At 72.4% G+C, this 230686-nt stretch carries 191 protein-coding genes, 7 tRNA genes, 9 pseudogenes and 1 riboswitch (2 of these 208 running past the window's edge); of the genes and pseudogenes, 140 read left to right on the top strand and 67 right to left on the bottom strand.

Features of this window, described 5'->3' with window-relative positions:
* On the top strand, nucleotides 1-417 hold the 3' portion of the coding sequence (locus tag S1361_RS08705) for a response regulator transcription factor (RefSeq protein ID WP_208031265.1). Its footprint begins 324 nt before the window's first position; only the last 417 of its 741 coding nucleotides appear in the window; its start codon lies off the left edge, out of view; it ends in the stop codon at nucleotides 415-417.
* On the top strand, nucleotides 414-1889 hold the full coding sequence (locus S1361_RS08700) for an ATP-binding protein (RefSeq protein ID WP_208031264.1): 1476 nt from the start codon (nucleotides 414-416) through the stop codon (nucleotides 1887-1889). The genes S1361_RS08705 and S1361_RS08700 overlap by 4 nt, the downstream gene beginning before the upstream one ends.
* Before the next feature lie 9 nt (nucleotides 1890-1898).
* Here the strand turns inward: S1361_RS08700 and S1361_RS08695 are convergent, their stop codons facing one another.
* The 6 genes and pseudogenes from S1361_RS08695 to S1361_RS08675 form a co-directional block, all read right to left on the bottom strand.
* Complete coding sequence (locus S1361_RS08695) at nucleotides 1899-6194, bottom strand: HD domain-containing protein (protein WP_243769124.1); 4296 nt, start codon at nucleotides 6192-6194, stop codon at nucleotides 1899-1901.
* Nucleotides 6195-6258: 64 nt separating this feature from the next.
* Nucleotides 6259-6885, bottom strand: a pseudogene (locus S1361_RS39075) (caspase family protein); the annotation flags it as partial.
* Between the two features lie 11 nt (nucleotides 6886-6896).
* Nucleotides 6897-7511 carry a hypothetical protein gene (locus tag S1361_RS08690; RefSeq protein ID WP_208031263.1) on the bottom strand — a complete coding sequence of 205 codons (615 nt, stop codon included), beginning with the start codon at nucleotides 7509-7511 and terminating at the stop codon, nucleotides 6897-6899.
* Entirely contained in the window at nucleotides 7508-7894 is a 387-nt protein-coding gene (locus tag S1361_RS08685) for a hypothetical protein (protein WP_208031262.1), read from the bottom strand. The genes S1361_RS08690 and S1361_RS08685 overlap by 4 nt, the downstream gene beginning before the upstream one ends.
* A 110-nt stretch (nucleotides 7895-8004) precedes the next feature.
* Complete coding sequence (locus tag S1361_RS08680) at nucleotides 8005-8709, bottom strand: L,D-transpeptidase family protein (RefSeq protein ID WP_208031261.1); 705 nt, start codon at nucleotides 8707-8709, stop codon at nucleotides 8005-8007.
* A 3-nt stretch (nucleotides 8710-8712) separates the two neighbouring features.
* A pseudogene (locus S1361_RS08675) lies at nucleotides 8713-8955 on the bottom strand (pyridoxamine 5'-phosphate oxidase family protein); the annotation flags it as partial.
* Nucleotides 8956-8959: 4 nt separating this feature from the next.
* Between S1361_RS08675 and S1361_RS39070 the strand changes: the two are divergent.
* Nucleotides 8960-9116 (top strand): annotated as a pseudogene (locus S1361_RS39070) (pyridoxamine 5'-phosphate oxidase family protein); the annotation flags it as partial.
* Between the two features lie 97 nt (nucleotides 9117-9213).
* On the opposite strand, the pseudogene S1361_RS08670 reads toward S1361_RS39070, so the two are convergent.
* A pseudogene (locus S1361_RS08670) lies at nucleotides 9214-9654 on the bottom strand (hypothetical protein); the annotation flags it as partial.
* Nucleotides 9655-9861: 207 nt separating this feature from the next.
* Here S1361_RS08670 and S1361_RS08665 point away from each other — a divergent pair.
* The 6 genes from S1361_RS08665 to S1361_RS08640 all read left to right on the top strand — a co-directional run bounded on the left by S1361_RS08665 (nucleotide 9862) and on the right by S1361_RS08640 (nucleotide 16867).
* The gene (locus S1361_RS08665) at nucleotides 9862-11055 is read left to right on the top strand and encodes an argininosuccinate synthase (RefSeq protein WP_030981761.1); all 1194 of its coding nucleotides are present in this window, start codon (nucleotides 9862-9864) and stop codon (nucleotides 11053-11055) included.
* A gap of 129 nt (nucleotides 11056-11184) precedes the next feature.
* On the top strand, nucleotides 11185-12615 hold the full coding sequence (gene argH, locus S1361_RS08660; RefSeq protein ID WP_208031259.1) for an argininosuccinate lyase: 1431 nt from the start codon (nucleotides 11185-11187) through the stop codon (nucleotides 12613-12615).
* A 232-nt stretch (nucleotides 12616-12847) separates the two neighbouring features.
* Nucleotides 12848-13684, top strand: a complete 837-nt coding sequence (locus S1361_RS08655; protein WP_208031258.1) for an alpha/beta fold hydrolase — start codon at nucleotides 12848-12850, stop codon at nucleotides 13682-13684.
* Nucleotides 13685-13739: 55 nt separating this feature from the next.
* Nucleotides 13740-14711 carry an aldo/keto reductase gene (locus S1361_RS08650; RefSeq protein ID WP_208031257.1) on the top strand — a complete coding sequence of 324 codons (972 nt, stop codon included), beginning with the start codon at nucleotides 13740-13742 and terminating at the stop codon, nucleotides 14709-14711.
* A gap of 84 nt (nucleotides 14712-14795) precedes the next feature.
* The gene (locus S1361_RS08645; protein WP_208031256.1) at nucleotides 14796-15347 is read left to right on the top strand and encodes a TetR/AcrR family transcriptional regulator; all 552 of its coding nucleotides are present in this window, start codon (nucleotides 14796-14798) and stop codon (nucleotides 15345-15347) included.
* Nucleotides 15344-16867, top strand: a complete 1524-nt coding sequence (locus S1361_RS08640) for an MFS transporter (protein WP_208031255.1) — start codon at nucleotides 15344-15346, stop codon at nucleotides 16865-16867. Before S1361_RS08645 ends, S1361_RS08640 begins: the two co-directional genes overlap by 4 nt.
* Before the next feature lie 89 nt (nucleotides 16868-16956).
* On the opposite strand, the gene S1361_RS08635 is transcribed toward S1361_RS08640, so the two are convergent.
* Nucleotides 16957-18585 carry a multicopper oxidase family protein gene (locus S1361_RS08635; protein ID WP_208031254.1) on the bottom strand — a complete coding sequence of 543 codons (1629 nt, stop codon included), beginning with the start codon at nucleotides 18583-18585 and terminating at the stop codon, nucleotides 16957-16959.
* Between the two features lie 125 nt (nucleotides 18586-18710).
* Nucleotides 18711-19400 carry a lysophospholipid acyltransferase family protein gene (locus S1361_RS08630; protein WP_208031253.1) on the bottom strand — a complete coding sequence of 230 codons (690 nt, stop codon included), beginning with the start codon at nucleotides 19398-19400 and terminating at the stop codon, nucleotides 18711-18713.
* A gap of 326 nt (nucleotides 19401-19726) precedes the next feature.
* Here S1361_RS08630 and S1361_RS08625 point away from each other — a divergent pair, with 326 nt between their 5' ends.
* The 3 genes from S1361_RS08625 to S1361_RS08615 all read left to right on the top strand — a co-directional run bounded on the left by S1361_RS08625 (nucleotide 19727) and on the right by S1361_RS08615 (nucleotide 22043).
* Nucleotides 19727-20902, top strand: a complete 1176-nt coding sequence (locus tag S1361_RS08625) for a glycerophosphodiester phosphodiesterase (RefSeq protein ID WP_208031252.1) — start codon at nucleotides 19727-19729, stop codon at nucleotides 20900-20902.
* 91 nt (nucleotides 20903-20993) lie between these two features.
* Nucleotides 20994-21500, top strand: coding sequence for a sigma-70 family RNA polymerase sigma factor (locus S1361_RS08620; protein ID WP_208031251.1), 507 nt, complete (start codon nucleotides 20994-20996; stop codon nucleotides 21498-21500).
* Nucleotides 21501-21545: 45 nt separating this feature from the next.
* Nucleotides 21546-22043 (top strand): GNAT family N-acetyltransferase, encoded by a 498-nt coding sequence (locus S1361_RS08615; protein WP_208036522.1) that lies wholly within the window; start codon nucleotides 21546-21548, stop codon nucleotides 22041-22043.
* Between the two features lie 71 nt (nucleotides 22044-22114).
* Here S1361_RS08615 and S1361_RS08610 read toward each other — a convergent pair whose 3' ends face one another.
* Both S1361_RS08610 and S1361_RS08605 read right to left on the bottom strand, forming a co-directional pair.
* Entirely contained in the window at nucleotides 22115-22534 is a 420-nt protein-coding gene (locus S1361_RS08610) for a hypothetical protein (protein ID WP_208031250.1), read from the bottom strand.
* Between the two features lies 1 nt (nucleotide 22535).
* Complete coding sequence (locus S1361_RS08605) at nucleotides 22536-22895, bottom strand: hypothetical protein (RefSeq protein ID WP_208031249.1); 360 nt, start codon at nucleotides 22893-22895, stop codon at nucleotides 22536-22538.
* Between the two features lie 658 nt (nucleotides 22896-23553).
* On the opposite strand from S1361_RS08605, the gene S1361_RS08600 reads away from it, so the two are divergent.
* From S1361_RS08600 to S1361_RS08565, 8 genes are all read left to right on the top strand, one after another.
* The gene (locus tag S1361_RS08600) at nucleotides 23554-24588 is read left to right on the top strand and encodes a methionine ABC transporter ATP-binding protein (RefSeq protein ID WP_208031248.1); all 1035 of its coding nucleotides are present in this window, start codon (nucleotides 23554-23556) and stop codon (nucleotides 24586-24588) included.
* A complete protein-coding gene (locus S1361_RS08595) occupies nucleotides 24585-25322 on the top strand; it encodes a methionine ABC transporter permease (protein WP_208031247.1) in 738 nt (245 codons plus the stop codon). The genes S1361_RS08600 and S1361_RS08595 overlap by 4 nt, the downstream gene beginning before the upstream one ends.
* Nucleotides 25323-25387: 65 nt before the next feature.
* On the top strand, nucleotides 25388-26218 hold the full coding sequence (locus S1361_RS08590) for a MetQ/NlpA family ABC transporter substrate-binding protein (RefSeq protein WP_208031246.1): 831 nt from the start codon (nucleotides 25388-25390) through the stop codon (nucleotides 26216-26218).
* A 206-nt stretch (nucleotides 26219-26424) separates the two neighbouring features.
* The gene (locus S1361_RS08585; protein WP_208031245.1) at nucleotides 26425-27063 is read left to right on the top strand and encodes a GNAT family N-acetyltransferase; all 639 of its coding nucleotides are present in this window, start codon (nucleotides 26425-26427) and stop codon (nucleotides 27061-27063) included.
* A 90-nt stretch (nucleotides 27064-27153) separates the two neighbouring features.
* Complete coding sequence (cbiE, locus tag S1361_RS08580; RefSeq protein WP_208031244.1) at nucleotides 27154-28377, top strand: precorrin-6y C5,15-methyltransferase (decarboxylating) subunit CbiE; 1224 nt, start codon at nucleotides 27154-27156, stop codon at nucleotides 28375-28377.
* 343 nt (nucleotides 28378-28720) lie between these two features.
* Complete coding sequence (gene cobT / locus S1361_RS08575) at nucleotides 28721-33226, top strand: nicotinate-nucleotide--dimethylbenzimidazole phosphoribosyltransferase (protein WP_208031243.1); 4506 nt, start codon at nucleotides 28721-28723, stop codon at nucleotides 33224-33226.
* 140 nt (nucleotides 33227-33366) lie between these two features.
* Entirely contained in the window at nucleotides 33367-34599 is a 1233-nt protein-coding gene (cobA, locus tag S1361_RS08570; protein WP_208031242.1) for a uroporphyrinogen-III C-methyltransferase, read from the top strand.
* A gap of 117 nt (nucleotides 34600-34716) precedes the next feature.
* Nucleotides 34717-35535 (top strand): TrmH family RNA methyltransferase, encoded by an 819-nt coding sequence (locus S1361_RS08565; RefSeq protein ID WP_208031241.1) that lies wholly within the window; start codon nucleotides 34717-34719, stop codon nucleotides 35533-35535.
* A gap of 44 nt (nucleotides 35536-35579) precedes the next feature.
* On the opposite strand, the gene S1361_RS08560 is transcribed toward S1361_RS08565, so the two are convergent.
* Nucleotides 35580-37055: a serine/threonine-protein kinase gene (locus S1361_RS08560; RefSeq protein ID WP_208031240.1), complete on the bottom strand. Its 1476-nt coding sequence runs from the start codon at nucleotides 37053-37055 to the stop codon at nucleotides 35580-35582.
* Nucleotides 37056-38221: 1166 nt separating this feature from the next.
* Here S1361_RS08560 and S1361_RS08555 point away from each other — a divergent pair.
* Both S1361_RS08555 and S1361_RS08550 read left to right on the top strand, forming a co-directional pair.
* Nucleotides 38222-39172 (top strand): phosphotransferase family protein, encoded by a 951-nt coding sequence (locus tag S1361_RS08555; protein WP_208036521.1) that lies wholly within the window; start codon nucleotides 38222-38224, stop codon nucleotides 39170-39172.
* A gap of 80 nt (nucleotides 39173-39252) precedes the next feature.
* The gene (locus S1361_RS08550) at nucleotides 39253-39549 is read left to right on the top strand and encodes a TFIIB-type zinc ribbon-containing protein (protein WP_208031239.1); all 297 of its coding nucleotides are present in this window, start codon (nucleotides 39253-39255) and stop codon (nucleotides 39547-39549) included.
* Between the two features lie 52 nt (nucleotides 39550-39601).
* Here S1361_RS08550 and S1361_RS08545 read toward each other — a convergent pair.
* The 5 genes from S1361_RS08545 to S1361_RS08525 all read right to left on the bottom strand — a co-directional run bounded on the left by S1361_RS08545 (nucleotide 39602) and on the right by S1361_RS08525 (nucleotide 40070).
* A tRNA-Val gene (locus S1361_RS08545) sits at nucleotides 39602-39673 on the bottom strand.
* 29 nt (nucleotides 39674-39702) lie between these two features.
* Nucleotides 39703-39774, bottom strand: a tRNA-Val gene (locus S1361_RS08540).
* Between the two features lie 38 nt (nucleotides 39775-39812).
* Nucleotides 39813-39884 (bottom strand) — tRNA-Val (locus tag S1361_RS08535).
* A 1-nt stretch (nucleotide 39885) separates the two neighbouring features.
* Nucleotides 39886-39959, bottom strand: a tRNA-Cys gene (locus S1361_RS08530).
* A 38-nt stretch (nucleotides 39960-39997) separates the two neighbouring features.
* Nucleotides 39998-40070, bottom strand: a tRNA-Gly gene (locus tag S1361_RS08525).
* Nucleotides 40071-40248: 178 nt separating this feature from the next.
* On the opposite strand from S1361_RS08525, the gene S1361_RS08520 reads away from it, so the two are divergent.
* Genes S1361_RS08520 through S1361_RS08510 form a run of 3 tightly spaced genes read left to right on the top strand, consistent with a single transcriptional unit; the run spans nucleotide 40249 to nucleotide 42984 of the window.
* Nucleotides 40249-41292: a chorismate-binding protein gene (locus S1361_RS08520; RefSeq protein WP_208031238.1), complete on the top strand. Its 1044-nt coding sequence runs from the start codon at nucleotides 40249-40251 to the stop codon at nucleotides 41290-41292.
* Nucleotides 41289-42110 (top strand): aminotransferase class IV, encoded by an 822-nt coding sequence (locus S1361_RS08515; protein WP_208031237.1) that lies wholly within the window; start codon nucleotides 41289-41291, stop codon nucleotides 42108-42110. The genes S1361_RS08520 and S1361_RS08515 overlap by 4 nt, the downstream gene beginning before the upstream one ends.
* Nucleotides 42111-42159: 49 nt before the next feature.
* Nucleotides 42160-42984 carry a GNAT family N-acetyltransferase gene (locus S1361_RS08510; protein WP_208031236.1) on the top strand — a complete coding sequence of 275 codons (825 nt, stop codon included), beginning with the start codon at nucleotides 42160-42162 and terminating at the stop codon, nucleotides 42982-42984.
* A gap of 21 nt (nucleotides 42985-43005) precedes the next feature.
* Here S1361_RS08510 and S1361_RS08505 read toward each other — a convergent pair whose 3' ends face one another.
* Nucleotides 43006-43539, bottom strand: coding sequence for a DsbA family protein (locus tag S1361_RS08505; RefSeq protein ID WP_208031235.1), 534 nt, complete (start codon nucleotides 43537-43539; stop codon nucleotides 43006-43008).
* Nucleotides 43540-43731: 192 nt separating this feature from the next.
* Between S1361_RS08505 and S1361_RS08500 the strand changes: the two genes are divergently transcribed.
* Nucleotides 43732-44181, top strand: coding sequence for a hypothetical protein (locus tag S1361_RS08500; RefSeq protein WP_208031234.1), 450 nt, complete (start codon nucleotides 43732-43734; stop codon nucleotides 44179-44181).
* A gap of 155 nt (nucleotides 44182-44336) precedes the next feature.
* Nucleotides 44337-44489 carry a hypothetical protein gene (locus S1361_RS08495; protein WP_208031233.1) on the top strand — a complete coding sequence of 51 codons (153 nt, stop codon included), beginning with the start codon at nucleotides 44337-44339 and terminating at the stop codon, nucleotides 44487-44489.
* A 111-nt stretch (nucleotides 44490-44600) separates the two neighbouring features.
* Here S1361_RS08495 and S1361_RS08490 read toward each other — a convergent pair whose 3' ends face one another.
* Together S1361_RS08490 and S1361_RS08485 are read right to left on the bottom strand one after the other, a co-directional pair.
* Nucleotides 44601-45161: a CGNR zinc finger domain-containing protein gene (locus S1361_RS08490; RefSeq protein ID WP_208031232.1), complete on the bottom strand. Its 561-nt coding sequence runs from the start codon at nucleotides 45159-45161 to the stop codon at nucleotides 44601-44603.
* Nucleotides 45162-45603: 442 nt separating this feature from the next.
* Nucleotides 45604-46017: an SsgA family sporulation/cell division regulator gene (locus S1361_RS08485; RefSeq protein WP_004002642.1), complete on the bottom strand. Its 414-nt coding sequence runs from the start codon at nucleotides 46015-46017 to the stop codon at nucleotides 45604-45606.
* Nucleotides 46018-46208: 191 nt separating this feature from the next.
* Here S1361_RS08485 and S1361_RS08480 point away from each other — a divergent pair, with 191 nt between their 5' ends.
* The 6 genes and pseudogenes from S1361_RS08480 to S1361_RS08460 all read left to right on the top strand — a co-directional run bounded on the left by S1361_RS08480 (nucleotide 46209) and on the right by S1361_RS08460 (nucleotide 49602).
* Nucleotides 46209-46673 (top strand): TIGR02611 family protein, encoded by a 465-nt coding sequence (locus S1361_RS08480; protein ID WP_208031231.1) that lies wholly within the window; start codon nucleotides 46209-46211, stop codon nucleotides 46671-46673.
* 84 nt (nucleotides 46674-46757) lie between these two features.
* Nucleotides 46758-46829 (top strand) — tRNA-Val (locus S1361_RS08475).
* Between the two features lie 325 nt (nucleotides 46830-47154).
* Entirely contained in the window at nucleotides 47155-48204 is a 1050-nt protein-coding gene (locus tag S1361_RS08470; protein WP_208031230.1) for an alpha/beta fold hydrolase, read from the top strand.
* A 459-nt stretch (nucleotides 48205-48663) separates the two neighbouring features.
* Nucleotides 48664-48848: pseudogene (locus tag S1361_RS40280) on the top strand (hypothetical protein); the annotation flags it as partial.
* A gap of 196 nt (nucleotides 48849-49044) precedes the next feature.
* Nucleotides 49045-49491 (top strand): SRPBCC family protein, encoded by a 447-nt coding sequence (locus S1361_RS08465; protein ID WP_208031229.1) that lies wholly within the window; start codon nucleotides 49045-49047, stop codon nucleotides 49489-49491.
* 39 nt (nucleotides 49492-49530) lie between these two features.
* Nucleotides 49531-49602: transfer RNA gene (locus S1361_RS08460), tRNA-Val, on the top strand.
* A gap of 52 nt (nucleotides 49603-49654) precedes the next feature.
* Here the strand turns inward: S1361_RS08460 and S1361_RS08455 are convergent.
* Entirely contained in the window at nucleotides 49655-50380 is a 726-nt protein-coding gene (locus tag S1361_RS08455; protein ID WP_208031228.1) for a 3'-5' exonuclease, read from the bottom strand.
* Between the two features lie 167 nt (nucleotides 50381-50547).
* On the opposite strand from S1361_RS08455, the gene S1361_RS08450 reads away from it, so the two are divergent.
* From S1361_RS08450 to thrS, 3 genes are all read left to right on the top strand, one after another.
* Entirely contained in the window at nucleotides 50548-51168 is a 621-nt protein-coding gene (locus tag S1361_RS08450) for a DUF4365 domain-containing protein (RefSeq protein WP_208031227.1), read from the top strand.
* The gene (locus S1361_RS08445; protein WP_208031226.1) at nucleotides 51165-52415 is read left to right on the top strand and encodes a hypothetical protein; all 1251 of its coding nucleotides are present in this window, start codon (nucleotides 51165-51167) and stop codon (nucleotides 52413-52415) included. The genes S1361_RS08450 and S1361_RS08445 overlap by 4 nt, the downstream gene beginning before the upstream one ends.
* A 93-nt stretch (nucleotides 52416-52508) precedes the next feature.
* Nucleotides 52509-54485: a threonine--tRNA ligase gene (thrS, locus tag S1361_RS08440; RefSeq protein ID WP_208031225.1), complete on the top strand. Its 1977-nt coding sequence runs from the start codon at nucleotides 52509-52511 to the stop codon at nucleotides 54483-54485.
* A gap of 28 nt (nucleotides 54486-54513) precedes the next feature.
* Here thrS and S1361_RS08435 read toward each other — a convergent pair whose 3' ends face one another.
* A complete protein-coding gene (locus S1361_RS08435) occupies nucleotides 54514-55170 on the bottom strand; it encodes a potassium channel family protein (RefSeq protein ID WP_243769122.1) in 657 nt (218 codons plus the stop codon).
* Between the two features lie 67 nt (nucleotides 55171-55237).
* Here S1361_RS08435 and S1361_RS08430 point away from each other — a divergent pair, with 67 nt between their 5' ends.
* Complete coding sequence (locus S1361_RS08430; RefSeq protein WP_208031223.1) at nucleotides 55238-55798, top strand: HIT family protein; 561 nt, start codon at nucleotides 55238-55240, stop codon at nucleotides 55796-55798.
* A 122-nt stretch (nucleotides 55799-55920) separates the two neighbouring features.
* Here S1361_RS08430 and S1361_RS08425 read toward each other — a convergent pair whose 3' ends face one another.
* Entirely contained in the window at nucleotides 55921-57567 is a 1647-nt protein-coding gene (locus S1361_RS08425) for a hypothetical protein (protein ID WP_208031222.1), read from the bottom strand.
* A gap of 200 nt (nucleotides 57568-57767) precedes the next feature.
* Complete coding sequence (locus tag S1361_RS08420) at nucleotides 57768-59969, bottom strand: elongation factor G-like protein EF-G2 (RefSeq protein WP_208031221.1); 2202 nt, start codon at nucleotides 59967-59969, stop codon at nucleotides 57768-57770.
* A 249-nt stretch (nucleotides 59970-60218) separates the two neighbouring features.
* Between S1361_RS08420 and pgsA the strand changes: the two are divergent.
* The 15 genes and pseudogenes from pgsA (at nucleotide 60219) to relA (ending at nucleotide 76049) form a co-directional block, all read left to right on the top strand.
* A pseudogene (gene pgsA / locus S1361_RS08415) lies at nucleotides 60219-60939 on the top strand (phosphatidylinositol phosphate synthase).
* Nucleotides 60936-61844 (top strand): phosphatidylinositol mannoside acyltransferase, encoded by a 909-nt coding sequence (locus S1361_RS08410; protein ID WP_208031219.1) that lies wholly within the window; start codon nucleotides 60936-60938, stop codon nucleotides 61842-61844. Before pgsA ends, S1361_RS08410 begins: the two are co-directional and overlap by 4 nt.
* A complete protein-coding gene (locus S1361_RS08405) occupies nucleotides 61841-63004 on the top strand; it encodes a glycosyltransferase family 4 protein (protein WP_208031218.1) in 1164 nt (387 codons plus the stop codon). The genes S1361_RS08410 and S1361_RS08405 overlap by 4 nt, the downstream gene beginning before the upstream one ends.
* Before the next feature lie 307 nt (nucleotides 63005-63311).
* Complete coding sequence (locus S1361_RS08400; RefSeq protein ID WP_208031217.1) at nucleotides 63312-63854, top strand: LemA family protein; 543 nt, start codon at nucleotides 63312-63314, stop codon at nucleotides 63852-63854.
* Between the two features lie 125 nt (nucleotides 63855-63979).
* Nucleotides 63980-64885, top strand: a complete 906-nt coding sequence (gene pdxS / locus S1361_RS08395) for a pyridoxal 5'-phosphate synthase lyase subunit PdxS (RefSeq protein ID WP_069781943.1) — start codon at nucleotides 63980-63982, stop codon at nucleotides 64883-64885.
* A 30-nt stretch (nucleotides 64886-64915) separates the two neighbouring features.
* The gene (pdxT, locus tag S1361_RS08390) at nucleotides 64916-65518 is read left to right on the top strand and encodes a pyridoxal 5'-phosphate synthase glutaminase subunit PdxT (protein WP_208031216.1); all 603 of its coding nucleotides are present in this window, start codon (nucleotides 64916-64918) and stop codon (nucleotides 65516-65518) included.
* Between the two features lie 65 nt (nucleotides 65519-65583).
* Nucleotides 65584-66336, top strand: a complete 753-nt coding sequence (locus S1361_RS08385) for a YebC/PmpR family DNA-binding transcriptional regulator (RefSeq protein ID WP_208031215.1) — start codon at nucleotides 65584-65586, stop codon at nucleotides 66334-66336.
* Nucleotides 66337-66461: 125 nt separating this feature from the next.
* On the top strand, nucleotides 66462-67001 hold the full coding sequence (ruvC, locus tag S1361_RS08380) for a crossover junction endodeoxyribonuclease RuvC (RefSeq protein ID WP_208031214.1): 540 nt from the start codon (nucleotides 66462-66464) through the stop codon (nucleotides 66999-67001).
* Nucleotides 66998-67603: a Holliday junction branch migration protein RuvA gene (ruvA, locus tag S1361_RS08375; RefSeq protein WP_208031213.1), complete on the top strand. Its 606-nt coding sequence runs from the start codon at nucleotides 66998-67000 to the stop codon at nucleotides 67601-67603. The genes ruvC and ruvA overlap by 4 nt, the downstream gene beginning before the upstream one ends.
* A gap of 26 nt (nucleotides 67604-67629) precedes the next feature.
* Nucleotides 67630-68721 carry a Holliday junction branch migration DNA helicase RuvB gene (ruvB, locus tag S1361_RS08370; protein ID WP_208031212.1) on the top strand — a complete coding sequence of 364 codons (1092 nt, stop codon included), beginning with the start codon at nucleotides 67630-67632 and terminating at the stop codon, nucleotides 68719-68721.
* A gap of 178 nt (nucleotides 68722-68899) precedes the next feature.
* A complete protein-coding gene (gene yajC, locus S1361_RS08365; RefSeq protein ID WP_208031211.1) occupies nucleotides 68900-69403 on the top strand; it encodes a preprotein translocase subunit YajC in 504 nt (167 codons plus the stop codon).
* Nucleotides 69404-69545: 142 nt separating this feature from the next.
* The gene (gene secD, locus S1361_RS08360; protein ID WP_208031210.1) at nucleotides 69546-71342 is read left to right on the top strand and encodes a protein translocase subunit SecD; all 1797 of its coding nucleotides are present in this window, start codon (nucleotides 69546-69548) and stop codon (nucleotides 71340-71342) included.
* A gap of 3 nt (nucleotides 71343-71345) precedes the next feature.
* On the top strand, nucleotides 71346-72446 hold the full coding sequence (gene secF, locus S1361_RS08355) for a protein translocase subunit SecF (protein WP_208031209.1): 1101 nt from the start codon (nucleotides 71346-71348) through the stop codon (nucleotides 72444-72446).
* The gene (locus S1361_RS08350; RefSeq protein ID WP_208031208.1) at nucleotides 72443-72982 is read left to right on the top strand and encodes an adenine phosphoribosyltransferase; all 540 of its coding nucleotides are present in this window, start codon (nucleotides 72443-72445) and stop codon (nucleotides 72980-72982) included. The genes secF and S1361_RS08350 overlap by 4 nt, the downstream gene beginning before the upstream one ends.
* Before the next feature lie 532 nt (nucleotides 72983-73514).
* A complete protein-coding gene (gene relA / locus S1361_RS08345; RefSeq protein ID WP_208031207.1) occupies nucleotides 73515-76049 on the top strand; it encodes a GTP pyrophosphokinase in 2535 nt (844 codons plus the stop codon).
* Nucleotides 76050-76127: 78 nt separating this feature from the next.
* On the opposite strand, the gene S1361_RS08340 is transcribed toward relA, so the two are convergent.
* Together S1361_RS08340 and S1361_RS08335 are read right to left on the bottom strand one after the other, a co-directional pair.
* Nucleotides 76128-77357 (bottom strand): DUF349 domain-containing protein, encoded by a 1230-nt coding sequence (locus S1361_RS08340; protein WP_208031206.1) that lies wholly within the window; start codon nucleotides 77355-77357, stop codon nucleotides 76128-76130.
* Nucleotides 77358-77526: 169 nt separating this feature from the next.
* Entirely contained in the window at nucleotides 77527-78351 is an 825-nt protein-coding gene (locus tag S1361_RS08335; RefSeq protein ID WP_208031205.1) for a peptidylprolyl isomerase, read from the bottom strand.
* A 170-nt stretch (nucleotides 78352-78521) separates the two neighbouring features.
* On the opposite strand from S1361_RS08335, the gene S1361_RS08330 reads away from it, so the two are divergent.
* From S1361_RS08330 to rpsD, 5 genes are all read left to right on the top strand, one after another.
* Nucleotides 78522-79226: an MBL fold metallo-hydrolase gene (locus tag S1361_RS08330; RefSeq protein ID WP_208031204.1), complete on the top strand. Its 705-nt coding sequence runs from the start codon at nucleotides 78522-78524 to the stop codon at nucleotides 79224-79226.
* A gap of 13 nt (nucleotides 79227-79239) precedes the next feature.
* Complete coding sequence (hisS, locus tag S1361_RS08325) at nucleotides 79240-80502, top strand: histidine--tRNA ligase (RefSeq protein ID WP_208031203.1); 1263 nt, start codon at nucleotides 79240-79242, stop codon at nucleotides 80500-80502.
* A 206-nt stretch (nucleotides 80503-80708) separates the two neighbouring features.
* On the top strand, nucleotides 80709-81365 hold the full coding sequence (locus tag S1361_RS08320; RefSeq protein ID WP_208031202.1) for a vitamin K epoxide reductase family protein: 657 nt from the start codon (nucleotides 80709-80711) through the stop codon (nucleotides 81363-81365).
* 66 nt (nucleotides 81366-81431) lie between these two features.
* A complete protein-coding gene (locus S1361_RS08315) occupies nucleotides 81432-82787 on the top strand; it encodes a replication-associated recombination protein A (RefSeq protein ID WP_208031201.1) in 1356 nt (451 codons plus the stop codon).
* Between the two features lie 301 nt (nucleotides 82788-83088).
* Entirely contained in the window at nucleotides 83089-83703 is a 615-nt protein-coding gene (rpsD, locus tag S1361_RS08310) for a 30S ribosomal protein S4 (protein WP_020938857.1), read from the top strand.
* Nucleotides 83704-83724: 21 nt separating this feature from the next.
* Here the strand turns inward: rpsD and S1361_RS08305 are convergent, their stop codons facing one another.
* On the bottom strand, nucleotides 83725-85893 hold the full coding sequence (locus S1361_RS08305) for an ATP-binding protein (protein ID WP_208031200.1): 2169 nt from the start codon (nucleotides 85891-85893) through the stop codon (nucleotides 83725-83727).
* Nucleotides 85894-86054: 161 nt separating this feature from the next.
* Between S1361_RS08305 and S1361_RS08300 the strand changes: the two genes are divergently transcribed.
* From S1361_RS08300 to nusB, 13 genes are all read left to right on the top strand, one after another.
* Nucleotides 86055-86480, top strand: coding sequence for a DUF948 domain-containing protein (locus S1361_RS08300; protein WP_208031199.1), 426 nt, complete (start codon nucleotides 86055-86057; stop codon nucleotides 86478-86480).
* Nucleotides 86481-86496: 16 nt separating this feature from the next.
* A complete protein-coding gene (locus tag S1361_RS08295; RefSeq protein ID WP_208031198.1) occupies nucleotides 86497-86844 on the top strand; it encodes a hypothetical protein in 348 nt (115 codons plus the stop codon).
* The gene (gene alaS, locus S1361_RS08290) at nucleotides 86844-89516 is read left to right on the top strand and encodes an alanine--tRNA ligase (RefSeq protein WP_208031197.1); all 2673 of its coding nucleotides are present in this window, start codon (nucleotides 86844-86846) and stop codon (nucleotides 89514-89516) included. The genes S1361_RS08295 and alaS overlap by 1 nt, the downstream gene beginning before the upstream one ends.
* 14 nt (nucleotides 89517-89530) lie before the next feature.
* The gene (gene ruvX, locus S1361_RS08285) at nucleotides 89531-89995 is read left to right on the top strand and encodes a Holliday junction resolvase RuvX (RefSeq protein WP_208031196.1); all 465 of its coding nucleotides are present in this window, start codon (nucleotides 89531-89533) and stop codon (nucleotides 89993-89995) included.
* Between the two features lie 122 nt (nucleotides 89996-90117).
* Nucleotides 90118-91776, top strand: a complete 1659-nt coding sequence (gene mltG / locus S1361_RS08280) for an endolytic transglycosylase MltG (RefSeq protein ID WP_243769121.1) — start codon at nucleotides 90118-90120, stop codon at nucleotides 91774-91776.
* The gene (locus S1361_RS08275) at nucleotides 91757-92596 is read left to right on the top strand and encodes a shikimate dehydrogenase (RefSeq protein WP_208031195.1); all 840 of its coding nucleotides are present in this window, start codon (nucleotides 91757-91759) and stop codon (nucleotides 92594-92596) included. Before mltG ends, S1361_RS08275 begins: the two co-directional genes overlap by 20 nt.
* 164 nt (nucleotides 92597-92760) lie before the next feature.
* Complete coding sequence (gene aroC, locus S1361_RS08270; RefSeq protein ID WP_208031194.1) at nucleotides 92761-93945, top strand: chorismate synthase; 1185 nt, start codon at nucleotides 92761-92763, stop codon at nucleotides 93943-93945.
* A 5-nt stretch (nucleotides 93946-93950) separates the two neighbouring features.
* Entirely contained in the window at nucleotides 93951-94460 is a 510-nt protein-coding gene (locus S1361_RS08265) for a shikimate kinase (protein WP_208031193.1), read from the top strand.
* The gene (aroB, locus tag S1361_RS08260) at nucleotides 94457-95548 is read left to right on the top strand and encodes a 3-dehydroquinate synthase (RefSeq protein ID WP_208031192.1); all 1092 of its coding nucleotides are present in this window, start codon (nucleotides 94457-94459) and stop codon (nucleotides 95546-95548) included. The genes S1361_RS08265 and aroB overlap by 4 nt, the downstream gene beginning before the upstream one ends.
* 184 nt (nucleotides 95549-95732) lie before the next feature.
* On the top strand, nucleotides 95733-96647 hold the full coding sequence (locus S1361_RS08255) for a Pro-rich N-terminal domain-containing protein (RefSeq protein WP_208031191.1): 915 nt from the start codon (nucleotides 95733-95735) through the stop codon (nucleotides 96645-96647).
* A gap of 184 nt (nucleotides 96648-96831) precedes the next feature.
* Entirely contained in the window at nucleotides 96832-97938 is a 1107-nt protein-coding gene (locus S1361_RS08250) for an aminopeptidase P family protein (protein ID WP_208031190.1), read from the top strand.
* Nucleotides 97939-97987: 49 nt separating this feature from the next.
* Nucleotides 97988-98554, top strand: a complete 567-nt coding sequence (gene efp, locus S1361_RS08245) for an elongation factor P (protein WP_208031189.1) — start codon at nucleotides 97988-97990, stop codon at nucleotides 98552-98554.
* A gap of 2 nt (nucleotides 98555-98556) precedes the next feature.
* On the top strand, nucleotides 98557-98991 hold the full coding sequence (gene nusB, locus S1361_RS08240) for a transcription antitermination factor NusB (protein ID WP_014671525.1): 435 nt from the start codon (nucleotides 98557-98559) through the stop codon (nucleotides 98989-98991).
* A 156-nt stretch (nucleotides 98992-99147) separates the two neighbouring features.
* On the opposite strand, the gene bldD is transcribed toward nusB, so the two are convergent.
* On the bottom strand, nucleotides 99148-99651 hold the full coding sequence (gene bldD, locus S1361_RS08235; protein ID WP_014671524.1) for a transcriptional regulator BldD: 504 nt from the start codon (nucleotides 99649-99651) through the stop codon (nucleotides 99148-99150).
* A 308-nt stretch (nucleotides 99652-99959) separates the two neighbouring features.
* Here bldD and pyrR point away from each other — a divergent pair, with 308 nt between their 5' ends.
* The 14 genes and pseudogenes from pyrR to S1361_RS08165 all read left to right on the top strand — a co-directional run bounded on the left by pyrR (nucleotide 99960) and on the right by S1361_RS08165 (nucleotide 117156).
* Nucleotides 99960-100538 (top strand): bifunctional pyr operon transcriptional regulator/uracil phosphoribosyltransferase PyrR, encoded by a 579-nt coding sequence (gene pyrR / locus S1361_RS08230; RefSeq protein WP_208031188.1) that lies wholly within the window; start codon nucleotides 99960-99962, stop codon nucleotides 100536-100538.
* A gap of 90 nt (nucleotides 100539-100628) precedes the next feature.
* Nucleotides 100629-101606 carry an aspartate carbamoyltransferase catalytic subunit gene (locus S1361_RS08225; RefSeq protein WP_208031187.1) on the top strand — a complete coding sequence of 326 codons (978 nt, stop codon included), beginning with the start codon at nucleotides 100629-100631 and terminating at the stop codon, nucleotides 101604-101606.
* A 4-nt stretch (nucleotides 101607-101610) separates the two neighbouring features.
* Nucleotides 101611-102897 carry a dihydroorotase gene (locus S1361_RS08220; protein ID WP_208031186.1) on the top strand — a complete coding sequence of 429 codons (1287 nt, stop codon included), beginning with the start codon at nucleotides 101611-101613 and terminating at the stop codon, nucleotides 102895-102897.
* Entirely contained in the window at nucleotides 102894-103454 is a 561-nt protein-coding gene (locus tag S1361_RS08215; protein ID WP_208031185.1) for a PH-like domain-containing protein, read from the top strand. Before S1361_RS08220 ends, S1361_RS08215 begins: the two co-directional genes overlap by 4 nt.
* Nucleotides 103451-104614 carry a glutamine-hydrolyzing carbamoyl-phosphate synthase small subunit gene (gene carA / locus S1361_RS08210; RefSeq protein WP_208031184.1) on the top strand — a complete coding sequence of 388 codons (1164 nt, stop codon included), beginning with the start codon at nucleotides 103451-103453 and terminating at the stop codon, nucleotides 104612-104614. Before S1361_RS08215 ends, carA begins: the two co-directional genes overlap by 4 nt.
* Complete coding sequence (gene carB, locus S1361_RS08205) at nucleotides 104607-107915, top strand: carbamoyl-phosphate synthase large subunit (RefSeq protein WP_208031183.1); 3309 nt, start codon at nucleotides 104607-104609, stop codon at nucleotides 107913-107915. Before carA ends, carB begins: the two co-directional genes overlap by 8 nt.
* A gap of 51 nt (nucleotides 107916-107966) precedes the next feature.
* The gene (locus S1361_RS08200; protein ID WP_208031182.1) at nucleotides 107967-109073 is read left to right on the top strand and encodes a quinone-dependent dihydroorotate dehydrogenase; all 1107 of its coding nucleotides are present in this window, start codon (nucleotides 107967-107969) and stop codon (nucleotides 109071-109073) included.
* Entirely contained in the window at nucleotides 109070-109915 is an 846-nt protein-coding gene (gene pyrF, locus S1361_RS08195; protein WP_208031181.1) for an orotidine-5'-phosphate decarboxylase, read from the top strand. Before S1361_RS08200 ends, pyrF begins: the two co-directional genes overlap by 4 nt.
* 298 nt (nucleotides 109916-110213) lie before the next feature.
* Nucleotides 110214-110537: an integration host factor gene (locus S1361_RS08190; protein ID WP_003977346.1), complete on the top strand. Its 324-nt coding sequence runs from the start codon at nucleotides 110214-110216 to the stop codon at nucleotides 110535-110537.
* A gap of 30 nt (nucleotides 110538-110567) precedes the next feature.
* Nucleotides 110568-111155: pseudogene (gene gmk / locus S1361_RS08185) on the top strand (guanylate kinase); the annotation flags it as partial.
* Nucleotides 111156-111208: 53 nt separating this feature from the next.
* Nucleotides 111209-111481 (top strand): DNA-directed RNA polymerase subunit omega, encoded by a 273-nt coding sequence (gene rpoZ / locus S1361_RS08180; protein WP_003982715.1) that lies wholly within the window; start codon nucleotides 111209-111211, stop codon nucleotides 111479-111481.
* 137 nt (nucleotides 111482-111618) lie between these two features.
* On the top strand, nucleotides 111619-112821 hold the full coding sequence (gene coaBC / locus S1361_RS08175; RefSeq protein WP_208031179.1) for a bifunctional phosphopantothenoylcysteine decarboxylase/phosphopantothenate--cysteine ligase CoaBC: 1203 nt from the start codon (nucleotides 111619-111621) through the stop codon (nucleotides 112819-112821).
* A gap of 250 nt (nucleotides 112822-113071) precedes the next feature.
* The gene (gene metK / locus S1361_RS08170; RefSeq protein ID WP_208031178.1) at nucleotides 113072-114280 is read left to right on the top strand and encodes a methionine adenosyltransferase; all 1209 of its coding nucleotides are present in this window, start codon (nucleotides 113072-113074) and stop codon (nucleotides 114278-114280) included.
* A 716-nt stretch (nucleotides 114281-114996) separates the two neighbouring features.
* Nucleotides 114997-117156, top strand: a complete 2160-nt coding sequence (locus tag S1361_RS08165) for a primosomal protein N' (RefSeq protein WP_208031177.1) — start codon at nucleotides 114997-114999, stop codon at nucleotides 117154-117156.
* Between the two features lie 128 nt (nucleotides 117157-117284).
* Here S1361_RS08165 and S1361_RS08160 read toward each other — a convergent pair whose 3' ends face one another.
* Complete coding sequence (locus S1361_RS08160) at nucleotides 117285-117818, bottom strand: hypothetical protein (RefSeq protein ID WP_208031176.1); 534 nt, start codon at nucleotides 117816-117818, stop codon at nucleotides 117285-117287.
* Between the two features lie 215 nt (nucleotides 117819-118033).
* Between S1361_RS08160 and fmt the strand changes: the two genes are divergently transcribed.
* The 12 genes from fmt to S1361_RS08100 all read left to right on the top strand — a co-directional run bounded on the left by fmt (nucleotide 118034) and on the right by S1361_RS08100 (nucleotide 132907).
* The gene (gene fmt, locus S1361_RS08155; RefSeq protein ID WP_208031175.1) at nucleotides 118034-118966 is read left to right on the top strand and encodes a methionyl-tRNA formyltransferase; all 933 of its coding nucleotides are present in this window, start codon (nucleotides 118034-118036) and stop codon (nucleotides 118964-118966) included.
* Between the two features lie 210 nt (nucleotides 118967-119176).
* Nucleotides 119177-120595 carry an RsmB/NOP family class I SAM-dependent RNA methyltransferase gene (locus S1361_RS08150; protein WP_208031174.1) on the top strand — a complete coding sequence of 473 codons (1419 nt, stop codon included), beginning with the start codon at nucleotides 119177-119179 and terminating at the stop codon, nucleotides 120593-120595.
* 129 nt (nucleotides 120596-120724) lie between these two features.
* Nucleotides 120725-121411 carry a ribulose-phosphate 3-epimerase gene (gene rpe, locus S1361_RS08145; protein WP_208031173.1) on the top strand — a complete coding sequence of 229 codons (687 nt, stop codon included), beginning with the start codon at nucleotides 120725-120727 and terminating at the stop codon, nucleotides 121409-121411.
* A gap of 90 nt (nucleotides 121412-121501) precedes the next feature.
* Nucleotides 121502-122545: a sugar-binding transcriptional regulator gene (locus tag S1361_RS08140; protein WP_208031172.1), complete on the top strand. Its 1044-nt coding sequence runs from the start codon at nucleotides 121502-121504 to the stop codon at nucleotides 122543-122545.
* A 287-nt stretch (nucleotides 122546-122832) separates the two neighbouring features.
* Nucleotides 122833-124275 carry a GuaB1 family IMP dehydrogenase-related protein gene (locus S1361_RS08135; protein ID WP_208031171.1) on the top strand — a complete coding sequence of 481 codons (1443 nt, stop codon included), beginning with the start codon at nucleotides 122833-122835 and terminating at the stop codon, nucleotides 124273-124275.
* A gap of 384 nt (nucleotides 124276-124659) precedes the next feature.
* Complete coding sequence (locus S1361_RS08130) at nucleotides 124660-126147, top strand: amino acid permease (RefSeq protein ID WP_208031170.1); 1488 nt, start codon at nucleotides 124660-124662, stop codon at nucleotides 126145-126147.
* Nucleotides 126148-126174: 27 nt separating this feature from the next.
* Nucleotides 126175-126627 (top strand): Lrp/AsnC family transcriptional regulator, encoded by a 453-nt coding sequence (locus S1361_RS08125; RefSeq protein ID WP_030343799.1) that lies wholly within the window; start codon nucleotides 126175-126177, stop codon nucleotides 126625-126627.
* A gap of 155 nt (nucleotides 126628-126782) precedes the next feature.
* Complete coding sequence (locus S1361_RS08120) at nucleotides 126783-129326, top strand: sensor histidine kinase (protein ID WP_208031169.1); 2544 nt, start codon at nucleotides 126783-126785, stop codon at nucleotides 129324-129326.
* On the top strand, nucleotides 129316-129744 hold the full coding sequence (locus S1361_RS08115) for a roadblock/LC7 domain-containing protein (protein WP_208031168.1): 429 nt from the start codon (nucleotides 129316-129318) through the stop codon (nucleotides 129742-129744). The genes S1361_RS08120 and S1361_RS08115 overlap by 11 nt, the downstream gene beginning before the upstream one ends.
* Before the next feature lie 7 nt (nucleotides 129745-129751).
* Entirely contained in the window at nucleotides 129752-130132 is a 381-nt protein-coding gene (locus tag S1361_RS08110; RefSeq protein WP_243769120.1) for a DUF742 domain-containing protein, read from the top strand.
* Nucleotides 130133-130370: 238 nt separating this feature from the next.
* Nucleotides 130371-131159, top strand: coding sequence for a carbon-nitrogen hydrolase family protein (locus S1361_RS08105; RefSeq protein ID WP_208031167.1), 789 nt, complete (start codon nucleotides 130371-130373; stop codon nucleotides 131157-131159).
* Between the two features lie 50 nt (nucleotides 131160-131209).
* Nucleotides 131210-132907 carry a flavin monoamine oxidase family protein gene (locus S1361_RS08100; RefSeq protein ID WP_208031166.1) on the top strand — a complete coding sequence of 566 codons (1698 nt, stop codon included), beginning with the start codon at nucleotides 131210-131212 and terminating at the stop codon, nucleotides 132905-132907.
* Nucleotides 132908-132981: 74 nt separating this feature from the next.
* Here S1361_RS08100 and S1361_RS08095 read toward each other — a convergent pair whose 3' ends face one another.
* Nucleotides 132982-133668, bottom strand: a complete 687-nt coding sequence (locus S1361_RS08095) for a DUF5995 family protein (protein ID WP_208031165.1) — start codon at nucleotides 133666-133668, stop codon at nucleotides 132982-132984.
* A gap of 76 nt (nucleotides 133669-133744) precedes the next feature.
* A complete protein-coding gene (locus S1361_RS08090; RefSeq protein WP_208031164.1) occupies nucleotides 133745-135160 on the bottom strand; it encodes a uracil-xanthine permease family protein in 1416 nt (471 codons plus the stop codon).
* Nucleotides 135161-135474: 314 nt separating this feature from the next.
* On the opposite strand from S1361_RS08090, the gene S1361_RS08085 reads away from it, so the two are divergent.
* Complete coding sequence (locus tag S1361_RS08085; protein WP_208031163.1) at nucleotides 135475-135933, top strand: acyl-CoA thioesterase; 459 nt, start codon at nucleotides 135475-135477, stop codon at nucleotides 135931-135933.
* Here S1361_RS08085 and S1361_RS08080 read toward each other — a convergent pair.
* Nucleotides 135893-137107 (bottom strand): MFS transporter, encoded by a 1215-nt coding sequence (locus S1361_RS08080; RefSeq protein ID WP_208031162.1) that lies wholly within the window; start codon nucleotides 137105-137107, stop codon nucleotides 135893-135895. The two genes, S1361_RS08085 and S1361_RS08080, sit on opposite strands and share 41 nt — an antisense overlap.
* Before the next feature lie 115 nt (nucleotides 137108-137222).
* On the opposite strand from S1361_RS08080, the gene S1361_RS08075 reads away from it, so the two are divergent.
* The gene (locus tag S1361_RS08075; RefSeq protein ID WP_208031161.1) at nucleotides 137223-138530 is read left to right on the top strand and encodes an ROK family transcriptional regulator; all 1308 of its coding nucleotides are present in this window, start codon (nucleotides 137223-137225) and stop codon (nucleotides 138528-138530) included.
* 170 nt (nucleotides 138531-138700) lie between these two features.
* On the opposite strand, the gene S1361_RS08070 is transcribed toward S1361_RS08075, so the two are convergent.
* The gene (locus S1361_RS08070; protein WP_208031160.1) at nucleotides 138701-139072 is read right to left on the bottom strand and encodes a hypothetical protein; all 372 of its coding nucleotides are present in this window, start codon (nucleotides 139070-139072) and stop codon (nucleotides 138701-138703) included.
* Nucleotides 139069-139833, bottom strand: coding sequence for an SDR family oxidoreductase (locus tag S1361_RS08065; RefSeq protein WP_208031159.1), 765 nt, complete (start codon nucleotides 139831-139833; stop codon nucleotides 139069-139071). Before S1361_RS08065 ends, S1361_RS08070 begins: the two co-directional genes overlap by 4 nt.
* A gap of 343 nt (nucleotides 139834-140176) precedes the next feature.
* Nucleotides 140177-140307, top strand: a riboswitch (FMN riboswitch).
* Nucleotides 140308-140469: 162 nt separating this feature from the next.
* Between S1361_RS08065 and S1361_RS08060 the strand changes: the two genes are divergently transcribed.
* The 9 genes from S1361_RS08060 to S1361_RS08020 all read left to right on the top strand — a co-directional run bounded on the left by S1361_RS08060 (nucleotide 140470) and on the right by S1361_RS08020 (nucleotide 147788).
* Complete coding sequence (locus S1361_RS08060) at nucleotides 140470-141078, top strand: riboflavin synthase (RefSeq protein WP_208031158.1); 609 nt, start codon at nucleotides 140470-140472, stop codon at nucleotides 141076-141078.
* Nucleotides 141075-141716: a nicotinamide mononucleotide transporter family protein gene (locus S1361_RS08055; protein ID WP_208031157.1), complete on the top strand. Its 642-nt coding sequence runs from the start codon at nucleotides 141075-141077 to the stop codon at nucleotides 141714-141716. The genes S1361_RS08060 and S1361_RS08055 overlap by 4 nt, the downstream gene beginning before the upstream one ends.
* Complete coding sequence (locus tag S1361_RS08050) at nucleotides 141713-143005, top strand: bifunctional 3,4-dihydroxy-2-butanone-4-phosphate synthase/GTP cyclohydrolase II (protein WP_208031156.1); 1293 nt, start codon at nucleotides 141713-141715, stop codon at nucleotides 143003-143005. Before S1361_RS08055 ends, S1361_RS08050 begins: the two co-directional genes overlap by 4 nt.
* A 23-nt stretch (nucleotides 143006-143028) precedes the next feature.
* Nucleotides 143029-143514, top strand: a complete 486-nt coding sequence (gene ribH / locus S1361_RS08045) for a 6,7-dimethyl-8-ribityllumazine synthase (RefSeq protein WP_208031155.1) — start codon at nucleotides 143029-143031, stop codon at nucleotides 143512-143514.
* Nucleotides 143515-143548: 34 nt separating this feature from the next.
* Nucleotides 143549-143821 (top strand): phosphoribosyl-ATP diphosphatase, encoded by a 273-nt coding sequence (locus tag S1361_RS08040; RefSeq protein ID WP_007491392.1) that lies wholly within the window; start codon nucleotides 143549-143551, stop codon nucleotides 143819-143821.
* Nucleotides 143822-143872: 51 nt separating this feature from the next.
* Nucleotides 143873-144721: an ATP phosphoribosyltransferase gene (gene hisG / locus S1361_RS08035; RefSeq protein WP_208031154.1), complete on the top strand. Its 849-nt coding sequence runs from the start codon at nucleotides 143873-143875 to the stop codon at nucleotides 144719-144721.
* 12 nt (nucleotides 144722-144733) lie between these two features.
* Nucleotides 144734-145201 carry a PH domain-containing protein gene (locus S1361_RS08030; RefSeq protein WP_208031153.1) on the top strand — a complete coding sequence of 156 codons (468 nt, stop codon included), beginning with the start codon at nucleotides 144734-144736 and terminating at the stop codon, nucleotides 145199-145201.
* A gap of 164 nt (nucleotides 145202-145365) precedes the next feature.
* On the top strand, nucleotides 145366-146700 hold the full coding sequence (locus S1361_RS08025) for a hemolysin family protein (protein ID WP_208031152.1): 1335 nt from the start codon (nucleotides 145366-145368) through the stop codon (nucleotides 146698-146700).
* Nucleotides 146697-147788, top strand: a complete 1092-nt coding sequence (locus S1361_RS08020) for a hemolysin family protein (protein ID WP_208031151.1) — start codon at nucleotides 146697-146699, stop codon at nucleotides 147786-147788. Before S1361_RS08025 ends, S1361_RS08020 begins: the two co-directional genes overlap by 4 nt.
* A 49-nt stretch (nucleotides 147789-147837) precedes the next feature.
* Here the strand turns inward: S1361_RS08020 and S1361_RS08015 are convergent, their stop codons facing one another.
* Nucleotides 147838-149712 carry an AAA family ATPase gene (locus S1361_RS08015; RefSeq protein WP_208031150.1) on the bottom strand — a complete coding sequence of 625 codons (1875 nt, stop codon included), beginning with the start codon at nucleotides 149710-149712 and terminating at the stop codon, nucleotides 147838-147840.
* Between the two features lie 461 nt (nucleotides 149713-150173).
* Nucleotides 150174-150767, bottom strand: a complete 594-nt coding sequence (locus S1361_RS08010; protein WP_208031149.1) for a uridine kinase family protein — start codon at nucleotides 150765-150767, stop codon at nucleotides 150174-150176.
* 275 nt (nucleotides 150768-151042) lie between these two features.
* Between S1361_RS08010 and S1361_RS08005 the strand changes: the two genes are divergently transcribed.
* From S1361_RS08005 to S1361_RS07985, 5 genes are all read left to right on the top strand, one after another.
* A complete protein-coding gene (locus tag S1361_RS08005) occupies nucleotides 151043-151999 on the top strand; it encodes a hypothetical protein (protein WP_208031148.1) in 957 nt (318 codons plus the stop codon).
* A 49-nt stretch (nucleotides 152000-152048) separates the two neighbouring features.
* Nucleotides 152049-153575 (top strand): amino acid permease, encoded by a 1527-nt coding sequence (locus S1361_RS08000; RefSeq protein ID WP_425086594.1) that lies wholly within the window; start codon nucleotides 152049-152051, stop codon nucleotides 153573-153575.
* A gap of 282 nt (nucleotides 153576-153857) precedes the next feature.
* Nucleotides 153858-155225, top strand: coding sequence for a peptidase C39 family protein (locus S1361_RS07995; RefSeq protein WP_208031146.1), 1368 nt, complete (start codon nucleotides 153858-153860; stop codon nucleotides 155223-155225).
* 117 nt (nucleotides 155226-155342) lie between these two features.
* Nucleotides 155343-155483: an SCO1431 family membrane protein gene (locus tag S1361_RS07990; protein WP_208031145.1), complete on the top strand. Its 141-nt coding sequence runs from the start codon at nucleotides 155343-155345 to the stop codon at nucleotides 155481-155483.
* Nucleotides 155484-155561: 78 nt separating this feature from the next.
* Nucleotides 155562-156209, top strand: a complete 648-nt coding sequence (locus tag S1361_RS07985) for a TetR/AcrR family transcriptional regulator (protein WP_208031144.1) — start codon at nucleotides 155562-155564, stop codon at nucleotides 156207-156209.
* Between the two features lie 19 nt (nucleotides 156210-156228).
* On the opposite strand, the gene S1361_RS07980 is transcribed toward S1361_RS07985, so the two are convergent.
* Nucleotides 156229-157461, bottom strand: a complete 1233-nt coding sequence (locus S1361_RS07980) for a glycoside hydrolase family 18 protein (RefSeq protein ID WP_208031143.1) — start codon at nucleotides 157459-157461, stop codon at nucleotides 156229-156231.
* Nucleotides 157462-157789: 328 nt separating this feature from the next.
* On the opposite strand from S1361_RS07980, the gene S1361_RS07975 reads away from it, so the two are divergent.
* The 3 genes from S1361_RS07975 to S1361_RS07965 all read left to right on the top strand — a co-directional run bounded on the left by S1361_RS07975 (nucleotide 157790) and on the right by S1361_RS07965 (nucleotide 161520).
* Nucleotides 157790-158965 carry an acyl-CoA dehydrogenase gene (locus S1361_RS07975; protein ID WP_208031142.1) on the top strand — a complete coding sequence of 392 codons (1176 nt, stop codon included), beginning with the start codon at nucleotides 157790-157792 and terminating at the stop codon, nucleotides 158963-158965.
* Between the two features lie 343 nt (nucleotides 158966-159308).
* The gene (locus tag S1361_RS07970) at nucleotides 159309-160409 is read left to right on the top strand and encodes an Rv3169 family protein (protein WP_208031141.1); all 1101 of its coding nucleotides are present in this window, start codon (nucleotides 159309-159311) and stop codon (nucleotides 160407-160409) included.
* 13 nt (nucleotides 160410-160422) lie between these two features.
* Nucleotides 160423-161520 (top strand): phosphotransferase family protein, encoded by a 1098-nt coding sequence (locus S1361_RS07965; RefSeq protein ID WP_208031140.1) that lies wholly within the window; start codon nucleotides 160423-160425, stop codon nucleotides 161518-161520.
* Between the two features lie 6 nt (nucleotides 161521-161526).
* Here the strand turns inward: S1361_RS07965 and S1361_RS07960 are convergent, their stop codons facing one another.
* A complete protein-coding gene (locus S1361_RS07960; protein ID WP_208031139.1) occupies nucleotides 161527-161961 on the bottom strand; it encodes a hypothetical protein in 435 nt (144 codons plus the stop codon).
* A 233-nt stretch (nucleotides 161962-162194) separates the two neighbouring features.
* On the opposite strand from S1361_RS07960, the gene S1361_RS07955 reads away from it, so the two are divergent.
* From S1361_RS07955 to fxsA, 4 genes are all read left to right on the top strand, one after another.
* Complete coding sequence (locus S1361_RS07955) at nucleotides 162195-162635, top strand: Lrp/AsnC family transcriptional regulator (protein ID WP_014671472.1); 441 nt, start codon at nucleotides 162195-162197, stop codon at nucleotides 162633-162635.
* 98 nt (nucleotides 162636-162733) lie between these two features.
* Nucleotides 162734-164350: an amidohydrolase gene (locus S1361_RS07950; protein WP_208031138.1), complete on the top strand. Its 1617-nt coding sequence runs from the start codon at nucleotides 162734-162736 to the stop codon at nucleotides 164348-164350.
* A gap of 582 nt (nucleotides 164351-164932) precedes the next feature.
* On the top strand, nucleotides 164933-165727 hold the full coding sequence (locus S1361_RS07945) for a polyprenol monophosphomannose synthase (protein WP_208031137.1): 795 nt from the start codon (nucleotides 164933-164935) through the stop codon (nucleotides 165725-165727).
* A gap of 70 nt (nucleotides 165728-165797) precedes the next feature.
* On the top strand, nucleotides 165798-166352 hold the full coding sequence (gene fxsA / locus S1361_RS07940; protein ID WP_208031136.1) for an FxsA family membrane protein: 555 nt from the start codon (nucleotides 165798-165800) through the stop codon (nucleotides 166350-166352).
* 106 nt (nucleotides 166353-166458) lie between these two features.
* Here fxsA and S1361_RS07935 read toward each other — a convergent pair whose 3' ends face one another.
* The 4 genes from S1361_RS07935 to yczE form a co-directional block, all read right to left on the bottom strand.
* The gene (locus S1361_RS07935) at nucleotides 166459-166833 is read right to left on the bottom strand and encodes an RNA polymerase-binding protein RbpA (protein WP_003977404.1); all 375 of its coding nucleotides are present in this window, start codon (nucleotides 166831-166833) and stop codon (nucleotides 166459-166461) included.
* Nucleotides 166834-167112: 279 nt separating this feature from the next.
* Complete coding sequence (locus S1361_RS07930; protein WP_208031135.1) at nucleotides 167113-168456, bottom strand: MFS transporter; 1344 nt, start codon at nucleotides 168454-168456, stop codon at nucleotides 167113-167115.
* A gap of 53 nt (nucleotides 168457-168509) precedes the next feature.
* Nucleotides 168510-169286 carry a glycerophosphodiester phosphodiesterase family protein gene (locus S1361_RS07925; protein ID WP_208031134.1) on the bottom strand — a complete coding sequence of 259 codons (777 nt, stop codon included), beginning with the start codon at nucleotides 169284-169286 and terminating at the stop codon, nucleotides 168510-168512.
* On the bottom strand, nucleotides 169283-169918 hold the full coding sequence (gene yczE / locus S1361_RS07920) for a membrane protein YczE (protein WP_208036518.1): 636 nt from the start codon (nucleotides 169916-169918) through the stop codon (nucleotides 169283-169285). Before yczE ends, S1361_RS07925 begins: the two co-directional genes overlap by 4 nt.
* A 258-nt stretch (nucleotides 169919-170176) precedes the next feature.
* Here yczE and S1361_RS07915 point away from each other — a divergent pair, with 258 nt between their 5' ends.
* Together S1361_RS07915 and S1361_RS40495 are read left to right on the top strand one after the other, a co-directional pair.
* Nucleotides 170177-171685, top strand: a complete 1509-nt coding sequence (locus tag S1361_RS07915) for an SCO1417 family PLP biosynthesis transcription factor (RefSeq protein WP_208031133.1) — start codon at nucleotides 170177-170179, stop codon at nucleotides 171683-171685.
* Nucleotides 171686-171700: 15 nt separating this feature from the next.
* Nucleotides 171701-171853, top strand: a pseudogene (locus tag S1361_RS40495) (PLP-dependent aminotransferase family protein); the annotation flags it as partial.
* 439 nt (nucleotides 171854-172292) lie between these two features.
* Here the strand turns inward: S1361_RS40495 and S1361_RS07910 are convergent.
* Together S1361_RS07910 and S1361_RS07905 are read right to left on the bottom strand one after the other, a co-directional pair.
* Nucleotides 172293-173975: a hypothetical protein gene (locus tag S1361_RS07910; protein WP_208031132.1), complete on the bottom strand. Its 1683-nt coding sequence runs from the start codon at nucleotides 173973-173975 to the stop codon at nucleotides 172293-172295.
* 40 nt (nucleotides 173976-174015) lie between these two features.
* Complete coding sequence (locus tag S1361_RS07905; RefSeq protein WP_208031131.1) at nucleotides 174016-174210, bottom strand: hypothetical protein; 195 nt, start codon at nucleotides 174208-174210, stop codon at nucleotides 174016-174018.
* A gap of 283 nt (nucleotides 174211-174493) precedes the next feature.
* On the opposite strand from S1361_RS07905, the gene S1361_RS07900 reads away from it, so the two are divergent.
* The 5 genes and pseudogenes from S1361_RS07900 to S1361_RS07880 form a co-directional block, all read left to right on the top strand.
* Nucleotides 174494-174886: an ankyrin repeat domain-containing protein gene (locus tag S1361_RS07900; RefSeq protein ID WP_208031130.1), complete on the top strand. Its 393-nt coding sequence runs from the start codon at nucleotides 174494-174496 to the stop codon at nucleotides 174884-174886.
* A 300-nt stretch (nucleotides 174887-175186) separates the two neighbouring features.
* Complete coding sequence (locus S1361_RS07895; RefSeq protein ID WP_208031129.1) at nucleotides 175187-176605, top strand: HEAT repeat domain-containing protein; 1419 nt, start codon at nucleotides 175187-175189, stop codon at nucleotides 176603-176605.
* 209 nt (nucleotides 176606-176814) lie between these two features.
* Nucleotides 176815-177942, top strand: coding sequence for a glycosyltransferase family 4 protein (locus S1361_RS07890; protein WP_208031128.1), 1128 nt, complete (start codon nucleotides 176815-176817; stop codon nucleotides 177940-177942).
* Entirely contained in the window at nucleotides 177939-179114 is a 1176-nt protein-coding gene (locus tag S1361_RS07885; RefSeq protein ID WP_208031127.1) for a glycosyltransferase, read from the top strand. The genes S1361_RS07890 and S1361_RS07885 overlap by 4 nt, the downstream gene beginning before the upstream one ends.
* Nucleotides 179111-179959: pseudogene (locus S1361_RS07880) on the top strand (SGNH/GDSL hydrolase family protein); the annotation flags it as partial. The gene S1361_RS07885 and the pseudogene S1361_RS07880, both read left to right, overlap by 4 nt.
* Nucleotides 179960-180147: 188 nt before the next feature.
* Here the strand turns inward: S1361_RS07880 and S1361_RS07875 are convergent.
* From S1361_RS07875 to S1361_RS07855, 5 genes are all read right to left on the bottom strand, one after another.
* On the bottom strand, nucleotides 180148-181017 hold the full coding sequence (locus S1361_RS07875) for a 5-oxoprolinase subunit C family protein (protein ID WP_208031126.1): 870 nt from the start codon (nucleotides 181015-181017) through the stop codon (nucleotides 180148-180150).
* Nucleotides 181014-181631 (bottom strand): 5-oxoprolinase subunit B family protein, encoded by a 618-nt coding sequence (locus S1361_RS07870; RefSeq protein ID WP_208031125.1) that lies wholly within the window; start codon nucleotides 181629-181631, stop codon nucleotides 181014-181016. The genes S1361_RS07875 and S1361_RS07870 overlap by 4 nt, the downstream gene beginning before the upstream one ends.
* Complete coding sequence (locus tag S1361_RS07865) at nucleotides 181628-182395, bottom strand: LamB/YcsF family protein (protein WP_208031124.1); 768 nt, start codon at nucleotides 182393-182395, stop codon at nucleotides 181628-181630. Before S1361_RS07865 ends, S1361_RS07870 begins: the two co-directional genes overlap by 4 nt.
* Nucleotides 182396-182470: 75 nt before the next feature.
* Nucleotides 182471-183301 (bottom strand): putative hydro-lyase, encoded by an 831-nt coding sequence (locus S1361_RS07860; protein ID WP_208036517.1) that lies wholly within the window; start codon nucleotides 183299-183301, stop codon nucleotides 182471-182473.
* 5 nt (nucleotides 183302-183306) lie between these two features.
* Nucleotides 183307-184635, bottom strand: a complete 1329-nt coding sequence (locus tag S1361_RS07855; RefSeq protein ID WP_208031123.1) for an MFS transporter — start codon at nucleotides 184633-184635, stop codon at nucleotides 183307-183309.
* Between the two features lie 127 nt (nucleotides 184636-184762).
* On the opposite strand from S1361_RS07855, the gene S1361_RS07850 reads away from it, so the two are divergent.
* The 4 genes from S1361_RS07850 (at nucleotide 184763) to S1361_RS07835 (ending at nucleotide 192694) form a co-directional block, all read left to right on the top strand.
* A complete protein-coding gene (locus S1361_RS07850; protein ID WP_208031122.1) occupies nucleotides 184763-185470 on the top strand; it encodes a GntR family transcriptional regulator in 708 nt (235 codons plus the stop codon).
* 69 nt (nucleotides 185471-185539) lie between these two features.
* Nucleotides 185540-187069, top strand: a complete 1530-nt coding sequence (locus tag S1361_RS07845) for a hypothetical protein (protein ID WP_208031121.1) — start codon at nucleotides 185540-185542, stop codon at nucleotides 187067-187069.
* Between the two features lie 31 nt (nucleotides 187070-187100).
* A complete protein-coding gene (locus S1361_RS07840; protein ID WP_208031120.1) occupies nucleotides 187101-187979 on the top strand; it encodes a hypothetical protein in 879 nt (292 codons plus the stop codon).
* Nucleotides 187980-188050: 71 nt separating this feature from the next.
* Nucleotides 188051-192694: a coiled-coil domain-containing protein gene (locus S1361_RS07835; RefSeq protein ID WP_208031119.1), complete on the top strand. Its 4644-nt coding sequence runs from the start codon at nucleotides 188051-188053 to the stop codon at nucleotides 192692-192694.
* 7 nt (nucleotides 192695-192701) lie between these two features.
* On the opposite strand, the gene S1361_RS07830 is transcribed toward S1361_RS07835, so the two are convergent.
* The 9 genes from S1361_RS07830 to S1361_RS07790 form a co-directional block, all read right to left on the bottom strand.
* Nucleotides 192702-194255, bottom strand: coding sequence for a GMC family oxidoreductase (locus tag S1361_RS07830; protein ID WP_208031118.1), 1554 nt, complete (start codon nucleotides 194253-194255; stop codon nucleotides 192702-192704).
* A gap of 33 nt (nucleotides 194256-194288) precedes the next feature.
* Complete coding sequence (locus S1361_RS07825) at nucleotides 194289-195857, bottom strand: APC family permease (RefSeq protein ID WP_208031117.1); 1569 nt, start codon at nucleotides 195855-195857, stop codon at nucleotides 194289-194291.
* A gap of 19 nt (nucleotides 195858-195876) precedes the next feature.
* Nucleotides 195877-197343: an aldehyde dehydrogenase family protein gene (locus S1361_RS07820; RefSeq protein WP_208031116.1), complete on the bottom strand. Its 1467-nt coding sequence runs from the start codon at nucleotides 197341-197343 to the stop codon at nucleotides 195877-195879.
* Entirely contained in the window at nucleotides 197336-198481 is a 1146-nt protein-coding gene (locus S1361_RS07815; protein WP_208031115.1) for an aromatic ring-hydroxylating oxygenase subunit alpha, read from the bottom strand. Before S1361_RS07815 ends, S1361_RS07820 begins: the two co-directional genes overlap by 8 nt.
* Before the next feature lie 11 nt (nucleotides 198482-198492).
* Nucleotides 198493-199683: an N-methyl-L-tryptophan oxidase gene (gene solA, locus S1361_RS07810; RefSeq protein WP_208031114.1), complete on the bottom strand. Its 1191-nt coding sequence runs from the start codon at nucleotides 199681-199683 to the stop codon at nucleotides 198493-198495.
* A 10-nt stretch (nucleotides 199684-199693) separates the two neighbouring features.
* Nucleotides 199694-202156: a GcvT family protein gene (locus S1361_RS07805; RefSeq protein WP_208031113.1), complete on the bottom strand. Its 2463-nt coding sequence runs from the start codon at nucleotides 202154-202156 to the stop codon at nucleotides 199694-199696.
* Nucleotides 202157-202200: 44 nt separating this feature from the next.
* Nucleotides 202201-202827 carry an MBL fold metallo-hydrolase gene (locus S1361_RS07800; protein ID WP_208031112.1) on the bottom strand — a complete coding sequence of 209 codons (627 nt, stop codon included), beginning with the start codon at nucleotides 202825-202827 and terminating at the stop codon, nucleotides 202201-202203.
* Nucleotides 202824-203909 carry an S-(hydroxymethyl)mycothiol dehydrogenase gene (locus S1361_RS07795; protein ID WP_208031111.1) on the bottom strand — a complete coding sequence of 362 codons (1086 nt, stop codon included), beginning with the start codon at nucleotides 203907-203909 and terminating at the stop codon, nucleotides 202824-202826. Before S1361_RS07795 ends, S1361_RS07800 begins: the two co-directional genes overlap by 4 nt.
* 268 nt (nucleotides 203910-204177) lie before the next feature.
* The gene (locus S1361_RS07790) at nucleotides 204178-205017 is read right to left on the bottom strand and encodes an IclR family transcriptional regulator (protein ID WP_208031110.1); all 840 of its coding nucleotides are present in this window, start codon (nucleotides 205015-205017) and stop codon (nucleotides 204178-204180) included.
* 300 nt (nucleotides 205018-205317) lie between these two features.
* On the opposite strand from S1361_RS07790, the gene S1361_RS07785 reads away from it, so the two are divergent.
* Nucleotides 205318-205641 carry a bifunctional 3-phenylpropionate/cinnamic acid dioxygenase ferredoxin subunit gene (locus S1361_RS07785; RefSeq protein WP_208031109.1) on the top strand — a complete coding sequence of 108 codons (324 nt, stop codon included), beginning with the start codon at nucleotides 205318-205320 and terminating at the stop codon, nucleotides 205639-205641.
* A 106-nt stretch (nucleotides 205642-205747) separates the two neighbouring features.
* The gene (locus S1361_RS07780) at nucleotides 205748-206950 is read left to right on the top strand and encodes an NAD(P)/FAD-dependent oxidoreductase (RefSeq protein ID WP_208031108.1); all 1203 of its coding nucleotides are present in this window, start codon (nucleotides 205748-205750) and stop codon (nucleotides 206948-206950) included.
* Nucleotides 206951-207380: 430 nt separating this feature from the next.
* On the opposite strand, the gene S1361_RS07775 is transcribed toward S1361_RS07780, so the two are convergent.
* Nucleotides 207381-207959: a hypothetical protein gene (locus tag S1361_RS07775; protein WP_243769118.1), complete on the bottom strand. Its 579-nt coding sequence runs from the start codon at nucleotides 207957-207959 to the stop codon at nucleotides 207381-207383.
* A 375-nt stretch (nucleotides 207960-208334) separates the two neighbouring features.
* Between S1361_RS07775 and S1361_RS07770 the strand changes: the two genes are divergently transcribed.
* The 5 genes from S1361_RS07770 to S1361_RS07750 are packed head-to-tail and all read left to right on the top strand — an operon-like array spanning nucleotide 208335 to nucleotide 216272.
* On the top strand, nucleotides 208335-211151 hold the full coding sequence (locus S1361_RS07770) for a nitrate- and nitrite sensing domain-containing protein (RefSeq protein ID WP_208031107.1): 2817 nt from the start codon (nucleotides 208335-208337) through the stop codon (nucleotides 211149-211151).
* Nucleotides 211148-211582 carry a roadblock/LC7 domain-containing protein gene (locus tag S1361_RS07765; protein WP_208031106.1) on the top strand — a complete coding sequence of 145 codons (435 nt, stop codon included), beginning with the start codon at nucleotides 211148-211150 and terminating at the stop codon, nucleotides 211580-211582. Before S1361_RS07770 ends, S1361_RS07765 begins: the two co-directional genes overlap by 4 nt.
* A 9-nt stretch (nucleotides 211583-211591) precedes the next feature.
* Complete coding sequence (locus tag S1361_RS07760; RefSeq protein ID WP_208031105.1) at nucleotides 211592-211987, top strand: DUF742 domain-containing protein; 396 nt, start codon at nucleotides 211592-211594, stop codon at nucleotides 211985-211987.
* Nucleotides 211988-212011: 24 nt separating this feature from the next.
* On the top strand, nucleotides 212012-215686 hold the full coding sequence (locus tag S1361_RS07755) for a hydantoinase B/oxoprolinase family protein (protein ID WP_208031104.1): 3675 nt from the start codon (nucleotides 212012-212014) through the stop codon (nucleotides 215684-215686).
* On the top strand, nucleotides 215667-216272 hold the full coding sequence (locus tag S1361_RS07750) for a GTP-binding protein (RefSeq protein ID WP_208031103.1): 606 nt from the start codon (nucleotides 215667-215669) through the stop codon (nucleotides 216270-216272). Before S1361_RS07755 ends, S1361_RS07750 begins: the two co-directional genes overlap by 20 nt.
* A gap of 84 nt (nucleotides 216273-216356) precedes the next feature.
* On the opposite strand, the gene glpK is transcribed toward S1361_RS07750, so the two are convergent.
* The 5 genes from glpK to S1361_RS07725 all read right to left on the bottom strand — a co-directional run bounded on the left by glpK (nucleotide 216357) and on the right by S1361_RS07725 (nucleotide 222477).
* A complete protein-coding gene (gene glpK, locus S1361_RS07745; protein ID WP_208031102.1) occupies nucleotides 216357-217886 on the bottom strand; it encodes a glycerol kinase GlpK in 1530 nt (509 codons plus the stop codon).
* Nucleotides 217887-217953: 67 nt separating this feature from the next.
* Entirely contained in the window at nucleotides 217954-218703 is a 750-nt protein-coding gene (locus S1361_RS07740; protein WP_208031101.1) for an MIP/aquaporin family protein, read from the bottom strand.
* A gap of 348 nt (nucleotides 218704-219051) precedes the next feature.
* The gene (locus S1361_RS07735) at nucleotides 219052-220704 is read right to left on the bottom strand and encodes a GGDEF domain-containing protein (protein ID WP_208031100.1); all 1653 of its coding nucleotides are present in this window, start codon (nucleotides 220702-220704) and stop codon (nucleotides 219052-219054) included.
* A 133-nt stretch (nucleotides 220705-220837) separates the two neighbouring features.
* Complete coding sequence (locus tag S1361_RS07730; RefSeq protein WP_208031099.1) at nucleotides 220838-222028, bottom strand: lipid-transfer protein; 1191 nt, start codon at nucleotides 222026-222028, stop codon at nucleotides 220838-220840.
* Nucleotides 222025-222477 (bottom strand): Zn-ribbon domain-containing OB-fold protein, encoded by a 453-nt coding sequence (locus S1361_RS07725; RefSeq protein WP_208031098.1) that lies wholly within the window; start codon nucleotides 222475-222477, stop codon nucleotides 222025-222027. Before S1361_RS07725 ends, S1361_RS07730 begins: the two co-directional genes overlap by 4 nt.
* Nucleotides 222478-222702: 225 nt before the next feature.
* Here S1361_RS07725 and S1361_RS07720 point away from each other — a divergent pair, with 225 nt between their 5' ends.
* Nucleotides 222703-223239, top strand: a complete 537-nt coding sequence (locus tag S1361_RS07720) for an NUDIX domain-containing protein (RefSeq protein ID WP_208031097.1) — start codon at nucleotides 222703-222705, stop codon at nucleotides 223237-223239.
* A gap of 10 nt (nucleotides 223240-223249) precedes the next feature.
* On the opposite strand, the gene S1361_RS07715 is transcribed toward S1361_RS07720, so the two are convergent.
* Nucleotides 223250-225610 carry a glycoside hydrolase family 31 protein gene (locus tag S1361_RS07715; RefSeq protein WP_208031096.1) on the bottom strand — a complete coding sequence of 787 codons (2361 nt, stop codon included), beginning with the start codon at nucleotides 225608-225610 and terminating at the stop codon, nucleotides 223250-223252.
* Nucleotides 225611-225825: 215 nt separating this feature from the next.
* On the opposite strand from S1361_RS07715, the gene S1361_RS07710 reads away from it, so the two are divergent.
* Nucleotides 225826-227793: an acetoacetate--CoA ligase gene (locus S1361_RS07710; protein WP_208031095.1), complete on the top strand. Its 1968-nt coding sequence runs from the start codon at nucleotides 225826-225828 to the stop codon at nucleotides 227791-227793.
* Between the two features lie 164 nt (nucleotides 227794-227957).
* A complete protein-coding gene (locus tag S1361_RS07705; RefSeq protein ID WP_208031094.1) occupies nucleotides 227958-228851 on the top strand; it encodes a hypothetical protein in 894 nt (297 codons plus the stop codon).
* A gap of 84 nt (nucleotides 228852-228935) precedes the next feature.
* On the opposite strand, the gene ptsP is transcribed toward S1361_RS07705, so the two are convergent.
* Together ptsP and S1361_RS07695 are read right to left on the bottom strand one after the other, a co-directional pair.
* On the bottom strand, nucleotides 228936-230606 hold the full coding sequence (gene ptsP, locus S1361_RS07700) for a phosphoenolpyruvate--protein phosphotransferase (protein ID WP_208031093.1): 1671 nt from the start codon (nucleotides 230604-230606) through the stop codon (nucleotides 228936-228938).
* Nucleotides 230607-230683: 77 nt separating this feature from the next.
* Nucleotides 230684-230686 carry the end of a PTS sugar transporter subunit IIA gene (locus S1361_RS07695; protein ID WP_208031092.1) on the bottom strand. Its footprint extends 447 nt past the window's final position, so 3 of the gene's 450 nt are visible here — the last part of the coding sequence; its start codon lies beyond the right edge, outside the window; the stop codon is at nucleotides 230684-230686.

Raw genomic sequence — 230686 nt, 5'->3', positions numbered from 1 at the left:
ATCACCGCGGGCGGCGACGACTACGTCACCAAACCCTTCAGCCTGGAGGAGGTCGTCGCCCGGCTGCGCGGCCTGCTGCGCCGGGCCGGGATGGCCCGCGTGCAGGAGGAGGGCCCGCGGCTGATCGTCGGCGACCTGATGATGGACGAGGACGCCCGCGAGGTGACCCGGGCCGGCGAGCTGGTCGAGCTCTCGCCGACCGAGTTCGAACTGCTCCGCTTGCTCATGCGCAACCCGCGCCGCGTGCTCAGCAAGGCGCAGATCCTCGACCGGGTCTGGTCCTACGACTTCGGCGGCCGGGCGCACGTGGTCGAGCTGTACATCTCCTACCTGCGCAAGAAGGTCGACGCGGGCCGCGACCCCATGATCCACACCGTGCGCGGCGCCGGCTACGTCCTGAAGCCGGTGCCCCGGTGAGGCCGCCGCGCCCCCGCACCCTGCGCACCCGGCTCACCGTCGGGCTGGTGACGCTGCTGGCGGTGAGCTGCGCGGCCGTCGGCCTGGCCGCGGTCGTGGAGCTGAACGGCTTCCTCACCCGGCGCCTGGACGAACAGCTCGCCCAGGTCGGCACCCGGTTCCCGGAGAGCCTGGAGCACGAAGGCCGGCTGCCCGACGACCACGACGGGGACGAACACGCCGACACCCGCCGCACGGCCACCGGCACCTTCGGCGCCCGCCTGCTCGACGGGACGGTCACCCACAAGGGGCTGATCCGCTCCGGCGACCCCGCGGCCGACCTGAACGTGGACCTGACCGCGCGGGACGCGAGCCGGCTGGCCCGGGTACCGGCCGACGGCCGGCCCCGCACCGTCGACCTGTCCGCCCTGCACGACTACCGGGTCGTCGCCTCCCCGGGCCGGGACGGGGACGTGCTGGTCGTCGGCCTCCCGCTGGAGCCGGTGGAGGCCACGGTCCACCGCCTGGAACTGGTGGCCGGCGTCGTCTTCGGGCTGGCCCTGGTCGTCACCGGCGTGGCCGGAGCCTGCTGGGTCCGCTGGTCGCTCCGGCCGCTCAGCCGGGTCGCCGCCACCGCCACCCGGGTCAGCGAGCTCCCGCTGGCCAGCGGCGAGGTCGCGCTGCCGCCGCGGGCCCCGGACACCGACCCGCACGGCGAGGTCGGCCAGGTGGCGGCCGCCTTCAACCGCATGCTGGGCCATGTCGAGGACGCGCTGACCAAGCGCCACGCCAGCGAGGAGCGGCTGCGCCGCTTCGCCGCCGACGCCAGCCACGAGCTGCGCACCCCGGTCGCCTCGGTCCGCGGGCACGCCGAACTCGCCCTGCTGCACCCGGGCCCGGTGCCACCGGAGGTGACCCGCGCCCTGCACCGCATCACGGCCGAGTCCGCCCGCATGGGCGAGATGGTCGACGACCTGCTCCTGCTCGCCCGCCTGGACGCGGGCCGCCCGCTGGAGCGCCGGCCCGTGGATCTGACCCGTCTGGTCCTGGACGCGGTGGCGGACGCCCGGGCCGCGGGCCCCGATCACCGCTGGACCCTGGACCTGCCGGAGGAGCCGGTGACCGTGCCGGGGGACGCGCACCGCCTCCACCAGGTGGTGGCCAACCTGCTGGCCAACGCCCGTGTGCACACACCTGCGGGCACCGAGGTCACGATCACCCTGGACACCGGCCCCGGCACCGGCAGCGTCACCGGCGAGGCCCGCGTCACCGTCCACGACGACGGCCCCGGTGTACCCGAGGACATCCGCCCGACCGTCTTCGAACGCTTCACCCGCGCCGAACACCGCCGCGTGGCCGACGCCCCCGGCGGCGGAGCGGGCCTCGGCCTGTCGATCGTGGCGGCGGTGGTGGCGGCGCACGGGGGTCGCGTTGGGTTGGAGAGCCGGCCAGGTGCCACGACGTTCACGGTGAGCTTGCCCGCCGCGCCTTGACGGGTTCTGTCACAGCTCCAGCCGGAAGAGCCCGGCGTACAGCGCCAGCCGCTCCCGCACCCAGCCCTCGCTCTCGCCGACCGCGTGCGCCGCGAACCGTAGGTGCTCCGCGTCCACCCGTCCCTCCAGCGCCGGGAGCGCGCCGTCCGCCCTGCGGGACAGCAGGATCAGGTCCTGCCACAGCGGGAGGACGGCGGGGACGGCGTCCGCCGGAAGGTCCGGGGCCGGCTCGAATGGGAGGTAGGGCGCGATGCGCCCCCAGGTGCGGTCGACCGGCTCGCCCAGGCGGCCGGCCAGGCTGACCAGGTCCAGGGGGCAGAGCGGTTCGCCCGGTGCGGAGACGCGGTGCTCGACGCCCAGGGCGAGGACGTCCTCGGTGTCCGGCACGTGGGACGGCAGGCGCGTCACATCCTCCGGTGACAGCTCGGGGACGAGGGCGCCCAGCTCCCTGAGCGGGGCGAGGCGTGCGTAGGCGGCCGCGGCGCCCGAGCGCCAGGACCGCGCGCAGACGGCAAGGGCCTTACCGGTGAGGGGTGTCCACCGGGGCGACTCGAACCACTCGTCGTCCTCACCGATCCCCCAGTCGAGCAGGGCATCGGCCTCTTCCATCCCCGGGCGCAGATCACGCAGCGCGGCCGGAAGGCGGGGGACGGGCAGGCCGAACAGCTTCGCCTCGCGCCGCGCGGTCTCCCAGGTCGCCGCCAGCGCTGCCTTCAGGTTGACGCTCGCCAGGAACAGCACGTCCGAGGAAGGCAGGACCGGATAGTCAGAGCCCGGCCAGGACAGGTCGGCGGCGGAGAACGCGGCACGGGTGGGGAAGGGCATGTCGTCCCAGGCCCTCAGCAGCCCGCCCGCCGCGATGGGGACGTCGACCCCGGCGTCGCGCAACTCCTCGGCCGCCTGGGCCAGGTCGTCCCGGTTCGTCAGTCCGTGCACGGGACTGACATAGGCCAGATCACGAAGGCTCAGCCCCTCCTCCAGGGGCAGTCCCGCCGCGTGCACCTGGCGGACGAAGGTGGCCGTCGAGGCCGTCGGTACCACGCGGTTCCCGTACGACGTCCCGTCGTGACGGGGCTGGTAGGTCAGACCGAGGAACCCGGACCATCGCTGCAGTTTCTCCTCGGCCCGGTGCAGAGGGACGTCCTCGTCGCCGGCCAGGGCGAAGGTCGCCGCCCACGGGAGCGTGAGCACCCCGGAGCCGTCCACCAGGCAGAACTCCTCCAGCACGCCCAGGATCTCCTCGGGCACAGTGGCCCATCGCTCGACCTCGTCCGCGTCCGGTACCGCCCAGCCCAGCCACGCGAAGCGGGCCAGCCGGTCGACCGCTTCCGTCACGTCGATCTCAAGGGCCCGCGCCGCATCTAGGACGTCCCAGGGCCGGCGGGTCGGGTGCCAACCCGACAAGGCGTCCTTGACGTACAGAAGGGTCAGATCGTCGCTGGCGCAGACATGATCCTGATGATGCGGTGGCACGAACGGCACGGGAGCGGCCAGGAAGGGCTGGTACTTGCGGCACTCCTCGATGAGTTCGCCGAGCGTCCAGGCGCCGCCGACGCGCACGATGCCGCCGAGGTCGTCAGCGGGATGTAAGTAGTCGTTCTGTCCCTGCCGTCGCCACCGTCCCCGGGTCGCTGGGCGGCTCAGCAGCGCTTCCATGATGTGCGTGTCCAGCAGGCGCGGCGTCCAGGCCAGATCCCCGTCCCGGACGGGGGGCGGGCTCAGCCGGGGATGGGCGAGGCGCAGGGCGCGCCGGATCCGCAGGACGTCGAGCACCGTCATGTCCAGGTCGTGGGCGACCGCGACGACCGAACGCCAGTCCTCGGGACGGATCGAGTAGGGCCAGTTGGCATCCCAGTCCGCGGGGTTGCCCATCGCGACGTACGACCAGCCCGGGGCAGGGACAGGATACGCGGCCAGCGAGGCGGGACGCGGGCCGCTGGACCGAGTCGGCTGCGTGCCCGGCAGGGCCGCCGCGCGCCAGGGGGCCACCAGTTGGCGTCTCTCGTCACGTGCGGGCGTGTCGCTGGACATCCCGAGGCCCTGGTCCAGCTCGAACCAGCCGACGGCGTCCAGATCCACCACCGGACGCCCTGCTCCTTGCTGTACGACGATCCCTTTGCCCCGCCACTCCTTCCACAGCACCCGAGCGGCGGCGAGCCTCTCCCGCTCCAGCCGCCACAGCCACGGCACGTTCAGCCCCGGCCACGAGGCCAGCGCCGCCGCGCCGCGCGCCCACTGCTCCCGCTCCCAGGCATCGTCGTACGCCTTGAGCTGCTTGCGGTTCAGGCTCAGCTCTCCCGCGTGCGGGCCGGTCAGGTTGAGGACGTAGCCGAAGGGCTGTTGGTCCGTCGCGATGCCGTCGCACAGGACGGCGCCCTTGCCGTCGACCCACCACAGCAGCTGCGGCACGCCCTCCACGAAGGCCGGCTCATCGTCCTCGGCGTCGTACTGGAGCACGCCGGGCCGCCAGTGGCATCCCTGCCCGGAGACGTCTCGCACCTCCAGATCGAACTCGCTGACCAGGACCAGCCGCCGCAGCGTTTCCAGCGCCGACTGCCCGCCCCTCAGGACCGAGTCCCGCAGGTGCAGCCGGATGCGCGTGCCGCCCTCCAGCAGACTGTCGCCTGCGGCTTCGTGCACCTGGATACGGAAGAGGTTCGCACTGCCCGGAATCTCCACCCGCAGCGCCTTCCGCTCCGGAATCCCGTCGACGCCGACCGGCCGGGTTACGACCGTCATCTCCTCGGCGAGCATGAAATAGCTGAACACACCAATGCCGAAACGGCTGTTTGGATACAGCCGCAGCGACGGGTCCTGCCGGTGCCAGTCCGCCTGCTCCTTGCGGAACGCGCGGGACTGCTCGAAACGGCGCCCAGCCATGGTGAACGTGCTCCGGAGCTGCTCCAGGCCCATGCCCACGCCGTTGTCCCGGCACTCGACGTACCGGCCGCGCTCGTCCTCTCCCTCGGTGATGGTGATCTGCCCCGCCCAGGAGCCGGGCTGTTCACCCCTGGCCTCCAGATAGCGGTGGCGCATCGCGCGGTAGCGGCAGGCGTCCATCGCGTTCTGGTACAGCTCACGCAGCGCGAGCTGGGGCTCGCCGTCGTAGAGGCGTTCGCCCATCAGCAGCTCGCGCACCTCCGTCTGGGCGAGCTGGAAGCGCAGCAGCGGGACGTCGTACGCCCTACGGCCCCGCTCCTCCCTGGGGCGCAGGCCCCGGTCCGTGACGCGCGCCGGCACCCCGGACAGCACGACGGACCGGGACGGGGGCAGGCGGCGCATCGACTCGCGCAGCTCGCGGGCGAGTTCGTCGGCGTGTTCGGCCAGCTGCGCGAGGGCCGCGTGCAGCGCGGGGTGCCGGCAGGCCGCGTCCAGGTGCAGCTCCCCGCCGGAGGCGTGCCAGTGCACCGCGCGCGCCGCGTGCACGGCCTCCTGCGGGTGGACCGGATCGGAGCCGGCGAGATGCTCGGCGAGCACTTCGGGCAGCCGGCGCGCGTCCACGGCCAGCACCGAGGCCAGATGGAGCAGGGCGGCCGACTCGGTGGTCCGCAGCGACTGCCGCCCGGCTCCGGGTATCGGGAACTCCAGGTCGTGGGCGTCGCCCGCGGCCACGGGTGCGCCCAGGGACATGCCGGAGGCGATCGCGCGCAGGGCCTGGGACAGCTCGGCCGTGTAGTGGTCGCTCTCGTCGCGGCCCAGGAACGCGGCGGCGAGCCCCAGGGACCCTGCCTGCGGCACGGGCTCCTCCGCCGTCTCGAACAGCTCGGCGATCCAGCGGTGCACCAGCCACAGCGCCACGCCGTGTGCGTCGTCGGGACGGCCGCCTCTCATACACCGGGACACCTTCTCCGCGATGTGCGGATGGTGCGCGGCCACCTGCTCGTAGTGCCGCCGCCAGGCGTCGCCGTTCTTCTGCCGTCCCACCGAGTACGCGGAGATCTCCGCCGCATGACTGAACCGGCCCGCCCAGGCCGCCTCGTGCAGGAAGGGAGTCGCCACCAGCGCTGCCGCTTCCAGCGCGGACAAAGCAACCGTCTTCGGCAGCAGCTCCGGCAACCGGTCGCACAGCAGCCGTACGGGGAAGTCGTCGTCGGCCCACGGGTCCGGCATCCGTTCTTGCACGCGGTGCACGGTGACCGCGCAGTCCTCGACGAGCTGGGTCAGCGCCTCCTTGAGCCGGGGCACACAGCCCGCATCCTCCGGGGGCACCCGGTCCCAGAGCATGGTCTCCGCGACCGCCTCCCGCCACGTCTCCAGCAGCCGGCGCCCCTCGCAGACGACCGTGGCCCGCGCCTCGTCGTTCACCGCTGTAGTAGATCTGCGGTTCCTGCTGCTCACCAAGCAGCCGGCGTGCCGAGCGCACGGCGTGCCGTCGCGCCGTGTCGAACACCTCCTGCACGGTCCGCGCAACGGTCATCGGGCCGAGGGCCTCGGCCAGTCCCGCGGTGAAGAAGCTGCCCTCCGCGGTGTACCCGGCGCGCTGGCCCGCCCGGCCAGCGGTCAGCACGGCGAACCGCCCGTCCGGCTGCCCCCGGAGGATGCTGCTGCCGAAGACGGGCGTGCCCTCGGCCGGCTGGTCGCGGCAGGCGTCGATCAGCCACAGCACCATCCGCGCCCGGCAGTCGGCCAGGTAGGGGCTGATGTCGGCGGGCAACAGGGACTCCAGGTATGAGGGCCGCCAGCCGTCACCGTCGCGCGGGGCGCGGGCGTTGGACGGTACGAGATAGTCGGTGGCGCCGATGCGCAGCCCGTGCCCAGAGAAGTGCAGCAGCAGGGTTCCGTCGGCCGGAACGCCCCGGGCGACCTCGTCGATACGTGTAACGATCTCCGCGCGGGTCGCGTCCTCCAGCGTCTCCACCGTGTATCCGGAGGCCGTGAGGGCTGAGGCCAGCAGCCGCTGGTCCGCGGCGACCGGATCCTCCAGCGGGGCGAACCGGTGGGCGGCGTCGGGTGTGGAGCCCACACCGATCAGCAGGGCGATGCGCGTGGCCCTCATCCCGTCCCCCGTCACTGTGCCGCACCGCACGTGCCGACCGGGGTCATCGTCAGCACCGTGCGCGAGGGCAGGACGAGCCGCTCGCGGCCGCCGTCCTGCGCGATCCTCAGGATGACCCCGTCCCGGCCGGAACCCACGAACTCCCCACAGCGCTCTCCGGCCGTCGTGGTGACCCGTATCAGGTGGTCCGGCGGCGACTCAGTGGTCGCCCAGGCCACGGCGACGGCGCCCGTCACCAGCACGAGCCCGGCTCCGAAGCACAGTGCGGCGCACCGCAGGGCCCGGCTGACGCGGAGCGTCTCGTGCTCCGTCCAGCGGCGCAGCGCCTGGCCGGCGAGCAGCATCCGGTCGCCGGGGTGGCCGTGCGCGGCCCGCATCGCGAGCAGCGACCCGGCGACGAATGCCAGGAACGCGGCCCCAAGCGCGGCGCTCGCCGCCAGCCGTGCGGTGTCCGGGAGCTGGGTGAGGTCGTCGCGGCCCTTGAGTACGACCAAGACGGTGAGCAGCGCGGTGAGGCCGGCAAGCCCGTTGCGCCAGCCCTCCGCCTGCCGGCGCAGCTCCGGGAGCTGCGTGAACCGCAGTTCCCGGGCGAGCTGGTCCCAACGGCGGTCCGCCTGGCGGCTCACGGGGTCCCGCCTTCCACGAGCGTGGTGATCCGCCAGCTCGCACCGCAGCCGACGGGGGCGTCCGGCGGCAGATTCGGGTGGGGGTGCCCGCACTCGCAAAAGTACACCTCACGGACGAGGGTCTCCGCGTCGTCCTCCGGCTCCAGGCTGCGGCCGGCGAGCCAGGACAGCAGCCCCTTGGTGCCGGTGCCCGGCAGGCCGCGCGTGTACTCGGTCCTGGTCCTGCCGTGGCAGCGGGGGCAGTCGCCCTCGATCACGACGCCGTGACCGTCGGAGGAGGAGCGGTAGGTGAAGGGGGCGGCCGTCGGTCCGAGGTCCTCCTCGGCCCAGGCGGCCGTGAAGGCATGGCCGCCGGTCGGCGCGGTGTCGTGCTCCTGTGCCATGTCCCCTCCCCGTCAGCAAGGGATCCATGATGGCACCGCCCACTGACAGCGCGGTGCCACAATGGAGTTCGGGGACCTGGAGGGCGCTTGGGCAGCGGTTGATCGCGCCGTCAGTACCGGGTGACCGCCGTGTCCCCGCTGTCCGTGCCGATGGCCATGTGCGGCTTCGCCGACGGGCGTGCCCAGGCGAGGATCCGCCGCATGGCGCCCTCCGGCACCGACACACAACCGGCCGTCGCCGCGACCCCGTTGACGTGGAGGAAGATGCCGGCACCCCGCCCCCGCACAGGCCGGTCGTAGTTGAAGCCGATCACCAGGGCGTACGCGTACTGCCCGGGGTAGTCGATCAGGTGCTCGGACTCGGTGGCGCGGCAGTCGGCGGGCAGGGGATCGACCCAGCGGTTGTAGGAGGCGGAGGCGTTGTCCTGGCACCACCAGGAACCGTCTCCGACGGGGCGGTACTCGACCGTCGTACCGGCCGGCGCGGCCTTGGTCCCGAAGCCGAAGGGGAGGTCGTACAGCCCGGTCGGTGTCGTCTTCGTGTCCTGTACGCGGCTGCCGCCCTCCACCAGTCCGCCCGCCCCGAACCGGGCCGGTGCCGACCCTGCCTGCACCCACTGCCCGTCCCGCAGGTCCCACCAGCTGACCGTGCCCGCCGTGGCGCCGGTGTCCGGGGCCCGGGCGACGATCAGCTGACTGCCGCCGCCCGTGTCCGCCATCGTCGCGGGCAGCGGCACCGGACCGGAGCCGGGCGCCGCGCCCAGCAGGGCGAGGCAGGAGGCGGAGACGAGGGCGAGGACCACACCGGGGCGCATGGCTCAGACGGTAGACGGCGGCAGTGGCAGCGGCAGGCCGGGCAGTCCGTCCAGGCTGGTCGCGATGTGCTCCTTCCTGGTGAAGTACGCGTCCAGACAGGCGTCGTCCTCGCGGGAGAACCGCTTCGCGTGCAGATCGCGGTCCGCCTCGTACGCCATGTGGGGGACGGCGTACCCGCAGGAGTCCCGGACGAGTTCGGCGTGGACGACGATGACCGCGCGCCGTCCGTGCAGGCCCGGGTCGATGGCCTCGAGGACCGTCGGGCACCTGAGGGAGAACGGGCGGATCACGCTGATGCGGTGCGCCTTCCAGGGCCCGCCGAACATCGTGCGCGTGCACGGCCGTGGCGAGCCCGTCTTCCGTGACGACCCGCCCTTCCCGAGCCTGCTCACCCGCTTCCCGGAGGTAATTGACGGATCCGGCGGGTCCGGACGATGTGCCGTGGCCGCCCCCGAACCCGCGCGTCCCGGGGGCGGCCACGGCTGTCCGTCACCTCACTCGGTGAGGGCGCAGGCGGCCAGCGAGTCCAGACCCGTCGGCTTGGCCGAGGCGCGGCCGATGGAGATGGCGATGCGGTCGATGGTCGACGCACGCTTGTCCTTCAGCGGACCGAGGATCGCGTTGTCGACGAAGTTCGGACCGCCCTGGCCGACCGTGTCCTTCAGCCGCCTGTCGGCCTCCTGGATCTGGGTCTGGAGGAGGGCGAGGTCGCGGTCGGCCTCTGCCTTCGCGGAGGCGGGGACGGCGGGCAGCTTCGAGGTGACGTCCGGGCAGGTGATCGTCCCGGGGCTCGCCGGCGTGCGGGCGCCGGTCGCGTCGTCGCTGTCGGCCGGGGTGCCGGCGAGGGCGGAGCCGGCGATCACCGCGCCGGACAGCACCACGGCGGCGGCACCGCCGACGACCGCAACGCGACGCTGGTCGTACTTCGGAAGAGCCCTGGACATGCGGATGCCTCACTTGGGTCAGGGGGTCTGGTCGACCCCCGGCAAGGGTTGGGCAACGCGGCGCCTGCGTTCGGGGAGGAGTACGGGAAAGCGGTTTCCCGCGTCCAGACTCGTCGCGGATTTCCTGCCCGCCCAGTGCTGATTGACGAATCATGCAGAACCCTGCATACTCATGCATGTCAGCGAATGCACTGTGAGGAGAAACCCGTGACCGAGCGCGTCGTACTCGCCTACTCAGGCGGTCTGGACACCTCCGTCGCCATCGGCTGGATCGCCGAGGAGACGGGCGCCGAGGTCATCGCCGTTGCGGTCGACGTCGGCCAGGGCGGCGAGGACCTGGACGTCATCCGCAAGCGCGCCCTCGCGTGCGGCGCCGTCGAGGCCGAGGTCGCGGACGCCAAGGACGAGTTCGCCGATGAGTACTGCCTCCCGGCGATCAAGGCCAACGCCCTCTACATGGACCGCTACCCGCTGGTCTCCGCCCTGTCCCGGCCGACGATCGTCAAGCACCTCGTGGCCGCCGCCAAGAAGCACGGCGCCACCACGGTCGCCCACGGCTGCACCGGCAAGGGCAACGACCAGGTCCGCTTCGAGGCCGGCATCGTCGCCCTCGCCCCCGACCTCAAGTGCATCGCCCCGGTCCGCGACTACGCGATGACCCGGGACAAGGCGATCGCCTTCTGCGAGGAGAAGCAGCTCCCGATCGCCACCACCAAGAAGTCCCCGTACTCCATCGACCAGAACGTCTTCGGGCGCGCGGTCGAGACGGGCTTCCTGGAGGACATCTGGAACGCCCCGATCGAGGACATCTACGAGTACACCTCCAACCCGGCCGTCGCCCGCGAGGCCGACGAGGTGGTCATCTCCTTCAAGGAGGGCGTGCCGGTCGCCATCGACGGCAAGCCCGTCACCGTCCTGCAGGCCATCCAGCAGCTCAACGAGCGCGCCGGCGCCCAGGGCATCGGCCGGATCGACATGGTCGAGGACCGCCTGGTCGGCATCAAGTCCCGCGAGGTCTACGAGGCTCCCGGCGCGATCGCCCTGATCACCGCCCACCAGGAGCTGGAGAACGTCACCGTCGAGCGCGAACTGGCCCGCTACAAGCGGCAGGTCGAGCAGCGCTGGGGCGAACTGGTCTACGACGGCCAGTGGTTCTCCCCGCTCAAGCGCGCCCTGGACGGCTTCATCAACGAGGCCAACCAGCACGTCACCGGCGACATCCGGATGACCCTGCACGGCGGTCGCGCCGTCGTCACCGGCCGGCGCTCGACGGAGTCCCTGTACGACTTCAACCTCGCCACCTACGACACGGGCGACACCTTCGACCAGTCGGCGGCCAAGGGCTTCATCGACATCTACAGCCTGTCGTCGAAGATCGCGGCCAAGCGCGACCTGGCGTGACCGCGACCGGTCGCACGCGCGGGTCCACCTCGCACGCATCAGCCTGACAGCCGCCTCCCCGCCTGGAAGGGTGGGGAGGCGGTGGCACATCAAGAGCCTGTACATCGACAGCTTCGAGGAGCAACGCAAGTGAGCAGCAACAGCGGGGACGTACGGCTCTGGGGCGGCCGTTTCGCCGACGGTCCGGCCGAGGCCCTGGCGAAGCTGTCCGCGTCCGTCCACTTCGACTGGCGGCTCGCGCCCTACGACATCGCCGGCTCGCGTGCCCACGCGCGTGTCCTGCACAAGGCGGGCCTGCTCACCGACGACGAGCTGACGCGCATGCTCGGCGGACTCGACCAGCTGGAGGCCGACGTGGCCGCCGGCACCTTCGTCGGCACGATCGCCGACGAGGACGTGCACACCGCCCTGGAGCGCGGCCTGCTGGAGCGCCTCGGCCCCGACCTCGGCGGCAAGCTCCGCGCCGGCCGGTCCCGCAACGACCAGGTCGCCACCCTGTTCCGGATGTACCTGCGCGACCACGCCCGGATCATCGGTGGTCTGGTCGCCGACCTCCAGGACGCCCTGATCGGCCTGGCCGAGGCCCACCCGGACGTGGCGATGCCCGGCCGCACCCACCTCCAGCACGCCCAGCCGGTGCTCTTCGCCCACCACGTGCTCGCCCACGTCCAGTCCCTGTCCCGGGACGCCGAGCGGCTGCGCCAGTGGGACGAGCGGACGGCCGTGTCGCCGTACGGCTCCGGCGCCCTCGCCGGCTCCTCCCTGGGCCTGGACCCGGAGGCGGTCGCCGAGGACCTCGGCTTCGAGCACGGCAGCGTCGGCAACTCCATCGACGGCACGGCCTCCCGGGACTTCGTCGCCGAGTTCGCGTTCATCACGGCGATGATCGGCGTGAACCTCTCCCGGATCGCCGAGGAGATCATCATCTGGAACACGAAGGAGTTCTCCTTCGTGACCCTGCACGACGCGTTCTCCACGGGCTCGTCGATCATGCCGCAGAAGAAGAACCCGGACATCGCCGAGCTGGCCCGGGGCAAGAGCGGGCGTCTCATCGGCAACCTCACCGGCCTGCTCGCCACCCTCAAGGCCCTGCCCCTGGCCTACAACCGCGACCTCCAGGAGGACAAGGAGCCGGTCTTCGACTCCTGTGACCAGCTGGAGGTGCTGCTCCCCGCCTTCACCGGCATGATCGCCACCCTCACCGTCAACCGCGAGCGCATGGAGGAACTGGCCCCGGCCGGCTTCTCGCTCGCCACCGACATCGCCGAGTGGCTGGTCAAGCAGGGCGTGCCGTTCCGCGTGGCGCACGAGGTCGCGGGGGAGTGCGTCAAGGTCGCCGAGGCCGAGGGCAAGGAGCTGGACGACCTCACGGACGAGCAGTTCGCGAAGATCTCCGCCCACCTCACGCCCGAGGTCCGCTCGGTCCTCAACGTCCCCGGCGCCCTCGCCTCCCGCAACGGGCGGGGCGGTACGGCCCCCAGCGCGGTGGCCGTCCAGTTGACCGAGGTCAAGGCGGACGTGGCGGCCCAGCACGCGTGGGCGGACGCCAAGAAGGCCTAGCTCCCCCGCCACTCCTCGAAGGGCCCGGACCCGTGTCCGGGCCCTTCGTGCTGTCCGGGTTCCTCCTGCTGCCCGGGGCTGCTCGCTCACGGACTCGATAACAGACGGGTTTCAGCCACTGGCCGAAACCTTGACGTCCCGCTACCCGGAAGTAACCATTCCGGTAATCCGCGTTCGGCAATGCCGAACAACGGACGATCTGAGCCGCCGGCACCAGCACGAAAGGGACGTCATGCGCGCACCCCGTACCCGACGCACCGGTCGAACCGCCCGCCTCCTCGCCGCCGCCGCGGCGGCGGCGCTGTGCGCGCTCGGCACGACGGCCCCCGCCTCCGCCGCCGACACACCGCCGCCCGGCGCCAACGACTGGTCCTGCAAGCCGGACGCGGCCCATCCGCAGCCGGTCGTCCTGGTGAACGGCACGTTCAAGACGTCGTACGAGAACTGGCTGACCCTCTCGCCCGAGCTCGTCCGCGCCGGCTACTGCGTCTTCTCCTTCGAGTACGGCGGCCTGGAGACGGCCCCGATCCCGGACGCGGCGGCCCAGCTGCGCGACTTCGTGAACGCCGTGCTCGGTGCGACCGGCGCCAGGAAAGTCGACATCGTCGGGCACAGCCAGGGCGGCATGATGCCCCGCTACTACGTGAAGTTCCTCGGCGGTGCCACCAAGGTGGACGACCTCGTCGGGATCGTGCCCTCCAACCACGGCACCTCCAACCCGCTCGCGCTCGCCGCCGGTGCCACCGTCTGCCCCTCGTGTGTCGACCAGACCGCCGGCTCGGACTTCCTCCAGCGGCTCAACTCCGACCCCGAGGCCCCGGTCGGCCCCGACTACACGGCCGTCGCCACCCGGTACGACGAGGTCGTCGTCCCGTACACCAGTGCCTTCCTCGACGGGCCGGACAGCTACGTCACCAACGTGCTGCTCCAGGACCGCTGCCCGCTCGACACCACCGAGCACGACCAGGCGCCCAAGTCGCCGCTGGTCGAGCAGTGGGTGCTGAACGCCCTCGGACGCAAGGGGCCGGCCGACCCCGCCTTCGTGCCGCGCTGCGTCGGCACGGGCTGAACCCCGGGCGGCTGGGTAGATTGGGGCAAGATCCTCCGCCGACAGGGAGCCTGCCATGCCGTTCAGCCGCCTGGCCACCGCGACCACCCCCACCGCCCACCTGGGACTCGGTCTCGCCGCCGTCGGCCGCCCGGGCTACATCAACCTCGACCGCGACACGGACCTCGGCGACGACCGCAGCGTGGAGGCGCTGCGCAGCCGTACCCACGAACTCCTCGACGCGGCCTACGCGCAGGGCGTCCGCTACTTCGACGTCGCCCGCTCCTACGGCCGCTCGGAGGAGTTCCTTGCCGACTGGCTGAACGCCCGCCCGGACATCGACGACGCGGTCGTCGGCAGCAAGTGGGGCTACACCTACACCGCCGGCTGGTCCACCGACGCCGAGCGGCACGAGGTCAAGGACCACAGCCTCGCCACCTACGAACGGCAGCGGGCCGAGACCGAAGCCCTGCTCGGCGACCGGCTCGACCTCTACCAGATCCACTCGGTGACCCCGGACAGCCCGGCCCTCACCGACAAGGACCTCCACGCCAGGCTGGCGGAGGCCGCCGCCGGGGGCCTCACCCTCGGCTTCTCCACCAGCGGCCCCGCCCAGGCCGACGCGATCCGCGCCGCCCTCGCCGTGACGGTCGACGGCGAGCCCCTCTTCCGTACCGTCCAGTCGACGTACAACGTCCTGGAGCGCTCCGCCGGCCCCGCGCTCGCCGAGGCGCACGACGCCGGGCTCACCGTGATCGTCAAGGAGGGCATGGCCAACGGCCGGCTGGCCGCACCGCACGCGCCGGAGGCGCTGCAGGAGGTGGCGGCCGCGACCGGCCTCGGCTGTGACGCGGTCGCCCTCGCCTGGATCCTGCGTGAGCCCTGGGTCGGGGTCGTCCTCTCCGGTGCCGCGACCGTCCCCCAGCTCGTCTCCAACCTCCACGCCCCCGCCGTCGACCTGGACGCGGACCAGATGACCCGCCTCGCCACACTCGCGGAGGACCCGCGCGCCTACTGGGAGCACCGCGGACAGCTGCCCTGGCACTGACGCGTCACCCCGTCCGATCAGCGGATATGAGTCACGCATGCCTTCGGTGAGACATCAGTGTCTCATCTGGGCTATCCTTGTCTCATGGCCCTCGACCGTGACCACGTGCTGCGCAGCGCAGCCGCCCTGCTGACCCGCAAATCCACCGCGACCATGGACGACGTCGCCAAGGCCGCCGGGATCAGCCGGGCCACCCTGCACCGGCACTTCGCCGGCCGGGACGCGCTCGTCCGGGCGCTGGAGCAGCTCGGCATCGCGGAGTGCGAGGGGGCGCTGGACCGCGCCCGGCCGGAGGAGGGGTCCGCCGCCGAGGCCGTACGCCGGCTGGTGCGCGAGATCCAGCCGGCCGCCGGACTGCTCGCGTTCCTCTACGGCGAGAACCAGCTGTGGGAGGGCGACCGGCAGAACGAGGGCTGGCAGCGCCTGGACACCCGGATCGGCGCCCTGTTCCAGCGCGGACAGCGCGGCGGCGAATTCCGTATCGACCTCAGTCCCGTCTGGCTCACCGAGGCCCTGTACGGCCTGATCGCCTCGTGCGCGTGGGCCACCCTGGACGGCCGCGTGGCCTCCCGGGACTTCCCGACCATGATCGCCGAGTTGTTGCTCGGCGGTGCTCTGCGAAGAGAGGAACCATGACCAGCACCCTGCAGCCGGCACAGGCGACCGAGGCGGTGAAGCGCCCGGGCCGCTGGCTCGCGCTGTCCGTCCTCGTCCTGGCCGTGCTGCTGGTGGCCGTCGACGCCACCGTCCTCGGCCTGGCGACCCCCTACATCAGCGAAGACCTCCACCCCTCCGGCACCCAGCTGCTGTGGATCGGCGACGTCTACTCCTTCGTCATCGCCGGTCTGCTCGTCTCCATGGGCAGCCTCGGCGACCGCATCGGCCGCAAGCGGATCCTGCTGGTCGGCGCCACGGCGTTCGGCGCGCTGTCCGTGCTGGGCGCCTACGCGACCACACCCGAACTGATGATCCTGGCCCGGGCGCTGCTCGGCGTCGCCGGCGCGACCCTGATGCCGGCCACCCTGGCCCTGATCCGCAACATCTTCCACGACGCGCGCGAGCGCAGCCTCGCCGTCGGCATCTGGGGCGCCACCGCCTCCGCCGGTACGGCCGTCGGCCCGATCGCCGGCGGATTCCTCCTGGAGCACTTCTGGTGGGGTTCGGTCTTCCTGATCAACCTGCCGGTGATGGCCGTCCTGGTCCTGGTCGGCATCCGCACCCTGCCCGAGTCCCGCAACCCCCGTCCGGGACCGTGGGACCTGCGCAGCGTCCTGCTGTCGCTGGTCGGCATGATCGCCCTGGTCTACGCCGTCAAGGAGGCCGCCACCCGCGGCGTCACCGGGACGAGCCTGGGCACCGGTCTGCTGGGCGCGGCGGCCTTGTACGGCTTCGTCCGCCGCCAGCTCACCATGCCGGTCCCGCTGCTGGACATGCGACTGTTCCGGCGCCGCGGCTTCAGCGGAGCGGTCCTCGCCGACCTGCTGACCGTCCTCGGCATGTCCGGCCTGGTGTTCTTCCTCTCCCAGTACCTGCAACTCGTTCAGGGCAGGCACCCGTTCGAGGCGGGACTGGCCGAACTGCCCGCGGCGGTGGGCGCGGTCGCGGCCGGCCTGGTCGCGGGGCGTGCCGCCCGGCGCTTCTCGGTCCGTACGGTGGTCTCGGGCGGCCTGGCCGCGGTCGGCGTCGCCCTGGCCGCGCTGACGACGCTCGGCCAGTCCACCGGCTACCCGGTCCTCGGCGCCGCCCTGCTGGTCGTGGGCGTCGGCGCGGGCTTCTCCTTCACGGTCACCGCCGACGTCATCCTCTCCAGCGTGCCCAAGGACCAGGCGGGCGCGGCCTCGGCGGTTTCCGAGACGGCGTACGAACTGGGCGCCGCCCTGGGCATCGCCCTGCTCGGCTCCATCGTGACCGGCGTCTACCGCGGCTTCACGGGCCCGGCCGGCACCCCGGCCGGCGCCCACGAGTCCCTGGGCGCGGCGGTGGAGACCGCGGCGGACCTGCCCGCGCACCAGGCGGAGGCGCTCCTCGCCGCGGCCCGCGACTCCTTCGTCCACGGCCTCCACCTGGCCTCGGGGGCGGGCTCGGCGGTCCTCCTGGCGGCAGCGGCGGTGGCCTGGCTCCTCCTGAAGGAACAGAGACTGGAAAGCGCGGGCTGAGCCGGTTCCGTCCGGGGCGCGGGGCGGTGCCGACATGCGGCCACCGCCGCGCGGGCGCCGGACACCACCCGGCGCCCGCGCCCCGAACCTCAGCGCTTGTAACCCAGCACCGTCATCATCCCGCTCTCCGAGTGGTACTGGTTGTGGCAGTGCAGCATCCACAGCCCGGGATTGTCGGCGTCGAAGTCGATCACCAGTTTCCGGTGCGGCAGCACCAGCGCGGTGTCCTTGCGCGCGCCCACGGAGTCGATACCGGCCAGCGAGAACGTGTGCCCGTGCAGATGCATCGGATGCCACATGCCCGTGGCGTTGATGAGCGTCAGCCGCACCCGCTCACCCGCGCGGACCGCGTGCCGCTGCTGCGCGGAGTAGGGCTTGTGGTCGAACCCCCAGTCGAACTTCTCCATGGTGCCGGTGATCCGGATGCGCATCTCGCGGTCGGGGTGACGGTCCGCCAGGGCCACGGAGTCGTCGGGCAGGAGACGGTGCGCGGGGACGGTCCTGCCGTCGAGTTCGTGCGGGTGTACGTCGGCCGGGGGCAGCTTCCTGCCCGCCTTGGCGGTGCTCAGCACGGCGAGGGCCCCGCCCTTCTTGCCCTCGGCCAGGGCGACCAGGGGGAAGACCCCGTCCTTGGCGGTGACGAGCACGTCGTAGCGTTCCGCCATGCCGACGAGCAGGGCGTCGGTCTGCTTGTGCTTCACCGGGTAGCCGTCGGTGTGGGTGACGGTCATCGCGTGGTCGCCCAGCGCGACCCGGAAGGCGGTCTCGGAACCGGCGTTGATGATGCGCAGGCGCACCCGGTCGCCGGGACGGCAGCGGAACACCGACGGATTGCCGGGCAGCCGCCCGTTGACCAGGTAGTGCGGGTAGGCGACGCTGCCGCCCTCCCCGTGGAGCATGCGGCTGTAGGAGTGGTGCAGCACCCGGTCGGGGCCCGTGGACTTACGGTGCGGTGTCGGGTGCCCGGTCGCCTTCTTGCCGGGGTGCGCGCTGCCGTGGCCGGGACCCATGGCCATCTTCCCCATGTCCATGGCTCCGCCGGGCTTGAGCTGCTCCATGACGCCTTCGGGGGTGGAGCCCTCCACCCCGTCCAGCCAGTCGTCGATGACCACGACCCACTCCTTGTCGTAGGAGAGAGGCTCCTTGGGGTCGTCCACGACGAGCGGCGCGTACAGGGCCCGGTCGGGCTGCATCCCCACATGGGAGTGCAGCAGGTACGTTCCCGGGTGCTTGGCGACGAAGTGGTAGCGGAAGTCGTCTCCCGAGGCGATGGCCCGCTGGGTCAGGTCCGGCACGCCGTCCATGTCGCAGCGCAGCCGCACCCCGTGGGAGTGCAGCGTGGTGGTGGCGGGCAGCCGGTTGGCGAGCGTGAGGTCGAGTACGTCACCGGCCGTGACCCGCACCAGCGGGCCCGGTACCTCCTCGTTGTACGCCCAGGTGCGGACCGACCGTCCGCCCAGGTCCAGCTCCGCTGCGGCGGCGGTGAACCGGAAGGTGCGGACGTGGCCGGACCCCCGTTTCCGCTCGGCGGCCAGGACCTCCGGATCCGACGGGTTGACGTACCCCCGGGGCCCGGGTGGGACGAACTGTGCCCCGCCGTTCCCGTGTTGGGGGCCGGAACCGGGCTCGGACCCGGAACTGGTGCAGGCTGCCAGGAATCCCGCGCCGGCGGCGGCGATCGGGGTACGGAGCAGAGTACGCCGAGAAGGTTTGTACATGCCTGAATCAGACATGTTGTGTGGTGATACGGCCGCTTTCATACGGCCGAATGCCCGATGTGTCGGCGGCAGATTCCACCTGCAGGCGGACGGACGCGCCTACGGCGCCGGTCCGTCGGACGGCCCTAGGCGGCCTTCGCCTTGGTGGCGTACATGTCGACGTACTCCTGGCCCGACAGGCGCATGACCTCGGCCATGACGGAGTCCGTCACCGCGCGCAGCACGTAGCGGTCGCGGTCCATGCCCTCGTACCGCGAGAACTCCATCGGCTCGCCGAACCGCACGGTGACCCGGCCGGGCCGCGGGATGCCCCGGCCCCCCGGCTGCAGCTTGTCCGTGCCGATCATGGCGAACGGCACCACCGGCGCGCCGGTCATCAGGGTCAGGCGGGCGATACCGGTACGGCCCCGGTACAGGCGCCCGTCGGGCGACCGGGTGCCCTCGGGGTAGATCCCGAAGATCTTGCCCTCCTCCAGGATCCGCCGGCCCGTCATGAGCGCGGCCACGCCGCCGCTGGCCCCGTCGCGGTCCACCGGGATCATGCCGACGCCGGTGAAGAACCACGCCATCAGCCGGCCCTTGAGCCCCTTGCCGGTGACGTACTCGTCCTTGCCGATGAAGAACACCTGCCGCTTGGTGACCACCGGCAGCACGATGGAGTCGATGAACGTCAGGTGATTACCGGCCAGAATCACCGGCCCGTCCCCCGGGATGTTGTCCACGCCCTCCACCTGTGGGCGGAACATCAGGCGCATGATCGGTCCGAGCACTGCCTTGATGAGCGCGAAGCGGGACAACGGGTCCTCCGATGTCAAGGGGGGCGATATGAGTCTGTGCAGGTGAGGACATTACTCGCGGCGCCGGGCCGCGCGCACATCGGGGAGGCCCGGTTCACCGAGGTCTTACGAAGTGTTGACGCGGGTTTACCTGCGGTGGCGTCCGCAGGACGGCCCGTAACAGCCTTGCGGCGGTGTGACGGACATCGCGCGGACGGTGAGCCCGAGCCCGACGAACCGTCACCTTCCGCCGTTGGCAGGACACCCGACCGCACCCGGGTGTTCGAACGGGAGTCTCCCTTCGGCCATGTGTACGACCCTACGATCGGGCCGCACCGATGAACGAACGCGGCAGGAGGGCGCTCATGGACAGCGACCAGGCGAACGGGCGGACACAGGGAACGGGACGGCGGGCGCTGCTCGGCGCCGCGGTGCTCGGCGCGGGCGGAGCGGTCCTCGGACTGCCCGGGGCGGCCGGGGCCGCCGAGACCCGGACGGCCGGACCCGGCGGGCGCGGGCTGAAGAGCCTGCCGGTGCCGACGATCATCGGCCACCGGGGTGCCAGCGGCTACCGCCCCGAGCACACGTTCGGCTCGTACGACCTGGCCCTGGACCTCGGCGCCGACGTGGTCGAGGCGGGCGACCTGGTACCCACCAAGGACGGCCACCTGGTCTGCCGGCACGAGCCGGAGATCGGCGGCACGACGGACGTCGCCTCCCGTCCGGAGTTCGCCGGCCGGAAGACCACCAAGGTCGTGGACGGCGTCTCCACCACCGGCTGGTTCACCGAGGACTTCACGCTCGCCGAGCTGAAGACGCTGCGCGCCGTGGAGCGCATCCCGGCCAACCGGCCGCACAACACCCTCTACAACGGCCGCTGGGAGATCCCCACCTTCGAAGAGGTCCTCAGGTGGCAGGACGAGCAGACCCGCAAGCGCGGCCGGCAGGTCTGGATCTACCCGGAGACCAAGCACCCCACCTACTTCCGCAAGCTGGGCCTCGGTCTGGAGGAGCGGGTGGCGAAGCTGCTGCGCAAGTACGGCAAGGACGGCCGCAACTCCCCGGTCATCCTGCAGTCCTTCGAACCCACCAGCATCCAGCGGCTGAACCGGCTGGTCGACAACCCGCTCGTCGTCCTGCTCTCCTCGGCCGACAGCCGCCCGTACGACTTCGTCGAGGCGAAGGACCCGCGGACGGTCGCCGACCTCGTCACGCCCAAGGGGCTGCGCGAGATCGCCGGCTACGCCCAGGGCATCGGCCCCACCCTGGACCTGATCATCCCGAAGAAGGCGGACGGCACCCTCGCCGAGCCGACCACCCTGGTCGCCGACGCGCACAAGGTCGGCCTCGTGCTGCACCCGTACACGATGCGCAACGAGAACCCCTTCCTGCCCGCCGAGTACCGCAAGGGCGGGGCGGCCGACGCCTACGGTGACGTCTTCGGCGCCTTCAAGCGGTACTTCGCCACCGGTATCGACGGCGTCTTCACCGACAACGCCGACACCGGGCTGCTCGCCCGCGCCGACTTCCTGAAGGGCTGACGGCGTCAACCACCGCACCGCCCCGCACCCCGTTCGGGGTGACTGTGTGCCGCCCCGGCAACTCCCCGCCGGGGCGGCTCGTCTTCCGCATATGACGCACGACCTGCTGGCCGCCCTGCACCCTCTGCTCACCGCCGAGGCCTCCGCCGAGGCTCAGGCCGCCGGAAGCGAGCCGGGTGACCTGGAGCAGGCCGTCTGGCTGCGGCTCCTGGAGCGGCTGGAGACCGACGGGCCTCCGCCGGACCCCCAGGGCTGGCTGCGCAGGGCCGTCCGCGCCGAGGCCCGCCGCACCCGCCGCACCCGCCGCCTGGAACGGCCGTACGAGGGTGAACCGGCCGACGACCTGCGCCCCGGACCCGAACAGCACGTCCTGACCGCCGCCCGGTACCGCGCGCTGCGGGAGGCGGTCCGCCGGCTGCCCGGCCGCTGCCCCCGCCTCCTGGAGGCGCTGCTCTCGCCGAAGGACCTGACATACCAGGAGATCGCGGGGGAGTTGGGTATCTCACAGGGCAGTCTGGGCCCGGAACGTTCCCGATGTCTGGGATGTCTGCGTCGATTGCTCGCGCCGGAGGTTGCGGCCTGCGAAGCGCGGGGATAGGAGTAGGCGACGGCAGGTGATCAGGTGAGCGGGAGGCGTGCGCACATGGGCATGAGCGTGACCATCTCGGTGGCGACCGAGCAGGACGCGGAGCAGATCTTCCGGCTCCAGTACCTGTGCTTCCAGGGCGAGGCGGCGCTGTACGGCAACTACCGCATCGACCCGCTCGTGCAGACCCTGGACTCCGTCCGTCAGGAGGTCGCCTCCGACTGCGTCTTCGTCGCCCGGCTCGGCGAGGAGGTGGTCGGCTCGGTGCGCGGCAAGCTCACCGAGGACGGCGCGGCGGCCATCGGCAAGCTCTGCGTCCACCCCCGCCTCCAGGGCCACGGCATCGGCGCGCGGCTGCTGCGCGCGGCGGAGACGGCGCTGGAGTCGGAGCGCGGCGCCAAGAGGTTCCGCCTCTTCACCGGCCACCGCAGCGAGGGCAACCTGCGCCTGTACCGCCGGGTCGGCTACCAGACGGTGGGCCGGGCCAAGGGCGACGACGGGGTGGAGATGATCATCCTGGAGAAGCAGGCGGGGGCTTTCGTCCAGACGGCGTGAGGGAGAGCGCCCCGCGAGGGGCGGGTGAACCGCGGGGGCGACCACGGACGGCCCGCGGCCACGGACCCTCCTCAGGAACCGCCGCGTTCCCGCGCCTTCCGCAACCAGTACACCGCGGAGACCGGCAGCAGCACCGGGATGAAGACGTACCCGGCCCCGTAGTACGACCACACGGTCGCGTCCGGGAACGCCGACCGGTCGACCAGGGTCCACGTACCGACGAGAAGGACACCCGCGAGCTCGGCGGCGCAGCACACCAACGCCGCCCGCCGGGCCCTCTCCCCGCCCCGGATCAGGGTGTAGGTGATGAAGGCGTACACCAGGCCCGCCACCGCCGACAGGGAGTAGGCGAGCGGCGCCCGGTCGAACTCCGTGGCGATCTGGTACGCCGAGCGCGACACCGCGCCGACCACCATCACGCCGTAGAACCAGACGAGCAGCATGCCCGGCCCGCCGATCAGCCGGACCGGCTTCTCCTCCACCGCGGTCACCTCAGCCTCCCCAGATGTCGTAGAGCCGCACTTCCAGGACGGCCAGCACCACACCGCCGGCGGCGACCGTCACCGAGCCCCAGCGGGTCCGCTCGGCCAGCGACATCAGGCCCGCCGCCGGCACGCACGCGAACGCGCCCAGCAGATACGCCACGAAGATCGTCGTGCCCTGCTCCGGCTTCTCGCCCCGCGCCAGCTGCACGATGCCGATCGCCAGCTGGACGAAGGCCAGCAGCGACACCACGGCCATGCCGATGAAGTGCCAGTCCTTCGTCGGCTGGTCGCGGTACGCGGCCCAGCCGCACCACGCGGCGAGCAACAGCGCGGCGACCCCGGTCACCAGCGTCAGGACATTGAGCATGCCGCGACCCTATTACGGCGCAAACGGGCCGCAGCCGCCGCCCCTGCCGTACGGGGGACCCCCACGGCACGGGCGTGCGGGAGCACCGCGGAGGAGTGCGCACGCGTGGAGTTGCACGGGCGGACGGCCGGACCGCGGCCGGGCCGCCCGCCGTGGCACCGTGGCATTGGCCACAACCCGCCGGGCCGACGAACCGGACGCCGACCCGGTGGTGCGGGAGCCGTCGGCCTTGTCGGGACTGGCCACCGGCGGGGGAGTGCACATCGCCGTCCGGGGCCGAGCGGCCGGCCGGCCCTGTCCGCCGCTGTCCACCATGCGGACGGCCGCGGCCGGTCAGGACCGTTCGTCTGGTTTACTGATCGCATGACCACGACGAGCAGCCGCACCCTTGCGACCGAGGCGACCATGACGCCCGGTGCTCGTTGTATGTGTCGCCTGATGTGTCGAATGTGCGCCTTCTAGAGGGCCCCCGCATCAGCTGAGCCATGGGGCCCCCGCTCGAGCGAAGCCGAGGGTGGGGGAGCCCCGAAGCGAGAGCCGTGGCATGTCCGTGCGCCGCAGACCGCACGAGACGAAGCACCACCCTCCATGCCGGAACCGCATGCACCCGTGCCCGGGCACACCCACGCCCGTGCACTCGACAGTGACGGAAACCCACGTGATCACCACCTCGGGCCTGACCAAGGTCTACCGCTCCCGCGGCCGTGAGGTCACCGCCCTCGACGGCGTCGATCTCCACGTCCGCGAAGGCGAGGTCTACGGCGTCATCGGCCAGTCCGGCGCCGGCAAGTCCTCCCTCATCCGCTGCGTCAACCTGCTGGAGCGCCCCACCTCCGGCACCGTGACCGTCGCCGGGCAGGACCTCACCGCCCTGGCCGGCCGCGGCCCGCGCGCCGGCAGGGAACTGCGCCGGGCGCGCAGCCGGATCGGCATGGTCTTCCAGCACTTCAACCTGCTGTCCTCGCGGACCGTGCAGGACAACGTCGAGCTGCCGCTGGAGATCCTCGGCCAAGCGGGCCGGGCCCGCTCCCGCAAGGCGCTGGAACTGCTCGACCTGGTCGGCCTCGCCGACAAGGCGAAGGCCTACCCCGCCCAGCTCTCCGGCGGTCAGAAGCAGCGCGTCGGCATCGCGCGTGCCCTCGCCGGCGACCCCAAGGTGCTCCTCTCCGACGAGGCCACCAGCGCCCTCGACCCCGAGACCACCCGGTCCATCCTCCAGCTGCTGCGCGACCTGAACCGCCAGCTGGGCCTGACCGTCCTGCTCATCACCCACGAGATGGACGTCGTGAAGTCGATCTGCGACTCGGCCGCCCTGATGGAGAAGGGCCGGATCGTGGAGTCCGGCACGGTCAGCGAGCTGCTCGCCACCCCGGGCTCCGAGCTCGCCGCCGCGCTCTTCCCGGTGGGCGGCGAGGCGACCGGCGCCGACCGGACCGTCCTCGACGTCACCTTCCACGGCGAGGCCGCCACCCAGCCGGTCATCTCCCAGCTCTCGCGTACGTACAACATCGACATCTCGATCCTCGGCGCCGCCATCGACACCGTCGGCGGCCTCCAGATCGGCCGCATGCGCATCGAACTGCCCGGTCGTTACGAGGACAACGTGGTGCCGGTCGGATTCCTGCGCGAACAGGGCCTGCAGATCGACGTGGTGGGCCAGGAGAGCCTGCTGGTGAAGGAAGGTGCCAAGTGACCTGGCCGGAGATGCAGCCGCTGCTGTCGCAGGCGTGTTGGGACACGCTGTACATGGTCGGCTGGTCCACCCTGATCGCCGTCGTCGGCGGCCTTCCGCTGGGCATCCTCCTGGTCCTGACGGACCGGGGCGGCCTGCTGCAGAACGTCGTCGCCAACAAGGTCATCGGGCAGGTCGTGAACGTCGCCCGCTCCATGCCGTTCATCATCCTGATGGTCGCGCTGATGGGTCTCACCCGTTCGATCACCGGGACGACCATCGGCCGCGAGGCCGCCATCGTGCCGCTCGCCATCGGCGCGATCCCCTTCTTCGCGCGCCTGGTCGAGACGGCCGTCCGCGAAGTGGACGGCGGGCTCGTCGAGGCCGTCCAGTCGATGGGCGGCAACACCTGGACCATCGTCCGCAAGGTGCTCGTACCGGAGTCGCTGCCCTCCCTGATCGCCAGCACCACCACCACGATCGTCGCCCTCATCGGCTACTCGGCCATGGCCGGCACGGTCGGCGCCGGCGGCCTCGGAGACATCGCCATCCGCTACGGCTACCAGCGCTTCGAGACCCAGATGATGTGGATCACCGTCGCGATCCTCGCCGTCGTCATCTCCGTCATCCAGTTCGCCGGCGACTACGCGGCCCGCGCCCTGCACCGCCGGGGCGGCCGGTCCGGCCCCGCGCCCAAGCTCCGCCTGCTGAAGGCCAAGGAGCCCGCGGCGGCCGACGTCGGCAAGGTCGCGTAACCCCCTCAGACTCCCCGTACCACCCATACACGGGGTCGCACCACCCTTAAGGAAAGGCACTTTTCGTGCGTAACACCGCCAAGCTCACCACCGCCGTCCTCGCCACCGGAGCCCTCACCCTCGGGCTGACCGCCTGCGGCTCCGGCAAGGACTCCGGCTCCTCCGACCGCAACGGCCCGCTGGTCGTCGCCGCGAGCCCGACCCCGCACGCCGAGATCCTCGACTTCGTCAAGGACAAGCTGGCGAAGAAGGCGGGCCTCGACCTGGAGGTCAAGGAGTTCACCGACTACATCACGCCGAACACGGCGACCGAGGACGGCTCGGTGGACGCCAACTACTTCCAGAACCAGCCGTACCTGGACGACTTCAACAAGAAGCGCGGCACCCACATCGTGCCCGTCGTCACGGTGCACCTGGAGCCGCTCGGCCTCTACTCCCACAAGATCAAGAAGGCCGACGCCCTGAAGAGCGGTGCGACCATCGCCGTGCCGAACGACGCCGTCAACGAGGCCCGTGCACTGAAGCTGCTCGCCGCCAACGGGCTCATCACCCTCAAGGACGGCGTCGGCTCCGAGGCCACCCCGCAGGACATCACCAAGAACCCCAAGAACCTCAAGTTCAAGGAGGTCGAGGCGGCCCAGACCGCACGCTCCCTGGACGACGTGGACGCGGCCGTGATCAACGGCAACTACGCCATCTCCGCCGGCCTCAAGCCGGCCAAGGAGGCGCTGGTCCTGGAGTCCGCCAAGAACAGCCCGTACGGCAACTTCCTCGCCGTGAAGAAGGGCGACGAGTCGGACCCGCGGGTCAAGAAGCTCGCGAAGCTCCTCACCTCGCCCGAGGTCAAGAAGTTCATCGAGGACAAGTACCAGGGCTCCGTCATCCCGTCGTTCTGAGCCGACAGGTACCACGGGCCCGTCCTGCCGCCGACCGGCGGCTGACGGCACGCACACGGCGTTTCGCCACGCACGGGGTCCGCTCCCTCACCGGGTGTGGACCCCGTTGTGCTGTTCAGTGGTTTCATGCTGCATGCTGGGCAGTTCAGCAGGCCTGACGGCCCGTACGGTCTTTCGAGGATTTTCCGAAGGTTACGGAGCGGCGCATGACGAGCACCTTCCCCAACATCTCCATCAGCACGGAGCGGTTGGTGCTGCGCCCCCTCGACGAGGACGACGTGCCCGCCCTGGCCGAGATGATGAACGACGAGCAGGTCGTCGCCTGGACCACCGTCGCGCACCCCTACACCGAGGCCGACGCCCGCGAGTGGATCACCCGGCTGGCCCCCGAGGAGCGCACCGCCGGCCGCGGCATCGTCCTCGCCGTCACCGAGTTCCTCACCCAGCGGCTCGTCGGCATCGTCCACCTGAGGAACACCGACTGGCGCGTACGGTCCAGCGAGATCGCCTACGTCGTCGCTCCCTGGGCCCGCGGCGAGGGCTACGCCTCCGAAGCGGCCCTCGCCACCGCCCAGTGGCTCTTCCACGACCGGAAGTTCGAGCGGCTCGAACTGCGCACCGCCGCCGACAACACCGCCTCCCAGCAGGTGGCCCAGAAGATCGGCTGCATCAGCGAGGGCGTCCTGCGCAACGCCTGGATAGCCCGCGCCAGAACCGGGGACGGCACCTGGACCGAGGTGCGCACCGACGTCATCGTCTGGAGCCTGCTGCCGGAGGACCTCGCCGGTGTCGGCGAGCAGCTCGCCGACACGGGTGGTTTCACCTCGTACTCGGACTGGAACTGAGCCCCCGGGCTCCACCAGGTACCCTCACGGAGCCCGCCCCGGGCTTCCTGTTCCCGAAGACCTGCGCAGAACCCCAGGAGACTGACGACGATGGCCGACCGGGTCACGGTGATCGGCTGGGACGGCTCGCCGCTGACCGCCGCGGCACGCGCCGCCCTCGGCGCCGCCACTCTCGTGGCCGGTGCCGCCCACCACCTGGCGCTGCCCGAGGTGCCGCCCACCGCCGAACGCGTCCGCCTCGGCAGCCTCGCCCTGGCCGCCCGCCGCATCGCGGCCCACCGCGGCACCGCGGTCGTGCTCGCCGACGGCGACCCCGGCTTCTTCGGCGTCGTACGCACCCTGCGCGCCCCGGAGTTCGGCCTTGAAGTGGAGGTCGTCCCCGGCGTCTCCTCGGTCGCCGCCGCCTTCGCCCGCGCCGGCATGCCCTGGGACGACGCCCAGGTCGTCGTCGCCCACCCGCGCACCCTGCGCCGGGCCGTGAACGTCTGCCGCGCCCACACCAAGGTCGCCGTCCTCACCTCACCGGGCGCCGGCCCCGCCGAACTGGGCCTGCTGCTGGAGGGCGTGCACCGCACCTTCGTCGTCTGCGAGGAACTGGGCACCGAGCGCGAACAGGTCAGCATCGTCACCTCGGACAAGGCCGCCGACCACACCTGGCGCGACCCCAACGTCGTCATCATCATCGGCGGGCCCGTCGGCGCCGGGGAGAGCGGCGGCTGGATCGCCGGCCGCGACCCGGGCACCGGCCCGCGCGGCTGGGTGCAGCCCGACGAGAGCTACGGTGCCGGACCGGGCGGCGGTCTCGGCGAGGGCGAGACGCAGTTGCTGCGCGCCGCCCAACTCGCCCGCCTCGGGCCCCGCATCGGCGACCTCGTGTGGGACATCGGCTGCGGCAGCGGCGCGTTCGCCGCCGAGGCCGCGCGCGCCGGCGCGGCCGTCATCGCCGTCGACCACGACCCGGGCGCCTGCGCCCGCACCGACGGCGCCGCGCGCCGTTTCGGGGTCCGGCTCCAGATCGTCCACGGCAGCGCCCCGCACGTCCTCGAAAGCCTGCCCGAGCCGGACGTCGTGCGGGTCGGCGGCGGGGGACCGGCCGTCGTCTCCGCGGTCGCCGACCGGCGTCCGCAGCGCATCGTCACGCACGCCGCGACCCGCGACGCCGCCGAGCGCGTCGGCCGCGATCTGACCGAGCACGGGTACCGGGTCGAGTGCGCCCTCCTCCAGTCCGTCGAACTCGACACCCGGGCCTGGACGGAGACCGAGCGGAACGTAGCGTTCCTGCTCAGCGGGGTCCTGCCGGACCGCGCCCCGTGATCCTGTTGTCGTACCGCGCGCGGTAGGCTGGCCGATCGTTGTACCGCACCGGTGGCCCGAACTTCGTTCGCCAATGTCCGGATCGCACGCCCGTTTTGGGGTGGGTGCGGTACTGCGGAACCGGAGGACGCGCAACGTGGCGCAGTCCACAGCGGGCTGTCGCGGATCATGCTGTCGCGACGGCGGAACGACCGGGACAATGCCACTGAATGGCTTTGTCGCCTTTTCCGGCGGGTCGTTCGTGCCGCTGGGCACGGACGCTCGTTCTTCACTGCGGGGCGGTCGGTGCGCCGTTCCGGGTGAGCTGGTCGTAGGAGCACAAACCGATGGGCGAGGGGTACGCATGACCGACACCGGCCAGGTCCCGGGCGAGGGGCAGCCGGAGAGCGCAGGCATGGTGGAGCAGCCGGGCGTCCCCGCGCACGGTGCGTACACCTACCTCTCCGAGGCGCCCGCCGAGGACGAAGACCTGCTGCTGCCGGGTGCCCAGGGCGCGTGGGGCAACGAAGTGCCGCCACCCGCTCCGGAGCCGGTGGTTGAGGCCGTCCACGAGCCGGGTCCGCACGAGACGGCAGGCCGCGACAGCGGCTCGGTCGACCTGAGCGGTGTCCGGCTGCCCGACTCGGGCCCCGTCTCCGCCACCCCGTCGCCCATCCTCACGGCGCCGCACGACCCGGCGGCCGCGCCGCAGCCGCCGCGCCGGCCGCTGCACCTGGGCCCGCCGATCCCCGACTCCTCCGCGAGCCCGGTCCGCTCCCTCGCCGACCGCGGCCCCGCCGGAGCGCCGGTACGGCAGCCCGGGCCGCAGACCGCCGGCCCCGAGTACCTCGACGGCCAGCCGCTGCGCGAGATGGCTCCGCAGAGCGCGGCCCCCTGGGGCTCGGCACCGGCCCAGGCCGGCACCCAGGCACCGGCTGCCGAAACGGTTGGTCCGGCCACGCCCGCCGGGCAGACCGACGCGGCACAGGCCGCGATGGCCCGCCTCGCGAGCCAGGCGGCGGCCCAGACCCCGGTCGGCGACACCGGCCAGGTGCCGGTCGTGCACGGCCACGACGGGGCCCAGCCGGTGCACGCCCATGACGGGGTGTACACCGCATCGGCCGCCGAGGGTGTCCCGGTTGCGGAGGGTGCGGAAGCGGGTGTGGTGTCCGGTGACGGCGGGGCCGTTGCCGGTACGGCTGCGGCGGCCGAGGCGGCTGCGGCGGGGCCGGGTGCCGAGGCTGCCCCGGGTGCCGTGGGTGCGGAAGCGGGTGTGGTGTCCGGTGACGGCGGGACCGTTGCCGGTACGGCTGCCGCGGTCGAGGCGGCTGCGGCGGGGCCGGGTGCAGAGGCTGTCGACGGTGCCGTTGCCGCCCCGGAGGGTGGCGAACCCGGTCCGGCGCAGGCCGCCGAGGTGCCGGGCGGCGCACAGGGAGTCGAGCCGGGCGCCGCCCAGGCCCAGCCGATGCCGGAGGCCCCCGTGGCGGACGCGCCGGAACAGTTCGTTCCGGTCGAGTCGGCGCCGGGACAGGCCGTACCGGCCGAGACACCGGACAACGCGCAGCCCGCGGAGACCGCCGGCGCCGAAGTCACTTCGGAGGCCGGTCCCGCACCCGTCGAGACGGCCGACGCGGCCCAGCACGCCGCGCCCGCCGGGCCGGAGCAGGGCACGCAGCCGGCCGAGGTCGCCCGGGCGGCCGAAGCAGTACGGACCGACGCCGCACAGGCTGCCGCAGCGGGGCCCGCCGTCGAGGCCGCGGAGCGTGTCGACGTCGTGCAGCCCTCGGCTGCCGCGCGGCCCGCCGAGGCCCCGGAGACTGTCGCCGCTGTGCAGGCCGCGGATGCCGTGCAGCCGTCCGGTGTTGCTCAGTCTGTCGACGCCTCGGAGGTTGTTGCCGTCGCGCAGGCCGCGGACGGCGTGCCGCCGGCGGGTGCTGCTCAGTCTGTCGGCGCGCCGGAGGCTGTTACCGCTGTGCAGGCCGCGGATGCCGTGCAGCCGACCGGTGTTGCCCAGCCCGCCGAAGCACCGGAGGCTGCCGCCCCGGCGCAGGCCGCGGATGCTGTGCCGGCTGCTGCCGTGCCGCAGGCCAATGGTTCCGAGCCGGTTGCTGCCGCGCCGCAGGTCGCCGACGCCCCACAGGTCGCTGGCGTCACCCCGCCCCAGGCTCCCGTCGAGGCCCAGGCGCCCGCCCAGGTCCAAGCTCCTGTGGAGGCCCAGGCGCCCGCCCAGCCCCAAGCTCCCGTCGAGGCCCAGGCGCCCGCCCAGGCCCAAGCTCCTGTGGAGGCCCAGGCGGCCGCCCAGGCCCAAGCTCCCGTCGAGGCCCAAGCAGCCGTCGAGGACCAGAGTGGGGCCGAGGCGGCCGACGTAGCCGGCGCCCAGGACGCGGCCCTGGCCGCCGAGGCGGTGGCTGCCGCTCCGGCCACGGACCAGCAGACCGGCGCGGCTGTTGCCGCACCGGACGCCCCCCAGCACATCGCCGCGGCTCCCGCCCCGGCGGCCGTCCAGGCCGCCGAGCCGGTCGCCCCCCAGGTCACGGCTCAGCCGGTCCCCGACGCCCCCGGCGCCGTAGCGGAGTCCGCCGCAGCGGCCCCGCACGCCGGCACGGAGCAGCCCGCCGCACCCGCAGCCGCCGACACCCCCGGTGCCGCGGAGGCGGCCGAGCCGGCCGTGCCCCACGCCGCCCAGGGCCCGCAGCTCGCCGAGGCCGCCCGGCACACAGCCGACGCCCAGGCCGCGGCGCAGCAGCAGCCGCAGGCACCGGATGCCGCCGTAGCCGCCGCGCCCGCGCAGGACACGGAGCAGCGGCTGCCCTCCGGACTGCCGGTGGAGCCGGACCCGGAGCAGCCGCTCGGGCAGTTCGTGCCGGTGGAGGGCCAGGTGCCCACCACCCCGCACCTGGCGCCCACCCCGCCGCAGCCCCTGGTCCTGCCCGCGCAGGACCCGCAGGGCCCGCAGGAGCAGCCGGAGGCCGTGGCCACGGTGCCCGCGCCGCGCGAGGGCGAGCCGGACGTCGTACCGGCCGCGCCCGACGCCGAGCCCGCCCCCGATGTCGTACAGCACGCGGAGGACCTGCAGACCAGGGCCGCCGAACAGGAAGAGAGCACGGCCGCAGTGGCGGAAGCACGACAGTCCACCGGCCCGGCCGCGCCCGGCTACGCCGACGCCGAGCGCGAGGCCGTCCTGAAGGTCATGCGCGAGCGCCGCGACATCCGCAACGGCTTCCGCAGCGACCCCATCCCGCACGAGGTGCTGCTCAGAGTCCTGGAGGCCGCGCACACCGCGCCGTCCGTGGGCCACTCGCAGCCCTGGGACTTCGTCGTCATCCGCTCCGCCGAGACCCGGCAGACGATGCACGAACTGGCGATGCGTCAGCGCGAGGCCTACGCCAAGTCGCTGCCGAAGGGCCGGGCCAAGCAGTTCAAGGAACTGAAGATCGAGGCGATCCTCGACACCCCGGTCAACATCGTCGTCACCGCCGACCCGACCCGCGGCGGCCGGCACACGCTCGGCCGTCACACCCAGCCGCAGATGGCGCCCTACTCCTCGGCGCTCGCGGTGGAGAACCTCTGGCTCGCCGCCCGCGCCGAAGGCCTCGGCGTCGGCTGGGTCAGCTTCTTCGACGAGCGGGAGATGGTCCGCGCGCTCGGCCTGCCCGAGCACCTGGAGGTCGTCGCCTACCTGTGTGTCGGGTACGTCGACGAGTTCCCGGACGAGCCCGAGCTGATGCAGGCCGGCTGGTCCAAGCGACGCCCCCTGTCCTGGGTGGTGCACGAGGAGACGTACGGCCGCCGCGCCCTGCCCGGAGAGGAACCCCACGACCTGCTCGCCGAGACCGTCGCACAGATCCGCCCGCTCGACGCCAAGGCGCTCGGCGAGGCGTGGGAGCGCCAGAAGCGCATGACCAAGCCGGCCGGCGCGCTCGGCATGCTGGAGATCATCTCCGCGCAGCTGTCCGGGCTCTCCCGGCAGTGCCCGCCGCCGATCCCGGAGCCCGCAGCCGTCGCGATCTTCGCCGGCGACCACGGCGTGCACGCCCAGGGTGTCACCCCCTGGCCGCAGGAGGTCACGGCCCAGATGGTGGCCAACTTCCTCGGCGGGGGAGCCGTCTGCAACGCCTTCGCCGCCCAGGTCGGCGCCGAGGTGTGCGTCGTGGACGTGGGCGTGGCCGCCGACCTGCCGGCCACCCCGGGCCTGCTGCCGCGCAAGATCCGCGGTGGTACGTCCGACATGACCACCGGCCCCGCGATGACCCGCGAGGAGGCCAGGGCGGCCATCGAGGTCGGCATCGAGACCGCCCGCGACCTGGTGGCGGCCGGCAACAAGGCGCTGCTCACCGGTGAGATGGGCATCGCCAACACCACCGCGTCCGCCGCGCTGATCTCGGTCTTCACCGGCGCCGACCCGGCCGAGGTGACCGGGCGCGGCACGGGCATCAACGACGAGACCCTGGCCCGCAAGACCGAGGTGGTCCGCCGCGCCCTGGAGCTCCACCAGCCGGACCCGGCCGACCCGATCGGGGTCCTCGCGGCGATCGGCGGCTTCGAGCACGCGGCCATCGTCGGCCTGCTGCTCGGCGGTGCCTCGCTGCGTACGCCGGTGATCCTGGACGGCGTCAGCGCCGGTGCCGCGGCCCTGGTGGCCCGCGCCATCGCGCCCGAGGTGCTCGCGGCCTGCATCGCCGGCCACCGCAGCGCCGAGCCCGGCCACGTCGCCGCCCTCAACAAGCTGGGCCTGCGCCCGCTGGTCGACCTCGACCTGCGCCTCGGTGAGGGCACGGGCGCCCTGCTCGCCCTGCCGCTGGTCCAGAGCACCGCGCGGGCCATGCACGAGGTGGCCACGTTCGATTCGGCGGGGGTCACGGAGAAGTAGGCCCGCGGGACGGGTGGTCCGGTGTTCAGCTGTCGGACCACCCGTGTCCCGTGCCCTGTCCACCACTTAAAATCTGCACGTCAGGGCCGCTCCGAAGGTGCAGCGCGCCCATCGCACAGCTGCACGAGGAGCCGCCCCTCATGGCCGAACACCCCGCCTACCCCGTAGGCCTTCGCCTCTCCGGCCGCCGCGTGGTCGTCCTCGGCGGCGGCCAGGTCGCCCAGCGCCGCCTCCCGGCGCTCATCGCGGCCGGCGCGGACATCGTCCTCGTCTCCCCGCACGCGACCCCCTCGGTCGAGGCCATGGCGGACGCGGGGGAGATCACCTGGGTGCGGCGCGCGTACCAGGACGGCGACCTCGCCGAGGCCTGGTACGCCCTCATCGCCACCAGCGACCCCGAGGCCAACGCCGCCGCCTCCGCGGAGGCGGAGCGCCACCGAGTGTGGTGCGTCCGCTCCGACGACGCCGACCAGGCGACCGCCTGGACCCCGGCGACCGGCCACAGCGAGGGCGTCACCGTCGCCGTACTCACCACGCACGCGCGGGGCCGCGACCCCCGGCACACCGCCGCCATCCGTGACGCGGTCGTCGAGGGCCTGCGCGACGGCACCCTCGTCGCCCCGCACCACCGCACCCGCACCCCCGGCGTGGCCCTGGTCGGCGGCGGCCCCGGCGACCCCGACCTGATCACGGTCCGCGGCCGGCGCCTGCTCGCCGAGGCGGACGTCGTCATCGCCGACCGGCTCGGCCCGCGCGACCTGCTCGCCGAACTCCCGCCGCACGTCGAGGTGATCGACGCGGCGAAGATCCCGTACGGCCGCTTCATGGCCCAGGAGGCCATCAACAACGCGCTCATCGCGCACGCCAAGCAGGGCAAGGCGGTCGTCCGGCTCAAGGGCGGCGACCCGTACGTCTTCGGCCGCGGCATGGAGGAGGTCCAGGCGCTCGCCGAGGCCGGCATCCCGTGCACGGTGGTGCCGGGCATCTCCAGCTCGATCTCGGTGCCGGGTGCGGCCGGCATCCCGGTCACGCACCGGGGCGTGGCCCACGAGTTCACGGTCGTGAGCGGCCACGTCGCCCCGGACGACGAGCGCTCGCTGGTCGACTGGCCGTCCCTGGCGAAGCTCACCGGCACCCTCGTGATCCTGATGGGCGTCGACAAGATCGGCAAGATCGCCGAGACGCTCGTCGCGCACGGCAAGTCCCCCGAGACGCCGGTCGCCCTGGTGCAGGAGGGCACGACGGCCGCCCAGCGGCGCGTGGACGCGACCCTGGCCACGGTCGCCGAGACGGTACGGACGGAGGAGGTGAAGCCCCCGGCGGTCATCGTCATCGGCGAGGTCGTCCGGGTCGGCTCCCAGACCCCGGCGTGAGACCGCGCCCGAGCACCGCGTGACCACCGACGACCTTGGCTTGATCACGCGTAACCCGGGGTAACCCACCCCTTCCCAGCCGTTGGCACCACACCCAGGACAAGGCAGTATCACCCTGTGGCCGATCTCATCACCGTCGAGGATCCCGACGACCCGCGCCTGGCCGACTACACGGGCCTGACCGACGTCGAGCTGCGCCGCAGGCGCGAGCCCGCCGAGGGCCTGTTCATCGCCGAGGGCGAGAAGGTCATCCGCAGGGCGAAGGAGGCCGGCTACGAGATGCGGTCGATGCTGCTCTCGGCCAAGTGGATCGACGTCATGCGTGACGTCATCGACGAACTCCCGGCCCCGGTGTACGCCGTCAGCCCGGAACTCGCCGAACGCGTCACCGGCTACCACGTGCACCGTGGCGCCCTCGCCTCCATGCAGCGCAAGCCGCTGCCGACGGCCGGTGACCTCCTGCAGACCGCCCGCCGGGTCGTGATCATGGAATCCGTCAACGATCACACGAACATCGGGGCGATATTCCGGTCGGCGGCCGCCCTCGGCATGGACGCGGTGCTGCTGTCGCCCGACTGCGCCGACCCGCTGTACCGACGGAGCGTCAAGGTGTCCATGGGCGCGGTGTTCTCGGTGCCGTACGCCCGTCTGGAGACCTGGCCCAAGGGTCTGGACTCGGTCCGCGAGGCCGGCTTCACCCTGCTCGCCCTCACCCCGGACGAGAAGGCCCGCACCCTGGACGAGGCCGCCCCGCACAGGATGGACCGGGTGGCCCTGATGCTCGGTGCCGAGGGCGACGGACTGTCCACGCAGGCTCTGGTCGCGGCCGACGAGTGGGTCCGCATCCCGATGTCCCACGGCGTCGACTCGCTCAACGTCGGCGCGGCCGCCGCGGTCGCCTTCTACGCGGTGGCCACGGGCCGACCGGAGTCCTGACCAGGACACCCGCGATACGCCGTGGACCGGCGGGCCCGCAGCGCTCAGTTCCCGGCGTCGTGGCTCACTGCCGACGCCTGCCGGTCGGACACCACCTTGCCGTCGTCCGACGGCGGGTGGCTCGGCTGCGCGTGCCGCTGCCGCCGCACCCCGCCGTCGTCCCCGAGCCCGCGCGCCGGCCCCTGACAGCCCTGCGCCACCGCGATACCGAGGGCGACCAGCAGCGTCACCACCACGAACACGAACAGCCGCTGCCGCAGCAGCCGTGGGTTGGCCGGCCGCAGGCTGATCCGCACCGGCCGCCGGCCCGGCCGCCCGGAACCGCCGCGCGGCACGGGACGGCCGCTGCCGGAGCGCGGGCCACCGCGCGGCGCCGGGGTGGGACGCCCCCCACCCGGCCGGGAGGCGGCGGCACCGCCACCGCGCGGACCGCTGCCGCCGCGCGAGGCGGACCCGCCACGGGACGGCACCTCGCCCCGCGGGGACATCCTGCCCGGTACCTCACCGCGCGCGGCCGATCCGCCGCGTGACGGCACACCGCCCCGGGCCGGGGTCCCGCCGCGCGGCAGCGGCGTACCGGGAGAGGCGCGCCGCTGGGTGCGCTGCTGCTCGGGGTAGGTGTCGACGAGCCGCCCGGTGGGCAGGTCCGCCTCGGCGGCACGCGGAGCGGGCGGCCGTACGCCGTCCAGGCCCTGTGCCTCCCGGGCGGCGATCTCCTTGAGCCGCAGCGACAGTTGCAGGGTGCTGGGCCGCTCGTCGGGGTCCTTCGCCAGGCAGGCCCGGATCAGCGGGGCCAGCGCGTCCGGTACGCCGTGCAGTTGCGGCTCCTCGTGCACCACCCGGTACAGCATCACCTCCGAACTGCCGTGCCCGAAGGGGGAGTCGCCGGTCGAGGCGTACGCCAGGGTCGCGCCCAGAGAGAAGACGTCGGTGGCCGGGGTGACCGCGGCGCCGCGCACCTGCTCCGGGGCGAGGAAGCCGGGGGAGCCGACCGCGGTGCCCACGTGGGTGAGCGTGGAGGCACCGGTGGCCCAGGCGATGCCGAAGTCGATGATCCGCGGCCCCTTGGGGGACAGCAGGATGTTGGAGGGCTTCAGGTCCCGGTGGACGACACCCGCCTCGTGCACGGCGACCAGCCCCTCGGACAGGGCCGCCCCGATCGCCGCGGTGTCCGCCGCGCCCAGAGCCCCCTCGTCGGCGACCTTGTCGTGCAGGGACGGGCCGGGCACGTACTGGGTGGCGAACCAGGGGCGCTCGGCCTCCAGGTCCGCGGCGACCAGCCGGGCCGTGCAGCCACCGCGGATACGCCGGGCCGCCGACACCTCGCGAGCGAACCGCGACCGGAACTCCTGGTCCTCCGCCAGATCGGGCCGGATCACCTTCAGCGCGACCCGCTGCCCCTTCTTGTCGGAGCCGAGATAGACCACGCCCATACCGCCCGCGCCGAGCCGTCGGTGAAGCCTGAACGAGCCGACGACGCGCGGGTCCTCGCGCCTCAGGCGCATCATCGCCATGTTCATCCCCGCTGCCCGGTCCCTGTGACGTGGCACAGCTTACGTTTCCACGGCCGCCTGCGCGCAGAGGCCGCGCCCTCTCGGACCGTCGGATTGTGGCGGCCGTCCGAAAGAGGTGAAACACGCTCAGGAAGCCCCGGCCGACGGCGACTTCCGGTCACCGGGGGTGTCAACCGGCCAGCGGGGCCCGGAGGTTGGGCTCACCGGGAGGCCGGCCGCGCGGGGCCGTACGCCCCTAGCCCGACGGGCGGCGGCGGCCCGCGGCCCCGGCCGCTCCCCGGCTCGCGAGCCACCTGCGGCACCCCTCCCGCACCCTTCCTCAGTGATCGAAGTCACTCGCTCCGGCCCGCAGGACGCTTCGGAAATGCCCGGACAGAGTGGGCGGCCCCTCAGGGAAGACCCCTAGACCCGGGCCCGTGTCTCCAACCAGGGGAGTACTTCCCTGGTCATGGCTCATCCTCCGGGAGGCCCGGCAATCGGTACGAGGGCATGACGCCCGGTGTGCGCCGCGCGCCTAGATTTGTGGTCAAGCGGCGGGTGCGGCACTCGTCCCCCGAGGTCAGGCACCCGCCGCTGCCGACAACAATCAAACGGTCAGGAGAGGGACCATGGCCCACACGGCACCGCGACGCCCCGCGTTCGTCCCACGCCGGACAGGCCGTCGCCACCCCTTGGTGGCGACGCTCATGGCCCTTCCCCTGGCGGCCCTGCTCCTGCTCGTCTTCGACGGCTGGGAGACGGTGGCCACACAGGCGTCGTCCGTGGGTGTGATGCTGGGGCGCTGAGCGGCGACCCCAGGCCCGGAAGAGCGGTCCGGGCGGGGACATCCATCCATGAAACCCCGTGGGGACGGGGGTGCGGCGGACGGCACAAGATGCCGGCGCAGCTGGGGAGCTGCGCCGGCATTGGCCGTTTCCTGAGGGACGGGCAGGGGCCGCCTTCCGGCTGCGGCCGTGTGGTGGGCCGGCCGCGCAGAACCTCCGTGGCTGCGTCCACCCGTGCCGCCAGGCGCGGGCAAGCGACCCGGCCCCCGGCCCGCCCCGGTACCCTCAGCCGAACAGCCGACCCCGCCCGAGGCAGCCTTGACCGCAGACACAGGTGCAGAAGCAGGCACCGGTACCGGCACCCGTACCGGCACCGGTACCCGCCGCACAGCAGAGGCCCCCGCCCTCATACCCGCACTGACCGCCAAGGCCAGGGCCGTCGCCCACCCCCGCCCCTCCACCACCCCCTGCACCTGCGGCAGTACCCCCCTCGCCGACCGCGAGGACGCCACCGTGGTCCGGCACGCCGGCACCGTCGCCAAGGCCCACGCCCCGGACACCGACCCCGCCGCACTGACCCTCCGGGTCGCCACGGCCGCCCGCCTCCCCGGCGTACTCCTGCCCCCGCTGATCCCCACCCCGGCCGCCCTCCACGGCCGCCTGGTGACCTGCTGGCCGTACGGCCTCCCCGTGGACCCCGACGACCCGGACGCCGCCCCCTGGGAAGCCGCCGCCACCCTCCTGGCCCGGCTGCACCGCACGCCCGTCCCCAGCGGCCTCCCCCCGATGCGCGGCCCCGCCAAGGCCGCCCGCGCCCTCGGCAGGCTCCGCACCGCCCTCCGCGGCACGCCCCACGCGGCCGCCCGCCCGGTCCTGGACGCCTGGGCCACGCTGCCCGCCTGGGCCCGGGCCGCGGCGCCGATGCCCGGCCCGCCGGCCCTCTGTCACGGCGACCTGCACCTCGGCCAGCTCGTCCGGCACCCGGCCCCGGACGGCCCCTGGAAGCTGATCGACGTCGACGACCTCGGGGCCGGCGTCCCGGCCTGGGACCTCGCCCGCCCCGCCGCCTGGTACGCCTGCGGACTCCTCCCGCCCGACGAGTGGACGCGGTTCCTGACCGCCTACCGGCAGGCCGGCGGCCCGGCCGTACCCGCCGACGCAGACCCCTGGCCCGCCCTGGACGTCCCGGCCCGCGCGCTCACCGTGCAGACCGCCGCGCTGGCGGTCACCAAGGCGCTCGCCGCGGACCGCCCGCTGGACGAGGTGGAGGGGGCCGTGGTCGACGCCTGCGCACGGATGCCGTCCGTCCCGACCCGGTCCCCTGGCCCCGCTCGCCCCGGTCCCGGATTCCCGGACTAGGCTGCAACCGCCCGGGGCCGGACGGAGTCTGTCCTGGGGAAACACCAAGCAGGACCGACCGGCGAGGAGTTGAGCCGACCATGCAGTGTCCGAAATGTCATGCGCCGATGCACACCTACAACCGCAACGGCGTCCAGATCGAGCAGTGCAGCGGCTGCCGCGGCATCTTCCTCGACTACGGCGAGCTGGAGGCGCTGACCCGCCTGGAGGCCCAGTGGTCGCAGCCGGCCCCGCCGCCCCCGCCCGCGGCCCCGCAGGCGTACCCGGCCCCGTCCGCGCCCGCCTGGGGCGCACCGCACGGCGGCCACGGCGGCCACGGCGGTCACTACGGCCACCAACGGCACAAGAGCTTCGGCCACATGCTGTTCTCCAGCTGAGCCCACGAAGAAGCCCCCGGCCGTACGAGACGGCCGGGGGCTTCTTGCTGTGTGGACGATACTGGGATTGAACCAGTGACCTCTTCCGTGTCAGGGAAGCGCTCTCCCGCTGAGCTAATCGTCCGCGGACCGTGAACCGCGGGTCACGGACAGTGCGCGATACTGGGATTGAACCAGTGACCTCTTCCGTGTCAGGGAAGCGCTCTCCCGCTGAGCTAATCGCGCGGGGGATCTTCGAGAAGATCCAGGATCCGAAGATCCAGTGGACGATACTGGGATTGAACCAGTGACCTCTTCCGTGTCAGGGAAGCGCTCTCCCGCTGAGCTAATCGTCCTTGGAGGTGGAGACGGGATTTGAACCCGTGTAGACGGCTTTGCAGGCCGTTGCCTCGCCTCTCGGCCACTCCACCAGGAGTGTAGGGGATCGGGACGACCCCTTCTTCCTTCGAGCGGACGACGAGGCTCGAACTCGCGACCTCAACCTTGGCAAGGTTGCGCTCTACCAACTGAGCTACGTCCGCCTGTCGTTTCGGTCCGCTTCCGCGTCCCGGCGACGTGTTGAACTCTAGCGGATTCCCGGGCCAGTACAAAAACGCGTTTGCGCAGCGTGCTGCGGTGCACCCGGCGGACCCGCTGGTCGGGGCCCGCTCCGGGACATCCGGGAGCCGCCTCGCGGGCAGCCGCCCTAGACTCGACCACGTGCTCCACCACCCTCCTCTCGCCCGCTTCGGCGACCGCGTCGCCACCGGCCTCCTCGACGTCACCAGTGATCCGGCGGCCCTGGACTCGACCGGCTTCTGGGCCGTCTGCGCGGACTTCGAGGGCCGGCTGACCTGCGCCCGCTTCGCGGACGTACGGGAGGCGCCGGTGCCCGCGCCGGTGCCCGGCGCGTGGCGGGGCCCGGCGCCCGAGGAGTGGACCTCCTCCCTGGACCGGGCCGCCTACACCGCGGCCGTCCGCCGCATCCGCGAGCACATCGCGGCCGGGGAGGTCTACCAGGCCAACCTCTGCCGGGTGCTGAGCGCGCCCGTCGCCCCGGGCGCCGACGTGGACGCCCTCACCGCCCTGCTGGCACGCGGCAACCCGGCCCCGTATGCAGGAACGATCCGGCTGCCGGAGCACGGCGTGGAGATCGCCACCGCCTCGCCCGAGCTGTTCCTGCGCCGGGACGGCCGCACCGTCGAGTCGGGGCCGATCAAGGGCACCGGGCGCACCGAGGCGGACCTCCTGGAGAAGGACTACGCCGAGAACGTGATGATCGTGGACCTGGTCCGCAACGACATCGGCCGCGTCTGCGCGACCGGCAGCGTGACCGTCCCCGACCTGTGCGCCGTGGAGAAGCACCCGGGCCTCGTCCACCTCGTCTCCACCGTCCGCGGCGAGCTGCGGGCGGACGCCGGCTGGCCGGAGCTGCTGGCCGCGGCCTTCCCGCCCGGCTCGGTCACCGGCGCCCCCAAGTCCAGCGCCCTCAGGATCATCGAGGCGCTGGAGCCGGCACCGCGCGGCCCGTACTGCGGCGGCATCGGCTGGGTCGACGCCGACCGGGGCACCGCCGAGCTGGCCGTGGGCATCCGCACCTTCTGGATCGACCGTGCCGCGGGCGCCCTGCGCTTCGGCACCGGCGCCGGCATCACCTGGGGGTCCGACCCCGAGGGGGAGTGGCGCGAGACGGAGCTGAAGGCCTCCCGGCTGCTCGCGGTGGCGTCGGGAACGTACGCGGTGACCGAGGGAGCGCTCACATGAGGATCTGGCTGGACGGCGAGCTGCGGGACGCGGAATCCGCCCGGGTCTCCGCCCTCGACCACGGACTGACCGTCGGCGACGGCGTCTTCGAGACCGTCAAGGCGGTCGACGGCACGCCGTTCGCGCTCACCCGGCACCTCGACCGGCTGACCCGCTCGGCCCGCGGCCTCGGCCTGCCGGACCCCGACCACGACGAGGTGCGCCGCGCCTGTACGGCCGTCCTGGCGGCCGACCCGGTGCCGTTCGGCCGGCTGCGGATCACCTACACCGGCGGCCACGGCCCGCTCGGCGTCGGCCGCGGCGAGCACGGCCCCACCCTCATGGTCGCCGTCGGCGAGACCGCCCGCCGCCCGGACTCCACCGCGGTGATCACCGTCCCGTGGACCCGCAACGAACGCGGCGCCCTCGCCGGCGTCAAGACCACCTCGTACGCCGAGAACATCGTCGCCCTGGCCCGCGCCCACCAGAACGGCGCCTCCGAGGCCCTGTTCGGCAACACCGTCGGACAGCTCTGCGAGGGCACCGGGTCGAACGTCTTCGTCGTCCTGGACGGCGAGGTCCACACCCCGCCGGTCACCTCCGGCTGCCTGCCCGGCGTCACCCGGGCGCTGGTGATCGAGTGGACGGGTGCCAAGGAGACCGACCTGCCGCTGGACGTCCTCCGGCGCGCCGACGAGGTCTTCCTGACCTCCACCCTGCGGGACGTCCAGGCCGTGCGCCAGGTCGACGACCGTGAACTGCCCGGCGCCCCGGGCCCGGTGACCGCCGGGGTCATGCGGACCTTCGACGAGCGGTCCGGGCAGGACCTGGACCCCTGAGCCGGAAAACAGGCTGACGCGGGCGGCCGCCGTGGGTAGAACACCTGTGATGACCACGACCCTGCGGCCGGCCGAGCCGCTCCAGCAGCACCCCGACGGAACCCGCTCCCGCCGCTACGCGGTATGCGTGAACAGCCGTCCCGTCGGCGAGATGCACCTCGGCACCTCCCCGTCCCTCGGCGACTCGGTGGCCCGCGTCATCGACCTCACGATCGCCGAGCCGGACCGGCGGCGCGGCCGGGGCACCGTGGCCGCGCTCGCCGCCGAGGAGGTGGCCCGCGGCTGGGGCTGCGTCCGGATGGAGACCGTGGTGCCCGCCGCCGCGGACGCCGCGCTGCGCCTGTTCGGCGCCCTCGGCTACACCCTGCGCAACCGCGGCATGGAGAAACGCCTCGGCGGCACTCCGCCCGCGCTGCCGCCGGGCAGCCGCGCGCGGCCGATGACCGGAGCCGAGTTCGACGCCTGGCACGAGACGGAGAGCGAACGGTACGCGCGCTCGTGGGTCGAGCGGGGCCTGCCCGAGCCCGTGGCCCGTGCCAAGGCCCGCAACGACCACGCCCGGCTGCTGCCGCACGGGCTCGCGACCGAGGGCATGCTCTTCAGCGTGCTGGAGCACGCGGGCGGCCGGGTGGGCACCCTGTGGCTGGCCCTGGAGGAGGCCAGGGCGTTCGTCTTCGACGTGGAGACCGACGCGGCGCACCGCGGCCGGGGGCACGGCCGCACGCTCATGCTGCTGGCGGAGCGGCAGGCCGTCGAGGCCGGCCTCCCGGTCCTCGGCCTCAACGTGTTCGCGGGCAACACCCCGGCCGAGCGGCTGTACGCCTCACTCGGCTACGAGACGGTGACCCACTCGCTGACCAAGCCGCTGCTGTGAGCAGACCGGCCGGGTGCGCCCTCAGGCCTCCTGGCCGTCCCGGCCGGCCAGCAGCCGGTCCGCGATCTCCTCGATGCGTGCGCGCAGCCCCTCCTGGCTCTTGCCGCCGTCGAGGCGTTCGCCGCCGATGACGTACGTCGGGGTGCCGGTCACCCCGATCGCCTTGCCCTCGGCCTGGTCGGCGTCCACGATCAGGATGTGCCGGCCGTCGATCAGCGCGGTGTCGAACTCCTCGGCGTCGAGGCCCAGTTCGCGGGCCACGCTGACCAGGAAGGACTCGCCGTCCCGGTCCAGCTCCTCGACCCGCTCCAGCACGGCCTCCACGTACGGCCAGCCCTTGCCCTGCTCCAGCGCCTCCTCGGCGGCCTGCGCGGCGGCGAAGGCGTGCTTGTGCTTCTCCAGCGGGAAGTGCCGCAGCCGCAGGTCGAGCCGGTCGCCGTAGCGGGCGCGCAGGGCGCGGACGTCGTCCAGGGCGGTGCGGCAGTCGGGGCACTGCAGTTCGCACCAGACGTCGAGGACGAGGGCATCGGTGCGTGCGGAGGAGGTGTCGCTCATGCCCACCAGTCTTCCAGGCCGGACGCGGGCGGACCCAATCGGGATCTCGGGGGTCGCAGGCCTCGGGGCCGGGTGGAGAAGGCCCCGAGGCGACCCGGAGATGTCCCTGATGTCGGGCTGGAGCATGGCATCGCGGGGTTGCGGCGGTGCACGATGGAAGCGACGAGACGAGCCCGCCGCCAGGAGGACCGGATGATTGCCGAGACAGTGTGCTCCGCCGTGTCCGCGGCGGGCCTGGGTATCGCGGTGGTGACGGCCTATCGCAGGCGTTTCCTGGCGGCGGCCCGCCTCGCGGCCTACTCGCTGGTGCCGGTCGGACTGGTCATGACCGGAGTCGTCGGATGGCTCGCCGACACCGCCCTGAGCCCCACCGCCTGGGCGGGTTTCGGGGTGCTGGCCGCGGCCTGGCTCCTGTTCGCCGGCACGCGCGCCGTGGAACGCCGGCGCGCAGGCGCCGGTGGCAGGGCCGAGGCGGCCGGGCGGGACGCGGTGGCGCCCGCTGCCCCGGCGCCGTCCCTGGGCGGGAAGGTCCGCCCCGCGACGGACCGCGCCGCCCCGCGGACGACCTCGTCCCGGGCCGGATCCGAGCCGGCCGAGGACTTCAGCGACATCGAGGCCATCCTCAAGAAGCACGGCATATGACAGTCACATGACTGGCTGAAACGACACAGTGGGTCCGTGGACGTCCGGAATCGTTCACCATCCGAACGAGACCTCACGGTATTCGGCGAACTACCGCAAGATCCCTGTGCCTTGATCGCGGGCGGGGCGTCGGGTGCGTCATGATCTGCGGCGAGATGCTGGACACGTCACAGAGCGAGGCCGCGCCGCCGAAGGACGAGCCGCGCGGGTGCCTCTTCGCCCTTTCCCAGCCACCGCTGATGATCTTCCTAGCGGTGATCGGGTGTCTGCTCCTCATGGCTGCGCTGCACGACCTGCTGTGGCTGTGAGCCGTACACGTCGGTCCCGGCGCCACCCGCCGGGACCGACGTCGCACCGGTCGAGCGCCGTCGCACCAGACGAGAAGCGTGGACTGCCGCACGGGGCGAGCGCCGTACGCCTCAGCCCGCCGCCTCCTTGCGCCGGGCCCGGTACGCGGCGACGTGCAGCCGGTTCCCGCAGGTGCGGCTGTCGCAGTAGCGGCGCGAGCGGTTGCGGGACAGATCCACGAAGGCCCGCCGGCAGTCCGGGGCCTCGCAGCGCCGCAGCCGTTCCTGCTCACCGGCCACCACGAAGAAGGCGAGCGCCATCCCGCAGTCGGCGGCGAGGTGGTCGGCCACGGAGGCGCCCGGTGCGAAGTAGTGCACATGCCAGTCGTAGCCGTCGTGGTCCGTCAGGCGGGGGGTGGTCCCCGCCGCGGCGACCAGTTCGTTGATCATCGTGGCGGCGGACCGGGCGTCCGGGGCCGCGAAGATCGCCGCGAACCGGCCCCGGACCCTGCGCACGGCCGAGAGGTCGAACTCCGACAGCACGCCCACGTCGCTCATCTTGTGGCTTCGCACGAAATCCGTGAGAGCCGGGACATCGGGCAGTCCGTCCGCCGCCGCGTCGTCCTCCGGCGCGGTGTTCACCAGATCCACCACGGTGTCGAGGGCGCACCGGGTGTCGTGGGTGATCAGCACAGTTCGCTCCCTGGCCTGAGGGGTCGGGCGGGCGCCCGCCGATGCTGGCCGATGGTAGCGACAACCGCGACCACCGCACCCGCCGCTACCGACCTCGCTTGCCGGGAGAACGCCACCGACCCGCCGACGGTTCCCGTCCCTGCGACCACAGCCCACCATGCCGGCCCGCCGACGCGCCAGGGCGGACGGCCCCACGCCCCACCAGCCACCCAGGCAACGACCCCGGGTGGGCGTGCACGCCCCCGACCGCCCGGCGGGCCGCGCCCGCCCCGGGTTCACGGCCGTCGCTCGCCCGGTCACTCACCGCAGCCGGGCGCGAACAGCCCGACGCCGTCACCGTGAGCACTCACGGTGACGGCGTCGGCCTGTGCCGCAGGCGGTTGTCTTGGCCCGAGCCGTCTCCCCGAGTGGACGGCGCCGGGCTGCTTCGTGGGGCCGCGACCTAGCTCTCCGCCAGGATGTGCGAGAGCTCCTGATCCAGGTCGAAGTGCCGGTGTTCCGTGCCGGGCGGCACGGCGGCGTCGGTTCGCTTCAGGAAGGACTCCAGGGCCCGCGCCGGGGCCTCGAGCAGCGCCTCCCCCTCCGGGGAGCTGAGGGCGATGCACACGACGCCCTGACCATGACTGCGGGATGGCCAGACGCGGACGTCGCCGGTGCCGGTGGGCCGGTGAAGCCCCTCGGCGAGGAGGTCGCGGGCGAACACCCACTCGACGGTCTCCTCGGCTCCGGTGTGGAAGGTGGCGTGCACGGCGTAGGGGTCGGCCGTGTCGTACCGCAGGCCTGCGGGCACAGGCAGGGAGGACTCGCTCGACACAACGAGGCGCAGGTGCAGCTCGCAGCTGACCGTGGTGTTCATAAGCGCCAGGGCCTTTCGCTCAGTGTGCGCTCGGGGATTCGCACGTCGGCGAAATCGACATGCCACCTACGGTGCCGTTGTAAACCCCTCTGAGGGTTTTGCGTGTCTTTAGGTACCTCTTCCGGCCGAGAACTCGTACCAGACCTGCCGCCATTCCGGTGACTGGATTCGCTCCGGTAGGGTTTGTCTGTATGAATACGGGGAGTGACGAACCGGGCGAGGTCGCCGTGGCAGCTGACAAGGCGAGGACGGACCGGCCCGGGGCCGGCCAGGAGACCGAGCGCGGGCTGGGCTCACGGGCGCCGGAATTCATCAAGTCCCGCCGGATCCTGCACCTCAGCTGGCAGGTCGGGGTCTTCGTGGTCGGCCTCGCGGTGGTCGGCGCGGGCATCGTCATGCTGCCCCTGCCCGGACCGGGCTGGGTGGTGATCTTCGGCGGCATGGCGATCTGGGCGACCGAGTTCGTCTGGGCCCAGCTGGTGCTCCGCTGGACCAAACGCAAGGTCACCGAGGCGGCCCAGCGGGCCCTCGACCCCAAGGTGCGCCGCCGCAACATCACCCTGACCGTCGTCGGGCTGGTGATCATGGGAGTGCTCGCCGGGATCTACCTGTGGAAGTTCGGCTTCGTCATGCCCTGGAAGATCAAGGATCAGTGACGCGGCAGGCGGGGCCGCTGGCGGCTGCCGCCCGGCCTCGGTCGGAGGCACCCCCTGACATGGGGTAATGTTCTTCCTGCGCCCGGGCGATTAGCTCAGTGGGAGAGCGCTTCGTTCACACCGAAGAGGTCACTGGTTCGAACCCAGTATCGCCCACCCGGACCGACGGCCCACCTGCGACGAGCAGGTGGGCCGTCGTCGTCTGCGCGCCCTTCCGGTGACGGACGAAACAAGGCCGGCCACCAGGCCACGCGCCTTCCGGGGCGGATGAGACGAGGCCGGCCACCAGGCCTTCCGCACCCCTCCGGTGACGGACGAGGCAAAGCCGCCATCAAGCCGCGCGCCCCTCTCACCCGGACCCCTCCCTTTTGCCGAACCGGCAAGAACCCTGGTGCCGCCGGACCCCCTCGCCGACCATCGTTCCCCGGCCTGTGCGCCCAGCCCCTGCCCGCCCACCCCAGGAGCCCCCGGGAGAAAACCCATGCCACCCCCCGCCACCCCGAACCCCGCCCACGGCCTCACCGCCGACCGCGCCACCCCCGCCACCTCCGACGACCTTGACCCCACCCACCACCTCCTCCCCACCCCAGCCGGCCGAACCCACGTCGTTCAGCAGGGCCACGGCCCCCTCGTGCTGCTTCTGCACGGGTTCCCGGAGTCCTGGTACGCCTGGCGGTACCAGATGCCGGTGCTGGCGGCCGCCGGTCACCGCGTGGTGGCGATCGACGTGCGGGGCTACGGCAGGTCGTCGAAACCGGCGTCCGTGGCGGGGTACCGGATGCTCGACCTGGTCGCGGACAACGTCGCCGTGGTGGAGGCGCTGGGCGAGCGTTCCGCGGTGGTCGTCGGGCACGACTGGGGCGCGAGCATCGCCGCCGTCTCCGCCCTGAGCAGGCCGGACGTGTTCCGGGCGGTGGCGCTGCTGAGCGTGCCGTACACCCCGCCCGGGGGCCCGCGGCCCAGCGAGGTCTTCGCGGCGATGGCCGGGGAGGGCTCCGGTGGGGAGTTCTACGTCTCGTACTTCCAGCAGCCGGGCCGGGCGGAGTCCGAGATCGAACCGGACGTGCGCGGCTGGCTCGCCGGCTTCTACGCGGCCCTGTCCGCAGACACCATGCCCGCGCCGGGCGCCCCCGACCCGCACTTCGTCGGCGTCGGCGGCACGCTGCGTGAACGTTTCCCCGCCGGTGTCCTGCCGTCCTGGCTGGGGGAGCGCGACCTCGACGCCTACGCCGGGGAGTTCGAGCGGACCGGGATGACGGGAGCCCTGAACCGGTACCGGAACATGGACCGGGACTGGGCGGATCTGGCCGGGTACGCGGGTGCCCCGATCACGCAGCCGTCGCTGTTCGTCGGGGGTGCGCGCGACGCCTCCCTCGCCTGGCTGGCCGACGCCGTCAAGGCCTTTCCGGACACCCTGCCGGGCCTGCGCGGCTCGCACGTCCTGGACGGTTGCGGGCACTTCGTCCAGCAGGAACGCCCGGAGGAGACGAATCGGATCCTGCTCGACTGGCTGGCGTCGCTGCCGGGTTGACCCGCCGTCCGGCCTGTCGGTCACGCCCTACCGCCAGGGGCAACGGCCGGGGCGGCGGGCAAGAAAATCGCGGAACGGGCCGGTGACGATCCGTTACTCGGAGATCAACCAGTCCATCGCGCTCTTCCAGGAGAAGTATCCGAAGACCAACGTCATGATGGACTTCCAGACGTAGCAGTCCTTCTGGGGAGAAGTTGCAGACGCAGGCCGTCGGCGGAAATCCCCGGACGTTTTCCAAAACGCCGTCACTTTCCTTCGGAAATACGACAAGCGAGGAATTCACGTCCGTGAGGGCGGCACGAAGGTCGGCGAGGTCGACGGCAAACAGCTCGGCGCTACTTCGCCGTCATGGACCTGTACGACCTCCACTTCCGACAAGGCCGACCTGACGGAGTGCTGGACCGACGGCCTGGGGCCGCGTCAGGGCCGGCCACGTCACCGACCCGAAGGCCGTCGCCCAGGACCACCCTGTCCATCGGCTTCGGCACGGACTGGAGCGGCCCGGCTGACTGAGTGCCAACGGCTTCGTCCAGGGCAACGGGCCGTACGACCTCGACACCGGCACGTTCGCCGTCGCCGACAAGCCGGCCGTGTCCGTCTCCCACCTCTCCGCGGTCCGCGGCCTCAACGAACTGTGCGCCGAACCGAGCCACGCTGGTCGCCGGCAGCGAGGCGATAGAACCTGGCCCTGCTCGGCGACAGGATGCCGGCCTGACCGGGGCTGGGGGAGCGCCGTCGCACGGGCGGCGGCGCTCGCGCTCCCAGCGTGGCGCCGGCCACGGCCCGGCGCCTGAGTACGCGTACTCAGATTTATGCACCCGTTCGCGCCACACTCGTCCCATGGACTGGAACCACTACCGCTTCCGCAGCCTGTGGCCCCTGCCCGCCCCGCCCGCCGACGTCTACGCGGCGCTGGAGCGGGCCGAGGACTACCCCCGCTGGTGGCCGCAGGTACGGGCGGTGACCCGCCGGGACGACGGCACCGGCGTGATCACGATCCGGTCCGCGCTGCCGTACAGCCTCACCTCCACCGTGCGGGAGACCCGCCGGGACCCGGCCGCCGGCGTTCTCGAGGTCACCCTGTCCGGCGACCTCGACGGCTGGGCCCGCTGGACGGTCGCCGCCGGCGGCCCCGGCACACTCGCCCGGTACGACCAGGACGTGCGCGTGTGCAAGCCCCTGCTCAGGCGGCTCGCCGTACCCGGGCGGCCGCTCTTCCGCCTCAACCACCGCCTGATGATGCGGGCGGGCCGGCGCGGACTGCTGCGCCGGCTGGAAGCGGTTTGAAGGAACCCCGCAGGGACCTGTATTGTTCAGTGCGTTCCCGGGCGATTAGCTCAGTGGGAGAGCGCTTCGTTCACACCGAAGAGGTCACTGGTTCGAACCCAGTATCGCCCACCGGGAAAGGCCGGTCCGCCGCAGCGGACCGGCCTTCTTCATGCCACCGGCCTCACGCGGCCGCCGGCAGCTCCGGCCTGAGGGGCCACTCCGTGCTCACGATCTCCTCCGACCCGCTGCGCGCGAACCACGCCTGCAGGCCCCGGGCCTGCGCCGCGTGCCAGTTCGCCTGCAGCGCGTGCAGCTCGGCGGGGGACAGCCGCTCCAGCCGGGCCGCGAAACGGCGGCCCACCGCCCGTACGACATCCAGCGCCGCCAGCGCGTCCGCCGCCGCGTCATGCGCGTCCGCCAGCGTCACCCCGTAGTGCTCGCACAGATCGGTCAGCGTGCGCCGGCCCTTGCGGTACCGGTCCAGATGCTTGTCCAGCACCCGCGGGTCCAGCACCCTGAGCGGCGCCGACTCGAACCAGCGGTCCAGCGCCGACGCCCGGTGCCGGCGCAACTCCCGGTCCAGCAGCGTCAGATCGAACGGCGCGTTCATCACCACCAGCGGCCGGCCCAGCGCCGCGTGCTCGGCCAGCTGCTCGGCTATCTCGTACATCACCGGGGCCGGCCAGCGCCCGTTGTGCTGCAGGTGCTCCTCCGTCAGCCCGTGCACCGCCGTCGCCGCCTCCGGCACCGGCACACCCGGGTTCACCAGCCAACGGGTGACCCGGGGCCGGGTCCCCGGCGCGTCCTGGACGACGACGGCGGCCGACACGATCCGGTCGGTCTCGACGTCCACGCCCGTCGTCTCCGTGTCGAAGGCGGCCAGCGGCCCCTCGTACCAGGTCGTCATCCCAACCCAACTCCTCGTTCACCCACGGCAGATGACGTTCCGTCTTCTGCCCGTTTGGTGATACCCGGGCCGTTTGCGCCGTACGCCGGGAGGAGACAACAGGAATACGGGTCTTTGCAGTTCAGCGGCCCGCAGCTGGAAACACCTGTCGGGGAAGGCTGTTGGTCATGGCCATAGCGCAGCCCGAGCGGGGCGGGCTGCTGCCCGGACGTCCGGGCACCCATCGCGGCACGCTCGCCACCACCGCCTGCATGGAGACACTGCAGATCGGCTATCTCCACGCGGTCGCCGCCGCGGCCGGCTGCTCGCTGTCCCAGCCCTTTCCGGACAACGGCATCGACTGGCACATCAGCCACAGCGCGCCCGGACACACCGTCGACGACGAGGTCACCATCAAGGTGCAGCTGAAGGCCACCTACCAGATCGCGCCCAACCCGCCCACCCGTCTCCCACCACCCCCGACGGACGGTGCCGCGCCCCCGCCCCAGAAGTCACGGCGCTCCTTCTCCTTCACCCTCGACAACGACCACCTGCGCAAGCTCGCCCGCACCCCCGTCTCGGTGCACAAGATCCTGGTCGTCATGCTCGTACCGCGCTCCCAGGACGACTGGCTGCGCGCCGGCCACGACCGGCTCGACCTGAGGCACTGCTGCTACTGGACCAACCTCGCCGGCCACCCCGTCACCGGCCGGCACCGGACCACCGTGCGGATACCGACCTCGCGCATCTTCGACGACCAGGCCCTCTGCGAGATCATGACGCGGGTCGGGACGGGAGGCAGACCATGAGGAACCGTCCCTACGAGGAGCCGGTACGGCAGCTGAGGCCGCACCCCGACGAGCTGCCCTGGAACCGGCCGCCCCGGCCCGCCGACGTGGACCCCGCCGTGCTCGGCGCCCTGCTGCGCCGGCACGGCTGGCAGCGGCGCGGCGGAGCCGCCGGGCGCTACGGCCGCTGGACCCCGCCGGGGCCCGGCGGCGCCGCGACCAGCCTGCTCGTCCCCGAGAGCCGCGCCTTCCCCGACAGCGACGACCTGCTCGGGGAGGCCCTCGACGCCCTCACCCGCAACCCCACCCCCTCCGCGCGCGAGGTGCTGATCTCCCTCGCCGTCCCCAGCGACGAGATCCGCTGGTGGCGCGACACCCCGGGCGGACCGGCCGGCGCCGCCCCCTGGAACGCCGACGACCAGCTGCGCGCCGCCGCCCGGCAGACGCTGCTCGCCGCCGCGCTCGCCACCCGCGCGCGGGCCGGCTACCACGGCGCCCGCCACCGCCGGCCCGCCACCGCCCTCCTCGCGGACGTCCTCGTCGGACCCGCCACCGAGGGCCGCACCCTCACCGCCTTCGTCCCCGTACCCACCGGCCGCCCCCTCGCCGTCCGCCTCCACCACGCCCTGCACGCCGCCCGCGAGGCCATCGACTACCGGCGGACCACCGGCGGCATGGACGCCTTCGACGGAGCCGTCGAGGCCGGCGTCAGCCGCGAGCTGACCGAGGCACTCGGCGCGCTCGTACGCGGCACCGAGGGCGCCCGTGTCGCCGTCGCCTGGGCACCCGGCGCCGGCGTCCCCGAAGGCTGCGCCCCCTCCGCCGAACCCGTCGAGTTCTCCCCGGGCGACCTGCCCGCGCTGCGCGAGGCCGCCGCCCGCTACCTGCACGCGGAACCTTCCGTCCCGGTCCGTGTCACCGGCGCCGTCGTCCGCATGCGCCGCTCCGGGCCCGGCGGCGAGGGCACCGTCCGCCTGCGCGTCCTCGCCGGCGCCGACGTCCCGCACCTGCGCGTCACCCTGGACGAGGAGGACTACCGCATCGCCGGCCACGCCCACCTCGTCGGACTCCCCGTCCGTGTGCACGGCCGGCTGGAGAGCCGCGGCGGCTTCCGCAGGCTCACCGGCGCCTCCGGCGTCGTACCCGTGCAGGTCGACGAGGGGGAGCGGGAGCGGCTGATGAAGTTCCTCCAGGAGAACCTCGACTTCTTCGAGGAGGCCTGCGGGGACGGGGAACCGGAAGCGTACGGGGACGAGGACCGAGCGTGACCGTTTCGCGGTCGGTGCCGTCGGGTCGGTACGATCGCCTGTGCGCGCGCTCCTGGTATGGCGCCGCACCCCACCTTCAGTCAGGAGAGACCGGTGTCAGACGTCCGTGTGATCATCCAACGCGATTCCGAGCGGGAAGAACGCGTGGTGACGACGGGCACTACGGCCGCCGACCTCTTCGCGGGCGAGCGCTCGATCATCGCCGCGCGCGTGGGCGGCGAGTTGAAGGACCTGGCGTACGAGCTGGCCGAGGGCGACGAGGTCGCGGGCGTCGAGATCTCGTCCGAGGACGGTCTGAACATCCTGCGCCACTCCACCGCGCACGTCATGGCACAGGCCGTGCAGGAGCTGTTCCCCGAGGCCAAGCTGGGCATCGGCCCGCCCGTCAAGGACGGCTTCTACTACGACTTCGACGTCGAGAAGCCGTTCACGCCCGAGGATCTCAAGGCCATCGAGAAGAAGATGCAGGAGATCCAGAAGCGCGGGCAGAGGTTCGCCCGCCGCGCCGTCACCGACGAGGCCGCCCGCGAGGAGCTGGCGGGCGAGCCGTACAAGCTGGAGCTGATCGGCCTCAAGGGCTCCGCCTCCAGCGACGACGGCGCGGACGTCGAGGTCGGCGCCGGCGAGCTGACGATCTACGACAACCTGGACGCCAAGACCGGCGAGCTGTGCTGGAAGGACCTCTGCCGCGGTCCGCACCTGCCCTCCACCCGCCTCATCCCGGCGTTCAAGCTGATGCGCAACGCGGCCGCCTACTGGCGCGGCAGCGAGAAGAACCCGATGCTCCAGCGCATCTACGGCACCGCCTGGCCGTCCAAGGACGAGCTGAAGGCGTACCTGGACTTCCTCGCCGAGGCCGAGAAGCGCGACCACCGCAAGCTGGGCTCCGAGCTGGACCTGTTCTCCATTCCCGAGCAGATCGGTTCCGGCCTGGCCGTCTTCCACCCCAAGGGCGGCATCGTCCGCCGGGTGATGGAGGACTACTCGCGCCGCCGGCACGAGGAAGAGGGCTACGAGTTCGTCTACACCCCGCACGCGACGAAGGGGAAGCTCTTCGAGACGTCCGGGCACCTGGACTGGTACGCCGAGGGCATGTACCCGCCCATGCAGCTCGACGAGGGCGTGGACTACTACCTCAAGCCCATGAACTGCCCGATGCACAACCTGATCTTCGATGCGCGCGGCCGCTCCTACCGCGAACTGCCGCTGCGGCTCTTCGAGTTCGGGACCGTGTACCGGTACGAGAAGTCGGGCGTCGTGCACGGCCTGACCCGCGCCCGCGGCTTCACCCAGGACGACGCGCACATCTACTGCACCCGTGAGCAGATGTCCGACGAGCTGGACAAGACGCTCACCTTCGTGCTGAACCTGCTGCGGGACTACGGCCTGACCGACTTCTACCTGGAGCTGTCGACCAAGGACCCGGAGAAGTTCGTCGGCTCCGACGAGGTCTGGGAGGAGGCGACCGAGACCCTGCGCCAGGTCGCCGAGAAGCAGGGCCTGCCCCTCGTGCCCGACCCGGGCGGCGCCGCCTTCTACGGCCCGAAGATCTCCGTCCAGGCCAAGGACGCGATCGGCCGGACCTGGCAGATGTCGACCATCCAGCTCGACTTCAACCTGCCCGAGCGGTTCAACCTGGAGTACACCGGCCCGGACGGCTCCAAGCAGCGCCCGGTCATGATCCACCGCGCGCTGTTCGGCTCCATCGAGCGGTTCTTCGCCGTCCTCCTGGAGCACTACGCGGGCGCCTTCCCGGCGTGGCTGGCCCCGGTCCAGGCGATCGGCATCCCGATCGGCGACGCGCACGTGGAGTACCTGGAGAAGTTCGCCGCTGCGGCCAAGAAGCAGGGCCTGCGCGTCGAGGTGGACTCCTCCTCGGACCGCATGCAGAAGAAGATCCGCAACGCTCAGAAGCAGAAGGTCCCCTTCATGGTCATCGCGGGCGACGAGGACATGTCGAACGGCTCGGTGTCCTTCCGCTACCGCGACGGCTCCCAGGAGAACGGCATCCCGTTCGACGAGGCCATCGCGAAGATCGCGAAGGTCGTGGAGGAGCGGACCCAGGTCTGAGCCGCCTGAGCGCGAGGCCCCCGGGGAGTCATCTCCCCGGGGGCCTTTCGTCGCCCTCCCGGGTGAAGGTCTGCATCAGCCAGGACGAGAACGAACCCGTCACCGCGCCCAGCAGGGCGAGGCCGCCGGCCATCATCCCGGTCGCGATCACCCGGCCCGCCGCGGTGACCGGCGTGATGTCGCCGTAGCCGACCGTGGTGAGCGTCGACGCGGCCCACCACACGGCGTCCCCGAAGGTGCGCATCGTCGCACCGGGCGCCCCCCGCTCCTGCTCGTAGACCGCGAGGGCGCCGGTGAAGCCGAGCAGCAGGGTGGACAGGCCCGCATAGGAGATCACCCGGGCGTACAGCGAGAGCCGCGGCTGCCCGGACCGGCGCTGGACGGCCTCGTACAGCGGAACGATCCGCAGCGGGCGCAGCAGCGGCAGAAGGACCACCACCGTGTGCAGCACGTGCGTCGGGACGAAACGCAGGCCCTGCCCGCTGAGCCGCCAGCGCACCGCGTAGTCCGCGGCGAACACCAGCCAGAGGCCGATCATCACGGACAGGCACACGTGTTGCCAGAAGGGGGGCAGGTCCGTGTCCAGTACGCGTGTGGCGTACGCGGCCAGGTAGATCAGCGCCGCCAGGAAGAGGGGGAACTCGGTGCGCTGTTCCCAGCGCACCGCACGGCTGTCGTCGTCCACCGGCCAAGCTTGGCCGGAGAATGTCCACCGGCCGCCCCGGCGACACGCCGGGAACGGGTGAAGCCATATGCTGCCTAGCATGACGAGTGAGCCGGAGCAGCAGATCGGAGTGGGGACGCAGGACGCGTTCCAGCGCCTGTGGACGCCCCACCGGATGGCCTACATCCAGGGCGAGAACAAGCCGACCGGCCCCGGGGCCGACGACGGCTGCCCCTTCTGCGTGATCCCGGCCAAGTCCGACGAGGACGGGCTGATCGTCCGGCGGGGTGAGCATGTGTACGCCGTGCTCAACCTGTACCCCTACAACGGCGGCCACCTGATGACCGTGCCGTACCGGCATGTGGCCGACTACACGGATCTGACCGGGCCGGAGACCGCCGAGCTGGCGGAGCTGACCAAGCAGGCCATGACGGCCCTGCGCACCGCGTCCGGCGCGCAGGGGTTCAACATCGGGATGAACCAGGGCGGGGTCGCGGGTGCCGGCATCGCCGCGCATCTGCACCAGCACATCGTCCCGCGCTGGGGCGGCGACACGAACTTCATGCCGGTCGTGGGCCACACCAGGGTGTTGCCACAGCTCTTGGCGGACACCCGGAAGATGCTGGCGGAGGCCTGGCCGGCGGCATGAACAGGCCGCCCGGCGGGTGAGGGCGAGGCCGTCCACGGCCGATACGGGTGCCCGGGGGCGAAACCCCCGTGGCCGCGCCCACGCGCACCGCACACACCCGTCCCGGCCGGGCCACCGGCGGCCTACGCGTCGTACAGGTCGGCCTTCCTGGGTGTCGGGTCCTGGACGTTGCCGCTCAGGAACGCCGAGCGGGCACCGAACTTCTCCGTGTCCACGCCGTTCTCCTCCAGGACCCGTATCGCCGCCGAGTGCACCACCCGCAGCACCGGCGTGGCGGCCCGCAGCGCGTCGTCGGCCATGAAACGGTGCCGCCAGGGCTGGTCGGCCCAGGCGTGCCGCAGGCCGAACGGCTCGGGCAGGCCGAGCGAGCCGCCCAGCCAGTTCAGCAGCGGCGGGTACCAGGTCAGCGGGGCGCGCGCGGCGAGTCGTACCACCTCGTCGGCGTTGACCAGCGGCAGCTTGATCGTGCGGTTCTCCCAGGGCTTCAGAGACTTCGCGACCTCCTTGGTCGGTGCCTCCGGCTTGCTGGTGAACAGCGAGTTCACCGGTCCCAGCGCGTGCCCGGTCACCTCGATGCGCAGCGTCTCGTGCAGCACGGTCACGGTGATCAGCATGGTGATGACCAGCTGACCGTCCCAGAGGGTCCACTGCACGCCCAGGTAGTGCCGGTCGCCGCTGCCGAACTGCTGCTTGTTGCAGATCTCCTGTATGGCGTGCGGCTTGACCTGGAAGGCCTCGACGTCGGTGCCCTCCGGCCGGGAGACCTCCGTGGCCTTCTCGCCGATCGGGGTGACGATCCAGTGCCGTATCGACGGCTTGGGGAAGCCGCCGGTGTTGAGCGGGCCGCGCTCCAGCAGGGACAGCTGGTCGTGGATCGCGCGCACGACGTCCCAGCTGCGGAAGGGATGGATCTCCCGGCCGGGGTCGGCGGGCACGAGATCCTCGGCGAGCTGCCACGCGCCCCAGCGGGTGCCCATGCCGAGTATGCCCTTGGGGCCGGCGTAGAAGACGGAGTTGGACTGCTGCTCGGCGGTCAGCCGGGCCAGGGACTGGCGCAGCTCCTCGGCGGCGGTCTGGCCGGGGCCGCGCGGCACGGCCTCCGGCACCTTGGCGCCGACGCTGGTGCCCGAGAGCAGGCCGCCCCAGCGGGCCCGCAGGTCCCGGGCGGTGCTCTCGCAGACCTGTTTGGCCCAGAACCAGCCGAGCACCGGGACGACGACGGACGCGCGCGCGTACCACGCCCAGAAGCCGGTGAACGGCATCTTGATCAGGAACAGCGCGGCGAGCAGGCCGACGCCCAGGAGGAGCGCGGTGGCCAGTGTGCCCGCCCGCTTGTCGTCGCGCCGGACGACGAGGGTGCGCAGCTGGAAGACGAGCAGCCAGCCGAGCAGCCCGGGCAGGAAGAGCAGGCCGCACACGACGGTGATGGCGGTCAGCCGGTTGTCCCGCTCCCGGCGGATGTTGTTGGCGGCCAGGGCGTGCTCGACGACGAACTGCGGTTCGGAGCCGAAGGACTGGATGAGCGGCTTGCGGCCGGGGGCGAGCATCCGGTCGACCAGGGCCCGGGAGAACGCCTCGCCGAGATTGGGCCGGAACAGCTTCATCCGGCCGGGCTTGACGGTCGACTGGTGCCACTCGTTGTCGGCCTTCTTGATGTCCTCCAGCGGACTGTCCCGGTACGCGGCGGAGGCCAGCGCGGAGGTCGCCGCCTGCCCCTCGTCGCCCGAGACGGGTACCTGGGGTCCGTCCCACTCCGTTCCAAACGACATTCCCGCCCCCATCGCCGCCGGTGCCGTGCCTGCGGCCTTCCCGACTTCCCTGCCCCGCACACCTGTTGGACCGCCTCGCCGTGCCGTACCGGCCGGTGACCGGACGGTCGCGGCACGACGCGATCAGGTGATCAGCGTATCCGCCGGCACCGACAACGCGAGGGCGGACGGCCGAAGCCGCCCGCCCGTGCGCCGGCGCACTACCCCTCGTCCCCGCCCTGTTCGCGGATGCGTTCGGCGATCTGCGGCGGCATCGCCTCGTGCCGGGCGTAGCGCCGGTCGAAGCGGGCCGTACCGTGCGAGAGCGAGCGCAGGTCGACGGCGTACCGGCCGATCTCGAACTCGGGGACCTCGGCTCGGATCAACGTCCGTCCGGTGCCCACCTGTTCGGTGCCGAGCAGCCGGCCGCGGCGCCCGGACAGGTCGCTCATCACGGCGCCCACGTACTCGTCACCGACCAGAACGGTCACCTCGGCGACCGGCTCCAGCAGGTGGATCCTCGCGTCCGCCGCGGCCTCGCGCAGCGCCAGCGCGCCCGCCGTCTGGAAGGCGGCGTCGGAGGAGTCCACCGAGTGCGCCTTGCCGTCCAGCAGCGTGACCCGCACGTCCACCAGGGGATAGCCGGCGGCGACGCCCTTGGCGGCCTGGGCCCGCACGCCCTTCTCGACGGACGGGATGAACTGGCGGGGCACCGCGCCGCCGACCACCTTGTCCACGAACTCGATGCCCGAGCCGCCCGGCAGCGGCTCCACCTCGATCTCGCAGATGGCGTACTGGCCGTGGCCGCCGGACTGCTTGACGTGCCGGCCGCGCCCGGCGGCCTTCGTCGCGAACGTCTCCCGGAGCGAGACCCGGTGCGGGACGACGTCGACCTGCACGCCGTAACGGTTGCGCAGCCGCTCCAGGGCCACGTCCGCGTGCGCCTCGCCCAGGCACCACAGGACGACCTGGTGGGTGTCCTGGTTCTGCTCCAGGCGCATGGTCGGGTCCTCGGCGACCAGCCGGGACAGGCCCTGGGAGAGCTTGTCCTCGTCGGCCTTGCTGTGCGCCCGGATGGCGAGCGGCAGCAGCGGGTCCGGCATCTGCCAGGGCTCCATCAGGAGCGGGTCGTCCTTCGCGGAGAGGGTGTCGCCGGTCTCGGCGCGGCTCAGCTTGGCCACGCAGACCAGGTCGCCGGCGACGGCGTGGGTGACGGGGCGCTGCTGTTTGCCGAAGGGCATGGACAGGGCGCCGATCTTCTCGTCGACGTCGTGGTCCTCGTGTCCGCGGTCGGCGAGGCCGTGCCCGGAGACGTGCACCGTCTGGTCGGGGCGGAGAGTGCCGGAGAAGACGCGGACCAGCGAGATCCGGCCGACGTAGGGGTCGGAGGCGGTCTTGACGACCTCGGCGACCAGCGGCCCGTCCGTGTCGCACGGCTTCAGCTCGCGCGGTTCGCCGTCGATGGTGGTGACCCCGGGGAGGGGGTGCTCGAACGGGGTCGGGAAGCCGCCGGTGATCAGCTCCAGCAGCTCGACGGTGCCCAGGCCCTGTTTGGCGCCCTCGGCTGCGGGGGCCGCGGCCAGCACGGGGAAGAAGGACCCGCGGGCCACGGCCCGCTCCAGGTCCTCGACCAGTGTCTTGATGTCGACCTGCTCGCCGCCCAGGTAGCGGTCCATGAGGGTCTCGTCCTCGCTCTCGGCGATGATTCCCTCGATGAGCCGGTTGCGGGCCTCCTCGATGCCCGGCAGCTGGTCCTCGCCGGGCTCGGACTCCTTGCGCTCCCCGGTCGAGTAGTCGTACAGCTTCTGGGAGAGCAGTCCGACCAGCCCGGTCACGGGCGCGTGGCCGTCGGGGCCCTCGGGCCCGCGCAGTGGCAGGTACAGGGGCAGGACGGCGTCGGGGTCGTCGCCGCCGAAGGCTTCCGCACAGGTCCGGGTCATCTCCTCGAAGTCGCTGCGCGCGGCCTCCAGGTGCGTGATCACGATCGCGCGGGGCATGCCGACGGCCGCGCACTCCTCCCACACCATCCGGGTCGAGCCGTCGACCCCGTCCGAGGCCGAGACGACGAACAGGGCCGCGTCCGCGGCCCGCAGCCCGGCCCGCAGCTCCCCGACGAAGTCGGCGTAGCCGGGGGTGTCCAGGAGGTTGACCTTGATGCCGTCCCATTCGAGCGGCACCAGGGAGAGCTGTACGGAGCGCTGCTGCCGGTGCTCGATGTCGTCGTAGTCGGAGACGGTGCCGCCGTCCTCGACGCGGCCCGCCCGGTTCACCGCCCCCGCGGTCAGCGCGAGGGCCTCCACGAGGGTCGTCTTTCCCGATCCGGAGTGGCCGACCAGCACCACGTTCCGTATGGACGCGGGTCGGTCGGCCGCCAGAGCCCTGCCGGCGGCCCCGGGGTGGTGTGACTGTGCCTTGTCGCCCATGATCCTGCCTCCCGTGCACGGTGAGGTCACTGTGGGCGCGGACACGCGGGACCCGCGTCCTGGCGGCTCCGGCGACGCCCGCGGTTATTCGAGCTTTCCACTCCCGTCACGTGGCGTCCATACGAAGGACTACGAAGGGTGCGCACGCGGCACCGTTCGCGTCAGGTGTGCCCCGCGCGCGGGGGTGCGCACCGGTTCCCGGCGCGGCTGCGGGTGCCCGCCCGTCGCGTGCACGCGTGCGTGGCTACGATGGGCCAGCCGGCGGCCACCACGGGCCGCGGCGACACCGACCGTCGGGAAGGCCATGCTGAACAAGTACGCGCGTGCATTCTTCACGCGTGTCCTCACGCCGTTCGCCGCGTTTCTCATCCGCCGGGGCGTGAGCCCCGACACGGTCACGCTCGTCGGCACGGCCGGCGTGGTCGCGGGCGCGCTGGTCTTCTACCCCCGGGGCGAGTTCTTCTGGGGCACGGTCGTGATCACCCTGTTCGTCTTCTCCGACCTGGTCGACGGCAACATGGCCCGTCAGCTGGGCCGTTCCAGCCGCTGGGGCGCCTTCCTCGACTCCACCCTGGACCGGGTCGCCGACGGCGCCATCTTCGGCGGCTTCGCGCTCTGGTACGCGGGCCGGGGCGACGACAACGTGCTGTGCGCCGTCTCGATCTTCTGCCTGGCCAGCGGTCAGGTGGTGTCGTACACCAAGGCGCGCGGCGAGTCGATCGGGCTGCCGGTCGCCGTCAACGGGCTCGTCGAGCGCGCCGAGCGGCTGGTGATCTCGCTGGTCGCGGCCGGTCTCGCGGGCCTGCACCGGTTCGGTGTGCCGGGCATCCAGTGGCTGCTGCCGATCGCGCTGTGGATCGTCGCCGTGGGCAGCCTGGTCACCCTGGTCCAGCGGGTCGTCACCGTCCGCCGCGAGTCCGCCGAGGCGGAGGCGGCGGCCCGGGCCGGCGCCGGCGAGGTGGCGCCGTGAGCGCCGCCGACCGGCTCACCGACGCGCTGTACGGGCTCGGCTGGAGCACCGTCAAGAAGCTCCCCGAGCCTGCCGCGGTACGCCTCGGCCGGACCATCGCCGACCTCGCCTGGAAGCAGCGCGGCAAGGGCGTGCAGCGCCTGGAGGCGAACTACGCGCGCGTGGTGCCCGGCGCCGGCCCCGAGCGGCTCGCCGAACTGTCCCGCGCGGGCATGCGCTCGTACCTGCGCTACTGGATGGAGTCCTTCCGGCTGCCGGCCTGGAGCGCCGAGCGCGTGCGGACCGGCTTCGAACCCAAGGACATCCACTACCTGACCGACGGGCTCGCCTCCGGCCGGGGCGTCGTCCTCGCCCTGCCCCACCTGGCCAACTGGGACCTGGCCGGCGCCTGGGTCACCACCAAGCTCGGGACGCCGTTCACGACGGTCGCCGAGCGGCTGAAGCCCGAGACGCTCTACGACCGCTTCGTCGCCTACCGCGAGGGCCTCGGCATGGAGGTCCTGCCGCACAGTGGCGGCTCCGCCTTCGGCACGCTCGCCCGCAGGCTGCGCGACGGCGGCCTGGTCTGCCTGGTCGCCGACCGCGACCTGTCCGCCTCCGGCGTCGAGGTCGGCTTCTTCGGCGAGACGGCCCGCATGCCCGCCGGACCGGCCCTGCTCGCCCAGCAGACCGGCGCGCTGCTGCTGCCCGTCACCCTCTGGTACGACGACTCGCCCGTCATGAAGGGCCGGGTGCACCCGCCGGTCGAGGTGCCCGAGTCAGGTACGCGGGCCGAGAAGACGTCTGTCATGACACAGGCCCTGGCCGACGCCTTCGCCTCCGGGATCGCCGAGCATCCCGAGGACTGGCACATGCTCCAACGGCTGTGGCTCGCCGACCTCGACCCCGCGAAGGGACCCGCGTGAGAATCGGGATCGTCTGCCCGTACTCCTGGGACGTGCCCGGTGGCGTCCAGTTCCACATCCGCGACCTCGCCGAGTACTTCCTCCGCCTCGGCCACGAGGTGTCCGTCCTCGCCCCGGCCGACGACGACACCCCGCTGCCCCCGTACGTCGTCTCCGCCGGCCGCGCGGTCCCGGTGCCGTACAACGGCTCGGTGGCCCGGCTGAACTTCGGGTTCCTGTCGGCCGCGCGGGTGCGGCGCTGGCTGCACGAGGGCAAGTTCGACGTGGTCCACATCCACGAACCGACGTCACCGTCGCTGGGCCTGCTGACCTGCTGGGCGGCGTCCGGTCCGATCGTGGCCACCTTCCACACCTCCAACCCGCGCTCGCGGGCGATGATCGCCGCGTACGCGATCCTGCAGGCCGCGCTGGAGAAGATCAGCGCGCGGATCGCGGTCAGCGAGTACGCCCGCCGCACGCTGGTCGAGCACCTCGGCGGGGACGCGGTGGTGATCCCCAACGGCGTCGAGGTGGACTTCTTCGCCAAGGCCGAGCCCAGGCCGGAGTGGCAGGGCGACACCATCGGCTTCATCGGGCGCATCGACGAGCCCCGCAAGGGCCTGCCCGTCCTGATGAGGGCCCTGCCGAGGATCCTCGCCGCCCGTCCGCAGACCCGGCTGCTGGTCGCGGGGCGCGGTGACGAGGAGGCGGCCGTCGAGGACCTGCCGAAGGAGCTGCGCTCGCGCGTGGAGTTCCTCGGCATGATCAGCGACGAGGACAAGGCCCGTCTGCTGCGCAGCGTCGACCTGTACGTCGCGCCCAACACCGGCGGCGAGAGCTTCGGCATCATCCTGGTCGAGGCGATGTCGGCCGGCGCGCCCGTGCTCGCCGCCGACCTGGACGCGTTCGTGCAGGTCCTCGACCAGGGCGAGGCCGGCGAGGTGTTCGCCAACGAGGACGCCGACGCGCTGGCCGAGGCGGCCGTACGCCTGCTGGAGGACCCGGCGCGCCGGGCCGAGCTGCGCGAGCGCGGCAGTGCCCATGTACGGCGGTTCGACTGGTCGACGGTCGGCGCGGACATCCTGTCCGTCTACGAGACGGTGACGGCCGGCGCGGCGGCGGTCGCCGCGGACGAACGAACGACGGGCCTGCGGGCCCGGCTGGGGCTGGCACGGGACTGAGACGGGGGCCGGCCGGCACGGCGTGGGGCGGCGCGCGTCTGCCCGGTCCTGCGCGGGCTCATGCGCGGGCCCGTCCGGTCCGGTGTGGCGGGCGTTGCGGTCCGCTGCGGGGTCTCATGCGCGGGCTCCAGGCGGGCTTGGTACCGGCGTGGGGCGGGCGTCCGGTCCGGTCGGGGACCGGCGTGCGGGCCTTCGCGGCGGAGGACCGGGGCCGGTGCGGGTTCCGGTCGGTGCCGGGCCGGCGGACGGGGCTGTCGGTGCCGGGCTGGCGGGCAGGGGCCGGTGGGGCAGCCGATAGCCTTCGGCTGTGACCGCAACCCTCATCTGGATCCTCGTCGCGCTCCTCGCCATCGGTGTCTACCTCAGCTGGACGGCCGGGCGGCTGGACCGGCTGCACGTGCGGATGGACGCCGCGCGGGCCGCGCTCGACGCCCAGCTGCTGCGGCGGGCCTCCGTGGCGCAGGAGCTGGCCACCTCGGGCGTACTGGACCCGGCCGCCTCGATCGTCCTGTACGAGGCCGCGCACGCGGCCCGGCAGGCCGAGGAGGAGCAGCGGGAGGTCGCCGAGAGCGAGTTGAGCCAGGCGCTGCGGGCGGTCTTCGAGGACCCGGCGCAGGTGGAGGCCGTCCGCGAGGCACCGGGCGGCGAGGAGGCGGCCCGTGAGCTGGCCGAGGCCGTCCGCCGGGTGCCCATGGCCCGCCGCTTCCACAACGACGCCGTGGGCGCCGCCCGCAGGCTCCGTGAGCACCGCAAGGTCCGCTGGTTCCGGCTGGCCGGCCACGCCCCGTTCCCGCTGGCGTTCGAGATGGACGACGAGCCGCCGGCCGCCCTGGTGGAACGGGTCTCCTGACCGCACGCCGCCGGGCCCGCGGGCGAAAAGGATCCACTGGCTTTCCATTGGCCCTTGCTGTGGCCTGGTCCACTCGCGTTTCCTCGGTGAAGCATCAACCACCTTTCACTTCAGTGAGGTCACCCGTGTCCACCATCGAGAACCAGGCTCCCGAGACCGGCACCGCCCGCGTGAAGCGCGGTATGGCCGAGCAGCTCAAGGGCGGCGTGATCATGGACGTCGTCACGCCGGAGCAGGCGAAGATCGCCGAGGACGCGGGCGCCGTCGCCGTCATGGCCCTGGAGCGGGTCCCGGCCGACATCCGCAAGGACGGCGGCGTGGCCCGCATGTCCGACCCGGACATGATCGAGGGCATCATCGACGCCGTCTCGATCCCGGTCATGGCCAAGTCCCGCATCGGCCACTTCGTCGAGGCCCAGGTGCTGCAGTCCCTCGGTGTCGACTACATCGACGAGTCCGAGGTGCTCACCCCGGCCGACGAGGTCAACCACTCCGACAAGTGGGCCTTCACCACGCCGTTCGTGTGCGGCGCGACCAACCTGGGCGAGGCCCTGCGCCGTATCGCCGAGGGCGCCGCGATGATCCGCTCCAAGGGCGAGGCCGGCACCGGCAACGTGGTCGAGGCCGTCCGCCACCTGCGCCAGATCAAGAACGAGATCGCCAAGCTGCGCGGCTTCGACAACCACGAGCTGTACGCCGCCGCCAAGGAGCTGCGCGCCCCGTACGAGCTGGTCAAGGAGGTCGCCGAGCTGGGCAAGCTCCCGGTGGTCCTCTTCTCCGCCGGCGGTGTGGCCACCCCGGCCGACGCCGCCCTGATGCGTCAGCTCGGCGCCGAGGGCGTCTTCGTCGGCTCCGGCATCTTCAAGTCCGGCGACCCGGCCAAGCGCGCCGCCGCCATCGTGAAGGCCACCACCTTCTACGACGACCCGAAGATCATCGCGGACGCGTCCCGCAACCTCGGCGAGGCCATGGTCGGCATCAACTGCGACACCCTCCCCGAGACCGAGCGCTACGCGAACCGCGGCTGGTAACCACCCACCACCAAGGACTGCACGAAACCCATGACAGACGCACCCGTCATAGGCGTCCTGGCCCTCCAGGGCGACGTACGGGAGCACCTCATCGCCCTGGCCGCGGCCGACGCCGTGGCCAGGCCGGTGCGGCGCCCCGAGGAACTCGCCGAGGTGGACGGTCTCGTCCTGCCCGGCGGCGAGTCCACCACCATCTCCAAGCTCGCCCACCTGTTCGGCCTGATGGAGCCCCTGCGCGCGCGCGTACGGGACGGCATGCCCGTCTACGGCACCTGCGCGGGCATGATCATGCTCGCGGACAAGATCCTCGACCCGCGCTCGGGCCAGGAGACCGTCGGCGGCATCGACATGATCGTGCGCCGCAACGCCTTCGGGCGGCAGAACGAGTCGTTCGAGGCCGCGCTCGACGTCAAGGGCGTCCCGGGCGATCCTGTGGAGGGCGTCTTCATCCGCGCCCCGTGGGTGGAGTCCGTGGGCGCCGGGACCGAGGTGCTCGCCGAGCACGACGGCCACATCGTCGCCGTCCGCCAGGGCAACGCGCTCGCCACGTCGTTCCACCCCGAACTGACCGGCGACCACCGCGTGCACGCCCTGTTCGTCGACATGGTGCGCGCGCACCGGGCACCGGAGTAGGACGAGAGTCCTTGTAGGATCTCTGGCGTTCGTATCTGGATGGGTTACGCGAAGGAGACAGGCAGATGTCCGGCCACTCTAAATGGGCCACGACGAAGCACAAGAAGGCCGTGATCGACGCCAAGCGCGGCAAGCTCTTCGCGAAGCTCATCAAGAACATCGAGGTCGCGGCGCGGATGGGCGGCGCGGACCCCGAGGGTAACCCGACGCTGTACGACGCCATCCAGAAGGCGAAGAAGTCGTCGGTCCCGAACAAGAACATCGACTCCGCGGTCAAGCGCGGCGCGGGCCTGGAGGCCGGCGGCGCCGACTACGAGACGATCATGTACGAGGGCTACGGCCCGAACGGCGTCGCGGTGCTCATCGAGTGCCTCACCGACAACCGCAACCGCGCCGCCTCCGAGGTCCGCGTCGCCATGACCCGCAACGGCGGCTCCATGGCCGACCCGGGCTCGGTGTCGTACCTGTTCAACCGCAAGGGCGTCGTCATCGTCCCCAAGGGTGAGCTGACCGAGGACGACGTGCTCGGCGCCGTCCTGGACGCCGGTGCCGAGGAGGTCAACGACCTCGGCGAGACCTTCGAGGTCATCAGCGAGGCCACCGACCTGGTCGCGGTCCGCACCGCCCTCCAGGAGGCCGGCATCGACTACGACTCCGCCGAGGCCAACTTCGTCCCGACCATGCAGGTCGAACTGGACGAGGAGGGCGCGAAGAAGATCTTCAAGCTGATCGACGCCCTGGAGGACAGCGACGACGTGCAGAACGTCTTCGCCAACTTCGACGTGAGCGACGAGATCATGGAGAAGGTCGACGCGTAACGCACACGGCTGCCTGACCGGGCCGACGGGACACACCCCCGTCGGCCCGTCGCGTTGTACGGCGTTGTCAGTGGCACCCGATAGCCTGCACGAACAGGCGATCGGGTGATCGGAGGGAGGGGCGCGTGCGTGTTCTGGGGGTGGACCCCGGCCTGACGCGGTGCGGCGTCGGCGTGGTCGAGGGAGTCGCGGGCCGCCCGCTCACCATGCTCGGCGTCGGGGTCGTCCGCACCCCGGCGGACGCCGACCTCGGTCACCGGCTGCTCGCCGTCGAGCAGGGCATCGAGCAGTGGCTGGACGAGCACCGGCCGGAGTTCGTCGCCGTGGAACGCGTCTTCAGCCAGCACAACGTGCGCACGGTGATGGGCACCGCCCAGGCCAGCGCCGTCGCCATGCTGTGCGCCGCCCGGCGCGGCATCCCGGTCGCCCTGCACACCCCCAGCGAGGTCAAGGCCGCCGTCACCGGCAGCGGACGCGCCGACAAGGCGCAGGTCGGGGCCATGGTGACCCGGCTGCTCCGGCTCGCCGCGCCGCCCAAGCCGGCCGACGCCGCCGACGCCCTCGCGCTCGCCATCTGCCACATCTGGCGGACCCCCGCCCAGAACCGACTCCAGCAGGCCGTCGCCCGGCATGCAGTCCACGCAACGAAAGGCCGTACGGCATGATCGCCTTCGTCAGCGGCACGGTCGCCGCGCTCGCCCCGGACGCAGCGGTCGTCGAGGTCGGCGGCGTCGGCATGGCCGTCCAGTGCACGCCGAACACGCTGTCGACGCTCCGGATCGGCCAGCCGGCCAAGCTGCACACCTCCCTCGTCGTCCGCGAGGACTCGCTCACCCTGTACGGCTTCGCGAACGACGACGAACGCCAGGTCTTCGAGCTGTTGCAGACCGCGAGCGGCGTCGGACCGCGCCTGGCACAGGCGATGCTCGCCGTGCACACCCCGGACGCGCTGCGCCGCGCGGTCGCCACCGGCGACGAGAAGGCCCTCACCGCCGTCCCCGGCATCGGCAAGAAGGGCGCCCAGAAGCTGCTGCTGGAGCTGAAGGACCGGCTCGGCGAGCCCGTCGGCGCCCCCATCGTCGGCGCACCCGTCAGCCAGGGCTGGCGCGACCAGCTGCACGCGGCGCTCATCGGTCTCGGCTACGCCACCCGGGAGGCCGACGAGGCGGTGGCCGCCGTCGCGCCCCAAGCCGCGGAGGCAGGCGGCACACCCCAGGTGGGACAGCTGCTGAAGGCCGCCCTGCAGACCCTCAACCGCGCCCGCTGATCCGCGCCACCCGCTAGGAGAACTTCGTGAACTGGGACGACACGACCGGCACCCCCGGCGAGGAGCGGCTCGCCGGACCCGCCGCGGAGCGGCTGGTGGGCTCGGTCGCCGACCGGGAGGACCAGGCCGTCGAGGCCGCCCTGCGCCCCAAGGACCTCGGCGAGTTCATCGGTCAGGAGAAGGTCCGCGAACAGCTCGACCTGGTGCTGCGCGCCGCCCGCGCGCGGGGCGCCACCGCCGACCACGTGCTGCTCTCGGGCGCCCCCGGCCTCGGCAAGACCACCCTGTCGATGATCATCGCGGCCGAGATGGGCGCCCCCATCCGCATCACCTCCGGCCCCGCCATCCAGCACGCCGGCGATCTCGCCGCGATCCTCTCCTCCCTCCAGGAGGGCGAGGTCCTCTTCCTGGACGAGATCCACCGCATGTCCCGGCCCGCCGAGGAGATGCTGTACATGGCGATGGAGGACTTCCGCGTCGACGTCATCGTCGGCAAGGGCCCCGGCGCCACCGCGATCCCGCTGGAACTGCCGCCCTTCACCCTGGTCGGCGCCACCACGCGCGCGGGACTGCTGCCCCCGCCGCTGCGCGACCGCTTCGGCTTCACCGCGCACATGGAGTTCTACGAGCCGCACGAGCTGGAGCGGGTCGTCCACCGCTCGGCGCACCTGCTGGACGTCGAGATCGAGCCGGACGGCGCCGCCGAGATCGCCGGCCGCTCCCGGGGCACGCCCCGCATCGCCAACCGCCTGCTGCGCCGCGTCCGCGACTACGCGCAGGTGAAGGCCGACGGGCTGATCACCCGCGACATCGCGGCCGCCGCCCTCGCCGTGTACGAGGTCGACGCACGCGGTCTGGACCGGCTCGACCGTGCGGTCCTGGAGGCCCTGCTGAAGCTGTTCGGCGGCGGACCGGTCGGCCTGTCCACGCTGGCCGTCGCGGTGGGAGAGGAGCGGGAGACCGTCGAGGAGGTCGCCGAACCGTTCCTGGTCCGGGAGGGACTGCTCGCCCGTACCCCCCGCGGCCGGGTCGCCACGCCCGCGGCATGGGCGCACCTCGGCCTCACCCCGCCGCGATCGACCGCGGGAAACGGACAACAGGACCTGTTCGGGGCGTGATGGCCGCCGCCCGGCGAGGGCAATGGCCCGGGCAGGAACCCAGGTGCCATGCTGAGCGTTGTTCCATGCAAGCGGACTCGCTTAGACTCCGCCGATGCCGCCCTTGTGGGCGGCGCCGACCACACCCCCATCCAACTGGCCGCTCACCCGCGCGGTCGCGCGAAGGAAATTCCGTCCCGTGAATGCCTATACCCTTCTCCCGTTCATCGTGCTCATCGCGGCGATGTTCCTGATGACGCGTTCGGCCAAGAAGAAGCAGCAGCAGGCCGCCCAGATGCGGAACGAGATGCAGCCCGGCTCCGGTGTCCGCACGATCGGGGGTATGTACGCGACGGTCAAGGAGGTCAACGACGACACCGTCCTCCTCGACGCCGGACCGGGCGTCGACCTGCTCTTCGCCAAGAACGCCATCGGCGCCGTCCTCACCGACGACGAGTACAACCGCATCGTCCACGGCATCGAGCACGACCTGAAGTCCGACGCCGACGTCGTCCCGGACGACGCCTCCTCCCTCACCGAGACCGACGAGACCGACGGGCCTGCCGCCGCTGCCGCCGCCTCCGACGACAAGATCGACCTCGGTAAGAAGGACGCCGCCGAGGACGCCGACGCGGCCGGTGCCGCCGAGGCGAAGGCGGAGGACGAGCCGAAGAAGACCGACGGCGACTCCGACGCGAAGTAGTCACGCCCCGGGAGGCGCGGCGGCGGCATGATGGCGCCCCGCGTGTCCCGGGCGCGTCTGTTTCCCGCACGGGAGCCCGACACCATGTCATGGCCGACCGCGCCGACCGGGCGCGGGGCGGCCCGAGAGGGAGTACGAGAAGGTGGCAGCACCTAAGAGGGGCCGAAGCGCGAGCGCCCAGAGCAAGCCAGGGCGCTCGCTGGCCCTCATCCTGATCGCCATCGTGGCGCTCACCGGAGGGATGTTCCTCTCCGGGCACACCACTCCGCGTCTCGGTATCGACCTCGCCGGTGGTACGAGCATCACGCTCAAGGCGAAGGCCGACCAGGGGTCCGCGATCAACAAGGCCAACATGGACACCGCGGTCGACATCATGAACCGCCGTGTCAACGGCCTGGGTGTCTCCGAGGCGGAGGTGCAGACCCAGGGGACCGACAACATCATCGTCAACATCCCCAAGGGCACCAACTCCAAGGAGGCGCAGGAGCAGGTCGGCACCACCGCAAAGCTGTACTTCCGGCCGGTCCTGGCCAGCGAGCCCAGCGGCGCCGCCGCGAAGAGCCCCTCGCCCAGTGCGTCCTCCAGCGGCAGCTCCTCGCCGAAGCCGAGCACCAGCCCCTCGTCGACCGCCTCCTCCAAGGAGAAGGCGTCCTCGACCGGCTCGACGTCCCCCACGGCCTCGGCGACCTCTCAGGGCCGTGCCGTCAGCGACGCGCTGAAGGCCGACGCCACCCCCTCGCCGAGCGCTTCCGGCAGCGGCAAGCCGTCGGGCTCCCCGTCCGCCACCCCGTCCGCCTCGGCGAGCGGCGGCTCGAACGCGGCGGGCAAGCTCCAGGCGCAGTACGCGGCCCTGGACTGCACCAAGCCCACCGACCGCGCCAACGCCGGCAAGAACGCCAAGCCCGGCGACTCCATCGTGGCCTGCGGCAAGGTCGACGACGCCTGGTACAAGTACGTCCTCGGCCCGGCCGCCGTGGACGGCACCGAGGTGAAGAAGGCGCAGGCCGTCTTCGACACCCAGGGTGCCTCCGGCTGGCAGGTCCAGATGACCTTCACCAACGGCGGGGCCAAGAAGTTCGCCGACATCACCGGCGAACTGGCCAAGAAGCAGCCGCCGCAGAACGAGTTCGGCATCGTCCTGGACGGCGAGGTCGTCTCCAGCCCGTACGTGCGCACCGCCATCACCGGCGGCCAGGCGGAGATCTCCGGCAGCTTCAAGCAGGAGGAGGCGCAGAGCCTCGCCAACATGCTGTCGTACGGCGCCCTGCCGCTGTCCTTCCAGGAGCAGTCCGTCACCACCGTCACCGCCGCGCTCGGCGGTGAGCAGCTGCACGCCGGTCTGCTCGCCGGCGCCATCGGTCTCGCGCTGGTCGTGATCTACCTGGTGGTCTACTACCGCGGCCTGTCGATCGTGGCCATGGCGTCCCTGCTGGTCTCCGCGATCCTCACCTACGTGATCATGTCGCTGCTCGGCCCGGCCATCAACTTCGCGCTGAACCTGCCGGCCGTCTGCGGTGCCATCGTCGCGATCGGTATCACCGCGGACTCGTTCATCGTGTACTTCGAACGCATCCGGGACGAGATCCGCGAGGGCCGCTCCCTGCGCCCCGCCGTGGAGCGGGCCTGGCCGCGCGCCCGGCGCACCATCCTGGTCTCGGACTTCGTGTCGTTCCTGGCCGCCGCGGTGCTGTTCATCGTCACCGTCGGCAAGGTCCAGGGCTTCGCGTTCACGCTGGGCCTGACCACCCTCCTCGACGTGGTCGTCGTCTTCTTCTTCACCAAGCCGCTGATGACGCTGCTGGCCCGCCGCAAGTTCTTCGCCGACGGCCACAAGTGGTCCGGCCTCGACCCGAAGAGCCTGGGTGCCAAGCCGCCGCTGCGCCGCACCCGCCGTCCCGCCGGTCCCGTCGCCGGCCCTGCCGACCCGAAGGAGGCGTGAGCGATGTCGAAACTCGGCAACCTCGGCGCTCGACTGCACCGCGGCGAGATCTCTTACGACTTCGTCGGCAAGCGCAAGGTCTGGTACGGCGTCTCGATCCTGATCACCATCACGGCCATCCTCGGCCTGGCGGTGCGCGGCCTGAACATGGGCATCGAGTTCCAGGGCGGTGCGGTCTTCACCACGCCGACCAAGATGAGCACCTCGGTGGCCAAGGCCGAGGAGTACGCCAACGAGGCCTCGGGCCACCAGTCGGTCGTACAGAAGCTCGGCAACGGCAGCCTGCGCATCCAGATCGCGGGCATCGACACCGACCAGTCGGACCGGATCAAGCAGGAGCTGGCCAAGGACCTGAACCTCGACCCGGAGAAGCTCGCCGCCGACCTGGTCGGCCCGAGCTGGGGCGAGCAGATCGCCAACAAGGCCTGGGAGGGCCTGGCGATCTTCATGATCCTCGTCGTGATCTACCTGGCGATCGCGTTCGAGTGGCGCATGGCCATCGCGGCGCTGGTCGCGCTGATCCACGACATCACCATCACGACCGGCATCTACGCCCTGGTCGGCTTCGAGGTCACGCCCGGTACGGTCATCGGTCTGCTGACCATCCTCGGTTACTCGCTCTACGACACGGTCGTCGTCTTCGACAGCCTGAAGGAGCAGACGAAGGACATCACCAAGCAGACCCGCTGGACGTACAGCGACATCGCCAACCGGTCGATCAACGGCACCCTGGTCCGCTCCATCAACACCACGGTCGTCGCCCTGCTGCCGGTCGCGGGTCTGCTCTTCATCGGCGGCGGCTTCCTCGGCGCGGGCACGCTCAACGACATCTCCCTGTCGCTGTTCGTCGGCCTCGCGGCCGGTGCCTACTCGTCGATCTTCATCGCCACTCCGCTGGTCGCCGACCTCAAGGAGCGCGAGCCGGCGATGAAGGCCCTCACCAAGCGGGTCCTGGCCAAGCGTGCCCAGGCCGGTGCGGAGGAGGACCTCGCGGACCGCGGCGGTGACGACGCCGACGAGGCCGCGCCCGCCGTGGTGGGCCCGCGCAGCCAGCCCGCGGCCCGTGGCCGAGGCCGTGGCCGTACCCCGGGGAAGCGCCGATGACCGACATCAGGGAGCTGCTGCTCAGCCGCATCCGTGACGTCGCCGACTATCCGGAGCCCGGCGTGATGTTCAAGGACATCACCCCGCTCCTGGCCGACCCGGCGGCCTTCACCGCGCTCACCGACGCGCTGGCCGAGATCGCCGCCGACACCGGTGCGACCAAGGTCGTCGGCCTGGAGGCCCGGGGCTTCATCCTCGGCGCCCCGGTCGCCGTCCGCGCGGGCCTCGGGTTCATCCCGGTCCGCAAGGCGGGCAAGCTGCCCGGAGCCACCCTGCGCCAGGCGTACGACCTGGAGTACGGCTCGGCGGAGATCGAGGTGCACGCGGAGGACCTGGCCGCCGGCGACCGCGTCCTGATCGTGGACGACGTCCTGGCCACCGGCGGCACCGCCGAGGCCGCGATCCAGCTCATCCGGCGCGCGGGCGCCGACGTCTCCGGCCTCGCGGTCCTCATGGAACTGGGCTTCCTCGACGGTCGCGCCCGCCTGGAACCGGCCCTGGCCGGCTCCCCGCTCAAGGCCCTCCTCCAGGTCTGACCCCGCACATCCACGGACGGCCGCCCCGACACCACCGGGGCGGCCGTCCGCGTCCCCGGCACCCACTCGGGGACGCCGAGGGGAGCGGGTTCGCCCGCACCGGCTCGGGGAGGCTGGGGGGTACGGGTTCGCCCGCACCGGCTCGGGGGCGCTGGGGGGCGGGTTCGCACCGGCGTGGCTCGGGGACGCTGAGGGGTACGGGTTCGCACCGGCACCGGCTCGGGGAGGCTGGGGGGAGCGGGTTCGCACCCGCCACGGCTCGGGGGCGCCGGGGCCGGACGATTCGTACGAGCAGCGACTGGGGGAATGCCCACCGGGGTGGGGGCCTCGGCAGGCGGACCTGGAATCCACCCCGCCCCGGGCCGCCCCCGCACCACCCGCCCCCGCCTCCCCGGAATCCCACGGCGGCCTCTCGTGTTGCACGGATTGACGGTCCTCACAGTCGCCTGCAGGCGATGACCGGGCGCAGGATCGATACCATGGGGTCTCCGGAGCCTGACCGGGGGACCCGGATCGCGCACGAGGAGCCCTCTTGCCAGACGAGGCCCAGCACCTGACCGCCGCCAAGCCCGAGCCCGCCTCGGCCCCGGCGGCGAAGCCCGCGCCGAACACTCCGCAGGTGAAGAACGACACTCGCGGAACGGTCGAGCACGCCCAGTCCGCGCCCGTCGAGAAGAGCGCCGAGTCCACGCGCCCCAAGCCGGCCCCGCCCGAGCGCCCGGCACAGCCCCCCGTGGTGCGCCAGCCGGCCGCGCAGCCCACCCGCTCCGGCTCCTCCAACCGTGTCCGGGCCCGCCTCGCCCGCCTCGGCGTGCAGCGCGCCAACCCGTACAACCCGGTCCTGGAGCCGCTGCTGCGCATAGTGCGCAGCAACGACCCCAAGATCGAGAACTCCACGCTGCGCCAGATCGAGCGCGCCTACCAGGTCGCCGAGCGCTGGCACCGCGGCCAGAAGCGCAAGAGCGGCGACCCGTACATCACGCACCCCCTCGCCGTCACCACCATCCTCGCCGAGCTGGGCATGGACCCGGCCACCCTGATGGCCGGGCTGCTGCACGACACCGTCGAGGACACCGAGTACGGCCTGGACCAGCTCCGCCGCGACTTCGGCGACACCGTCGCCCTCCTCGTCGACGGCGTCACCAAGCTCGACAAGGTCAAGTTCGGCGAGGCCGCGCAGGCCGAGACCGTGCGCAAGATGGTCGTGGCCATGGCCAAGGACCCGCGCGTCCTGGTCATCAAGCTCGCCGACCGCCTGCACAACATGCGCACCATGCGCTACCTCAAGCGCGAGAAGCAGGAGAAGAAGGCGCGCGAGACGCTGGAGATCTACGCTCCGCTCGCCCACCGCCTCGGCATGAACACCATCAAGTGGGAGCTGGAGGACCTCGCCTTCGCGATCCTCTACCCCAAGATGTACGACGAGATCGTACGGCTGGTGGCCGAGCGCGCGCCCAAGCGCGACGAGTACCTCGCCATAGTGACCGACGAGGTCCAGGCCGACCTGCGCGCCGCCCGCATCAAGGCGACCGTCACCGGCCGCCCGAAGCACTACTACAGCGTCTACCAGAAGATGATCGTCCGCGGCCGTGACTTCGCGGAGATCTACGACCTGGTGGGCATCCGTGTCCTCGTCGACACCGTGCGCGACTGCTACGCCGCCCTCGGCACCGTGCACGCGCGATGGAACCCGGTCCCCGGCCGGTTCAAGGACTACATCGCGATGCCCAAGTTCAACATGTACCAGTCGCTGCACACGACGGTCATCGGGCCCAACGGCAAGCCGGTCGAGCTGCAGATCCGCACGTTCGACATGCACCGCCGCGCCGAGTACGGCATCGCCGCGCACTGGAAGTACAAGCAGGAGGCCGTCGCCGGCGCCTCCAAGGTCCGTACCGACGTGCCCAAGGCCGGCAAGAAGGACGACCACCTCAACGACATGGCGTGGCTGCGCCAGCTGCTGGACTGGCAGAAGGAGACCGAGGACCCGGGCGAGTTCCTGGAGTCCCTGCGCTTCGACCTGTCCCGCAACGAGGTCTTCGTCTTCACACCCAAGGGTGACGTCATCGCGTTGCCGGCCGGTGCCACCCCGGTCGACTTCGCGTACGCCGTCCACACCGAGGTCGGCCACCGCACCATAGGAGCGCGGGTCAACGGCCGTCTCGTACCGCTCGAATCCACCCTGGACAACGGCGACCTGGTGGAGGTCTTCACCTCCAAGGCGGCCGGCGCCGGCCCGTCCCGGGACTGGCTCGGTTTCGTCAAGTCGCCGCGGGCCCGCAACAAGATCCGCGCCTGGTTCTCCAAGGAGCGCCGGGACGAGGCCATCGAGCAGGGCAAGGACGCCATCGTGCGGGCCATGCGCAAGCAGAACCTGCCGATCCAGCGGATCCTGACCGGCGACTCGCTGGTCACGCTCGCCCACGAGATGCGCTACTCGGACATCTCCGCGCTGTACGCGGCGATCGGCGAGGGCCATGTCTCGGCGCAGAACATCGTGCAGAAGCTCGTCCAGGCCCTCGGCGGCGAGGAGGCGGCCACCGAGGAGATCGACGAGACGGTCCCGCCGTCCCGCACCCGCGGTCGCAAGCGCCGCTCCAGCGCCGACCCGGGCGTGGTGGTCAAGGGCGTCGAGGACGTGTGGGTCAAGCTGGCCCGGTGCTGTACGCCGGTGCCCGGCGACCCGATCATCGGCTTCGTCACCCGAGGCAGCGGCGTCTCGGTCCACCGCAGCGACTGCGTCAACGTCGAATCGCTGTCCCGCGAGCCGGAGCGCATCCTCGACGTCGAGTGGGCGCCCACCCAGTCCTCGGTCTTCCTGGTCGCCATCCAGGTCGAGGCGCTGGACCGCTCCCGCCTGCTCTCGGACGTCACCCGGGTCCTGTCCGACCAGCACGTCAACATCCTGTCGGCGGCCGTGCAGACGTCCCGCGACCGGGTGGCCACCTCCCGGTTCACCTTCGAGATGGGCGACCCCAAGCACCTCGGCCACGTCCTGAAGGCCGTGCGGGGCGTGGAGGGCGTGTACGACGTGTACCGCGTGACGTCGGGACGCGCCCGGTCGTAGACCGCCCGCCGGGCCGGCCGGCATGCGAAAGGGCCCCGTACGCGCGTACGGGGCCCTTTCGCATGCTTGCCGAGGCGATTAGCCGCCGAACTCCTGCAAGCCCTTCAGGGCCTGCTCCAGGAGCGCCTGACGGCCTTCCAGCTCCTTCTCCAGCTTGTCGGCCTTGGCGTTGTTGCCCTGGGCGCGCGCCTGCTCGATCTGCGCCTTGAGCTTGTCCACGGCCGCCTGGAGCTGACCGGTCAGACCCTCGGCACGCGCGCGTGCCTCCGGGTTCGTCCGGCGCCACTCGGCCTCCTCGGCCTCCTGGATCGCGCGCTCGACGGCGTGCATCCGGCCCTCGACCTTCGGCCGGGCGTCCCGCGGGACGTGCCCGATGGCCTCCCAGCGCTCGTTGATCGAGCGGAAGGCGGCCCGCGCGGCCTTCAGGTCGTTGACCGGCAGAAGCTTCTCGGCCTCCTCGGCCAGCTCCTCCTTCAGCTTCAGGTTCTCCGACTGCTCCGCGTCGCGTTCGGCGAACACCGAGCTGCGGGCGGCGAAGAACACGTCCTGGGCGCCGCGGAAGCGGTTCCACAGGTCGTCCTCGTGCTCGCGCTGGGCGCGGCCCGCGGCCTTCCACTCCGCCATCAGCTCGCGGTACCGGGCGGCCGTGGGGCCCCAGTCCGTCGAACCGGACAGTGCCTCGGCCTCGGCGACCAGCCGCTCCTTGATGCGGCGGGCCTCCTCGCGCTGCGCGTCCAGCTGCGCGAAGTGCGCCTTGCGGCGCTTGGAGAACGCCGAGCGGGCGTGCGAGAAGCGGTGCCACAGCTCGTCGTCGGACTTGCGGTCCAGACGGGGCAGGCCCTTCCAGGTGTCCACCAGCGCGCGCAGCCGCTCACCGGCCGCCCGCCACTGGTCGGAACGGGCCAGCTGCTCGGCCTCGGCGACCAGGTCCTCCTTGGCCTTGCGGGCCTCGTCGGACTGCTTGGCCCGCTGTGCCTTGCGCTCCTCGCGGCGCGCCTCGACGGTCTCGACGAGCTTGTCCAGCCGCGTCCGCAACGCGTCCAGGTCACCGACCGCGTGGTGGGCGTCGACCTGCTCGCGCAGGTGGTCGATGGCGGCCTGGGCGTCCTTCGCCGACAGGTCGGTGGTCCGTACGCGCTTCTCGAGGAGGCCGATCTCGACAACCAGGCCCTCGTACTTGCGCTCGAAGTAGGCCAGCGCCTCCTCGGGGGAGCCGGCCTGCCAGGAACCGACGACCTTCTCGCCGTCGGCCGTACGCACGTACACGGTCCCCGTCTCGTCGACGCGGCCCCACGGGTCGCTGCTCACAGCGCCTCCTCCACATGATGCCTGCGGGGGGCCTCAGCACCCCCGGGCATCGTCCACAGTTTCGTCACGGCCAACATAGGCGACCAGCGGGTTGCCTGTCCGCATCCAGCGCGACCGAAATTCCGCAGTCGGCCGTTCCCGCCCCCAGGTCACCGCAGGACCGATGACCTCAGGACTTGCTGACCGTGGCCTTGTTGATCACGACCGTCGCGTTCGGCGCCCCGTCACCGGCGCCGGTGCTGTCGCCGGCCGCGGCGATCTTGGTCAGCACCTTCAGGCCGGCCGCGTCGATGGTGCCGAACGGCGTGTAGCTCGGCGGCAGCTGGCTGTCCTTGTAGACGAGGAAGAACTGGCTGCCGCCGGTGTGCTTCTGGCCGGTGTTGGCCATCGCCACCGTGCCCGCCGGGTAGGTGTTGTTCTTCAGGCTCGGGTCCTTGAGGTTCTCGTCCGGGAGCGTGTAGCCCGGACCGCCCATACCGGTGCCCTGGGGGTCGCCGCACTGCAGGACGTAGATGCCCTGGGTGGTCAGGCGGTGGCACTTGGTGTGGTCGAAGTAGCCCTTTCCGGCGAGGAAGTCGAACGAGTTGACCGTGTGCGGGGCCGCCGACGTCTTCAGTGCCACGCCGATGTCGCCGCACGTCGTCGCGAGCTTCAGCGTGTACTTCGCCGACGTGTCGATCGTCATCGCCGGCTCCTTCTTCCAGCTCAGCTTCTTCACCGAGCCGGCCGCCGGCTTGGCGCACGGGTCCGGAGCCTTGCTCGTCGGGGTCGCGCTCGGGGTGACCTCGGCGCTCGCGTTGGTCTTCTTGTCGTCGTCGTTCTTCAGCACCCCGGTCGTGTACAGGGCGACACTGCCGATCACGACCACGCCGAGTACCGACGCGATCACGGAGTTGCGCACGCGGGACCTGCGCCGCGCCTCGGTGCGTCGCTGCTGCTGCCGCAAGAACTTCTCCCGGGCGAGCTGACGCCGCCGCTGCTCCTGGCTGACCACCGGGTTCTCTCCTCATGCGTGTCGTGTGTCGGGCGGTACGCGTACGTCCTCGTGAGCCGACCGCTGCGTGTAGCCCCGTACCGTATATGGGTTCGCTGAGGAAACGGCAGCGCCGGTAGGCTCTGACAGCAGCTGAAGCCACCTGTGAATCGACACAACGAAGGACGATCGTGCTCATTGCCGGGTTCCCCGCCGGGGCCTGGGGGACGAACTGTTATCTCGTCGCCCCCGCCGCCGGTGAGGAGTGCGTGATCATCGACCCGGGCCACCAGGCCGCCCCAGGCGTCGAGGAGGCACTGGAGAAGCATCGGCTCAAGCCCGTCGCCGTCGTCCTCACCCACGGCCACCTCGACCACGTGGCCTCGGTCGTCCCCGTCTGCGGGGCGCACGACGTACCGGCCTGGATCCACCCCGAGGACCGGTACATGATGAGCGACCCCGAGAAGGCGCTCGGCCGCTCCATCGGCATGCCGCTGATGGGCGAGCTGACCGTGGGGGAGCCGGACGACGTCAGGGAGTTGACCGACGGCACGTCCCTGGAGCTGGCCGGGCTGGAGTTCTCCGTCGCGCACGCGCCGGGCCATACCAAGGGGTCGGTGACCTTCCGGATGCCCGAGACCGCCGACGTCCCGTCGGTGTTCTTCTCCGGGGATCTGCTGTTCGCCGGCTCCATCGGACGCACCGATCTGCCCGGCGGATCCATGGCGGACATGCTCGACTCGCTGGCCCGCGTGTGCCTGCCGCTCGAGGACTCCACCGTGGTGCTGTCCGGACACGGCCCCCAGACGACCATCGGCCGGGAGCGCGCCACCAACCCGTATCTGCGGCAGGTGGCCGCCGGCCAGGGAGCCGAGGCTCCCCGACGAGGAATGTGACGAGAGACCTTCCGTGAGCAGCTTCAAGGCCCCCAAGGGCACCTACGACCTGATCCCGCCGGACTCCGCGAAGTACCTCGCGGTCCGCGAGGCGATCGCCGCCCCGCTGCGCAACTCCGGCTACGGCTACATCGAGACGCCCGGCTTCGAGAACGTCGAGCTCTTCGCGCGCGGGGTCGGAGAGTCCACCGACATCGTGACCAAGGAGATGTACGCCTTCGAGACCAAGGGCGGCGACAGGCTCGCCCTGCGCCCCGAGGGCACCGCGTCCGTGCTGCGCGCCGCGCTGGAGGCCAACCTGCACAAGTCGGGCAACCTCCCGGTCAAGCTCTGGTACTCCGGCTCCTACTACCGCTACGAGCGCCCCCAGAAGGGCCGTTACCGGCACTTCTCCCAGGTCGGCGCCGAGGCGATCGGCGCCGAGGACCCGGCGCTGGACGCCGAGCTGATCATCCTGGCCGACCAGGCCTACCGCTCGCTGGGCCTGCGCAACTTCCGCATCCTGCTCAACAGCCTGGGCGACAAGGAGTGCCGTCCGGTGTACCGGTCCGCGCTCCAGGAGTTCCTGCGCGGCCTGGACCTGGACGAGGACACGCGCCGGCGCGTCGACATCAACCCGCTGCGGGTCCTGGACGACAAGCGCGAGTCGGTCCAGAAGCAGCTCACGGGCGCCCCGCTGCTGCGCGACTACCTGTGCGACGCCTGCAAGGCCTACCACGAGGAGGTCCGCGAGCTGATCACGGCGGCCGGTGTCTCCTTCGAGGACGACCCGAAGCTGGTGCGCGGCCTGGACTACTACACCCGCACCACCTTCGAGTTCGTGCACGACGGTCTCGGCTCGCAGTCCGCGGTGGGCGGCGGCGGCCGGTACGACGGGCTGTCCGAGATGATCGGCGGCCCGGCGCTGCCCTCCGTCGGCTGGGCCCTGGGCGTCGACCGCACGGTCCTCGCGCTGGAGGCCGAGGGCGTGGAACCGGACGTCCCGTCCGCCACGTCGGTCTACGCCGTCCCGCTGGGCGAGGAGGCCCGCCGGGTGCTGTTCGGGAAGATCACCGACCTGCGCAAGGTGGGCATCGCGGCGGACTTCGCGTACGGCGGCAAGGGCCTGAAGGGCGCCATGAAGAACGCCAACCGCTCGGGCGCCCGGTACGCGATCGTCGCCGGCGAGCGCGACCTCGCCGAGGGCGTCGTCCAGCTCAAGGACATGGAGTCCGGCGAGCAGACGGCGATCGGCGTCAACGAGATCGTGGCGGAACTGGAAGCCCGGCTCGGCTGACCCGCACGCGCGCGTGGGCGCCGGACGCTCCCCGAGGGGGCGTCCGGCGCCTTTTGTTTCCGGTCCACCGCGGCTGTCCGGAAGCGAGCAGACGACACTTGTCGTACGTACATGCTTATGGGAAGCGAACGGTGCGACACAGGCACGTGCGGCACAATGACCCCTGCCCGAAGATGGTCCCAGCCTCAAGTGACGGAATCGGCGTGATGAGCAAGACGACAGTCAAGAACGTCTCCGCGGAGCCCGGTCCGGAGCGCGCCGCCGACGCCCCCCGCGCGGTGGGCGGCAGCCGTGCCTTCGCCATCCTGCTGGTGATCACCGGCGCGGCCGGACTGCTGGCCGCCTGGGTCATCACGATCGACAAGTTCAAGCTGCTGGAAGCCAAGGTCGCCGGCAAGACGTTCACCCCGGGGTGCAGCCTGAACCCGGTGGTCTCCTGCGGCAGCGTCATGGAGAGCAAGCAGGCCGCCGCCTTCGGCTTCCCCAACCCGATGCTCGGCCTGGTCGCCTACGGCATCGTCGTCTGCGTCGGCATGAGCCTGCTGGCCCGTGCCCGGTTCCCGCGCTGGTACTGGCTGACCTTCAACTTCGGCACCCTCTTCGGCGTGGCCTTCTGCACCTGGCTGCAGTTCCAGTCCCTGTACCGGATCAACGCGCTGTGCCTGTGGTGCTCGCTGGCCTGGGTCGCCACGATCATCATGTTCTGGTACGTCACCTCGTTCAACATCCGCAACGACTTCCTGCCGTCGCCGCGCTGGCTGAAGTCCTTCTTCGGCGAGTTCACCTGGGTGCTGCCGGTCGTGCACGTCGGCATCATCGGCATGCTGGTCCTCACCCGCTGGTGGGACTTCTGGACCAGCTGACCGGGTCCGGAGGGGCCGGCTGACGGCCCGGACCCGATTGTCGGTGCGGTGTTCTAGGGTTTCAGCGTGGAACCCGACCTCTTCACCGCAGCAGCAGAAGAACGCCAGGAGAAGGACCCGGCGGCCAGTCCCCTGGCGGTGCGCATGCGCCCGCGCACGCTCGACGAGGTCGTGGGCCAGCAGCACCTGCTCGCCCCCGGCTCCCCGCTGCGCCGACTGGTCGGGGAGGGCAACGGCGGTCCCGCCGGACCGTCCTCGGTGATCCTGTGGGGCCCGCCCGGCACCGGCAAGACCACTCTGGCGTACGTCGTGTCCAAGGCGACGAACAAGCGTTTCGTGGAGCTGTCCGCGATCACCGCGGGCGTCAAGGAGGTCCGCGCGGTCATCGACGGCGCCCGCCGGGCCACCGGCGGCTTCGGCAAGGAGACCGTCCTCTTCCTGGACGAGATCCACCGCTTCAGCAAGGCCCAGCAGGACTCCCTGCTCCCGGCCGTGGAGAACCGCTGGGTGACCCTGATCGCGGCCACCACGGAGAACCCGTACTTCTCGGTGATCTCCCCGCTGCTCTCCCGCTCCCTGCTGCTCACCCTCGAACCGCTCACCGACGACGACATCCGCGGCCTGCTCCGGCGCGCGCTGAGCGACGAACGCGGCCTGAAGGACGCCGTCGGGCTCCCGGCGGACACCGAGGATCACCTGCTGCGGATCGCCGGCGGCGACGCCCGGCGCGCCCTGACCGCCCTGGAGGCCGCCGCCGGGGCCGCCCTGGACCAGGGCGAGAGCGAGATCAGCCTGCGGACGCTGGAGCGGACCGTCGACCGGGCCGCGGTGAAGTACGACCGCGACGGCGACCAGCACTACGACGTCGCCAGCGCCCTCATCAAGTCCATCCGCGGCTCCGACGTCGACGCGGCCCTGCACTACCTGGCCCGGATGATCGAGGCCGGCGAGGACCCCCGGTTCATCGCCCGCCGGCTGATGATCTCCGCCAGCGAGGACATCGGCCTGGCGGACCCGGGCGCCCTGCCGATCGCGGTCGCCGCCGCCCAGGCCGTCGCCATGATCGGCTTCCCGGAGGCCGCCCTCACCCTCAGCCACGCCACGATCGCCCTGGCCCTCGCCCCCAAGTCCAACTCCGCGACGACCGCGATCGGCGCCGCCCTGGACGACGTACGCAAGGGCCTGGCCGGCCCGGTGCCGCCGCATCTGCGCGACGGGCACTACAAGGGCGCCGCCAAGCTCGGCCACGCGCAGGGGTACGTGTACCCGCACGACCTGCCCGAGGGCATCGCCGCACAGCAGTACGCCCCGGACGCCCTGAAGGACCGCGAGTACTACACGCCGAGCCGGCACGGCGCCGAGGCCAGGTACGCGGACGCCGTGGAGTGGACCCGTACCCACCTGGGTCGCAAGGGGTCCTGAGCACCCTGTAGACTGCTCCGAAGTGCTGAGTCCCGTGCTGTCAGAGCGGGACGGTCAGCCAGAGGCCCAGTCCCTCGCGGACTGCCTCAAGGAGCGTCGCGCACCGTCGAACGGTGTCGCGGGCAGCCCACCACCACCCGCAGTGCCGGGACGGTCGGTGGGCCACTCGCGTGCTGCACGTATGTGCCCAGACCAGGGAAGCGGCTGCCCGGCAGGTCCCCTGCGGACCCGACGGGTTTTCCCGGCTGCGGATGCGACCTCCCTAATCCTGACAAGCCGGAAACTAGGAAATGAGATAAGAGTGGCGAACCAGTCCCGCCCCAAGGTCAAGAAGTCGCGTGCCCTCGGTATCGCGCTGACCCCGAAGGCCGTCAAGTACTTCGAGGCCCGCCCCTACCCGCCGGGTGAGCACGGCCGTGGCCGCAAGCAGAACTCGGACTACAAGGTCCGTCTGCTGGAGAAGCAGCGCCTGCGCGCCCAGTACGACATCTCCGAGCGCCAGCTGGTCCGCGCCTACGAGCGTGCGTCCAAGGTCCAGGGCAAGACCGGTGAGGCCCTGATCGTCGAGCTGGAGCGCCGCCTCGACGCGCTGGTCCTGCGTTCGGGCATCGCCCGCACGATCTACCAGGCCCGCCAGATGGTCGTCCACGGCCACATCCAGGTCAACGGCCAGAAGGTCGACAAGCCGTCCTTCCGCGTCCGCCCGGACGACGTCGTGCAGGTCCGCGACCGCTCCAAGGACAAGACGCTCTTCCAGATCGCCCGTGAGGGTGGTTTCGCCCCCGACGGCGAGACCCCGCGCTACCTGCAGGTGAACCTCAAGGCCCTGGCGTTCCGCCTGGACCGCGAGCCGAACCGCAAGGAGATCCCGGTGATCTGCGACGAGCAGCTCGTCGTCGAGTACTACGCCCGCTGACCCCAGCTCCGGCGCAGACACTCAGCCCGCCGTCTCCCCGCCCTTCCGGGTGGGCGAGGCGGCGGGTTCGCGCTGTCCGGAGGGGGTGTGGACCGGCCCCCGTGGCGTCGGCAGCGCCGGCAGCGGCCGGACGTCGTTCCTGAGCGCCCGGGCCACCGCCGTCTCCCGGTCCAGCCGCGCCCCCCGGCGCACCCACTCCTCGTACCGCCCGTCGCCCAGCGCCTTGCGGGCCGTCGCCTCGCACAGCTCGTGCGGGGCGTTGTAGTACGCCGAGCCGAACAGCGGCAGCCCGACCGAGGGCCACATCCGCCCGGCGGCGCCCTGCAGCACCGCCGCCTCCGCCGCATCGCCCTGCGTCACCGTCACCAGGGCCAGCAGCTCGATCGACAGCACCGTCCCGAGCAGGTCGCGGAAGGTGTGCACGTTGTCCAGGCACTCCACCAGCAACTCACGCGCGCGGGACGGATCGCCGCCCTGCCAGGCCGCGTACGCCAGCACGTACAGCGCGTACGACCGTGCCCAGCGCTCCCCGTGGTCCTCGCACACCCGGCGCACGTCCTCGCACAGCACCACCGCCTCCGGCAGGTCTCCCTGGAACGCCCGCGTCATCGCCAGCTCCACCTGGCCCATCAGGACGTTGCTGTTGAGTTCGCCGATCTCCCGGTAGCGGTCCAGCGCCGACCGCAGCAGCGTTTCTGCGCGGGCCATGTCGTCCGAGACCAGGGCCAGACAGCCCCTGCGGTGCTCGGCGTACGCCACCGCCGTCGGATCGGCCGACCGCTCCGCCTGCTCCCGGCAGGCCTGGAGCGCCTGCAGCGCGGGTACGGTGTCGCCCTGCAGGATCGCCACGTAGCCGAGCACCCACAGCGCCTTCAGCCGGGACTGCTCGTACTCCGAGTCCAGCTCCACGCTGCGCTCCAGCCAGCGCCGCCCCTCCGCGAGCCGGCCGCAGCCCACCCAGCAGAACCACAGCGAACCCGCCAGGTGCTGACCGAGATGCGCCTCCTCCGGCTCGGTCAGACAGAACTCCAGCGCGGTCCGCAGATTGGGCAGCTCGGCGTCGACCCGCGCGGCCACCTCCCGCTGCCGGGGCGAGAACCACTCCAGCTCGCACCAGGTGGCCAGGCCCAGGTACCAGTCCCGGTGCCGTCTGCGCAGCCGGCCCGCGTCCCCGGTCGCCTCCAGCCAGTCGGCGCCGTAGGCCCGGACGGTGTCCAGCATCCGGTACCGGGGGCCCGCCGGGGTCTCCTCGCGGGAGACGACGGACTGGGCGAGCAGCTCCGACAGCACGTCCAGGACGTCCTCGGCGGCCAGCCCGTCACCGCTGCACACGTACTCGGCCGCCTCCAGGTCGAAGGTCTGCGCGAACACCGACAGCCGTGCCCACAGCAGCCGTTGGGCCGGCGTGCACAGCTCGTGGCTCCAGCCGATCGCCGTGCGCATTGTCTGGTGCCGGGGGAGGGCGTCCCGGCCGCCACCGGTCAGCACCCGGAACCGGTCGTCGAGCCGTTGCAGCAACTGCGCCGGGGACAGGGCCCGCAGCCGCCCGGCCGCCAGCTCCAGCGCCAGCGGGATCCCCTCCAGCCGCCGGCACAGCTCCCGCACCTCGGAGCCGTCGGCCACCGGCACCCCGTGCGTCCGGGCCCGGTCCGTGAACAGCTCCACCGCCTCGTCCTCGTCGAGCGGCGCCAGCGGGAACAGCCGCTCGCCCGCGAGGTCCAGCGGGCGCCGGCCCACGGCCAGCACGCGCAGCTCCGGCAGGGAGCGCAGCAGCTCCGCCGTCAGCTCGGCGCAGGCCGCCACCACATGCTCGAACCCGTCCAGCACCAGCAGTGCCGGCCGGCCCGCCAGGTGCTCCAGCAGCGTCTCCCGGGGCGCGCGGGCGGTGTGGTCGGTCAGGCCGAGCGCCTCCACGACCGCGTACTCCACGAACTGCGGGTCCCGGACCGGCGACAGCTCCGCCCGGCCCCACCCCGGCCCGCCCGCCGCGGCGCCGGACGCCCACCGGGCCGCCGCCCGCGCGGCCAGCCGGGACTTGCCGACCCCTCCCACCCCGGTCACGGTCACCAGCCGTGCCTGACCGAGCGCCGCCGTCAGCCCGGCCAGCTCGGCCGAGCGCCCGACGAAAGCGGTGAGTTCGACGGGCGGATCGCCGTCCGTCCAGGAGCCGGGACTGTGAGGATCTCGCATGGGACACGGAGCGTACTGAACCGTGTTCACTGCGTACAATCCCTTCCCGCAACTCCGCTCGCCCCGCCCGGTAATCGGTACGGAGCCTCGGCCCCGGCGCGATAGGCTCGGCACACGACTTTTCCGATGCTCAGACACGTTTCAGGGAGCGGGTGCGCACAGTGTCCGGTGGAGAGGTGGCCGGGATCCTGGTGGCCGTCTTCTGGGCGATCCTGGTCTCCTTCCTCGCCGTCGCACTGGCGAGGCTGGCCCAGACGCTCAAGGCGACCACCAAGCTCGTCGCGGACGTGACCGACCAGGCGGTGCCGCTGCTCGCCGACGCCTCCCAGGCCGTGCGCTCGGCGCAGACCCAGATCGACCGGGTCGACGCGATCGCCTCCGACGTCCAGGAGGTCACGTCGAACGCCTCCGCGCTGTCCACCACCGTCGCCTCCACCTTCGGGGGCCCGCTGGTGAAGGTCGCGGCCTTCGGCTATGGCGTCCGCCGGGCGCTGGGCGGCCGCAAGGAGGACGTGCCTGGGAAGTCGCCCCGGCGTACCGTGATCGTGGGCCGGACGGTCCCCGCCGCACGACGCAAGCGGAAGTAAGGACTGAGACCGAGCGATGTTCCGCCGTACGTTCTGGTTCACCACCGGTGTCGCCGCCGGTGTGTGGGCCACCACCAAGGTCAACCGCAAGCTGAGGCAGCTGACCCCGGAGAGCCTCGCCGCCACCGCGGCGAACAAGGCCCTGGAGACCGGTCAGCGGCTCAAGGACCGCGCGGTCGGCTTCGCGCTCGACGTCCGCGACAACATGGCCCAGCGGGAGGCCGAGCTGGAGGAGGCCCTCGGCATCCAGGACAGCCCGGAACTCCCGGCGCCCCGGCGGTACGCCGCCATCGAGAACGACCGCAGCAACCCGAAGTACATCGAGAACCCGACGTACTCGTACAACCGGAATGAGGACCACTGATGGAGTCGGCAGAGATTCGCCGCCGCTGGCTGAGCTTCTTCGAGGAGCGCGGGCACACCGTCGTCCCTTCGGCGTCGCTCATCGCGGACGACCCGACTCTGCTCCTCGTCCCCGCCGGCATGGTGCCCTTCAAGCCCTACTTCCTGGGTGAGGTCAAGCCGCCGTTCCCGCGCGCCACCAGCGTGCAGAAGTGCGTCCGCACGCCCGACATCGAAGAGGTCGGCAAGACCACGCGGCACGGCACGTTCTTCCAGATGTGCGGCAACTTCTCCTTCGGCGACTACTTCAAGGAAGGCGCCATCAAGCTCGCCTGGGAGCTGCTCACCGCGCCCCAGGACAAGGGCGGTTACGGCCTCGACCCCGAGCGCCTGTGGATCACGGTCTACAAGGACGACGACGAGGCCGAGCAGATCTGGCACGAGGTCGTCGGCGTGCCCAAGGAGCGCATCCAGCGCCTGGGCATGAAGGACAACTTCTGGTCCATGGGCGTCCCCGGCCCGTGCGGCCCCTGCTCCGAGATCAACTACGACCGCGGCCCCGAGTTCGGCGTCGAGGGCGGCCCCGCCGTCAACGACGAGCGGTACGTGGAGATCTGGAACCTCGTCTTCATGCAGTACGAGCGGGGCGAGGGCATCGGCAAGGACAACTTCGAGATCCTCGGGGACCTGCCGAGCAAGAACATCGACACCGGTCTCGGCCTGGAGCGGCTCGCCATGATTCTGCAGGGCGTGCAGAACATGTACGAGATCGACACCTCCATGGCGGTCATCGACAAGGCCACCGAGCTGACCGGCGTGCGCTACGGCGACGCCCACGCCTCGGACGTCTCCCTCCGCGTGGTCACCGACCACATGCGCACCGCCACCATGCTCATCGGCGACGGCGTCACCCCCGGCAACGAGGGCCGCGGCTACGTGCTGCGCCGCATCATGCGCCGCGCCATCCGCAACATGCGTCTGCTCGGCGCCACCGGTCCGGTCGTCAAGGACCTGGTCGACACCGTCATCCGGATGATGGGCCAGCAGTACCCGGAGCTGATCACCGACCGCGAGCGCATCGAGAAGGTCGCCCTCGCCGAGGAGAACGCCTTCCTCAAGACGCTGAAGGCCGGCACCAACATCCTCGACACCGCCGTCACCGAGACCAAGGCCGCCGGTTCGACCGTGCTGCCCGGCGACAAGGCGTTCCTGCTCCACGACACCTGGGGCTTCCCGATCGACCTCACCCTGGAGATGGCCGCCGAGCAGGGGCTGTCCGTGGACGAGGAGGGCTTCCGCCGCCTGATGAAGGAGCAGCGGGAGCGCGCCAAGGCCGACGCCCAGGCCAAGAAGACCGGCCACGCCGACCTCGGTGCCTACCGCGAGATCGCCGACACCGCGGGCGAGACCGACTTCATCGGCTACACCGACACCGAGGGCGAGTCCACGATCGTCGGCATCCTGGTCGACGGCGCCTCCTCCCCGGCCGCCACCGAGGGCGACGAGGTCGAGATCGTCCTCGACCGCACCCCGTTCTACGCCGAGGGCGGCGGCCAGATCGGTGACACCGGCCGCATCCGGGTCGACTCCGGTGCCGTCATCGAGGTCCGCGACTGCCAGAAGCCGGTCCCGGGCGTGTACGTCCACAAGGGCGTCGTCCAGGTCGGCGAGGTGACCGTCGGTGCCAAGGCCCACGCCTCGATCGACGCGCGCCGCCGCCACGCCATCGCCCGCGCCCACTCGGCCACGCACCTGACCCACCAGGCGCTGCGTGACGCCCTCGGCCCGACGGCCGCCCAGGCCGGCTCCGAGAACCAGCCGGGCCGCTTCCGCTTCGACTTCGGCTCCCCGTCCGCCGTTCCGACGGCCGTGATGACCGACGTCGAGCAGAAGATCAACGAGGTGCTCGCCCGCGACCTCGACGTGCGCGCCGAGGTCATGGGCATCGACGAGGCCAAGAAGCAGGGGGCCATCGCCGAGTTCGGCGAGAAGTACGGCGAGCGGGTGCGCGTCGTGACCATCGGCGACTTCTCCAAGGAGCTGTGCGGCGGCACGCACGTGCACAACACCGCCCAGCTGGGCCTGGTGAAGCTGCTCGGCGAGTCCTCCATCGGCTCGGGTGTCCGCCGTATCGAGGCCCTCGTCGGTGTGGACGCCTACAACTTCCTCGCCCGTGAGCACACGGTCGTCAACCAGCTGACCGAGCTGCTCAAGGGCCGTCCGGAGGAGCTGCCGGAGAAGGTCTCCGCGATGCTCGGCAAGCTGAAGGACGCCGAGAAGGAGATCGAGAAGTTCCGCGCCGAGAAGGTGCTCCAGGCCGCCGCCGGCCTCGCCGAGTCCGCCAAGGACGTGCGCGGTGTGGCCCTGGTGACCGGCCGGGTCCCGGACGGCACCACGCCGGACGACCTGCGCAAGCTGGTCCTGGACGTGCGCGGCCGGATCCAGGGCGGACGCGCCGCCGTGGTCGCCCTCTTCACGGTGAACAACGGCAAGCCGCTCACGGTGATCGCCACGAACGACGCCGCCCGCGATCGCGGTCTGAAGGCCGGTGACCTGGTCCGTACCGCCGCCAAGACGCTCGGCGGCGGCGGTGGCGGCAAGCCGGACGTCGCTCAGGGCGGCGGCCAGAACCCGGCCGCCGTCGGCGAGGCCGTCGAGGCCGTCGAGCGGCTCGTCGCCGAGACCGCCAAGTAAGGAAGCGGCGGACGATGCGCAGAGGACGTCGGCTCGCGATCGACGTCGGGGACGCCCGGATCGGGGTCGCCTCGTGCGACCCCGACGGGATCCTCGCCACCCCGGTGGAGACCGTCCCCGGCCGGGACATCCCCGCCGCCCACCGCCGGTTGCGTCACCTGGTGGAGGAGTACGAACCGATCGAGGTCGTCGTCGGCCTCCCTCGCTCCCTCAAGGGGGGCGAGGGCCCGGCCGCGGTCAAGGTCCGGGCCTTCGCCCAGGAACTGGCCGGGGGCATCAAGCCGGTGCCGGTGCGGCTGGTGGACGAGCGGATGACGACGGTGACGGCCAGTCAGGGACTGCGCGCCTCGGGTGTGAAGTCGAAGAAGGGCCGCGCGGTCATCGACCAGGCCGCCGCTGTCATCATTTTGCAGCAGGCCCTGGAATCCGAACGGGTGTCAGGCAATCCACCCGGCGAAGGCGTCGAAGTGGTCATCTGATCGCGATACGGTAACGTTCCGCGCGATGCGCCGGTGTTCGAACAGCCGGGGCACAGCAAGAGGCGGAGCGGAAGCCGGCCCACCGGCCGCGTGACCGTCGGCCTCGCGGCTCTAGGGGATCGATGACTGAGTATGGCCGGGGCCAAGGCTCCGAACCGTGGCATCCGGAGGACCCGTTGTACGGGGACGGCGGATGGGGAGGACAGCAGACCCACGCGGGCCGGCAGTCCCCTTACGACGGCCAGCCCCAGCACTATCCGCAGGCGCCGCAGTACGGCGAGTGGAGTCACGAGCAGCAGCCCGGGTACGAGGGACAGCAGCAGCCGTACCCGGACGGATCCGGTCAGCAGCAGTACGACCAGCGGTTCCACGGCCAGACCCAGCAGCAGTTCCACCAGGGCGGCTGGGACGCGACCGGCACCCACGGCCATGTGCCGTACGCCGCCGACCCCGGCGACCCGTACGGTCAGCAGCCCGTGGCCTACGGCGGGGAGCAGCCGGACTTCTACGGCACCGAGGACGCCTATCCGCCGCCGGTGCCGCCCGCCCGCAGGCGCCCCGATCCGGAGCCCGAGCCGGAGGCGGCGGCCGAGGAGGAGCACGCCGTCCTCGCCGGGGACGGCGAGGAGGACGACGAGGAGCACGAGCTCCAGGGCCGGCGGGAGCGGCGCGGCAAGGGCAAGAAGCCCGTCAAGAGCAAGAAGCGGCGCACCGGCTGCGCCTGCATGGTGGTCGTCCTGGTCTTCGGCGGCGGCCTCGGCGGAGTCGGTTACTTCGGCTACAAGTTCTACCAAAATCGTTTCGGCACGGCTCCGGACTTCGCGGGCGACGGCAACGGGGAGCAGGTCACCGTCGAGATTCCCAAGGGCGCAGGGGGCTGGGAGATCGGCCGCCGGCTGAAGGAGGCCGGGGTCGTCAAGAGCGCCGAGGCCTTCGTCCACGCCCAGACCAGCACCCCGGGTGCCGACGGAATCCAGGCCGGCGCGTACCTTCTGAAGAAGGAGATGTCCGCCGCCAGTGCCGTCCGGCTGATGATGGACCCGCGCAGCCAGAACAGTGTGGTCGTCACCCCGGGCGAGCGTAATTCGGGTGTCTACGCGGCCATCGACAAGAAACTCGAACTGTCCGCGGGCAGCACCAAGAAGGTCGCCGACAAGCAGTACAAGAGCCTCGGCCTGCCGGCCTGGGCGCGCAGCAGCAGCGAGGTCAAGGATCCGCTGGAGGGCTTCCTCTTCCCGGGCACCTATCCGGCCGCCAAGGGCATGAAGCCCGAGGCCATCCTGAAACAGATGGTCACCCAGGCCAAGCAGAAGTACGCCGCCTACGGCCTTACCGAAAAGGCCAAGGCGCTCGGCCTGGACAACGCGTTCCAGCTCGTCACGGTCGGGAGCCTGGTCCAGGCCGAGGGCAAGACCCACGAGGACTTCCGCAAGATGGCGGAGGTGGTCTACAACCGCCTGAAGCCCACCAACACCGAGACCAACCGGCTGCTGCAGTTCGACTCGACCTACAACTACCTCAAGGGCACCAGCAACATCCACATCTCCGAGAAGGAGATCAACAGCAACCCGAGCCCGTACAACACGTACCGCCACCCGGGACTTCCGCCCGGCCCGATCGGCAACCCCGGCGAGGACGCGCTGAAGGCGACGCTGAATCCGACGCACGACGGCTGGATCTATTTCGTGGCGACAGACGGTACGAACAACACCGAGTTCGCCAAGACCTATGCAGAATTCCTGGAACTCAAGGACAAGTTCAATGCCAACGCGGGCAACTGACGGCCGTCGTGCCGCCGTGCTCGGTTCGCCGATCGCCCACTCCCTCTCCCCGGTGCTGCACCGGGCCGCGTACGAGGCAGCCGGACTCACCGACTGGTCGTACGACAGCTTCGACGTCGACGAGGCCGCCCTGCCCGGCTTCCTGGACCGGCTCGGGCCGGAGTGGGCCGGGCTGTCGCTGACCATGCCGCTGAAGCGGGCGGTCATCCCGCTGCTGGACGAGATCAGCGACACCGCCGCCTCGGTCGACGCGGTCAACACGCTCGTCTTCACCGAGGACGGACGCCGGCGCGGCGACAACACCGACATCCCGGGCATGGTGGCCGCCCTGCGCGAGCACGGCATCGAGCAGGTCGACTCCGCCGCGATCCTCGGCGCCGGCGCCACGGCCTCCTCCGCGCTCGCCGCGCTGGCCCGGGTCTGCACCGGGGAGGTCGTCGCCTACGTCCGCAGCGAGGCCCGCGCCGCCGAGATGCGGCAGTGGGGCGAGCGGCTCGACGTGGACGTTCGTACGGCGGACTGGTCGGACGCGGCCGAGGCGCTGCGCGCCCCGCTGGTGATCGCCACCACGCCCGCCGGCACCACCGACGCCCTCGCCACCGCCGTACCCGAGCGCCCCGCCACCCTCTTCGACGTGCTCTACGACCCCTGGCCCACCGAGCTGGCGGCCCGCTGGTCCATGTTCGGCGGCGCCGTGGTCAGCGGCCTCGACCTGCTGGTCCACCAGGCCGTGCTCCAGTTCGAGCAGATGACCGGGCGCACCCCGGGCCCACTGGACGCCATGCGGCACGCAGGAGAGAAGGCGCTCGCGGCCCGCTGACCCCCGCGCACGCGTCCGCCTGCTGGACCGGCGGCCGGTTTCCGCCCCCGGACGTGGGAGGATCGGAGGTGGCGTACCGGGGTCGCGCACCCGGTCGCGCCGTCGCCGTACGCGAGGACGCGCGTGCGCAGGGCAGTACCGGGCGCGAGCACTGAGGAGCACCGTTGAGCAGGCTGCGTTGGCTGACCGCGGGGGAGTCCCACGGTCCCGCACTTGTCGCGACGCTGGAGGGTCTTCCCGCCGGCGTGCCGATCACCACGGACATGGTGGCGGACCACCTGGCGCGGCGGCGGCTCGGCTATGGCCGCGGTGCCCGCATGAAGTTCGAGCGGGACGAGGTCACCTTCCTGGGCGGTGTCCGGCACGGCCTGACCCTGGGCTCGCCGGTGGCGATCATGGTGGGCAACACCGAGTGGCCGAAGTGGGAACAGGTCATGGCGGCCGATCCGGTCGACCCCGAGGTGCTCGCGGGACTGGGCCGCAACGCGCCGCTGACCCGCCCCCGCCCGGGCCACGCCGACCTGGCGGGCATGCAGAAGTACGGCTTCGACGAGGCCCGGCCGATCCTGGAGCGCGCCTCGGCCCGGGAGACGGCGGCCCGCGTCGCGCTGGGCGCGGTCGCCCGGTCGTACCTGAAGGAGACCGCCGGCATCGAGATCGTCTCCCACGTGGTCGAGCTGTGCTCCGTGAAGGCCCCGCAGGGCGTCTACCCCACTCCGGCCGACGTCGAGAAGCTCGACGCGGACCCGGTGCGCTGCCTCGACGCCGACGCCTCGAAGGCGATGGTCGCCGAGATCGACCAGGCCCACAAGGACGGCGACACCCTGGGCGGCGTGGTCGAGGTGCTGGCCTACGACGTCCCGGTCGGCCTCGGTTCGCACGTGCACTGGGACCGCAAGCTGGACGCCCGCCTCGCCGGCGCGCTCATGGGCATCCAGGCGATCAAGGGCGTCGAGATCGGCGACGGCTTCGAGCTGGCCCGCGTGCCCGGCTCCCAGGCGCACGACGAGATCGTCAACACGCCGGAGGGCATCCGGCGCGTCTCCGGCCGCTCGGGCGGCACCGAGGGCGGCCTCAGCACGGGTGAGCTGCTGCGGGTGCGGGCCGCCATGAAGCCGATCGCCACCGTGCCGCGCGCGCTGAAGACGGTGGACGTCACCACCGGCGAGCCCGCCCAGGCCCACCACCAGCGCTCCGACGTCTCCGCCGTCCCGGCGGCCGGCATCGTCGCCGAGGCCATGGTGGCGCTCGTCCTCGCGGACGCGGTCGCCGAGAAGTTCGGCGGTGACTCCGTCCCGGAGACCCGCCGCAACGTCCGGTCGTACCTCGACAACCTGGCCATCCGGTGAGCGGTATGCCTGCGGTCGTGCTGGTCGGTCCGATGGGTGTGGGCAAGTCCACCGTCGGACAGCTGCTCGCCGAGCGCCTCGGCGTCGGCTACCGGGACACCGACGAGGACATCGTGGCGGCCGAGGGCCGCACGATCGCCGAGATTTTCGTGGACGAGGGAGAGGCCGCCTTCCGCGCGCTGGAGAAGGCCGCCGTGCGGACCGCGCTCGCCGAGCACCCGGGTGTCGTCGCGCTCGGCGGCGGGGCGGTCCTGGACCCCGACACCCGGGCGCTGCTGGCCGGGCACCGGGTGATCTACCTGTCGATGGAGGTCGAGGAGGCCGTCAGGCGCACCGGCCTGAACGTGGCCCGCCCGCTGCTCGCGGTCAACCCGCGCAAGCAGTGGCGGGAGCTGATGGAGGCCCGCCGGCACCTGTACGAGGAGGTCGCCACCGTCGTCGTGGCGACGGACGGCCGCACGCCCGAAGAGGTCACGCAGGCGGCATGGGACGCACTGGAGTTGAAGCAGGTATGAGCGAGGCACTCACCCGGATCCCGGTCGCCGGCACCGCGGGCACCGACCCGTACGAGGTGCTGGTGGGCCGGCAGCTGCTGGGCGAGCTGGCCGGGCTGATCGGGGACCAGGCCAAGCGGGTCGCCGTGATCCACCCGGAGGCGCTGGCCGAGACCGGTGAGGCGCTGCGCGCCGATCTGGCCGAGCAGGGCTACGAGGCCGTCGCCATCCAGGTGCCCAACGCCGAGGAGGCCAAGACCGCCGAGGTCGCCGCCTACTGCTGGAAGGCGCTCGGCCAGTGCGGTTTCACCCGCACCGACGCCATCGTCGGGGTCGGCGGCGGCTCGACCACGGACCTGGCCGGGTTCGTCGCGGCGACCTGGCTGCGCGGGGTGCGCTGGATCGCCGTCCCGACCACCGTGCTGGCCATGGTGGACGCGGCGGTCGGCGGCAAGACCGGCATCAACACCGCCGAGGGCAAGAACCTGGTCGGCTCCTTCCACCCGCCGGCCGGCGTGCTGTGCGATCTGGCGGCGCTGGACTCCCTCTCCGTGAACGACTACGTCTCCGGTCTGGCCGAGATCATCAAGGCGGGGTTCATCGCGGACCCGGCGATCCTGGACCTGATCGAGGCCGACCCCGAGGCCGCCCGCACCCCGGCGGGCCCGCACACGGCCGAGCTGATCGAGCGCTCGATCCGGGTCAAGGCTGAGGTCGTCTCCTCGGACCTGAAGGAGTCGGGCCTGCGGGAGATCCTCAACTACGGCCACACGCTCGGCCACGCCATCGAGAAGAACGAGCGGTACAAGTGGCGGCACGGAGCGGCCGTCGCGGTCGGCATGCACTTCGCCGCCGAACTGGGCCGGCTGGCGGGCCGGCTGGACGATGCGACGGCCGACCGCCACCGCACCGTCCTGGAGTCCGTCGGCCTGCCGCTGCACTACCGCTACGACCAGTGGCCCAAGCTGCTGGAGACGATGAAGGTCGACAAGAAGTCCCGTGGCGACATGCTGCGCTTCATCGTCCTGGACGGGCTGGCCAAGCCGACCGTCCTGGAGGGCCCGGACCCGGCCGTCCTCCTCGCCGCCTACGGCGAGGTCGGCCAGTAGGCCCGGGACCGCCCCGCACCCGCCCGGGCCGCTTGCCCGCGTCCGAACTCCCTCGCCCACCGGGCACTTCGGGCCGCCCCCGGCCGTTTCACCAAACGGCGGCCGGGGACGGTACCGTTCGGTAGCGAGCGGGGCCCGCCCCGCCGCCGGCACGCATCGCCTGTACGAGACGGAGTGGCAACGGATGCAGCACGCAGTGGGGTCTCCGCTGCCGCCGCCCCACCAGCCGGGGCAGGGACCGCACACCGGCTGGCCGCCGGCCGCACACCACCCGGGTGCGTACCCGGGCGCCTCCCAGGGGCCCGCCCCCGTGCCCCCGCCGCCTCCGGTGCCGGGCTTCCCGGTCCCGTCGGGCCCGGTGCCGCCCGCACCGCAGCAGCCCCCGGCTCCCTCCGGCCCGGTGCCGCCGGCCGCGCCCCCGCAGCAGCACACCTCCGGCCCGCCGGCCCCCGATACCACCGGGCACGTCCCCCTGCCACCCGGCGGCCCGGTCGGCGCGCCCGCGGCGCCGCCCGCCGCGGGCACGGCACCGGACGCGACGGCCACCACCCTCGCCGTCCTCCTCATCGGCCCGGCCGGCGCGGGCAAGACCAGCGTCGCCAAGTACTGGGCGGACCACCGCCGCGTCCCCACGGCCCACATCAGCCTCGACGACGTCCGCGAATGGGTCCGCTCGGGCTTCGCCGACCCCCAGTCGGGCTGGAACGACAACTCCGAGGCCCAGTACCGCCTGGCCCGCCGCACCTGCGGCTTCGCCGCCCGCAACTTCCTCGCCAACGGCATCTCCTGCATCCTGGACGACGCCGTCTTCCCGGACCGCCCGGTCGTGGGCCTCGGCGGCTGGAAGCGGCACGTGGGCCCCGGACTGCTTCCGGTGGTCCTCCTGCCGGGCCTGGACGTCGTCCTGGAGCGCAACGCCGAACGCACCGGGAACCGCCGTCTCACCGACGAGGAGGTGGCCCGCATCCACGGCCGCATGGCCGGCTGGTACGGCTCGGGCCTCCCGATCATCGACAACTCGCAGCTGGACGTCCCCGGCACGGCGCGTGTGCTGGACGAGGTCCTGGCCAGAGCGATCGCGAGCCCGCCGAGCTGGTGAACGGGCCGTGCGGCAGCGCCGTGAGGGGTGCGGGACCGGACCGGCGCGCGGCACCGGCGCGTGGGCGCGAGACGCCACCACGCGCCCACAGCCGGCCGCCGTCGGCACCACCCCCACCTGCCCCGCAACCCCACTCGGCCCCCACGAATCGGCACAATCGGCACAAAACTCCTACGCTCATCTCATGTCAGAGGTGTACGCGAACCGCCGATCCCGGCTGAGAGACCACGTCAACGCGGCCGGCACCGCGGCAGCGCTCGTCACCCGCCCGGCCAACGTCCGCTACCTCGCCGCCGCAGCCCCGCAGGGCGCCGTCCTGCTGCTCGGCAGACGCGAGGATCTCCTGGTCTGCGCCGGCCCGCCGGACGACCGCCCCCACGAAGGCAGGCCGGACGAGAACCTGCGCCTGCACGTCCTCGCGTCGAACGACGGCGACGCCGCCGTCGCGGCAGCCGGCCTCGCCGCCGGCCAGGACGCCGACTCCCTGGCGGTCGAGGAACACCACCTCACCGTCACCCGGCACCGGGCCATCGCCTCCGTCGCCCCGAAGCTCCGCCTCACCGACCTCGGCGGAGCCGTCGAGCAGCTCAGGGTGGTCAAGGACGAGGAGGAGATCTCCTGCCTGCGCATCGGCGCCGAGATCGCCGACCAGGCCCTCGGCGAGCTGCTGGAGTCCATCCTGGTCGGCCGCACCGAACGGCACCTCGCCCTGGAGCTGGAGCGGCGCCTGGTCGACCACGGCGCCGACGGACCGGCCTTCTCCACCTCGGTGGCCACCGGACCGCACGCCGGCCGCCGCGGCCACCGCCCCACCGACCGGCGCGTGGAGGAGGGCGACTTCCTCTCCGTCTGCCTGGGCGCCACCTATCGCGGCTACCGTTGCGAGATCGGCCGTACCTTCGTCATCGGCACCTCTCCCGCCGACTGGCAGATCCAGCTCTACGACCTCGTCTTCGCCGCTCAGCGCGCCGGACGCGAGGCCCTGGCGCCCGGTGCCGCCTGCCGTGACGTCGACCGTGCGGCCCGCCAGGTGCTGGACTCCGCGGGCTATGCGGAGGCCCTGCCACCGCTGACCGGCCACGGTGTCGGACTCGAAATCGACGAGGACCCGCAGTTGGCTCCCTCAGCCATGGGTAAACTGGACGCTTGCGTGCCGGTCACCGTCGAACCGGGGGTCCACCTCCCGGGCCGGGGCGGCGTCCGGATCGATGACACGCTCGTCGTGCGCCCCGAGGCGGACGGCGGACCCGAGCTACTCACCATCACGACCAAGGAGCTGCTCGCCCTCTAGGCAGGTGCGTGCGCCGGGGTCGTACGTCAGTCCAGGAGATTCCGCAACCGTGGCTTCCACGAACGACCTCAAGAACGGCATGGTGCTCAAGCTCGAAGGCGGCCAGCTCTGGTCCGTCGTCGAGTTCCAGCACGTCAAGCCCGGCAAGGGCCCGGCCTTCGTGCGCACCAAGCTCAAGAACGTGCTCTCCGGCAAGGTCGTCGACAAGACCTTCAACGCCGGTGTCAAGGTCGAGACGGCCACTGTCGACAAGCGCGACATGCAGTTCTCGTACATGGACGGCGAGTACTTCGTCTTCATGGACATGGAGACCTACGACCAGCTGCACATCGACCGGAAGGCCGTCGGCGACGCCGCGAACTTCCTGGTCGAGGGCTTCACCGCCACCGTCGCGCAGCACGAGGGCGAGGTTCTCTTCGTCGAGCTGCCCGCCGCCGTCGAGCTGACCATCGCCGAGACCGAGCCGGGCGTCCAGGGCGACCGCTCCACCGGTGGGACCAAGCCCGCCACCCTGGAGACCGGCCACCAGATCCAGGTCCCGCTCTTCATCACCACCGGTGAGAAGATCAAGGTCGACACCCGCAGCAGCGACTACCTCGGCCGGGTGAACAGCTAACCGTGGCTGCCCGCAACACGGCCCGCAAGCGCGCCTTCCAGATCCTCTTCGAGGGCGACCAGCGCGGCGCCGACGTCCTGACGGTCCTCGCGGACTGGATCCGGCTCTCCCGGTCCGACACCCGGCAGCCGCCGGTCAGCGAGTACACGATGCAGCTGGTCGAGGGCTACGCCGAGCACGCGAAGCGGATCGACGAGCTGATCGCCCAGTACGCGGTGGGCTGGACGCTCGACCGCATGCCGGTCGTGGACCGCAACATCCTGCGGCTGGGCGCGTACGAGCTGATCTGGGTCGACGAGACCCCGGACGCCGTCGTCCTGGACGAGATGGTGCAGCTGGCGAAGGAGTTCTCGACCGACGAGTCGCCCTCGTTCGTCAACGGACTGCTGGGCCGCCTGAAGGAGCTCAAGCCGTCCCTGCGCCGGGACGAGGCCTGACCGCCCCGTACGCGCCATCGTCGGAGGGCCCGCAGCACGTCGGTGCTGCGGGCCCTCCGACGTTCCTGCAGCGACCGCGGGAACGCCGCCGGGGTGGCCGGAACCGCATGGTTCCGGCCACCCCGGCGGCACGTTTCTGCTGAGGCTGTGGAGTGCTTACGCCTCTTCGTGGGTCGCGACCGCGCGGCGCGCGTCCGCGTCCAGGACGCCCCAGCTGATCAGCTGCTCGGTGAGGACCGAGGGGGACTGGTCGTAGATGACGGCGAGTGTGCGCAGGTCGTCCTGGCGGATGGAGAGCACCTTGCCGTTGTAGTCACCGCGCTGGGACTGGATCGTCGCCGCGTAGCGCTGCAGGGGGCCCGCCTTCTCGGCCGGCACGGTGGCCAGCCGCTCCAGGTCCAGGACCAGCTTCGGCGGCGGCTCGGCGGCGCCGCCCGGCGTGGTGCCCGGCAGGAGCTCCTGCACCGGAACGCCATAGAAATCGGCCAGCTCGGCCAGTCGCTGCACGGTCACGGCACGGTCGCCGCGCTCGTACGAACCGACCACCACGGCCTTCCAGCGCCCCTGGGACTTCTCCTCGACACCGTGGAGGGAAAGGCCCTGCTGGGTGCGGATGGCCCGGAGCTTGGCCCCGAGCTGTTTGGCGTATTCGCTGGACATATAGCTCCCCGGACACTGTGTCGACGCGACCGGACTGTCTTCCCGCCGCGCGGCTGGTAACTCACTGTGAGGTTACGCAGCGTGACTCTTGCGCGTCAAGCCGGATGGTCCACACCGACTCTTCCGTGGTAGTGGCGGCGCGTTGAGCCAAGTGGGTGAATGTGGGGTGGCGGACGGGTGCCGCGCGGGTGCCGGGGTGGTGCCCGGGGGGTGGCAAAGGCCCGCCGGGCGACCTGCTACGGTGGATGGCGCAATTCCGACGTCCTTTAAGGTCCGTCCCGTGAGGCGGAGAAGGAGGTCCGTTTCGTATGGACAAGCACGACTCGCCTGCACATCCGCAAGCGTCCGATGCCCGGCCCGTTCTCGAGGGCCCCGACATCGCGCGGGTGCTCACCCGCATCGCCCACGAGATCGTCGAGCGCGCCAAGGGCGCCGACGACGTGGTGCTCCTCGGCATTCCGACCCGGGGTGTCTTCCTCGCCCAGCGGCTCGCCGCCAAGCTGGAGCAGATCACCGACCGCAAGGTCCCGGTCGGCTCGCTCGACATCACCATGTACCGCGACGACCTGCGCATGCATCCCCCGCGCGCGCTGGCCCGCACCGAGATCCCCGGTGACGGCATCGACGGCCGGCTGGTCGTCCTCGTCGACGACGTGCTCTTCTCCGGCCGTACCATCCGTGCCGCCCTCGACGCCCTGAACGACATCGGGCGCCCGCGCGCGGTGCAGCTCGCGGTCCTGGTCGACCGCGGCCACCGCGAACTGCCCATCCGCGCCGACTACGTCGGCAAGAACCTCCCCACGTCGCTGCGGGAGACGGTCAAGGTCCAGCTCGCCGAGGAGGACGGTCGCGACACCGTGCTGCTCGGTGTGAAGACCGGCCAGTAGCAACCCGGGCGCCGGGCTGCTTCGGCATGCCCGCACACGCGCCGGTTTGCCGTACATCTCCTCATTGAACTGCCTTACGGAGCCTGACAGATGCAGCGTCATCTCATCTCGGCCGCCGACCTCACCCGCGACGACGCCGTCCTGATCCTCGACACCGCCGAGGAGATGGCCCGGGTGGCCGACCGGCCGATCAAGAAGCTGCCGACCCTGCGCGGCCGGACGATCGTCAACCTCTTCTTCGAGGACTCCACGCGGACGCGGATCTCCTTCGAGGCCGCCGAGAAGCGGCTGTCCGCGGACGTCATCAACTTCACCGCCAAGGGCTCGTCGGTGTCCAAGGGCGAGTCCCTGAAGGACACCGCGCAGACCCTGGAGGCCATGGGCGTCGACGCCGTTGTCATCCGGCACGGAGCCTCCGGAGCCCCGTACCGCCTCGCCAACTCGGGCTGGATCGACGCCGCCGTCATCAACGCCGGTGACGGCACCCACCAGCACCCCACCCAGGCCCTGCTGGACGCCTTCACCATGCGCCGCCGGCTGATCGGCCGGGACGCCGGGATCGGCCAGGACCTGTCCGGCAAGCGGATCACCATCGTCGGTGACGTCCTGCACAGCCGGGTCGCCCGCTCCAACGTCGACCTGCTGCACACGCTCGGCGCCGAGGTCACCCTGGTCGCCCCGCCCACCCTGGTGCCGGTCGGCGTCGAGTCCTGGCCGTGCGCGGTGTCGTACGACCTCGACAGCACGCTGCCCAAGTGCGACGCGGTGATGATGCTCCGCGTCCAGCGCGAGCGCATGAACGCGGCCTTCTTCCCCACCGAGCGCGAGTACGCGCGGCGCTACGGCCTCGACGGCGACCGCATGGCCAAGCTGCCCGAGCACGCCGTCGTCATGCACCCCGGCCCGATGGTCCGCGGCATGGAGATCACCGCCGAGGTCGCCGACTCCGACCGCTGCACCGCCGTCGAGCAGGTCGCCAACGGCGTCTCCATCCGGATGGCCGTCCTGTACCTGCTGCTGGGCGGAAACGAGCCTGCCGTCACCCACACCCGTACCGAGGAGAAGTAAGAACATGAGCAAGATCCTGATCCGCGGTGCGAAGGTGCTCGGCGGCGCGCCGCAGGACGTCCTGATCGACGGCGAGACCATCGCCGAGGTGGGCAGCGGCCTGTCCGCCGAGGGCGCCGAGGTGGTGGAGGCCGACGGCAAGGTGCTCCTCCCCGGCCTGGTCGACCTGCACACCCACCTGCGCGAACCCGGCCGCGAGGACTCCGAGACCGTCCTCACCGGCACCCGCGCCGCGGCGAGCGGCGGCTACACGGCCGTGTTCGCCATGGCCAACACCTTCCCGGTCGCCGACACCGCCGGTGTGGTCGAGCAGGTCTGGCGGCTCGGCAGGGAGCACGGCTACTGCGACGTACACCCCATCGGCGCAGTCACCGTCGGCCTGGAGGGCAGGAAGCTCGCCGAGCTGGGCGCCATGCACGAGTCCGCCGCCGGCGTCACCGTCTTCTCCGACGACGGCAAGTGCGTGGACGACGCCGTGATCATGCGCCGCGCGCTGGAGTACGTGAAGGCCTTCGGCGGTGTCGTCGCCCAGCACGCGCAGGAGCCGCGTCTCACCGAGGGCGCCCAGATGAACGAGGGCGTCGTCTCCGCCGAGCTGGGCCTGGGCGGCTGGCCGGCCGTCGCCGAGGAGTCGATCATCGCGCGGGACGTGCTGCTCGCCGACCACGTCGGCTCCCGCGTCCACATCTGCCACCTCTCGACCGCCGGCAGCGTCGAGATCGTCCGCTGGGCCAAGTCCCGCGGCATCGACGTCACCGCCGAGGTCACCCCGCACCACCTGCTCCTCACCGACGAGCTGGTGCGCACCTACAACCCCGTCTACAAGGTCAACCCGCCGCTGCGCACCGAGCGCGACGTGCTGGCCCTGCGCGAGGCGCTCGCCGACGGCACGATCGACATCGTCGCCACCGACCACGCCCCGCACCCGCACGAGGACAAGGACTGCGAGTGGGCCGCCGCCGCCATGGGCATGGTCGGCCTGGAGACCGCGTTGTCAGTGGTTCAGGAGACCATGGTCGACACGGGCCTGCTGGACTGGGCCGGCGTCGCCGACCGCATGTCCGTCAAGCCCGCGCGGATCGGACAGGCCACCGGGCACGGCCGTCCCGTCTCGGCTGGTGAGCCCGCCAACCTCACCCTGGTCGACACGGAATACCGTGGCCGGGTGGACCCCGCGGGCTTCGCCTCGCGCAGCCGCAACACCCCGTACGAGGGACGCGAGCTGCCGGGCCGTGTGACGCACACGTGGCTGCGGGGCAAGGCCACGCTCGTCGACGGGAAGCTCACGTGACACCTGTAATCCTGCTGGCCGAGGCCAAGAAGTCGGCCGAGGTCACCGACTGGGGGGCCCGCATCGGCTGGCTCGTCGGACTGGCCCTCTTCATCGCGCTGGTCTACTGGCTGATGCGCGAGGGCTGGAAGTGGCGCGGCACCCTCCAGGGCGACCTCCCGGCGCTCCCCACCGCGCCGGAGCAGCCCGGTGCGGCGAGACTGACGATGAGCGGCCGCTACCACGGCTCCACCACCGCCGGGCAGTGGCTGGACCGCATCGTGGCCCACGGCCTGGGCACCCGCAGCCGGGCCGAGCTCACCCTGACCGACGCGGGCCTGGAGGTCGAGCGCCCCGGAGCGACCGACTTCTTCGTCCCCACGGCCGCCCTGCGCGGCGCCCGCCTCGACAAGGGCATCGCCGGCAAGGTCCTCACCGAGGGCGGACTGCTGGTGGTGACCTGGGCACACGGCGACAAACTGATCGACTCCGGTTTCCGCTCCGACCGCGCGGCCGAGCACACCGAGTGGGTCGACACCCTGAACCAGATGACCAACGACACGGAAGGCGCACGATGACGACCTCCACCAGGGGAAGCTCCTCCCAGAGGAACCAGGCGCTTCCCGCCGTACTCGTCCTGGAGGACGGCCGCATCTTCCGCGGCCGCGCCTACGGGGCCGTGGGGGAGACCTTCGGCGAGGCCGTGTTCTCCACCGGCATGACCGGCTACCAGGAGACCCTCACCGACCCGTCGTACGACCGCCAGATCGTCGTCGCGACCGCCCCGCAGATCGGCAACACCGGCTGGAACGACGAGGACGACGAGTCGAGCCGCATCTGGGTCTCCGGCTACGTCGTGCGCGACCCCGCGCGCGTGCCGTCCAACTGGCGCGCCAAGCGCTCCCTGGACGACGAGCTGGAGCGGCAGGGCGTCGTCGGCATCTCCGGCATCGACACCCGGGCCCTGACCCGCCATCTGCGTGAGCGCGGCTCCATGCGCGCCGGCATCTTCTCCGGCACTGTGCTCGACAGCGCCTCCGAGGCCGAGCTGCTGGAGCGCGTGCAGGCCCAGCCGCACATGAAGGGCGCGAGCCTCTACGAGGAGGTCGCGACCAAGGAGGCGTACGTCGTCCCGGCGGTCGGCGAGAAGCGGTTCACGGTCGCCGCCATCGACCTCGGCATCAAGGGCATGACCCCGCACCGCATGGCCGAGCGCGGCATCGAGGTGCACGTCCTGCCCGCCACCGCCACGGCCGACGAGATCTACGCCGTCAACCCGGACGGTGTCTTCTTCTCCAACGGTCCCGGCGACCCGGCGACCGCCGACGGCCCGGTCGCGCTCATGACCGCCGTCCTGGAGCGCAGGACGCCCCTGTTCGGCATCTGCTTCGGCAACCAGATCCTCGGCCGCGCCCTCGGCTTCGGCACCTACAAGCTGAAGTACGGCCACCGGGGCATCAACCAGCCGGTCCAGGACCGTACGACCGGCAAGGTCGAGGTCACCGCGCACAACCACGGCTTCGCCGTGGACGCGCCGCTCGACAAGGTCAGCGAGACGAAGTTCGGCCGTGCCGAGGTCTCGCACGTCTGCCTGAACGACGACGTCGTGGAGGGCCTGCAGCTGCTCGACCAGCCGGCCTTCTCCGTCCAGTACCACCCCGAAGCGGCAGCCGGCCCGCACGACGCCGCCTACCTCTTCGACCGCTTCGTTTCCCTGATGGAGGGCCAGCGTGCCTAAGCGCACCGATATCCAGTCCGTCCTGGTCATCGGCTCCGGCCCGATCGTCATCGGCCAGGCCGCCGAGTTCGACTACTCCGGCACCCAGGCGTGCCGCGTGCTCAAGGCCGAAGGCCTGCGCGTCATCCTCGTCAACTCCAACCCGGCGACGATCATGACCGACCCGGAGATCGCCGACGCCACCTACGTCGAGCCGATCACGCCCGAGTTCGTCGAGAAGATCATCGCCAAGGAGCGCCCCGACGCCCTGCTGCCCACCCTGGGCGGCCAGACGGCGCTGAACACCGCCATCTCGCTGCACGAGAACGGTGTCCTCGCCAAGTACGGCGTGGAGCTGATCGGCGCCAAGCCCGAGGCGATCCACAAGGGCGAGGACCGCGACCTGTTCAAGGACGTCGTGGAGGAGGTCCGCAGGAAGATCGGGCACGGCGAGTCCGCCCGCTCGGTCATCTGCCACTCCATGGACGACGTCCTCAAGGGCGTCGAGACCCTCGGCGGCTACCCGGTCGTCGTCCGCCCGTCCTTCACCATGGGAGGCGCCGGCTCCGGCTTCGCGCACGACGAGGAGGAGCTGCGCCGCATCGCCGGCCAGGGCCTCACGCTCTCCCCGACCACCGAGGTGCTCCTGGAGGAGTCCATCCTCGGCTGGAAGGAGTACGAGCTGGAGCTGATGCGCGACAAGCACGACAACGTCGTGGTCGTCTGCTCCATCGAGAACTTCGACCCGATGGGCGTGCACACCGGCGACTCGATCACCGTCGCCCCGGCGATGACGCTGACCGACCGCGAGTACCAGGTGCTGCGCGACGTCGGCATCGCGATCATCCGCGAGGTCGGCGTCGACACCGGCGGCTGCAACATCCAGTTCGCGGTGAACCCCGAGGACGGTCGCGTGATCGTCATCGAGATGAACCCGCGCGTGTCGCGGTCCTCCGCGCTGGCCTCCAAGGCGACTGGCTTCCCGATCGCCAAGATCGCCGCCAAGCTGGCCGTCGGCTACACGCTGGACGAGATCCCGAACGACATCACGCGGGAGACCCCGGCCTCCTTCGAGCCCACGCTCGACTACGTGGTCGTCAAGGCCCCGCGGTTCGCCTTCGAGAAGTTCCCGCAGGCCGACTCCACGCTGACCACCACCATGAAGTCGGTCGGCGAGGCCATGGCCATCGGCCGCAACTTCCCCGAGGCCTTCCAGAAGGCGCTGCGCTCGCTGGAGAAGAAGGGCAGCCAGTTCACCTTCGTCGGCGAGCCGGGCGACAAGGACACCCTGCTGCGCGAGGCCGTACGGCCCACCGACGGCCGGATCAACACGGTCATGCAGGCCATCCGCGCGGGCGCCACCCCGGAGGAGGTCTTCGAGTACACGAAGATCGACCCGTGGTTCGTCGACCAGCTCTTCCTGATCAAGGAGATCGCGGACGAGCTGGCCGGGGCGCCCGAGCTGACCCGCGAGCTGCTCGCCGAGGCCAAGCGGCACGGCTTCTCCGACCAGCAGATCGCCGAGATCCGTGGCCTGCGCGAGGACGTCGTCCGCGAGGTCCGGCACGCGCTCGGCATCCGCCCGGTCTACAAGACGGTCGACACCTGCGCCGCCGAGTTCGCCGCGAAGACGCCGTACTTCTACTCCTCCTACGACGAGGAGACCGAGGTCGCCCGGCGTGAGAAGCCCGCGGTGCTCATCCTGGGCTCCGGCCCGAACCGCATCGGCCAGGGCATCGAGTTCGACTACTCCTGCGTCCACGCCTCCTTCGCGCTGTCCGACGCCGGGTACGAGACCGTGATGGTCAACTGCAACCCGGAGACCGTCTCCACGGACTACGACACCTCCGACCGCCTGTACTTCGAGCCGCTGACGCTGGAAGACGTGCTGGAGATCGTCCACGCCGAGCAGCAGGCCGGCCCCCTCGCGGGCGTGATCGTGCAGCTGGGCGGCCAGACCCCGCTGGGTCTGTCGCAGGCCCTGAAGGACAACGGCGTGCCGATCGTCGGCACGTCCCCCGAGGCCATCCACGCGGCCGAGGACCGGGGCGCCTTCGGCCGGGTCCTCGCGGAGGCGGGCCTGCCGGCGCCCAAGCACGGCACGGCCACCACCTTCGAGGAGGCCAAGGCCATCGCCGACGAGATCGGCTACCCGGTCCTGGTCCGGCCGTCGTACGTCCTCGGCGGGCGCGGCATGGAGATCGTCTACGACGAGACCCGCCTCGCCTCCTACATCGCCGAGTCGACCGAGATCAGCCCCTCCCGGCCGGTCCTCGTCGACCGCTTCCTGGACGACGCGATCGAGATCGACGTCGACGCCCTCTACGACGGCGAGGAGCTGTACCTCGGCGGCGTCATGGAGCACATCGAGGAGGCCGGCATCCACTCCGGCGACTCGGCGTGCGCCCTGCCCCCGATCACCCTCGGCGGCTTCGACATCAAGCGGCTGCGGGCCTCCACGGAGGCCATCGCCAAGGGTGTCGGCGTGCGCGGCCTGATCAACATCCAGTTCGCGATGGCCGGCGACATCCTCTACGTCCTGGAGGCCAACCCGCGCGCCTCCCGTACGGTCCCCTTCACCTCCAAGGCGACCGCGGTGCCGCTCGCGAAGGCCGCCGCCCGCATCTCGCTGGGCGCGACCATCGCCGAGCTGCGCGCCGAGGGCCTGCTGCCGAAGGACGGCGACGGCGGCGAGCTGCCGCTGGACGCGCCGATCTCCGTCAAGGAGGCCGTCATGCCGTGGTCGCGTTTCCGCGACATCCACGGCCGCGGCGTGGACACCGTCCTCGGCCCGGAGATGCGCTCGACCGGCGAGGTCATGGGCATCGACTCCGTCTTCGGCACGGCGTACGCCAAGTCGCAGGCCGGTGCCTACGGCCCGCTGCCCACCAAGGGCCGCGCGTTCATCTCGGTCGCCAACCGCGACAAGCGCTCGATGATCTTCCCGGCGCGCGAGCTGGTCGCCCACGGCTTCGAGCTGCTCGCCACCTCCGGCACCGCCGAGGTCCTCAAGCGCAACGGCATCAACGCCACGGTCGTGCGCAAGCAGTCCGAGGGCACCGGCCCGAACGGCGAGCGGACCATCGTCCAGCTGATCCACGACGGCGAGGTCGACCTCATCGTCAACACCCCGTACGGCACCGGCGGCCGCCTCGACGGCTACGACATCCGTACGGCGGCGGTGGCCCGCTCCGTGCCCTGCCTGACGACCGTCCAGGCCCTCGCGGCGGCGGTCCAGGGCATCGACGCCCTCAACCACGGGGACGTGGGCGTCCGTTCGCTCCAGGAACACGCGGCCCACCTGACCGCGGCCCGCGACTAGCAGCCCCGAGGGGGACACCGGAAACGGTGTCCCCCTCTTCACGAGGACACCATGTACACCATCTTCTTCAAGCTGGTCTTCCAGCGCATGGACCCCGAGAAGGCCCACCACCTGGCCTTCCGGTGGATCCGCCTCGCCGTCCGCATCCCCGTGCTGCGCACCTTCCTGGCGGCCGCCCTCGCGCCCCGCCACAAGGAACTGCGCACGGAGGCCTTCGGGCTGCGCATGCACGGCCCCTTCGGGCTCGCCGCCGGCTTCGACAAGAACGCCGTCGCCATCGACGGGATGTCGATGCTGGGCTTCGACCACGTCGAGATCGGCACGGTGACGGGCGAGCCGCAGCCCGGCAACCCCAGGAAGCGGCTGTTCCGCCTGGTCGCGGACCGTGCGCTGATCAACCGCATGGGCTTCAACAACGACGGCTCCCTGACCGTGGCGGCCCGTCTGGCGACCCGTGAGCCGGTCTTCAGGACGGTGGTCGGCGTCAACATCGGCAAGACCAAGGTCGTCCCCGAGACGGAGGCCGTCGCCGACTACGTGAAGTCCGCCGAGCGCCTCGCGCCGTACGCGGACTACCTGGTCGTCAACGTCTCCTCGCCGAACACGCCCGGGCTGCGCAACCTCCAGGCGGTGGACCACCTGCGCCCGCTGCTCACCGCCGTGCGCGAGGCCGCCGACCGCACGGTCGCGAACCGCCGCGTCCCGTTGCTGGTGAAGATCGCCCCCGACCTCGCCGACGAGGACATCGACGCGGTCGCCGACCTCGCCGTGGAGCTGGGCCTGGACGGCATCATCGCCACCAACACCACCATCGCGCGCGAGGGCCTCGGCCTGCGGTCCTCCGCCGCGCTGGTCAAGGAGACCGGCGGCCTGTCCGGCGCCCCGCTCAAGGAGCGCTCCCTGGAGGTCCTGCGCCGCCTGTACGCGCGCGTGGGCGACCGGATCACCCTGGTGGGCGTCGGCGGCATCGAGACCGCCGAGGACGCCTGGCAGCGCATCCTGGCCGGTGCCACGCTGGTCCAGGGGTACAGCGCCTTCGTCTACGAGGGCCCGTTCTGGTGCCGGTCCATCCACAAGGGCCTCGCCGCCCGCCTGCGCACCAGCCCGTACGCCACCCTCGCCGACGCGGTCGGCGCCGACGTGAGGAAGCCCGCATGACCCCGTTGGAGCCCTTCGGCGCCCGGCTGCGCCGCGCCATGGACGAGCGCGGCCCGTTGTGCGTCGGCATCGACCCGCACGCCTCCCTGCTCGCCGAGTGGGGCCTGGACGACGACGTCGCCGGTCTGGAGCGGTTCAGCCGCACGGTCGTCGAGGCCGTGGCCGACCGGGTGGCGGTCCTGAAGCCGCAGAGCGCCTTCTTCGAACGGTTCGGTTCGCGCGGCGTCGCCGTCCTGGAGAAGTCGGTGCAGGAGGCCCGGGCGGCCGGCGCCCTGGTCGTGATGGACGCCAAGCGCGGCGACATCGGCTCGACCATGGCCGCCTACGCCGAGGCGTTCCTGCACCCGGACGCCCCGCTGTTCTCCGACGCGCTGACCGTCTCGCCGTACCTCGGCTACGGCTCGCTCAGCCCGGCCGTCGCGCTGGCCCGGGAGAGCGGCGCCGGCCTGTTCGTGCTGGCGCTGACCTCGAACCCGGAGGGCGGCGAGGTGCAGCACGCGGTGCGTGCCGACGGGCGGAGCGTCGGGGCGACCATACTGGCCCACCTGGCGGCCGAGAACGCGGGGGAGGAGCCGCTGGGCTCCTTCGGCGCGGTCGTCGGCGCCACCCTCGGCGACCTGTCCTCCTACGACCTGGGCATCAACGGACCGCTCCTCGCGCCCGGCATCGGGGCGCAGGGCGCGACGCCGGCCGACCTTCCCGGGGTCTTCGGGCCGGCCGTCCGCAACGTCGTGCCGAACGTCAGCCGGGGTGTTCTGCGTCACGGTCCCGACGTCAGCGCGCTGCGCGGGGCGGCCGAGCGGTTCGCGGCCGAGATCCAGGCGGCCGTCGCCGGGATCTGAGCGCCGGCGGGGGCCTCCGCTGAGCGGGATCACGCCGACTTGACTGTGAATACATCCTCAAATCGAGGGCATTATGTCTGAAATGTCCGGCCTGACGGAGGCTGACCAGGACTTTTCCGCTGTTCTCGCTGACTCTGGCGGACTTGCCCGCTAGTCTCCGAGCAGTGGGGGCACCTCCCACGCCCTTCAGGCAGTGGGGGAGAACGGGCAGCGTGTTGCTCGTAGCTCCCCAGGTGTGGGGCGACTAGGTTCCTCACCGGTCCGTATCCGACAGTTCGACATCCGAGGTGACGTAGGCGTGGCTCTTCCGCCCCTTACCCCTGAACAGCGCGCAGCCGCGCTCGAAAAGGCCGCCGCGGCTCGCCGGGAGCGGGCCGAGGTCAAGAATCGACTCAAGCACTCCGGCGCCTCCCTGCACGAGGTCATCAAGCAGGGCCAGGAGAACGACGTCATCGGCAAGATGAAGGTCTCCGCCCTCCTTGAGTCGCTGCCCGGCGTGGGCAAGGTCCGCGCCAAGCAGATCATGGAGCGTCTGGGTATCTCCGAGAGCCGCCGCGTGCGTGGTCTCGGTTCGAACCAGATCGCTTCCCTGGAGCGTGAATTCGGCAGCACCGGCTCCTGAGTCCGCCTCCCGGCGGGCAGGGAGTCCCGGGCACTCCGGGATTGCTGGAATAATCGCTGCATGAGTGAACGTCCGCGGCTGACCGTGCTCTCCGGCCCCTCGGGGGTCGGCAAGAGCACGGTCGTCGCCCATATGCGCAAGGAACACCCCGAGGTCTGGCTCTCGGTGTCGGCGACCACCCGCAAGCCGCGCCCCGGTGAGCGGCACGGCGTCCACTACTTCTTCGTCACCGACGAGGAGATGGACAAGCTGATCGCCAACGGCGAGCTGCTGGAGTGGGCCGAGTTCGCCGGCAACCGCTACGGCACGCCCCGCGCGGCCGTGCAGGAGCGGCTGGAGAACGGTGAACCCGTCCTGCTGGAGATCGACCTCCAGGGTGCCCGGCAGGTCCGCGAGTCCCTGTCCGACGCCCAGCTGGTGTTCCTGGCCCCGCCCTCCTGGGAGGAGCTGGTGCGCAGGCTGACCGGCCGGGGGACCGAGCCGCCGGAGGTCATCGAGCGCCGCCTGACGGCGGCGCGGACCGAGCTGGCGGCCGAGCCGGAGTTCGATGTGACCTTGGTCAACACCTCCGTCGAGGACGTGGCCCGCGAGCTGCTAGCCTTGATGGACGTTGTGTGATCGTGACTGTGATCACGATGTCTGATTCTTTCCCATCCATCGGAAGGTAGAGCGTGTCCTCTTCCATCACCGCGCCCGAGGGCATCATCAACCCGCCGATCGACGAGCTTCTCGAGGCGACCGACTCGAAGTACAGCCTCGTGATCTACGCGGCGAAGCGTGCCCGCCAGATCAACGCGTACTACTCGCAGCTCGGTGAGGGCCTCCTCGAGTACGTCGGTCCGCTCGTCGACACCCACGTCCACGAGAAGCCGCTCTCGATCGCCCTGCGCGAGATCAACGCCGGTCTGCTGACCTCCGAGGCCGTCGAGGGCCCGGCGCAGTAGTACTCGCAGTCGTATTTTCAGATTGCGATCGACTTATCCACAGGCCCGGCAGTCATTCTGCCGGGCCTGTGGTGTGTCATGGAGTCGTACGGGAGCCGTACCTGTGCGTCGTACGTTGTCGAGTCCGGGGAGACACGGTGGACAAGCCGAGGGTCGTGCTGGGGGTCAGTGGCGGCATCGCCGCCTACAAGGCCTGTGAGCTGCTGAGGAGGCTCACGGAGTCGGGCCATGACGTCCGCGTGGTGCCCACCGCCTCCGCGCTGCACTTCGTCGGCGCCGCCACCTGGTCCGCCCTCTCCGGCAACCCGGTCTCGACCGAGGTCTGGGACGACGTCCACGAGGTCCCGCACGTCCGCATCGGCCAGCACGCCGACCTGGTGGTCGTGGCGCCGGCCACCGCCGACATGCTCGCCAAGGCCGCCCACGGCCTCGCCGACGACCTGCTGACCAACACCCTGCTCACCGCCCGCTGCCCGGTCGTGTTCGCCCCGGCGATGCACACCGAGATGTGGGAGCACCCGGCCACCCAGGAGAACGTGGCCACGCTGCGCCGCCGCGGCGCCGTCGTCGTCGAGCCCGCCGTGGGCCGGCTCACCGGCGTCGACACCGGCAAGGGCCGGCTGCCCGACCCGGCGGAGATCTTCGAGGTGTGCCGCCGGGTGCTGGCCCGGGGCGTCACCGAGCCCGACCTCGCGGGCCGGCACGTCGTCGTCTCCGCCGGCGGCACCCGCGAACCCCTCGACCCGGTCCGCTTCCTCGGCAACCGCTCCTCCGGCAAGCAGGGCTACGCGCTCGCCCGCACCGCCGCCGCCCGGGGCGCCCGGGTGACATTGATCTCGGCCAACACCGGCCTGCCCGACCCGGCGGGGGTGGACGTCGTGCGGGTGGGCACCGCCGTCCAGCTGCGCGAGGCCGTCCTGAAGGCCGCCGCGGACGCGGACGCCGTGGTCATGGCCGCCGCCGTCGCCGACTTCCGCCCGGCCGTCTACGCCGCCGGGAAGATCAAGAAGAAGGACGGCCAGGACCCCGATCCGGTCGTCCTGGTGCGCAATCCGGACGTCCTCGCGGAGATCTCCGCCGACCGCGCCCGTCCCGGACAGGTGATCGTCGGCTTCGCCGCCGAGACCGACGACGTCCTCGCCAACGGCCGCACCAAGCTCGCCCGCAAGGGCTGCGACCTCCTCGTGGTCAACGAGGTGGGGGAGCGCAGGACCTTCGGCGCCGAGGAGAACGAGGCCGTCGTCCTGGGCGCCGACGGCAGCGAGACCCCGGTGCCGCACGGCCCCAAGGAGGCCCTCGCCGACACCGTCTGGGATCTGGTCGTACGGCGACTGGGCTAACCCGCCCCCCGGGCGAACGGGGGAACCCTGCATCGGGCTCGCGCCACGCCCGAATGGGGTGTGGCGGCCTGGCCAAGCCCGCTCGCCATTGTGCAGAATGCCCGTGCCGCAGGTCACAGCGCTCCCGAGAGGCGAGACGGTGGCCAGCCGACCGAGTGCGACCGATAAACTGTTCACGGTCGGCGCCGGGCGCAGCCCCGCGTCGACCGCAAATGATCAGCCAGCAGCCGCTGCAACCACAGGGAGCGTTGTGTCCCGTCGCCTGTTCACCTCGGAGTCCGTGACCGAGGGTCACCCCGACAAGATCGCTGACCAGATCAGCGACACCATTCTCGACGCGCTTCTGCGCGAGGACCCGACCTCCCGGGTCGCCGTGGAGACGCTGATCACCACCGGCCTGGTGCACGTGGCCGGCGAGGTGACGACCAAGGCCTATGCGGACATCGCGACCCTCGTCCGCAGCAAGATCCTGGAGATCGGCTACGACTCGTCCAAGAAGGGCTTCGACGGCGCCTCCTGCGGTGTCTCGGTGTCCATCGGCGCGCAGTCCCCGGACATCGCGCAGGGTGTCGACGCGGCGTACGAGGCCCGGGTCGAGGGCGACGACGACGAACTGGACAAGCAGGGCGCGGGCGACCAGGGCCTGATGTTCGGCTACGCGTCCGACGAGACGCCCACCCTGATGCCGCTGCCGATCTTCCTGGCGCACCGCCTGTCCAAGCGCCTCTCCGACGTCCGCAAGAACGGCACCATCCCCTACCTGCGCCCCGACGGCAAGACGCAGGTCACCATCGAGTACGACGGCGACAAGGCCGTCCGTCTCGACACCGTGGTCGTCTCCTCCCAGCACGCCTCCGACATCGACCTGGAGTCGCTGCTCGCCCCCGACATCCGCGAGTTCGTCGTGGAGCCGGAACTGAAGGCGCTCCTGGACGAGGGCATCAAGCTGGACACCGAGGGCTACCGCCTGCTGGTGAACCCGACCGGCCGTTTCGAGATCGGCGGCCCGATGGGCGACGCCGGCCTCACCGGCCGCAAGATCATCATCGACACCTACGGCGGCATGGCCCGGCACGGCGGCGGTGCCTTCTCCGGCAAGGACCCGTCCAAGGTCGACCGCTCGGCGGCCTACGCCATGCGCTGGGTGGCCAAGAACGTCGTGGCGGCCGGTCTGGCCTCCCGCTGCGAGGTCCAGGTCGCCTACGCGATCGGCAAGGCCGAGCCCGTCGGTCTCTTCGTGGAGACCTTCGGCACCCACAAGATCGACACCGAGAAGATCGAGAAGGCGATCGACGAGGTCTTCGACCTCCGTCCGGCCGCGATCATCCGCGATCTCGACCTGCTCCGCCCGATCTACGCCCAGACGGCGGCCTACGGTCACTTCGGCCGCGAGCTGCCCGACTTCACCTGGGAGCGCACGGACCGCGTGGACGCCCTGCGCGCCGCCGCGGGCATCTGACCCGCACCCCTCTCGTTCGCCGAGGCCCGGCTTCCCTTCGGGGGCCGGGCCTCGGCGTGTCACCGCATCAGCCGGCTGCCGCGGGGCGGACCGCCGCAGGACCAGCCGGCTGCCGCCGGGCGAACCCGTGCCGGAGCCCGCCGCTGCCGGGCTGGACCCGCCGTGGGGTCAGTCGGCTGCCGCCGCCGGGCGCGTTGCTGGCGCCCGCCGCTGCCGGGCTGGGCCCGCCGTGGGGTCAGTCGGCTGCCGCCGGGATGCGTTGTCGGAGCCCGCCGCTGCCGGGCTGGGCCTGCCGTGGGGTCAGTCGGCTGCCGCCGGGCGCGTTGCTGGCGCCCGCCGCTGCCGGGCTGGGCCCGCCGTGGGGTCAGTCGGCTGCCGCCGGGCGCGTTGCTGGCGCCCGCCGCTGCCGGGCTGGGCCCGCCGTGGGGTCAGTCGGCTGCCGCCGGGATGCGTTGTCGGAGCCCGCCGCTGCCGGGCTGGACCCGGCGTGGGGTCAGTCGGCTGCCGCCGGGCGGACGCGTTGCCGGATCAGCCCGCCGCTGCCGGGCGGACCCGCCGTCGGGCCTGGCCGATCTCCAGGAGCCGGGCGGCCTCCAGGAGCCGGTCGATCTGCAGGACCCGGGCGGTGCGTTCCTGTCCCTGTGCGACGGCCGTTCTCGCACGTCGGGCACGTGCGTCCGGCGCCGTTGTCGGTGCGGTTTGGTAAGAATGCAAGCGTGAGCAGCGAGAACGGGGCGTCCCGAGCGGACGGGGACGGCGGGGCCGAGGCAGCGCCGCCCGAGCAGCTCGCGCTCATCCGGGAGAGTGTCCGCCGGGCCAAGGCGCCCAGGGCCAAGCCGCGGACCTGGCGGGGGGCGGCGCTCGCCAAGGAGCTGCCCGTCGCACGCGTGCTGGTCGACAAGGGCGTGCTCCATCTCGACCGGTACTTCGACTACGCCGTGCCCGAGGAGATGGACGCGGAGGCACAGCCCGGCGTGCGCGTGCGGGTGCGGTTCGGGGCCGGGCGGCACCGGGTGCGGGAGGGCCGCCGCGAGGGCGGCGGCCTCATCGACGGCTTCCTCGTCGAGCGGCGCGCCGAGTCCGACTACTCCGGGCCGCTGGCCGCGCTCGCCCAGGTCGTGTCGCCGGAGCCGGTGCTGAGCGAGGAGCTGCTGGGCCTCGCCCGCGCCGTCGCCGACCGGTACGCGGGCAGCCTCGCCGACGTCCTCCAGCTGGCCGTGCCGCCGCGCAACGCCCGCGCCGAGCAGCGGGCGTCCCCCGCCCCGCTGCCCCCGCCGAAGAAACCGGACCACGGCTCCTGGACGCGGTACGAGCACGGGGGTGCCTTCCTGGACGCACTGGCCTCCGGCGGGGCGCCCAGGGCCGTGTGGAACGCGCTGCCGGGGCCGCGGTGGAGCGAGGAGCTGGCCCGGGCCGTCGCCGCCACCCTCGCCTCCGGGCGCGGCGCCCTCGTCGTCGTACCGGACGGGCGGGCCGCCGCCCGCGTGGACGCCGCGCTGACCGCGCTGCTCGGCCCGGGCCGGCACGCGCTGCTCACCGCCGACGCCGGCCCCGAGAAGAGGTACGCGCAGTGGCTCGCGGTGCGGCGGGGTTCCGTGCGGGCCGTCGTGGGGACCCGGGCGGCGATGTTCGCGCCGGTGCGGGACCTGGGGCTCGTCGCCGTCTGGGACGACGGGGACGACAGCCACAGTGAGCAGCACGCCCCGCAGCCACACGCCCGCGATGTGCTCCTGCTGCGTGCCGCGCTGGACAAGTGCGCCTTTCTGCTCGGCGGTTGGAGCTGCACCGTGGAGGCCGCCCAGCTCGTCGAGAGCGGCTGGGCGCGGCCACTGGCCGCCGGGCGGGAGCAGGTGCGCCGGACCGCGCCCCTGGTCCGCACCGTCGGCGACGGCGACCTCGCGCGCGACGAGGCCGCCCGGGCCGCCCGGCTGCCCACCCTCGCCTGGCAGGCGGCACGCGAGGGGCTGCGGCACGGGCCGGTGCTGGTCCAGGTGCCCCGGCGCGGTTACGCGCCCCGCATGGCCTGCGACCGGTGCCGGGCGCCCGCCCGGTGCCGGCACTGCTCCGGACCGCTCCAGGGACAGGACGCGGGCGTGCTGCGGTGCGACTGGTGCGGGCGCGAGGAGGGCGCCTGGCACTGCCCGGAGTGCGGCGGCTTCCGGCTCCGCGCCCAGGTCGTGGGCGCCCGCCGCACCGCCGAGGAACTGGGGCGGGCCTTCCCCGCCGTACCGGTGCGCACCTCGGGGCGCGAGCATGTGCTCGACACCGTCCCGGACACGCCCGCGCTGGTCGTCAGCACCCCGGGCGCCGAACCGGTCGCCGAGGGCGGCTACGCGGCGGCCCTGCTGCTGGACGGCTGGGCCATGCTGGTACGGCCCGACCTGCGGGCCGGCGAGGACGCGCTGCGCCGGTGGATCGCGGCCGGCGCGCTGGTGCGGCCCCAGAGCGAGGGCGGCACCGTGGTCGTGGTGGCCGAGCCGACCCTGCGGCCCGTGCAGGCGCTGGTGCGCTGGGACCCGGTCGGGCATGCCGTGCGGGAGCTGGCCGAGCGGGCCGAGCTGGGCTTCCCGCCGGTGTCCCGGATGGCGGCCGTGTCCGGTCCGCCCGCGGCCGTTGCCGAGTTCCTGGCGACGGTCGACCTGCCGCCGGACGCCGAGGTGCTGGGGCCGGTACCGCTGCCGCCCCCGCCGCCCGGCCGGTCACGCCGGCCCGGCGCACCGCCGCCCGGCGAACACTGGGAGCGGGCCCTGGTCCGCGTACCGCCGGGCAGCGGAGCCGCGCTGGCCACCGCCCTGAAGACGGCCCAGGCCGCGCGCATGGCACGGGGCAGCGGGGAGGCGGTGCGGGTCCGGATCGATCCGCCGGACATCGGCTGAGGCCTGTGACGTCCCGCCGGGGCGGTGCCTCCCGTGACCGGAGGCCCCGGGCAGGGCGGTGCCGGAGAGGCCCACACGCGTGACCGCCCTCCCGGGAGCGGTCCGGGAGGGCGAGGTGGGGTGGGGCGTCAGCCGTTGCGGGGGGCGGGGAAGGCCGTCGGGCGGGCGTCGTCGCGCAGCGTCGGGCTGCCCGCGGTCGGCTGGGTGGGCATGGAGCGGGCCGCGGGGACGGTGGGCAGACCCGCGTTCACGTTGATCGTGCGGGTGCCGGACGGCTCCGGCGTCCGCTCCGCCTCGGCCGCCGCCTGAGCCGCGGCGCGGCGGGCGCCGTAACGGCGGTGCACCGCCTGCTTGGTGACCCCGAGCGCCGAGCCCACCGCGTCCCACGAGAAGCCGAGCGAGCGGTCGAAATCCACGGCGGCCGTGACCAGGGTTTCGACACTGTCCCGGAGTTCCTGGGCGAGGCGGACCGTCGGTGCGGGGGCGCGTCCGTAGACGACGAAGCCCGTGGACGGGCCGGTGCGGCGCGGACGGTAGACGTTGCCCAACTGGGCGGTGAGCGTGCGCAGCGCGTCCACCTGCCGGCGGACCCGCTCGATGTCCCGCACCAGCAAGTGCAGGCTGGCCCGGGCCTGGGCGTCGTGGGTTGCGTGGTCGGCCATGAACAAGCCTCTCGAACCGGCGTTGAAAGGAATTGGGCCGCGAAAGCGGCCTGATGTGGTCAACTCTTCCTTGACCAACGCTTCTGCGCTCCGCTGGTCACGGGGTGGGGGCGTACGGGCATATGCGTACGCCCGCCCATCCGCTCCTGCGCCGTTCATGGTCATAGACTGGTGCGCTGCCCGTCCGACCCCGCCCGAGAGGCCCGATCCCGCCCATGAAGCTCGTCTTCGCCGGTACCCCCGAGGTCGCCGTTCCCGCTCTGGACGCTCTGCTCGCCTCCGGGCGGCACGAGGTGGCCGCCGTCGTCACGCGGCCCGACGCGCCGGCCGGACGCGGGCGCAGACTGGTCGCGTCGCCCGTGGCCGAGCGGGCGGAGGAGGCCGGGATCGAGGTGCTGAAGCCGCTGAAGCCCAGGGACCCGGAGTTCCTGGAGCGGCTGAGGGAGATCGCGCCGGACTGCTGCCCGGTCGTCGCCTACGGCGCCCTGCTGCCGAAGGCCGCCCTGGACATCCCCGCGCACGGCTGGGTCAACCTGCACTTCTCGCTGCTGCCCGCCTGGCGCGGCGCGGCGCCGGTGCAGCACGCCATCATGGCGGGCGACGAGATCACCGGGGCGTCCACCTTCCTCATCGAGGAGGGCCTGGACTCCGGGCCCGTGTACGGCACCGTGACCGAGGAGATCCGCCCCACCGACACCAGCGGTGACCTGCTCACCCGGCTCGCCTTCGCGGGCGCGGGGCTGCTCGCCGCGACCATGGACGGCATCGAGGACGGCACCCTGAAGGCCGTACCGCAGCCCGCCGAGGGCATCTCCCTCGCGCCGAAGATCACCGTGGAGGACGCCCAGGTGGACTGGGCGGCGCCCGCGCTGCGCGTGGACCGGGTGGTACGCGGGTGCACCCCGGCGCCCGGTGCGTGGACCGTCTTCCGCGGCGAGCGGCTCAAGCTCATCCAGGTGACGCCCGTGCCCGAGCGGACCGACCTCGCGCCGGGCCGGCTCGCGGTGGGCAAGAACAGCGTGCACGTGGGCACCGGTTCGTACGCCGTCGAGCTGCTGTGGGTCCAGGCCCAGGGCAAGAAGCCGATGCGCGCGGCCGACTGGGCGCGCGGGGTGCGCATCACGGACGGCGAGACCCTCGGCGGCTGACGCCCCGCAGGCGGCGGCGAGCCGGGCCGGCGGCCGGGCCCGGGCGGTGGGAAGGCCCCAGACGGCACAGGAGAGCCGGGTCGGCGCGGAGGATCTCCGACGGTGCGGGCGAGCCGGGACGGCCGGGCTGGGCCCGGGCGGTCGGAGGTGGGGTGCTCCGACGTAGGCTGGAGGCGCATCCTCTTCATTCACACCCGGAGCACCTTTTTCGTGAGCGAGCAGTCCCGGCGGCCGCGCAAGCCCGCCAAGCCCTACCGCCGTCCCCAGAAGGACCCCGTCCGCATCCTCGCCTTCGAGGCGCTGCGCGCGGTGGACGAGCGGGACGCGTACGCCAACCTCGTGCTGCCGCCGCTGCTCAGGAAGGCCCGTGAGAAGGGCGACTTCGACACCCGGGACGCCGCCCTCGCCACCGAGCTGGTGTACGGCACGCTGCGCCGGCAGGGCACCTACGACGCCGTCGTCGCCGCCTGTGTCGACCGGCCGCTGCGCGAGGTCGACCCGCCGGTGCTGGACGTGCTGAGCCTGGGCACGCACCAGCTGCTCGGCACGCGGATCCCCACCCACGCCGCCGTCTCCTCCGCCGTCGAGCTGGCCCGGGTGGTGCTCGGGGACGGACGGGCGAAGTTCGTCAACGCCGTGCTCCGCAAGGTCGCGCAGGACGACCTCCAGGGGTGGATCGAGAAGGTCGCACCGCCCTACGACGAGGATCCCGAGGACCACCTCGCCGTCGTGCACTCGCATCCCCGCTGGGTCGTCTCCGCGCTGTGGGACTCCCTCGGCGGCGGCCGGGCCGGCATCGAGGAACTGCTGGCGGCCGACAACGAGCGGCCCGAGGTGACGCTGGTCGCCCGGCCGGGGCGGGCCACCACCGAGGAGCTGCTGCGCGAGGAAGCCGCCGTACCCGGCCGCTGGTCGCCGTACGCCGTGCGGCTCGCCGAGGGCGGTGAGCCCGGCGCGGTCGAGGCCGTCCGCGAGGGCCGTGCCGGCGTCCAGGACGAGGGCAGCCAGCTGGTCGCCCTCGCGCTGGCGAACGCCCCGCTCGACGGGCCCGACGCGAAGTGGCTCGACGGGTGCGCCGGCCCGGGCGGCAAGGCCGCGCTGCTGGGCGCGCTCGCCGCCGCGCGCGGGGCCACACTGCTCGCCTCGGAGAAGCAGCCGCACCGGGCGGGGCTGGTGGCCAAGGCGCTGGACGGCAATCCCGGCCCGTACCAGGTCATCGCCGCCGACGGCACCCGTCCGCCCTGGCGGCCCGGCACCTTCGACCGGGTGCTGGTCGACGTCCCGTGCACCGGTCTCGGTGCCCTCCGCCGCCGCCCCGAGGCCCGCTGGCGCCGCCGCCCCGAGGACCTGGACAACTTCGCCCCGCTCCAGCGCGGCCTGCTGCGCACCGCCCTCGACTCCGTCCGCGTCGGCGGCGTCGTCGGCTACGCCACCTGCTCCCCGCACCTCGCCGAGACCCGCGCGGTCGTGGCCGACGTCCTCAAGCAGCACCCGGACACCGAACTGATCGACGCCCGTCCCCTGCTGCCCGGCGTACCCGACCTCGGCGAGGGCCCGGACGTACAGCTCTGGCCCCACGTACACGGCACGGACGCCATGTACCTGGCGCTGATCCGGAGAACCGCATAACGCAGGGCGGGCCGGCGTGCCCCGGAGGGGCGTGGGGAACTGCGCCGGCAACCCACGACGGCCCGCGGCCGGAACTCAACCCGTGGACCGCCGCTACAGCCCGGCGCAGCGGCATGGCAGGCTTGGGTCATGGCCGTGCAGATCAACCCCAGCATCCTGTCCGCCGACTTCGCCCGCCTCGCGGAGGAGGCCAAGGCGGTCCAGGGCGCCGACTGGCTCCACGTCGACGTCATGGACAACCACTTCGTCCCGAACCTCACGCTCGGCGTGCCGGTGGTGGAGTCCTTGGCACGTGCGACGGACACCCCGCTGGACTGCCACCTGATGATCGAGAACCCCGACCGGTGGGCGCCTCAGTACGTCGAGGCGGGGGCCTCGTCCGTCACCTTCCACGTCGAGGCGGCCGCCGCCCCCGTGCGACTCGCCCGGGAGATCCGCGCCAAGGGCGCCCGCGCCTCCATGGCGCTCAAGCCCGCCACGCCGATCGAGCCGTACGAGGACCTGCTCCCGGAACTCGACATGCTGCTGGTTATGACGGTGGAGCCGGGCTTCGGCGGCCAGGCGTTCCTCGACATCATGCTGCCGAAGATCCGCCGCACCCGTGAGCTGATCAAGAAGCACGGTCTGCAGCTGTGGCTGCAGGTGGACGGAGGTGTCTCGGCCTCGACGATCGAGCAGTGCGCGGACGCGGGAGCGGACGTGTTCGTCGCCGGCTCGGCCGTCTACGGGGCCAGCGACCCGGCGGAAGCCGTACGCGCACTGCGCACGCAGGCGGAAGCGGCCACCGCCAAGGCGTCCTGGGCGTGCGACCACTGAGCCACGCCCAAGTGAACGCTTGAGTGAACGCCGCCCATCAGGGCGGATGAGCCGCGCCGAATCTGCAAGGATGAACGGCGAATCCAGAGTGTGAACAGCAGTGAGGAGATCGCCGTGTCGGGTATGTCGGCGGGCCGGTCAGCCATGCGGATGGGACCCGCTGAGCTGGTGCAGGCGGCGGCCATGGCCCGCCGCTTCTACCTCGAGGGCAAGTCCAAGATCCAGATCGCGGAGGAGTTCGGCGTCAGCCGCTTCAAGGTGGCCCGGGTCCTGGAGACGGCCCTCGAACGGGATCTCGTGCGCATCGAGATCCGCGTCCCGGCCGAGCTGGACGCCGAGCGCTCCGACGCGCTCCGCGCCCGCTACGGCCTGAGGCACGCCGTCGTGGTCGAGTCCCCGGCCGAGGCCGAGGAGACCCCCGACCCCGAGAACCTCGGCGAGGTCGCCGCCGACCTGCTCGGCGAACTCGTCAACGAGGGGGACGTCCTCGGGCTGGCCTGGGGCCGGTCCACCATCCACATGGCGGCGGCGCTCGACCGGCTGCCGCCGTGCACGGTGGTGCAGCTGACGGGCGTGTACGACGCCGGGACCGCCGAGCGCGGCTCGGTGGAGGCGGTCCGCCGGGCCGCCCAGGTGTCGGGCGGTGACGCCCACCCCATCTACGCGCCGATGCTGCTGCCGGACGCGGCCACCGCGGCGGCCCTGCGCCACCAGACCGGGATCGCCCGGGCCTTCGAGTACTTCGACAAGGTCACGGTCGCCTGTGTCTCCATCGGCTCCTGGGAGCCGGGCATCTCGACCGTGCACGACATGCTCAGCGACGAGGAGCGCGCGCACTACGCCTCGCTCGGTGTCGCCGCCGAGATGTCCGCGCACCTCTTCGATGCCGAGGGGCGCCGCATCGGACGGGACCTGGGGGAGCGGTGCATCACCGTCAAGGCCGACCAGCTGCGCCGTATCCCGGAGGTCGTGGCGATCGCGGGCGGGCAGCGCAAGGCCTCCGCGATCGACGCGGTGCTGCGTTCCGGGCTGGTCACCAGCCTGGTGACCGACACCTCGGCCGCCGACTACCTGATGACGGCGGGTCCGACGCCGAAGCCGGCGCTCAACCGCGCGGACCCGGACGGCGCCTGACGGGGGCCGGCCGCGGGCCGCGGCGCCGTCGTACCGGGACGGCCGTGGCAGCATCGTCGGCATGCTGCTGCGGTTCGTCCCCCCAGGTGTTCGCGGAGGCGGCGGACCGCACCCCGGCCCTCACCGTCGTCCTGGTGCTTGGAGGAACCTCCTAGGTGATCGGCAGGGACCCTGGAGGTTCTGTCGGGGCATGACACAGCCCCCGACATGGGAGAATGAAGTACGTGCTCTTTCCCCCTGGCACACCTGTCCGGGGGTCACCTCTGATCGACTGGGATGTGCAGCACGTGCGTTTCCTCAATGACATCCAGCCCGCGTACGACCTGACGTACGACGACGTGTTCATGGTGCCGAGCCGCTCCGCGGTCGGCTCGCGTCAGGGCGTGGACCTCAGCTCGCCGGACGGCACGGGCACCACCATCCCGCTCGTCGTCGCCAACATGACCGCCATCGCCGGCCGCCGGATGGCCGAGACGATGGCCCGCCGGGGCGGCCTGGTGGTCATCCCGCAGGACATCCCGATCGACGTCGTCACCGATGTGATCTCCTGGGTGAAGAGCCGCCACCTGGTGCTGGACACCCCGATCGTGCTGGCCCCGCACCAGACCGTCGCCGACGCGCTCGCGCTGCTGCCCAAGCGGGCGCACAACGCCGGTGTGGTCGTGGACGCCGAGCAGCGGCCCGTCGGTGTCGTCACCGACGCCGACCTCTCCGGCGTCGACCGCTTCACCCAGCTCGAAGTGGTCATGTCCAAGGACCTGCTCCTGCTGGACGCCGACATCGACCCGCGCGAGGCCTTCAACACCCTCGACCAGCACAACCGCCGCTACGCCCCGGCCGTCGACAAGGACGGCAGGCTGGCCGGCATCCTCACCCGCAAGGGCGCCCTGCGCGCCACGCTGTACACGCCCGCCGTGGACGCGAACGGCAGGCTGCGGATCGCCGCCGCCGTCGGCATCAACGGCGATGTGGCGGGCAAGGCCAAGCAGCTGCTCGACGCGGGAGTGGACACGCTCGTCATCGACACCGCGCACGGCCACCAGGAGTCGATGATCAGCGCCATCGAGCTGGTGCGCGCCCTCGACCCGCAGGTGCCGATCGTCGCGGGCAACATCGTCTCCGCCGAGGGCGTCAAGGACCTGATCGACGCCGGCGCGGACATCATCAAGGTCGGTGTCGGCCCGGGCGCCATGTGCACCACCCGCATGATGACCGGCGTGGGCCGGCCGCAGTTCTCCGCCGTGCTGGAGTGCGCCGCCGAGGCGAAGAAGTACGGGAAGCACGTGTGGGCCGACGGCGGTGTCCGCCACCCGCGCGACGTCGCCATGGCGCTCGCGGCCGGTGCGTCCAACGTGATGGTCGGCTCGTGGTTCGCGGGCACCTACGAGTCCCCCGGCGACCTCCAGCACGACGCCAACGGCCGTGCGTACAAGGAGTCGTTCGGCATGGCCTCCGCGCGTGCCGTGGCCAACCGCACGTCCGACGAGTCCGCGTACGACCGCGCCCGCAAGGCGCTGTTCGAGGAGGGCATCTCCACCTCCCGTATGTTCCTCGACCCGGCCCGCCCGGGCGTCGAGGACCTGATCGACTCGATCATCGCGGGCGTCCGCTCCTCCTGCACCTACGCCGGCGCCGGCTCCCTCGAGGAGTTCGCCGAGAAGGCCATCGTCGGCATCCAGAGCGCCGCCGGCTACGCCGAGGGCAAGCCGCTGCACGCCAGCTGGAGCTAGCCCCCGGCAGCCGTCCTGACGGCCCCTGTCGTTCCCGAGCCCGGGAACGGCGGGGGCCGTGGGCGTTCCGGCGCCGAACGGCTGCCACGTCCTCGCCGAAGCGCTCCGGAAGGGCCCGGGCGATCGTTGTGCAACGGTCGACAGCGTGTGCGCAACGATTTGTCATTCGGGGCGGATGAACGCAATGATCATGCGGGGATGCGCAAGGTTGCTGCATTACGCCCGTGAAGGCCCGCCTCATAGGGTGCTGCGCTAGTACGTGCGTGGCGGGGACCCCGCTCGGTCGGTTCCTGCCCTCGCAGGCTCCTCCGGTCCCCACCACGACGGCCGGCGGCCATGCCGGCCCGTACCCCCAACCGACGGCAGCGAACAAGGAGCCAGCGCGTGCTCGACCAAGGCGCACCACCGCAGAACCCGATGTCGGCAGCCCCCGCGTCCCCGGGCGTCGCCGCGCGCCTGATGCGTCGCAAGCCCGTGGAACGCCTGGTCGCGGAGGGCGGCCAGGGTGAGGGAGGGCAGCTTCGGCGCTCCCTCGGGCTGTGGCAGCTGACCATGATCAGCATCGGTGCCACGCTCGGCACCGGAATCTTCGTCGTCCTCGGCGACGCCGTCCCGGAGGCCGGCCCCGCGGTCGTCCTGTCCTTCGTGATCGCCGGCCTCACGGCCCTCTTCTCGGCCCTGTCCTACGCCGAGCTGGCGGGCAGCATCCCGGTCGCCGGGTCCTCCTACTCGTATGCGTACGCAACGCTCGGCGAGCTGGTCGCCTGGGTCTGCGGCTGGTGCCTGGTGCTGGAGTACGGCGTGTCGGTGGCCGCGGTCGCCGTCGGCTGGGGCGAGTACGTGAACGAGCTGCTCGACGGCACCATCGGGGTCACCATCCCGAGCGCCCTGTCCTCGGCACCGGGCGAGGGCGGCATCATCGACCTGCCCGCCCTGATCGTCGTCCTCCTGGCGATGGTGTTCCTGCTCGGCGGCGCGCGGGAGTCCGCCCGCGCCAACACGATCATGGTCTGTGTGAAGATCGCCGCCCTGGTGCTGTTCTGCGCGATCGGTGTCATGGGCTTCAAGTCCGGCAACTACGCCGACTTCATGCCGCTGGGCATGACCGGGGTCAGTGCCGCAGGTGCCACGCTGTTCTTCTCGTACATCGGCTTCGACGCCGCCTCCACCGCCGGTGAGGAGGCGAAGGACCCCAAGCGGGACCTGCCGCGGGCGATCATGCTGTCGCTGATCATCGTGACCGCGCTGTACGTGCTCGTCGCGGGCGTCGCCGTCGGCGCCTGGAACTGGAAGAAGTTCGACGGTTCGGAGGCGACCCTCGCCGCGATCATGAACGATGTCAGCGGCCAGACCTTCTGGGGCACCCTGCTCGCGCTGGGCGCGGTCATCTCCATCGCCAGCGTGGTGCTCACCGTGCTCTACGGCCAGACCCGCATCCTCTTCGCGATGGCCCGGGACGGCCTGGTGCCGAAGGCGCTCGGCAAGATCCACCCGAAGACCGGCGCTCCCCGCCTCAACACGGTGATCGTGTCGCTCTTCTGCGGTGTGCTCGCCGCCCTCATCCCGCTCGGCAAGCTCGTCGACGCCACCAGCATCGGCACGCTGTTCGCCTTCGCCCTGGTGAACATCGCGGTGATCGTGCTGCGCTACAGGCGGCCGGGGCTGGAGCGCACGTTCAAGGTGCCGTTCGGGCCGGTCCTGCCGGTGCTGGGCTTCCTGTTCTGTGCCTACAACATGTCCAGCCTCGACACCGTCACGTGGGTCGTCTTCGGATGCTGGATGGCCGCCGGGCTCGTGTTCTACTTCCTGTACGGCTATCGCCGTTCCCGTCTCGCGACCGGTGAGGAACTCGCGGTGACGGCAGAGAAGTGACCGATCCGAAGAAGTGAACCACCCCCTGTGCTGAACGATCTCGACGAACGCATCGTGCACGCCCTCGCCGAGGACGCCCGCCGCTCCTACGCGGACATCGGGCAGATGGTCGGCCTGTCCGCGCCCGCGGTGAAGCGGCGCGTGGACCGGCTGCGGGCCACCGGAGCCATCACCGGCTTCACCGTCCGGGTGGACCCGGCGGCGCTCGGCTGGGAGACCGAGGGGTACATCGAGATCTACTGCCGGCGCAACACCTCGCCGGAGACCATCCAGCGGGGTCTGGAGCGCTACCAGGAGGTCGTGGCCGCGTCGACCGTCACCGGCGACGCGGACGCGATCGCCCAGGTCTTCGCCTCCGACATGCGCCACTTCGAGCGGGTGCTGGAGCGGATCGCCGGGGAGCCGTTCGTGGAGCGGACCAAGTCGGTCCTGGTCCTGTCCCCGCTGCTGCGCCGCTTCTCGTCGGGCGCCCCGGGCTAGGGTCCTTCGCCGGCACCGGCGCGCACCCAGGGGTGTGCCCGGTGCCGGCGACCGGTGGTGACCAGGGTTTACCGAAGGTCACCGTTGCGGGGCGGGGTGGGCGTCCCGTAGGTTGTGCGCACTTTCTACTGACTGGTAACACCGGCAGGTACTCCATGCGCTGGCCCCTCGGCCGTCCCACCACCGTCCGTGCGCGGATCGTGGCGCTCGCGCTCGCCCCGGCCGTCGCCCTGATGGCGCTGTGGAGCTTCGCCATGGTGTCCGTCACCGCCGAACTTCGCGCGCTGGTCCGGCTCCAGGGGGTGTACGAGGACTTCGGCACCCCCGTGGACACCGCGATCGGGCAGATCCAGATCGAGCGCCGGATGTCCGCCGCCTACCTGGGCGCCCGCCCCGGCCCGGCCGCCGCCGGCGACCTGCTCGGGCAGCAGCGCCGTACCGACCGGGCCGTCGACGCCATGCGGCAGGCGGTCCAGGGCGGCGACCGCGACCGGCTCACCCGGCGGCAGCGGCAGGCCCTGGACACCATGGTCGCGGCGGCGGACGGGCTCGAGAAGCTCCGCTCGCTCGTGCTGTCCCGGCGCATCTCCTGGGACCGGGCCGTGGACGAGTACAGCGCGCTCGTGGAGCCCGGCTTCGACGTGCAGTCCACGCTCACCGCCCTCCAGGCCGGGCAGCTCGCCCGCGAGGCGCAGGTCGTCATCGAGCTGGTCCGGGTCCGCGAGTTCGTGTCCCGGGAGGACGCCCTGGTCGCGGGGGCGCGGGCGGCGGGCACGCTGACCGACCGGCAGTACGACACCCTCACCGCGACCATCGAGGACCGGCGCGTCTTCGAGCGGACCTACGTGCCCGACCTGCCCGCCGACTCGCGCGCCCTGTTCGAGGAGTTCCGGCGCGGCGAACTGCACCGCTCCCTGGTGCGCGGCGAGGACGCGCTGCTGCGGGCCGGTGCCGCCGGGGCCGGCAAGGCCGTCGCGGCGGACACCTGGCGGTCGACCACCGACCAGGCCGTGCGGCGGTACATGCGGCTGTGCACGCGCTCGGCGGAGAACTCGGCGGCCCGCGGCCGGGCCTTCGCCTACCGGGAGCTGACCAAGGCGGCCGTCGTGGGCGCGGCCGGGCTGGCCGCCGTGGCGCTTTCGCTGTGGTTCGCGGTGCGCGGGGCGCGGCGGATCTCCCGTCGGCTGGAGACCCTGCGGGACGCCGCCGACGTGCTGACCACGCGGCAACTGCGGGACGTCATGCGGCGGTTGAGCGCCGGCGAGGAGGTGGACGCGGTCGCCGAGGCGCCGCCGCTCGCCGCCGACGAGGTCCGCGACGACGAGATCGGGCAGGTCGGCCGGTCCTTCAACACCGCGCGGCTGGCCGCCGTGGAGGCCGCCGTCCAGCAGGCCACCCTGCGCCGGGGACAGTTCGCGGTGCTGCTCACCATCGCGCGCCGCAACCAGGCGCTGGTGCACCGGCAGCTGAAGCTCGTCGACACCCTGGAGCGGCGCACCGACGATCCGGACGTACTGCGCGAGCTGTTCCGCATCGACCACCTGACCACCCGCATGCGCCGGCACGCCGAGAGCCTGATCATCCTCTCCGGGGCCACGCCCGGACGCCGCTGGCGCCGGCCCGTGCCGGTCGCGGACGTCGTCGCCTCCGCCGTCGGCGAGATCGAGTCCTACGCCCGCGTGGTCGTGCCGCCGATGCCCGAGGTGGGGGTGGTGGCGGACGCGGTCGCCGACGTCGTCCATCTGATGGCCGAGCTGCTGGAGAACGCCACGGTGTTCTCGCCGCCGCACACCCAGGTGACCCTGCGCACCGGGCGGGTCGGCAGCGGGTTCGTGGTGGAGATCGACGACCGCGGGCTCGGCCTCGACGCCGACGCGCGCGCAGCCGCCGAGCGGACCCTCACCGACCCCGAGGCCTTCGACCCCACCCGGCACGACCGCCTCGGCCTGTACGTCGTCGCCCGCCTCGCCGCCCGCCACGCCATCGAGGTCACCCTCCGGGACTCGCCCTACGGGGGCACGACGGCGGTGGTCCGCCTGCCCGCGACGGTCCTGGCCGAGCCGGCCGACGGGGTACCACGGCACCGGTCACCGGACCGGCCGGGACCCGCCGAAGCCCCCGGGGGCGTCGTGCGGCACCTGCCGGCACGGCGACGGACCGGGCCGACACCGGCGCCCTCCGCCCATGCCCCGGAGGCGGCCACGGCGCCCGGCCTGTCCCGTCCGGTGCCTGCGCCCTCCGCACCCGACGCGGAGGCGGCCACCCGGCCCGGGACCGGGCCCGGCCGAGCCCGGCCGATGCCTGCGCCCTCCGAACCCGACGCCGAGGCGGCTACCCGGCCACGAACCGCGCCTGACCGAGCCCGGCCGGCGCCTGTGCCCCCCGCATCCGAGCCGGATGCCGGCGCCCGGACCCGGAGCGCGCCCGGCGCTTCGGCGCCTCCCGCAGTCGTCCCCGGCCTCCCCACCCGCGTCCGGCAGGCCTCGCTCGCGGCCGGGCTGCGGCAGGAGCCGGTCCGGGACGACGGCGAGGTGGGGCGCGAGGTCGATGCCGAGCAGATGCGGGCGATCTTCGGGGCTTTCCAGCGTGGCCTGGACCGGGGGCGCAAGGGCCTGCCCGTGTCCCGTGACCTCCAGGACGACGTGGAGACCGCGACCCACCCCGCCGACGAAGGGACGGACACCGACGATGCACGGTGACGAGCAGGACAAGGACCGCCTCGCGGGAAGGCCCGGTACGGATCTCGGCTGGCTGCTGGACGACCTCGTGGACCGCACCGGGCACGTCCGCCAGGCCGTGCTGCTGACCGCCGACGGCCTCGCGCTCAGCAGCTCGGAGGGCATGCGCCGGCGGGACATCGAGCACCTGGCCGCCGTCTGCTCCGGCTTCCACGGACTGGCCCGGTCGGCGGGGGAGCGGTTCGCCGCGGGGGAGGTGCGGCAGACCATGGTGATGCTGGACGACGCCTACCTCTTCATCACCCCGGCCGGGCACGGCAGCCGGCTCGCCGTGCTGAGCGAGGCCGGTACCGACGTCGGCCAGCTCGCCCACGAGATGGCCCTGCTGGTCCGTCGCCTCGGCCGCCACCTGGACGCCGCCGGCCGCACCACCCCGTGATCCCACGGTGAGCGACGAGCACTGGTACGAGGACGAGGCCGGGCCGATGGTGCGCCCCTACACGGTGACCCGCGGCCGTACCCGGCCCGGGGGCGGGCACACCCTGGACCTGATGTCCCGGGTCACCGCGCTGGACACCGCTGAACCGGCCGCCGCCCTCGACCACGCCCCGGCCGCCCTGCTGGCCCTGATCCGCCGCGGCCCCCGACCCGTGGCGGAGCTGGCCGCGGACGCCGACCTGCCCCTGACCGTCGTCCGCGTCCTCCTCGGCGACCTGGCCGAGGCCGGCCTGATCCGCGTCGACGCGCCCCGCCGCCTGCCGGTCGCCGGGCCGGGCGCCGACCCCGGGCTGCTGCGCGAGATCGTGCAGCGGCTGCGGGAGCTGTAGCCGGCCGATCCCGCAGGTCACGGGCATGATTCGGCGCGATCGCCGGCGCGTGGGCGCGGGCCCGCTCGCCGTGCGGGCCCAGCCGCCGGACGGGGGCACGCAACGAATCGCCGTCCGACCCCCGCTGCGCGCAACGAACCGCGCACCGGCGCGCAACGGCTCCTGCTTGTCCGGCCGAGCGCGCCGACCGTACCTTCTTCCTGACCCCCAAAACCCTGCGTTCCGGTGAGGATGCCCCATGCGCACCGCCCTGCTCCAGAGCTCCGGCCGCCCCGGTTCCGTCGTCGAGAACCTCAAGGTCCTCGACGAGGCCGCGGGCCGGGCCGCCGCCGCGGGTGCCGCGCTGCTCGTGGCGCCGGAGATGTTCCTCACCGGGTACGCGATCGGCGACGACATCGCCCGGCTCGCCGAGCCCGCCGACGGCGACTCGGCCGACGTGATCGCCGAGACCGCCGGCCGGCACGGCATCGCGATCGTCTACGGCTACCCGGAGCGTGACGGCGAGACCGTCTACAACTCCGCCCAGCTGATCGACGCCGACGGCGCCCGCCTCGCGAACTACCGCAAGACCCACCTCTTCGGCTGCGCCGAGCGCGAGCACTTCACCCCGGGCGAGAAGTCGCTCGTCCAGGCCCGGCTGGGCGGCCTGACCGTCGGCCTCATGATCTGCTACGACGTCGAGTTCCCGGAGAACGCCCGCGCCCACGCACTGGCCGGCACCGACCTGCTCGTCGTGCCGACGGCGAACATGCACCCGTTCCAGTTCGTCGCCGAGGCGATGGTGCCGGTGCGTGCCTGGGAGAACCAGATGTACGTCGCGTACGTCAACCGGGTCGGCCACGAGGGCGAGTTCGAGTTCTTCGGACTGTCCGCCCTCGCCGGCCCCGACGGCATCGCCCGCACCCGCGCCGGGCGCGGCGAGGAGCTGGTCGTCGCCGACGTGGACCCCGCCTTCCTGGCCGCCTCGCGCGAGGCGAACCCGTACCTGAAGGACCGCCGCCCCGGTCTGTACGGGTCCCTCGTCTGAACGCCCCGAGCCTCCCCCCGAACCACCCCCGCGCAAGGAGTCCGTACCCCATGACGTCCACGGTGCCCAACGCCGTCGAGCACACCGACGAGCAGCAGCCGCCGATCACCATGTTCGGCCCGGACTTCCCGTACGCCTACGACGACTTCCTGGCCCATCCGGCCGGCCTCGGCCAGATCCCGGCGACGGAGCACGGCACCGAGGTCGCGATCATCGGTGGCGGCCTGTCCGGCATCGTGGCCGCCTACGAGCTGATGAAGATGGGCCTCAAGCCCGTCGTCTACGAGGCCGACCAGATCGGCGGCCGGCTCCGCACCGTCGGCTTCGAGGGCTGCGACGACTCGCTGACCGCCGAGATGGGCGCGATGCGCTTCCCGCCGTCCTCCACCGCGCTCCAGCACTACATCGACCTGGTCGGCCTGGAGACCAAGCCGTTCCCGAACCCGCTGGCCGAGGCGACCCCGTCGACCGTGGTCGACCTCAAGGGCGAGTCGCACTACGCCGAGACGATCGACGACCTGCCCCAGGTGTACCGGGACGTCGCCGAGGCCTGGAACAAGTGCCTGGAGGAGGGTGCCGACTTCTCCGACATGAACCGCGCGATGCGCGAGCGGGACGTGCCGCGCATCCGCGAGATCTGGGCGCAGCTGGTCGAGAAGCTCGACAACCAGACCTTCTACGGCTTCCTCTGCGACTCCGAGGCCTTCAAGTCCTTCCGGCACCGCGAGATCTTCGGCCAGGTCGGCTTCGGCACCGGCGGCTGGGACACCGACTTCCCGAACTCCATCCTGGAGATCCTCCGCGTCGTCTACACCGAGGCCGACGACCACCACCGCGGCATCGTGGGCGGCTCGCAGCAGCTGCCGCTGCGCCTGTGGGAGCGCGAGCCGGAGAAGATCGTCCACTGGCCGTACGGCACCTCGCTCGCCACGCTGCACGAGGGCGGCAAGCCGCTGCCGGCCGTGACCCGGCTGCACCGCACCGCCGGCAACCGGATCACCGTGACCGACGCCAACGGCGACATCCGCACCTACCGGGCGGCGATCTTCACCGCCCAGTCCTGGATGCTGCTGTCGAAGATCCAGTGCGACGACTCGCTGTTCCCGATCGACCACTGGACCGCGATCGAGCGCACCCACTACATGGAGTCCAGCAAGCTCTTCGTGCCCGTGGACCGGCCGTTCTGGCTGGACAAGGACGAGGAGACGGGCCGGGACGTCATGTCGATGACGCTCACCGACCGCATGACCCGCGGCACCTACCTGCTGGACGACGGCCCGGACAAGCCCGCCGTGATCTGTCTGTCCTACACCTGGTGCGACGACAGCCTGAAGTGGCTGCCGCTGTCCGCGAACGAGCGGATGGAGGTCATGCTGAAGTCGCTCGGCGAGATCTACCCGAAGGTCGACATCCGCAAGCACATCATCGGCAACCCGGTGACGGTCTCCTGGGAGAACGAGCCCTACTTCATGGGCGCGTTCAAGGCCAACCTGCCCGGCCACTACCGCTACCAGCGGCGCCTGTTCACGCACTTCATGCAGGACCGGCTGCCCGAGGACAAGCGGGGCATCTTCCTCGCCGGCGACGACATCTCCTGGACGGCCGGCTGGGCCGAGGGTGCCGTCCAGACCGCGCTGAACGCGGTGTGGGGCGTCATGCACCACTTCGGCGGCACGACCGACGCGGCGAACCCGGGCCCGGGCGACGTCTACGACGAGATCGCGCCGGTGGAGCTTCCCGAGGACTGACCCGGGAGAGAACGAGGCGCGGGCGGCCGGACCGGACTCCGGCCGCCCGCGCCTTTTCCAATCCGGTGCCCCGTTCAGCCGGCGAGCGGTGTGAGCAGCATCCGGCCCGCGAATCCCACCGCGGCGTCCAGCCGTTCGGTGAACTCCTCGGCCACGTCGGCGCAAGTCCGCAGCGCCCACAGCGCCCGGGCCGCCGCCCAGGTCGCGTCCCGCGCCCGCTCCAGGCTCCACGAGCCCAGCAGATGGGTGAGCGGGTCGGCGATCTGGAGCAGGTCGGGGCCCGGCATCAGATCCTCGCGGATGCGTTCCTCCAGCGACACGAGCAGATCGCCCACGTGGTCGAACTCGTCCTCCAGGTCGGCCGGTTCGCAGCCGAGTGTCCGGCAGGCGTCGATCACGGCCAGCGCCAGGTCGTGCCCGATGTGGGCGTTGATACCGGCCAGCGCGAACTGCAGCGGCCGGACGCCGGGATGGCGGCGGAGCTGGAACAGCGGCCGCCAGCAGGCGGGCGGGCGGCGGTCGGCGGCCGCCGCGTCGACCGCGGCCAGGTACCGCTCGGCGAACCGTACGTCCAGCGCGGCGGCCGCGCGCGGGTCCGGGAACTCCCCGGCGTCGAGGCGGCGGTCGATCTCCTCGGTGACGGCGAGGTAGACGCGGTTGAACACGGCGACACCGTCCCGTGCGGGCAGGGCCGCGTCCAGCGCGCGCATCCGCGCGACGACGGCGTCGACGGGGGCGGTGAGGTGTACCGGCTGGACCATGGGGGAAGGGTCCCAGCCCGGGGCCGGCCGGCGTGCCGACCGGCCCGGTGCTTCGCCGGAACGGGGGAACCCCGGGCTACGGCTCGGCGCGCGGCGCCTGCGTGCCCGCCTCCGCGTCCGCATCCCCGTCGTAGGCGGAGGTGCCCTCGTCCAGGAGCGGTTGCTGCTGCTTCAGATGGGCCGGGGCGAAGGCGCGCAGCGCGTGGTAGCCGGTGATGACGACCAGGGTGCCGAGGGCGATGCCGCTGAGCGAGAAGGTGTCGGTGAACTTCATGGTGACGTTGCCGACGCCGATGATGATGCCCGCGGCGGCCGGCACCAGGTTCAGCGGGTTGCGCAGGTCGACCCCGGCGTGCAGCCAGATCTGCGCGCCGAGCAGGCCGATCATGCCGTAGAGGATCACGGTGATGCCGCCGAGGACACCACCCGGGATCGCGGCGACGACCGCGCCGAACTTCGGGCACACGCCGAAGAGCAGCGCGAACCCGGCGGCGGCCCAGTAGGCGGCGGTGGAGTAGACGCGGGTCGCGGCCATCACACCGATGTTCTCCGAGTAGGTGGTGTTCGGCGGCCCGCCGACGGCCGTCGACAGCACGGAGGCGACGCCGTCCGCCGAGATCGCCGTGCCGAGCTTGTCGTCCAGCGGGTCGCCGGTCATCTCGCCGACCGCCTTGACGTGCCCCGTGTTCTCGGCGACCAGGGCGATGACCACCGGCAGCGCGACCAGGATCGCCGACCACTGGAAGGACGGCCCGTGGAAGTGCGGCAGACCGATCCAGTCGGCCTTGGAGACGTCGGAGAGGTCCAGCCGCCAGTGGTCGGTGACCTTGCCGCTCGGGCTCATCGAGTGGATCCGGCCGAAGATCCGGTCGAACGCCCAGGAGATGCCGTACCCGAAGACCAGGCCGAGGAAGATCGCGATCCGGGACCAGAATCCGCGCAGGCAGACCACCGCCAGGCCGGTGAAGAGCATGACGAGCAGGGCCGTCCACTGGTCCTGCGGCCAGTAGGTGGAGGCGGTCACCGGGGCCAGGTTGAAGCCGATCAGCATGACGACCGCGCCGGTGACGATCGGCGGCATGGCGGCATGGATGATCCGTGCGCCGAAGCGCTGCACGGCGAGGCCGACCAGGAACAGCACGACGCCGACGACGAGGACCGCGCCGGTCACGGTCGCGCTGGTGCCGCCCTGGGCGCGGATGACGGCGGCCACGCCCACGAACGACAGGGAGCAGCCGAGGTAACTCGGCACCCGGCCGCGAGTGGCGAGCAGGAAGATCATGGTCGCCACGCCGGACATCATGATCGCCAGGTTCGGGTCCAGGCCCATCAGCACGGGGGCCACGAAGGAGGCGCCGAACATGGCGACCACGTGCTGGGCGCCCAGGCCCACGGTGCGGGGCCAGGAGAGCCGTTCGTCGGGGCGTACCACCGCTCCGGGCGCGGGCGTGCGCCCGTCCCCGTGCAGCTTCCAGCGCACGCCGAGGTCCATGGTGGGGTTTCGCTTTCTCTGTACGTGAAGAGGTCCGAACCATTGTCAGGGGTGTCAAGCGGCTTTTCGCTCACGAGGGCTTACCCGTGAACCACGTTCAGCTGTCTGATCCCGGTCCCGGACCGCGTGGGGTCGCCGACTCCGGTCGCCGCGTACCGGTGGAACTCCGGCTCAGGGTGGGGCCGGTCGGCGGCGGTCGCGGCCGGCCCTGCCCGCTGTCCCGGGTCTCCTCCGCCGGGCTCCTGAGCGGTCGCTTAGTATGATCGGGTACGGGGGTGTCGTCACCCCGCCCGCGCTGCTCAGGAGCCCTTCCCGTGACCGCCGAAGCCCCGACCGCCCCCGCCGTCTCCCACGGCCGGCTGATTCCCGTCACCGTCCACTTCGACGACCTCGACGCGCTCGGGCTGCTGCACAACGCCCGCTACCCCCTGATGGTGGAGCGCGCGTGGGCGGAACTGTGGCACGGGCACGGCGTCCGCTTCGACGGCGACTGGGCGGCGGCCGGCGACGCCTGCAACGCGGTCAAGGAACTGCGCATCACCTACGAGGCCCCGGTCACCAGCCCCGGCACCTACGCCGTCCACCTCTGGCTGGAACGGCTCGGCACCACCGGAGTCACCTACGGCTTCCGCTTCTGCTCGGCCGACGGGACCCGGACCTACGCCCACGGCACCCGGGTGCTGGTCCGGCTCGACGCCGAGACCCTGCGCCCCGCGCCCTGGAGCGAGACCTTCAGGGCCGCGGGTCGGGAACTGCTGAAGCCCGCCGGCTGACCTCGCCGCCACCGCGCTCGGCGGTGCGCAGCACGCCCGCGAACGCCGCGAGCCCGCAGGCCAGCACCGTCACCACCGCGAAGGACACCACCAGGCTGGTCGCCTGGGCCACCCCGCCGATCAGGCTCGGCGCGATCAGCCCCGAGGTGTAGGTGATGGTCGCCACGCCCGCGATCGCCTGGCTGGGGTTGGGGCCGGCGTGCCCGGCCGCCGCGAAGCACAGCGGGACGACCACCGCGATGCCGAGGCCCATCAGGCCGAACCCGGCCATGGCCACCGCCGGATGGCCGGCGAGCACCACCAGCAGACCGCCCAGCCCGGCCAGGACCCCGCCGGCCCGCACGGTGCGGACCGCGCCGAAACGGTTCACCACCGCGTCCCCGGCGATCCTGGCCACCGCCATGGTCAGCATGAACCCGGTCGTGGAGGCCGCCGCCAGCCCGGCCGAACCCCCCAGCCGGTCCCGCAGGTAGACCGCCGACCAGTCCAGGCTGGCGCCCTCCGCGAACACCGCGCAGAATCCGACCGCGCCGATCAGGAGCGCCGAGCGCGGGGGCAGCGCGAACCGCGGCGGCGGTTCCTCGTCCTCTGCGGGCTGGAGGTCCGGCACCCAGGCGCACACCACGAACCCGAGCAGGGTGAGGACGGCCGAGGCGAGCGCGAAGTGCAGGCGTGCGTCCGCACCGAGATGCGCGGCGAGGGTGCCGGCCGCCGAGCCGGTCAGCGCGCCCGCGCTCCACAGGCCGTGCAGACCCGACATGATCGACTTGTCGAGCCGCCGCTCGACCTCCACGCCGAGCGCGTTCATCGCGACGTCGGCCATGCCCGAGGACGCGCCGTAGGTGAACATCGCCAGGCACAGGGTGAGCAGGTTCGGTGCGATCGACGGCAGCACCAGGGACAGCGTCCACAGCGCGAGCAGCCCGCGCAGCGCCGTACGGCTGCCGAAGCGGTGGCTGATCCGGCCCGCCAGCGGCATCGCGCAGGAGGCGCCGAACGCCGTGAAGGCCAGCGCGAAGCCCAACTGGCCCGCACTCAGGGAGGCGTGTTCCTGGACCCACGGCACGCGGGTCGCGAACGAGCCGGTCACGGCGCCGTGCACGGCGAACACGGCCGCCACGGCGTACCGGGCGCGCCTGACCCCCTCGGGTGCGTACGTCACGTCACTCACCATGCTGCCCCTCCCCGGGAGTGCCCGGCCCCGCGCCAGCTGCAACCCGCCGTAAACTATCAGGAACCCTGCCTGATAAATAGCGGTTGCAGCGCAGGCGATCTGGGAGGATCCCGTCATGCCCGCATCACCCAGTACCGCCCGGGCCATCAACGACCGGCTGGCCCTGCGGCTGTTGCAGCAGGAAGGCCCGCTCACGGCAGGGCAGTTGAAGCAGCTGACGGGACTGTCCCGGCCGACGGTCGCCGACCTGGTCGACCGGCTCACGGCCTCCGGGCTGATCACGGTGGTCGGCGAGGCCGGTGCCCGGCGCCGCGGACCCAACGCCCGGCTCTACGGCATCGTCGCCGACCGCGCCCACCTCGCCGCGCTCGACGTCCGCACCCAGGGGGTCCTCGTCCTCGTCTCCGACCTGCTCGGGCGGGTGCTGGCCGAGACGTCCGTGCCGATCGGCGGGGACACCGGGACCGGTCCCGCGGTGGAGCAGGCGATGACGGCGGTGGAACGGGCGCTGAAGGAGGCCGGCGCCGACCGGCTGCACACCGTCGGCATCGGTGCGCCCGGTCTCGTCGACCCCGCCACCGGTGACCTGCGCGACTCCGCGGGACTGCCCGCCTGGCACCGCAGCCTGGCCGCCGCCCTCCAGGACCGGCTGCCCGGCGCCCGGGTCAGCGTGGAGAACGAGACCAACCTGGCCGCGCTCGCCGAACAGAGCGAGGGCGCGGCCCGGGACCGGGACACCTTCGTGCTGCTCTGGCTCGGCCACGGCGTCGGCGCCGCGGTCGTCCTGGACGGCACCCTGCGCCGCGGGGCCTCCGGCGGCACCGGCGAGATCGGCTTCCTCCCGGTCCCGGGCACGGACGCCCTCCCCGCGGCGACCGACTGCGGCGGCGGCTTCCACTCCCTGACCGGCGCGGCAGCGATCCTCACGCTGGCATCCCGGCACGCCCTCCCGACCCCGCCTTCACCGGACGGCGCGGCGGCGGCGGAGGTGGTCCGGGCGGCTGTGGCGGAGGTGACCGGGGTGCCCGGGGATGCCGGCCGGTCCGGGTCGGCGGGGGCGCAGGACGACCCTGGCTCTGTCGCTGCGCGCCGACGCAGACCGCCGGATGCCGGCACCGCGCCCGAGGAAGGCCCCGCCGCTCGCTTCCTGCGGGCCCTGGCCGATCGGGTCGCTGTCGGTGTCGCCTCCGTGGTGGCCGTTCTGGACCCCGGTTGTGTGGTGCTCGGCGGGGAGGTGGGGCAGGCCGGCGGAGCGGTGCTGGCCGGGCTGGTGGAGGAGCGGTTGCGGCGGATGTCGCCGCTGGTCACCGAGGTGCGCGCGAGCACCCTCGGCGGCACGGCCGTACTGCGCGGAGCCCTTCTGTCCGCGCGGGAGCGGGCGCAGGACGAGTTGTTCGCACCGCCCGGGCCGGCGGGTGGGTGACCTCGGGGTCGCGGTGGCGCCCGCCCGGGAGCGGGCGCCGGGTGTGGTGTGCGCGCGGCCCGCGCCGGCGGGCGGGTGGCCTCGGAGCCGCCGCTTCCGGCTGCCGCCTGTTCGCCAGGCGTGGGCGCAGGACGAGTGTGCCCGCCGCCCGAGTGGTCCGGCGGGTGAACTCAGGGCCGCGGTGGCTCCGGTGGCCGCCACGGGGTCCAGGGCAGTGCCTCGCGCCAGCCCGGTCGTCCGAAGGCCCAGGCCTGCACCACCTCGGCCACGGGCTCGACGGCGAACGTGTCGCTCTCGCGGGGCACCCGGGCCTGGAAGTGCCGGTCCGGGCCGCCCTCGCGGTACTCCACCTGGTAGCTGAGATCGTCGTTGAGGTACACCTGCATGTAGTGCCCCCCGGCAGGTTCCCGGTCCAGCCGCTCGACGATGACGTACCGCCAGGTCAGACTCATGTCGGCCAGCAGATCGTGGAGTTGGTCCGCCGTGGGGTCGTCCCAGGCCGTCCCGTCCCACTCGATCGCGCGGATCACCGGTGCCGTCATGCGGGCGACTGTACCGGCCCCTTCCCGAACCGCCGCTCCAGGTACTCCTCGAAGGTCACCTTGCCCACCGCCAGCTCCGGCGCCAGATGTCCTCCCGCGCGGAAGGCCCGGTACGTCTTTCCGGCCAGCGGCACCCGCACCACCGGCCGTCGCCGGCCCGTGGCCCGCAGATACGCGCGGGCCAGCGAGTCGAACGTACGGACCTCGGGCCCTGCCATGTCCGGCACCCGCCCGGCCGGCGCCCCGAGCGCCAGCCCCGCCAGCCGTTCGGCCACCTCGGCCACCTCGACCGGCTGGTCCGGCACCCCCGCCGGAACCACCAGCACCGGCGGCTTGGCCAGGCCCTGGAGCAGCGTGACCACCAGATCGTGGAACTGGGTCGCCCGCAGCACGGTCCAGCCGAGCCCGGACTCCTCGACGAGCCGCTCCACGGCGAGCTTGCTCCGGTAGTAGCCGAGCGGTACCCGGTCCACGCCGACGATGGAGATGTACACCAGATGCCCCACCCCCGCCCGCCGGGCCGCCGCGATCAGATTCCGGGCGGCCTGCTCGTCGCCGCCCCGGGGCGTGCTCGCGCAGTGCACGACCGTCTCCACGCCGGCCAGCGCCGCGTCCAGGCCGGCACCGCCCGTGCGCAGGTCGACGGCGTACGGCCGGGTGCGCCGGCTGAGCACCCGTACCTCCTGCCCGTCCGCCCGCAGCCGCTGCGTGACGAGCCGGCCGAGCGTTCCGGTTCCGCCGGTCACCAGGATCGTGGTCATGCCTTTCTCCGTCCCCTCGGACACCGGGGCACTCCCCGGCGGAGCGCCCCACGTCACCTGTGACGGAACGGCGCCCCGGAAATGTGACACGGTCCGGCCAGGAACCCTGGCGGCCCGGCGGAGGGCAAGGGCCGTCGTCACCGCCGCCGGGCCCGTCCGCACCCTAAAAGGACTAGACCATAGCGGTCAATGGGTCCGGACCGCCTCAACGCTCCTCCGGTTCCGGCCAGTTGGCCGACACGGTCGCACCACGCGAAACAAGCGGTACGCACTGTGAGCGAACCCACACCGTTCACCCGCCTGGACGAGTAAGGGGCGTGGCACACTGGCCCTGTACCAGAAGCAGCGCACTCCGGGGTCGGTGAAAGTCCGAACCGGCGGTTACAGTCCGCGACCCGGTCGCTTCCAGCGGCCGGTTGACCAGGTGAAATTCCTGGACCGACGGTTAAAGTCCGGATGGGAGGCAGTGCGCGGCGGGCGGGCATGCGTCTTCCGTGTGCGCGCCGCCGTATCGGGACCCGTCCGTGTTCGGGCGCGTCCGTTCCGGCGACGCCCCCGGTGTGTGCTCATCCGTACATTCTGTCGTCATCGACAGGCCCCGGAGTCCGTGCCCGAAGAGGCAGGAGGACCCGGGAAGTGTTCACCGGAATCGTCGAAGAGCTGGGTGAGGTCACCGCCGTCGAGAACCTCGGCGACGCCTCCCGCTTCCGGCTCCGCGGCCCCATCGTGACCCAGGGCGCGCAGCACGGCGACTCCATCGCCGTGAACGGGGTCTGTCTCACCGTGGTCGAGCACGAGGGCGACGAGTTCACCGCCGACGTCATGGCCGAGACCCTGAACCGCTCCAGCCTCGGCGCGCTCACGGCCGGCTCCCGCGTCAACCTGGAACGCCCCACCGCCGTGGGCGCCCGCCTCGGCGGACACATCGTGCAGGGGCACGTGGACGGCACCGGCGAGATCCTGGAGCGCAAGCCCTCCGAGAACTGGGAGATCGTCAAGATCTCGCTTCCCGCCGAACTCTCCCGGTACGTGGTGGAGAAGGGCTCCATCACCGTCGACGGCATCAGCCTCACCGTCGTCGACGCCGGCCCCGACCACTTCACGGTCAGCCTCATCCCGACCACCCTCGCCCTCACCACGCTCGGCGTGAAGCAGCCCGGCGACCCGGTCAACCTCGAAGTGGACGTCATCGCCAAGTACGTCGAGCGGCTCCTCGGCGACCGTGCGCAGGGGGACACCAAGTGAACTGGATGAACTCCGAGGCGTTCACCCTCCTCGGCCAGCACATCATCTGGTCCGACATGGTCGGCAACATCCTGGGCCTCATCACCCTCGCCCTGGGCTGGCGCCGCTCCCTGTGGACGTGGCCCGTCCAGTTCCTCTCCGGCCTCGTCCTCTTCGCCGCCTTCTACGGCCACCTGACCGGCAGCGCCGGCAAGCAGGCCGTCGTCATGGCCGTAGCCCTGTACGGCTGGTGGCAGTGGCAGCGCACCGAGGACCGGTCCTCGGACGGCCACATCACGCCCCGGTTCGCCACCTGGCCCGAGCGCGCGGCGATGCTCGCGGCGGCGGCCGCCGGCACGGTCGCCGTCGCCCTGCTCTTCACCGCCTACCCGAAGCTGTCCTGGGACCCCTGGCCCGACGCCTACATCTTCGTCGGCACCATCGTCGCGATGTACGCCCAGGCCAAGGGCATGGTCGAGTTCTGGTTCGCCTGGCTGCTCGTCGACCTCGTCGGCGTCCCCCTCAACTTCGCCAACGGCTACGCCTTCTCCGGCTTCGTCTACGTCATCTACGGCGCACTCGTCCTGTGGGGCATGCGCGACTGGTGGCTGCGCTCCCGCCGGGGCCCGCAGCCCGCACTGGAAGGAGCGCCGGCATGACCTCGGCACCGCTGCTGTACGACACCGACGACACCGAGAGCTTCGCACTCGACCCGGTCGAGCAGGCCATCGCCGACATCGCCGCCGGCCGCCCGGTGGTCGTCGTCGACGACGAGGACCGGGAGAACGAGGGCGACCTCGTCATCGCCGCCGAGAAGGCGACCCCGGAGATCGTCGCCTTCATGATGAGCGAGTGCCGCGGCCTGATCTGCGCCCCCATGGAGGGCGAGGAGCTGGACCGGCTGCGGCTGCCGCAGATGGTCGAGGACAACACCGAGTCGATGAAGACCGCGTTCACCGTCTCCGTGGACGCCTCCGCCGCGCACGGTGTGAGCACCGGCATCTCGGCCTCCGACCGTGCCACCACGCTTCAGCTGCTCGCGAGCGGCGCGGCCGAGCACACCGACTTCGTGCGGCCCGGCCACGTCTTCCCGCTGCGCGCCAGGCCCGGCGGTGTCCTGGTCCGCAACGGCCACACCGAGGCCGCCGTCGACCTCGCCCGGCTCGCGGGGCTGCGCCCGGCCGGCGCCATCGTGGAGATCGCCGGCGAGGACGGCCGGATGCTGCGCCTGCCCGAGCTGATCCCGTTCGCCCGCAAGCACGGCCTGACGATCATCTCCATCGAGGACCTGATCGCCTACCGCCGCGGCAGCGAGCCCACCGTCCGCCGCGAGGCCGAGACCCGCCTGCCCACCCGGCACGGCACCTTCACCGCCTACGGCTACCGGTCCACCGTCGACGGAGTCGAACACGTCGCCCTCGTCCACGGCGAGATCGGCGACGGCGAGGACGTCCTGGTCCGCGTCCACTCCGAATGCCTCACCGGCGACGTCTTCGCCTCCCTGCGCTGCGACTGCGGCCCCCAGCTGGACACCGCCCTGGAACGCATCCAGGCCGAGGGCCGGGGCGTCGTCGTCTACCTGCGCGGGCACGAGGGACGCGGCATCGGCCTGCTGTCCAAGCTGCGCGCCTACGAACTGCAGGAGCAGGGCCACGACACGCTCGACGCCAACCTCGAACTGGGCCTGCCCGCCGACGCCCGCGACTACGGCGCCGGCGCGCAGATCCTCGCCGACCTCGGCGTGCGCGGGGTCCGGCTGATGACCAACAACCCCGAGAAGACCGACGCGCTGCTGCGCCACGGCCTGAAGGTCACCGGCCGCGAGCCGATGCCGGTCGAGGCCGGCGAGCACAACCTCCGCTACCTGCGCACCAAGCGGGACCGGATGGGCCACGACCTGCCCTGGCTGGACACGCCCGCCGTGCCGGCCACCTGCGGCAACCAGTAAGCAAGAAAGCACTTAGGAGAGACGTGAGCGGCAAGGGTGCACCGGAACTGTCCGTACGCAACGTGAGCGACCTCAGGGTCGCCGTCATCGCGGCGCAGTGGCACGAGAAGGTGATGGACGGTCTGGTCAACGGCGCCCTGCGCGCCCTGCACGACCTGGGCATCGACGAGCCGACCCTGATCAGGGTCCCCGGCAGCTTCGAGCTGCCGGTCGCCGCCAAGGTCCTCGCGGGCCGCGGCTACGACGCGGTGGTCGCCCTCGGCGTCGTCATCCGGGGCGGCACTCCCCACTTCGACTACGTGTGCCAGGGCGTCACCCAGGGCCTCACCCAGGTCTCCGTCGAGACCGGTGTCCCCGTCGGCTTCGGCGTGCTCACCTGCGACACGGAGGAGCAGGCCCTGGACCGGGCCGGTCTGGAGGGCTCGAACGAGGACAAGGGCCACGAGGCGGTGACGGCCGCGGTGGCGACGGCGGCCACGCTCCGCTCAGTATCCGAACCCTGGCACTAGGGAGTCGGCTGCACCGCGTAGGGTGGGGCTCACCATGTCCAAGAAGACGTTCGAGGAGCTCTTCACCGAGCTCCAGCACAAGGCCGCCCACGGCGATCCCGCCACCTCCCGCACCGCTGAGCTGGTCGGCAAGGGCGTCCATGCCATCGGCAAGAAGGTCGTCGAGGAGGCCGCCGAGGTCTGGATGGCCGCCGAGTACGAGGGCAAGGAAGCGGCCGCCGAGGAGATCTCGCAGCTGCTGTACCACGTCCAGGTGATGATGGTCGCCCGCGGCATCTCCCTGGACGACGTGTACGCCCACCTGTAAGCCGTACCCCGCACCCGATCCCGTAGAGAACGAGCAAAGGAAGCCGACCTCATGCTGCGCATCGCCGTCCCCAACAAGGGTTCACTGTCCGGCCCTGCGGCGGAGATGCTGCATGAGGCCGGTTACCAGCAGCGCCGCGAGTCCAAGGAGCTGCGCATCGTCGACCCGGAGAACGAGGTCGAGTTCTTCTACCTCCGCCCCCGCGACATCGCGATCTACGTCTCCTCCGGCCGCCTCGACATCGGCATCACCGGCCGTGACCTGCTGATCGACTCCGGTGCCGACGCCGAGGAGATCCTGCCGCTGGGCTTCGCCCGCTCCACGTTCCGCTTCGCCGCCAAGCCGGGCACCGCCGACGGCCTCCAGGACCTCAAGGGCAGGACCGTCGCCACCTCCTACGAGGGCATCGTCCAGAAGCACCTCGCGGACAGCGGCGTCGACGCCTCCGTCGTCCACCTGGACGGCGCCGTGGAGACCGCGATCGAGCTGGGCGTCGCCGAGGTGATCGCCGACGTCGTGGAGACCGGCACCAGCCTGCGCAACGCGGGTCTGGAGGTCTTCGGCGAGCCGATCATGAAGTCCGAGGCGATCGTCGTCCGCCGCACCGGCGCCGACGCCGAGGAGCCCAAGGTCCAGCAGTTCCTGCGCCGTCTCCAGGGCGTCCTGGTCGCCCGGACGTACGTGATGATGGACTACGACTGCCGGGTCGAGCAGCTGGAGAGGGCCGTCGCGCTCACCCCCGGCCTGGAGTCCCCGACCGTCTCCCCGCTGCACAACGAGGGCTGGGTCGCGGTCCGCGCCATGGTTCCGGCGAAGGAGGCCCAGCGGATCATGGACGACCTCTACGCCATCGGCGCCCGCGCCATCCTGACCACGGCCATCCACGCCTGCCGCCTGTAGAGGGGTACGCCGATGTCCGACCCGACCTCCCTTCCCGGCCTCCCCGTCACCTTCCGGCCCGGCCACACCCGGGCGATCCTGCTCACCGCCGGAGTCGTGATCTTCGTGGTGATATCCGGGATCGCCCTGCTGCTCGACATCGGCCCGGGCTCCCGGCTGACCTTCGTCATCACGGGGGCGCTGATCTTCTGGGTGCTGGCCCGGCTGGCCCGGGTGAAGGTGGTCGCCGACGCGTCCGGCGTCACCGTGGTGAACATCGCCGGAAAACGGCGCCTGGCCTGGGAGGAGATCCTCCGGGTGAACCTCCGGCCCGGCGACCCCTGGGTGTTCCTCGACCTGAGCGACGGCACCAGCCTGCCGGCGCTCGGTATCCAGCCGGGCATCGCCAAGCAGCGGGCCATCGCCGACGCCACGGCTCTCCGGGCGCTCGCCGAGGCCCACTCGGCGCCGTCCACCCTGCCGCACGAGCCCAGATCTTGATTAATCTGGTGGGCGGAGGCCGTCTCGCTGCGCCTCCGCCCCTGCGCGCCGCCCGGTGCACAGGGGTTCCTGCTACCCGAGGAGTGACCCTCTCCGGCGATGGACGGATCGTCCTGTAGTACCTGCGCCACCCCTGCCCGACAGAGCGGGAAGGCGGTGGCAGCGTGACCATCCCCCTGCTGCTCCTCGCAGCTGCGTTCCTGCTGATCCTCGCGAACGGCTTCTTCGTGGCGGCCGAATTCGGCCTGGTGACGGTCGAGCGTCCGGAGGCCGAGCAGGCCGCCGCCGACGGCGACGCCCGCGCCCGTACGGTCGTGGAGTCGCTGAAGGAGCTGTCCTTCCAGCTCTCCGGCACCCAGCTCGGCATCACCATCACCTCCCTGGTCGTCGGCATGCTCGCCGAACCGGCCCTGGCCGAGCTGCTGCACGGCCCGTTCGCCGCGCTCGGCATCCCCGAGGGCGCCGCCTCCGGCATCGCCGTGGTCGTCGGCATGCTGCTGGCCTCCGCGATCCAGATGGTGATCGGCGAGCTGGTGCCCAAGAACTGGGCGGTGTCCCGGCCGCTGCAGGTCGCGCGCTTCGTGGCCGGCCCCCAGCACCGCTTCGCCCGCCTGTTCCGCCCGGTGATCTCCGTGCTGAACACGGTCGCCAACCGGCTGGTCCGCGCCCTCGGCGTCGAACCCGCCGAGGAGCTGGCCTCCGCCCGCACCCCCGGCGAGCTCGTCTCGCTGGCCCGGCACTCCGCCCGGGCCGGCGCCCTGGAGCAGGACACGGCCGACCTGTTCGTCCGCACGCTGTCCCTGGGCGAGCTGACCGCACAGCACGTCATGACCCCGCGCGTGAGGGTGAGCGCGCTGCAGGACTCGGCCACCGCCGAGGACGTCGTCAACCTCACCCGGGCCACCGGCCTGTCCCGCTTCCCCGTCTACCGGGAGAAGATCGACGAGATCGTCGGCATGGCCCATCTGAAGGACGCGCTCGCCGTCCCGGTCCACGACCGGCTGCGCACCCCGGTCGGCCGCATCGCCCGCAAGGCGCTCCTCGTCCCCGAGACCCTGCCCGTCCAGCCGCTGCTCGCCCGGCTGCGCAGTGAGCAGCCCATCGCGGTCGTCGTGGACGAGTACGGCGGCACGGCCGGCGTGGTCACCCTGGAGGACATCGTCGAGGAACTGGTCGGCGAGGTCCGCGACGAGCACGACGCCAAGGACATGCCCGAGCTGGCCCCGGCCCCGCCCGAGGACGGCAGGGCCGCCTGGGACGTGGACGGCAGCTGCCGCGTCGACATCCTGCAGCGCATAGGCCTGGACGTGCCCGAGGGGCCGTACGAGACCGTCGCGGGCCTGGTCGCCGACCTGCTGGGCCGGATCCCGGCCCCCGGCGACCGGGCCGAACTGCCCGGCTGGCGGCTCTCGGTCCGCCAGGTCGGCCACTACCGCGCCGAACGGGTCCGCCTGGTCAGGACGGCCCCGGCCGCGAACGCGATGGAGGCCGCCCGATGAGCGTCCTCCAACTGGTCTTCGCGGGGCTGCTGGTACTCGCGAACGGATTCTTCGTCGGCGCCGAGTTCGCGCTCGTCTCCGTCCGCCGCAGCCAGATCGAACCGCTCGGCACCGCCCGGGCCCGCCAGGTGCTGTACGGCCTGGAACGCCTGCCGCAGATGATGGCCGCCGCCCAGTTCGGCATCACCGTCTGCTCGCTGACGCTCGGCGCGGTCGCCGAGCCGACCGTGGCGCACCTGCTGGAGCCGGTGTTCGCGTGGATCCACCTCCCGCACGGCATGATCCACCCGCTGGGCTATGTCATCGCGCTGGCCGCGGTGGTCTTCTTCCACCTCGTGATCGGCGAGATGGTCCCGAAGAACCTCGCGATGGCCGCGCCGGAGAAGGCCGCGCTGTGGCTCAGCCCCGGCCTGGTCTACTTCGCGCGCCTGTGCAGGCCGATCACGGTGGCCCTCGGCTTCTGCGCCCAGGGCATCCTGCGGCTGTTCCGGGTCGAGCCGAAGGACGAGGTGGAGGCGGTCGTCACCACCGAGCAGCTCAACCGGCTCCTGGAGGACTCCGGCCAGGCCGGCCTCCTCGACCCCGAGGAGCGCGAGCGCCTGGAGGACGCCCTGGAGCTGGGCTCCCGCCCGGTGACGGACGTGCTGCTGCGCCGGGAGTCCCTGGTCACGGTGGAGCCCTCGGTCACCCCGGGCGAGATCGTGGAGCTGACCGCCCGCACGGGCTACTCCCGCTTCCCGGTCGCGGCGACGGAGAAGGGCCCCTTCATGGGGTACGTGCACGTGAAGGACGTCCTCGACCTGGAGGACTCCGACCGGGCCGTCCCGCAGCAGGTGTGGCGCCCGATGGCCACGCTCCGCGCCGAGCTGCCGCTCGACGACGCCCTCACCGTCATGCGCCGCGCGGCCACCCACCTGGCCCAGGTGGCCGACGCCTCCGGCAAGGTCCTGGGCCTGGTGGCCCTGGAGGACGTCCTGGAGATGCTGGTGGGAGAGGTACGCGACCCGGCGCACCGGGAGGCCCCCGGGGTGCGGCTGACCGAACCGAGGGCGAGCGGGGAACCGGAGGAGGCCGGAGCGATGGCCTAGGGGACTGCGTCCGGATCAGCCCGGGTCCCACCTGATCCGGACGAAACCCCTAACTGTAGGACGACGGATCCTGCGGCCCCCGCCCCGACAGCACCTCCCCGTAGGCCTGCATCAGGTCGGGCAGCCGCAGGGTCGCCAGGTCCTCCCGGGACAGGGAACCCGCGTACGTCGACAGGCGGAGGTCCCGGTACGCGCAGCTCTTCTCGTACAGCGTCCGCAGGAACCGCCCGTTCCCCAGCTCGTCGATCCACCCCTGGTCGACCACGTGCCCGGCGATGGAGCGCAGTTCGTCCAGCGCCTCGTCGTCCCACTGGTCCCCGTTCTCCGCCGCGAGCACCTTGCCGATCTCGGTCAGCTCCAGCGGCCGGTAGGAGGGGAAGTCCACCCGGGTGGTGAAACGGGACGACAGACCGGGGTTGGCGGCGAGCAGGCGGTCCATGCCCTCCGGGTAGCCGGCCAGGATCACCACGAGGTGGTCCCGGTTGTCCTCGGCCCGCTTCAGCAGCACCTGCAGCGCCTCGTCGCCGTACGCGTCGCCCTTGCCGTATCCGGAGTTGGACAGCGAGTACGCCTCGTCCACGAAGAGCACCCCGCCGATCGCGGAGTCGATCAGTTCGTTGGCCTTCACGGCCGTCTGGCCCAGGTACTCGCCGACCAGGTCGGCCCGCTGCGCCTCCACGAGATGGTCACCGCCCAGGAGCCCCAGTGCGTAGAACACGCGCCCGAGGATCCGCGCGACCGTGGTCTTGCCCGTACCGGACGGCCCGGAGAAGACGAAGTGCCGTTTGGGCGGCTGCACCGGCAGCCCCTGCCCGGCCCGCAGCCGGGCCATGTTCAGCTGCGCCGACAGCGCCTTGACCTGGCGCTTGACCGGTTCGAGCCCCACCATGCGCTCCAGTTCGGCGAGCGCCTCCTCAAGTAACGCGGGGTCCGTCGGGCCGGCCGGGATCGGCGAGGCGGACACCCCGGACACCCCTGTCTTCACCCGCACCGAGGGATCGGTCACCGACGGCAGCGGCCCGGTCGGCAGATCGGGTTCGGGCAGTCGCAGGTCCCGGCCCTCCGTGCCGAACAGCGGATCGAAGCCGTCCGGCCCGTCCACGGTGTCCTGCCCGGCGCCGGTCAGCGTGATCGCGGCGAGGCCGGCCGCCTCGTCGTACCCGTCGCCCTCGGAGATGGCGGCGAGCCGGGCGGAGGTGTCCATGAAGGCCGGGTCGACCCGGTGCACCGCCCGGTACAGGGGGAGCGCGGCGGCCGAGCGCCCGGTCCCCTCGTGCGCCCGCGCCAGCCAGTACCGCAGCTCCTTGCGCTGCGGCTGCTCGCTGCGGCACCGCATCAGCGCGGCCGCCAGCAGCGGCTCGGCCTGGCCGTACATCTCCAGCCGGACCCGGGCCATGCCGCCGAACAGGCCGGCCTCGATGCCGAGCAGGGGATCGTCCAGCAGCGGGTCGGTGTGCCGGACCAGCTGCTCCCAGTCCTTGACCAGATAGGCGCGGCAGGCGTGCAGGAAGCGGACCTGCGGGTCGGCGTCCACCGGGGGCAGGCCGGCGAGGGCGCGGTCCAGCTCGGGCACGTGCCGGCCGTCCAGCCAGTGGGAGGCGTGCGCCAGCAGCAGATCGCGCGGGCTCTCCAGCACCGGCTGGACCCACCAGCCGAGCCAGTACCAGGAGTTGAGGGCCCGGCGGTGCCGGGTGCGCTGTTCGCCGAAGCGATCGCGGTGCCGGAACATCCGCAGCAGCGCGGTGGTCGTGTCGACCCGGAGCGCGTGCAGCCCGAGCCAGGCGTCCGCCATGCCCCCGTCCATCCGCACCGCGGTGCGGAACTCCTCCTCCGCCTGCGGGTAGGCGCCCATCGTGTAGGCGTCCACACCCCGCAGCCAGGCGAGGTCGGCCGGGGCCTCGGGGCCCTGCGTGCCGAAGTCCATCACGTCCCCCCACAAACCGTGCCCCCGTGGTTCACCACCGGGCAGTCGCCCGACGGCCGCCGCGGTCGAACCGCTGTGCCGCGGACCGGAGTTGCAGGTGCGAGGCAGCCGCTCGAAGGTCGCACCGAGGGCATCGTACCCGCGGTACCCGCGCGGGCCGAAGGGTGCCGCACGGGGCGTTCGGCGAGGTGGGAGCAGACGGGGCGCGCGGCGTTTCGTGACCGAGGGTGAGAAGCCCGGTGCGCGGGACGCCCGGGAAAAGGGGCCTGCGGGCAGAACGAAGCCCCCGGTCACGGGGGAACAACCGGGGGCTTCGCGTTGGTGGGCGACTCCGAAAGCCGCACATTGAGAACGTAAGACCTGTACGGCCCCCGGGTCAAGCGAAGTTGAGGCACTCGGGGAAGTTGCCCGGCACGGCTCTTCACCACTTCACCACATCGGGGACAGTCCATCACAGTGCGTCACACCGTGCCCGGCTTCGGGGGCGCCCCGGGCCCCGGCAGCACCCCGTACCCCTCCTGTCGCTGCAGCACCAGCAGATCGGCGTGGGGGCGCGAGGGGTCGGCGGCGAAGTGCGCTCGCTCCGCCGCGACCCAGCCCTCCCAGAACTCCCGCTGCTCGGCACCGTCCCGCTGCCGGCCGCGCGCCCAGGACTCCTCGCGGGGCAGCTCCATCCACAGCAGCCGGGCCAGGTACGGCCGCAGTGCCCGGCGGCCCGCGCCGACCCCCTCGATCAGGACGACGGGTGCGGCCGGCAGCGGGCGGGGGGTGCCGAAGGTGCGGGCCCGCCAGTCGTACGGGGCGTAGTGCGCGCTCTCGCCCCGGGCCAGGGGCTCGATCACCTGGGTCATGAGCCGGTCGGTCCAGGCGAAGAGCTGCTCGTGGCTGGCGATGTCGTCCAGGTGCAGCACCGGAGCACCGCCGAGTGCGTGCGCCAGCCGGCCGGCGAAGGTGGACTTCCCGGAGCCGGCGTGCCCGTCGACGGCGATCAGCCGGACCGGTCCCAGTGAAGGAGGGAGTCCGTGCAGTCTCTCGGCGAGGTCGTGAATGGTCATTCCCGGGGTGTGGTGGTGCCGGTGGGGCGTGTGGTGTGGTGTGTGGGTTTTCCGTGAAACAGTCTAGTAGTGGCCCACAGCGGCGGAACCGGGGGAGCCGCCGGACGGAAAACGTCGCGTTTTGAACCATCGGCTGGCGGCCAGTCAATGGCACCCGATAAACATTCCGAATCCCCTGACCGATATGTCGAATTCGGCGTTCCGGGTGTGGCCGACGCTGAGTAAGGTGCCTCCTGCGCACCGTGATGCGTCGAGCGGGGACTGGGCAGGGGGACATGGCCACGGAGTTATTCGAAGGGCACTATGTGTGGCATCCGGCGGCCGACGACCGCGTCCTGGCGAGCGTATGCGTCGACGTGCGCGCCGGTCGTTATCGATACGCCCACGAGGCGCTCGCCGAGACGCGTTCCGACTTCGCCCTGCGCGCCCACCGCTCACTGGTCCTCGCCTCCGAGGCGGCCGGCACCGACCTGGTGGAGCGCTGGCTCGCCGAGGAGCCGACGCCCGAGGCCGCGCTGATGTGGGCCCGGGTCGCGGTGCAGCGTGCGCTGCGGGCCGCCGACGCGCGCGACGACCGCGCCGAGGCGCTGGAGCGGATCGCGCTGGCCGCCTGCGACCGGGCCGCCGAGGCGGACCCGGCGGACCCCACACCCTGGGTCGCCCGGCTCGCCATGGCCCGGCTGCACCGGCTGCGCGACCCCGCCCCGCAGGGCCTGCTCACCGCCCCGCCCGGCCCGTGGCGGCTGTTCGCGCACATTCTCTCCCTCGACCCCTGGCACCGCGAGGCCCACCACCGCTTCCTGTCCTTCTTCTTCACGCGTCACGGCGGCTCGGTCACCGCGGCCTGGGACGTGGCCGCCTTCCTCAGCCAGCGGGCACCCGCCGACTCCGCCCTCCGGCTGCTGCCCCTGGTGGCCCTGGTCGAGAGCTACAACCCCACCCAGTTGCTCGCCGACCAGGTCTGGGAACAGCCCCAGTGGCGCGCCACCGCGCTGGCGATCTACCAGAACTGGCTGCCCACGGTGGCCGGTTACCGCTTCACCCCGGTGCTCGACCTGGCCTACCTCGCGCACGCGCTGGTCATGGGCCGGCGCGAGTTCGAGGCCCGGGCGGTCTTCACGGCGATGGGCCCGTACGCCTCGCGCATGCCCTGGAGCGCCTTCGGCGACCCCGTCGAGCAGCTCTCCCGGGCCCGGCGCGCCTGCGGCCTGCCCGTCCCGGGACCCGCCTGACCGCTCGTCCCACCCCCCACGAGAGAAAGGCCGATCTGTGTCGGAACGGATGTCGACCCCCCGGTCGCGGGCCCGCGCCGCGGACTCCGTCGTGCTCGACGACGACGCCACCCTGCATGCGATGGGTTATCCGCGAAAACTCACCCGGCGTTTCCAGGCGTTCGACAACTTCGCGATCTCGTTCACCATCATCAATATCCTCTCGGGTATTTTCTCGTCCTTCGGATTCGGCATGAACGCCGGCGGACCGCGCATTCTCGTCTTCGGCTGGATCGGCGTCTCGCTCATGGTGCTGCTCATCGGCGCGGCCATGGCGGAAGTCGCCTCCGCCTTTCCGACGAGCGGTGCCCTCTATTTCTCCGCCGGTAAACTCGCCAAGCGGCACAAAGGCGCCTGGTCGTGGTTCACGGGCTGGCTGAACTTCGTGGGCCAGATCGGCGGCACCGCCGCCACCGGCTATGCCGCCGCCACCTTCATCCAGGTGTTCGCCCAGTTGCAGTGGCCCTCCTACCAGCCGACCGCGCACCAGACGGTCCTGATCACGGCCGTCGTCATCGTGCTGCAGGGGGTCGCCAACACCTACACCGTCCAGCTCGTCGCCCTGCTGAACCGCATTTCCGTGTGGTGGCTGCTGATCGGACTCGTCGTGATCGTGGGAGCACTGATAGTGATGCCCGATCACCACCGGTCCGCGTCCTTCGTGACGCATTTCGAGAACAACACCGGCTTCACGAGCGGCCTTTACGGCGGCATGCTCGGCCTGCTGGTGACCAGCTGGACCTTCACCGGGTTCGACGGCAGCTTCCACATGTCCGAGGAAACGGTCCGCGCGACGGTCAGCGCCCCGAAGGGCATCACCCGCGCCATCGGCTATTCGGCGGTCGCCGGCCTGGTCCTGATGCTGGCACTGGTCTACAGCATCGGCGACTACGCCGCGGTGGCCGGGGCGCCCGCTCCGCCGGTCCGGATCCTCGTCGACGGGCTCGGGCTGCGTACCGCCAAGGTGATGCTGCTCATCGTCATCGGCGCGATGCTCTTCTGCGGTCTGGCCAACCTGACCAGCAACACCCGGCAGATCTTCGCCTTCTCCCGGGACGGTGCCATGCCGGGCTCCCGCTGGTGGCACTCGGTCTCGGCGCGCACCCGTACACCGGTGAAGGCCGTGTGGCTCGCGGTCGTCTGCTCGTTGGCCCTGGTGGTGCCGGGCTGGTGGTCGCACACGGCGTTCACCGCCATCGTCAGCGTCAACGTGGTCGGGCTCTTCCTGGCCTACGCCGTGCCGATCTTCCTGCGGCTGCGGCTCGGTGACGCCTTCCAGCCCGGGCCCTGGCACCTGGGCCGCTGGGGCAGGCCGATCGGCTGGCTGGCGGTGGTCTGGATCCTGCTCAGCAGCGTCCTGTTCATGCTGCCGCAGGCCTCGCCGATCACCGTCGACTCCTTCAACTACGCGCCGATCGCGCTCGCCGTCGTCCTTCTGGTGGCCACGGTGTGGTGGTTCGCCACGGCCCGCCGCCGCTTCCAGGGGCCGGTGAGCTACGGGCGCCCCGACGAGGTCGCCGCGATGGATCTCGTCTGACGGGGCCGTCCACTCGGGTGGTCGCGCACCGCGGGCGGGTGCGGGTGCGTGGGGCGGGCCGGCCGTATGCCGGCGCGGCCCCACGCACCCGCCGCCGGCTTCCTGGCGGCACCCCGCCGGCGCGGGCGGGCGGCCACCGGCCCCGGCGGTACGGCCTTCCAGTGGCCGAGACCAATGTTCCTGGCGCGGCATGCGCGGAAGTGCTGGCAGGGCCGTCCGGCCTCCTTCATAGTTGGCGCACCGGACCAGCCCGACTCGGACACCCTGGGGGTCGTCGCGCCCATGAGCAGAGCCCAAGAGCCGTCCCGCAGAACCGTTCTGGCAGTAGCCGTCGCCGCGGCGGTGACCGGAACGGCGGCTCCCGCTGCCGCCGCCGCACCGCGCACCGCCGCCGCCGACCATCCCGGCCAGGTGCAGGCCCGCCCGATCGACTACCACGCCTGGACGACGTACCGGGACTGGCGCTGTGGCACCGTCCAGGGTGCCCGAGCGGTGTCCGGCCGGCGCCCCGGCGTCGTGATCGGCGCCCCCGCGGGCCGTACCGACTACACCGACCCGCACACCGGCACCACCGCCACCTGGGAGTACGCGACCTGGACCTCCCCGGCGCACCGGCTCACCGTGCCCGCGACCGAGGCCGTCGCCTCCTGGAACGCGGACACCCCCGACGGCACCTGGCTGCAGGTCGAGCTGCACGGCACGTACTCCGACGGCACCGAGACGCCCTGGTACGTGATGGGCCGCTGGGCGGCCGGCGACCGGGACATCAAGCGGACCTCGGTGGACGACCAGACCGACGGCAAGAGCACCATCTGGACCGACACCTTCGCCATCGACGACCCGAGCACCGGCCTGCGCCTGACGTCGTACCGGCTGCGCCTGACCCTGTACCGCCGGCCCGGCACGCACCTGACGCCGACCGTCTGGCGGCTCGGCGCGATGGGCTCCGACATCCCCGACCGCTTCACCGTCCCGGCCTCCACCCCCGGACTCGCCCAGGAACTGGCCGTCCCGCGCTACTCGCAGGAGATCCACAAGGGCCAGTACCCCGAGTACGACAACGGCGGCGAGGCCTGGTGCAGCCCCACCTCCTCGCAGATGATCATCGAGTACTGGGGCGGCCGGCTCACCCCCGAGCAGCTGTCCTGGGTCGACCCCTCCTACGCCGACCCGCAGGTGTGCCACGCGGCCCGCTCCACCTACGACCACCAGTACCAGGGCTGCGGCAACTGGCCCTTCAACGCCGCCTACGCGGCCACCTTCGCGGGCCTGCAGGGCGTCGTCACCCGGCTCTCCTCCCTCACCGACCTGGAGACGCTGATCGCGGCCGGCATCCCGGCCATAACGTCCCAGTCGTTCCTCAAGGAGGAGCTGACGGGGGCCGGTTACGGCACCTCCGGACACCTGATGACCGTCATCGGCTTCACCGCCGAGGGGGACGTGATCGCGGGCGACCCGGCCTCGCCGAGCGACGAGGCGGTGCGGCGCGTCTACAAGCGGCGCGAGTGGGAGAACATCTGGCTCAGGACGAAGCGGTACAACGCCTCCGGCAAGGTCGTCTCCGGTACCGGCGGGGTCTGCTACCTCTACTTCCCGGCCCACCCGACCCCGCACCAGCGCAAGGCGCTCGCCGCGGTGGGCGTGCACTGAGGCCGGCTTCCCGCGGCCTGTGACCAAGCTCATCGCCGCGGACCCGGACGCGGGTGGCATGGTGGACGGATGGGTGGGGGATTCCGCCGTACACGTCCGACCTCTGCGAGCCACACCATGACCGCACATCCAGCCACCGCCCCCCGCGCCGTCACCGGAGGCCCCGGGGAAGACGGGCCCAGGATTCTTGAGCACGCCCTGGGATGGATCCTCGTCGCGGTGTTCGCCATGCTCGTGACCCGGCTCGGCCTGCTCTGAACCGACCGCTCACGCCTGCGGATTGTTCTGACATACTGCGGAAGTCCCGCCGCGCCTAGTCCAGGGTCGACCGTGAACATGCCGCAGCAGCGTGCCGCCACCCAGGTGCGCGGCACCGAGCGCTCCGTGGCGCGCCGCGCCGAACTCATCGCCATCGGGCGGAAGCTGTTCGCCGACACGTCCTACGACGCGTTGTCCATGGACGACATCGCCCGCCAGGCGCGGGTCGCCAAGGGGCTGATCTACTACTACTTCCGGTCCAAGCGCGGCTACTACCTGGCGATCATCCAGGACTCCGTCGCCGACCTGGTCACCTCCGCCGCCGGCAGTCTCCGGCTGCCCGCCGTGGACCGCGTGCACCGCACGATCGACGGCTATCTGCGCTACGCCGAACACCACCAGGCCGCCTACCGCACCATCGTCAGCGGCGGCGTCGGCTTCGACACCGAGGTGCACGCGATCCGGGACGGCGTACGCGAGGCGATCATCGCGGCGATCGCCGAGGGGGCCTACGGCCGCGGTGACATCTCCCCGCTGGCCCGGATGGGCCTGCTGTCCTGGGTGTGCAGCGTGGAGGGCGCCACCCTGGACTGGATCGACCGCCCCCGGCTGTCCCGCGACACCATGCGTGAGCTGCTGGTGAAGACGCTCGGCGGGGCCCTGCGCGCCGTGGAGGAGCTGGACCCCGCCCACCCGGCCCCGCCGCCGGCCCGCCGGGGCGGCTGACCGGAGCCGGCCGCCCGGGCTAGTTGATCGCCCTGATCAGCTCACCGTTCGCGGTGTCGCCGCTCAGCTCCCAGAAGAACGTGCCGCCGAGGCCCTGCTGGTTCTTGTACGTCATCTTCGTGGCGATGGTCGCCGGGGTGTCGTAACTCCACCAGTCGCTGCCGCACTTGGCGTAGGCGGTGCCGCCCACGGTGCCGGTCGCCGGGCACTTGGCCTTGAGCACCTTGTAGTCGTCGATGCCCTGCTCGTACGTGCCCGCCGCCGGGCCGGTGGCCCTACCGCCGGGCGCCGCCTGGGTGACGCCGGTCCAGCCGCGGCCGTAGAAGCCGATGCCGAGCAGCAGCTTCGAGGCGGGGATGCCGAGGCCCTTGAGCTTGGCGATCGTCGCCGACGTGTAGTAGTTCGCCTTGGGAATGCCCGAGTAGGAGTTCAGCGGGGAGTGCGGGGCGGTCGGGCCGGTCGCGTCCCAGGCGCCGAAGTAGTCGTACGTCATCGGGTTGTACCAGTCGACGTACTGGGCGGCGCCCGCGTAGTTCGCCGCGTCGATCTTGCCGCCGCTGGTGGCGTCCGCGGTGATCGCCGCGGTGACCAGGTTCCCGGAGCCGAACTTCGACCGCAGGGCGGCCATCAGGTTCCTGAAGGCCTCCCGCCCGCTGGTGTCGCAGGTGCTGCCGCAGGCGTTCGGGTACTCCCAGTCGATGTCGATGCCGTCGAAGACGCCCGCCCACTTGGAGTTCTTCACCAGGTCGTAGCAGGACTGGGCGAAGGCGGCCGGGTTCTTCGCGGCCTCGCCGAAGCCGCCGGACCAGGTCCAGCCGCCGAAGGACCACAGGATCTTCAGGCCCGGGTGCTTCTTCTTCAGCTTCAGCAGCTGGTTGAAGTTGCCGCGCAGCGGCTGGTCCCAGGTGTCGGCGACGCCGTCGACGGACTCGGCGGCGGTGTAGGCCCGGTCGGTGGCCGCGTAGGAGTCGCCCATGGCGCACTTGCCGCCGGTGACGTTGCCGAAGGCGTAGTTGATGTGGGTCAGCCTGGCCCCGGAGCCGGAGGTCTCGATGTTCTTGACGTAGTACTTGCGGTCGTAGGTGCCCCATTCGGTGAAGTAGCCGACGACCTTGGAGCCGGCCGTCAGCTGCGGCGCGTCCGGGGCCGCCGCGGTCGCCGTGCCGGTGCCGGCCAGCAGGCCGGCGCCGAGGGCGGCGGTACACGCGGCCGAGACGAGCGCCCGGACGAGGGAGCGGTGGGGAGTGTGCATCGGTGTCTCCTCGTGGGGGGAGGGGATCGTGCGCCGATTGGCATGAACGCGGTAAAGCGTTGGTCATGCACAGTAGGAGGACTAGACCATTTGGTCAATGGTTCGGACCAATTCCCGCCCGGCGGGACACCTCGGCTGGACTCTTGAAGTAAGCGGTCGTTAACTGGTGACGGGAGGTCGCCGATCGGGCATACTCACAGCGCATGCCGCAGGTCAGCGGCTTCCGAGACCCGGGAGCCGGCGCCTTCGGCCCAGCGCAACGATCAGGCGGAGCCGCCCCCCACCCCGGGCCGGACCGCCGGTGCCCGAACAGGGAGGAGCCGACGCCATGTCCGACCGCGACCCGCAGCCGGTGGAGCGTCAACTGCCCACGGAGGAGGCGAGAGATCTGCTCGCCCTCGTCCGGGACATCGCCCAGCGCGAGATCGCGCCGAAGGCCGCGGAGGAGGAGGACGCGGGACGCTTCCCGCGCGAGATCTTCACGCTGCTCTCCGAGGCAGGCCTGCTGGGCCTGCCGTACGACTCGGAGTACGGCGGCGGCGACCAGCCGTACGAGGTCTACCTCCAGGTCCTCGAGGAGCTGGCCGCGGCCCGGCTCACCGTCGGTCTCGGCGTCAGCGTCCACACGCTCGCGTCCTACGCGCTCGCCACCTACGGCACCAAGCAGCAGCAGGTCGAGCACCTGCCCGCGATGCTGGGCGGCGGCCTGCTCGGCGCCTACTGCCTGTCCGAGCCGTCCTCCGGTTCCGACGCGGCCTCCCTGCGCACCAAGGCCGTACGGGACGCCGAGGGAAGCTGGGTGATCGACGGCACCAAGGCCTGGATCACGCACGGCGGGATCGCCGACTTCTACACCGTGATGGCCCGCACCGGCGAGGACGGCCCGCGCGGGATCACCGCCTTCCTCGTGCCCGGCGACGCGCCCGGCCTGAGCGGCGCCGCCCCCGAGAAGAAAATGGGCATGAAGGGCTCGCCCACCGCCCAGGTGCACTTCGACGGCGTCCGCGTCCCGGACGACCGGCGCATCGGCGAGGAGGGCCAGGGCTTCTCCATCGCCCTGGCGGCGCTCGACTCCGGCCGGCTCGGCATCGCAGCCTGCGCCATCGGCCTCGCCCAGGCCGCGCTGGACGAGGCCGTCCGCTACGCCACCCAGCGCCGCCAGTTCGGCCGGGCCATCGCCGACTTCCAGGGCCTGCGCTTCATGCTCGCCGACATGGCCACCCAGATCGAGGCGGGCCGTGCGCTGTACCTCGCCGCGGCGCGGCTGCGCGACGCCGGCAGGCCGTTCGCCAAGCAGGCCGCCATGGCCAAGCTGCACTGCACCGACGCGGCCATGAAGGTCACCACGGACGCGGTGCAGATACTGGGCGGCTACGGCTACACCGCCGACTTCCCGGCCGAGCGCTATATGCGCGAGGCCAAGGTCCTGCAGATCGTCGAGGGCACCAACCAGATCCAGCGGATGGTCATCGCCCGTCACCTGGCGGGGCCGGAAGGTCGCTGAACTGGCCCGTGAGGACCGTGGGGGCCGCCAGCCTGACCCACTCCGGGTCGTGGCGGCCCGGCAGGGTGCGGCCCCGGTCGGCCCAGGTGCGCATGAGGTCGCGGTAGATGGGCGGGTCCTGCGGCAGGGGCGGCGGAACCGATTCTGCCGGGCGCGGGACGAAAATGCGGCGCTGACGCCCGGTCGTCGCGTACGTGGGGGTCATACCCGGGCAACGCGGCGACGGCCCGACAGGTCACCCTCCGGCGCAATAGAGCGTCAGTTCACGCCCGTCCGCTTCCCCCCTCTGGCCTCCTGCGGTCGGCTGACGTACCGTCAGCGGACCATCGTCCAGGGGGTGTCCGTGGCCGACGACCGTCCCGTACCGCTCGACGAGTACCCAGTGCACCAGGTGCCGCTCTCCATGAAGCACGTGGCCACCGGCGACCGGAACGCCTACGACCGCTGCATCTTCCACGTCTTCGACCACACCGGCCGCGCCCTGCTCATCCTCGGCCTCGGCGTCTACCCCAACCTCGGCGTGACCGACGCCTACGCCACCCTCCGCACCGGCGACACCCTGCACGCCGTGCGGGCCTCCGACGCCCTCGGCGAGGACCGGATGCGGCTCGCCGTCGGCCCGCTGCGTATCGAGGTGGTCCGGCCGCTCCGGCGCCTGCGCCTGGTCTGCACCGACGACCTGCTGGCGTACGACCTCACCTGGACCGCCGACTTCCCGGCCCTGTGGGAGCCGCACCACCTCCAGCGCCGGGGCGACCGGCTCACCCTGGAGGGCCGCCGCTTCGTCCAGGCGGGACGGGCCGAGGGCGTGATCCGGGCGGGCGGGGCGGAGTTCGCCGTCTCGGTGGAGGGCTGGACCGGCACCCGGGACCGCAGCTGGGGCGTGCGCCCGGTACCCGGCGAGGACGGCGGCCGGCTCGCCGCCGACCACCCCACCGAGGGCTTCCACTGGATCTGGTGCCCGGTCCGCTTCGACGACCGCTTCCTGATGGTCGTCGTCCAGGAGGACGCCGACGGCTACCGCTCCCTGAACGACGCCACCCTGGTCCGTCCCGGCCACCGCGACCGCCAACTCGGCTGGCCCCGCGCCGAGATCGGCTACCGCTCCGGCACCCGGCACCCCGAGCGCGCCGTCGTCCACCTCGGCGACGCGCGCACGCCGCGGGAACTGGAGGTGGAGATCCTCGCCTCCTCGCCGCTGGCCGTCGGCGCGGGCTACCCGCCGGCCGACGACTGGCAGCACGGCACCTGGCGTGGCGGCGGCTGGGTGGACCACCGTACCTACGACATGTCGGCACCGCACCCGCTCGCCGCCTACGGCGTCACCGACCACTCCGCGCGCTTCCGCATGGACGGGCGGACCGGGTACGGGATCTTCGAGCACGGCTCGTTCGGCCGGCACGATCCGAGCGGGTTCACGGACTTCACCTCCACAGCGCCGTAAGGGGGCTCCGCCCATGGCCACGGCACCTCGTCCCCGCACCAGCACGCGGGACCGCACGGAACTGACCCGGCGGCTCACCGCCTGGCTCGGCACCCGGCTCCCGGGCGCCGGGGCCACCGGCGTCACCGTTCCGGCCTCCAACGGCATGTCCAGCGAGACCCTGCTGTTCGACATCGACCATCCGCGGCCGCCGGTGCGCTCCTGCGCGCTGCGGATGGCGGCGGACCCGGCGGCGTACACCGTCTTCCCGGCGTACGACATGGCCCGCCAGTACCGCACCCTGAAGCTCGTGGCCGAGCACACGGACGTACCCGTGCCCCGGGTGCTCTGGCTGGAGGAGGACCCGGCACCGCTCGGGGCGCCGTTCTTCGTCATGGAACGGGTGGCCGGGCGCGTGCCCCCGGACGTCATGCCGTACACCTACGAGGGCAGTTGGCTGCACGCGGCGAGCGACGCCGAACGCGAGCACCTGGAGGCGGCCACGATCGGGCTGCTGGCCCGCCTGCACGACCAGGTGCCCCTGTCCACGGCCCCGTTCCTGGCCCTGCCCGGGGAAGGCGACGCGCTGCGCCGGCATGTGGCGGCCCAACGCGCCTACTACTCCTGGGTGGTCGACGGCCTCGCCCGCTCACCCCTCATCGAGGACGCGTTCGACCGACTGGCCGAGCTGTGGCCGCGCGAACCCGGCGCACCCGTCCTCACCTGGGGAGACGCCCGCATCGGGAACATCGTCTACGACGGCTTCGAACCCGTCGCCGTGCTGGACTGGGAGATGGCGGCGCCCGCCCCGCGCGAGGTGGACCTGGGCTGGACGATCTACCTGCACCGGTTCTTCCAGGACCTCACGACCGGCTCCGGGCAGCGCGGTCTGCCCGGCCTGCTGCGCCGCGACCGGGTCGAGGCCCGCTACGCGCACCTGACCGGGCACACCCCGCGGGACATGGACTTCCACATCCTCTACGCCGCCCTGCGGCACGCCATCGTCATGCTGCGCATCGCCTACCGCCGGGTGCACTTCGGGGAGGCCGCCGTCCCGGCGGACCCGGACACGCTGATCCTGCACCACGACAGCCTGCGCGCCATGGTGCAGGGCACCCACGGGAAGCGGTGAGGCGGCTCAGGCGGCCTGGCGGCGCATCGCCGGCACGCGCATCGGGCGCGAGCCCGGGCCGCCGACGTGAGAGAAGGGCTGCGTCCGCCAGTTCAGACCCTGGGGGAGCGTCAGCAGCAGGGCGGTGTCCTGCTCCTGCGGTTCGAAGGACTCGTCCGCGGGGCGGGCGTCGGCCGCCGAACGGCCCGTGCCCGCGCACACCGTGAGCCCGAACGGGTTCCACGGCGAGGCGCACAGCGCGTGCTCCGGCAGGACCTCCTCGTCCGCCAGCAGCGCGATCGGCTGGGCGCAGTCCGGGCAGATCACCCGGTACATCTCGAAGGTGTCGTAGGCGTCCAGTTCCTCGTCGAGGGCGTCGGGTTCGACGCCCTCCGGTTCGGGCTCGGCGACCGGCTGCCGGTGTGTGGACGTGGACCGACCAGGGCGGTGGGTACTCTGCATGGGTTCTCCCCCTAAGGCTGGGCCGTGAAGGCGCTGCGGCCTCGACCACAGCAAGCACTTCCCGTCCGGCCCCGGCGGTAATCACGAGAGCATCACGGAGCCTGTTCGGGATGTGTGGTGTTCGTCACATGCCACCAGCAGGTGCCCGTCCCGGTGGTTTTTCTCCCGAACCGGGAATGACCTGCGTCTCTGAAGTATCCGCGGAGATCATGCGCACGGTAGGTTGTGGCGGCATGGAGGAGCTGGACCGTCAGATCGTGCAGCTGCTCGTCAAGGACGGGCGGATGAGCTACACAGACCTGGGCAAGGCCACGGGCCTGTCCACGTCGGCCGTGCACCAGCGGGTGCGCCGGCTGGAGCAGCGTGGCGTCATCCGCGGCTACGCCGCGGTGGTCGACCCGGAGGCCGTCGGGCTGCCGCTGACCGCGTTCATCTCGGTGAAGCCGTTCGACCCCAGCGCCCCCGACGACATCGCGGACCGCCTCGCCGGCGTCCCCGAGATCGAGGCCTGCCACAGCGTGGCCGGCGACGAGAACTACATCCTCAAGGTGCGCGTCTCCACCCCGCACGAGCTGGAGGAACTGCTGGCCCGGCTGCGTTCGCTGGCAGGGGTCTCGACGCGGACGACGGTGGTCCTCTCGACGCCGTACGAGGCCCGGCCGCCGAAGATCTGACAGCCGCCAGGCGCCCGCCGCCCGCCCACCCCGTGCCGGGCGCCCTTTCGGGCGCCCCAGGTGCGGCTCCTGCTCGGTGGCGAGGGAAACTGTCGGCCATGAGCAACAGCACCGCCGAGCCCCCCAAGACCGTCCTGCTCCGCCGCGGCGAGGTGCACAGCCCCGCGGACCCCTTCGCCACCGCGATGGTGGTGGAGCGCGGCCAGGTCGCCTGGGTCGGCTCCGAGGGTGCCGCCGACGCCTTCGCCGACGGCGTGGACGAGGTGGTCGACCTCGACGGCGCCCTGGTCACCCCGGCCTTCACCGACGCCCATGTGCACACCACGGCCACCGGCCTCGCGCTGACCGGCCTGGACCTGTCCGGCACCCCCTCCCTGGAGGCGGCCCTCGCCCGGATCCGCGAGTTCGCCGCCGCCCGCCCCGACGACCGGGTGCTGCTGGGCCACGGCTGGGACGCCGCCCGCTGGCCCGGCGGCCGCCCGCCGGCCCGCGCGGAACTGGACGCGGCCACCGGCGGACGCCCCCTGTACCTGAGCCGCATCGACGTGCACTCCGCGGTCGTCACCACCGCCCTGCTGGACCTGGTCCCCGGCGACGTCCCGCGCGAGGACGCCCCGCTCACCGCCGACGCCCACCACGCCGTCCGCGAGGCCGCCCTCGCCGCTCTCACGCCCGCCCAGCGCGCCGAGGCCCAGCGCACCGCCCTGGCGCACGCCGCCTCCCTCGGCATCGGCACCGTGCACGAGTGCGGCGGCCCGCAGATCTCCTCCGAGGACGACTTCACCGGCCTGCTGCGGCTCGCCGCCGAGCTGCCGGGCCCCCGCGTGGTCGGCTACTGGGCCGAGCGGGCCGAGGAAGGCGTGGCCAAGGCCCGCGAGCTGGGCGCGGCCGGCGCCGCGGGCGACCTCTTCGCCGACGGCGCCTTCGGCTCGCACACCGCCTGCCTGCACGAGCCGTACGCCGACGCCGGCCACACCGGCACCGCCTACCTGGACGCCGACGCCGTCGCCGCCCACGTGGTGGCCTGCACCGAGGCGGGCCTGCAGGCCGGCTTCCACGCCATCGGCGACGCCGCCGTCACCGCCGTGGTCGAGGGCGTCCGCGCCGCCGCCGAGAAGCTCGGCCTCGCCCGGATCCGCGCCGCCCGGCACCGCGTCGAGCACGCCGAGATGCTCACCCCCGAGACCGTGGCCGGCTTCGCCGAACTGGGCCTGATCGCCTCCGTCCAGCCCGCCTTCGACGCACTGTGGGGCGGCGAGGACGGCATGTACGCCCGGCGTCTGGGCGTGGAGCGGGCCCGCACCCTCAACCCGTTCGCCGCGCTGCTGCGCTCCGGGGTGCCGCTCGCGTTCGGCTCCGACAGCCCGGTCACCCCGCTCGACCCGTGGGGCACGGTCCGGGCCGCCGCCTTCCACCACACGCCCGAGCACCGGATCTCCGTCCGCGCCGCGTTCACCGCGCACACGCGCGGCGGCTGGCGCGCCATCGGCCGCGACGACGCGGGTGTCCTGGTCCCGGGCGCCCCCGCCGACTACGCCGTCTGGCGCACCGACGAGCTGATCGTCCAGGCCCCCGACGACCGGGTCGCCCGCTGGTCCACCGACCCGCGCTCCGGCACCCCCGGCCTGCCCGACCTCACCCCCGGCCGGGACCTGCCGGTCTGCCTGCGCACGGTGGTGGGCGGGCGGACGGTGTTCGTACGGCCGGGCGAGTGATCTCCCGGGGTGGCGCGGCGGCCGGCCGCCGCCGCGGCCCCGCCGCCCGACCTGCGCATCCTCCCCGCAGACCGCCGCGTTGATGCCGTTTTCCCTGGTCAGGTGGCTGTTGACAGTCGACGGCCAGGGCCCGGTAGGTTCGTTCGAGTCCACCACCGGACGCCCGACCGGGGGACGTTCAGCCGACTCGCCGCAGCGCCGCTGGGTCAGGGACGGTGTGCCGCACCGGGGCACCGTCGCTGGGAGCCAGGCTCAGCGCCCGCGGCGACACGGGAACGTTCAGGCTGGTCGGCCAGGTGTGACCCGGGTGGGGCCCGGGCGTTCAGTAGACAACGGCTTTCGGTCGATCCGCAGCCAGCGGGTCCCAGGTCGGCCCGAAGGGCGCCGGGCCCCCATCCGCCGTCGTGGCGACGGTGTTCGGCGTACGGCGGAAAGGCACCGGAAGACAGCGGGAAGGCGCCGAAAAAACTCAGTCTTACCCCGCTCTTGTGGAATCGACACCACGATACGAACGCGTCGTCGCGTCTTCACAGGCCGCAGCCAACTATGGTGGACCTCTGCGTACAACATGAAGGGGCAGCAGTGAACGACGGCGACGGGACCCTCGCGGCCAAGGCCCAGGGGAGGCAGTTCGGTCCGCTCGGCACGGCCTTGGTGATCATCCCGACCTACAACGAGGCGGAGAACATCAAGTCCATCGTCGGCCGGGTACGCAAGGCCGTCCCCGAGGCGCACGTACTGATCGCGGACGACAACAGTCCCGACGGCACCGGCAAGCTCGCCGACGAGCTGGCCGCCGAGGACGACCACGTCCAGGTCCTGCACCGCAAGGGCAAGGAGGGCCTCGGCGCCGCCTACCTCGCGGGCTTCCGCTGGGGCCTGGAGCGGGACTACGGCGTGCTGATCGAGATGGACGCCGACGGCTCCCACCAGCCCGAGGAACTGCCCCGGCTGCTCACCGCCCTCAAGAGCGCCGACCTGGTCCTCGGCTCCCGCTGGGTGCCCGGCGGCCGGGTGGTCAACTGGCCCAAGTCCCGGGAGTTCCTCTCGCGGGGCGGCTCGACCTACTCGCGGCTCATGCTCGACGTGCCGATCCGGGACGTCACCGGCGGCTTCCGGGCCTTTCGCCGCGAGACCCTGGAAGGCCTCGGCCTCGGCGAGGTCGCCTCGCAGGGCTACTGCTTCCAGGTCGACCTGGCCCGCCGCGCCGTGAAGGCCGGGTACCACGTCGTCGAGGTGCCCATCACCTTCGTCGAGCGGGCGCTGGGCGACTCCAAGATGAGCCGGGACATCGTGGTCGAGGCGCTGTGGCGGGTCACCGCCTGGGGCGTCGGAGACCGCCTGGGCAAGCTCGCCGGCAAGGACAAGCGCGCCTAGCACACCGGTTCCCGGTACGGCTGATCGCTCCCTTATCCGGTGCTGAGCCGCGCCCAGGCACACTGGGGGCATGACGACTGGCACTCCGACCTCCCCGTACACCCGCCGTCGGCCCTCCCGGCTGCGCAGGTATCTGCCGCTGGGCCTCGCCGCGTGGCTGGTGCTGGAGATCTGGCTGCTGACCCTGGTCGCCGGCGCGGCCGGCGGGCTCACCGTGTTCCTGCTGCTCGTCGCGGGATTCGTGGCCGGCTCCGTGGTCATCAAGCGGGCGGGCCGCCGTGCCTTCCAGAACCTGAACGAGGCGCTGCGGCAGGGCGGCTCGCCGGCGCGCGGCGGCGGCAACGGCCTGATGATGCTCGGCGGCCTGCTGCTGATGATCCCCGGCCTGCTCTCGGACGCGGCCGGACTGCTCCTGCTGCTCCCGCCGGTCCAGAAGGCGGTGGGCCGCCTGGGGGAGAGTGCCCTGGAGCGGAGCCTGCGCAAGGCCGCCCCGGGCACCCTGGGGGACGCCTTCCAGCAGGTCCGGATGCACCGGCCCGACGGCAAGGTGGTGCAGGGCGAGGTCATCAGGGACGACGGGCCGTACGACGCCCCGCAGGAGCCCCGCCCGCCGCTGACGCGCTGAGCGTCCGCACCCGCACGAACGACCGCGGGCGCCGTACGTGAGATCACGCACGGCGCCCGCGGTCAGTTGCGTTGCGCTGTATGAAGCAGCCGAGCCCCGTCAGGGGCTAGGCGCTCTTGCGGCTGTCCCTGGGGTGGACCGCGATGTTCATCGCCCCCGAACGCAGAACCGCCAGACGCTCCTCGAGGACCTCTTCGAGTTCCTCGCGGGTGCGCCGCTCCATCAGCATGTCCCAATGGGTACGCGCGGGCTTGGCCTTCTTCTCCTCAGGGCCGTCGCCGTCCACCAGGAGTGCCTGGGCACCGCAGACCTTGCACTCCCACTCCGGCGGGATCTCCGCCTCGACCGAGAAGGGCATCTCGAAACGGTGCCCCTTCTCACATGCGTACTCCACGGCCTGGCGCGGAGCCAGGTCGATGCCGCGGTCCGTCTCGTAGCTGGTCACCACGAGGCGCGTACCGCGAAGAGCTCGCTCACTCATGAATCGTGCCTCCCGGGCTTGTCGCCCACAGGACAGGTGTCGCTGTCGTCGTCATCCGGTCAACGTCCGGTCGGCGGTAAAGATTCCCGTTCCGGGTCCCGTTCCGGGTCATGCGTCGCCGTCGTAGCCGCCCCTTGTTCTACCCACAGGCGCCCGGTTTGTCACATCTGCTAGCAGATGTCACCCAGCGTTTCGGCATCTTTGACGCGCAGTAACGGTACGCCTGGCAGGCCAAACGCGTACACTACCGCCCTTTCACGCCGAGTGCTAAATCGGCGCCTAGATCTTTTCCGGAACCGGGTTGCCCGCCTCGCGGATCGCCCGGCGCACGGGGACCCGTGCGAGCAGGGCGAAACCGAGGACGAAGAAGGCCACCAGCGAGAAGATCGCGGACCGGTAGCTTCCGGTCAGCTGGTAGGTCATGCCGAACAGCAGCGGGCCGAGCCAGCTCATCCCGCGGTCGCTCATCTCGTACGCGGAGAAGTACTCCGCCTCCTTGCCCGGCGGCACGAGATGGGAGAACAGCGACCGGGACAGCGCCTGGCTGCCGCCGAGGACCAGGCCGATCCCGGCGGCCAGCAGGAAGAACCACACCGGCGCCCGCGCGGGCAGGAACCAGCCCGCCGCCAGCGTGAGCGTCCAGGCCAGCAGCGAGCCGAGGATCGTGCGCTGCGCGCCGTACCTCCGCGCCAGCCGGCCCATCGCCAGGGCGCCGGCCACCGCCAGCACCTGCACCAGCAGCACGGCCACGATGAGCGTCGACTGGCCGAGCGCCAGTTCCTCCGAGCCGTACACCGACGCCTGGGTGATCACCGTCTGGATGCCGTCGTTGTAGACGAGGTACGCCAGCAGGAACGCCAGGGTCAGCGGATGCCTGCGCATGTCCCGGACCGTCGCCGCGAGCTGCCGCAGCCCCGGAGCAGTCGCCTGCGCCACGCGCGCGTGCCGGTCGCGCAGCGTGCGCAGCGGGACGAGCGTGAAGGCACCCCACCACAGTCCGGCCGAGGCCAGGCAGATGCGGACCGCGGCCGTCTCGGACAGGCCGAAGGAGTCGTGCGCCGAGTAGAGCACCAGGTCGGCGACGAGGACCAGCGAGCCCGCCGCGTAGCCGAACGCCCAGCCCCGGGACGAGACCGCGTCCCGCTGGTCCGGCGGGGCGATCTGCGGCAGGTACGAGTTGTAGATCATCATCCCGACGGACTGCGCCGCGTTGGCCACCACCAGCAGCACCCCGCCGAGCAGATACCGGTCGCCGTCCAGGAGGAACATCCCCGCGGTCGCCGCCGCGCCGGTGTAGGCCGCCGCCGCGAGGAGCGGCTTCTTGCGGCCCGTGCGGTCGGCCGCGCTGCCCACCAGCGGCATCAGGACCACCGCCACGATCACCGACAGGGAGACCGAGTAGGCGAAGAAGGAGCCCGCGCGGACCGGGAGGCCCAGCGGGTGCACATAGCCGTCCCCGTCCGCGGCCCGCTCGGCGACCGAGGTGAGGTACGGGCCGAGGAAGACGGTGAGGACGCTCGTCGAATAGACGGAGCACGCCCAGTCGTAGACGTACCATCCCCGTTGCTCGCGCCTGAGCCCGGCGGCTTCGTCCGCCGCGTTCCGCAGGGTGTCCGTGCTCACCCGTGCCCTCGCTTCCCCGTTGTCCTGCGAAGGCTCGGGTTGCGGCCGGGCGGTCAGACCCAGACGCCGCGGTCCTCCATGACCTTGCGCAACATGTCGATGTGATCGGTCATGATGCCATCGACCCCCAGGTCCAGCAGTCGGTGCACCCGCTCCGGGTCGTTGATCGTCCACACGTGCACCTGCAGCCCGCGCGCGTGGGCGGCGCGGACGAAGCGGTGGTCGACCACGGGGACGCCCGACTGGGCCTCGGGCACCTGCGCGGCCACGGCCGACCGGCGGACCGCGGCCGGAAGCCCCCAGGAGCGCAGCCGCAGGTTCAGCACCCCGCGGGTGCCGAAGGAGGTGGCCAGCCGCGGCCCGGCCAGCCGCTGGGCGCGCAGCACACGCGCCTCGGAGAAGGAGCCCGCGCAGACCCGGTCCCAGGCGTTCGTGCGCTCGATCAGCTCCAGCAGGGGCCGCAGCGCGGGCTCCGCCTTGATGTCGACGTTCCAGCGCACCTCGGGGAACGTCTCCAGCAGCTCCTCGAACAGCGGCACCGGTTCACGGCCGCCCACGCGCGCGTGCCGAATCTCCGCCCACGGCAGGTCGGCGATCCGGCCCGTGCCGTCGGTGACCCGGTCCAGGGTCGTGTCGTGGAAGGCGACCAGCCGGCCGTCCGCCGAGGCGTGCACATCGGTCTCGATGTACCGGTAGCCCAGCTCCACCGCGCGCCGGAACTGCGCCACGGTGTTCTCCAGGCCGTCGGCCGCCCCGCCCCGGTGGGCGAAGGCGATCGGCCCCGGGTGGTCCAGATAGGGGTGGCGGATGGGCGGCGTCGCAAGGGTCACGAACGCAGTATCGCCTGCCCGGGTGTCGCCCCGGCAACGACCGTGCTGCCCGACGGTGCCGACGGAACGGCGAACACCCGCAGGAACGCCTGCGCCAGCGGGCCGATGGACACCGCGTACAGCACGGTGCCCACCCCGATCGTGCCGCCCAGGAGGAACCCGGTGACCACCACCGCCACCTCGACGGCCGTCCGTATCAGCCGGATCGACTTGCCGGTGCGCCGGTGCAGTCCCGTCATCAGCCCGTCGCGCGGCCCCGGTCCGAAGCGCGCCGCGATGTAGAGACCGGTCGCCGCGCCGTTCAGCACGATGCCCGCCAGGAGCAGCGGGACGCGCACGGCGAGGGAACGGGCGTCCGGGAGCAGGGCGAGCGTACCGTCCATCGCCAGGCCGATCACGAAGACGTTGGAGACGGTGCCGAGCCCGGGCCGCTGGCGCAGCGGGATCCACAGGAGCAGTACGGCCGCGCCCACGATGATCAACACGACCCCGATGCTCAGGCCGGTCATCTCCGCGAGCCCTTGGTGCAGCACGTTCCACGGCTCCAGGCCCAGCCCCGCCCCCACCAGAAGAGCGGAACTCGCGCCGTAGAGCGCGAGTCCGGAGTACAGCTGGACCAGCCGGCGGCCGATACGGCGGCGACCGGGAGCCGAGGCCTCGGGAGCGGCTGTGCCGGAGGTGGCTCTGCGGGAGGCGGCGGGGGCGGAGGTGGCGGGGGCGGAGGTGGCGGGGGCGGCGGCTGGGTCGGAAGTGGCTGTGCCGGGTGTGGACGGGCTGGCGGTGGACACGGAGATCCCCCCTGAGTGGTGACGGTGGCCTGACGCATGACACTCTGTGGCTTGGGATGAATCGTCATCCATGGCCAATTCGGGGAAGGTGGACTGATCTTCATGGCGCAGTGGACCTCGGCTGTGGGGGCCGCACAGCTCGCCCGGCTCCTCAAGTCCCAGCAGGACCGTCCGGCCGGCCCCGGCACCCGCCGTCCGCCCGCCTACCGCGCGCTCGCCGACGGCATCCGGCTGCTCGTGCTGGAGGGCCGCGTCCCGGTGGCCGCGCGTCTCCCGGCGGAACGCGAACTGGCCCTGGCCCTCTCCGTCAGCCGCACCACCGTCGCCGCCGCCTACGAGGCGCTGCGCGGTGAGGGCTTCCTGGAATCCCGGCGCGGAGCCGGCAGCTGGACCGCGGTGCCGGCCGGCAACCCGGTCCCGGCCCGCGGTCTCGAGCCCCTGCCCCCCGAGTCCCTCGGCTCGATGATCGACCTGGGCTGCGCCTCGCTCCCGGCGCCCGAGCCGTGGCTCACGCGGGCCGTGCAGGGCGCCCTGGAGGAGCTGCCGCCCTACGCCCACACCCACGGCGACTACCCGGCCGGGCTGCCCGCCCTGCGCTCGATGATCGCCGAGCGCTACACCGCGCGCGGCATCCCCACCATGCCGGAGCAGATCATGGTGACGACCGGTGCGATGGGCGCCATCGACGCGATCTGCCATCTCTTCGCGGGCCGCGGCGAGCGGATCGCCGTGGAGTCGCCGTCCTACGCCAACATCCTCCAGCTGATGCGCGAGACGGGCGCGCGGCTGGTCCCCGTCGCCATGGCCGAGGGCCTGTCCGGCTGGGACATGGACCGCTGGCGCCAGGTCCTGCGCGAGGCGGCGCCCCGGCTCGCCTATGTGGTCGCCGACTTCCACAACCCCACCGGGGCGCTCGCCGACGAGGACCAGCGGCGCCGGCTGGTGGACGCGGCCCGCTCGGCCGGCACGGTGCTCGTCGCCGACGAGACGATGTCCGAGCTGTGGCTCGACGAGGAGTTCCGGCACGGCGGCATGCCCCGGCCGGTGTGCGGGTTCGATCCGGCCGGCTCCACGGTGATCACGGTCGGCTCGGCCAGCAAGGCGTTCTGGGCGGGGATGCGCATCGGCTGGGTACGGGCGGCGCCGGACGTCATCCGCAGCCTCGTCGCCGCGCGGGCGTACGCCGACCTGGGTACGCCGGTGCTGGAGCAGCTGGCCGTGAACTGGCTGTTCAGCACCGACGGCTGGGCCCAGGCGGTCGAGCTGCGCCGCGCCCAGGCCCGGGAGAACAGGGACGCCCTGGTGGCCGCGGTGCGGCGGGAACTGCCCGACTGGGAGTTCGAGGTTCCGCGCGGTGGCCTGACGCTCTGGGTCCGCGCCGGCGGCCTCTCCGGCTCCCGCCTCGCGGAGGCGGGCGAGCGGACCGGCGTCCGTGTGCCGTCCGGGCCCCGCTTCGGTGTCGACGGCGCCTTCGAGGGGTACGTCCGGCTTCCTTTCACCGTGGGGGGAGCGGTCGCGGAGGAGGCGGCGGTACGGCTCGCTGCCGCGGCGCGTCTGGTGGAATCGGGAGCGTCGGGCGGCACGGAGGCACCGCGCACGTTCGTGGCCTGACCGGTTCGGGGCTGTGTCGACGGTGCCTTCGAGGGGGGTGTCCGGCTTCTCTTCACCGTGGGGGGAGCGGTCGCGGAGGAGGCGGCGGTACGGCTCGCTGCCGCGGCGCGTCTGGTGGAATCGGGAGCGTCGGGCGGCACGGATGCACCGCGCACGTTCGTGGCCTGACCGGTTCGGGGTTGTGCCGACGGTGCCTTCGAGGGGGGTGTCCGGCTTCTCTTCACCGTGGGGGGAGCGGTCGCGGAGGAGGCGGCGGTACGGCTCGCTGCCGCGGCGCGTCTGGTGGAATCGGGAGCGTCGGGCGGCACGGAGGCACCGCGCACGTTCGTGGCCTGACCGGTTCGGGGCTGTGTCGACGGTGCCTTCGAGGGGGGTGTCCGGCTTCTCTTCACCGTCGGGGGAAGCGGTCGCGGAGGACGGCCGACTGCGGTGAGTTCCTGCCCGTCGTGGGCTGCGGCTCGCTGGGGCTGATCGCGCAGCTCCCCGCGCCCCGGGGAGGTGCGGCCACCGTGGGCCCGAAGCCGGGGCATCCGCGGGTGGGCGCGCGGCGGCGGCCGGTCGGCGTGGGTGGCGGAACGGTCCGTTCGGCCGGGGCGGAGGTGACGGGTCAGCTCTCGGCCGGCACGGCCTCCGCCGCCACCGGTGCGTTCTGCACCGCCGGCTTGGCAAGATCCGCCGGCTTGGCAAGATCCATCGGCTCCGCGGGATCCGCCGGCTTCGCGGGATCCGTCTGCCGCCCAAGACCCGCCGGCTCCGCCTCCACCGCAGTGGCCCGCGGCGGCAGCAACTCCAGCACCGCCTGCCGGTCGGCATCACTCGTGGCGTCGTCGTACGGGTCGGGCGTACGCGGCACCTGGAGCCGGTGCACCGGACCGGACCCCAGCCGGGCGTACCCCCGCCCGGGCGGCACGTGCGCCATCGGCGTGGTGTGCGGCGGCACCCCGAGCACCGCCTCCACCTGCTCCGGCGCGGCCGGCCCGAGCACGACACGCGCGCGCGTGTGCTGTCGTACGGCGTCGCTCAACGCCTCAGCACTGTCGAACTGCTCGGCCACGACCACGGTCACGTTCGCCGCGCGCCCGTGCCGCAGCGGCACGCCGAGCAGCGCCTGCGGGTCCTTGCGGCCGTCCGCCGCGGCCAGGTACGCGAAGACGCTCGGCCGGTCGAGAATGATCCACAGCGGGCGCCGGGTGTCCGCGGGCGGCGGGTCGCCCGCCTGCCGCGCCAGGTTGATCGCGATGAGCCGCCGCTCGGTCTCCTGCGCTGCCCACTCCAGGCTGGCCAGCGCCCCGGGCAGCGCGCACTCCACGGCCAGCACCCCGGCCCGTCCGGTCAGGCAGGCGTACTCGCCGGTGCCGCCGCCGTCGACGATCAGCACATCGCCGTACTGCAGGGTCTGCAGGGCGATGGACCGCAGCAGGGTGGACGTGCCGCTGCCGGGGTGGCCGAGGGCCAGCAGGTGCGGCTCGGTGGAGCGGATGCCGGTGCGCCAGACGACCGGCGGGATGTCGATCTGTTCCTCTCCGTAGGAGAGGGGGAGCGTGCGCGGGACCTCGCTGGGGTCGGTGAAGCCGAGGACGGTCTCGCCGGGCGCGGTGACGAAGCGCTGGGCGGGGACGTCGGCGGGCAGCGGTGCGAGAGCGGTGACGGTGAGCTGGTTGCCCGCCTCGTCCCACCCGAAGCGGTACTCGCGGCTCCGCCCGGCCTTCGCGGTGAGCAACTGCTCGATCCGCGCGCGGGCCTCGGGCTCGCCGTCCGGGAAGTAGGCGGGGTAGCGGATCACGAGCTGGGCGACGCGCCCGGCGTCGTCGAACTCGTGCACGGCGAAGGCCTTCTCCCACTCGCCGCCGTGCGCGTACAGCGGTGCCGGGTCGTCGGCGCCGGAGAAGTACGGCACCAGGGCCTCGTACAGCGCCTGGAGCCGTTGGGTCTGGGACTCGTCGGGCCCTTCGGGCGCCGGCGGGGTGCGGTCCCGGCCGTGCCAGGCCGCTGCCGCCATCACGGCGATGACGGCGAGCAGCGGCCCGTACGGCATCAGGGCCACGAGCAGCACCAAGGAGGCCACGAAGAACAGAAGTGGCCCCCGCTTGTCCCTGGGGGTGTCCGCCCACCTGCGCCGGCCGGCCGAGGCCAGCAGGCGCAGCCCGCGCGTGACGGTGATCAGCGGGTGGAGGACGTCGGTGGCGCTGTCGGCCGCCGTCCGGGCCAGCTCCCTGCTCCGGGCGATCTGCGTCCGGGCGATCTGGGCGCTGTCCTTGCTCAGAATGCGGGGGAGGGGGCGCCGGGCCACTGCTGACTCCTGGGGGTGCGTGCGGGCGGGACGTGCGGGGTCAGAACTTGATGCCGCCCAGGAGGCTGGCCAGGCTCTCTCCTCCGGCTCTGATGCTCGGGGCGATGCCTGTGGTCGACAGGTAGAAGCCGAACAGGGCCGACACCGTGGCGTGCGAGCCCTTCAGTCCGTCCTTGCGGAAGAACAGGAAGACGACGATGCCGAGCAGCAGCACGCCTGAGAGGGAGAGGATCATTTGGGGCCTCCTGGTGTCGAAGGTGGGGGACAGTCACCATGAGTTCTTCCAGGATCACAGGATGTATCCATACGATTAAAGGTGCAACTGGATGAAAATCGGTTGATTTCCCCCACTCGGAGGATCCGGTCGGTGTCCGTTTGACCAGGTGAGTTGCCTGCGGCGGGAGCTGCTGCTGATCTTTACCTCGGGCACATCGGGTCATGTGCCACAGAAGCCAGTACGCTGGCGATTCACTCGTAGGAAGCAGTCCCCGAATCAGCATGGAGAGGTGGTCCGGCCGATGAGCGAAGCCCCCGACCCCGAGGTCGTGGAGCTGGCGACCAAGATCTTCGATCTGGCCCGGCAGGGGCAGACCGAGGCGCTCGTGGCGTACGTCGACGCGGGTGTTCCGGCCAACCTCACCAACGACCGCGGCGACTCCCTCGTGATGCTCGCCGCCTACCACGGCCACGCCGACGCGGTGCGCGCGCTGCTCGCCCGCGGCGCGGCGGCGGACCAGATCAACGACCGGGGCCAGACCCCGCTCGCAGGTGCCGTCTTCAAGGGTGAGACGGACGTGATCAAGGCCCTCATCGAGGGCGGAGCCGATCCTTCCGCGGGCACGCCGTCGGCCGTCGACACGGCCCGGATGTTCGGCAAGACGGAGCTGCTGGAACTGTTCGGCGTCCACTGACGCCGACGCACTGACCAGGTACGACACGGAAAACGGGGGAGGCGGTACAGGGCCGCCGGAAATACGGTCGCGGCAGCACACACCGCGGGTCATCATGACGTCGTGATTCACGGACGCGATGGCTGGGCAGGTGTTGCCGCACCGCGCGGGCCGTGATGCGGTCCGCATGGGCCACCGACGAGAGGCAGAGAGAGATGGTCTACAGCAAGCAAGAGACGGCGGGCGCTCCGACGTTGTGTCACGCGGCCAGGTAGTGCGTGTTCCCCGGTTGCGTCGACGCTTGATGTGAGGCTGTTTCCCATGTTCGATCCGGTCATAGCGCCCAGCGGTACGCTGCTCGGGCTGCTCCAGCGCGGCCGTGGCGACGGCACGCTGCACGCGCTCACGGCCCCGCGCGCCGAAGCGCTCGCGGCCCTGAACCACTGTGTCCTGCGCGACCCCCGCCACGACTGGCAGCTGGAGAACCGCTCCCTGTACTACGCCCGGCTCTTCCTCGACCTGAACGGCGAGCTGGACGCCGTGGAGGCGCACCTCTTCGACGCCGAGGACGTGCTCGACACCGACGAGTCCCGCACCGGCCTGGCCCTGGCCGTCCTCGGCCACCTCGCCTCCTACGGCCGGCGGGACGCCCTGGAACTGCTGCGCAGGTACGCGGCGCACGGCTCCAACTGGGCCTGGGCCCTGGACGAGCTGGCCCTCAGGGACGACGACGCGGGTCTGCGCACCCTCGCCGTCCCCGTCCTGGCCCGCTTCGGCACCGACGCCGAGGGCGAGGCCGAGCTGGCCGCCGCCGTACGCGACGCCTTCGAACCACGGCCCTGGCGGCTGTGGGCCGAGGATCCGCGCGAATCGATCGGCACGCGTGTGCGTGCCGCCCACGAGGCCGGCTGCTTCGACCGCTGGCAGCGGCAGATGCGACCCACCGGGCCCCGCCCGGGGTGGAGCGTGCGCGCCGTCTTCGAGTGGGCCCAGCAGGGCATCGACCGCGGCGCCGCCCTCCACGTGCCCGCCGCCCGCTGCCTGGGCGCCGTGGCCGGACCAGAGGACCGGCCCGAGATCGTGCAGGCCGCCCGGACCGGCACCGACGGAGCGCGCTGCACCGCGCTGCGCTACCTCGCCGACGGCAACGACCGGGACGCGCTCGACCTGATCGAGGCCGCGGTCACCGACGGGACGGCGCTCGTCGTGGAGGCCGCCGTCGACGCCTTCGAACGGATGCGCAGCGTCGCCGCCGTCGACCGCGCGCGCCGCTGGGCCCAGCGCCCCGACGCGCTCGGCGCCGCCGCCGGCCGCATGCTCGCCGCCCGCGGCGGCACCCGGGACCGCGACCTCGTCCTCGGCGCCCTCCGCGAGGCCGTGCGCGGCGAGGGACCCGACGCCCCCACTCTGGGGACCCTCGTCGACGGCGCCGGACGCCTCGGCATCGCGTGCGCGGCCCCCGTCCTGCGCCACGTCTACCGGGAGACGGCCTCGTCCCATCTCCGCGGCCGCGCCGCCCGCGCGCTGGCCGCCACCGACCCCTCCTTCGCCACCGGCTTCGCCGTCGAATGCCTGTGGGACTGCGAGGAGACCACCCGCGAACTCGCAGCCCGGCACGCCGAGACCGGTGACGCCCGGGTCGTGGAGCGCCTGCGCCGCCTGGCCGTCGATCCGGCCGAGGAGGCCGAGGTGCAGACCGCGGTTCGCAGCCGCTTCGGACCGGACGCGGCACTCGGCTGACCCCGCATCGCCCGGCACGGGCCGGCCTCCCCTCGCCCCTCTGTCCCGGCGGACGACCGCCCGCCGGGTGAACACCGGGTGACCTGCGGGTCAGGCGGCCATGACGGCCGTCTGACCCGCTCGGGTGCGCGGCCAACGCTCACGGGACGTTTCCCGCACCGAAAGATCGAAGTCGACGCGGGCACGTCCGGCACGGCGACAACACCCGTATGCGTGTCGTCATCGTGACCGAATCCTTTCCCCCCGATGTGAACGGCGTGGCCCACTGCGCGCTCCAGACCGCCCGGCACCTCGTAGATCGCGGTCACCACCCGCTCGTCGTCGCCCCCGCCCCCGCGCCCGGCAGCGGCCCGGACACGGACGCCCCGTGCCCGGTCGTACGGGTCCCCTCGCTTCCGCTCCCCGGCTACCCCCAGGTCCGCGTCGCCCTGCCCAGCCGGCGCCTCGCCGCGGCCCTCGTCGCCCACCGCCCCGACGTGGTGCACCTGGCCGGACCCTTCGTCCTCGGCGTCCGCGGCATGGCGGCCGCCGCCCGGCTCGGTGTCCCCGCCGTCGCCGTCTACCAGACCGACCTCGCCGGGTACGCCCGTACCTACATGGGCGCCGGGGAGGCCGCCGCCTGGCGGCGGATCCGTTCCGTGCACGCCGCCGCCGACCGCACCCTGGCCCCCTCCAGCGCCGCCCTGTCCGACCTGGAGGAGCACGGCGTGCCGCGGGTCCGGCTGTGGCCGCGCGGCGTGGACACCGTACGTTTTCAGCCACGGCACCGTGACGAGGCGCTGCGCCGCGCCCTCGCCCCGAACGGCGAACTGATCGTCGGTTACGTCGGCCGGCTCGCCCCCGAGAAGCACGTGGAACTCCTCTCCGGCGTCTGCGGGCTGGCCGGCGTGCGGGTCGTGGTCGTCGGCGACGGACCCAGCCAGGCGCACCTGACCGAGGCCCTGCCCGGCGCCGTCTTCCTGGGCCGCCGCACCGGCGACGACCTGGCCCGGATATTCGCCTCCCTGGACCTGTTCGTGCACACCGGCCCCTTCGAGACGTTCTGCCAGACCGTCCAGGAGGCCATGGCCAGCGGCGTCCCGGTCGTCGCGCCCGCCGCCGGCGGCCCGCTCGACCTGGTCGACCACGGCCGTACCGGCCTGCTGGTCCCGCCGCGCGACGCCGGCGCCGTAGAGGCGGCCGTGCGTGCCCTGGCCGCCGATCCCGTGCGGCGGGCCGCGTACGGCGCGTCGGCCCGCGCGACCGTCGAGGGCCGCACCTGGGCCGCCGTCGGCGACCAGCTGCTCAGCCACTACGAGGACGTCCTCGCGGCCCGCAGGACGGCGGTGGCGGCATGACCGGGCAGCCCCTGCGCATCGTCCGGCTCGCCAACTTCGTCGCCCCCGCCTCCGGCGGCCTGCGCACCGCCCTGCGGGAACTCGGCAGGGGCTTCGTGGCCGCCGGCCACGAACCCGTGCTGATCGTGCCCGGCGAACGGCACACCGACCGCGACACCGAACAGGGCCGGGTCATCACCCTGCCCGGCCCGCTGCTGCCCGGCACCGGCGGCTACCGCGTCCTCACCGACAGGCGGCGCGTGGCCGCCCTCCTGACGGAGCTGGCCCCGGACCGGCTGGAGGTCTCCGACCGGACCACCCTGCGCTGGACCGGCCGCTGGGCGCGCCGCGCGCGCGTGCCCGCCGTGATGGTCTCGCACGAGACCGCCGACGGCGTGCTGCGCACCTGGGGCCTGCCCGAGCACCTCGCCCGGCGCGCCGCCGACTCCCTCAACACCCGGACCGCCCACGTCTACGCGCGGGTGGTGTGCACCACCGAGTTCGCCGAGCGCGAGTTCGTGCGCATCGGCGCGCGCAACGTCGTACGCGCCCCGCTGGGCGTCGACCTGATGGAACGTCACCCCGCGCTGCACGACCCCGGGCTGCGTGCCCGCTACGCGCGCGGGGACGAGGCGCTGCTCGTGATGGCCTCCCGGCTGTCCGTGGAGAAGCGCCCCGGCACGGCCCTGGACGCCCTCGGCACGCTGCTGCGGCGCGGGCGGCGGGCGGTGCTCGTGGTGGCCGGGGACGGGCCGCTGCGCGCCCGGCTGGAGCAGCGCGCGCGGGACCGCGGGCTCCCGGTGACCTTCCTCGGGCACGTCTCCGACCGGACGGCCCTCGGCGCGCTCCAGGCCTCCGCCGACGTGTGCCTCGCCCCCGGGCCCGCCGAGACCTTCGGACTGGCCGCGCTGGAGTCCATGGCGTGCGGCACGCCGGTGGTGGCGAGCGCGGCGTCCGCGCTGCCCGAGGTCATCGGGTCCGCCGGAGCCACCGCCGCCGGCGGTGCCGAGGCGTTCGCGGACGCCGTGGAACTCCTCCTGGAGCGCGGTGAGGGCGAGCGGCGCGAAGCGGCACGCGCGCGTGCGGAGTGCTTCGGCTGGGGAACGGCCGTGGAAGCCTTCCTTGCGGCCCACGACGCGGAGGTGCTGCGCCGCCCCGACGCCCGGCCCGCCGTGCCGGAGGGCGTGGCATGACAGCCGCCGCACCACAGCGGAGCGGCCCCATCCGCTTCGTGGCCCTCGGGGACTCGCTGACCGAGGGCGTGGGCGACCCGGTCGGCACCGGATGGCGGGGCTGGGCCGCGCTGCTGGCGGCCTCCCTCGCCGAGAACAGCGAGCACGTGCGGTTCACCAACCTCGCGGTCGCCGGGGCGCAGACCCGGGACGTGCTGGAACGGCAGACACCGGCGGCCCTGGAGCTGCGCCCCGACCTGGTCTCCGTGGTCGTCGGCGTCAACGACACGCTGCGCCGCACGTTCGACATCCGGGCCGTGGCCGCCCGCCTGGACCAGGTCTACGCGGCCTTCACGCGGCAGGGTGCCACGCTGCTCACCGCCTGCCTGCCCGACCCCGGCGCCATGCTGAGGCTCCCGGACGCCCTGGCCCGCCCGCTGGCCCGCCGGCAACAGGCGGTCAACGCGGTCGTCCACGCGCTGTCCGACCGGTACGACGCCGTCCACCTGCACGCGGCGGACCACGCCTGGATCACCGACCGGACCCTGTGGAGCGCGGACCGGCTGCACCCGGGCGAGCGCGGCCACCGGCAGCTCGCCGTCCGCTGCCACGCCCTGCTCGCCGCGGCCGGCCGCGCCACCGGTGCACCGCCCTCACCCGAGCCGCAGTCCCCCGAGCCGACCCCCACGGCGAGCCTGTGGTGGCTGGCCACGGCCGGGACCGGCTGGGTGCTCCGGCGCTGCCACGACCTGCTGCCGCAGCTGCTGCGCCTCGCCGCCGACGAGCTGCACCACCGGGCCCGGGGAACCGGCGCCCGCCTGGACCTGCGCGCGTCGGCCGCGGTCTCCGCAGCCCTTGCGGCACTCCCGGAGGGCCCCGGGAACGGCATCGGGGGTCAGGGGTGCGGTCCTGGCGACGGCACCGGGGTTCAGCGGTGCGGCTCCGGCGACGGCACCGCGGCTCAGCGGTGCCGCCTCGGCGACGGTACGGCCGCCCCGGCGGAAGGTGTCGTACCCGGGCCCAGGACGGTCGCGGACGGCGGGGTCGCCGACGTTCAGCGGCGCCGCACCGGTACGAACCGGACCGGGGTGCCCGGCAGTGCCTGCGCCGCGGCCGGCAGGTCGGCGGCGCGGACCACCGCGACGACCGGGTAGCCGCCGGTGGTCGGATGGTCCGCGAGGAAGATCACCGGCCGGCCGTCCGGCGGGACCTGCACCGCGCCCAGGACCATGCCCTCGCTGGGGAGTTCACCGGTCCGGGCCCGCTCCAGCGCGGGCCCCTCGGTGCGCAGGCCGATGCGGTTGCTCGCCGCGGACACCCGGTACGCGCGCGTGGCCAGGTCCCGCACCGCGCGCGCCGTGAACCAGTCGTCGCGCGGGCCGGGGGTCACCCGGAGCACGAGCGCGGCCGGCGGAGCCGGCTGCGGCGCGCCGTCCACACGCGCGGGAGGGCCGGCCGGGGCGCCCAGCGGCAGCACCGTGCCGTCCGCCAGCGGGGCCGGACCAAGGCCGGACAGCAGGTCGGTGGCGCGGCTGCCGAGGACCGGCTCCACGGCGATCCCGCCGCCGAAGGCGAGGTAGCTGCGGACACCGGCCGTGGCCGCGCCCACCTCCAGCAGCTCGCCCGCCGGCACCACGACCGGCGCGCCCCACGCGGCCGGGCGACCACCCACCGCCACCGGGCACGGCGCGCCCCCGACCGCCACGGTCACCGTCGAACGCGGGCGCATCGCGCAGCCGTCGAGGGTGGTCTCCAGGACGGCGGCCTCCGGCGGGTTGCCGACGAGCCGGTTCACCAGCGCCGCCGCGGGCGGGTCGAGCGCGCCGGAACGGGGCACGCCGAGATGCGCGTACCCCGGCCGCCCACGGTCCTGCACGGTGGTCAGCGCCCCGGCGCGCACCACGACGAGCGCACGGTCGGTCATGCGTCCCCCACTGGTACGAACCGCACGCGCGTCCCCGGGGTCAGCAGCGCGGCCGGCACGCGCGTGTGGTCCCACAGCACCGCGTCCGTCGTGCCGATCAGCTGCCAGCCGCCCGGTGAGGAACGCGGGTACACGCCCGTGTACGGCCCGGCCAGCGCAACGGCACCGGCCGGAACGGACGTGCGCGGAGTGGCGTGGCGCGGGACGTGGTAGCGGTCCGGGAGACCGGTGAGATAGCCGAAGCCGGGGGCGAAGCCGCAGAACGCCACCGTGAACTCGGTGCCGGCGTGGACGCGGGCGGCCTCCCGCGCGGTCAGCCCCCAGCGCTCGGCGACCGCCGCAAGGTCCGGGCCGTCGTAGCGCACGGGCAGTTCGATCAGCTCGCGCGCGCGTGCGGGCACGGCCGGTACCCGCGCGGTGGTCAGTTCCGCCGCCCAGCGGGCCGGGTCGGCCAGCCCGTCGAGCAGGACCGTGCGGGCCGCCGGGACGATCTCGCGGACCCGCAGCGTGCCCTCCGCGCGGAGCCGCAGCAGCTCCGCGTGCAGGGCCTGCGCCTCCTCCCCGGAGGTCACCTCGACGAGCAGCGCGTCGTCGCCGACGGGAAGCGCCCTCACGCGAACGCCTCCAGCCGCACCCCCGCGGCCACCAGCCGCTCGCGCACCCGGCGGGCCAGGCCGACCGCGCCGGGCGTGTCGCCGTGCAGGCACAGCGACCTGGCCCGCACGCGGATCCGTGCGCCGGAGTGGGCGATCACCGCGCCGGAGCGCGCGAGGCTAACCGAGCGCTCCACGACGGCGTCCGGGTCGGTCACCACGGCCCCGTCCCGGCCGCGCGGCACCAGCGTGCCCTCGTCGGTGTACGCGCGGTCCGCGAACGCCTCCGTGACCGCCGGCAGCCCCGCCTCGGCGGCCAGCGCCAGCAGCCGCGAGCCGGGCAGGCCCAGCACCGGCAGCGAGGCGTCCGCCAGCCGCACGCCGTCGATCACCGCCCGGGCCTGCTCCTCGTCGTGCACGACCCGGTTGTAGAGCGCGCCGTGCGGCTTGACGTACGCGACGCGCGCCCCTGCCGCCCGGGCGAACACTTCCAAGGCGCCGATCTGGTAGGCCACTTCGGCCGCCAGCTCGGCGGGCGGCACCTCCATCGTGCGCCGCCCGAAACCGGCCAGGTCCCGGTAGGAGACCTGCGCGCCGATCGTGACCCCGCGCTCGGCCGCCTGTTCGCACACCCGGCGCATGGTGGCCGCGTCCCCGGCATGGAAGCCGCAGGCCACGTTGGCGCTGGTGACGACGGACAGCAGCTGTTCGTCGTCGGTCAGCCGCCAGCGGCCGAAGCCCTCGCCGAGGTCGGCGTTCAGATCGATCGCGGTGATCGCGGTCATGGTGTTCTCGTGTCTCCGGTTCTCGTGCGGGTTTGTCGTACGGGGCCTCGTACGCGGCTGCTGCTACGACCGGCCTCAGTCGATGCCGGCCAGCCGGTACTGCTCGTCGCGGGCGTCGGTCAGGAACATCCGGCCCGGGGCGTGCGTGATCGCGAACGGCGGCCGGGAGGCCATCACGGCCGCCTGCGGGGTCACTCCGCAGGCCCAGAACACCGGGATGTCACCGTCGGCGAAGGTCACGGGTTCGCCGAAGTCGGGCCGGCCGAGATCCCCGATGCCGAGGCCCGCGGGATCCCCGCAGTGAACCGGGCCGCCGTGCACGGCCGGCAGCAGGCTGCTCTCCCGGATGGCGGTGCCCAGATGCTCGGGCGGCACCGGCCGCATGGACACCACCATCGGCCCGCGCAGCCTGCCCGCCGGCCGGCACTCCCGGCCGGTCACGTACATCGGCACGTTCCGGCCCTGCTCGACGTGCCGGATCGGCACGCCCGCCCGGGCCAGCGCCCACTCGAAGGTGAAGCTGCAGCCGAGCAGGAACGACACCAGGTCGTCGCGCCAGTACGCGCGCACGTCCGTGGGCTCGTCCACCAGCTCGCCGTCCTGCCACACCCGGTAGCGCGGCAGATCGGTGCGCAGATCGGCACCCTCGGCGAGGACGGTCGCCGCAGAGCCGGCGTCGGTGACGTCGAGCACCGGGCAGGGCCTGGGGTTGCGCTGGCAGAACAGCAGCATGTCGTAGGCCCAGTCGGCGGGCACCGCGATCAGGTTGGCCTGCGTGTGCCCCGCCGCGACTCCGGCGGTCGGTCCGGCCAGGCCGTCGCGGAAGCGGGCCCGCGCGGTTTTCGGGCTCCACGCGCGCGCGTGCGCATCGACCGTGATGACGGCACGGTCCTCGGTACGGTTCACCCGCGTCACGCCAGCTCCTTCCCGCGGGTCTCGGGCAGCCCGAGCAGCGCCAGCGCCGCGAGGCCGTAGCCGACCGCGCCGAAGACCAGCGCGCCGCCCACGCCCCAGCTGTCCGCGAGGAAGCCCACCAGGGTCGGGAACACCGCGCCCACCGCCCGGCCCGTGTTGTACGTGAAGCCCTGCCCGGTGCCGCGCACCGCCGTCGGGTACAGCTCGCTCAGGTAGGAGCCGAAGCCGCTGAAGATGGCCGACATGCAGAAGCCGAGCGGGAAACCGAGCACCAGCAGCAGGGTGTCCGCGCCGTGCGGGATGTTCGCGTACACCAGGATGCACAGGGCCGACAGCAGAGCGAACAGCCAGATGTTGTTCCGCCGGCCGAGCCGGTCGGTGAGCTGACCGCCGGTCAGGTAGCCGAGGAAGGCGCCGGAGATCAGGAAGGTCAGATAGCCGCCGGTGCCGACGACCGACAGACCGCGCTCCGACTTCAGGTACGTCGGCACCCAGGTCGCCAGCGTGTAGTAGCCGCCCTGCACACCGGTGGACAGCAGACTCGCGAAGACCGTGGTGCGCAGCAGGCCCGGGGCGCCGTCCCGGCCGGGCCGGAAGATCTCCGCGAACGAGCCGCGCCGCGCATCCTGTTCCCGGGTCGCCGTCGCCGTGGGCGCGTCGTGCACCCCGCGGCGCAGCCACACCACGAGCAGCGCCGGCAGCGCGCCGGTCCAGAACATCACCCGCCAGGCCAGGTCGTCGCCGGCGAGGGAGAAGACCAGCGTGTAGACGGCCGCCGCCAGTCCCCAGCCGACCGCCCAGGAACTCTGGATCGCGCCGAGCGTGCGGCCCCGGTGGCGCGCGCTCGCGTACTCGGCGACGAGGATCGCGCCGACGGCCCACTCGCCGCCGAAGCCGAGGCCCTGGAGGGCGCGGAAGGCCAGCAGGGTCTCGTAGGTGGGCGCGAAGCCGCAGGCGACGGTGAAGACGGCGTACGTGATCACCGTGACCATCAGGGCGCGGACCCGGCCCACCCGGTCCGCGAGCACGCCCGCCGCGGCGCCGCCGACCGCCGAGGTCACCAGCGTGACCGTGGTGAACAGGCCGGTCTGGCCGCTATCGAGACCGAAGTACGCCGCGAGCGCCACCATGCTCAGCGGCAGGGTGAAGTAGTCGTAGGAATCCAGGGCATAGCCGCCGAAGGCGCCGGCGAAGGCGCGCCGGCCACGCGGGCCGAGGGCGCGCAGCCAGCCGAACGCGCCGTCGTCGTCGGTGTGTCCGGCCCGCACGGGCAGTGCGCCGGTGGAGGCGGCGGAGGGGGAACGGGGCGGTGGAGTCGTGCTCATGGGCACCTCGCAGTAGGGGGACGGAGGGTGCTGGGAAGTGAGCCGTGCGGAGCACCGTAGAGGATCGTTCAACGATCCTTCAATACCCGCGTTGTTTCGTTCTGGGGTCTGCGATTGAATTCCGGGCATGGCAGAGCAGCTGACGGGACTGGCCGGCGACCGTGTCCTCCTGGGCCGTACCAGCACCGCGGAGCGGGTGGCGGACGTCCTCAGAAGCCGCATCGCCGAGGGCTACTTCCCGCCCGGCACCCGGCTGTCGGAGGACAGCATCGGCGGGGCGCTCGGCGTCTCCCGCAACACCCTGCGCGAGGCGTTCCGGCTGCTCACCCACGAGCGCCTGCTGATCCACGAGCTCAACCGCGGGGTCTTCGTACGAGTCCTGACCGTCGAGGACGTGGAGGACATCTACCGCACGCGCTCCCTGGTCGAGTGCGCCGTCGTGCGCGGGCTCGGCCCACCCCCGTACCGGCTGGGCGGGCTGATCGCGGCGGTCGAGGAGGGGCGGACGGCGGCCGCGGAGAACGACTGGAAAGAGCTGGGTACCGCCAACATCCACTTCCACCGGGAACTCGTCGCCCTGGCCGGCAGCGAACGCACCGACGAACTGATGCGCAGCGTCTTCGCCGAACTCCGCCTCGCCTTTCACGTCGTCGACCACCCGCGCCGCCTGCACGAGCCGTACCTCGCCCGAAACGCCCGGATCCTGCAGGCCCTGCAGGCCGGGGACCGGCGCGGCGCGGAACGGCTGCTGGAGACGTACCTCGCGGACTCCCTGGAACGGGTCGTCGAGGTGTACCGGCGCCGGGTCGGAGAGGATGCGGCTGGCACCTCTTGAGCTTGTGTGACGGCCGTCGCTTCTGAGCCGTTTGGGCCGATGTCAGACCCAGGACCTAGTCTGTGCACCGTGACTTCGCCTGCATCGACGGACCGTGTTCCGCCCCAGCTCAGCGCGGGGCCGCGCCCGGCTCCGGGTCCGGCCGCCGACGAGGGGCTGGCGCGTCGGCTGCGCGCGCTCGCCTGCACCGCGCCCCTGCATGACCTGGACGCGCGCAAGGCCAACCTGGCCGGTGAGTACTCGGTGTACGGGATGGCCGAGGTGGCGCTGGCCGCCATCGACCTGGTCACGCTGAACATGGACTTCGACACCGGCGCCGACCACGAGCAGATCGTGGCCCGGCTGATCCCGCGCATCGCCGCCCAGGCCCCGCACCGGCCCACCGCCGAGCACGAGCGGGTGGCCCGCTGGGTCCTGGAGAACCTGATCAACGTCGGCAGCGTGGACCGTGGCTTCCGCGCGGTCTACGGCACCTTCGCCTCGGACGGCACGTACGTCCGCCGTGACTACGACTTCAAGCTGATCGAGGAGGTCCCCGGCCCCGGCGGCACGGTGTACCTGCGCACGACCGACGAGGCGGTCAACGTCCTGGTCGGCGCCCTCGACACCGACGTCACCAGCGCCCAGATCGCCGCCGAGGTCAAGCTGGAGGTGCTGATCAACCGCGGCCGGCTCGCCGACGCCCAGCTCGCCGCCGAGCAGGCCCGCTACCGCACGGTTCAGTACTCGGAGACGCTCCGCCGGGCCCTGGACGCCACCCGGCGCAACGTCCGCGCGGTCGACTGGCTCAACGCCGTGCCCGACATGATCGCCGAGGCCCTGGACCACGTCGCCGAGCGCTACCGCCACGAGAACGCCATCCTCACCAACATCCGCAGGGCCCGCGACGAGACGGAGGAGCCCGAGCACAAACGCCGCGCCGCCGAACTGGTCGACATCGTCAAGGACTGCATCCGGCGTCACACCCAGCTCCAGTCCCGCCTGCTGGAGGCGGGCCCGCTGTTCCGCGCCGAACAGGACCGGCAGGCCTTCGCCGCGCCGGCGACGACGTCCGGGATAGACCTCTACGGCCATCTCGTCGCCCCCGTCCTGCCGCTGCCCCTGGAGCGGGCGATCCGGGTCACGGACGCCTTCTTCGCGCGCGGCACGGGACTGCGCACACCGGTGTCCGTGCGGGTCGGGGACCTCGTCGACATACTGCTGACCCCGCCCGTGGAGCGGGAGCACCTGGGCGCCGAGATGCCCGAACCCGACCTCATCGCGACACCGGACGACAGCCGGTTCAGCGAGGAGCAGCTGGCCGCCGCGACGGAGCTGCTGGACCTGCCGGCGGACGCCCCGCGCAGACTGTCCGGGCTGCTCGCCGAGGCCCGGCGGACCGGCGACCCGGACCTGGCGTACCTGGTGGCGCTGCTGGCGGTCCACGCGGCCAGCCCGGCCGTCGGCACCGCCTACCGGCAGGGCGAGGAGAAGCTGCTGTTCGCCGTGGACGACGGCACCGAGCTGGACGATCCCGAGTTCGGCGGAGCGGACCTGATCGTGGGGACCGCCCTGCTGGACGCGGCCGGTATGGCCGCGGACCGGACGGAAGCAGCATGAGTGGACCACAGCACGACAAGGAGCCCAACCCGTGACCGAGCACGTCGACCGGAGTGAACCCGAGCCTGCCGCCGCGCCGGCGGGCTCCGCCGTCACCCCCGCCGACGCCGCCGACGCGGCGCGGCTCGTCGCCTTCGGACTACAGCCCAAGCTGGCGCCCGCGCGCGACCAGGAGTACACCGAACTGCTGCGCCGCTACCGTGAGGACCCGGCGTTCGCCCGGCTCGCGGACGCCGTCGCCGCCGGCCTCGGACTCGTCGTGCTGGAGGTGTCCCCGCGCGCGGGCATGGCCGTGACCGCCGCCGAGGACTCGGTCTTCGCCGTCCGCATGGGGGACTACGCGCGTCGCACCGCCGCCGACTCCGCCGACCGCTTCCTGCACGGACTCGCCCATCTCGCGGTCGCCGCGCTCGCGTTCCCACGCCCCGAGGACCTGGCCGACGACTCCTACATCGGCCGGGTCACCGTCAACGGCGTCGACGCCTTCGTGCGGCAGGCCTGCCGCCGCCTGGAGGAGCGCGCCGAGGAGCAGGGCGAGAACACCGACCCGGCGAGCGACGCGCCCGGCCTGGAGGCCGCCTGGCGGATCTGGGCCAGACGCAGCGCCACCGGCGCCACCAAGGACGCCCGCAGGCCGTCCGCCTCCACCACCGGCATCGTCGCGAAGGCCCTGGCCTTCCTCACCGACTCCGGTTTCCTGCAGCGCACCGGCGACGACAACGGCGGCACGTACCGCACCACCGCCCGCTACCAGCTCCAGGTCCGCGACATGGCCGGCAGCGCCGCCCTGGCCGAGCTGCTGGAACTGGGCGTCGTCCCGGTCACCGACGGCACCGCCACCCTGCTGCCCGCCGAGGACACCGACGACCTGGACCTGGTGGCCGACGCGGGACTGCCGTTCCACTCCTGACGCCTGGAGCTCCCGTAGCTCCAGCAACCCCTGAACCACCGCACCTTTCATCAGACTTACGAGAGTCCGCCATGTACGAGCTGTCCCGGGTCCGCCTCTACTCCATCGGTCCCGCCGGTGCGCGCTACGCCGACACCGTGCTGGACCTGCGGGGAGTCGGCGAGCCCGTGCCCGACCCGGCGCCCACGCAGGCGGAGTTCTTCGAGGAGGAGCCGTCCGGTCCGCCGCGCCGGCCCGCGCCCGCGGGCGTGCTGTTCCTGGAGAACGGCGGCGGCAAGTCCGTCCTGCTCAAGCTGATCTTCTCGGTGATGCTGCCGGGCCACCGCAACACCCTCGGCGGCGCCAGCTCGGGCGTGCTGCGCAAGTTCCTGCTCGCCGACGACTGCGGTCACGTGGCCCTGGAGTGGCAGCACGTGCAGACCGGCGAGTGCGTGGTCGTCGGCAAGGTCAGCGAGTGGCGCGGGCGGCAGGTCTCCAACGACCCGCGCAAGTTCGCCGAGGCCTGGTACTCCTTCCGGCCCGGCCCCGGCCTCAGTCTGGACAACCTGCCCGTCGCCGAGTCCACCGCCGTACGGCCGCCCGCCGAGGGCACCTCCGGCGCGCACGGCCGCCGCCGCACCATGAAGGGCTTCCGCGACGCCCTCATGGAGGCCGGCAAGGCGTACCCGCACCTGGAGGTGCACTGGGAGGAGATCCACGAGCGCTGGACCGAGCACCTCGGCGACCTCGGCCTCGACCCCGAACTCTTCCGCTACCAGCGCGAGATGAACGCCGACGAGGGCGAGGCGGCCGGCCTCTTCGCGGTCAAGAAGGACTCCGACTTCACCGACCTGCTGCTGCGCGCGGTCACCGACACCCGCGACACCGACGGCCTGGCCGACCTCGTCAGCGGCTTCGGCAACAAGCTCGGCCGGCGCGCCGAGCTGATCGCCGAACGGGACTTCACTGCCGGCTCCGTCGACCTGCTCGGCCGCATCGTGGAGGCCGCCGAGGCGCGGGCACGCGCGCGTGACGTCCACGCGGGCGCCGAGCGCCGCACCCGCACGCTGGCGCGGCGGCTGTCCGCGCGGGCCGTGCAGGAGCGGATCCGGGCCGCCGACCTCGCCCAGCAGGTGACGGCCGCCGCGTACGCGGTCACGCACTCCGAGGGCGCCCGCGAGCGCAGCGCCCTCATCGCCGCCGAACTCGCCTACCGGCACGCCTCGCTGGCGCTGGCCGCCGCCGAGAAGTCCGCTGCCGCGCAGAAGCGCGAGCTGGCCGACGCCCGCACCCTGCACTCCGCCTGGCAGGCCGCCGAGGTCGTGCTGCGCCACCGTGCCGCCGCCGATCGCGTGGCCCGCGTGTCCGCCGCCATCCAGGAGGCCGAACGGGACGCGGCGCCCGCGCTCGCCGCCCGCGCCAAGGCCGCCGTGGACCTCGTACGGGCCCTGCACGCCGCCGCCGAGAGCGCCGAGGCCCTCGCCAACGAGGAGGAGGAGCGCTCCGCAGCCCTCCAGGAGGTCAGCGACTCCGCCTACCGGGACTCCACCGCCGCCGCCACCGAGGCGCAGCGGGCCCGCAGCGAGGCCGGACACCTGCGTCAGCGGCTCACCGAGGTGGAGCAGGAGACCGCCGAGGCCGTCCGTGCGGGATGGCTGGACGACAGCGCCCCGGACGCCGACCCGGCACGTGCCGCGCTCGCCGCCAGCGACGCCGAGAAGACCGCCGTGGCCGCCTGGGACGCGGCCCGCGAGGCCGCCCGCAAGGCCACCGAGCACGCGCGCGAGGCGGCCTCCGCCGAGTCCCGCGCCGAGCTGACCGCGGCCCGCGCGGCGGACGCGGCGACCGCCGCCGAGCGCGCCCACGAGGCCGAGCGGCGCCTCGCGGAGTCGCTGGCCGCCGAGGAGCGGCTCGCGGAACTGCTGAGCCTGCCGGGCGCGCCCGGGACGGCACGGGTGCCCGCGCCCAGGACGGAAGCGGCCGACGGCACGCGCGCACCGGCCGGCGGCTCCGCCCAGGGCGGCGCTCTCACCCCCGAGGAACTCGACCGTTTCGCCGACGAGTTGCGCGAACTCCTCGACGACGCCGTGTCGACCGCCGAACGGCACCTGTTCGACCTGCGTACGGCCGCCGCCGACGACGCCCGCATCCTCGGCGCGCTCGGTGACGGCGGACTGCTGCCGCCCGGCCCGGATGTGCTGGCCACCGTCGAGTTCCTCGGCGAGCACGGCATCCCGGCCCTGCCCGGCTGGCGTTACCTCGCGCAGGCCGTCGACCCCGCCGACCACGCGCGCGTGCTCGCCGCCCGCCCCGAACTGGTCGACGGTGTGATCATCACCGACCCGGACACGCACGCGCGGGCCCGCGAGGCCCTCGGTGACGCCGCCCTGCTGCCCCGTTCCGCCGTCGCCGTCGGCACCGCCGCAGCGCTGCTCGCCCCGCCCCCGGCCGCGGGCACCGCCGCCGACGTGTTCCTGGTGCCGCCGAACCCGGCCATGCACGACGAGCACGCCGCCGACGAGGAACGCCGGGCGCTGCGCGCGCGGGCCACCGAGCGCGACGAGGAGATCCGCGCCCTCGCCGCCCGCCTCGGCAAGGACCGCGAACTGGCGGCGCGGCTCGCCTCCTGGCGCACCGGCTGCCCCGCCGGGCGCCTCACCGAACTGGCCCGGGCCGCGGAGGAGGCCCGCGCGTTCGCCGAGGAGACCGAGGCCGAACTCGCCGAAGCCCGCACCGTGCGCGTGGAGGCGGACGAGACCGCCGCCGAGGCCGCAGGAATCCGTGACGAACGGCAGGAGGCCGCGCAGAAGGCCCGGCGCGCCGCCGACGCCCTCGCCGGCCTCGCCTTCCGGCTGCGCGAGCGCGCGGGCTGGCAGGTGAAGCTCCGCGAACTCGCCGACGAGGCCGCGGAGTCCGAGGCCCGCGCCCAGGCCTGCCTGGAGCGCGCCCGCGCCGCCGACGAGGACCGCCGCGCCGCCCAGCGCGCCGCCGACGATGCCCGCCGCACCGCGCGCGCCCTGCGCGCCGAGCGCTCCGAGATCGCCGGCGCCCCCGACGACGTACCCGTCGCGGACGACGACGCCCCGAAGGCGTCCCTGCCCGCCCTCCGCGAGGCCTACCGGGCCGCCTCCCAGGTGTACGAGAAGGTCGGCGTCGGCGCCGACCTGCGCGCCGAGCAGGCCCGCGCGGAGAGCGACGAGAGCGCCGCCCGCGCCGAACTGGACCGGCTCAGCAACAAGGTCCGCACCCGGGCCGAGCAGCTGCTCCAGTCGCCCGACGGATCCGACGGGCCCTCCCGGCAGGCCGCCGCCGCGCGCGCGGAGGAGCTGGTGCAGCTCCTGGAGACCCGGATGTCGACCGCGAGCGAGCAGCTCGGCCGGCTGCGCGGCGAGGCGGAACGGCTCGCGCCCGAGGACGGTGCGGCGCACACCGAGCTGCCCGAGGAACTTCTCCCGCGCGACGCCGAGCACGCCCAGGCGCTGCTGCGCACCGCCACGGCCGAACTCGCCGCCCGCACCGAGGCGCTGGCCGAGGCCCGCGAGGCGCACGCGGAGCTGCTGGACGCCCACCGCGCCGCCGAGGACGCGGCCGGCGGCTTCGACGAGATCGCCGCGATGCTCCGCGACCTGCTGCGCGAACACACCGCCGAGGAGGAGCAGGAGGAGCCGGAGCCGTACCCGGGCACCCTGGAGGAGGCCCGGCACTCCGCCGCCGAGGCCCGCCGTTCGCTGCGGGGCTGCGCCGCCGACCTGTCCGCCGCCGAGGCGGCCGTGCGCGAGGCGAGCGACGTCCTCGTCCGGCACGCCAACTCCACCCGCTACGAGCAGGTTCGCACCCCGGCCCGGCAGCAGATCCGCGAACTGCCCGCCTCCGCGCTGCCCGAGCACGCCCAGAAGTGGGCGGACGCGTTCGCGCCCCGGCTGCGCGTCCTGACCGACGAGCTGGCCCAGCTGGAGCGCAACCGCGACTCGATCGTGGACCGGCTGCGCGGACTCGTGGAGTCGGCGCTGGCGACGCTCCGCTCCGCCCAGCGGCTCTCCCGGCTGCCCGAAGGGCTCGGCGAGTGGTCCGGACAGGAGTTCCTGCGCATCCGCTTCGAGGAGCCCGACCAGGCCACGCTGACCGAACGGCTCGGCGAGGTCATCGACGAGGCCACGCGCGCGGCCGTCAAGAAGAACTCCGACCTGCGCCGCGACGGCATGTCCCTGCTGCTGCGCGGTGTCGCGGCGGCGCTCCAGCCGAAGGGCGTGGCCGTCGAGATCCTCAAGCCCGACGCCGTCCTGCGCGCCGAGCGCGTCCCCGTCGGGCAGATGGGCGACGTGTTCTCGGGCGGCCAGCTGCTCACCGCGGCCATCGCCCTGTACTGCACGATGGCCGCGCTGCGCTCGAACGACCGGGGGCGGGACAAGCACCGGCACGCCGGCACGCTGTTCCTGGACAACCCGATCGGCCGCGCCAACGCGACCTACCTGCTGGAGCTCCAGCGGGCCGTCTCCGACGCGCTGGGCGTCCAGCTGCTCTACACCACCGGCCTGTTCGACACGACCGCCCTCGCCGAGTTCCCGCTGGTCATCCGCCTGCGCAACGACGCCGACCTCCGGGCGGGCCTGAAGTACATCAGAGTGGAGGAACACCTCCGGCCCGGACTGCCCCAGCAGCCCCAGGCCGGAGAGACGGTGCACAGCGAAATCACGGCGACGAGGATGTACAAGAAGCCGGCACCGAGCGCCCCGTAGCGGCGGGCTACGAGGCGTCCTCTTTCAGAAGGTCCGCGCACTTCTCGCCGATCATCATCGTCGTGATGCACGGGTTGACGGCGATCAGGTCGGGCATCACCGACCCGTCGGCGACCCGCAGACCCTCGATCCCCTTGACCCGCAGCCGCGCGTCGAGCGGGGCCGAGGGGTCGCCGTCGGCGCCCATCTTGACGGTGCAGGACGGGTGGTAGACGGTGTTGTGCGTCTTGTGGATGTAGTCCAGCAGCTCGTCGTCCGTGCGGACGTCCGGCCCCGGCGCCAGCTCGGCGCCCGCCCAGCCGCTCAGCGCGGGCTGCGCGGCGATACGACGGGCCAGCTTCAGCCCGTACGTCATCACCCGCACATCGTGCTCGTGCGTGAAGTACCTCGGGTCCACCCTGGGCTTGTCCCGGTAGTCCCGCGTCCGCAGCCGTACCGTGCCGCGTGACTTCGCCTTCGTCACGTTGGGGGTGAGGCAGAACGCGTTCTCCGAGGTCGGGTAGCCCCAGCGCGCGGTGTTCATGTCGAACGGCACCGAGCCGTAGTGGAACATCAGGTCGGGCCGGTCCAGGCCGGGCTCGGTGTCATAGAAGATGCCCGCCTCCCACCACTGGCTGGACGTGGTGGTCATCGGCTGCTTCGCCTCCCACATGATCACGCCCTCGGGGTGGTCCTGGAGGTTCTCGCCGACACCGGGGGAGTCCACCACGACCTCGACGCCGACCTCGCGCAGATGCCCGGCCGGGCCGATGCCGGACAGCATCAGCAGCTTCGGGGAGTCGATCGAGCCGCAGGAGACGACCACCTCGCGGCGGGCCCGGACCGTGCGGGTGTGCACCAGGTCGGGGTCCAGGTACTCGGCGCCCACGCACCGCCGGCCCTCCAGCACCAGCTTCCTGGCCCGTACCCCGGTGCGCACGTCCAGGTTCGGGCGCTTGCCCAGGACCGGGTGCAGATAGGCCACGGACGAGGACTGGCGGATGTTGTTCTCGTCGGAGTTGATCTGGAACCAGTTGGCCCCGCGCACCACCGTCCTGCCGGTGTTGAACGGGACCGTCGGTATGCCGGCCTGCGCACACGCCTCCAGCAGGGCGGCGCCGCACGGGTCCCCGCCCTTCAGCGTGCGCAGCTTCACCGGGCCGGTGCGGCCGTGGTGGTCGCCGGGCGCGTCGTTGTTCTCCAGGCGCCGGTAGAGCGGGAACAGGTCGGCCGCGCTCCAGCCCGTACACCCCTGGGCTGCCCAGTCGTCCAGGTCCTCCGCGGGCGCCCAGAAGGCGATACAGGAGTTGTGCGACGAACAGCCGCCCAGCACCTTCGCGCGCGCGTGCCGCATGAAGCTGTTGCCGCTGTTCTGCGGTTCGACCGGGTAGTCCCAGTCGTAGCCGGACTCCAGCAGCCCCATCCACCGCTCCAGCCTGAGGACGTCGTCGTCGCCGACGTCGCTGGGGCCCGCCTCCAGCACGCACACCGTCACCGAGGGGTCCTCGGAGAGCCGGGCGGCCACGACGTTGCCCGCGGTGCCGCCGCCGACCACGACGTAGTCGAACTCATCGATGCTCATGTGACCTCCAGGTCAGCCGGAATCGGGGCGGAATCACTCGGCCGTCGGAGTGGCGAGGGGAGCGGCCGGGGCGGGGGCGGTGTCCAGGCGGTGCTCGGCGAGCACGCCGGTGCGGTGCCGCTGGACGCACCAGTAGTAGACGAAGCCGCCGCCCGCGATGACCGCGACGAAGAGGACGGCGCCCCAGCGCAGGTACCAGTGGTACGGCGCCGAGGCGTTGTAGACCGAGGCGCGCGGCCAGATCAGGTTCACCGTCATGGCCGCGCCCCACACCACCGCGACGATGTTGACGAGCAGTCCCCAGCGGCCCAGCGAGAACCTGCCCTCGCCCGCGGGCTGCCACCGTCCGCGCAGCCGGGCCACCAGCATCGGCCCGGTGACGCCCAGATAGGCGAGGTAGATCATGACAATGCCGATGCTGGTGACGACGGTGAAGATCTGCGGCTGGCGGATGTTGACCACGAGGATCGCCAGCGCCAGCACACCGATGATCACGGCCGGCAGCACCGGGGTCTGGAAGCGCGGGCTGACCCGGGCCATCAGTGAGGACGCCGGCAGGTTGTTGTCCCGGGCCATCGCGAACGCCAGCCGGATCGCCGCCGTGTGCACGGCCAGCGCGCAGACCGTGACCGCGATCAGCACGCACCACAGCATCGCCTTGCCGGCCGTCGGGCCGAGCACGTCGAGCACGACGTACTGGAGGCCGTCGGTGGACAGCTTGTCGCCCTTGAGGCTGGAGACGCTCATGAGCGCCAGCAACAGGACCAGACCGCCCAGGACGAACGAGGCGACGATCGCCCGGATGATCGCGCGCGGGGCGTTCCGGGACGGGTCGAGGGACTCCTCGCCGAGCGAGGCGGCGGTGTCGAATCCGTACATGACGTACGCCGAGGCCAGCGAGGCCACCAGGAAGGCGCCGAGGTAACCCGTTGAGTAGCCCGATCCCGTGTGGTTCGTCTGCATGACGACTTGAGGACCACGGGTGATGTGGACGGCGAACAGGATGATCAATACAACGGTCGCGATCAACTCGATGAATACACCCGCTGTGTTGATCGTGGCCATCAGCTTGACGCCGAACGCATTGACCAGCGTGGTGAACAGGATCAACACGGCGGCGAGGACGACCGCGTTGGTCGCCACGTCGTACTTGCCCGTGCCGTCCCCCACGAACTGGAACACCGACGAGATCTGCGGCAGCGTCAGCTGGTAGGCCAGCGCGACCGCCGAGATGGACACGATGGACGCGATCAGCATCATCCATCCGGCGAGCCAGCCGAGATGCGGATTGCCGATCTTCTTGGACCAGTTGTAGACCGAGCCGGCCACCGGGTAGCGGGCGGCCAGTTCGGCGAAGCACAGGGCCACCATGAACTGGCCGACGAACACCATCGGCCACGACCACCAGTAGGCCGGACCGCCGCTGCCGTAGCCGAAGTAGAACAGCTGGAAGGTGCCCGTCAGGATCGAGATGTAGCTGATCCCAGCGGCGAAGGTGTGGAAGTTGCCGAGGGTGCGCTTGAGTTCGGGTCTGTAGCCGAACTCGGCGAGTTCGGCGTCGTCCTGGTGGTGGGGGCCTGGCGATTGCTCGGTGGTCGTCATGAGAGGACTCCTCTGGCTGTCAGTCGAACCAGCCCTGCGCTGCCGGCGCCGTGTTGCGCCAGATGTGTTTCGTCTCGCGGTACTCGGCGAGCCCCGCCGGTCCGAGTTCGCGTCCGAACCCGGACTGCTTGTAACCACCCCACTCGGCCTGCGGCACGTACGGGTGGTAGTCGTTGATCCAGACCGTGCCGAGCCGCAGCCGCCCCGCGACCCGCGCGGCCCGCGCCTCGTCGCCGGTCCATACGGCGCCGGCGAGGCCGTAGACGGTGTCGTTGGCGAGCCGGACGGCCTCCTCCTCGGAGCTGAACCGTTCCACCGTCAGCACCGGTCCGAAGGACTCCTCCCGGACGACCGACATGCCGCTCGTACACTCGTCCAGGACGGTCGGCAGGTAGTAGAAGCCCTCGTCGTAGCCGGGACCGGAGGGGCGGGCCCCGCCGCAGCGCAGCACCGCGCCCTCCGTGAGCCCCCGCGCCACGTACGCCTCGACCTTGGCCCGGTGCGCCGCCGAGATCAGCGGTCCGGTCTGCGCCCGCTCGTCGAACGGCCCGCCGAGCCGGATTTCCCCGGCCCGCCGTACCACCTCGTCCACGAACCGGTCGTGCAGCGCGTCCTCGACCAGCAGCCGGGCCCCGGCGGAGCACACCTGGCCCGAGTGCAGGAAGACGGCGGTCAGCGCCATGTCGACCGCCGCCTCGAAGCCGGCGTCCGCGAAGACGATGTTGGGGTTCTTCCCGCCGAGTTCGAGCGCCACCTTCTTCACCGTGCCGGCCGCCGCCGCCATCAGCCGGCGGCCGGTCTGCAGACCGCCGGTGAAGGAGACCAGGTCGACGTCCGGGTGGTCGGCGAGCGGGGCGCCCGCCTCCGGACCGGCGCCCAGCACCAGATTGGCCACACCCGGCGGCAGCCCCGCCTCCGCCAGCAGCCGGACCAGGTGGATCGCGGTGTGCGGGGTCAGTTCACTGGGCTTCAGCACGAAGGTGTTCCCGGCGGCGAGCGCGGGGGCGACCTTCCACGCGGTCTGCAGCAGCGGGTAGTTCCAGGGCGTGATCAGGGCGCAGACGCCGGCCGGCTCGTACACCACCCGGCTGTCCACGTCCGGCCGCCCGGTGTCGATCACCCGGCCCGTCTCGCTCGCCACCAGCCGCCCGAAGTAGCGGAAACAGTTGACGACATCGTCGATGTCGTACGCACTCTCCACCAGCCGCTTGCCCGTGTCCAGGGACTCCGCGCGGGCCAGGGCCTCCTGGTCCCGGGCGAGCAGGTCCGCGACCCGCAGCAGCAGGTCGCCGCGCTCCTCGGCGGGCGTACGCGGCCAGGGGCCGGTGTCGAAGGCGCGCCGGGCTGCCGCGACGGCCTCCACGGTGTCCTTGCCGCCGGCCTCGTCCACGACCCCCACCAGGGAGCCGTCGGCGGGACAGCGGATCTCCCGGGTGCGCTCGTCCAGGGCGCCCCGCCACTCGCCGTCGATGAACAGGTCAGGCATGGGCTTCCCCCAGCCGGTCCAGGAGCCACGTGTGGAAGAGGCCGATGTGGTGCTCGTTCGGGACCAGCACCCCGCCCCGGCGGTACGCGCGCGAGGACATCGCCGGCTGGGTGCGCTCGCACGCCTCGAAGTCCTGGACGTTGACGCGGTGGAACAGCTCCACGGACTTCGACACGTCCGCGCCCGAGGCCACCACCTCCGGTGCGTACAGCCAGTCGCACTCCACCACCGTGCGGTCCTCGGCCAGCGGGAACATGCGGTGCAGGATCACGTGGTCCGGGACGAGGTTGACGAACACGGTCGGCTTGACGGTGATCGCGTAGTAGCGGCGGTCCTGGTCGGCGCTCACCTCCGGCAGCTTGGCGAAGCCCTCGCTGCCGTCCACCGTGAAGCCCTTGATCTCCGTACCGAACTCCGCGCCGTGGCCGACGTAGTACTGGGCGGCGTAGCCGTCGGCGAACTCCGGGAGCACCTCGGTGAGTTCGGGGTGGATCGTCGCGCAGTGGTAGCACTCCATGAAGTTCTCGACGATCAGCTTCCAGTTGGCCCGCACGTCGTAGGTGATGCGCTTGCCCAGGGCCAGCCGCTCGGTGCCGTAGTGCTCGATGGCGGCTGCGTCGCCGAGCCGTTCCACGGCCGCGTCCATCACCGTGTCCTCGAAGGAGGGCGGTTCGTCGGCCAGGCAGACCCAGGCGTAGCCGAGCCACTCGCGCAGCGCCACCTTGATCAACCCGTACTCGACCCGGTCGACATCGGGCATCTTGATCAAGTTGGGTGCGGCGATCAACTTGCCGTCAAGGTCGTACGTCCATGCGTGGTACGGGCACTGGAGGCTGCGCCGCACCTCGCCTGACTCCTCGGTGCACAGCCGCGCCCCGCGGTGCCGGCACACGTTGAGGAAGGCGCGCAGCTCTCCGGTGCGGGTCCGCGTGATGATGACGTTCTCGCGGCCCACCTGGACCGTGCGGAAGGCGCCCGGCTTGTCCAGATCGCCGCTGCGGACGGCGCAGAACCACATCGACTCGAACAGCTTCTCCTGCTCCAGCCGGAAGACCCCCGGGTCGGTGTAGTAGTGGCCCGGAAGGGTCGCGATGAGGCTCGGGGAAACGGGGCTCGGGGAGATCGGGATCGTCGTCACGGGCGGGCTCCTCAGGCGGGCGCGGCGGCGGTGGTGGTCGCCCCGCTCGAGTGCGGTCGAGCGTGCGGGCGGGCGGGGTCGAACAGGCCGATCGGATGCGCGGTGGAACCGGTGAGCGCCAGGTCGGCCAGGATCTCGCCGACGACCGGCACGAACTTGAACCCGTGCCCGGAGAAGCCGCAGGCCACGGTCACCGACCCGGAGTGCGCGGGGTGCCGGGCGATCACGAAGTGCTCGTCCGGGGTGTTGGAGTACATGCAGGTCGCGGCCTTGAGGAAGGTGCCGGGCAGGTCCGGGATGCAGCGGGACATGTGGTCCGCCATGGCCCGGATCTCGTCCTCGTGCACCGTCCGGTCGATGGTCTCCGGAGTCGTCTCCTGCCCCTTGCGGAAGAAGGCGACCTTGGCGCCCAGCTCCGGGCCGTCGATGGCCGGGAAGCCGTAGACCTGCACGCCGGCCGCGTCCTCCCAGATGTAGACCGGGTGGTGCTCCGGCCGGAACGGCTCGGTGCCTCCCTTCGGCTGGAACCAGTACATGACCTGCCGCTCGATGGTGAACGGCACCCCGAGGTCGGAGAGCAGCCGAGGCGCCCAGGCGCCGGGGCAGATCACCAGCTGCCCGGCCGTGTAGGTGTTCTCGGCCGTGTGCACGCGCACTCCGTCCCGGTACGGCTCCCAGCGCTGCACCGGCTCCTCGAAGTGCAGGTCGGCGCCCTGCCGGGTGGCCAGCTGGAGGTGTGCGGCGACCATGTTCTCCGGCCGGACCAGGCCCGCCTTCGCCTCGTACAGGGCGACTTCGCCGTCGTAGGGGTTGAGTGTGGGAAAGCGGCGGCGGATCTCCTTGGCGTCGAGCATCTCGTGGGGCAGGTCCCACTCGGTGGCCGAGCGCAGGGCACCGGAGACGGTCCGCGACCCGGGCGGGCCTACCATCAGGCCACCCGACAGGACCGCGATGTCCCGGCCGGTGGCCCGTTCCAGGTCCTCGTACAGCTCGTAGGCGCGCAGCAGCAGCGGCACGTAGGCCGGGTCCTCGAAGTACGACTGCCGGGTGACGCGTGATCCGCCGTGGCTGGAGCCGCGGTTGTGGACCGGGCCGAACTTCTCCAGGCCCAGGACACGGGCGCCGCGCGCGGACAGGTGGTGGGCGGCGGCGCTGCCCATGCCGCCGAGTCCGATGACGATGACGTCGTAAGACGGTGACACGGGGCGCCTCCTAGCGACGGATGCGGGTCATCTTCGGGTCGAACAGCGGCTCGTCGGCGACGGTCGCCGGGACCTTCTGGCCGAAGTACTCGACGTGCACGCCGGTACCGGCGGAGAGCCCGGCCGGCAGCCAGGCGTACGCGACGCAGCGGCCCAGCGTGTAGCCGTACGACGCGCTGGTCACGTAACCGGCCGGGGCGCCGTCGACATGGACCGGTTCCTTGCCGAGGACCACGGCGGCGGGGTCGTCCAGCAGGAGCGGGGTGAGCCGGCGGGAGGGTTCTCCGGCCCGCTGGAGCGCCGCCCTGCCGACGAAGTCCTCCTTGTCCATGCGGACGGCGAAACCGAGGCCGGCCTCGAACGGGGTGTGCTCGTCGGTCATGTCGGTGCCCCAGGCGCGGTAGCCCTTCTCCAGGCGCAGGGAGTTGAAGGCGGAGCGGCCCGCGGCGACCACGCCCAGCTCCTGTCCGGCCTCCCACAGCGTGTCCCAGAGCCTCAGGCCCAGGTCCGCGGTGGTGTACAGCTCCCAGCCCAGCTCGCCGACGTAGCTCAGCCGCATCGCCGTCACGGGCACGTGTCCGACGTGGGTCTGCTTCGCCCGGAAGTAGCCGAAGCCCTCGTGGGAGAAGTCGTCGGCGGTCAGGGGCTGGACGAGGGCGCGGGCGAGGGGCCCCCAGACCCCGATGCAGCAGGTGCCGGAGGTGATGTCGCGGACCTGCACGCCGTCGGGCGCGTGGCGGAGCAGCCGGTCCAGGTCGGCGGGGGAGTTGGCGCCGATCTGGAAGCGGTCGGGGGCGAGACGGGCGACCGTGAGATCGGAGCGGACGCCCCCGGTCTCGTCGAGGAGCAGGGTGTAGGTGACGGCTCCGGGCTTCTTGCGGAGGTTGTTCGTGGTCATGCGGTCGAGGAAGGCGAGCGCGCCGGGGCCGGTGACCTCCAGGCGGCGCAGCGGGGTCATGTCGTACAGGGCGACCGCCTCGCGGGTGGCCTTCGCCTCGGCGGCGGCGATGGGCGACCAGTAGCGGGCCGACCAGGCGTCGCGCTCGGGGAGGCCGTCGAGGGCGTCCACGAGCGGGGCGTTCGCCTCGTACCAGTGCGGGCGTTCCCAGCCGTTGCCCTCCAGGAAGACGGCGCCGAGCTGCTGCTGGCGGGCGTGGAAGGGGCTGACGCGGAGGGGGCGGGGCTGTTCCATCGGCTGGAGGGGGTGCAGGACGTCGTACACCTCGACGAACTGCTGTGAACCGCGTTCACGGACGTACGACGGTGAACGCTGCGCTTCCTCGAATCGCGTGAGGTCGCACTCGTGCACGTCGACGGCCGGCCTGCCGTCCACCATCCACTCGGCCACCGCCTTCGCCACCCCGGCCGAGTGGGTCACCCAGGCCGCCTCGGCCAGCCAGAAGCCCCGCAGCCGCCGGTCCTCTCCGAGCAGCGGCATACCGTCCGGCGTGAAGGAGAAGACGCCGTTGAACCCGGTCTCGATCTCCGACTCCCGCAGCGCGGGCAGCAGCCGCCGACAGTCCTCCCAGCTCGGTGCCCAGTCCTCGGGGGTGAAGGGGTACGAGGACGGCATCTCCATGTCCCGGGCGCGTGCCTCGTCGTACCCGAGGACCGCGAACGGATCCACCGGCATCGGGCGGTGCGCGTAGGAGCCGATCCCGAGGCGGTCGGTGTGCTCGCGGAAGTACAGGTCACGGTCCTGGAAGCGGAGGATGGGCCGCGTCGCCTCGGCCGTGGCGCCGCTCAGTTCGGGCAGCGGCCGGGTCTTCGTGTACTGGTGCGCGAGGGGTTGCAGCGGTACGTCGATGCCCGCCATGCGGCCGATCACCGGGCCCCAGAAGCCGGCCGCCGAGACGATGTGGTCGGCCGGGAAGGTGCCCCGGTCGGTGACGACGGCGGTGACCCGGCCGTCCTGCTGCTCGATGCCGGTGACCGTGTGCCGGTCCAGGAAGCGGGCGCCGCGCGCGGTGGCGCGGTCCATCTGGGCGCGGGCCGCGAGCAGGGCCCGGGCCAGACCGTCGTCCGGGGTGTGGAAGCCGCCGAGGACCACCGACTCGTCCAGCAGCGGCCAGAGTTCCTTGCACCGGACCGTGCTCACGACCTCGCCGCGGATGCCCCAGGCGGCCGCGTAGCCGGCCCTGCGGTGCAGCTCGGCCAGGCGTTCCGGGGTGGTCGCGAGTTCCAGGCCGCCGACCTGCTGGAAGCAGGAGACGCCGTCGGCTTCGAGGGAGCGGAACTTCTCGACGGTGTACCGGGCGAACTCCGAGAGGGTCTTGGACGGACTGGTCTGGAAGACGAGTCCGGGGGCGTGCGAGGTGGAGCCGCCCGGGGCGGGCAGGGGGCCCTGTTCGAGGACGGTGACGTCCGTCCAGCCGCGGGCGGTCAGTTCGTCGGCCAGGGAGCAGCCGACGATGCCGGCGCCGATGACGACGACGCGGGGCCCCTGGGACCCTTTTTCGGGGGTGCTGGACATGCCCCTCCTTGTGGTGGCGGGGAAGGCAGGTGGCGGGGAACCGCTCAGGCGGTCGGGACGTTCGGCCGCTCGGCGGCGATCGTCGTGTCCGGGCCGTGGCCGGTGTGGACGACGGTGCTGCCCGGCAGGGTCAGCAGCCGTGCGCGGAGGGACGCCTCGATGGCCGGGCGGTCGGAGTAGGAGCGGCCGGTGGCGCCGGGGCCGCCGTGGAAGAGGGTGTCACCGGTGAAGACGGTGTTCAGGAAGGGGGCGTGGAGCGAGCAGCTGCCCCAGGTGTGGCCCGGAGTGTGGATCACCCGGAGTTCGATGCCGGCCACCGTGAGGATCCGGCCGTCCCTCAGCTCGCCGTCGGGCTTGCGGCCGGGGTGGGTGAGCGACCACAGCTCGGTGTCGTCGGGGTGCAGGAGTACGGGCGCGCCGGTCAGGTCGGAGAGCGCGGGCGCCGCGTCGATGTGGTCGTCGTGCGCGTGGGTGCAGACGACGGCGGTGACCCGGCGGCCGGCGGTGGCCCGGTGGATCGCCTCGGCGTCGTGGGCGGCGTCGACCACCAGCACCTCCGCGTCGTCACCGATCAGCCAGACGTTGTTGTCGACGTCGAAGGTCTCTCCGTCGAGGGTGAACGTGCCCGAGGTGACGACGCGTTCGACGCGCACCGCCCCGTGGACGCTCACAGGACCACCACCGAGCGCAGTACCTCACCGCGGTGCATCTTGCCGAACGCCTCCTCCACCTGGTCCAGGGCGATCGTCTCGGACACGAACGCGTTGAGGTCGAGCAGGCCGTAGAGGTACTGGTCGATCAGGAACGGGAAGTCCCGGCTCGGCAGACAGTCGCCGTACCAGGAGGACTTGATGGCGCCGCCGCGCGAGAAGACGTCGATCAGCGGGAGTTCCACCTTCATCTCCGGGGCGGGGACGCCGACCTGGACCAGCAGCCCCGCGTGGTCGCGCATGTGGAAGGCCTGCAGGAAGGTTTCGGGGCGGCCCACCGCGTCGATCGCGATGTCCACGCCGTGGCCGTCGGTCAGCTCCCGGACCGCCTCGACGGGGTCGGTGCCCCGCGAGTTGACGGTGTGCGTGGCACCGAACTTCTCCGCCTGGTCCAGTTTCCGGTCGTCGATGTCGACGGCGATCACCTTCATGGCGCCGTTCAGACAGGCGCCCGCGATGGCCGCGTTGCCGACGCCGCCGCAGCCGATGACGGCGACCGAGTCGCCCCGGCCGACGTTGCCCGTGTTGACCGCCGCGCCGTAGCCCGCCATCACCCCGCAGCCGATGAGACCGGCCGCCTCGGGCCGGGCGGCGGGGTCGATCCTGACCGCCTGGCCCGCCGCCACCAGCGTCTTCTCGGCGAACGCGCCGATGCCGAGCGCGTTGCTGAGCGGGGTGCCGTCCAGCAGCGTCATGGGCTGGGTGGCGTTGCGGGAGTCGAAGCAGTACCAGGGCCGGCCGCGGCGGCAGGAACGGCAGCTGCCGCACGGCGCCCGCCAGGCCAGGACGACGTAGTCGCCGGGCTTGAGATCGGTGACCCCCGGACCGACCGCCTCGACGGTGCCGGCCGCCTCGTGGCCGAGCAGGAACGGGAAGTCGTCGGTGATCGCGCCCTCCCGGTAGTGGAGATCCGTGTGGCACACCCCGCAGGCCTGCACGTCGACGAGCACCTCACCGGGCCCCGGATCGGGGACGACGATCGTCCGCACCTCCACGGGTGCGCCCTTCTTCACAGCGACTACGGCACGGACCTCGTGTGGCACGACAAGCTCCTCTGCTGTTGCGCATTGCACGATGGGTTGCGCGATGGGGAACATATTGAGAACGGCGTCACGGGGCCGTCAAGGGGTGCGCGTTAACCCTTGGCAAAAGGAATCTGCGGGGCGAAACCTCTCGGACACACGACGGCGCGGGACCGGGAAGTCCCGGTCCCGCGCCCTTGGTCGCGGTGTGCGGTTGCCGTGTCCCCTGCCGGATCACGGGTGCGCGGGAGGCCGGCCTGATCCGCCCGGCCCGGGCGCTCGGTCTCGGTCAGAAGCCGTACCCCATCCGCCGGGACAGTTCGGCACCCGCGGCGACCGTGCGTTTGGCCACCTCCGGGAGGCGGTCCGCGTTGAGCCGGTACACCGGTCCGGAGACGCTGATCGCCGCGATCACCTTGCCGTCGTGCGCGCGCACCGGTGCCGCGACGGCCGCGAGCCCCAGCTCCAGCTCCTCGATCGTGACGCCGTAGCCCTGCCCGACCACGGCCTCCAGCTCGGCGCGCAGCATCGCCGCGCCGGTGATCGTACGGTCCGTGAACCGCGGCAGCGGCCGTGCCAGCAGGCCCTCGCGCAGGGTCGGCGGCAGGTGCGCGAGCAGCACCTTGCCGCTGGAGGTGGCGTGCAGCGGGGTGCGTCTGCCCAGCCAGTTCTGCGCGGTCACGGACGCGGTGCCGCGGGCCTGCATGATGTTGACCGCCGCGTCGTCGTCGAGCACGGCGATGTTGACCGTCTCGCCCAGCTCGTCGGCGACCTCCCGGCAGACCGGGACGCCCTCCTGGGAGATGTCGAGACGCACTGCCGCCGCCCCCGCCAGACGCAGTACGCCGGCCCCCAGGTAGTACTTCCCGCGGTCCTTGGCCTGGGCCACCAGGCCGCGGTTCTCTAGGACGCCGAGCAGCCGGAACGCCGTGGACTTGTGCACGTCCAGCTCCTCGGCGATCTCGGTGACGCCCGCCTCGCCGTGCCGGGCGAGGATCTCCAGCACGCTCACGGCGCGGTCCACCGACTGCACCGCGCCGGCCGCGCCGCGGCCGCTCTGCCTCTCCGGGGCCCCTGGGTTCTCCGTGGTCTCCTCGCTGCGGTCAGACTGCTTCTGCGTGCGGGTCATGGCTCAACTCTCACCACCTGTCGGCCCGGTTCGGGCCGCATCTGCGGGAAGCCCTTGACGCGACGGTCGTCCCGCCCGGATTCTGTTGCGCATAGCGCTAGATCGTGCGCCATGCGAAACATCATGTTACCGAAGCGTCCGGATCCCGGAAGGGTGCCGGACCACCCGGACCGATGACGGTCCACCACTCCCTTGCCGCATCGCCGGGCCGGACCGACGTGGGTCCGGGCTCCCGGCAGCACCCTGACGCCTGCATCGAGCAGGTCCCGGACCGAGTGTCCCGGACCGAGAGGGGGGCCCGTGATTCCCGTCTGCCGCCTCGAAGACCTCCCCGCGGGGGAATCCGTCCGCATCGCGACCACGCCACCGATCGCCGTGTTCCGCACCGAGGACGGCGAGCTGTACGCCATCGACGACACCTGCACCCACCAGGACGCCTCCCTCTCCGAGGGCTGGCTGGAGGGATGCCTGGTCGAGTGCCCGCTGCACGCGGCCTCCTTCGACCTGCGCACCGGCGAACCGACCTGCCTGCCGGCCCGCCGCCCCGTGCGCACCCACCGGGTCACCGTGGAGGACGGCGTCGTCCACGTCCACCTCGGCGCCGAGGAGGGTACGGCCGCATGACCACCGCCGGCCGGCTTCACCCCGCCGCGGCCGTCCGCAGCCGCCCGCCCGCCGCGGCACCGGCTCGCCCCCACCGCCCCGCGACCGACGCCAGGAGCACTGCCGTATGAGGACCGTGACCATCGTCGGCGCCTCCCTCGCCGGGCTCCACGCCGCCCGGGAACTGCGCGCCCAGGGCTTCGACGGACGACTGGTGATCGTCGGCGAGGAACCCCACCACCCCTATGACCGCCCTCCTCTCTCCAAGGACTTCCTCACCGGCCGCGCGGACGAGAGCCGGCTGGCCCTCACCGACGCCGACGAGACCGCCGGACTCGACGCCGAGTGGCTGCTCGGAGTCCGCGCCCGCGGGCTCGACACCCGTGGCCGCACGGTCGTCCTCGACGACGGCCGTACGGTCTCCACCGACGGCGTCGTCATCGCCACCGGTGCCGCCGCCCGCCGGCTGCCCGGCGACAGCCCCGCCGGCATCCACACCCTGCGCACCCTGGACGACGCCCGCGCCCTGCGCGCCGACCTCAGCCGGGGGCCCCGCCGGGTCGTCGTCATCGGCGGCGGCTTCATCGGCGCCGAGACCGCCTCCTCGTGTGCCCGTCTCGGCCACGAGGTCACGGTGGTCGAGGCCGCCCCGCTGCCGCTCGTGCCCCAACTCGGCGCCCCGATGGCCGCGGTGTGCGCCGCGCTGCATCGCCGCGGCGGCGTGGAACTGGTCACCGGAACCGGCGTGGCCGGGCTCCGGGGCACCACCGCGGTCACCGGGGTCGATCTCACCGACGGTCGCGCCCTGCCCGCCGACCTCGTGATCGTCGGCATCGGCGCCGTCCCCAACACCGCCTGGCTGGCGGGTTCGACCCTCGCTCTGCACGACGGCGTCCTGTGCGACGACGGCTGCGTGACCGCCCTGCCCCAGGTGGTCGCGGTCGGAGACGTCGCCCGGGTCGGCGGCGCCCGGACCGAACACTGGACCTCGGCCACCGAGCAGCCCCGCGTCGCGGTGACGAACCTGCTCGCCGGCCACACCCGCACGACCGCCCGCCCGCTGCCGTACTTCTGGTCCGACCAGTACGACTCCCGGATCCAGTTCGCGGGCCGGTACCGCGAGGGTGACACCGTCCAGGTCACCGAGGGCGAGATCACCGACGACGGCGCGCCCGGTGAGTCCGGCTTCCTCGCCCGCTACGAACGTGACGGCCGCACCGTCGCCGTGCTCGGAGTGGACCGGCCCCGCGCCTTCATGCGGGCCCGGCGCGAACTCCAGCGGGCGGAGGGCGAGCGGGGCGAGCGGGCTGCGGCGCCGGCCGCGCTGTGACGGGCCGCCGCGGCCGACCCCCGTGACCACCGTGGCCGCCCCGGCCGAGTGCCGGCTGGGTCCCGGCTGAGCCGGCCGCGGAAGCGCGGATCCCGATGGCTTGGGCCCCGGCAGTCTGGTCCTGGCCGTGCTTGGGCCCCGGCAGTCTGGTCCTGGCCGTGTGAGTTCCGATGGCTTGGGTCCTGGCCGTCTGTGTCCCGGTGACCTGGGTCTGGCGGTCTGTGTCCCGCGGGCCTGGGTCCCGGCAGTCTGGCTCTGCGGTCTGTGTCCCGCGGACCTCGCCCCCGAACAGTCCGGCTCCTGGCCCCTCTGTGCCCGGACGTCCCGGCAGCCTGGATTCCTCGCGATCCGGATCCCTACGGCCTGGGCGGGCGTCCCGGCGGTCCGAGCGCCGTCCGCCGGGGCCGTGCCGCGGCAGTTGTCCGCCGGGTCAGGAGTGCGACAGCTGTCCGGCGCCGCCCCTGCGGCGTATCCGCTCCTGTTCCCGCAGGCGGGCCCGCTCCTCGTACCGGCGGGCCCGCCGCTCCCGCCGCAGGGCCCGGGCCGTGCTGCTCGGCTCCGAGACCACGCCGTACCGCTGGCTCCAGACCTGGCGGGTCACCCACACGTCGACCACGGCCCAGGTGGCCGCCACCGTGCTCGCCACACTGCTGATCACCATGGGGAACGCCAGCCACGACCCGGCCAGCGTGCACAGGAACGCGACCATCGCCTGAATCAGCGTCACCGCTATGACGAGGAGCGCCCGCACCGCCGCCGTACGCACCGGATCGGGCATCGGATGCCGTCGCGCGGGCTCCTCCACCCACAACGGCCGGTACCCCTGCCGCTGTTCGTCCCTGACGGACACCCCCGCCCGCTCGGGCACCGGGACGTCGTGATCCGGCGCCTTCCGGCCCCGCCCCGCATGCGAGCGTTCCGCCACGCTCTCCTCGGGCGCCTTGCGCCGCTCCGCCGTGCCCATCACCGTGTCACTCCCCACCGCCAGCAGACCGCTCGCCCCCGGCATCCGAAGACCCCGACTCCCCAGTGGCTGCCCGGCTTGCGCAGTTTTACGCCGCCGGGGTGCGGGATACGGCTCCTGTGGCCCATTCCGCCCCCATTTCCCATAGAGAAGGACGCACGAGAACCGGCAAAGATTCCCAACCGACGAAAATTTCCAGCCAACCGATGTCTGTGAGGGCGCCCTCGGGCCGGGGGAGGGTCTCCGTATCGCGGTGGCAATCTCCCGCAATGCCCGGACAACTCGCCATGTCTCGCCGCCGGAACGGAAGTTCATCCTCCGGACATGTCTTCGAGTTAACTGTGGGGCGGTAGTAGGCTCGCGCCGTTTGTAGACGGACACGAGCACCCCCGGCCGGCGGGGGTCGAGCTGGGGGAGGCCATGCGCTTTCGCGGGAAGTCGATCCGCCGGAAGATCGTGGCGCTGCTTCTCGTGCCGCTGGTGTCCCTGACCGCTGTCTGGGGCTTCGCCACAGTGCTCACGGGGCGCGAGGTCGCCCGGCTGTTCCGCGTGACCGACGTGGTCCAGGACATCGGCTACCCCGCCGAGGATACCGCCCGCGTCCTGCAGCAGGAGCGCCGGCAGACCCTCGTCTACCTCGCCGACCCGCGGGCCTCCGAGGCCCTCTCGGCACTCCACCGCACGCGCACCGCCACCGACCGGGCGGTCACCACCTTCCGCGCGAACGCGAAGGACGACGACATCCGGTCGGGCATGGACGGGGACGACAACGACCACGTGACCGCCGTGCTGGACGCCCTCGACGGTCTCGACTCCCTGCGCCGCGGCGTCGAGCAGGGCACCGTCACCCGCGCCCAGGCGTTCGACCAGTACAACCACCTCGTCGACCCCTGCTTCGCGCTCCTTGCGGCCCTCGACGGCATCGACGACGTCGAGGTCGACAAGCAGGCCCGCGGCCTGGTCAACATCACCCGCGCCCGCGAGCTGCTCTCCCGTGAGGACGCGCTGCTCGGCTCCTCCCTCGTCGTCGGCCGCCTCACCCGCGAGGAGACCCGCGAGATCTCCGACCTCGTCGCCCAGCGCACCCTGCTGTACGACATCAGCCTGCCCCTGCTGCCCGCAGCGGAGCGCGAACGCTACGACCGCTTCTGGAAGAACGCCACCACGGCCCCGCTGCGGGTGGCCGAACGCTCCGTCGTCTCATGGGAGTCGGGCACCCCCCGCGGTGTCACCGCACAGAGCTGGGACTCCGCCGCGGCGTCCGTCCTGAAGGAGCTGGGCACCCTGGACGACCAGGTGGGCGACCGCTTCCAGGACCGCGTGCGTCCCATCGCCGTCGAGGTCATCGCGGAGGCGGCCGTCGCGGGGGTCCTCGGTCTGGTCGCGCTGCTGCTCTCCGTCGTGCTCTCCATCCGGGTCGGCCGCGCTCTCATCCGCGACCTGCGCCAGCTGCGCCTGGAGGCGCACGAGGCGTCCGGTGTCCGGCTGCCGAGCGTGATGCGCCGGCTGTCCGCGGGAGAACAGGTGGACGTCGAGACCGAGGTGCCGCGCCTGGAGTACGACAAGAACGAGATCGGCGAGGTCGGGCAGGCCCTCAACACCCTCCAGCGCGCCGCGGTCGAGGCCGCCGTCAAGCAGGCCGAGCTGCGGGCCGGCGTCTCCGAGGTCTTCGTCAACCTCGCCCGCCGCAGCCAGGTGCTGCTGCACAAGCAGCTGACGTTGCTGGACAGCATGGAGCGCCGGACCGAGGACACCGACGAACTCGCCGACCTGTTCCGCCTGGACCACCTCACCACCCGCATGCGCCGGCACGCCGAGGGTCTGGTGATCCTCTCCGGCGCCGCCCCCTCCCGGCAGTGGCGCCGGCCCGTGCAGCTGATGGACGTCGTCCGTGCCGCCGTCGCCGAGGTGGAGGACTACGAGCGCATCGAGGTCCGGCGTCTGCCGCGGGTCGCGGTCACCGGGCCCGCCGTCGCCGACCTCACCCATCTCGTGGCCGAACTCCTGGAGAACGCCACCGTCTTCTCGCCGCCGCACACCGCCGTCCAGGTCCTCGGCGAGCGCGTCGCCAACGGCTTCACCCTGGAGATCCACGACCGGGGTCTCGGCATGACGGCCGAAGCGCTCCTGGACGCCAATCTGCGCCTCGCCGAAACCCCCGAGTTCGAACTCTCCGACACCGACCGGCTCGGCCTGTTCGTGGTCAGCCGCCTCGCCCAGCGCCAGAACGTCCGGGTCTCCCTCCAGCCGTCGCCGTACGGCGGCACCACCGCGGTGGTGTTCATCCCCGACGCGCTGCTGACCGACGACGTCCCGGACACCAACGGCATCGGCTTCCGGCTCGACCGGGACCGCCCGGCGAAGGGGATCGAGGCCGCGGGCCGTGCCGGCGGGCGGTCCCAGGCCCCGCTGCAGCTGCCGGGCCTGCCCACCTCCCTGCTGGACGGCCCTGTCGAACTGGAGGCACCCGTCGATCTCGACGCTCTGGACGACTTCCCCGGCGCCCTCCCGGACGAGGACAGCGAGCGCGGCGGCCTGTTCCGCCCCCGCCGGCCCCACGCGGAGGACCACGAGCAGGAGGCCACCGGGTCGGCCGACCGGCTGCCGCGCGACGAGACCGGTGACCGCGGACCCGTACCCCTGCCACGGCGGCAGCCCCCCAAGCTGGTCAGCTCGCACGGCAAGCCCGTCAGCGACCAGCGCTCCCGCCGCGAGGAACCGGACCCCGGGCCCTCCGCTGGACCGCGCCGCTCCGAGACGGGCGCACTGGCCCCGCTGCCCGCCCGCCGCCGGGGGAGCGCCTCCCGGCGGCGCACCGGAGTCACCGACCGGGCCGAGGACCGCACCGCGCCCCCGGCCGAGGGTGCCGACGCGACGCCCGGAACCCCGGCACTGCCCCGGCGCACCCGACCCGGGGGACCCGGCACCGCCGGCCCGGCGGACACGGCACCGCCCCGCGGCGGCACCACCGCACCCACCGGTGACGCGGCCCCCGCACCGGGCGCCGGTCCGCTGCCCCGGCGGGTACGCCAGGCGAACCTGGCTCCCCAGCTCAAGCAGGACACCGACCGGCGCGCCGGACGGGGAGAGCCGCCCGCCGACCGTGATGCCGAGGAGGTCCGCAGCCGGATGGCCTCGCTCCAGCGCGGCTGGCAGCGCGGCCGCGAGGAGAACGCCGAGGGCGACGGGGCCCGCAACGGCACAGCACAAGGAACGACTAAGGGGGACGGTCGATGACCGCACCGAAGGCGACCGGCCACACGGCGACGAACAACGGCGAGCTGAACTGGCTCCTGGACGACCTGGTCGACCGGGTCGCCAGCATCCGCAAGGCCGTCATCCTGTCCGGCGACGGACTGCCGACGGGGGCGTCCAAGGACCTGACCAGGGAGGACAGCGAGCATCTGGCCGCCGTGGCGTCCGGCTTCCACAGCCTCGCCAAGGGCGTGGGCCGCCATTTCGAGGCGGGCAGCGTCCGGCAGACGGTGGTCGAACTGGACGACGCCTTCCTCTTCGTCACCGCCGCCGGGGACGGCAGCTGCCTCGCCGTCCTCTCGGACGCCGACTCCGACGTCGGACAGGTCGCCTACGAGATGACGCTCCTGGTCAAGCGGGTCGGCGTGCATCTGGGCACCGCCCCGCGCACCGATCTGCCCGCAGGCGGGTAGTGGGATGACATGAGCGCAGACGGTCAGACAAGAAACCACTGGTTCGACGACGAAGCCGGGCCGGTCGTCCGTCCGTACGCCATGACGCGCGGCCGCACCACGAGTGCGGGGCAGCACCGCCTCGATCTGATCGCGGTGGTGGTCACGGAGCCTGGCACCGACGACCCGGAATCGGACCCGACACTGTCCCCCGAACACGTGGAGATCGTCGGCCTCTGCCGGGACGCACCGCAGTCGGTCGCCGAACTCGCCGCGGAGCTCGACCTGCCGATCGGCGTGGTCCGCGTCCTCATCGGCGACCTGGTGCACGCGGAACTCGTCCATGTGACCCGCCCGGTCCCGCCGGCCGAGCTCCCGGACGAGAGTATTCTGCGCGACGTGATCAACGGCCTCCGGGCGCTGTGACCGGCGCGGAAGCGGGGTAGCGACGTGACTGGCTGGCAGTTCTGGGTCGACCGAGGCGGCACCTTCACCGACATCGTCGCGCGTCGCCCGGACGGCCGGCTGCTCACGCACAAAGTGCTGTCCGACACTCCCACCCGCGCGGGCTCCCGGACTGGCCCGAGCGGGGGGACCCCTGTCGCGGACGCCGCCGTCGCGGGCGTACGCGAGCTCCTCGGCGCCTCCCGGGAACCCGTCGAGGCCGTCCGCATGGGCACCACGGTCGCCACCAACGCCCTGCTGGAACGCAAGGGCGAGCGCACCCTCCTCGTCGTCACCCGCGGCTTCCGCGACGCCCTGCGCATCGCCTACCAGAACCGCCCCCGCATCTTCGCCCGCCGCATCGAGCTCCCCGAGCTGCTCCACGAGCGGGTCGTGGAGGTGGACGAACGCGTCGCCGCCGACGGCACCGTCCTGCGCGCCCCCGACCTGGACGCCCTGGCCGGCCCGCTCCAGGAGGCCTACGACGACGGGATCCGCGCGATCGCCGTCGTCTGCCTGCACAGCCACCTCCACCCCGCCCACGAACGCGCCGTCGGCGAGCTCGCCGCCCGTATCGGCTTCCCGCAGATCTCGCTGTCCAGCGAGGTCAGCCCGCTGATGAAGCTCGTCCCGCGCGGTGACACCGCCGTCGTGGACGCCTACCTCTCGCCCGTGCTGCGCCGCTACGTGCGGCACATCGCCGACGAACTTCGTGGCGTACGGCTGATGTTCATGCAGTCCAACGGCGGGCTGACGGAGGCCGGGCAGTTCCGCGGCAAGGACGCCATCCTCTCCGGACCGGCCGGCGGCATCGTCGGCATGGCCCGCATGTCCCAGCGCGCCGGCTTCGACCGCGTCATCGGCTTCGACATGGGCGGCACCTCCACCGACGTCTCGCACTTCGCCGGCGCGTACGAACGGGTCTTCACCACACAGATCGCGGGCGTCCGGCTGCGCGCCCCCATGCTGGACATCCACACCGTCGCCGCCGGCGGTGGCTCCGTCCTGCACTTCGACGGCTCCCGCTACCGCGTCGGCCCCGACTCCGCAGGCGCCGACCCCGGCCCGGCCTGCTACCGCGCCGACGGCCCGCTCACCGTCACCGACGCCAACGTGATGCTCGGCCGAATCCAACCCGCCCACTTCCCCGCCGTGTTCGGGCCCGGCGGCGACCAGCCGCTGGACTCCGCCCTCGTCCGTGACCGGTTCACCGCCCTCGCGCGCGAGATCCACGAACGCACCGGCGACGACCGCACCCCGGAGCAGGTGGCGGAGGGCTACCTGCAGATCGCCGTCGCCAACATCGGCAACGCCGTGAAGCGGATCTCGGTCCAGAAGGGCCACGACATCACCCGCTACGCCCTGACCACCTTCGGCGGCGCGGGCGGCCAGCACGCGTGCGGGGTCGCCGACTCGCTCGGGATCCGCACCGTGCTCGTACCCCCCATGGCCGGGCTGCTCTCCGCGCTCGGCATCGGTCTCGCCGACACCACGGCCATGCGTGAACGGTCCGTCGAGGCGCCCCTTGAAGCCGCCGCCATGCCCGGCATCCGCAAGACGGCGGACGACCTGGAGACCGCCGCCCGCGCCGAACTCGTCGCCGAGGACGTGCCGGAGGACCGCATCCAGGTCACCCGCCGTGCCCAGCTGCGCTACGACGGCACCGACACCACTCTCACCGTCGAGCTGGGCGAGCCCGACGCCATGAGGCAGGCCTTCGAAGAACGTCATCGCGCCACGTACTCCTTCACGCTCGACCGACCCGTCGTCGTGGAAGCCCTCTCCGTCGAAGCCACCGGCATCACCGCACCCCCCGATCTCTCCGCCCTCGCCCCGTACGAGGGCCGTCCCGGTGCGCCCGGCACCGTCCGCCTCCACACCGGCGGCGCCTGGCGCGACGTACCCCTCCACCGCCGGGAGGCCCTTCCTCCCGGCGAGACCGTCACCGGCCCCGCGATCATCACCGAGGCCGGCGCGACGACCGTCGTCGACGACGGCTGGCGGGCCGCCGCGACCGATGACGGGCATCTGCTCATGGAACGCACGGCGGTTACGCAGAGTTCCGATCTCGGCACGGAAACCGATCCGGTCCTCCTTGAGGTCTTCAACAACCTCTTCATGTCCATCGCCGAGCAGATGGGCGCACGCCTGGAGTCCACGGCCCAGTCCGTGAACATCAAGGAGCGGCTGGACTTCTCCTGCGCCCTGTTCGACCCGGACGGGAACCTGGTGGCCAACGCCCCCCACATCCCCGTCCACCTGGGCTCCATGGGCACCAGCGTGAAGGAGGTCATCCGCCGTCGCGGCTCCGCCATGCGACCCGGCGACACCTACGCCGTCAACGACCCGTACCACGGCGGCACGCATCTGCCGGACGTCACCGTGATCACCCCCGTCTTCGACACCGACCGGGCCACGGACACGGAGAGTGAACCGCGGATCCTCTTCCACGTCGCCTCACGCGGTCACCACGCCGAGATCGGCGGCATCGCCCCCGGCTCCATGCCCGCCCACAGCCGCACCATCGAGGAGGAGGGCGTCCTCTTCGACAACTGGCTCCTCGCCGAGAACGGCCGCTTCCGCGAGGAGGAGACCCGTCGGCTGCTCACCGAGGCGCCGTACCCGTCCCGCAACCCGCGCACCAACCTCGCCGACCTGCGCGCCCAGATCGCCGCCAACCAGAAGGGCGTCGACGAGCTCCGCCGCATGATCGAGGACTTCGGCCTCGACGTCGTCCAGGCCTACATGCGGCACGTCCAGGACAACGCCGAGGAGGCCGTGCGCCGCGTCATCGACGCCCTGGACGACGGTGAGTACGCCTACGAGACCGACTCCGGTGCCGTCATCCGGGTCCGCGTCGCTGTCGACCGCACCGAGCGCCGGGCGACCATCGACTTCACCGGCACCTCCGCGCAGCTCGCCACCAACTTCAACGCGCCCCTGGCAGTGGTCGACGCGGCGGTCCTGTACGTCTTCCGCACGCTGGTCGCCGACGACATCCCGCTCAACGACGGGTGCCTGCGCCCCCTGGACATCATCGTGCCGGACGGCTCCATGCTCGCTCCCGAGCCGCCCGCCGCCGTCGTCGCGGGCAACGTGGAGACCTCGCAGGCCATCACCGGCGCGCTCTACGCGGCGCTCGGCGTCCAGGCCGAGGGCTCGGGCACCATGAACAACGTCACCTTCGGCAACGACCGGCACCAGTACTACGAGACCGTCGCCTCCGGATCCGGCGCAGGGGACGGTTTCCCCGGTGCCGACGTGGTCCAGACCCACATGACCAACTCCCGGCTCACCGACCCGGAAGTCCTGGAATGGCGGCTTCCGGTCCGGCTCGAGGAGTTCGCCGTCCGGCGGGGCAGCGGCGGCGCCGGACGGTGGCGCGGCGGTGACGGAGCCGTCCGCCGCATCCGGTTCCTCGAACCGATGACCGTCTCCACGCTCTCCCAGCACCGCCGCGTACCCCCGTACGGCATGGCCGGCGGCGCCCCCGGAGCGCTCGGCGCCAACCGGGTGGAACGAGCCGACGGCACGGTCACCGACCTCGGCGCAAGCGGCTCGGCCGACGTCGGTCCCGGCGACGTACTCGTCATCGAAACCCCCGGTGGCGGCGGCTACGGCCGACCGTCGCCCGAACCCCATCAAGCAGGAGAAGAGATCGATGATCTTCGGGCGTTCTGAGCGCGGCAAGCCTCCGGTCGAGCCCGTCACGCTCAAGATCCTGGTGGCCGGCGGCTTCGGCGTGGGCAAGACGACCCTCGTCGGCGCGGTCAGCGAGATCAGGCCGCTGCGCACCGAGGAACTGCTCACCGAGGCCGGGCGTCCGGTCGACGACACCAGCGGTGTGGAGGCCAAGCACACCACCACGGTCGCCATGGACTTCGGCCGTATCACCCTGCGCGAGGACCTGGTGCTCTACCTCTTCGGCACGCCCGGGCAGGAACGGTTCTGGTTCATGTGGGACGAGCTGTCCGAGGGCGCGCTCGGTGCCGTCGTCCTCGCCGACACCCGCCGCCTGGAGGACTGCTTCGCCGCCGTCGACTACTTCGAACGGCGTTCCATCCCCTTCGTCGTCGGTGTCAACTGCTTCGAGGGAGCCGCCCGTTACCCGGCCGAGTCCGTCCGCCAGGCCCTCGACCTGGACGATGACGTGCCCGTCCTGCTGTGTGACGCCCGTGACCGGGAGTCGGTCAAGGAGGTGCTCATCGGAGTCGTCCGGCACGCCATGGAGTACGCGGCCGACCGCCGCCAGACTGTGCCCGGCTGACCGGCAGGTACGGCCCGTACCCCCGCCGACCGGGGTACGGGCCGTGGTCCTGTGCGGAGCACGCACGCGCGTGGGCGCCGGCTCCTACGCCTCCGGGCCCCCGTCCTCGGCCAGCCAGCCGAAGCTCTTCTCCACGGCCCTGCGCCAGTTGCGGTACTCGCGGTCGCGGACCGGCGCCTCCATCGCGGGCGTCCACTCGGCGTCCTTCTGCCAGTGCGACTTCAGCTCGTCCAGGTCGTTCCACACCCCGGTGGCCAGCCCGGCCGCGTAGGCGGCGCCCAGACAGGTCGTCTCCGACACCCGCGGCCGGATCACCGGCACGCCTAGGACATCCGCCTGGTGCTGCATGAGCAGGTTGTTCTTCGTCATGCCGCCGTCCACCTTCAAGGTGGTGATCCGCACCCCCGAGTCCTGGTACATCGCGTCCACGACCTCGCGGGTCTGCCAGCTCGTCGCCTCCAGCACCGCGCGCGCGAGGTGGGCCTTCGTGACGTACCGGGTGAGGCCGGTGACGACCCCGCGCGCGTCGGAGCGCCAGTACGGCGCGAAAAGGCCGGAGAACGCCGGCACGATGTAGGCGCCGCCGTTGTCGTCGACGCTCGCCGCCAGCGTCTCGATCTCGTCGGCGCTCCGGATGATCCCGAGCTGATCTCGGAACCACTGGACCAGCGCGCCCGTTATCGCTATGGACCCCTCCAGGCAGTACACCGGCGCCTCCCCGCCGATCTTGTAGCCCATCGTCGTCAGCAGCCCGCTCTTGGACGGCACCGGCCGGTTGCCGGTGTTCAGGAGCAGGAAACTGCCGGTGCCGTAGGTGTTCTTCGCGGTGCCGACGTCATAGCAGGCCTGCCCGAACACGGCGGCCTGCTGGTCGCCCAGCGCGGAGGCCACGGGCACCCCGGACAGCTGTCCGACCGCGGTGCCGTACACCTCGGCGGAGGACCGGATCTCGGGGAGCACGGCCTCGGGCACGTTCATCGCGGAGAGGATGGAGGCGTCCCACTGGAGGGTGTCCAGGTTCATCAGCATCGTGCGGCCGGCGTTGGTGACGTCGGTGACGTGCCGGCCGCCGTCGGTGCCGCCCGTGAGGTTCCAGATCAGCCAGGAGTCGATGGTTCCGAACGCGATCTCACCGCGTTCGGCCCGCTGCCGCAGACCGGGCACGTGGTCCAGCAGCCAGGCCGCCTTGGGCCCGGAGAAGTAGCTGGCCAGCGGCAGCCCGGTCCGTTCGCGGAAGCGGTCCTGGCCGTCCGTGCCGCCCAGTTCGGCACACAGCGCCGCCGTCCGGGTGTCCTGCCAGACGATGGCGTTGTGCACGGGCTTGCCCGTGGCGCGGTCCCACAGGACCGTGGTCTCCCGTTGGTTGGTGATGCCCAGGGCGCTCAGCTGGTCGGCGCGCAGCCCGGCCTTGGCCAGCGCCCCGGCCACCACGGCCTGCACCTTGGACCAGATCTCGGTGGCGTCGTGCTCCACCCAGCCCGGCTTGGGAAAGATCTGCCGGTGCTCGCGCTGGTCGACGGCGACGATCGCGCCGCTGTGGTCGAAGACGATGCAGCGGCTGGAGGTGGTGCCCTGGTCGATGGCGGCGACATACGTGCCGGCGGTGTCCGTCATGGCTGCCCCTGGGTCGCTGGGTCGGATCGCTGGTCGGAGGACCGTGCGGGAATCGGAAGTCGGGCAATCAGAAGGCGGCGTTGTAGACCAGGCCGGCCAGTGCTCCGCCGACGAGCGGGCCGACGACCGGGATCCAGGCATAACCCCAGTCGGAGCTGCCCTTGTTGGGGATCGGCAGGAAGGTGTGCACGAGGCGTGGGCCGAGGTCGCGGGCCGGATTGATGGCGTAGCCGGTGGGGCCGCCGAGGGAGAGGCCGATGCCGACGACTAGCAAGGAGACGATCAGCACGGTGGTGCCGGATTCGCCGAGCCCCTTCGTGAGCCCGAAGGCGAGGACCGGCAGGACGAGCGCGACGGTCGCGATGATCTCCGTGACGAGATTGGCGACCGGGTTCCGGATCTCCGGGATGGTGGAGAAGACACCGAGCGTCGGCACGGGTTCGCCGGCGGTGCCGTCGGTGGTGCCTTCCGTGCGGACGTTGGCCTGGAACTGGGCGAGGTACACCAGATACGCCAGTACGGCGCCGAGCATCGCGCCGACGATCTGCCCGAGCAGATACACCCAGACCTTGCCCCACCTGCCGGTGTCCACGGCGATGCCGATGGTGACCGCCGGATTGAGGTGACCGCCGGAGAGGGGAGCGGCGGTGTACGCGCCGGCTAGCACGCCGAAGCCCCAGCCGAACGCGATCACGACCCAGCCCGAGGCCCTTGCCTTGGAGTACCGGAGGGTGACGGCGGCGCAGACGCCGGCGCCGAACAGGATCAGAATCGCGGTGCCGATGACCTCGCCGACGAATATGTCTCCGTTGCTCATGGCGGCTCCCTTGGCGCCGGTACGGGGCGGTCGGCCCCGGCCCTGTCGTACAGGACGGTTCCCTTGGCGACTTCAGCCGAAGGCAGGGAGGGCCCCGCGCCCCGCCCGGCTTCCGTGACGAGCGTGCCGTGGCAGCCGGATCGCCCTGGGCGGCCGGGCCGTGGAGCAGGACAGACCTCTACCGCAGTGCCTGATAGCACCGAGAATGTACGGCGATGTCGGCTGACACCCGGAAGTGTTCACCGGCGTCCCGGGGGCGTCAAGGTTGCCTGCGGTGACGGTGACACCCACCTTTCCCTCGGCCGTGCGTCACGGATCCGGCGCAACGGACGTATACGAAAGAGCTGTTCACCACCCTGGCTCGGCGGCTGCGTATCCGGCCTGCGCCGGGGCCTCACCCAGGCCACCGCGCCGGACCTCGTGACCCGGTGACCCGGCGCGCCCCAGCACCCAGCTCGCGCCGTCGAGCGCCTTGGCGGCCTTCTTCAGCGGAGCGAGATGGGCGGCGGCCTGGTGGTGGTCTCCCACGCTGCCGGGGCCGCAGACGACGGTCGCCAGGGAGAGGGTGACCGGCCGCCCGCCCGCCGCCCAGGGGACGTCCAGCACGGCGGCCACCAGCGGATCGAGCGCCTCCTCGTCGGCCAGCACCAGGAAGTCGTCACCGCCGATGTGCCCCACGCGCGCGTGCCCGGCGACCGCCTGCTGGAGGGCGCGGCCCACCGCGCGGATCAGCTCGTCGCCCGCGGCGAACCCGGCACCGTCGTTGACCTGCTTGAAGTGATCGATGTCCAGCCAGCTGAGCGCGAACGCCCGCCCGTCGGAGATCCGCCGGTCCACCTCGTCCACGATCGCGTCCGAACCGGGCAGCCGGGTCAGCGGGTTGAGCCCGGCGGCCTCCTCGACCCGGCTCTCGGCCAGCGCCCGCACGAGATCCGCCAGGCGTACGACCCCCACGCACCGGCCGTGTGCGTCGACCACCGCCACGTCGTCGGAGGTCCGGTCCCGGCCCCCGACCGCCACCACGTCCAGCACCTCCCAGGCGGTCGCGTCGACGCCGACCGTGCGGGGCGCGTCGCCCAGTTTGAAGGCCGGCCGGTCGGCGTACAGGGCGTGTCCGTAGCGGCCCGACATCGACAGCAGGAAGCGCGAGCGGTGCACCGACCGGACGGGCCGGCCGGACGGGTCCACCAGCAGGACCCCCGAGACGTCCGGCGAACCGGTCAGCAGCGCCCGTACCTGCCCTGCCGGGGCGGTGAGCGGCAGTAGGGCGGCGGGTCGCACGAACTCCCGCACCGACGGCCCGGAACGGGGAGCGGCGGTGGCATCCGGAGCCGGCGGCGGAACGTAGACGTCCGCTGCGGGGATCCGGGCGGGGGGCGCGAACAGCTCGCCCTGACCCAGCTGCGCGCCGGCCGACATGGCCCCCGCACACTGGAGTTCCGTCTCCACGCCCTCCACCGCGACCAGGGCACCCAGTTCCTCGCACAGCGTCCGCATCGCCCGTACCGCGGCCGGCCGGGCCAGCAGGGAGGCGTCGAGCTTGACCAGGTCGGGGGAGAGGTCGGTGAGCAGCCTGAGCGGTACGTCGCCGTCGCCGACGCCGTCCGCGCTGATCCGGAAGCCCTGCTCGCGCAGCGAGGCCACCGCCTCCAGGAGGGCCCGCTGGGGCACGTGCGTGTAGGGCGGCACGATGTCGAGCGTCACCTCCCAGGTCAGGCGTCCCGCCGCGCGGACGGCGTCGTGCAGCGGTGTCAGACCGCCGAGGTCGGCGAGCGTGGCCGCGAACACGTTCAGGTGCAGCGGTAGCAGCGTCTCCTTGCGGGCCGCCGCGCGGAGCGCCAGCACGGCCAGCCGGGCGTCCAGTTCGGGATCCCGGCGGGCCTGGGCCAGGACGTCGCCGGTCTCCGGGCGGGCGAGTGTCTCCAGTGCGGCGACCGCGCCCGTCCTCAGGTTGACCACTGGCTGGAAGGCGAAGCGGAGAGTATCCGTCCAGGAGTGCACGGGAGCATGATGGCGCTGTCCGGGCACCCCCAGGCGCAGTTCATGAGACGTTCACGCAGGATTCCGAGGTGATCACTCAGCGTGTAGGTCCCACATCTCCCTCCTGACGCAGGAGTCTCCGGCCCGGCTCCGCTCACCGCACGGCGACCACCGAGGAACCGTGCCCGAACAGCCCTTGGTTGGCGGTGATGCCCACCCGCGCCCCGGCGACCTGACGGTCGCCCGCCACGCCTCTCAACTGCCAGGTCAACTCGCACACCTGGGCGATGGCCTGGGCCGGGACCGCCTCGCCGAAGGAGGCCAGCCCGCCGCTGGTGTTCACGGGTATCCGGCCGCCCGGGGCGGTCGCGCCCTCCCGCAGCAGCTTCGCGCCCTCGCCCTCGCCGCACAGTCCCAGATCCTCGTACCACTGCAGTTCGAGTGCGGTGGACAGGTCGTACACCTCGGCCACGGACAGGTCCTCGGGGCCGATGCCCGCTTCCTCGTAGGCGGCTCCGGCGATGGACGCCCGGAAGGTCCGCGCCGGCGGCGCCGCCGCGACCGCGGAGTCCGTGGCGATGTCCGGCAGGTCCGGCACCGTGTTCGGGAAGCGGGGGGTCACCGTGGACACCGCCCGGATCCGCACCGGCCGGGCGACACCGTGCCGGTGTGCGAAGTCCACGCTGGACAGCACCAGGGCGGCCCCGCCGTCGGAGGTGGCGCAGATGTCCAGCAACCGCAGTGGGTCCGCGACCACGGCGGAGGCGGCCACTTCCTCGGCGGTGACCCGCTTGCGGTACCGGGCGTACGGGTTGAGCACCCCGAGGGCGGCGTTCTTCACCTTGACCAGCGCGAAGTCCTCCAGTGTGTCCCCGTGCACCGCCATCCGCCGCCGCGCGTACAGCCCGAAGTACGCCGGATTCGTCGCCCCGAGCAGGCGGAACCGCAGCCAGTCCGGATCGTCGGGGCGGTCCCCGCCCGCGGGCCGGAAGAATCCCTTGGGCGCTGCGTCCGCACCCACCACGAGGACGACGTCCGCCAGGCCGGCGAGGATCTGGGCCCGCGCCGCGGCAACGGCCTGGGCCCCGGACGCGCACGCCGCGTACACGCTGGTCACCGTGGCTCCCTGCCAGCCGAGGGCCTTGGCGAACGTGGCTCCGGCGACGTGTCCCGGATATCCGCCGCGCACGGTGTCCGCACCCACGACCGATCGGACGTCCCGCCAGTCGAGGCCGGCGTCCATGAGTGCCGCGCGGGCCGCCGCCGTCCCGTACTCCACGAAGCCACGGCCCCACTTGCCCCATGGGTGCATGCCCGCACCGAGCACCGCCACGTCCTTCGTCACGCCGCCACCCCCGTCGGCCGCCAGTGCCAGATCGTCCAGGTCGTCCCCGTGTCCTCGTCCTCGTGGAGCACACCGGGGACGACCTCCACCTCCATGCCCACCGTCAGATCGGCGACGGTGACCCCGGGAGCCGCCTGCCCCAGCACCACGATCCGCTCGGCCTCCAGCTCCACCGCGATCAACGCGTACGGCTCCCACGGAAGTTCCGGATCGCTCACATAGGGTGACGGCGGACGGTACCGGCTGTCGGTGTACGACCAGATGCGTCCCTTTCGCGACAAGGGAATCTCCTTCAGGGGCCCGCCCGCGCAGTGCGGGTTGCGGCAGTGGACGTCCTCGCGCGGGAAGAAGACCGAGGCGCAGGCCGTACAGCGGGTGCCCAGGAGCCGGAAACCGTCACCCTCACCGGTGAACCAGCCGGTGATCGCCGGCTTGCGTGTGTACGACAACGGCCCTCTCCTCAGCGTAATCTGACGAATCGTCAGAAGTCTGCCACGGGCAACCGGAAATAGACAGGGCGTATCTGTGAACCGAACGGGCCCGGACGGCGTCGTGGTACAGGGAGGGCGGCCGGGGCCGACGGGGGTGATTCCGGCCGCCCCTTCCTGATCCGTTCGCTTCCTTACGGGTCACTTCCGGAACACGTCCCTCCCGCGATCGGATACAGTCCGCGCGTGTCCGAAACTCAGCACCCAACTGCCAATTCCGCGCCGGACTCCCACTGTTCGAGCTGCGGGGCGTCCTTTGGAGAGGGCGTTTGCGGATGGCCGCGCACCTGTCCGTCCTGCGGGACCGTCGCCTACCGCAACCCGCTGCCGGTCGCGGTCGCGCTCCAGCCCGTGTACGACACCAAGGGCACGGCCCTGGTCGTCATCACCCGTACCGTCGCCCCCGCGCGCGGAGGCACGGCCCTGCCCGGCGGTTACATCGACGACCGCGAGGACTGGAAGCAGGCCGTCGTACGCGAGCTCAAGGAAGAGACCGGCATCGACGCAGCCGCCCGCGAGGTACGGCTCGTGGACGCCATGAGCTCACCCGACGGACACCTGCTGCTGTTCGGACTGCTGCCGGAACGCCCGGCCGACGGACTGCCGCCCTCCGGTCCCACGGACGAGACCGAGGGCTGGCAGCTGCTGCGCCGGCCCGAGGAGCTCGCCTTCCCGCTGCACACGGTGGCCGTCAAGGCGTGGTTCGAGGGCCGCTACGTATGAGCCGGGCGGTTCAGCTGAGCCCACGCACGCGCACCGGGTAGGGCGGCTCCGCCACACCGTCCTCCCGGTGCCGGGTGACCACCACCCGGCCGCCCTGCCGGCGGGCGACGTAGCGTTCGATCTCCGGTTCGTCCCAGCCGTCTCCGGCGTCCGGCACGACCAGACCGCCACCGGTGCGCCCGCGCGCGGGCGCCCACACCTCCAGCTCCAGCCTGCCGTCGGTGCCCCGCACGGGGATCACGGCTCCCGCGCGCGCGAGCACCGGTATCCGGGACAGCGAGGCGTCCAGGACGACCTGGGCCGGTCCCTCGTGAACCTCCTCCGTCACCGTGTCGTACCAGCGACCCCGCGGCAGTCGCACCGTGCGCCGCCTGGCACCGGGATCCAGGACCGGGGCCACCAGAAGCCCGTCGCCCAGCAGAAACGTGTCCTCGCAGTCGCGCAGAGCCCGGTCCTCAGGCGCCCCCCACCACAGCGGCCGGACATAGGGCGCGCCGGTCCGCCGGGCCAGATGCGCCAGCGTCAGGAAGTACGGCAGCAGCCGCCGGCGTTCGAGCAGCGCCACGCGCGCGTGCTCCAGCACCTCGTCACCGAACTCCCACGGCTCCCTGCGCCCCGCCTGCAGACCCGCATGGGTGCGGAACAGTGGCAGATACGCGCCCAGCTGGAACCACCGAAGGTACAGCTCCGGCGACGGACTGCCGTCGAAACCGCCCACATCCGGACCCGAGTACGGCACCCCGCACAGTCCGAGCCCCAGCACCAGCGACAGCGACGCCCGCAGCCCCGGCCAGCCCGTCGCCACGTCCCCCGACCACGTGCCCCCGTACCGCTGCAACCCGGCCCAGCCCGAGCGTGAGAACAGGAAGGGCCGCTCCCGGGGTGCCAGCTCGCGCAGCCCCTCGTAGGCTGCCCGGGCCATGCACAGCGCGTACACGTTGTGCGCTTCCCGGTGGTCGCCGCCGCGCCCCTCCAGGGCGTGCCGTGCCGAACGCGGGAGCGTCGACTCACCGAAGGCGCTGAAGGACGTCGGTTCGTTCATGTCGTGCCAGAACCCCGCGAAGCCCTGCCCCAGCCGCTCCTCGTACAGCCCGCCCCACCACTCACGCACGCGCGCGTGCGTGAAATCCGGGAACACCGAATCGCCGGCCCATGCGACACCCTCCACCGTGCGGCCCCGCCCGTCCCGCACGAAGGCGTCCACGGCCGCACCGCTCTCGTAGACGGGGTTGCCCGGTTCCGCCCGCACCGCCGGGTCGACGATCGACACCAGCCGGATCCCGTCCCGGCGCAGCTCCTCGGCCAGCACCGGCAGCTTGGGGAAACGCTCCTGGTCGACCGTGAACACCCGGTGCTCGTCGTAGTGATCGATATCGAGGTGCACGGCGTCCAGCGGCAGCCCTCGCTCCTGGTAGCCCGCGACGATCCGGCGCAGCTCCTGCTCGCTGCCGAAGCCCCACCGCGCGTGATGATGGCCCAGCGCCCACGCGGGCGGCAGCGCGGGCGGCCCGGTCAGCGCGGCCCACGTCAGCAGCACGCGCGCGGGAGTGCCCACCATCACCCAGCAGCGCAGCGGACCACCGGCCATCCGCACCTCGCAGCTCCCCGCCCGGTCGTGCCCGGACCCGGCACCCTCCTCGCCCTCGCGCAGGACGACCGTGCCGTCCCAGGTGGTGTCGTGGAACACCAGATGCGTGCCGGCGTCCGCCACCACCAGCTGCACCGGCATCGTCAGGTACAGCGGATCCTCGCCGGGCCCGAACGCACGGCCGGGATCGGTGTTCCAGAGCCGGTACGCGCCGTCCCGCAGCCGGGGACCGGACGCCCGCCCGCCCAGACCGAAGAACCGGGCGTCCGCCGCCACCTCCGACCGCTGCATCCACCGTGCCGCACCTCCGCCGACCGGCTCCCACCAGCGCGGCGGCAGATCCCGCCGCAGCGTCACCCCGCCCGGCGTGCACACCTGCACCGCCCCGTGCCGCGACACGACGACCGTCACGCGCTCGGCCACCACCCGCCAGCCGCCGTCCTTGTCCGGCTCCAGCACCGCCCGCGGATCCGGTTCGGGACCACTCCCCGCGAGCGCGTACGAGGGCTGCGGACCCGCCCCGTCCCACCCCCAGAAGACCGCGCCGTTCGCCGCCACGACGACCCGCAGCTCGGAGCGGCTGAACCGGATCAGACCCCCGCCCGGCCCCGGCTCCACGCCCTGCACCTGCCCCGGCACCCGAGCCCGCTCGGGTCCCCGCCGCGGCAGCCCGGCGGCGTCGATACGCTTCCTGCGCCACGCCGCCCGCACGGTACGCAACCCCCGAGCCGCCCGCCCCGCACCGACCACACTCACCGAACGCACCAGGTCACGACCGTCCATGCTGCTCACCCTGCCACTGAGCGCCCCACGCGCGCGTGTCGTTCAACTGCCGTTCACCCGTGCCCGGGCCACATCTTCACCAGAGGGACTATGTGGGGCGCACCCTGGTGTAGAAGTCGATCACATGGCATCGTCCCTGTCAGCCGCGTCACGCGCACACCCCAGCCCGTGCGCGGACCGACGCACACGACGCGCACAGTCCGGGAGCCGCCCCAATGTCGACCGCGAACCCCCAGCCGCTCTGGCAGCCCGATCCCCAGCAGATCGCCCAGGCCCGCATCACCCGGTTCCAGGCATGGGCCGCCGAACACCACGGCGCCCCGGCCGAGGGCGGGTATCCGGCACTGCACCGGTGGTCCGTCGACCGGCTGGAGACCTTCTGGGCAGCCGTCACCGAATGGTTCGACGTACGGTTCTCGACCCCCTGCACGCGCGTGCTCGGCGACCGCGCCATGCCCGGCGCCCAGTGGTTCCCCGGAGCCACCCTCAACTACGCCGAACACGCCCTGCGCGCCGCGGCGGACCGCGCGGACGAACCCGCTCTCCTCCACGTGGACGAGACGCACGAACCGCGCCCGGTGACCTGGACCGAACTGCGCCGCCAGGTGGGCTCCCTCTCCGCGGAACTCCGCGCCCTCGGCGTACGCCCCGGCGACCGCGTCAGCGGCTACCTCCCCAACATCCCCCAGGCCGTCGTCGCCCTCCTCGCCACGGCCGCCGTCGGCGCCGTCTGGACCTCGTGCGCCCCCGACTTCGGCGCCCGCAGCGTCCTCGACCGCTTCCAGCAGGTCGAACCCGTCGTCCTGTTCACCGTCGACGGCTACCGCTACGGCGGCAAGGAGCACGACCGCCGCGAGACGGTCGCCGAGCTGCGCCGTGAGCTGCCCACCGTGCGCGCCGTCGTCCACATCCCGCTGCTGGGCACCGAGGCACCCGACGGCGCCCTGGAGTGGTCGGCGCTGACGGCAGGGGACGCCGAGCCGGTCTTCGAGCAGGTCCCGTTCGACCACCCGCTGTGGGTGCTGTACTCCTCCGGCACGACCGGCCTGCCGAAGGCCATCGTCCAGTCACAGGGCGGCATCCTGGTCGAACACCTCAAGCAGCTCGGCCTGCACTGCGACCTCGGCCCCGAGGACCGGTTCTTCTGGTACACCTCGACCGGCTGGATGATGTGGAACTTCCTCGTCTCCGGTCTGCTCACGGGCACCACGATCGTCCTGTACGACGGCAGCCCCGGCTACCCGGACACCGGCGCCCAGTGGCGGGTCGCCGAGCGCACCGGAGCCACCCTCTACGGCACCTCCGCCGCCTACGTGATGGCCTGTCGCAAGGCCGGCGTCCACCCCGCCCGCGACCATGACCTGTCGGCGGTGAAGTGCGTCGCCACCACCGGCTCCCCGCTGCCGCCCGACGGCTTCCGCTGGCTGCACGACGAGGTCCGCGACGACCTGTGGATCGCCTCCGTCAGCGGCGGCACGGACGTCTGCTCCTGCTTCGCCGGCGCCGTACCCACCCTGCCGGTGTACACCGGCGAACTCCAGGCACCCGGCCTCGGCACCGACCTGCAGTCCTGGGACCCGAGCGGCAAGCCCCTCGTCGACGAGGTCGGCGAGCTCGTCGTCACCAACCCCATGCCGTCGATGCCGATCCACTTCTGGAACGACCCCGACGGCCGCCGCTACCACGACAGCTACTTCGACACCTATCCCGGCGTCTGGCGCCACGGCGACTGGATCACCGTCACCTCACGCGGCACGGTCGTCATCCACGGGCGCTCCGACTCCACCCTCAACCGGCAGGGCGTCCGCATGGGCTCGGCCGACATCTACGAGGTCGTCGAGCGCCTGCCCGAGATCAAGGAATCCCTCGTCATCGGCATCGAACAGCCCGACGGAGGCTACTGGATGCCGCTGTTCGTCCACCTCGCGCCGGGCGCCGTACTGGACGAGGCCCTCCTGAACCGCGTCAAGCAGGCCATCCGCGAACAGCTCTCGCCGCGCCACATCCCCGACGAGATCATCGAGGTGCCCGGCATCCCGCACACCCTCACCGGCAAGCGCATCGAGGTCCCGGTCAAACGCCTGCTGCAGGGCACCCCTCTGGAAAAGGCCGTCAATCCCGGTTCCATCGACAACCTCGCCCTGCTCGGCTTCTACGAGGAACTCGCCCGCAAACGCGCCTGAAACAAGCGGATCATCACCCTCCGTATCCGCCCCCGAGTCGTTACAAACACGGTGACCTGCGCCGATACCCCCGCCACCGGGTCCACGACCACCGGCGGCACTGCCGTTGTCAGTGCCGCCGGTTACGGTGAGTGAGCACTGATCGACCGCGCATTGGGGGAATCATGGCGCACACCGACCACCAGACCCTGCGACGCGTCCTGCGCCGCGAGATCGCCGGCACCATCGGCGTACTCACCGACGACCACGACTTCCGCGCCATGCGGCGCTACCGCAGCTTCACCTTCGACGACCACACGACCTACCTCCGGCAACTGGAAGCCGTGCTCAAGGCCCGGGCCGCCCAGGGCACCCACACCACACTCGCCCTGTTCGACCCCGAGGACTACGCCGCCTACTGCGCGGACACCGGCCTCGACCCCGACGCCCCGGCCAGCCGCAGCAGGTTCACGGCGGAACTCGCGGCCACCGGCCCCAGCATCCCCTACGACGGCCGCCCGCTCGCCGTCCTCCTGCCCGCTCTCATCGACGAAGCCGTCCGCCAGGCCACCTGGGAGTACGCCACCACGCTCCTGACGCGCCTCGGCCCCTGCCCGACCTGCGGCGAGGACATCGGCAGGGCGGCCTTCACCCGTGCCTCCGAACTCCTGGTCCGCATCCTCGACACCGCACCACCCGGCGACCGCCACCTCGTCTGCACCGTCTCCGGTCCACCGGACACCCTCGTCTCCGTCCTGCACGGCGACCAGGATCCCCACGGCGCGACCCGCCTGGACGAGGCCGAGGCCCTGGAATTCACCAGCGTCCTCGCCCTCGGCCTCGCGACCCGCAGCCCCGGCGGACTCGTCATGCGCACCAGCGCGACCGGCACGGCCGACCGCGTCTACGGATGGCGACTGCGCGGCGGCGCCCTCGAACCGCTGACGGCGTCCGAAGTGTTCGACGCCTACTGCACCGACGTCGAAACCGGCGACCTCATCCCACCCGAGTCCGGCGTCGACTACCGCGAGCCCCCCGCCCTCGGAGAGGAGAGCACGGCACCGGACCACCGCCACTGAAGGCCGGGCCGGGCACGAACGCCAGGGGCGTCCCGCCCGAAGGCAGGACGCCCCTGAACCCGGCACCCAAGGCGCCGTCACGGCCTACTCGCCCGACAGCACCGCCTGAGCCGCGCTGCGCGCCTCCTCGGCGCTGTCCGCCGCACGCGCCGCGGCCGCCGCCCGCTCGCACTGCGCCAGCGTGTACTTCGCCAGCGTGGCGCGCACGTACGGAATCGACGCCGAACCCATGGACAGGGAGGTGACGCCCAGACCGGTCAGCACACAGGCCAGCAACGGATCGGACGCGGCCTCGCCGCACACCCCGCAGCTCTTGCCCTCGGCCTTGGCCGCCTCGGCGGACAGCGCGACCAGGTCCAGCAGAGCCGGCTGCCACGGGTCCTGCAGACGCGACACCGCACCCACCTGCCGGTCGGCCGCGAACGTGTACTGCGCGAGGTCGTTGGTCCCCAGCGACAGGAACTCCACCTCCTGCAGGATGGAACGCGCCCGCAGCGCGGCCGACGGGATCTCGACCATCGCACCGAACTTGGCCTGCAGCCCCGCCTCCCGGCAGGCGTCCGCGAAGGCCTTGGCGTCCTTGCGGTCCGCCACCATGGGCGCCATGACCTCAAGGTAGACGGGCAGCCCCTCGGCGGCCTTCGCCAGCGCCGTCAGCTGGGTGCGCAGTACCTCGGGGTGGTCGAGCAGCGTCCGCAGCCCCCGCACGCCCAGCGCGGGGTTCGGCTCGTCGGCCGGCGTCAGGAAGTCCAGCGGCTTGTCCGCGCCCGCGTCCAGCACGCGGACGACCACACGGCCCTCGGGGAACGCCTCCAGCACCTGCCGGTAGGCCTCCACCTGCTTCTCCTCGGAAGGAGCGTTCTTGCTGTCGTCCAGGAAGAGGAACTCGGTACGGAACAGCCCGACACCCTCGGCCCCGGCCTCCACGGCCGCCGGCACGTCCGCAGGCCCGCCCACGTTGGCCAGCAGCGGCACCTTGTGCCCGTCCGCGGTCACACCGGGGCCCGTCGAAGCGGCCAGCGCGGCCTTGCGCTCGGCAGCCGCGGCCTCCAGCTCCGCCTTCTTCTCCTCGGCCGGGTTCACGAACACATCGCCGGTACTGCCGTCGACAGCGATCACCGTGCCCTCGGCCAGCTCACCGGCCCCCGGCAGGGCCACCACGGCGGGCACGCCCAGCGCCCGCGCCAGGATGGCGCTGTGACTGGTCGGGCCGCCCTCCTCGGTCACGAAACCGAGGACCAGAGACGGGTCCAGCAGCGCCGTGTCGGCCGGAGCCAGGTCCCGGGCCACGAGCACATAGGGCTGGTCGCTGTCCGGCACACCCGGCATCGGGACGCCCAGCAGCCGGGCGACGATACGATTCCGCACGTCGTCGAGGTCGGCCACGCGCCCGGCGAGGTACTCCCCGGCACCGGCCAGCAACTCCCGGTACGCCGCGAAGGCGTCGTACACGGCACGCTCGGCCGTGCTGCCGACGGCGATCCGCCGGTCCACGTCCGCCATCAGCTCCGGGTCCTGGGCCATCATGGCCTGCGCCTCCAGCACGGCCTGGGCCTCGCCCCCCGCCAGGTTGCCGCGCGCCATCAGGTCGGCGGCCACGGCATCCACAGCCTGGCGGGCACGCCCCTGCTCCCGCTCCGCGTCCTCGGCGGGGATCTGCTTCGCCGGCGGCTCCAGCACCGCCGTACCCATGTGCCGAACCTCGCCGATCGCCACGCCATGGCTCACGCCGACGCCTCGCAGCGTTGTCTCCATCTCACCGTCTCCGATAGTGCGGCGGGTCCCGCCGCCGCGATGGTTGTCCTGTTCGCCGCCTTACGACGGCACTGTTGTCA

Source organism: Streptomyces cyanogenus (genome assembly GCF_017526105.1).
GTDB lineage: Bacteria > Actinomycetota > Actinomycetes > Streptomycetales > Streptomycetaceae > Streptomyces > Streptomyces cyanogenus.
Note: the sequence above shows the minus strand (reverse complement) of the source record. Positions and strands in the feature narration are given on the sequence as shown.

Bases quoted from the DNA above. Each gene is read 5' to 3' on its own strand.
- S1361_RS08685 (WP_208031262.1), bottom strand. From the start codon at position 7,894: ATGGCACAGGAGCACGACACCGCGCCGACCGGCGGCCATGCCTTCACG.
- S1361_RS08680 (WP_208031261.1), bottom strand. From the start codon at position 8,709: ATGCGCCCCGGTGTGGTCCTCGCCCTCGTCTCCGCCTCCTGCCTCGCC.
- S1361_RS08655 (WP_208031258.1), top strand. From the start codon at position 12,848: ATGCGCGCACCCCGTACCCGACGCACCGGTCGAACCGCCCGCCTCCTC.
- S1361_RS08650 (WP_208031257.1), top strand. From the start codon at position 13,740: ATGCCGTTCAGCCGCCTGGCCACCGCGACCACCCCCACCGCCCACCTG.
- S1361_RS08645 (WP_208031256.1), top strand. From the start codon at position 14,796: ATGGCCCTCGACCGTGACCACGTGCTGCGCAGCGCAGCCGCCCTGCTG.
- S1361_RS08640 (WP_208031255.1), top strand. From the start codon at position 15,344: ATGACCAGCACCCTGCAGCCGGCACAGGCGACCGAGGCGGTGAAGCGC.
- S1361_RS08635 (WP_208031254.1), bottom strand. From the start codon at position 18,585: ATGTACAAACCTTCTCGGCGTACTCTGCTCCGTACCCCGATCGCCGCC.
- S1361_RS08625 (WP_208031252.1), top strand. From the start codon at position 19,727: ATGGACAGCGACCAGGCGAACGGGCGGACACAGGGAACGGGACGGCGG.
- S1361_RS08620 (WP_208031251.1), top strand. From the start codon at position 20,994: ATGACGCACGACCTGCTGGCCGCCCTGCACCCTCTGCTCACCGCCGAG.
- S1361_RS08615 (WP_208036522.1), top strand. From the start codon at position 21,546: ATGGGCATGAGCGTGACCATCTCGGTGGCGACCGAGCAGGACGCGGAG.
- S1361_RS08605 (WP_208031249.1), bottom strand. From the start codon at position 22,895: ATGCTCAATGTCCTGACGCTGGTGACCGGGGTCGCCGCGCTGTTGCTC.
- S1361_RS08585 (WP_208031245.1), top strand. From the start codon at position 26,425: ATGACGAGCACCTTCCCCAACATCTCCATCAGCACGGAGCGGTTGGTG.
- cbiE (WP_208031244.1), top strand. From the start codon at position 27,154: ATGGCCGACCGGGTCACGGTGATCGGCTGGGACGGCTCGCCGCTGACC.
- cobT (WP_208031243.1), top strand. From the start codon at position 28,721: ATGACCGACACCGGCCAGGTCCCGGGCGAGGGGCAGCCGGAGAGCGCA.
- cobA (WP_208031242.1), top strand. From the start codon at position 33,367: ATGGCCGAACACCCCGCCTACCCCGTAGGCCTTCGCCTCTCCGGCCGC.
- S1361_RS08560 (WP_208031240.1), bottom strand. From the start codon at position 37,055: ATGAACATGGCGATGATGCGCCTGAGGCGCGAGGACCCGCGCGTCGTC.
- S1361_RS08550 (WP_208031239.1), top strand. From the start codon at position 39,253: ATGCAGTGTCCGAAATGTCATGCGCCGATGCACACCTACAACCGCAAC.
- S1361_RS08515 (WP_208031237.1), top strand. From the start codon at position 41,289: ATGAGGATCTGGCTGGACGGCGAGCTGCGGGACGCGGAATCCGCCCGG.
- S1361_RS08510 (WP_208031236.1), top strand. From the start codon at position 42,160: ATGACCACGACCCTGCGGCCGGCCGAGCCGCTCCAGCAGCACCCCGAC.
- S1361_RS08505 (WP_208031235.1), bottom strand. From the start codon at position 43,539: ATGAGCGACACCTCCTCCGCACGCACCGATGCCCTCGTCCTCGACGTC.
- S1361_RS08500 (WP_208031234.1), top strand. From the start codon at position 43,732: ATGATTGCCGAGACAGTGTGCTCCGCCGTGTCCGCGGCGGGCCTGGGT.
- S1361_RS08495 (WP_208031233.1), top strand. From the start codon at position 44,337: ATGCTGGACACGTCACAGAGCGAGGCCGCGCCGCCGAAGGACGAGCCG.
- S1361_RS08485 (WP_004002642.1), bottom strand. From the start codon at position 46,017: ATGAACACCACGGTCAGCTGCGAGCTGCACCTGCGCCTCGTTGTGTCG.
- S1361_RS08480 (WP_208031231.1), top strand. From the start codon at position 46,209: ATGAATACGGGGAGTGACGAACCGGGCGAGGTCGCCGTGGCAGCTGAC.
- S1361_RS08470 (WP_208031230.1), top strand. From the start codon at position 47,155: ATGCCACCCCCCGCCACCCCGAACCCCGCCCACGGCCTCACCGCCGAC.
- S1361_RS08465 (WP_208031229.1), top strand. From the start codon at position 49,045: ATGGACTGGAACCACTACCGCTTCCGCAGCCTGTGGCCCCTGCCCGCC.
- S1361_RS08455 (WP_208031228.1), bottom strand. From the start codon at position 50,380: ATGACGACCTGGTACGAGGGGCCGCTGGCCGCCTTCGACACGGAGACG.
- S1361_RS08450 (WP_208031227.1), top strand. From the start codon at position 50,548: ATGGCCATAGCGCAGCCCGAGCGGGGCGGGCTGCTGCCCGGACGTCCG.
- S1361_RS08445 (WP_208031226.1), top strand. From the start codon at position 51,165: ATGAGGAACCGTCCCTACGAGGAGCCGGTACGGCAGCTGAGGCCGCAC.
- S1361_RS08430 (WP_208031223.1), top strand. From the start codon at position 55,238: ATGCTGCCTAGCATGACGAGTGAGCCGGAGCAGCAGATCGGAGTGGGG.
- S1361_RS08425 (WP_208031222.1), bottom strand. From the start codon at position 57,567: ATGTCGTTTGGAACGGAGTGGGACGGACCCCAGGTACCCGTCTCGGGC.
- S1361_RS08420 (WP_208031221.1), bottom strand. From the start codon at position 59,969: ATGGGCGACAAGGCACAGTCACACCACCCCGGGGCCGCCGGCAGGGCT.
- pdxT (WP_208031216.1), top strand. From the start codon at position 64,916: ATGACAGACGCACCCGTCATAGGCGTCCTGGCCCTCCAGGGCGACGTA.
- S1361_RS08385 (WP_208031215.1), top strand. From the start codon at position 65,584: ATGTCCGGCCACTCTAAATGGGCCACGACGAAGCACAAGAAGGCCGTG.
- ruvA (WP_208031213.1), top strand. From the start codon at position 66,998: ATGATCGCCTTCGTCAGCGGCACGGTCGCCGCGCTCGCCCCGGACGCA.
- secF (WP_208031209.1), top strand. From the start codon at position 71,346: ATGTCGAAACTCGGCAACCTCGGCGCTCGACTGCACCGCGGCGAGATC.
- S1361_RS08350 (WP_208031208.1), top strand. From the start codon at position 72,443: ATGACCGACATCAGGGAGCTGCTGCTCAGCCGCATCCGTGACGTCGCC.
- S1361_RS08320 (WP_208031202.1), top strand. From the start codon at position 80,709: ATGAGCAAGACGACAGTCAAGAACGTCTCCGCGGAGCCCGGTCCGGAG.
- S1361_RS08305 (WP_208031200.1), bottom strand. From the start codon at position 85,893: ATGCGAGATCCTCACAGTCCCGGCTCCTGGACGGACGGCGATCCGCCC.
- S1361_RS08295 (WP_208031198.1), top strand. From the start codon at position 86,497: ATGTTCCGCCGTACGTTCTGGTTCACCACCGGTGTCGCCGCCGGTGTG.
- alaS (WP_208031197.1), top strand. From the start codon at position 86,844: ATGGAGTCGGCAGAGATTCGCCGCCGCTGGCTGAGCTTCTTCGAGGAG.
- ruvX (WP_208031196.1), top strand. From the start codon at position 89,531: ATGCGCAGAGGACGTCGGCTCGCGATCGACGTCGGGGACGCCCGGATC.
- mltG (WP_243769121.1), top strand. From the start codon at position 90,118: ATGACTGAGTATGGCCGGGGCCAAGGCTCCGAACCGTGGCATCCGGAG.
- S1361_RS08275 (WP_208031195.1), top strand. From the start codon at position 91,757: ATGCCAACGCGGGCAACTGACGGCCGTCGTGCCGCCGTGCTCGGTTCG.
- S1361_RS08265 (WP_208031193.1), top strand. From the start codon at position 93,951: ATGCCTGCGGTCGTGCTGGTCGGTCCGATGGGTGTGGGCAAGTCCACC.
- aroB (WP_208031192.1), top strand. From the start codon at position 94,457: ATGAGCGAGGCACTCACCCGGATCCCGGTCGCCGGCACCGCGGGCACC.
- S1361_RS08255 (WP_208031191.1), top strand. From the start codon at position 95,733: ATGCAGCACGCAGTGGGGTCTCCGCTGCCGCCGCCCCACCAGCCGGGG.
- S1361_RS08250 (WP_208031190.1), top strand. From the start codon at position 96,832: ATGTCAGAGGTGTACGCGAACCGCCGATCCCGGCTGAGAGACCACGTC.
- bldD (WP_014671524.1), bottom strand. From the start codon at position 99,651: ATGTCCAGCGAATACGCCAAACAGCTCGGGGCCAAGCTCCGGGCCATC.
- pyrR (WP_208031188.1), top strand. From the start codon at position 99,960: ATGGACAAGCACGACTCGCCTGCACATCCGCAAGCGTCCGATGCCCGG.
- S1361_RS08225 (WP_208031187.1), top strand. From the start codon at position 100,629: ATGCAGCGTCATCTCATCTCGGCCGCCGACCTCACCCGCGACGACGCC.
- S1361_RS08220 (WP_208031186.1), top strand. From the start codon at position 101,611: ATGAGCAAGATCCTGATCCGCGGTGCGAAGGTGCTCGGCGGCGCGCCG.
- carA (WP_208031184.1), top strand. From the start codon at position 103,451: ATGACGACCTCCACCAGGGGAAGCTCCTCCCAGAGGAACCAGGCGCTT.
- S1361_RS08200 (WP_208031182.1), top strand. From the start codon at position 107,967: ATGTACACCATCTTCTTCAAGCTGGTCTTCCAGCGCATGGACCCCGAG.
- pyrF (WP_208031181.1), top strand. From the start codon at position 109,070: ATGACCCCGTTGGAGCCCTTCGGCGCCCGGCTGCGCCGCGCCATGGAC.
- S1361_RS08160 (WP_208031176.1), bottom strand. From the start codon at position 117,818: ATGGCCGACCACGCAACCCACGACGCCCAGGCCCGGGCCAGCCTGCAC.
- fmt (WP_208031175.1), top strand. From the start codon at position 118,034: ATGAAGCTCGTCTTCGCCGGTACCCCCGAGGTCGCCGTTCCCGCTCTG.
- rpe (WP_208031173.1), top strand. From the start codon at position 120,725: ATGGCCGTGCAGATCAACCCCAGCATCCTGTCCGCCGACTTCGCCCGC.
- S1361_RS08120 (WP_208031169.1), top strand. From the start codon at position 126,783: ATGCGCTGGCCCCTCGGCCGTCCCACCACCGTCCGTGCGCGGATCGTG.
- S1361_RS08115 (WP_208031168.1), top strand. From the start codon at position 129,316: ATGCACGGTGACGAGCAGGACAAGGACCGCCTCGCGGGAAGGCCCGGT.
- S1361_RS08105 (WP_208031167.1), top strand. From the start codon at position 130,371: ATGCGCACCGCCCTGCTCCAGAGCTCCGGCCGCCCCGGTTCCGTCGTC.
- S1361_RS08100 (WP_208031166.1), top strand. From the start codon at position 131,210: ATGACGTCCACGGTGCCCAACGCCGTCGAGCACACCGACGAGCAGCAG.
- S1361_RS08095 (WP_208031165.1), bottom strand. From the start codon at position 133,668: ATGGTCCAGCCGGTACACCTCACCGCCCCCGTCGACGCCGTCGTCGCG.
- S1361_RS08090 (WP_208031164.1), bottom strand. From the start codon at position 135,160: ATGGACCTCGGCGTGCGCTGGAAGCTGCACGGGGACGGGCGCACGCCC.
- S1361_RS08080 (WP_208031162.1), bottom strand. From the start codon at position 137,107: ATGGTGAGTGACGTGACGTACGCACCCGAGGGGGTCAGGCGCGCCCGG.
- S1361_RS08075 (WP_208031161.1), top strand. From the start codon at position 137,223: ATGCCCGCATCACCCAGTACCGCCCGGGCCATCAACGACCGGCTGGCC.
- S1361_RS08070 (WP_208031160.1), bottom strand. From the start codon at position 139,072: ATGACGGCACCGGTGATCCGCGCGATCGAGTGGGACGGGACGGCCTGG.
- S1361_RS08065 (WP_208031159.1), bottom strand. From the start codon at position 139,833: ATGACCACGATCCTGGTGACCGGCGGAACCGGAACGCTCGGCCGGCTC.
- S1361_RS08050 (WP_208031156.1), top strand. From the start codon at position 141,713: ATGACCTCGGCACCGCTGCTGTACGACACCGACGACACCGAGAGCTTC.
- S1361_RS08040 (WP_007491392.1), top strand. From the start codon at position 143,549: ATGTCCAAGAAGACGTTCGAGGAGCTCTTCACCGAGCTCCAGCACAAG.
- hisG (WP_208031154.1), top strand. From the start codon at position 143,873: ATGCTGCGCATCGCCGTCCCCAACAAGGGTTCACTGTCCGGCCCTGCG.
- S1361_RS08030 (WP_208031153.1), top strand. From the start codon at position 144,734: ATGTCCGACCCGACCTCCCTTCCCGGCCTCCCCGTCACCTTCCGGCCC.
- S1361_RS08020 (WP_208031151.1), top strand. From the start codon at position 146,697: ATGAGCGTCCTCCAACTGGTCTTCGCGGGGCTGCTGGTACTCGCGAAC.
- S1361_RS08015 (WP_208031150.1), bottom strand. From the start codon at position 149,712: ATGGACTTCGGCACGCAGGGCCCCGAGGCCCCGGCCGACCTCGCCTGG.
- S1361_RS08010 (WP_208031149.1), bottom strand. From the start codon at position 150,767: ATGACCATTCACGACCTCGCCGAGAGACTGCACGGACTCCCTCCTTCA.
- S1361_RS08005 (WP_208031148.1), top strand. From the start codon at position 151,043: ATGGCCACGGAGTTATTCGAAGGGCACTATGTGTGGCATCCGGCGGCC.
- S1361_RS08000 (WP_425086594.1), top strand. From the start codon at position 152,049: ATGTCGACCCCCCGGTCGCGGGCCCGCGCCGCGGACTCCGTCGTGCTC.
- S1361_RS07995 (WP_208031146.1), top strand. From the start codon at position 153,858: ATGAGCAGAGCCCAAGAGCCGTCCCGCAGAACCGTTCTGGCAGTAGCC.
- S1361_RS07990 (WP_208031145.1), top strand. From the start codon at position 155,343: ATGACCGCACATCCAGCCACCGCCCCCCGCGCCGTCACCGGAGGCCCC.
- S1361_RS07985 (WP_208031144.1), top strand. From the start codon at position 155,562: ATGCCGCAGCAGCGTGCCGCCACCCAGGTGCGCGGCACCGAGCGCTCC.
- S1361_RS07980 (WP_208031143.1), bottom strand. From the start codon at position 157,461: ATGCACACTCCCCACCGCTCCCTCGTCCGGGCGCTCGTCTCGGCCGCG.
- S1361_RS07975 (WP_208031142.1), top strand. From the start codon at position 157,790: ATGTCCGACCGCGACCCGCAGCCGGTGGAGCGTCAACTGCCCACGGAG.
- S1361_RS07965 (WP_208031140.1), top strand. From the start codon at position 160,423: ATGGCCACGGCACCTCGTCCCCGCACCAGCACGCGGGACCGCACGGAA.
- S1361_RS07960 (WP_208031139.1), bottom strand. From the start codon at position 161,961: ATGCAGAGTACCCACCGCCCTGGTCGGTCCACGTCCACACACCGGCAG.
- S1361_RS07955 (WP_014671472.1), top strand. From the start codon at position 162,195: ATGGAGGAGCTGGACCGTCAGATCGTGCAGCTGCTCGTCAAGGACGGG.
- S1361_RS07950 (WP_208031138.1), top strand. From the start codon at position 162,734: ATGAGCAACAGCACCGCCGAGCCCCCCAAGACCGTCCTGCTCCGCCGC.
- fxsA (WP_208031136.1), top strand. From the start codon at position 165,798: ATGACGACTGGCACTCCGACCTCCCCGTACACCCGCCGTCGGCCCTCC.
- S1361_RS07935 (WP_003977404.1), bottom strand. From the start codon at position 166,833: ATGAGTGAGCGAGCTCTTCGCGGTACGCGCCTCGTGGTGACCAGCTAC.
- S1361_RS07915 (WP_208031133.1), top strand. From the start codon at position 170,177: ATGGCGCAGTGGACCTCGGCTGTGGGGGCCGCACAGCTCGCCCGGCTC.
- S1361_RS07905 (WP_208031131.1), bottom strand. From the start codon at position 174,210: ATGATCCTCTCCCTCTCAGGCGTGCTGCTGCTCGGCATCGTCGTCTTC.
- S1361_RS07900 (WP_208031130.1), top strand. From the start codon at position 174,494: ATGAGCGAAGCCCCCGACCCCGAGGTCGTGGAGCTGGCGACCAAGATC.
- S1361_RS07895 (WP_208031129.1), top strand. From the start codon at position 175,187: ATGTTCGATCCGGTCATAGCGCCCAGCGGTACGCTGCTCGGGCTGCTC.
- S1361_RS07890 (WP_208031128.1), top strand. From the start codon at position 176,815: ATGCGTGTCGTCATCGTGACCGAATCCTTTCCCCCCGATGTGAACGGC.
- S1361_RS07885 (WP_208031127.1), top strand. From the start codon at position 177,939: ATGACCGGGCAGCCCCTGCGCATCGTCCGGCTCGCCAACTTCGTCGCC.
- S1361_RS07875 (WP_208031126.1), bottom strand. From the start codon at position 181,017: ATGACCGACCGTGCGCTCGTCGTGGTGCGCGCCGGGGCGCTGACCACC.
- S1361_RS07865 (WP_208031124.1), bottom strand. From the start codon at position 182,395: ATGACCGCGATCACCGCGATCGATCTGAACGCCGACCTCGGCGAGGGC.
- S1361_RS07855 (WP_208031123.1), bottom strand. From the start codon at position 184,635: ATGAGCACGACTCCACCGCCCCGTTCCCCCTCCGCCGCCTCCACCGGC.
- S1361_RS07850 (WP_208031122.1), top strand. From the start codon at position 184,763: ATGGCAGAGCAGCTGACGGGACTGGCCGGCGACCGTGTCCTCCTGGGC.
- S1361_RS07835 (WP_208031119.1), top strand. From the start codon at position 188,051: ATGTACGAGCTGTCCCGGGTCCGCCTCTACTCCATCGGTCCCGCCGGT.
- S1361_RS07830 (WP_208031118.1), bottom strand. From the start codon at position 194,255: ATGAGCATCGATGAGTTCGACTACGTCGTGGTCGGCGGCGGCACCGCG.
- S1361_RS07825 (WP_208031117.1), bottom strand. From the start codon at position 195,857: ATGACGACCACCGAGCAATCGCCAGGCCCCCACCACCAGGACGACGCC.
- S1361_RS07820 (WP_208031116.1), bottom strand. From the start codon at position 197,343: ATGCCTGACCTGTTCATCGACGGCGAGTGGCGGGGCGCCCTGGACGAG.
- S1361_RS07805 (WP_208031113.1), bottom strand. From the start codon at position 202,156: ATGTCCAGCACCCCCGAAAAAGGGTCCCAGGGGCCCCGCGTCGTCGTC.
- S1361_RS07790 (WP_208031110.1), bottom strand. From the start codon at position 205,017: ATGACCCGCACGCAGAAGCAGTCTGACCGCAGCGAGGAGACCACGGAG.
- S1361_RS07780 (WP_208031108.1), top strand. From the start codon at position 205,748: ATGAGGACCGTGACCATCGTCGGCGCCTCCCTCGCCGGGCTCCACGCC.
- S1361_RS07775 (WP_243769118.1), bottom strand. From the start codon at position 207,959: ATGCCGGGGGCGAGCGGTCTGCTGGCGGTGGGGAGTGACACGGTGATG.
- S1361_RS07770 (WP_208031107.1), top strand. From the start codon at position 208,335: ATGCGCTTTCGCGGGAAGTCGATCCGCCGGAAGATCGTGGCGCTGCTT.
- S1361_RS07765 (WP_208031106.1), top strand. From the start codon at position 211,148: ATGACCGCACCGAAGGCGACCGGCCACACGGCGACGAACAACGGCGAG.
- S1361_RS07760 (WP_208031105.1), top strand. From the start codon at position 211,592: ATGAGCGCAGACGGTCAGACAAGAAACCACTGGTTCGACGACGAAGCC.
- S1361_RS07750 (WP_208031103.1), top strand. From the start codon at position 215,667: ATGATCTTCGGGCGTTCTGAGCGCGGCAAGCCTCCGGTCGAGCCCGTC.
- glpK (WP_208031102.1), bottom strand. From the start codon at position 217,886: ATGACGGACACCGCCGGCACGTATGTCGCCGCCATCGACCAGGGCACC.
- S1361_RS07740 (WP_208031101.1), bottom strand. From the start codon at position 218,703: ATGAGCAACGGAGACATATTCGTCGGCGAGGTCATCGGCACCGCGATT.
- S1361_RS07715 (WP_208031096.1), bottom strand. From the start codon at position 225,610: ATGGACGGTCGTGACCTGGTGCGTTCGGTGAGTGTGGTCGGTGCGGGG.
- S1361_RS07710 (WP_208031095.1), top strand. From the start codon at position 225,826: ATGTCGACCGCGAACCCCCAGCCGCTCTGGCAGCCCGATCCCCAGCAG.
- S1361_RS07705 (WP_208031094.1), top strand. From the start codon at position 227,958: ATGGCGCACACCGACCACCAGACCCTGCGACGCGTCCTGCGCCGCGAG.
- ptsP (WP_208031093.1), bottom strand. From the start codon at position 230,606: ATGGAGACAACGCTGCGAGGCGTCGGCGTGAGCCATGGCGTGGCGATC.